This window comes from Caulobacter endophyticus, from assembly GCF_029543245.1.
In the GTDB taxonomy this organism is placed as follows: domain Bacteria; phylum Pseudomonadota; class Alphaproteobacteria; order Caulobacterales; family Caulobacteraceae; genus Caulobacter; species Caulobacter endophyticus_A.
The window spans coordinates 228,356-452,101 of record NZ_JARQWV010000001.1; the positions used below are offsets into that span (position 1 = coordinate 228,356).

Here is a 223,746-nt window from a genome sequence, read left to right on the forward strand (position 1 = left end):
GTTCCGGCGTCCGGAAGCCGATCCCCTGACGCGCCTGTGGTCCGGCCATCCGCAGCCGGAGACGCTGCTGAAATACTATCGCAGGCAAGTGGATGTGCGGTTCGACGCCGACACCGGCATCACCCGGCTCAGCGTGAAGGCCTTTCGTCCGGCCGACGCCCGCGACCTGGCCGAAACCCTGCTGCGCCTGGGCGAGGCCCGGATCAACACCCTGAATCAAAGGTCGTTCGACAACGGCCTGTCGGTCGCCCGTCGCCAGCTGGCGGAAGCTGAGGCCGGGGTGGCCGCCTCGCAGGCGACGCTCACCGGCTTCCGCCAGAGCGGTCGCGACATAGACCCTGAGCGTTCGGGAGCGGCCCAGATCGCATTGGCCTCGGTGCTGTCCCAGCAGCTTGCCCAGGCCCGCGCGCAACTGGCCGGCATGGGGCGCTCGGTCTCGCCGGACAGCCCGCAGTACGTGGCGCTCGCGGCCCAGGTTCGCGGACTGGAGGGCCAGGTCGCCGCCGCCCAGAGCCGCCTGGCAGGATCGTCCGGTTCTATCGCTCCCGGGCTGGGGGTCTACGAAGGCCTCAGGCTGAAACAGCAGTTCGCCGCCAAGCGTTACGAGGCAGCGGCCCAAGCCTTGGAAACCGCGCGCGAGCGCTCGCTGACCCAGCAGGTCTTCCTAGTGCGAGTGGTCGAACCCAACCTGCCCGGCAAGGCCCTTCACCCCCAGCGCCTGAAGATCACGGCCACGGTCTTCTTTTCGCTCCTACTCACCTATGCGGTAGGCTGGTTGATCCTGGCCGGCGTCCGCGAGCACGCAGGCTAACCATGTCCCTTGCCCTGAAGCTGCACAAATCCGCGGGCGTGCCGGTGACCGCCGGCGTTCACCGGCTGCTGGTCAAGGCGAACGGCGCCCGCGACGCCAAGCAGTGGACTCAAGCGGCACGGGGCTACGCCGAGGCCTTGTCGCTCGCCCCCGACCTCGCCCACATCCACACCCAGCATGGCCACGCACTGAAGGAACTGGGCGACCTGCCCGCGGCGCGAGCGGCCTACCTGCGGGCGATGGCGTTGCGGCCCGACACGGCCGAGCCGCATCTTCACCTGGGGCACCTGCACAAGATGGAGGGCGACATCGCCGCGGCCGCCCGCAGCTATCTGAGCGCGGCCAGGATCGACCCAGCACATCCCGACGCCCTCCTCGAGCTCAGCGATCTGGCCGCCCAGGGATCCGACGTGAAATCCGCGGACCTGATGTCGCTCCTGCGCCTGCGGGAGCTGGGAACCCGCTCGAACGACGCCCATGACTGGCTTGCCCTGCCATCGGAAGCCGAGCACGCCGACGCATCCGGCCAGGCCGAAGACGGGGCGCCGTCCGGCCCGGCGCTGGTCTTCGACGTATCCGATCTGATCTCCTACTTCCGCAATGCCCGCCTACCGACGGGCATCCAGCGCGTGCAGATCGAAACCATCGCCAGCGCCCTGCGATCGGCATCCCGTCGCGTGCAGGTCTGCGTCTTCGCCGAGCAGCGCGACGAATGGGTCGAGATCGCGCCGGGCGTCTTCCTGGACCTGTGCCGGCTCAGCCTCGCCAGCGGCGACCGACAGGCGCCGGACTGGACCACGGCCATGACCCGCATGCGGCTGATGATGAACCTGGCCGACCCGATCGCCTTTCCCCAGGGCGCCTTCCTGATCAATCTGGGCACATCCTGGTGGCTGCAGAACTACTTCCTATTCGTTCGCCAGGCCAAGGCGCTGTACGGCATCCGCTACGTGCCCTTCGTCCACGACCTGATCCCGATCGTCGCGGGCGAGCATTGCACCAAGGCCCTCACCCAGGACTTCATCAGCTGGGCCATCGGCGCGGTCGACCACGCCGACTTCTTCCTGGTGAACTCCGAGGCTACCAGACGCGACCTGCTGGCCATGGTCCAGACCCTCGGCCAGACGGTGGACCCGGACACGATCGCGATCGTTCATCTGGACGCCGACTTCCGCAAAGCCGACACGCCGCCCGCGCCCGAGGCCGCCCTGGCGGACTGGGGCCTGCATCGCGAGCCCTTCGTGCTGTTCGTGTCGACCATCGAGTCGCGAAAGAACCATCTGGGGGCGTTCGAGGCCTGGATCGCCCTGATCGGGCGGCACGGCATGCGCAAGGTTCCCAAGCTGGTCTGCGTGGGCAATCGCGGCTGGCTGAACGACGCGATATACGCCCGGCTCGACACCCATGAAGGCCTGCGCGAGCGGGTGGTGATGCTTTCCGGACTGTCAGACGCCCAGTTGGCCAGGCTCTACGCGTCCTGCCTCTTCACCCTGTATCCGAGCTCCTACGAGGGCTGGGGCCTGCCGGTCACCGAGTCCCTCTGCTACGGCAAGGTCCCGCTGACTTCCGATGCCTCCTCTCTGCCCGAGGCTGGCGGCCCCTTCGCCGTGCGGTTCGAGGCCGGCAACACGCCGCAGCTGATCGATACCCTGGAAACACTGATGTTCGACGCGGGTTTTCGAGCCGACTGCGAGCGCAAGATCGCCGAGGCGTTCCGCCCTCGGGCCTGGAGCGAGATCGCCGAACAGATGGCCGATCAGATCGACCAATGGTCCCGGCGGGAGTCGCCGCCGCGCCTTAACGTTCCGGCTCAGTTGGGCTTCTACCACCCCATCACGCGCAATTTCGCGACCCGTATCTGGCGCGGCATGCGTTCGGCTGAAGCCTTCCGCGCAGGAGGCGGCTGGTGGCCGCCCGACGACTGGGGCTGCTGGAGCAAGCCTCGCGGGGGGCGGCTGGAGATCGCCCTGCCTCCGACATCGGAGCCGCTGCGCTTCTACCTGCGCCTTCACGGCCTGCCGACGCGCTCCACCACCTACGAAGTCCGGGTTTCAGGCGCGAGCCGGGTGATGTCGGGCGCCCTGGCCTCGGGAGAGTTCAAATGGCTGGCCTGCGATGTCGCGCCTTCCCCTGAGCAGGTGCTGCACGTCACCCTGAAGGGGGGCGAGACCGAGAATCTGGCCAACGTAACGAGCGGCCAGGATGCGCGCGTCGTCAGCGTCGGCCTGAGCGGCTTCTTCCTTTGCGCCGCCAACGACACGAACGCCCGCGCGTCCTTCCTGGAAGCCGTGATGCTCAATCAGATGGACGATCTCTCGTTCGGGCGGGAGCTCAGCGAACAGTCGCATGGACTTGGCGAGCGTTCACAGTGAAGGATCTGGATGGGGACCAAGCTTCGCAGGACCGCCAGGCCACCGTCTTCGACGTCGAGGCCTGCTATCGAACGTTTCTGGGACGCGATTGCGAAACTCCGGAGACCGCCAAGGCGCACCTGGCCGACGCTCCGTCCGTGTGGGCGCTGGTCGATCGCTTCCGGGCCTCGGCCGAGGCCCGTCGATATCGCATCCACGCCGCCGCCCAGGACATCTGCCAGGATCAGGACGGGCGCGGCGTCGACCTGACGCTCGACGAGGCCCAGGCCCAGGCCCTCTCCGCGCAGGTCGAGGCCGTCTGGTCGCGCTATGGGCGCGAGGAGGCGTTCTTTTCGGTGCTGACCAATCCGCGCTACCTCTCCAGCGCGCTACGCGACGAGCACATCGAGGAATTCTACGCGACGGGCGCGACCGAGGTCGAACGGTTCATCGAGGCCTGCCGCCGCAACGGCGTAGAGCCGCACCCGGCCTGGTCGGTGCTGGAACTGGGATGCGGCGTCGCGCGCATGGGCGAGGCATTCGCTCAGCGGTTCTCCACCTATGCCGGCGTCGACATCAGCGCGGGACACCTGGCGCTGGCCAGGGATCGCCTGCGCGACCGCGGCGTCCGAAACGCGACCCTGAGACTGCTGCCCGATTTCCTGGCCGCCGACGACGGCTACGACGTGTTCTTTTCCGTGATCGTGCTGCAGCACAATCCTCCGCCCATCATCCACAAGCTACTGGATATCAGCCTGCGGCGGCTCAATCCCGGCGGATACGCCAGCTTCCAGGTTCCCTGCTTCCTCTACGGTTACCAGTTCGAGACGAGCCGCTATCTGGCGGAGGCCGATCGGCCCGAAATCATGGAGATGCACGCCCTGCCCCAGCGCCATGTCTTCGACTTGCTGGCCCGCCACGGGCTGCACCCCATAGAGGTCGTGCCCGATGGCCGGATCGGGTCGATCGGCGTCTCCTACAGCTTCCTGGCCCGAAAGGCCGGCTGATCCGGGCGCAATGCCCGATCATTTGGCGATCACCTTGGCGGTGTAGATCGGCGAGAAGAACTGGTTGAGGACCTGTATCAGCTTGGTGGACTGGTTGGCGCGCGCGTTGGCGACATAGATCACGTCTCGCGGGCGCATCTCGAAACCCTGCGCCAGGAAGTAGCTCTGCGGCTTCAGCAGATCCAGGCGATAGGCCACGGGCCTGGCGCCCGCGAGCGGCGCGCCGTCGGCCGCGCCGGGCTCGTAGCGGAACACGAAGACGGCGGACGGATCGGCCTGCTGGTCGCTGGGTCCTCCGGCCCTGGCGATCGCCTCGGCCAACGAGACCCTGGGCGTCTGGAACGGTGTCTCCGACACCTTGCCCGTGGCTCCGAAGATCGTGAAGGTGCGCGGCTGATAGGCCACCACGATACGGTCGCGCGGACGTAAGGGCACATCCTCGGCCGAGCCCGCAACGATGGTCGCCAGCGGCGCCGAGACGGTTCGTCCGTCCCGACTGAGCTGCACGACGCTGTCCTGGACGGGGTTCACCGGTCCGCCGGCCAGGGCGACGACATCCAGCAGCCGTTCGCCCGTCAGGCTCAACGCAACACGGCCCGGCTTCTTGACCTCGCCCATGACCATCACGGTGTTGGCGACGTTGTCGCGGACGCTGACCACCACCTGGGGGTCCTGCGACTTGTTGCGCAAGGCCTGTGCGATCCGGCCGGCGAGCGCGTCCGGCGTCTGGCCGGCCGCCTGCACGCGACCGATCCACGGCAAGTTCACCGCGCCGTCCTGGCCGACCACGACGGGTGGAAGGATTTCAGCCGCGCCGGACGGTGGCGACAGGCCGCTTCCAGGGACGAAGGTCGAGCGTGCGGCGAAAAGGGCCGCGCCGATTTCATAGATGGCGATCTGGAGCACGTCGCCGGGTCCCAGCAGGTCGACCGGCGCGGCGCCTTCCGCATCCGGCACGCCAAGCCCGCCGGCAACCGGCTGCACGGCCAAGGACGTCACAAGGGCCTGATCGATGTCGAGGATTTCAAAGTCGCGCGTACGGCGCTGCTCGGCGTCGATGGCGGCGGCGGTCGGCCCGCTCGCCGGCAGGTTGGCGCAGGCGTTCAACGTCAGGAGCGCCGTGGCGGCGCCGATCATGGAGGCGGCGCGAAACCGCGGCCTGGCGATGAGGGTCACGCTATGTCTCCGAAATGCTCGCCCCGTGGCGAGATCAAGGGGGGCTCATCCAGCAGCCGGGCGTGGAGGGCCCATAGGCGGCGCCGATAGGCCGACATCGAAAAGGCCGTCGCCCGTTGCCCTCCGGCCTCGCGCAGACCGGTCCGCAAGGCGTCATCGCCATCCAGGCGGCGAAGCGCCCGGGTCATGCCCGGCACGTCGTATGGGTCGACCAGGCAGCCCGCGTCGCCGACCACTTCGGCTGGCGCGCCGGCCGCCGAGGTCATAACCGGCGCGCCCAAGGTCATGGCCTCCAGCACCGGCAGACCGAAGCCTTCGTAGAGGGACGGAAAGACGACGGCCCGCGCGCCACGCATCAGAGTGCGCAGATGGTCCGTCGGCAGATAATCGATCCTGCGGATCCGCCCAGCGCCGGGCAGCCGCATGCCATGTGCGCCTTCCAACAGCTTCAGCTCGTCGTCGGCCAGCCAGGCGCGCGGCCCCACCAGCACCAGCGGGGTTTCCAGCTCCGCCGCCAGATAGGCCTCGATGAGCCGGCCCACATTCTTCTTCGGCTCGATGGCGCCGACGAACAGGAAATAGCCTTCGGGCTTCAGGTCGAACAACGCCCGCAGTCGCGCCGTCAGGCTCCCCCCGTCGGCTTCCGCCCCTGGCGACAGGGCGGCCTGGTAGGTGTTGGTCACCCGGGCGGGATCGACGGGGAAGAAATCCAGTATATCCCGGCGCGACGCCTCGGAAACGGTGACGATGTGGTCGCCGCGAGCCAGACACTCTCGAAGCAGCCTGTCGTGATAGACCTTGTCGTCGAGTGTCGTGAACGGCAGCCGCAGCGGCACCAGGTCGTGCACGGTATAGAGGTTCAGCGCCCCCTCCAGCCGGAGCGGCAGCGGATAGGTCCAGTGCATGATCGCCGGCGGATCCGGCAGCCGCACGGTCAGGAACCGGCCGTAGCGCCGGAAATGTCGAGCCGCCAGGGGATAGAGACCGCCGAGGGTGAACAGTCGGTCGAAGACCGGCAACCTGGGAGCTCCCTCGCGCACGACGCGCCCTGAGATGGTCACCTCACGCGGCTCACGAACGCTCGGCGACAGGAATGCGCGCCGCATCGCCTGACCTAGCGTGGTGCGTCCTGCCGCCTCCGTGCGTCGCTGCGCGAGCCGATCGAAGAACAATGTCTCGCGCAGCGCCTCCGGCGCGGCCCTGGATACATCCAGGCCGTAGATCACGTCGATCGATCGGCCCAGCCCTCGCAGCGCCTCGCTCAGGGCATGCCCATAGGTGGCCACGCCCGTACCGTGCGGCAGGGCCAGGTTGAAGCCGTCGATCCCGACCCGATCACGCCGCACGATATCGCTCCGAATAGACAACATGCGAAACGCGCCAGGAACTCAAACGAAATTGAATATTATTCAATACATAATGGCACATCCGAGCCAAAATGCAGATTATGTATAAACAATGTTGATCGAAGAGACGCCATCGAGCAGAATGTAGATTGCACATGGAGATTGCGCCGCCATGATCATCTTCGATCACGTCAACAAGACCTATCGAGGACGCAACCTCACGCGCCACGTCCTGGAGGACGTGAGCTTCCAGATACGTCCCGGAGAGGCCCTGGGCATCTGCGGCGCGAACGGCGCAGGCAAGTCGACCTTGCTGAGGCTGATCGCCGGCGTCGAGCGCGCCTCCTCGGGCCGCGTCACCCGCAGCATGTCGGTGTCGTGGCCCATCGGATACAGCAGCTGCTTCCAGGGCAGCCTGACGGGCGCGGACAACGCGCGCTTCATCGCCCGCATCTACCGCCAGCCCATCGAACCGCTGCTGGCCTTCGTCGAGGATTTCGCTCAACTGGGGGCCTATCTCCATCAGCCGGTGAAGACCTACTCTGCCGGCATGGCCGCGCGCCTGGCGTTCGCGGTGTCCCTGGCGATCGACTTCGACTGCTACCTGATCGATGAGGTCACCGGGGCCGGCGATGAGCGCTTCCGCCAGCGCTGCCATGACGCCCTCTCGCATCGTCGCGCCACCGGCGCGCTGGTGATGGTGTCCCACCACCCCGACACCCTGAACACCTATTGCGACCGGGGCGCGGTGCTTCAGGACGGACAGCTGCGCTTCTACGACACGATCGGCGAAGCGATCGAGGCGCATAGCGCCGCCCAGCGCGCTGACGCCTGACCGCGGCGTCATCGACGCAGCACCAGCATCTGATCCCTGGCCGCCGGCGCAGCCAGCACCTCGGCCCGACTGACGGCCCGCAGGCCGTGGCGCGGGTCGGCCAACTCCAGGGAAAAGCCCTCTTGCGTCAACTCACCCAGGAAGGCGTCTGGATCCGGATAGCGGGCCGCGGCGAACTCCAACAGCACACACAGCGGCCGCCCCTGCCCGATCAGGCCCCTCATGCCCCGCCAGATCGCCTGCTCGGAAGCTTCGGCGTCGATCTTGACGACGTCGACCCGAGGAATCTCGGCAAAGCCGTCAAGGCGTCGCGTATGAAGGACGGCAGAGCCGGCGCGCGATAGAGAGGCCTCGGCCGGCTGGATATGCCCGCCGCCCGGACGCCCCGGCGGAACCACCAGGCGCACGGCGACGCCATCGCGATCGGAGAGCGGCCACGGATGAGCCTGGATCATGGCGTCGAAGCCGTTGATCGCGGCCGATCGCGTCAGACGCCCGCGCAAGGCGGCGTTGGGCTCGAAGGCGTGGACCTGGCCGCCCGGCCCCGCCAGGTCCGCCATCAGCAGGCTGTAGTAGCCCAGGTGGGCGCCTACATCGACACAGACCATGCCGGGCCTAACCAGCCCCAGCAGCGCCCGCGTAACCCAAAGCTCCCAGAAGCCGTCGAGCAGGAGATGCGCCGAGACATCGTCGTCGCGCGTATCCACCAGCATCTTGTAGCGGCCCAGCACGCGACAAAGCGCCGACCCGTCGCCCAGATAGGCGCTGGCGCACAACCCTCGGACAGCCGCCTCTACCTTGGCTGCGGGTGCGGTTTCCAGGCGACGCAAAGCCAAGCGCGACGCCCCGCCGTGATCCAGGCGCGCGCGAATTTGATCGATGACACGCACCACGTCGAAACCGTCCACCCCGAGGCCGCGAGCGCTTCGCAGCCCGGGCGACAAGGCCCCGTATGAAGACGGTACGCACCTGTGGATTTCCACAGGATCGGACGACATCGCATCGAAGAAGGCCCGCCTGGACCAACGCGCCCCTGGCTGCGGAACAGGCAAGGCGGCGCGTCACCCGATACAGCGCCCCGGGCCGCGATCCCCAACGCCCGCCCTCGAAAGGCCCGTCCGGTCGGGAGCCGCTAGCACTGCGTCGCGCCAGGAGGCAGCAAGGCTTTACCGGCTTCAGGGCCTGACCGGCCTAGGACTGGCCGCTCCGGCCGATGATCGACGGCTCCAGTCGCTCGACGTAGCGGCGCGGCGAGAGGCCGAAGGCGCCACGGAACAGCGTCGTGAAGGCGCTGAGCGACGAGAACCCCAGCGTCTGGGCGACCTGGGTGGCCGACTGCCCTGCGCCCAGCAACGCCGCCGCCTGGGTCATCCGCAGTTGCTGGCGCCAGGCCACGAAGCTCATGCCGGTCTCTTCTCGGAAGTTGCGGGTGAAGGTGCGCCTGCTCATGCCCGCCTCGTTGGCCCAGGCGTCGATGTCGCGGCCGTCGGCCGGATCGCGTCTCAGGGCCGCGCAGACCCGCTGCAGCCGGCCGTCGGTCGGCAGGCGCGGCCCAGCCTCGGTGGAGGGCGGCGCGCGCGTGATCTCACCCAGGATCAGGCGGACGATGTCGCCCTCGCGACCGGCCTCGTCATAGAGGGCCTCGAAGGTCAAGAACTCCTCGACCAGCGCATGAAGGAAGGGCGCGATGTCGATCACCCGCAGCCCGTCAGGCTGGGGCGCAACGTGGGTGGTCACGTAGAGCACGTTGTAGGCGGCCGGGCCGCGGCAGCTGACCTCGTGGCGCACGCCCGCGGGGATCCACACGCCCCGCCCCGGCGGCAGAATGATCGCCTCGCCGCCCGCCCGCACCGCCGCCACGCCCTCCAGGCGGTAGGAGAACTGGGCCCGGTCGTGAACGTGCGGCGGGTCGTAGTAGCCGGTGGGCTGGCGGCCATGGAAACCCACCACCGGACGCAGCGGCGGATGGTCGGTGCTGCTCTTGTCGACGGGCGGCTCGGGGAGGTCTGCGGGCACGGATAGCTCTGGGGATTCTTCGGCGAGGCCGGATTTTCGGCCGCGGACTTGGGCCTGCGGCAGTCGGGAACGGGTCGATATATTGCACGATCGGGCCAAAGCTTGGCCCGTTCATTGCGACTGCCTCTCAATACCGATAGGCGCCTCCGAAAGCAAAATCATGGCTTTCGGGATCTACAGCGTGAACGCGACGGGCGTCAGGCAGACGCAAAAAGGCAATTGGCAGGGCGTCCGCGACGTGATCGCCCGCATTCTCCTGGCGGCCGTTGGCGGCTACGCCGTCATGGCCGCCTGCACCGTGCTGCTGGCGCGAGTGCTGCCCGGACAGGCCCTCGACCGCACGCTGTGGGCCACCATCCTGTCGTTCGCGATCTATGCAGGCCTGGTGGTCTGGACCTTCGCCGCACGCAGCGCCCTGCGCGCCGGAGCCGTTCTGCTGGCGATCGGCGCCGTCGCCGGCCTTTGCGCCTGGTGGGCGGCATGAGCGGCAAGATCCCCAAGGCTCTGGGCTTTCGCCAGTCGCAGGCCGGCCTGCACACCTGGACCGGCCTGCTGGTCGGCTGGATTCTCTACCTGATCTTCCTCAACGGCGCGGTCAGCTACTGGCGCGAGGAGATCACCCGCTGGGCCCAGCCCGAGATCGGGGTGACCCGCGACGTCGAGACCGTGGCGCGTGGGGCGATCGCTCATCTCCAGGCCGTGGCTCCGAAGGCGACCACCTGGTCGATCAGCCTGCCCGACGAGCGCGCCGGCGGCGCGACCGCCACCTTCCGCGAAAAAGGCCGGCCGGCGCCGCGCCGGGGCGTGGACCCCAATGCCGTGACCATCGGCCCGGACGGCCAGGTCGTGACGCCGCGCGACACCGAAGGCGGCGACGCCTTCTATCGGCTGCACTTCGACCTGCGCTACGTGCCGGTGATCTGGGGCCGCTGGATCGTGGGCTTCTGCACCATGTTCATGCTGGTGGCGATCGTCAGCGGCGTGATCACCCACAAGAAGATCTTCGCCGACTTCTTCACCTTCCGGCCCGGCAAGGGCCAGCGCAGCTGGCTGGACGGCCACAACGCCCTCGCGGTGCTGGCTTTGCCGTTCCACGCCATGATCACCTACACCGGCCTGATCACCCTGATGGTGCTGTACGTGCCCTGGGGCGTGGCGGCCAACTATCCCAGCAAAACCGCCTACTACGCGCAGAGCATCACCCGGACCAAGCCGGTGAAGCCGTCCGGCGAGGCCGCGCCGCTGGCCGACATCGGGGCGGTGCTGAAGTCGGCGGAGCGGGCCTGGGACGGCGGCCACGCAGGTCTGATTCGCATCGACGCGCCCAACGACAAGGCCGCGCGCATCATCGTCACCCGCCGGGCCAGCGACACCCTGGTGGACGGCCGCTGGGAGATCGTCTTTGACGGCGTCACCGGCCAGATCCGCTCGCAGGTCGCGCCGACCTCCAGCGGCATGATCGCCAGGGGCGGCATGGTCGGGCTGCACGCCGGCCGCTTCGCGCCGATGACCATGCGCTGGCTGTTCTTCCTGTCGGGCTTGGCCGGCACGGCGATGGTGGCCACGGGCCTGGTACTGTGGATCGCCAAGCGCCGCCAGAAGCTGGCGGATCCCGCGCGCCCGCACTTCGGCTTCCGCCTGGTCGAGCGACTGAACATCGGTACGATCGCGGGCCTTCCCGCGGCCATGGCCGTCTTCCTGTGGGCCAACCGGTTGTTGCCCTTGAACCTGGCCGGCCGCGGCGACTGGGAAGTCCACGCCATGTTCATCGCCTGGGGCGTGCTCTTGCTGCACGGCTTCGTGCGACCGCCGCGTCGCGGCTGGATCGAGCAGCTGTCGCTGACCGCCGGGCTGCTGCTGGCCCTGCCCGTCTTCAACATCGCCGCCGCCCAGCATGGGCTCGTCGCGAGCCTGCGGTCCGGCGACACCGCGATGGCGGTGATGGATCTTACGCTGCTGGCTCTGGGAGCGGCCTTCGCCGCCATGGCGGTCGGCGTCGCCCACCACAAACCCGCCCAGCCCAAAGCGAGAAGGGCCAAGACCGCGCCTGTGACGCCAAAGGCTCCGGCAACGCCCGCCCGCAAGGCCGAGGAGGTCGAGGCATGACCCTGGCGGCCCTTCTGCTCTGTCTCGCCGGCTTTTTCGCCCTCTCGCTGGCCATGCCGCGCCATCACGCGGCCCTGATCGGCGGCCCGCCGCCGCCCCGGCGACGCCTCCTCCTCAAGCTCGCTGGTTGGCTGTGCCTGGCGCTGGGCCTCGTCGCCTCGCTGCTGGCCTGGGGCCTAGCCTGGGGCGTCGTAGGCTGGCTTGGCCTGCTGACCGCCGCCGCAGCGCCGGTGCTGCTGGCCCAGACCTGGTGGCCGCGCGCCAGGCCCTGACGTCGGCTCCCAGCCGGCTTTTCACCGCATCGTTCGAAGACCCAAAGGAAGACCCCCGTGTCCGCTAACAACCGCCCTGCCCGTCGCGCGCCCCTGCTCGCCGGCGCCGCCGTCCTCGCCCTGGCCTCCGTCGCCCACGCGGAAGACATCGCCGTCCAGGAGGACAACACCGTCGACGCCGTGCTGGTGACCGGCCGCACCGAGGGCTACCAGGTCAAGGGCACCAACACCGCCACCAAACTGCCGCTGAGCCTGCGCGAGACCCCGCAGTCGCTGACCGTCTTCACCCGCCAGCGGATCGAGGACTTCAACCTGATCACCGTAGCCGAGGTCTTCGCCCAGACCCCGGGCGTCAACGTCCAGCAGTACGATTCCAACCGCGTGCTGTTCAACGCGCGCGGCTTTGCGATCACCAATTTCCAGTTCGACGGCGTGCCGACCCAGTACACCACCGGCGCCGGCGGCAACTCGGTGCTGAGCGACACCTCGATCTACGAGCGCATCGAGGTGGTGCGTGGGGCCACGGGCCTGGTCACCGGCGCGGGCGATCCGTCGGCGACGATCAACATGGTGCGCAAGCGCCCGACCGATGACTTCCGCGCCTCGACCAGCCTGTCGGCCGGCTCGTGGGACTACCGCCGCGGCGAGCTCGACGTGTCGGGCCCGCTGCTGAAGAGCGGCAAGGTGCGCGGCCGGCTGGTCGGCGCCTATACCGACCGCGAGTCCTACGTGCGCTTCCAGCACGACACCTCGCCCAGCCTGTATGGCGTGGTCGAGGCCGACCTGACCGACAACACCCGTCTGCGGGTGGGCGCCGACTACCTGCGCACCGACTCCAAGGGCGGCGCCTGGAGCGCCGCGCCGCTGTTCTTCCGCGACGGCACGCGGGCCGAGTTCCCGCGCTCGTACAGCGCCGGCGCCAAGTGGAACCGCTGGGAGCGCGACAGCCGCAACCTGTTCGCCGTGCTCGAGCACGAGTTCGGCGCAGGCTGGGTCGGACGCCTGGCCTACAACAACCGCTCGACCGACACCGAAAGCCTGCTGCTGGCCGGCTCCAACAGCACCGGCTTCGCCGACCGCACGACGGGCCTGGGCCTGACCATCTCCGACACCTACTCGGTCAGTGAGACCCGCGAGGAGTCGGTCGACGCCTACGCCTCGGGTCCGTTCGAGCTGTTCGGCCGCAAGCATGAGCTCGTTCTGGGCGGCAACTTCTTCGAGCGGGACCTGGCCACCATCAACGCCGGCATCACCAGCCGCCCCTACAGCCTGACGGCCTTCCCCAGCATCTATAGCTGGGATGGCGAGATCGGCCGCCCGGTCACCTACACCACCGGCAAGCCGCGCAGCATCGTCTCGACCAGCGAGGCGGGCCTCTACGCCGCCGTGCGCCTGAACCCGACCGACCGCCTGAAGGTGATCGCCGGCGCCCGCGTCAGCGATTGGAGCACGCGCACGCAGAACTACAGCACCACGACCGGCGCTCGCACGACGACCACCGGCCGCTATTCGCAGGACCGCGTGTCGCCCTATGTCGGCGTGCTCTACGACCTGTCCAGCAACCTGACGGCCTTCTTCAGCTACGCCGACGTGTTCCAGCCGCAGAACGTGTTCGACGCCAACTTCAAGCAGCTGGATCCCAAGGTCGGCGGCAACTACGAGGCCGGCGTGAAGGCCGAGTTCTTCGACAAGCGCCTCTACGCCTCGGTGAACGGCTTCTACATGCAGCAGGACAACGTGGCCGAGCTGGACCCGACCGTGCCGGCCAACTCGCTGCCGGACGGCTCGTCGGCCTATCGCGCGGTGAACGGGGTCGAGACCCGCGGCGGCGAGATCGAGGTCTCCGGCTCGATCACTCCGAACTGGAGCGTCACCGGCGGCTACACCTACACCCACAACGAGAACGCCGCGGGCGTGCGGGTCTTCACCGTCAATCCGCTGCACATGGTCAAGCTGAACTCGACCTACAGGCTGGGCAAGTGGACGGTCGGCGGCGGCGTCAGCTGGCAGACGCAGGTCTATCAGAACATGAACGCCCCAACCGGCGCCTTTACCTCAACCGGCGCCCCGGTCCTGGCCGCGACGCGGGTGACCCAGGACGGCTACGTCCTGGCCGACGCCTTGGTGCGCTACGCCTTCACCCCGAAGGTCAGCGTCGGCGTCAACATCACCAACCTGTTCGACGAGAAGTACTATCGCAACGTCGGCTACTTCAACGGCGGCTACTGGGGCGAACCGCGCCGGGTGCTGTTCAACGTACGCGCCCGCTACTGATCGGGACCACGCCGATCAAGGGTGTCGAGACCTCGTGACGCCCCGCCTCCTCCAGGCCTCAAGAAAAAGGCGAGCGCTATTGCGCTCGCCTCCTCGGGGCGAGGCGCGTTCGGCTCCAGCGCCGCCGGCCTGACGAACATCCGCCCTCAGCGCGCTTCGACCTCCGGAAAGTCGGTGCTGATCGTCAGAGCCTCCCAAATATCGATCTCCGCCTCGACCGCCGCGAGCTTGGCGCGAACTCGCCGCAGGGCGTCTGAGCCGAGCAGCAGGTTCAGTGGCGGATCGGGTGCATCGACGATCCTCAGCAAGGCCCGGGCCGCACGATCCGGATCGCCCTGCTGCTGGCCCGCCATCGATGCGAAGGCATGGCTGGCCTTGCCGACCGTGCCGCCATAGCCCTCGGCGCGCGTCTCGCTCAGGCGGATCGAGTGGGCCGACAGGAAATCCGTTCGGAAGGCGCCGGGCGCGACGGCTGTCACCTTTACGCCCAGCGGCGCAACTTCCTGATGCAGCGAGGCTGTCAGGCCCTCAAGCGCATATTTGGCCGCCGCGTATAGCGCCGAAGCGGCGCCTGGCGCGCGGCCGGCGATCGAGGTGATGTTCAGAATCCGCGCCTCGCCTTGCGCCCGCAGCCTGGGCAGAGCCGCCCGGATGACCTTGAACGGGCCGAAGACATCGGTGGCGAACAGGCGCTCGGCCTCTGCGTCCGTGGCGTCCTCAAGCGCGCCCAGCAGGCCGTATCCGGCATTGTTGACCACCACATCCAGCCGTCCGCCCGCCAGGCGAAAAGCCTCGTCCACGACGGCGGTGATCGCCGCGCCGTCGGTGACGTCGAGCGTCAGGACGTGCAACCTTCCCGCCTCGCCCCTGACCGGAGGCGCGCCCGAACGGACTGTACCGACCACGGTATCGCCTCGCGCCAGCGCAGCCTTGGCCAGCGCCAGCCCCAGGCCCCGCGAAATCCCAGTGATGAACCAATGTTTCGTCATCGCACGCTCCTTGTGAGGTGCGCCTTGTGCGCCCGTCGCGCCGACTACAAAATACGCAGCAAACTGCGAGACTTTGTAAGACGCACTAAATAATGGCCCTAACTGACCCCATGCTCAGCGGCGGCGACTTCGCCCACCTGCGCGCCTTCGTCGCCGTAGGCCAGGCCCTGAGCTTCACCCGCGCCGCCGAGGCCCTGGGCGTGACGCCTTCGGCGCTAAGCCAAGTCGTGCGGACCTTCGAGGATCGGATCGGCGTTCGGCTGCTGAACCGCACCACCCGCAGCGTCTCTCTGACCGAGGCCGGCGAAAACCTGCTGCGCCGCGTCGCGCCGGCCGTGGCCGAACTCAGCCAGGCCGTCGGTCAGGCTCGCCTCTACCAGGAGCGTCCGTCCGGCGCCGTTCGGGTCCACACCTTTCGTTCGGCCGCCGAGCTATACATCCAGCCGATCCTGCCAGCCTTCCGACGCGCCTATCCCAGCGTGGTGCTGGACGTCACCGTCGACGACGAAGTGGTCGACACCGTCGCGGCCGGCTACGACGCGGCCATCCGCCTCGGCGAGGTGATCGAGCGCGACATGGTCGCCGTGCCGCTGGAGCCGCCGGTGCGGCAAATCCCGGTCGCCGCCCCCAGCTACATCGCCGAGCGCGGCACGCCCGCCCATCCGCGCGACCTCCTGGGCCATGACTGCATCCGCTGGCGCTGGCCGGGCCGCGCTCAGCCCTATCGCTGGGAGTTCTACGAGGACGGCGCCTGGTTCGAGGTCGAGGTCGCCGGCCCGCTGATCGTGAACAGCAAGGACATGGCGCTGCAGGCGGCCATCGACGGTGTCGGCATCGCCTTCTCCGTCGAACGCACTGCCCGACAGGCCATCGCCGACGGCCGGCTCGTCGCGATGTTGGAGGCGTGGTGCGAACCCTTCCAAGGCCATCACCTGTGCTTCCCGCAGCAACGCCAGATGAACCCAGCCCTGCGCGCCTTCATCGACACGGTGCGCGAAGGCGCTTCGACCGCCTGCTGATCTGCGCCAGGAGCCGACCTTGGGCCATCTCAGCAAGCGCGCCACTCAGCACTGCGTCGAAGTTGCGCTAGCTTGACCTCTCCACCCGTTCATCGATCCACTTGAGGATCATGTCTGCGATCTGCAGGCTGTTCCTGTCCTGCATCAGCATGTGACTGTTCCCGCGGATGCCGCGTTCGGCGGTGCTGACGAGATCGACCTTGCCTCCAGCGGCCGCGATGCGAGCCGCATAGGTCCGGCAGCCGTCGAGCCGATTTTGCCACGTCATCGCGCCCAGCCCCGTGGGAGCCCCGAGGTTGTCGCCGAACACCATCAGCGTAGGGATCTTCGCCAGCTTGGCGATCTGGTCGTCGGTGTAGCTGGCCCGGCAGGCGCCCGGTTCGAGGGCGACGATGGCGGCGACGCCTTTGGGATTGATCAGCGCCGCATCCATGGGAAACGGGCCAGATTGGGAGTGGCTGATCAGGACCGCGCCCTCGAGCTCGCCGGCCAGGTCGGACAGCGCCTTGAGGGTCGGGTTGGGCTGCGGCACCTGCGAGGTCAGATCCGGAATGGCCTGCTTGGAGAGTTCACCGACGGCTTCCACCGGGAACTGCTCTCCCGGAAAAGCTTCGCCGAAACTCGGCCCGAAGCGGAAGTTGGTCCAGACCCCGACCCGATCGCCGAAGCGAAAAGCCCCCTGCCCGATCGCCGCCGGCGCGCCGGGCGCGGTCAGCGTGACCGACCCGGTCGGGGCGGTGCTGGCGCCCGACAGCCTGTTGTTGATGGCCGCCTGGTTGAAGCCCGAGCGCGCCCGGCCGACCTGGTCGACGACATAGGTGGGGTGGGATTTGCGGACGAAGTACTCAAACCACCCCATGCGCCCATCGGGCGTAGTGTCGTAGCTCTTTCCACTCAGGCCCGCGCCGTGGATCATCACCACCGGGATCTTGGCCTTACCGACGGGGACCATGTATTCGACATACATCTGGTCGACGGTGACGCTGTCGTCCGGACCCAGCAGGATCTCTCCGGCCTTTTGCTCGACAGACCGGCCGCCTACGTAGAAGCTCCCGCGATCCTTCAGGACGAGCGGTGTCGCCGGCGCCTGGATGGATTTCAGCGTCTGCGCCGATACTGTTCCCGCAGGGACAATGCCGCTCAGGACGACGCCGAGCGCCACCGCGCTGGCGCGCGACGACAGGTTTGCAGCCAGACGCATGACGAAACTCCCTTTGTAATTTGGGAGAGGTTATCGCGGCGTCATATTCGCGATTAGCCTGCGGAAAGGATTTGCTCCTTTTAGAGCTGCTTACAAATGACCCGAGCTACCGGTCCCTGAACCGCAGGGCGTCCAGGAGCAGCGAAAAAGCCGGCGAGGCGTGACGGCGGCTGGGATAGTAGAGGTGATAGCCAGAGAACGGCAGGCACCAATCCTCCAGCACCCTGACGAGATCCCCCGACGCAATGCAGGGCGCAGCAACGTCCTCGGGCATGTAGGCCAAGCCCAGCCCTTGCAGGGCGGAGTCCAGGCGCTGGCGGATGGTGTTGAACGTCAGCTGCCCGTCGACCCGCACCTTGACCTCGCGGCCGTCCTTCTCGAACTCCCACGGAAACAGGCCGCCATAGGTGGGCAGGCGCATGTTGATGCAATTGTGGTCGGTCAGGTCCTGCGGGGTCAGCGGCCTCGGGCGCTTGGCGAAGTAGGTCGGCGAGCCCACCACGGCCATCCGCATTTCGGGACCGATGCGCAGGGCGATCATGTCCTTGGCGACCTGCTCGCCCAGGCGCACGCCCGCATCGAACCCCTCCGACACGATGTCGACCAGACCGTAGTCGACAACGATCTCGACGCGGATATCAGGATAGTTCGGCAGGAGCCTGGCCAGACCGGGCTGAAGGACCGAGCGCGCGGCATGCTCGCCGGCCGTGATGCGGATCGTTCCGGCGGGCCGCTCCCGCATGTCGGCGAGCGCGGCCAGCGCCTGCTCAATCTCCTCGAGGCGCGGGGCCACGGTCTGCAACAGCCGATCGCCCGCCTCCGTCGGGGCGACACTCCGGGTCGTTCGCGTAAGCAGGCGGACACCTAGCCGTCCCTCCAGGCCCTTGATGGTCTGGCTGAGCGCCGAAGCCGAGACCCCGAGCTTGGCGCCGGCGCGCGTGAAGCTGCGCTCCTTGGCCACGGCGGCGAAGGCGGCCAGTTCATCAAAACCCTGAGCCATTCTTTAGCCCCACTAAAAGCGACATGGCGATTATGAGCTCTAATCGCTGGAACGGACCAGGCCTATCTTCGCTGCCATGCGAAGGCGCTGGGGGCTCCGCGTTCGCTGAAGAACACGGAGCACCACATGGAAAAGCGTATCCTCGGACGCGGCGGCCTGGAGGTCTCGGCCCTGGGCCTGGGCTGCATGGGACTGAGCCACGGCTATGGCCGCGTCGTCGACAAGCAGGACGGGATTGCTCTGATCCGCGCGGCCGTCGAGCAAGGCGTGACCTTCTTCGACACCGCCCAGATCTACGGCGAAGCCAACGAGGCCATGGTCGGCGAGGCGCTGGAGCCGTTTCGCGACCAGGTGGTGATCGCCACCAAGTTCGGCTTCGAGCCAGGCCAGTCGTTCGGTGAGCAGAAGCTCTCCAGCCGCCCCGACACCATCCGCCAGGTCACCGAAGGCTCGCTCAAGCGTCTGCGGGTCGAGGCGATCGATCTCTACTACCAGCACCGGGTTGATCCCGACGTGCCGATCGAAGAGGTGGCCGGTACGGTCCGGGACCTGATCGCCGAGGGCAAGGTCAAGCACTTCGGTCTCTCCGAAGCAGGTGTGGAAACCATCCGCCGGGCTAACGCCGTGCAGCCAGTTGCGGCCCTGCAGAGCGAATACTCCCTGTGGTGGCGCGAACCCGAGCAGGCGGTGATCCCGACGCTGGAGGAACTGGGCATCGGATTCGTGCCGTTCAGCCCCCTCGGCAAGGGGTTCCTGACCGGCGCCATCGCCGCCGACGCGACGTTTGACAAGAACGACTTCCGCAGCATCGTGCCGCGCTTCGGCGCGCAGGCGCTCGACGCCAATCAGGCCCTGGTCTCCGTCTTGAAGGACCTGGCCGCCCAGAGGGGCGCCACGCCGGCCCAGATCGCGCTCGCCTGGCTGTTGGCTCAGAAGCCCTGGATCGTCCCGATCCCCGGCACCGCCAAGCTGCATCGCCTGAGCGAAAATCTGGCCGTCGCCGATCTCGATCTCAGCGAGACCGACTTGGCGACGATCGAGGCCGCCGTCTCGGAGATCGCCGTCGAGGGCGACCGCTATCCGGCTCACCTGCAGGCGCGCGTGGGACGCTGAAGGTGGACAGGATCAAAGCCATGTCGCGCCGCGCCGCCCTCAGCGTCCCCGCCGCCCTGGCGCTGGCCGCCGGCGCCAGCGCCTGCTCCGCCCACGATCGGCCGGCTCCGGCCGGCGCCTCTAGCACGCTGGTCGCCTATTTCACCCGCTCGGGAAACACCCGCGTCATAGCCGTCCAGTTGCACCGGGAACTGAAGGCGGACCTCTTCGAGATCCAGGCCGCCACGCCCTATCCCGAAGACTACGAGCAGACGGTCGAGCAAGCGCGCCAGGAACGCGACGCCGGCGTGCGTCCGCTGCTGAAAGCGACCGTGCCGAACCTGTCGGGCTACGACACCGTCTTCCTGTGCTTTCCCATCTGGGGCGAGACCGCGCCGCCGATCATCCGCAGCTTTCTGGCCGCACACGACCTGTCAGGCAAGACGATCCGACCAGTGATCACCCATGGCGGCTACGGGCTGGGCGACAGCCTGGCGGTCCTCAGGCGTCACGCCCCCAGCGCGCGACTGGAGCCGGCCTTCTCGATGGAAGCCGACCAGGAGCGGCGCACCATGACCCAAGTCCGTGAGTGGTTGGGCGCGATCGCCCGCGCCTGACCCGCAATTTCAAGAGAAAAGAGCATGCAAAAGCGCAAACTCGGCCAGGCCGGCCTGGAAGTCTCCGCCCTCGGCTACGGCTGCATGGGCCTCAGCTCCGCCTACGGTCCGCCGACGCCCCATGAAGAGGCGCTGGGCGTCATCCGCGCGGCCTTCGACGGCGGCGCCACGATGTTCGACACGGCCGAGGCCTACGGGCCGTTCGCCAACGAGAGTCTGTTGGGCGAGGCCGTCGCGCCGTTCCGAGACCAGGTGGTGATCGCGACCAAGTTCGGCTTCGACATCGATCTTGCGACCGGCGCCCGCACCGGCGGTCTGAACAGCCGGCCCGAGCATATCAGGGCCGTGGCCGAAGCGCAGCTCAAGCGCCTGCGCACCGACCACATCGACCTGCTCTACCAGCACCGGGTCGATCCGGCCGTGCCGATGGAGGATGTCGCCGGCGCCGTGAAGGACCTGATCGACGCCGGCAAGGTGGGCCACTTCGGCCTCTCCGAGCCCAGCGTGGAGTCGCTGCGGCGGGCCGATGCCGTCCAGCCCCTCGCGGCGCTGCAAAGCGAGTATTCGCTCTGGACCCGCGACGTCGAGCACAACGGCGTCCTCGCCGCCTGCGAGGAACTGGGCGTCGGCTTCGTGCCGTTCAGCCCGCTGGGCGCGGGCTTCCTCACCGGCAAGATCGACGAGACCACCAAGCTCGATCCGACCGACTTCCGATCGATCTCGCCGCGCTTCGCCGCCGACGCCCGCGCCGCCAACATGGCCCTGGTCGATCTGCTCAAGGCTATCGCCGAACAGAAACAGGCCACCCCCGCCCAGATCGCCCTGGCCTGGCTGCTGGCCCAGAAGCCGTGGATCGTGCCGATCCCCGGCACCACCAAGCTGAACCGCCTGGCCGAGAACCTGGGCGCGGCGGGCGTCGAGCTGACGGCGCAGGACCTGGCCTCGATCGAAGAGGCGGCCGCGAAGATCCCGATCCAGGGCGCGCGCCTTCCCGAAGCCGTCCTGGCCCAGACCGGCCGCTGATCACCATCGCTCTGGAGAGACCCATGGACGACAAGACCCCGAAGACCGCCGGCGTCGGACGCCGTGATCTCCTGGCGCTGAGCCTGGCCCTGCCGGCGGCCGCGGTCGCCGGCGGCGCGCAGGCGCGGGCCCCAGCTCAGACCAGGACGCCCTCCGCCAGCGACCGCCGCAGGCTCGGCAAGCTGGAGGTGTCCAGCATCGGCATGGGCGTGCAGAACATGCATCGCGCCTATTCGACCACGGTCCCGTACCGGCCGGAGATGATCAACATCCTGCGGGCCGCCTACGATCATGGCGTCACCTTCTTCGACACCGCCGAGGCCTACGGCCCGTTCGAGAACGAGAAGATCCTGGGCGAGGCGATCCAGTCGTTCCGCGACAAGGTGACGATCACCAGCAAGTTCGGCTGGAACATCGATCCAGAGACCGGCCAGCGCAGGCCGGGCCTCAACAGCCGGCCCGAGCACGTCAAGGTGGCGGTCGAGGGGATGCTCAAACGCCTGCGCACCGACCGGATAGACCTCATCTACCAGCACCGCGTCGATCCTCAGGTCCCCATCGAGGACGTCGCCGGAGCGATCCAGGACTTGATGAAGCAGGGCAAGGTCCTGCATTGGGGCCTCAGCGAAATGGGCCCCCAGACCCTGCGCCGCGCCCACGCCGCCCTGCCCGTCACCGCCGTCCAGAACGAGTATTCGCTGCTCTGGCGCGGGCCGGAGAAATGGGTGCTGCCGACCTGCGAGGAGCTGGGCATCGGCTTCGTCTGCTGGAGCCCCCTGGGCGTGGGCTTCCTCAACGGGGCCATCGACGCCAATACCCGGTTCGCCGACGGCGACATCCGCAAGGTCGAGGGCCGGTTCGCCCCGGAGACCCTGCGCAACAACCTGGCTCTGGTCGACCTGCTGAAGGCCTGGGCGCAGCGCAAGTCGGCGACGCCCGGCCAGATCGCTCTGGCCTGGCTGCTGGCCCAGAAGCCGTGGATCGTGCCGATCCCGGGAACCACCCAGATGGCGCACATGGTCGACAATGCCGGCGCGGCCGCCATCCGCTTCACGCCCGCCGAACTGGCAGAACTGACCACCGCCGCTTCGGCGATCCAGATCCAGGGCCTGCGCCTTCCCGAAGGCGTGCTGGCCTTCTCCGAAGTCGAAGCCCCGGCGAAGACCTGACGCCCAGTCTTCCTGGAAAGGAGTTTCCCATGAAGAAGCCCGTCGTCGCCGCCATTGCGGCCCTGACCCTGGCGAGCCCAGTCGAGGCCCAGGAGCGCAAGTCCGTCGCGCCCAAGGCCATGCAGGCGGTCGCGCCCGGCCTTGCCGACTATACCGACGAGGTTCTGTTCGGCGACGTCTGGGTCGATCCGGCGCTGAGCCCGCGCGATCGCAGCCTGGTGACGGTGTCGGTGCTGATCGCCACCGGCAAGACCGCCCAGCTGACGGGGCACCTGGGTCGCGCGCTCGACAACGGCGTCAAGCCCGTCGAGATCGCCGGCGCCGTCACCCAACTGGCCTTCTACACCGGCTGGCCCAATGCGGTCTCGTCGCTGGAGGTGATCGACAAGGTGTTCACCGACCGGGACGTCGACATGGCGAGCCTGCGCGCGCCCGTGACGGCGAGCCTGCCCCTCCCCGCCTCGGACACCGCGCGCGCCAAGACGGTGACGGCGACCATCGGGCCGGCTGCGCCGAAGCTGGCGGCGCTGACCAACGAGGTGCTCTTCGCCGACCTTTGGCGGCGGACAGACCTTGCGCCGCGGGATCGCAGCCTGGTGACGATCGCGGCGCTGGCCGCCAACGGCGACGAAGCGGGTCTCACCTTCCACGTCGGCCTTGGCCTCCAGAACGGCCTGACGCGCGAAGCGGTCGGCGCGGCCCTGACGCATCTGGCGTTCTACGCCGGCTGGCCCAAGGCGACCGCCGCGGTCGCCGTTGCCGACAAGGTCTTCAAGGATATGGACGCCGCGCAGGCGGCCCCGTCGGTCGAGAGCCTCACGATCACCCCGCCCGGCTCGCTGCCTGTCCAAGGCCCAGCCAAGACCTTCACCGGCGCGGTCACCGTGACCTCCCCCTTCAAGGGAACCGGCCAGGCCCGCCTCGGCGGGGCCACCGTCACCTTCCAGCCGGGCGCGCGCTCCAACTGGCACAGCCACCCGCTCGGCCAGCTCCTGGTTGTCACGGCCGGCGAAGGCCTGGTCCAGGCCGAGGGCGGGCCGGTGCGCCGGATGAAGGTCGGCGACGTGGTCTGGACCGGACCTGGCGTCAAGCATTGGCACGGCGCCGCGCCAACCAGCGCAATGACCCATGTCGCCGTCGCCGAGGCCTTGGACGTCCAAAGCGTGACCTGGTTGAGCCCGGTGACGGACGCCGAATATCGCGCACCCTCCCGGTAAGCGCCCAGTTCCGACCGACCCACGCGGCGCCGACGCCGCCCACGGACCAAGACGGAATTTCCCATGGCCGAAGACGTCATCGGCATGGCCGACTTCATCGCGCGCTATCCCGGCGTCGACGCCTCGCGACTGGGTCTCTTCGGGATCTGTGGAGGCGGCGGCTATTCCCTGGCCGCGGCCAAGAGCGACAAGCGCTTCAAGTCGCTCGCCACGCTCAGCATGTTCAATTCGGGCCGGGTGCTCCGCACTCCATAGCCTCCCCGCCCGAAAGCCCCTTTTACAGCCTGGGCGGGCACGCGCAATTTACCGTCACCGACCGACAACGCCCCTGAAATCAAGGAGTTTTGAGGCTGCGCGCCAAGCTGACGCCCGAGTTGGAGGCAAAAAAGAAGGCGCTGAAAGCGCCTTCCTTGATCACTCCCACTCGATCGTGCCGGGCGGCTTGCTGGTCACGTCGTAGACGACGCGGTTGACGCCGCGGACCTCGTTGATGATCCGGGTGGCGGTCTTGCCGAGGATCTCCCAGGGGAATTCGAAGAAGTCGGCGGTCATGCCGTCGGTGGAGGTCACCGCGCGCAGGGCCAGGACGTTTTCGTAGGTACGGGCGTCGCCCATGACGCCGACGGTCTTGACCGGAAGCAGCACGGCGAAGGCCTGCCAGATCTTGTCGTAGAGGCCGGCGTTGCGGATCTCTTCGAGGTAGATGGCGTCGGCGTCCTGCAGGACCTTGACCTTCTCGGGCGTGATCTCGCCCGGGATGCGGATGGCCAGGCCCGGACCGGGGAACGGGTGGCGGCCGACGAAGGCGGGGGCCAGGCCCAGCTCGACGCCCAGGGCGCGGACCTCGTCCTTGAAGAGTTCGCGCAGCGGCTCGACCAGCTTCAGCTTCATGTAGTCCGGCAGGCCGCCCACGTTGTGGTGGCTCTTGATCACGGCCGACGGGCCGCCGCGCGCCGAGACGCTTTCGACGACATCCGGATAGAGCGTGCCCTGAGCCAGGAACTGGGCGCCGTCGATCTTGGCGGCTTCCTTGTCGAAGACGTCGATGAACAGGCGGCCGATGGTCTTGCGCTTGGTCTCGGGGTCGGAGACGCCGGCCAGTTCGCCCAGGAACAGGTCGCCGGCGTCCACGTGGACCAGCGGGATATTGTAGTGGTCGCGGAACAGGGTGACGACCTGATCGGCCTCGTTCTTGCGCAGCAGACCCGTGTCGACGAACACGCAGGTCAGCTGGTCGCCGATGGCCTCGTGGATCAGCACGGCGGCCACCGAGCTGTCGACGCCGCCCGACAGGCCGCAGATCACCTTGCCGTCGCCCACCTGGTCGCGGATCTTCTGGACCATCTCCTGGCGGAAGGCCGCCATGGTCCAGTCGCCCTTCAGGCCGGCCAGCGCCAGGAAGTTCTTGTAGATCTGCGGGCCGTTGACCGTGTGATAGACCTCGGGGTGGAACTGCAGGGCGTAGATCTTCTTGGCGTCGTTGGCGATGGCGGCGAAGGGCGCGCCGTTCGAAGTTCCCACCACATCGAAGCCCTCGGGGATGGCGGTGACGCGGTCGCCGTGGCTCATCCAGACGGTTTCCAGCTCGCCCACGCCAGCCAGGCCTTCGAACAGCGGGCTCTCTTTGCCGATGGTCAGCTCGGCGCGGCCGAACTCGCCGGCGTGGCCGCCCTCGACCTTGCCGCCCAGCACGTCGCACAGCAGCTGCTGGCCGTAGCAGATGGCCAGCATCGGCAGGCCTAGGTCGAACAGCTTGCGGCCGATACGGGGGCTGTCGGCCTCAAGCACGCTGGCCGGGCCGCCCGACAGGATGATCGCCGAAGGCTGGTACTCGTCGACCAGGGCCTCGGCCTTGTCGAAGGGGTGGATCTCGCAATAGACGCCGGCCTCGCGCACCCGGCGCGCAATCAGCTGGGTCACCTGGCTGCCGAAGTCGACGATCAGGACGCGCTGGTGGTGGTTTTCGGTGGTCATCGAATCTTTCCGCGGCGTTTGGGGGGCGGTGGAGGTGGGGGCGGACCTATCAGGTCGTGGGCCATCGGGCAGTCAGCAATCACGACGCGAACGCCGCGTGGATCGACCTGCGCGTCCGTCGGCCAAGGGTCGTTCGGCATGACCATCACAACCTGGGTGAACTCGCCGATCCCGGTCTGGATCTTGGCTGGCTCCAGACCACCCTGGATCAGGGCGTCTTTCACCAACGTCAGGGCATGCTCAAGAGGACCGCGATCCGTGGGCACCTGTCGGTAGAGCAGGCTGTAGTCGGCTCGAACGCGAATCTGAGGCGGGGCGCTTTCCTTCGTGCAGGCCAAGGCGCGATCGACTCCGTTTCGCGCGTTGTCATTCAGCGCCGTCGCATGCACGGGCAATGTGATCCAGATCGGCGGAGGCGGTCCGCCGCTCGCAAAGGCCGGCGTGGCCATGCCAGCCAAACAGATCGCGACTGTCATTCGAATGCGCATTGGAGCTCTTGTTCCGGCGTCGTCAGTTCGGCCCGTTTCTTCGCGAAAATACTCTTTGCCTTGCCTGCCTCGCCTCGACCCATGTCGCTCGGCAGGCCGTCAAGGCGCGTAGGTGGAGCGCTGCAGCACGGCGGCGAAGAAGCCGTCCGTACCGGCGCGGTGCGGGGTGAGGCGCAGATAGCCCTCGGGGGTCACGTGGGTGACGCCGTCGAGAGCGATCGGCTTGACCTTGAATTCGGGGTGACGCTCGAGGAAGGCCGCGACGCGGTCTTCGTTTTCCTCGGCCAGCAGCGAGCAGGTGACATAGACCATGCGGCCGCCGGCCTTCACGAAGGTCGAGGCGTCCTCCATGACGCTGTCCTGCTCGATCTGGCGTTTGGCCAGCTGGTCGGGCGACAGGCGCCACTTGGCGTCAGGGTGGCGCCGCCAGGTGCCGGCGCCGGTGCAGGGGGCGTCGACGAAGACGACGTCGATCTTGCCTTCCAGGCCCTTCAGCGGCTGGGCCTCGATCGGCGAGCGGATCTGCAGGTTGCGGACCCCTGCCCTCTGGCCGCGACGGATGGTGTCGGCGAGACGCCGGGCGTCGCTGTCGTGGGCGAAGATCTGGCCGCTGTTGCCCATGGCGGCCGCGAGCGCGAGGGTCTTGCCCCCGCCCCCGGCGCAGAAGTCGAGCACCTGCTTGCCCTTGACCTCGCCGGCCACGGCCGCGGCGATCTGCGAGCCCAGGTCCTGGACCTCGAACCAGCCCTTCGAGAAGGCCGGCACGCCCTCGACCGACGGCGTACGATCGGCGGCTGCGGGCGCGGGGATGCGGAAGGCGGTCGGCAGGATCCCGGCCGGCGCGGCGTTGATCGGCGCCAAGGCCTTGGCGCCGCGCTCGGCGTCGGTCTTCAGGGTGTTTATGCGCAGGTCGACCGGGGCGCGCTCGGACAGGGCCGCCATCTCGGCGACCTGATCGGCACCGAGGGCGCGGGCCAGGTGCGGTTCGAGCCAGTCGGGATAGTCGCCGGCCACTGGGGCGGGCGCGCCGTCCAGCGAGACGGGATCCTTCAGGCGGGCCTCTTCGGTCTCGGAGAGCGCGCCGAAGCCATGCTCTTCCGAGGCCGCCTCGGCGATGCGCTCGGCCGGCCACTTCCAGACGAAGGCCAGGACGCCCAGCACCACGCCGCGGGCGGCGGCGTCGCCCATCATCCAGCCCAGCGACCGCTTGCGGCGCAGGGCGTCCAGCACCAGGCCCGAGACGAAGGCCCGGTCCTTGGAGCCGGCGTAGCGCGCGGCCTCGCCCCAGCGCTTGAGCGCCATCTTCACAGGAAAATGCCGCGTCTCGATCTCGGTCAGAACCTCGATCGCCGCGGAAACCCGTCCTCCGTCACGCATGGAGCTAAATCACCAACGCCAGAAGGACCAGGCCAAGGCCCGCCATGGAGGCGACCCAGACCAGGCTGCGTACGACCGGCACGCCGAACGCATAGAGAAAGACATAGACCGCCCGGGCGCCGACATAGAGCGCGGTTCCGGCAACGGTCAGCGCGCCGAGCCGACCGCCCAGATAGGCGACCAGCACGACGGCGACGAAGAACGGGAAGGTCTCGCGGAAGTTGGCGAAGGCCCTTTCGAGCCGTCCGGCCATGCCGGTCAGCACGACCGGCGTCTCCCGCGAGCCGATATTCCACTTCAAGCCGCGCTGGGGCTGGGCCGCCGCGCTGGCCCACAGCAGGTGGACCAGCCCGATGACGACCGCGACCGCCAGCATCCGCAGCTCGAAGGCCATCTGCATGGCCTAGACCGCGCTCGGATAGTTCGGCGCCTCACGCGTGATCATCACGTCGTGGACATGGCTTTCACGCAGGCCCGCGCCCGTGATCCGCACAAAGCGCGCACGCTCCTGCAGTTCCGGGATCGTGGGGGCGCCGACATAGCCCATGGCGGCGCGCAGGCCCCCGACCAGCTGGTGCAGCACCGGGGCGATCGGACCCTTGAACGGGGTCTGGCCTTCGATGCCTTCCGGAACGAGCTTGAAGCTGTCGGTGACTTCCTTCTGGAAGTAGCGGTCGGCCGAGCCGCGGGCCATGGCGCCCACCGAGCCCATGCCGCGATAGCTCTTGTACGAGCGCCCCTGGTACAGGAACACCTCGCCGGGCGCCTCTTCGGTGCCGGCGAACATCGAGCCCATCATGGCGGTCGAAGCGCCCGCGGCGATGGCCTTAGCCAGGTCGCCCGAGAACTTGATGCCGCCGTCGGCGATCACCGGCACGCCGCTCTCGCGGCCGGCGCGAACGGCTTCCATTATCGCGGTCAGCTGCGGCACGCCCACGCCCGCGACGATGCGGGTGGTGCAGATCGAGCCCGGGCCGATGCCCACCTTCACGGCGTCGGCGCCGGCGTCGATGAGCGCGCGGGCGGCGTCGTAGGTGGCGATGTTGCCGGCCACGATCTGGACGCGGTTGGCTTCGCGCTTCAGGCGCGAGACCGCCGCGGCGACCTGGCTGGAGTGGCCGTGGGCGGTGTCGATGACGACGACGTCGACACCGGCGTCCACCAGGCCCATCGAGCGCTCGAAACCGGCGTCGCCGACGGTCGAGGCCGCGCCGACCAGCAGGCGGCCCTTGTCGTCCTTGGCGGCCAGGGGGTGAGCCTGGGCCTTCTCGATGTCCTTCACCGTGATCAGGCCGACGGCGCGGTAGGCGTCGTCGACGACGATCAGGCGTTCGATCTTGTGCTTGCGGAGAAGCTCGCGGGCCTCGCGGTGATCCACGCCCTCGCCGACCGTGATCAGGTTCTCGCGAGTCATCAGCGCCGAGGCCGGAACGTTGGCGTCGCCCTCGAAGCGCATGTCGCGGTTCGTGAGAATGCCGACCAGCTTGCCCGTGTCGCGCTCGACCACCGGGAAGCCCGAGATCTTGCGGCGGGCCGTGATCTCGCGGACCTCGGCCAGGGTGGTGTCCGGATGGATGGTCAGCGGATTGATGACCATGCCGCTTTCGTAGCGCTTGACCTCGCGGACGTGGTCGGCCTGCTCCTCGTTGGAGAGGTTGCGGTGCAGGATGCCCAGGCCGCCGGCCTGCGCCATGGCGATGGCGAGACGGCTTTCGGTGACCGTGTCCATGGCGGCGGACACGAGCGGGATGTTCAGACTGATTTCACGCGTGAACTTGGTCTCGGTCGTCACTTGCGTCGGCATGACGTCGGACGGACCAGGTTCGAGCAAAACGTCGTCGAAGGTGAGCCCTTCGCGAATCTCCATCGGATTCTCCATTTTGCGGCGCTCGTATAGTCGCGAGGCGGGCGTTTGTCGAGGCGTGGAGAGCGCCTTTTGGCCGGAAATCCGGACCTTCAACCTAGAGAGTCTCGCAAACCTTTTCCCGCGGAACGAAGCTCAGCAGCCGGAAGCCGTCGCCGGTCCAGAGGTAGCGATAGACCCCCGCGCGGGCCTGATCCTCTCGCGGCGCGCCGGCCAGCACGAGCACACGGCTGCCCTTCTCGAAGTTCACGCCGTGGAGCAGTCCACTCACGCGGTTCGTATCCATGTAGTCCGCGCCGGGCAGTTTCGTGACCCGGCCCGTCCGGGCGTCAACCGCAGCCCAGGCCACGCAGGAGGTCCCGCAGCCCCACTGGACGATCGTCACGTGACCCGCGAAATTCGGCCCCTGGGCCGCGCCTTCGCGCAGCGCGGTCCGAAACAACCGCTTGTCGGGCGTATCCAGCACAGGCTTGGCCGGAACGCCGGTCCAGACCTTGGCCGGATGACCGTCGAACCGCAGGCTGTCGCGAGCGGCGCTATCGGTGATGACGCAGGCCGGCGACGCCGCCGCGATCATCATGGAGACAAACGCAGCGACCATCGGAGACCTACCTTCCTTTAAAACCCGTCGCCACGAGGAAGACCTCGGAACTGTCCTGACGGCTGGCCTTGGGCTTGAAGTGCTGGACCTTCTCGAAGTGCTTCTTCAGCCGGGCGATCACCTCGGAGGTCTCGCCGCCCTGGAAGGCCTTGGCCACGAACGCGCCGCCAGGCTTCAGGGTCTCGATGGCGAACTCTGCGCCGATCTCGATCAGGCCGACGATGCGCAGGTGGTCGGTCTCGCGATGGCCCACGGTGTTGGGGGCCATGTCCGACATCACCAGGTCCGGCGCGCCGCCCAGCAACTCGAGCAGCTTGGGCGGACAGGCCGGGTCGGTGAAGTCCATCTCGACGATGTGGGCCGGCTCGACGGGGTCGACGTGCAGCAGATCAACGCCCACGAGCTGGGTCACGCCGCGCTCGACGGCCACCTGCAGCCAGCCGCCGGGCGCGCAGCCCAGGTCGATGACCTTCGCGCCCTTCTTGAAGAAACGGAACTTCTCGTCGATCTCGCTGATCTTGAAGGCCGCGCGGCTGCGATAGCCCAGCGCCCGCGCCTTGGCCGAAAACGGATCGTTGATCTGGCGCTCCAGCCAGGCCTGCTGGCTGGGCGTGCGGCCATAGGCGGTCTTCAGGCGCGCCGGCTTGGCGCGGCCATCGGCGTTGCCGCCGGTCGGCGGCTTGACCATCCGGCGCTTGGGGGGCTCGTCGTTCATTGGTTCACCGTTCGGGCCGAACCGGCCCCGCCACGCCGCCGTCGGCGGGGGCGCTTCTGCCGATCCGACATCAAGGACATCAGAAGCCCCTCTCTAAGCCCTCGGTCGGCGACTCGCACGCGAGAACATGGCCAAAGCTCTTGAACGGCTTGAAGAATGGCTGCGCCGGCCAGCACCAGATCGGCCCGATCGGCGCCGATACAGGGCTCCAGCGCCCGCTCCTTGGCGGTCAGGGTCAGCAGGCGACCGGCGGCGGCCTCGCAGTCGGAACGCTGCATCCACAGCCCGTCGACGACATTGCGGTCGTAGCGCGGCAGGCCAAGGTGCAGACCCGCCAGGCTGGTGATGGCGCCCGAGGTGCCGACCATGTGGGCGCGGCCGGCGTCGAAGGTCTTGCGCATGGGCGCGGCGTGCGGGAAGGCCGAGATCTTGGACTTCACTTCCTCGACCATGGCCCGGAACCAGCCGTCGTCGGCGCGCTCGCCCTCCGGAAAGCGCTCGGCCAGGGTGACGACCCCGATCGGGATGGACAGCCAGGCGCGGATCGGCAGCTTCCAGGCCTCGAACTGGCGCGGCTTGGCGTCGAGGCCGCCGCCCTTGAGGTCGACCCACGACAGCTCTGTCGAGCCGCCGCCGACATCGACCACCAGGGCCGCGTCGGCCTCGCGGTCGAACAGGCTCATACAGCCGGCCACCGAAAGCTGGGCCTCCTCGCGCGGCGTGATGATCTGCAAGCGCAGCCCGGTCTCCTCGGCCACGCGGCGGACGAACTCGGCGCCGTTGCTGGCCCCACGGCAGGCCTGGGTGGCCACGGCCTTTACCCGAATGGCGCGGCGGCGGCGGATCTTCTCGGCGCAAACCTTGAGCGCGGCCATGGATCGCTCCATCGCCTCGTCGGATAGCTGGCCGGTCTGCGACAAACCTTCACCAAGCCTGACGATACGGGAATAGGCCTCGACGACGCGGAAGCCGCGCGGAGAAGGCGTCGCCACCAGGAGGCGGCAATTGTTGGTTCCGAGATCGAGAGCCGCATAGCACGGCTGCTCGCCCGGAGACCGGCGCGAGCCCTGGCCTCCCTGGCCACGGGGTCCGCCGGGCGCTCTCGGCGCCTCCGACATGGTCTTCCACCTGTCTCGCAGGCGATTCGTCACGAACCGCCTCACTTCGTCGTGGACCATAGCAACCGTGTCGATGCACCGGAAGGCGGCGTGTCCCAACAATGAACGCTGGTTACGTTCAGGATTCAGTCAGGAGAGTCGTCGTAATATCTTCATCATGAACGAGAGACTCGCCAAATTCGCGATCGGCCAGGTCGTCAAGCACCGCATCTTCCCCTTCCGGGGCGTGGTGTTCGACGTCGACCCGGTGTTCGCCAATACGGAAGAGTGGTGGGAGTCCATCCCCGAGGACATCCGCCCGTCGAAGGACCAGCCGTTCTATCACCTGCTGGCCGAGAACGACGACAACACCTATGTCGCCTACGTCTCAGAGCAGAACCTCCTGGCCGACGACACGGGCGAACCGGTGCATCACCCACAAGCGGCGCTGATTTTCGAGTCCTTCGACCACGGCGCCTACAAGCTTCGCCCCCGGATCTCGCACTGACGGCAAGGTCTCACCGCCGACCTGGCTGTTGCGCGCAAAAATCGAACGGAACTTGCCCGAACGCGGGCGTAACGTCGTTTCATGAGCGCAGACGGTTTCAGCGGCGGGCCGCCCCCAGGGGCTCGCCCCGATTGGACGATCGATCAGGGGTGGGAAGCCTATAGCCAGGCCGAGCACGACGTCTGGATCACGCTGTACGAGCGCCAGGCCAGCGTGCTTCAGAACCGCGCCTGCGACGAGTTCCTGCGCGGATTGGACGCGCTGGACCTGCACCGCACCGGCATTCCCGACTTCAACCGGATCAACGAGGAGCTCCAGCGCCTGACCGGCTGGAGCGTCGTGGCCGTGCCGGGCCTCGTGCCCGACGACGTGTTCTTCGATCACCTGGCCAACCGCCGCTTTCCGGCCGGTCAGTTCATCCGCAAGCCGCACGAACTGGACTACCTGCAAGAGCCGGACGTCTTCCACGACGTGTTCGGCCACGTGCCGATGCTGACCGACCCGGTGTTCGCCGACTACATGCAGGCCTACGGCAAGGGCGGCCAGCGGGCTCTGGGCCTGGGGCGGCTGGCCAACCTCGCCAGGCTCTACTGGTACACGGTCGAATTCGGGCTGATGGCCACGCCGGCGGGCCTGCGGATCTATGGCGCGGGCATAGTCTCGTCGCGGACGGAGTCGATCTTCGCCCTCGAAGACCCCTCCCCCAACCGGATCGGCTTCGACCTGGAGCGGGTGATGCGCACGCCCTACCGCATCGACGACTTCCAGCAGGTCTACTTCGTGATCCCGTCGATCCAGACGCTGCAGGAAGTGACCCTGCGCGACTTCTCGGCGCTGTACGAGCGGTTGGCCGGCGCTAGCGACATCGGCATCGCGCAGATCGTAGGCGCCGACCAGGTGCTGACCCGTGGAACCCAGGCCTATGCGAACGCCGGCGGACGGCTGGCCTCGACGGCCGGCTGAGCCCGTAGGCCGAACAGCATCCGCACGCCCGGGATACGCCTGACGATCTCGTAGGTCGCGAAACAGGCCCCGAAGGTCCCCGCGACCAGGATCAGCGCCTCCAGCCCTTGAGGGAGCCCGGCCTTGGCCAGGTGGCGCGCCAGGACGACCGTCACCGTCTGGTGGACGATGTAGAACGGGAACACGCCCAGGGTCAGGTAGCGCAGCACCGGACCGCCGCGGTTCAGATGCTTGGCGCCAAAGCCGAGGATGGCGGCGATGGCGCACCATTGGTCGACCGCATAGACGCCGCGCATGGCCAGGCGCAGCGCCTGCGCCGGGTCGCCCTGCCGGTAGATCCAGGCATAGGTCGCGAAGGCGGCGTAGGCGGCCAAGGCCAGGATCACGGCGGGCCAGCGCATGGCGATCAGCCGTTCACGCAGAACCGACGACTTGGCCAGGCCGAAGCCAAGCATGAAGGCCGCCAGCGAGATGGCGTGGTTGTACCAGTCGTCGACCAGGGCGTGGGTGATGTCGAAGATCGGAAACAGCGTCGCACGGGCCAACGCCAGGAACACGATCGGCAGGACCAGCAGCCAGGGACCGGCGAGCACGCGCTCGCAGGCTGCCTGCAGCCTGGCGCCCAGCCTTGGAACGATCGCCAGCAGCAGGGCCAGCACCAGCGTGTAGACCAAGAGGTAGGCGACGAACCACATGTGGTTCCAGGTCGGGGTGATCAGGCAGTCGCCGTCCTCCCCGCACCAGCCGCCCGAGGCCGTCATGTACTTGCCCCAGAAGGCCGGCCACGGATCGACGCCGAACGGCGCCTGCGGGTGCGCGGCCACGTACTCGGCGACCTGGTAATAGGACTGCGGCGGCACGATTACCGCCATGGCCAGCAGCAGCGGCGGCAAGAGCCGCGCGATGCGGGCGCCCGCAAGCCGGCCGACACTGACCTTGTCAGCCATGAAGCGCGTGGCTGCACCCGAGACGAGGAACAGCAGGGTCAGCCGCCAGGGGTTGGTCAGCATCATCACCGGCTCCAGCGCCGGGATCGGATGGGGCGACTTCACGTGCCACTCCCAGGGCACGTAGAACATGCCCACGTGATACAGAATCAGCAGGAAGAACGCGCCCACCCTGATCCAGTCGAGGTCGTGGCGGCGGGCGAGATCCTGTGAAGACGAAAGGGACATTGGGGTTGGTTCCGAACGATGGCGTCGCCGGGGAGAAATCCGCGCAGGCCACCGCCCGCCAAGCACCAGGGGACGAACAGCGCCGCGCCCGTGACGCCGCCACGTCTCCAGGGACGAACGGCGCGCGCTGGGGGATGAGCGGCGCCGAGCGCCGCCTGCTGTGGCGCGGCTGGCTGTGCGGCTTGGCCATCGTGGCTGCCATCACCGTGATCAACATCCTGACCATCATCCATGACGCACCGCGCCTTGGCCCCTGGCGGCCGGCGATCTGGGAGGTGTCCAGCGGCCTGGTGACAGTGCTCATCATGCTGCTGCCCGCCGCCGTGGCTCTCTGGACGCATCGTGCGAAGCCGCCCCTGGCCCGCGCCCTGCCCGTCCATGCCGTCGCGCTTCTGGCCTATTCCGCCCTCCACGTGAGCGGCTTCGTCGTGCTGCGGAAAATCGCCCATCGCCTGATCCTGGACGAGGGCTACGATTTCGGGCCGATCGGGCCGGAGTTCCTGTACGAACTGCGCAAGGACGTCATCGCTTATGTCCTGGCCTTCGTGGTGTTCTGGCTGCTGGCGCGGATGGCGCGCGACGTCGCCGCCGATGCCCCCGCCCCGACGGCGGCTCCCGCGCCTTCGCCGACGATGTTCGACATCCGCGACGGCGCACGGCTGGTGCGCACGCCGATCGCGGACATCCTGGCCGTACGCTCGGCCGGCAACTACGCCGAGTTCCTGCTGACCGACGGCCGACGGCCGCTGATGCGGTCATCGCTGACAGCGCTGGAGACCGAACTGGCGACGCAAGGCTTCGTGCGCACACATCGTTCCTGGTTGGTCAATGCAGCACGCGTGACCGGGCTGCGGCCGGAGGGATCGGGGGACTACACCGTTGAACTGGGCGCGGTCGAGGCGCCGCTGTCGCGACGGTATCCCGAGGCGCTGGCAGCCCTGCGGGGTTAGCCGAAAACCCGCACATCTCCCCGTAAAACCCCCGCTTTCGCGGGGTTTTTACGGAAAGGGATGGGCTCCTTACCGCTTCACCGCCCAGAGCAGCTTTTCCAGCTGTCCCTCGCCGCCGGCGATCGGGCTGTCGGCGTTGTCGCGGACGGTCCAGCCTGACGCCTCCAGGAAAGCCGACACCCGCTCGACGCAGGCGGCGATGATCTCCGGGTCCTTCACGAGGCCGCCCTTGCCGACGTTCTCGCGGCCGGCCTCGAACTGCGGCTTGACCAGGGCGACGAGATCCGCGCCGGGATGCGCCAGGCCTAGCGCCGCCGGCAGGGCCTTTTCCAGCGAGATGAAGCTGACGTCGGTGACCACCAGATCCACGCCGTCCGGCGCGTGGTCGGCGGTCAGCGCGCGGGCGTCCAGCGGCGACAGGTCTTCGACGCGCGGATCGTTCTTCAGGCTGGAATGCAGCTGGTCGCGGCCCACGTCGACGGCCAGGACCCGCGCCGCGCCCTTCGACAGCAGGACCTCGGTGAAGCCGCCGGTCGAGGCGCCGACATCGACGGCGATCCGGCCAGCGACGGCCACCGGCCACAGTTCCAGCGCCCGCACCAGCTTCAGCGCGCCGCGCCCGACCCAGGGGTGGGCCGCCTCGGACACGATGTCCGCGGCCCCGTCGATCGCTTCGGAGGCTTTGGCGACCACCTTGCCGTCGGCGGTGACGCGGCCGGCCTCGATGGCGGCGCGCGCTTTGGCGCGGCTGTCGAACAGACCCTTCTCGACCAGCAGGATATCGGCGCGTTTTCGGCTCATGGGAGCCTGATAGCAGACTCGCCGGCTCGCTTCCTAAATCAGGCCGCCTCGGCGTCGTTGGCGACCAGGCCCAGACGGGCGACGGCGGCGTCCATGGACGCGCCGCGCGGCACGACCACCCATTCGCGCGGCCGCGAAGCATTGACCGCTACCACGGCGTCCTTGGGGCAGACGTCGAAGCAGTCGACCTCGATCACCGCCAGCGGGGCCTTGCGGTCCTTGCCCTTGCCCCCGCCGGAGGCCTTGCGCAGGGCCTTGGCGAAGCTCTGCTCGCCGCCCTTGCCGAAGCCGCCGTCCAGCTTGCGCGAGCACTTGCGGCAGACCAGAACGACATCGTTCCAGTCGGCGCGCACGCGTTTGATCGGCCGTTCCTTGCTCACCTGGAGCCTTTCCGTTTCAGGCGCCCTGCCCGCGCCTTCGACATGGGAAGTCGCCGCCCGAAGTGCTAGAGAGCCGCGCTTTCAACGCTTCGGAGGCCGCCATGGTCCGCAATCTCAAGGGCAAGGTCGTTTCGCCCGCCGCCGACCCAACCGCCGCCGACGACCTGGCCTGGTTCACCGCCAAGGCCGACCGCGCCTTCCGCCTGCGCGATCCGGCCCCGCTGGAGTTCGGCCCGCTGGGTGATCCCGGCGACGGATTCAGCTGGCGCGTGCTGGTTGCCCGCCTGCCCGACGGCGGCCGCCTGCGCCTGCCGATCTCGCTGGCCTGGGACCTGCACAACGACCACGCCAAGGACCAGCACCTGTCGATGCTGTTCGACCAGGTCGCCCCGGCCGAGGCCAAGGCGGCGCTGAAGAGCAAGTCGAACTAGATTGCGTGGTCCTCGTCCTTCGACAAGCTCAGGATGAGGACCAAATGCAGGCCTCGCAGTGAGAAATCCTCGCCCTGAGCCTGTCGAAGGGCGAGGATTTTCGCTAGCCCTTGCGCATCCATGCTGCGACGGCCCAGGAATGGGCGTCGTGGCGCAGCGCGACCACGGCGTCGCGCGGATCGAGCCAGACCAGCCTGTGGTCGTCCTCGACCTTCAGCTCCGGGCGCTCGCCCGCCAGCCTCACCGCGTAGACGCCGCCATAGTTACGGACCGCCTGGCCGTCGGACTTCAGGAACGGCTGGGATACGTCGACCACGTGGTCTCCGACCTCGACGACGAGGCCGGTCTCCTCGCCGAACTCACGCACCAGGGCCTCCGCTTCGGTCTCCTCACCGTCGACGGCGCCGCCCGGCAGGTCGAAGTAAGGCGCCTTGCCGGGCTTGGTGACCTCCACCAGCGCGATTTGCCCCCGCGCGTCCTCGGCGATGCCGAAAGCGGCGTGACGGTCCGTGTAACGGAGCGACGCGTCGGGGGCGTAGAACGCGAGCAATCGGTCAGTCCTTGCCGAACAGGTCGTTCCACGGATCGGCCTTGCCGCTCTCGACATCGGCGACGCTGATCTCGGGACGGTAGCCGATCTTGCCCTCGGCGCTGGCCTTCCAGGCCATGGTGACCATGTCGCGCAGCTCGGCGGCGCCGGCGGCCAGGCGTTCGTCGACAAAGGCCTTGGCGCGCGGATCCGTGGCGACCATGCCGCCCGACTTCTCGAGTTGATAGAGCGGCTCGGTCAGCTTCCAGGTCGTGGTCAGGTAGCCGACCATGCGGGTCTCGTAGCTGCAGGCGCAGTCGCGCAGCGCCGGCATCTTGGCCTTGACGTCGTCGTCCTTGGCCACGGCCTTGACCAGCGGCCCCTCGAAGGCGCCGTGGGTGCCGCGGCTCTGGGTGTAGCCGTTGGGGTTCGGATAGTCGCCCCAGCCGTTGTAGTGCACGCTCATGTGCAGCGGCTGGCTGCCGTCGCCGATATAGTGGGCCCAGACGCCCAGGTCGCGCAGCAGCAATTCCTCGCGGCGCTTGAGGTCGGCGGCGTACCAAGCCTTTTTCTGGGCGTCGGTGGTCTGCTTTTCGGCCGCCACCAGGATGCGCCAGTAGGTGAAGTCCTTCACCAGCTGCTGATAGCCGTCGATCATGGCGTAGGGCAGATAGCCGGCCTTCCACTCGTCCTGGCCGACGGCGCGCAGGGCCGTCGCGTAGTCGGCTCGGGTGGCCGGCAGGGTCTCGACCGTGAATTTCGGGCCGCCGAACATGCGGCCCTCGTCGTCGAGATCGAGGAAGTGGGCGGCGTCGCGGTCGTGGTCGTGGACCTTGCCCGAGCCCTTCCAGCGGTCGGGCTCGCGGGCGTATTCGCCGATGGCGGCCACGCCATAGGGGCTGCGCACGAAGGCCGGCACGTCGTCCGGCAGCGTCGATGCGCCGAGCACGCCGATCATCCGGTGACCGGAAGCGCCCCAGGCCAGGGCCGACTGGGCCGGCGCCGCCACGACGGCAGCCAGGACAAGAACCTTCAAGGTAGAAGACGGCGACTTCATGCGCGCTCCGAGGACTTAATCGATGCCGAGGGCCGTCTCGACGCGACCGACCCAGGCCTTCACGGCCGGATAGTGCGCCAGATCGAAACCGCCCTCGTGGGCGACACGGGTGTAGGCCACCAGCGCGATGTCCGCCAGGGTCAGGCGATCGCCGACCAGGAAGCCGCTTTCGGAGAGCCCGTTTTCGAGGCGGGCCAACGCCGCGTGGCCTCGTTCGACCAGCTTGCCGTCGAGGCTTTCGACCGGCTTGCCCATATAGGCGACCTGGAAACGGGCCACGGCCACATAGGGCTCGTGGCTGTACTGCTCCCAGAACAGCCACTCGTACATCTTGGCCTTGAGGTAGGGGTCGCTCGGAATCAGCACCGAGCCCTCGGCCAGGTGCAGCATGATGGCGTTGGACTGAGCCAGGGCGCGACCGTCCTCGAGGATCACCGCCGGCACCTGGCCGGCGGGGTTCATGGCGAGGAAATCGGCGGTGCGAGACTCACCCTTCAGGATGTCGACCTCGATCCATTCGAAGGGCAGGTGGAGCCGCTGGGCCGTCCACTTCACCTTCAGGCAGTTGCCGGACTTGCCGTCGCCGAAGATCCGCAGCGTCATTCCGTCGCCCTCCCCCATTTTTCAAATGGCGCGCTAAACGATTGAATTTTCACCCGAGTTCCGAGCTTCACCAGAAGTTTTCATCCGATTCCGCCCTAATCGGGCGACTTTAAGCGGGTTGTCACGGAGCCGTGATCGGCTTAAGGAAGCCGCCGAACCGACAGATACGCCGATAAGAGGACCCCCTCGATGCGACGCACGCTCGCCGGAATTTTGGCCTTCATGGCCATGTTCGCCGCACTTCCCGCCGCCGCGGGCCCCGACTCCGAACGCGCCAGCGATCCGCTGGGCGAACTGATCGCAGGGGCTCTGACCGGCTCGATCCCCGGCTCCATCGAATACAAGATGAAGGCCACCCTGTACCATGCCGGCGCCAAGGGCATCCGCGCGTTGGACAGCCTGGGCTGCAAGGTCGTGGCCATGCGCACCCTGGCGGTGGACACCAAGGTGATCCCGCGCCGCACGATCGTCTTCATCAAGGAAACCGTCGGCCTGCCCATGCCCAACGGCGAGACCCACGACGGCTACTGGTACGCCTCCGACATCGGCGGCGCGATCAAGGGCAACAAGATCGACATGTTCAGCGGCCAGGGCGCCAAGTCGATGAAACCGCTGGCGGGCCTGAACCTTACGCACCTTTCAGTGACCAAGGTCGGCGAATTCAAGGGCTGCCCGCCGGAATAGCCGGCCCAGCCTCTTCCGACGACAGATCGAGCATTGGACACGGCCGCGAAAGCGGCCGTTTCGCTGTGTGCGGGCAATGTCGGGAAGTTAACCAAGCACGCAATGTTCCCGCTGGCCTCGCTGGTTTTTCTGCACCACTCTCACTGAGTGTTCGCGACTCTCTTGAAGCTCAAGCTTGCAGGCGAGACATGGTGTCCAGGCGATCTGACAGTAACCTTGCGTCCTCGCCTTCGGTGCTTGTCGCGGACGACGACGCCCTGCTCCGCGAAATTCTCGAGCACAAGCTGACGATGGCCGGCTACGAGGTAACGGTTTTCGAGGACGGCCGCGCCGTGCTCGAGGCCGCTCGCACCAGCCGGCCGCAGGTCGTCGTGCTGGACGGCATGATGCCGATCATCGACGGGTTCGAGGTGCTGCGCCGGATGAAGGGCGACGACGCCCTGCGCGATATCCCTGTGGTCATGCTGACCGCCCTCAAAGGCCGCAACGACATCGTCACCGCCCTGAACCTCGGCGCCGCCGACTACCTGCCCAAGCCCTTTGATCCCGACGAACTGCTGGCCCGCCTGTTTCGCATCGCACCGGTGGCCGCATGATCGAGGCGGCGGCGGTCCAGGCGCCCGAGCAGGCCGATCCGGCCTACACTGCCGCCGTTCAGGCCCGGCAGGCCGGCCGCACCGCCGAGGCGATCGCCGCCTTCGACCTGCTCGCCAAGCAGCGGCCCAAGGATCCTGACGTCTGGCTGAACCTGGGCCTGTCGCGCCTGGCCGCCCAACGCTACGCAGACGCCGACCGCGCCTTCGAGACGACCTTGGGGCTGGCGCCCGATTACCGCGACGCCCGCATCGCCTATGCCCGTTCGGCCCTGTTCGCCGGCCGTCCCGCACTGGCGCGACGGCGCCTGGCGCCGCTGCTGGCGAACACGCCGGATGACGCCGAGGCCAAGAGCCTGTCCCAGCAGATCGCCGCCACTCTGGCCATGCCGGGCGAGTCGAGCTGGCGGCTGGACCTCGCCTATGCGCGCAGCGAACTTACGCAGGACCTGGGTCACTGGAGCCTGGCGACCATCGCCCTGTCGAAACGGATCGATCCCGACACCACGCTTAGCGGCTCCATCGAACACACCGAGCGTTTCGGCGTTTCCGACACCTATGGCGAGGTTCTGGCCGCACGCAGGTTCGGCCCTCGCCTGGACGGCTTCGTCGCCGTCGGCGGCGCGCCGGACGCCGACTATCGCCCGGAATTCTCGATCCGCGCCGGCGGCTCGGCCGGCCTGCGCAGCACCGGCGCCTGGCGCGCCCGCCTGGGCCTGGACGCCGTCTGGTCGCGTTACGCCGTCGGCGAGGTCAAGAGCCTGCAACCCTACCTGACCCTGGCGGCCGGGCCCGTGTCGCTGACGGCTCGTTCCATCAACACCGAGGATGAGCGCGGCAAGCATCAGTCCGGCTACACCCTGAACGGTGAGTGGTCGGCGACCGAGCGCCTGCGCCTGCGCCTGGGTTATGCCGACGCCCCCGAGAGCGCCGACGGCGCCACCGTGCCCGTGGAGGCGGTGTCGGGAGGGATCGCCTACGACCTGACGCCCCGCTGGACCGTCCAGGTGGCGGGCGCGCACGAGAAACGCAGGGCCTATGACCGCGACGAGGTCGGGGTCGCCGTCACGCGTCGGTTCTAGATGTCGACGCTCACGCTGATCTGGGTCGTCGCCCTGGTGCTGATCGGCGCCGCGCTGGCCTGGATGACAGCCCTGATCGTCGCCCGCTTCGTCAAGGAAGCTCGCGCGTCCGACCGGGCGGCCGACCGCAAGGTCATCATACAGTCCCTTTCAGGACTGCTTCGCGGCCAGCCCGACGTAGCCGCGACCCTTTCCCCGTTCGTGCAACGGCCCGAGGTGCTGGCCGAGGCGATCCTGGACTTTCAGGGCCTGATCCGCGGCGCCGACCAGGAACGCGCGATGAGCGCACTGAAGGCGCTCGGCCTCGTGGAGGCTCTCGAACAGCGGATCGCTCACGGCTCGCGCGACGAGCGCCTGACCAGCGTGGAAGCCTTGGCCGCGCTGGGCGGCGAGGAGGTCAGGGCGGCGCTGCGCCGCGCCATCCGAAGCAAAGACCCCAACGTCCGCATGGCCGCGATCAAGGGGTTGGCTGACGCGGGATCGCCACCCACCCCCTCCCGCCTGCTCGATTATGTCGGCACGGGCGAACTGACGCCGTCGCGGGTCTATGCGGAAATGATGCGCCAGGCGGTGGCGGCGGCGCCGGCCGACGGCCTTCTGGCGCTGCAGAGGCAGGACCTTGACCCGCTGATGCGTGGCATCGTGCTGGACGCGCTCGGGCGCTCGGGATCCTACGAGGCTGTGCCGGCCCTGGCCGCCGCCGCGGCCGATCCCGACCCGAACGTTCGCACCGCCGCCGTGCGCGGCCTTGGCCGCCTGCAACACCCGGCCGCCGCGCCGCCCCTGGCGGCCGCGCTGAGCGATCCGGCCTGGACCGTCCGCTCAGCCGGCGCCGAGGCCGTCGGTGCGGCGGGACTGGCTCGCCTCGCGCCCCAGGTCGCAGCCCTTCTGGACGATCCGGAATGGTGGGTGCGCTTTCGGGCTGGCGACGCGCTGCGGCGGCTGGGCCGACCGGGGCTGAACCACCTGGAGACCGTGGCCGCCGACGATACGCGGCCCGTCGCCCAGCGGGCGGCCGAACGGGCCCTGGCCGAAGGAGGCTGAGCCATGCCTGACCTTCAATTCCTAGCCCTCGGCGCCGTCCGCTTCGCAGAGACCATAGCCTGGGCCGTAATCGCAACCGGGCTCGCCCAGAACGCGCTCTATCTCTATCAGCTGATCCTGGCGGCCAGGGCGTTGTCGCAGGCTCCGCCCGTCAACCAGGCCGCCCTGTTGTGGCGCCGCTACGCCGAGGCCGCGCCGCCGATCACCCTGATGGCTCCGGCCTACAACGAGGCCCTGACCATCGTCGAAAGTGTCAGGTCTCTGCTGGCCCTTCAGTACCCGCACTTCGAGGTCGTGGTGGTCAACGACGGCTCGAAGGACGAGACGCTGCAGGTCCTGATCGACGCCTTCGAACTGCATCCGGTCGAACGACATTACGACCTGGCCGCGGCCTGCCAGCCGATCCGGGGGCTCTATGCGGCCGCCAACCAGCCGCGCCTCCTTGTGGTCGACAAGGAAAACGGCGGCAAGGCGGACGCCCTCAACGCGGCAATTAACCTGTCGCGCTCGCCCATCGTCTGCTCGATGGACGCCGACAGCCTCCTGGAGGTCGACGCCCTGCTGCGCGCGGTGGCGCCCTTCGTGGAGGATCCCGAGCGCACGGTGGCCGTGGGCGGCACGATCCGCATCGCCAATGGCTGCAAGATCTCGTTCGGGCGAGTGGTCGAGGTCGGGGTTCCGAAGAACATGCTCGCGCGCCTGCAGACCATCGAATACCTGCGCGCCTTCCTGATGGCCCGGCTGGCCTGGAGCCGGATCTCGGCCCTGACCATCATCTCCGGCGCCTTCGGCCTGTTCCGGCGACAGGCGGTGCTGGACGTCGGCGGCTACAGCCACGGCACGGTCGGCGAGGACATGGAGCTGGTGGTCAAGCTGCACAAGCACTACCGGCGCCTGCGCAAACCCTATCGGATCGCCTTCACGCCCGAGCCTGTCTGCTGGACCGAAGCGCCAGAGACGATGGCCGTGCTTTCGCGACAGCGGGCCCGCTGGCATCGCGGCGCACTGGAGACCTTCTTCCGGCATCGCGACATGATCCTGAACCCGCGCTACGGCCGCATCGGCGTGGTCGGATTCGGACATATCCTGGTGGTCGACGTACTGGGACCGATCATCGAGATCTTCGGCTACGTGCTGATCCCGGCCTTCTGGCTGCTGGGCGTGCTCGACATCGAATACCTCTGGGCCCTGCTGGCGGTGACCTTCGGGTTCGGCATCGTCATCAGCGTCGGCGCGCTGGCGTTGGAGGAAACCGAGCTTCGCCGGTTTCCCGACGCCCGCAGCCTGGCCGTGCTGATGGGCGCGGCGATCCTCGAGAACTTCGGCTATCGCCAGATCAACAACTTCTGGCGGTTGCGCGGCACGTGGCAGTTCCTGACCGGCGCCCAAGGCTGGGGCAAGATGACCCGCAAGGGGTTCTCGTCCCAGCCCTGAGGCCCGGGCTTTCCAAAGCCTAGATGTCGCCGCCGACGTTGGGGGCGACGCCCGGGGCGCGGGCGACGTGGATGCCGCACTCGGTCTTGTCCTGGCCCTGCCAACGGCCGGCGCGGACATCGGCGTTGGGATCGTCGACCGGCCTGGTGCACGGCCAGCAGCCCAGCGACGGGAAGCCCTGCGCGACCAGCGGGTGGGCGGGCAGTTGGTGCTCGGCCGCGTAGGCGTCGAGCTCGGCCTTGCTCCAGTTGGCCAGCGGGTTGAACTTGATCTGGCCGCCGGCCTCTTCGACCACAGCCAGGCGCAGGCGATCGCCGCCGTGGAAGCGCTTGCGGCCGGTCACCCAGCCTTCGAAGCCTTCCAGCGCGCGGTCCAGCGGCAGCACCTTGCGGATGTTGCAGCAGGCGTCGGTGTCAGTGCGCCAGAGATCCGACTTCGGGTCCTGCACCGCCAGATCGGCGAAGGCCGGTCGCAGATCGCGCACATCGGTCAGGCCCAGGCTCGCGGCCAGGCTCTTGCGATAGTCCAGCGTCTGGCCAAACAGCATGCCGGTATCCAGGAACAGCACCGGAATATTGGGCGAGACCTGCGAGGCCAGGTGCAACAGCACCGCCGATTCCGCGCCGAACGAGCTGACCAGGGCCAGCTTGTCGCCGAAGGTCTCGTAGGCCTTGCGCAGGACGGTCAGCGGATGGGCGTCGCGCAGTTCGGCGTCCAGCCGCGCCGCCAGGGTCGGCGCGGCGTCGGTCTGGTCATAGGCCATCAGAGCGCGCCTTCCTTGGCTTGAGCCGTTTGCTGAGCCCGTTCATCCGCCGCGATCGGACGCGCGTCGACGGCCCGCTGATAGACGTGGCGGAAGCGGTTTGCGGCCTTGGTCCAGGCCTCCGGCGTGGCGCCGTCATTGGGCTCGAACGCGTCGAAGCCGCAGCGGACCATGAAGCCGGCCTGCTCCTGAAGCACGTCGCCCACGGCGCGGATCTCGCCCTCGTACTTGAAGCGCTCGCGCAGCAGGCGGGCCGAGGTGTAGGCGCGACCGTCGCGGTACTTCGGAAAGGCCAGGGCGACGACCGACAGGCGCGGCAGGTCGTAGGCCAGGGCCTCAACCTCCTCGGCCGGTTCGATGCGCACGCCGACGCGGCGGCTGTTGGACGACAGCAGAGCGTCGCCCTCGGCCTGGAAACGGCTCAACGACAGGATGACGTCGCCGGCTTCCGGAATGGCGTCCTCGTCGGCGACGTGAACGAAGGTGTTTTCAGCCCATTGGGCCTGCTCGCCGGCGAGCTTAATCAGCTTGGGCATAGACCGCTTCCTTGAAGGGCTCGAGGCCGACGCGGCGATAGGTGTCGAGGAAGCGCTCCTCGCCCTGGCGCGCGGCCAGATAGGTGTCGACCAGGGTGTCGATGGCGGGTGCGACCCGATCGGCCGACAGGGCCGGACCGAGGATCTTGCCGATCGAGGCGTCCTCCGCGCCCGAGCCGCCGAGCGAGAGCTGGTAGAACTCCTCGCCCTTCTTATCGACGCCCAGGATGCCGATGTGGGCCACGTGGTGGTGCCCGCAGGCGTTGATGCAGCCGCTGATCTTGATCTTCAGCTCGCCGATCGTCTCGGCCCGGTCGGGGTCGGCGAAGGTCTTGGCGATGTCCTGGGCGATCGGGATCGCGCGCGCATTTGCAAGCGCGCAGTAGTCGAGGCCCGGGCAGGCGATGATGTCGCTGATCAGGTCGATATTGGCCGTGGCCAGGCCCGCGGCCTCCAGCGCCGCGTGAACGGCGGGCAGGTCGTCGAGCTTCACGTGCGGCAGCACCAAGTTCTGGGCGTGGGTCACGCGCAGGTCGTCCAGGCTGTAGCGCTCGGCCAGATCGGCCACGACGTCGAGCTGGTCGGCGGTGGCGTCGCCCGGCGTCTGACCGACGGCCTTCAGCGACACCTCGACGATGGCGTAGCCCGGCTTCTTGTGGGCCTTGACGTTGTTGCGCGCGAAGCGGGCCAGCGACGGGCTGGCGGCCTTGGCGGCCTCGAAGGCTTCCGAATGGGCCGGCAGGGTCTCGAACGGGGTCTGGGCGAAGGCGCCGCGGATGCGGGCCAGCTCCAGGTCACCCAGGTCGGCGCGGCCTTGATCGATCTTGGCCCACTCTTCCTCGACCTGACGGCCGAATTCCTCGGCGCCGAGGGCGGCGACCAGGATCTTGATGCGGGCCTTGTAGATGTTGTCGCGGCGGCCGTGGCGGTTGTAGACGCGCAGCACGGCTTCCAGATAGCTCAGCAGGCTCGACGCCGGCAGGTGGTGCTTGATGGTCGGGCCGACATAGGGCGTGCGCCCCTGCCCGCCCCCGACGATCACCTCGAAGCCCAGCGAGCCGTCACGGGCCCGGCGCAGGATCAGGCCGATGTCGTGCACCTTCACCGCCGCGCGGTCGGTCAGGGCGCCGGTGATGGCGATCTTGAACTTGCGCGGCAGGTACGAGAATTCCGGGTGCAGGGTCGACCACTGGCGGATCACCTCCGACCACACGCGCGGGTCGTCGATCTCCTCGGCGGTGGCTCCGGCATAGGGATCGGCCGTGGTGTTGCGGATGCAGTTGCCGCTGGTCTGGATGGCGTGCAGGTCGACCTCGGCCAGGGCGTCGAGGATATCCGGCGCGTCCTTCAACTTGATCCAGTTGAACTGGATGTTCTGACGCGTGGTCATGTGCCCGTAGCCCTTGTCGTAGGTGCGGGCGACCCAGGCCAGGCGGCGGGCCTGGCGGGAATTGAGCGAGCCGTAGGGGATGGCGACGCGCAGCATGTAGGCGTGGAGCTGCAGGTAGAGGCCGTTCATCAGCCGCAGCGGCTTGAACTGGTCCTCGGTCAGCTCGCCGGCCAGGCGGCGCGTGACCTGATGGCGGAACTCGTTGGAGCGGTCCGTCAGGAACTCGCGATCGATGACGTCGTACTGATACATGGCTCGGCCTACTTGCGGCGGATCAGGTCGACACGGCCCGTCGAGCGGGCGGCGCCGGAAGCGTGACGGATGGCCTCGACGACGGCGCCGCCTTCGGCTTGCTTGCCGTGCAGAAGCTCGTTGGTCGGGCCCAGGGCGCGGATGCGCTCGCGGTAGCTGACCGGGGCGAGACCCAGACCTTCGACGGTGATCAGGTCGATCGGATAGGGATCGACGATCACGGTCGGCGCGGCCTTGCCGGCGGCGACGGCGGCCTCGACGGCTTCGCCTTGCGCGTCGTCGAACAGCTGGGCGTCGCCGAAGCCGTCCACCCACGCGCCCTCCTTCCAGAAGACGACCTCCCCGTCGATCAGGCGATTGGCGGTCACGGCTTTCATTGGCCCGAACTCATATGCTGCGCAGTGAAGGAGACCTCATCCTTGGTAAGGTTGAGGTCTCCTGAAATTCCAATCTCGGCCATGGCCATGGCCTCGCCGACCATCAGCAGCGCCGGGCCCTTCAGACCCTCGGCGGCGGTCGCCAGACCGGCCAGGGTGGTGAGGATGCGGCGCTCGTCGGCGCGGCTGGCGTTCTCGACGATCAGGGCCGGCGTCGCCCCTGCCCGGCCGGCGGCGGTCAGGCGGTCGGCGATGAAGCCTGCGGTCGAGACGCCCATATAGACGACGACGGTCTGGTTGCGACGCGCCAGGGCGGTCCAGTCCAGGTCGGGCTCGCCGTGGGCGGCGTGGCCGGTGACGAAGGTGACGGCCTGGGCGCTGCCGCGATGGGTCAGGGGCGCGCCAGCGCCGGCGCTGGCGGCCAGGGCGGCGGTGACGCCGGGAACCACGGTGCAGTCGATCCCCGCCTCTCGGCAGGCCGAAAGCTCCTCGCCGCCGCGACCGAACAGGAAGGGATCGCCGCCTTTCAGGCGCACGACCTCCAGACCCTCGCGGGCCAGGGCGACCAGCAACTGGTTGATGTCGTCCTGCGGCAGGGTGTGGCGCGACTTGCGCTTGGCGACGTCGATGCGGCGAGCCTGGGGCGCCAGATCGAGGATCTCGGCCGAGACCAGCCCGTCGTGCACCAGCACGTCGGCGGCCTGCAGGGCCTTCAGCGCCTTGATCGTCAGCAGGTCGGGGTCACCGGGACCGGCGCCGACCAGCGTCACCCGACCCAGGGCGCGTTCGCCCTCGCCGCCCCGAAGCGCGACGAGACGAGGTGCAGCCTTACGATCAGAGGTCGACGCCATGCGCGATCCCAGGTCCTCTATAAGCGTCCGACTGGACGCGCGAAAGCGGCGCGAGCCGCCATGGCCCCGCCGCTGGATCCAAAAGAAATGCGGGACGAACCCTAGGGTCCGCCCCGCCTCTCGCTCACCGATGAAAAGGGCCAATCCATCAGCGAACGCTTGCAAACTGGTCGCGGGCAGGCCAATTCGCAAACAAGGACTTCTGCCGGGGCGTTCAGTAAAACTCATGGAACGACAGACCGAACGGCGCCGCCTTCCGCCTCTCAACGCCCTGCGGGCTTTCGAGGCCGCGGCCCGCCACCTGAACTTCAGCCGCGCCGCCGACGAGCTGTCGGTGACGCCTGGCGCGGTGAGCCAGCAGATCCAGAATCTCGAGGACTATGTCGGCGCGGCCCTGTTCAAGCGCACGCCCAAGGGCCTGCTGCTGACCGACGCGGCCCAGACCGCCCTGCCCGCCCTGCGCGAGGCTTTCGACCGCTTGGCCGAAGCAGCCAGCCTACTCACCGCCGCCGTCGACGGCCGCCGCCTGACCCTGACGGCCGCCCCGTCTTTCGCCGCCAAGTGGCTGGTGCCGCGCCTGGGCAAGTTCGAGCAGGCACAGCCGCAGGTCGACGTCTGGCTGTCGGCCGGCATGGAGGTCGTCGACTTCGCCGCCGGCGAGGTCGACCTGGCCATCCGCTACGGTTCGGGCCGCTATCCCGGCCTCGAAGTCACCCGCCTGATGAACGAGACCGTGGTGCCGGTCGCCAGCCCCGAGCTTCTGGCCGACAACCCACTGGAATCGCCCGAGGATCTGTCGCGCCACATCCTGCTGCACGACGGCTCGCCGGACGCCGACGATTCGTGCCCGGACTGGGCCATGTGGCTGGCCGCGCGCGGCATCAAGGGCGTCGACGGCGCCCGCGGCCCGCGCTTCAACCAGTCGAGCCTGGTGATCGAGGCCGCCGCCAACGGCCGCGGCATCGCCCTGGCAAAGCGCACCCTGGCCCAGGCCGACCTTGACGCCGGCCGCCTGGTGATCCCGTTCGACATCGCGACCTCGGTCGACTTCGCCTATTACGTCGTCCACCCCAAGGCCAAGGGCCGCCTGCCGCAGGTCAAGGCCTTCGTCGGCTGGCTGAAGGACGAGGCCGCCGCGCACGAAGCCGCCCTGCTGACCATCGACAACGGGGCCGGGATCTAAGGCCCGGCATCTGGGCTGGAACGGCGCAGCCAAACCGGCTTAAAGGGGCGCATGATCAAGACGACTCTTACCGTCGACGAGCGCCTCGCTCCCGCCGACTGCCAGACGATGCCCGACGTCCGCCAGGGCGTGGATGCTCTGGACCGGGCTCTGGTGGCCCTGCTGACCGAGCGCCAGGGCTACATGGACGCCGCCGCCCGCATCAAGGCCGACCGCTCCAAGGTGTTCGACCGCGCCCGCATCGAGGACGTGGTCGACAAGGTCAAGGCCGCCGCCCGCGAGGCCGGCCTGTCGGAAGCCATCGCCGAGCCGGTGTGGCGCACCCTGATCGACCGCTGCATCGCCTACGAATACGACAGCTGGGACCGGACCAAGGGCGAGGCGTGACCAAGGAAGAGATCGACAAGCTCCTGGACGAGATGGCCGCCGAGGCCGCGGCCAAGGGTGACGACGACCTGCGTCCCGGCCTGATCTATCTGAGCGACCGGCTGTACGGCACGGAGATCCGCACCGAGACCGTGTCGGCCGTGCGCGGCCAGCGCTATCGCGGGATCCGGGTGTTCGTGTCGCGCGGCTATGACACCAAGGTCATCACCCGCAAGGAAACCGCCGGCCTCGAGGTCGGCGCGTTCGAGGACCTGACGCCGCTCGCCTAGGCCGGCGGACAGCGCGCTTCTCGCACCGCCTTCCAGTTCTGCTTCAGCAAGCTCACGGCGACGCGCCAGGCCGCGTCGCGCGCCTGACCGATCTCGTCGACGCGAGGCGGAACCGGACAGTCCGGCATGACGCCCCGGTCGCGGCGCTCGCCCCGCCAAGGGTGGCGAAAGCGCAGCAAGGGCACGTCCAGTTCGAGCTTCGAATTGGGCAGCACCAGCTCCCAGCCGTAGCCGCTGGTATTGCCGTCCTGGGTTCCGCCGACCTCCTCGCCCACGAAGACGCCGCGCCGGACATGACGCAGCATCGAGGCCAGCTCCGCCCCGCCGGAGAAGGTGTCGCCGCTGATCAGAACGACGAGCCGGCCGCCGAACACCGGCGTGGCCGGCGCCGGACGGCTCATCAGGCCATCGCGGCGATAGAGGCGCCCGTCGACGCCCAAGCGCTGCCCGGCCAGCTCCTCGTCATCGAAAACCACGTGCTCGTATCGACGGCCCGACAGGTCCGTCACCGCAAGCGCTCGTCCGCGCGCCTCGACGGAGGCGTACTTGCGGATGGGGCGGGCGACGAGATGCGAAAAGAGAATGCTCTCGTTCGGTTCGGAACCGCCGCCGTTCTCGCGCAGATCCAGGATCAGGTCGCGCGCGTCGCGCCGATCGATCTGCTCGAACAGCGCCTGGATCGTCCGCTCGAAGCTCGCGCCCTCCGCGCGGTAGCGACGATTGCTGAAGCTGGGCACGGAGAGATAGGCCGTGCGCTCGTCCAGCCAGTCCAGCCGGGCCAGCGGCGAAGGCTCTGGTTCGTTCAGCGCGGGACGGTCGAAATAGCCGATCGCGGCCACCGCCCGCTCGACGACCGCGCCGTCGGCCGTCCGGAGCTTCAGCCGAAACCGCCTCTCCGGGCCGCGCAGGCGATACCGCAGCCGCGCATAGCCCTGGCCGCCCGCCTCGCGCATCGCCCCCGTCGGGATCGCGCCGTCCGTTCCCAGCCCAGCCATGGCCTCCTGGACCAGCGCCTCGACGCCCTCCCCCTGGATCGCCAGCAGGCGGGTTCCGCGCGGGATGCCGGCCGCCTCGCCAAATCCCCGAACGACGAAGACGCCGTCCTGGCTGAAATGCAGGTCGAGCGGCAGGAAACGGCCCTGGGCGCGCTCGTGCGCGACCAGCGCGGCGCTGCGTCGGAGCGACAGGTGCCCCTCACCGGTCCGGCTCACCAGCGGACGCAACACCGCATACAACTGACGGCTGTCGGCGACGCCGGCGACCTGGCGCCTGGCCCGCGCCTTGGCCTGGCTCCAGCTCCGTCGGGATTGACGCCAGTAGATGTCCGGAAGGCCCGCCTCGACGGCGGCGATCGCCAGTTCCAAGTCTTCGCGCGCCTGGGCGGCGGTCAGCGCGATCGACGGCGGCGCCTCGGCCGCGACCGGGCCGGCGACCAGCAAGACCAGCGCCGCCGCCAGACCGCATCGCAAGAACCCTGGCGTCACGCGCCCGCCTCCACTACAAGCAAAATATTGCCACATCGAGATCAGCAATATTTTGCCGAGTCAACCGACACCCGCCTTCCTCGCTCACGTCGCCGCCAATGTGCGCGCGCGCCGGCTTGCCGCCGGCCTTAGCCAGACGGCCCTTTCCAAGGCCTCGGGCGTCAGCCTGCGGATGATCGGCGCCATCGAGGGCGGCTCGACCAGCGTCAGCACCGCCACCCTCGACCGGATCGGCCTGGCGTTGGACGCTACACTGGTCGACCTGGTTCAGGATCCGGCGCTGCCGCGCTCGACCGTCGTGAACCGGCTGGGCTGGCGGGGCGAGCACGGCGGCGAAGGCGTGCTGATGTCGAGCATCGAGGCGCGCCGCGAGGTCGAGACCTGGTCGTGGACGCTGCAGCCTGGCGAGCGCTACGAGGCCGGCGCCGATCCGGCCGGCTGGCATGTGCAGCTTTTCGTCGTCGAGGGGCGGCTGACCCTGGAACTGGCGGACGGCCCCGTCGAGATCTCGGCCGACGCCTATCTGTTCGACAGCGCCCAGCCCCACGCCTTCGGCAATCGCGGCGATCGACTGGTGCGATTCTTTCGGACCACGATCTGCTGAACGACGGGGCGATCAGCCTTTCAACGACCTCAAGGCCTGTTCGTGGACATAGGCGGCGATGTCGAGCAGCGCCTGGTCGAGAGCCGTCTTCACCTCGTCGAGACTAGCCTGGCCGTCCTCCGCGCGCTGGCAGACCTCACCCAGCGCATTGGCCCCGACGCCGCGCGCCGCGCCCTTCACGGTGTGGACCGCGTCACGCCATCCGGGGTGGCCGGGATCCAGCATCGGGGTCCACAGCGCGGCCTGTTCGCGAAACAGGGCCAGCACCTCTTCGATCACCGTGGCGTCGCCCATCGCGAACCCTTCCAGGTAGGCGAAATCCACGGCTCCGCTGATATCTCGCCTGGCCATCGAAAAAGTCCTTGCGCTCTCAAATTCATTGCGTATGTTCCGCGCCTCGCCGCCGGGACGCTTCAGCGCTTCGGAATCGCGAATGGGTGTATAGCTCAGTTGGTAGAGCAGCTGACTCTTAATCAGCGGGTCCAAGGTTCGAATCCTTGTACACCCACCATTCTCCTCAATACTTGATCCGTTAAGAACTTCCCCTCACGGGGAGGCGCTTTCGCGTATCTGCGCTTCGTCCGGGTGCGACGAATATATCCACACCTTCCTGTCTAAATTGGATTGCACTCCCCGCGTCTTAGGGTATGTATCGCGCCTCGCCGTCGGGGACGCGAAAGCGACTTCGAAACGCGAACGGGTGTATAGCTCAGTTGGTAGAGCAGCTGACTCTTAATCAGCGGGTCCAAGGTTCGAATCCTTGTACACCCACCATTCTCTCTTCGAATTCTTGATCTGAAGACGGATGGCCGCGAAAGCGGCCGGCGCCGTTGCTTCGTGCAGCCGCACCAGATCTCAATCGACGATTGTCCGACTGTCGGGCGCCGTCATGGGCGGCCGCTTGCGGTGGCGTTTCACGCCTAGCGTCGCTGATCCTTCGCAATGGATCCCGCGCCATGACCGCCGCCAAACCGCCCTCGCCTCACCGCCTGCCCCTGCTCGTCCACGCCGGCTATGGCGCGGGCCAGATCGCCGGCCAGGTGTTTCGCGACGCCCCATCGCTGCTGCTGTTGTTCTTCATGACCAATGCGCTGGGCGTGGAGCCGGCGCTGGCCGGGGCGGCGATCTTCTTTCCCAAGCTGTTCTGGGGCCTGATCTCCGACCTCACGGTCGGCCTGGTCTCGGACCGCTGGAAGGCCAAGATCCCGCGCCGCCTGTGGCTGCTGGCCGGGGCCGTCCTGGCGCCGGTCGCGCTGATCCTGCTGTTCCACGTGCCCAGCGGCTCGCCCACGGCCAGCGCCGCCTATGTCGCCGGCGCCTTCAGCCTCTACATGATCGTGTTCGGCGCGTTCTCGGTGCCGTATCTGGCGATCGGCACGGAGCTGTCGGACGATCCCACGGAGCGGACGGTGGTGATGGCTTGGCGGATGGGCTTCTCGGCCATCGGCCTGCTCGTCGGCAACGCCCTGGCGCCGGTGCTGGTGCAGACCTGGGGCGGCGGGCGCCCGGCCTATTCGCAGATGTCCCTGGTGCTGGCCGGCGTCTGCGCGGTCAGCCTGCTGATCGCTTTCCTGGCCTCGCCCCGCCCCGTCGTGCAGGCCGCCGCCCAGCCGGCCCTGCGCCTGAAGGCGATTCTCAGCGCCCTGACCGACAAGGCCTTCCGCCCCCTGCTGGGCGCTTACCTGCTGCAACTGATCGGATCAGGCCTCGGCTACGCGGCGATGATCTACTTCCTCAGCTACAACATGGGCCGCAAGGACGCCCTGACCCAGATCGGCATGATCGTGCTGGTGATGAGCGCCGTGGTCATCGCCGCCCAGCCGCTGTGGATCAAGCTGTCGGCCGCCTTCGGCCGCAAGCGGATCTACATCGCCGCAGCCCTTGGCCACGCCGTCGTACAGGCCCTGTGGGGCGTGATGGCCGGCGCGCCGCTGGGCGCGATCTACGCCGTCGTCGTGCTGTTCGCCCTGTTCAATTCCGGCTGGAGCCTGATGGGCTACAGCCTGCTGTCGGACGTCATCGCCCAGGACGAGGCCGAGCATGGCGAAAGCCGCGCGGGCGTATTCTCGGCGCTGTGGACCGGGGCCGACAAGATCGGCTTCGCTCTCGGCGGCACGCTGCTGACCGGCCTCGTCCTGTCGGCCTTCGGCTTCTCCAGCGCCCTGGCGGTGACCGGCGCGGCTCAGCCAGGCTCGGCCCTGGTCGGCGTGGCCATGGCCTTCGCCTACGCCCCGGCGGCGTTCAACCTGGCGGCGGCGGCGCTGTACGCAAAGTTCGGGAGGGCTTGAGAGCCCTGCCAGAAAGCAAAGGGGCCGACGCGGTGCGCCGGCCCCTCAGTCCCGGATAAGCCGTTCGGGCTTTCCGGGACGAGTTGTTTTGCGAACGGGCCTCAGCCCACCTTCACCAGCGTCTTGCCGGTGTTGGCGCCCTTCATCAGGCGCTCGAACTGGGCCGGAGCCGACTCGACGCCCTCGCCCAGGTCCTCGACCTGCACGAGGCGGCCTTCCTTGAGCCAGGGCTCGGCGGTCTTCACCCACTCATTCCAGCGCGGATAGAAGTCGTAGACCACCAGACCCATGACGCTGGCGCGCTTGCCGACGATCGGACCCAGGCCGAACTGCGGCGGCGGGCCGTCGGCGTGGTGGTGGGCCGAGAGCCCGCAGATCACCACGCGGCCGTAGGTCTTCAGCAGGCCGAACACCGAACTGAAGATCGGCAGGCCGACGTTCTCGAAGTGAACGGTGGGACCGCCGTCGGTCAGGGCCTTCAGCTCGTCGACCCAGCCTTCGTTGCGATAGTCGACGGCGGCGTCGAAGCCGTAGCGCTCGACCACCTGGGCGACCTTGTCGGGCCCGCCGGCGATGCCGACCGCCTTGGCGCCGAGGATCCTGGCGATCTGGCCGGCCGTGCCGCCGACGCTGCCGGCGGCCGCGTCGACCGTGAAGACGTCGCCGGCCCCGACCTTGGCCAGCTGAGTGACGCCCGCCCAGGCGGTCAGGCCCGGCATGCCCAGCACGCCGAGATGGTTGGAGACGCCCAGCGACGGATCGACCTTGCGGGCGAACTTGGCGTCCATCAGGCCGACCTGCGCCCAGCCGGCCTCGCCGATCACGTGGTCGCCCGGCGCGAAGTCCGGATGGCCCGAGGCGATGACCTCGGCCACGGCCGAGCCCGGCAGGGTCTCGCCGGGGGCCGGACGCGGCTCGCCCATGTGCCGACCGCGCAGACGGGGGCCGAGATAGGGGTCCAGGGACAGATACAGGACCCGCACCAGCAGCTGGCCGGCGGGCGCGCTGGTCGGCGCGACGCGCTCGACCACCTCGAAATCGGCGGCGACGGGCACGTCCTCGAGCACGCGCTTGAGGACGACTTCCAGGGTTTTGCTCATGACGCAGCTCGCTTCGGCGGGGGCGCGGCGGGCGGCGACAGCAAGCCCACGGCCCCAGGGGTGGGACTCGCGATCGACCCTAGTCAGCCAGCGCAGCACGCGGCCCTTCGATTTGGAACCATCCGCCAGCCGAACTTCGACACCGGACGGTGGGCGCCGGGCCAGAGAGCTGTAAAGCTAGGCTGCGCCAGCCTGGAGAGAGCCTTGGTCGTCCGCCTACTTGCCTTGTCGGCGCTTGTCGTCGTGCTCGCCGCCTGCACGCCGGGCCCCGCCGGAGACCTCTCGCCACAGGTGGCCGAAGTCATCGCCCGCGCCGATGCGAACCGTTCGACCTATGCCGCCTACGGCTGGAACGAGCGTCTCTTCAATAAGCTAGACGTGTCGCGATGGAACGCGCGATTCAGCCACGGCGCCCTGCGACGCGACGAGACCGCCAGCTCGGTGCTGATCGCCGATTGCGACGCCGGCATGGGCTTTGGCCTGTTTGAGGGCGACGAGCAGATCATCAAGGGCAAGGGGATCGCACGCGCCCTGTGCGGCGTCGACGCGCCCAACGTCACGCTGGCCTCGATCCACGCAGGCCAGGTTCCATCACCCCAGGGGCACGCCGACAAGATCCGCCTCAGGAGCCGGTATTACGGCGACCTCGCCGAAAGCACCTATACCGTCGGCGCTGATGGCGTCGTGCTTAGCCGCTCGCTCACCATCGCCACCAGGAAGCTCCGGATGGAGACGCGCGCCGTGGTGATGACGCCCAATCTGCCGCCCGGCGACCTGTTCGACACGTCGACCCTGAACCGTCGCTTTACGCCGGAGCGCTATCGCTACGCGTCCGCCCCCAAGACCTAGTGCGGCTCCTCGCCGCCGGAGACATTCATGCTCTCAGCGGTGATGTACTTGGCCTCGTCCGAGCACAGGAAGGCCACGGCGTCGGCGGTGTCTTCGGGCTTGCCGGGGCGGCCCAGCGGGATGCGGGCGGCCATGGCGGCGAGATAGGCCTCGACCGAGGCCGCACCGGTGACCTTGGCGAAGTACTCGTTCTGCCAGGCGCCCAGGCCTGTGGTCACGTGGTTGGGGCAGACGTTGTTGACGGTGATCTGGTGCGCGCCCAGCTCAATGGCGGCCGAGCGGGTCAGGCCCACCAGGCCATGCTTGGAGGCGGTATAGGCCTGGGCGTGCGGGAAGCCCGACTTGGCCGCCTGGCTGGCGATGTTGACGATGCGGCCGCCCGTGCCCTGCGGGATCATCACCTCGGCCGCCGCCTTCAGGCCGTAGAAGCAGCCCGTCAGATTGACGTCGATGACGGCGTTCCAGTCCTCGGGACGGACCTCCATAAGCGGCTTCATGATGTAGCCGATGCCGGCGTTGTTGACCCAGATGTCGAGCGAGCCGTGAGTTTCCTTGGCATGGTCGGCCAGCGCCCGGACCTCGTCCCAGCGACGCACGTCGCAGGGCCGGATGCTGGCCGACCCGCCGTACTGGCGCAGATCGGCGGCGATCGCCTCCATCTCCTCGGTCCCGCCGATCATGCCGGCAGGCGTAGAAGGATCGACGGAGCGACCGATGTCGGAGACGACCACCGCCGCTCCCTCCTGCGCCAGGCGTCGAGCGATGGCCTCCCCCAGGCCTCCGCGCCGACCGGACCCGGTGACGACCGCCGTCTTGCCCGCAAACCGTCCCGCCATGCTCAGCCCACCTTCTCGGTGACGATGAAGGTGGTGTCTGCCAGGGCCTGGAACTCGGCGGCGATCGCCTGCATCGTTTCCGTCGCGACGTCGGCGCCGAAGGCGTCCATGTCGGCGACGTCGATGATCTCCACGTACTGATAGGGCGGCGCAGCGTCGGTCCCGAGCAGGGCGGCCGAGCGGAAGACCTCGAACTTGTCGATCGACTTCAGGCCGTTGACGGTCGGCAGGTCGCGCTCCTTGGCCCAGGCCTCGTAGTCGGCGACCGAAATGCCGGGCTTCAGGTTGAACAGGGCGACAATCCGCGTGACGGCCATCGGGCGCTCCCTCCGTTGCGGCTCCCATGCCGCCGTGAAGATTTGGAGGCCGCACGCTGGAGCGCCGCACCGAAAGGCGCGAGCGCCGCAAGCGAAGTGACCGCCTACTGGAGAAAGCCCCATGCCCGCACCTGACGACTTCCGCTGGCCGGACGGTTCGCGCCTTGCACTGTCTATCGTCGTCAATGTCGAGGAAGGCGCCGAGCACAACATCCGCGACGGCGACAAGGGCCCCGAGCCGGTCGACGAACTGGGCGCGGTTCCCAAGAAGCCGATGCGGATGCACGGCAGCGAGAGCAACTATCTCTACGGCATCAAGGCCGGCGCGCCGCGCATCCTGCGGATCCTCGAACAGTACGGCATCGAAGCCACCTGGACGGCCGCCGCCCTAGCTCTTGAGCGCGCCCCCGAGCTGGCCGCCGCCATTCGCGCCCGCGGTGACGAGGTGGCAGCGCACGGCTATCGCTGGACCCACCAGTTCTGGATGGACGAGGCCAAGGAGCGCGAGTTCATCACCAAGGCCGCCGACTCGATCGAACGGACGATCGGCACGCGCCCCTCCGGCTGGCTGTCGCGCTACCTGCACACCGACAACACCCGCCGCCTGATCACCGAGGCCGGGTTCAGCTACCACATGGACGACTATTCCGACGACTTCCCGTTCTGGGACCGCGTCGAGACGGCGGACGGCACTTCAAAGCCGATGGTCATCCTGCCCTACGCCATGGACTCCAACGACATGAAGTTCTGGCTGGCCCCGTCTCTGACCGCCAAGGACTGGCTGGACTACGCCGTGGCCACCTTCGACGAGCTGCACGCCGAGAGCCAGGACGTCGGGGCGCGGATGATGAGCCTGGGCCTGCACCTGCGGATCATCGGCCGCCCGGGACGTATCGGCGCCTTCCGCAAGTTCCTGGATCACGTCACCGCCCAGGACGGCGTTTGGATCGCCTGTCGGAGAAAAATCGCCCAGGCGTTCGCTGAGGCCGTGCCGATAGGCGATTGACGCCTATGACCTTTCGCTCGCTGCTCTTCGTGCCCGGGACGCGCCCGGATCGCTTCGACAAGGCGCTGGACGCCGGCGCCGACGCCGTCTGCATCGACCTGGAGGACGCCGTGCCGCCGGCGGGCAAGGCCGAGGCGCGGGTTTCCGCCCTCGCCTTCCTCAGCCAGCCGCGCACCGCCGTGGTCGGCCTGCGGATCAACGGCGTGCGCACCCTGGAGGGCCTGAAGGATCTGGTGGCCCTGGCCGAGAGCGAGGCCCGCCCCGCCTTCCTGATGATCCCCAAGATCGCTGCGCCGGAAGACCTGCTGACCGCCGGCGAGATCCTGCCGGGCCTGGCGCTGTGGCCGGTGGTCGAGTCGGCCGAGGGCGTGCGCAGGGCGTTCGAGATCTGCGCCGCGCCCGGCGTGGCCGGCGCACTCTTTGGAGGCGCGGACCTGTCGGCCGACCTCGGCTCCACCACGGACTGGGACGCCCTGCTGCTGGGCCGTGGCACGCTGATCGCCGCCTGCGGGCGCGCCGGCGTCGCCTCGCTGGACGTGCCGCACCTGAACATCGCCGATCCGGACGACCTGACCGCCTCGACCCTGCGGGCCAGGGCCCTGGGCTTCACCGGCCGGTCCTGCATCCACCCGGCCCAGGTGGCCGCGGTGAACGCCGCCTACACCCCCTCGCCCGCCGAGATCGAACGCGCCCGGCGCGTGGTCGAGGCCTTCGACGCCGCCGGCGGGGCCGCCGCCCTGCTGGACGGCAAGCTGATCGAACTGCCGGTCATCCGCGCGGCCCGCCGCGTGCTCGACCGCGCGCAAGTCTAGGAGACACCCCATGTCGCAGAACTGGAAAGAGGTCGGTCCTCAGCGCTATCGCGAGACCTTCGGCCGCTATTTCGAGGACTTCATCGTCGGCGACGTCTACGAGCACCGCCCTGGCAAGACGGTGACCGAGTACGACAACCACCTCTTCACGCTGCTGACGCTGAACACCCACCCGATGCACTTCGACGCCGAGTTCGCCAAAGCCTCGGAGTTCAAGAAGAACCTGGTGGTCAGCCCCTACACCCTGGCCCTGCTGATCGGCATGAGCGTGACCGACGTCTCGCAGAAGGCCATCGCCAACCTCGGCATGGACGAGGTGAAGTTCAGCGCCCCGGTGTTCGCCGGCGACACGATCTATGGCGAGAGCGAGGTGCTGGCCAAGCGCGAGAGCAAATCGCGCCCCGGCCAGGGCATCGTCACGATCCTGACCACCGGCAAGAACCAGGACGGCACGGTCGTCTGCACCTTCAAGCGCAACATGCTGATCCCGGCGCGCGGCCACGCCGTCGAGGACAAGGTCGGGAACTACTGACGATGAGCGAGATCTCGGAAGCCGACGAACGCGCCATCCTCGACGCCATCGACAAGTGGCTGGAGAAGAAGGTCGCCCCCGTGGCGATGCAGCTCGAGCACGACGACGAGTATCCGCACGCCCTCGTGGAGGACATGAAGGAGCTCGGTCTGTTCGGGGCCCTGATCGATCCGGAATACGGCGGCCTGGGCCTTTCGGCCCTGACCTATTCGCGGATCGTCACCAAGATCAGCGCCGAGTGGATGAGCCTGACTGGCGTCTTCAACTCGCACCTGATGATGGCCATGGTCGTCCAGAAGTTCGGCACGCAGAAGCAGAAGGACTTCTGGCTGCCCCGTTTCGCTAGCGGCGAGCTGCGCGGGTGCCTTGGCCTCACCGAACCGGACGCCGGCACCGACCTCCAGGGCATCCGCACGGTCGCCAGGCGTGACGGCGGCGACTACGTCGTCAACGGCGCCAAGACCTGGATCACCAACGCCATCGAGGGCCATGTCTCGGCCCTGCTGGTCAAGACCGATCCTGAGGCCCAGCCGCGCCACAAGGGGATGAGCATGCTCATCACCCCGAAGATCGATCCTGTGACCCGCGCCCCGATCCCCGGCGTCAGCAACGGCCGCAAGCTGGAGAAGCTGGGCTACAAGGGCATCGACAGCGGCGAGTTCATCTTCGAGGACTATCGCTGCGACGCCGAGCTGTGCCTGGTGGGCGGTGAAGAGGGCCAGGGCTTCCTGATGGCCACCGGCGGCCTTGAGATCGGCCGCATCAACGTCGCCGCCCGCTCGGTCGGCATCGCCAAGCGCGCCCTGGCGGAAAGCGTCAAGTACGCCCAGGTGCGCAAGACCATGGGCAAGCCGATCGCCCAGCACCAGGCGATCCAGCTGAAGCTCGGCGAGATGGGGGCCAAGACCCGCGCCTCGGAGCTGCTCGTGGAAGACGCCGCCAAGGCCTATGACCGCGGCGAGCGCGTCGACATGGAAGCCGGCATGGCCAAGTACTACGCGTCGGAGACGGCGCTGTACGTGGCCACAGAGGCCATGCGCATCCACGGCGCCTACGGCTACTCCAAGGAATATCCGATCGAGCGGCTGTTCCGCGACGCCCCGTTGATGTGCATCGGCGAAGGCACCAACGAGATGCAGCGGATCATCATCGCCCGCCAGCTCGTGGCCCGGAACCCGGTCTGATGGCTGATGTTCGCCGCCCGCTCGCCGGGATCAAGGTGCTGGCCGTCGAGCAGTACGGCGCCGGCCCCTACGCCACCCAGCTGATGGCCGAACTGGGCGCAGAGGTCGTCAAGATCGAGGCCCCGGCCATGGGCGGCGATGTCAGCCGCGCCACCGGCCCATTCTTTCTCGGACAGGCCGACAGCCAGTTCTTCCAGACCTTCTCGCGGTCGAAGAAGTCCATCGCGCTGGACATCAAGACCCACGAGGGCCGCGCGGCCTTCGAGGGGCTGGTGGCTGAGGCCGACATGGTGGTCGACAACCTGCGCGGCGATCAGCCGGGCAAACTTCGTCTTACTTACGAAGACCTGAAGGGCGTCAACCCGGCTATCGTCTGCGGCCACCTTTCCGCTTACGGGCGCGGCAACAGCCGGGCCGGCTGGCCAGGCTACGACTATCTGATGCAGGCCGAGGCCGGGCTTATGAGCCTCACCGGCGAGCCCGACGCGCCGCCGGCGCGACTGGGCGTGTCGATGGTCGATTTCATGACCGGGACCATGCTGGCCTTCGGCGTTGTCAGCGCCCTGCTGTCGGCGCGGACGACCGGCGAAGGCTGCGACGTCGACGTCTCACTGTTCGACGTCGCTTTGCACCAGCTGTCCTATCCCGCCGTCTGGGCGATGAACGAGGGCTACAAGGTCCAGCGCCTGCCGCGCGGCGCCCACCCGTCGATCGCGCCGTCGCAGGCGGTGAAGACCGCCGACGGCTGGGGTCTGGTGATGTGCCAGACGCCGAAGTTCTGGGAGGCGCTGTGCGACCTGGCGGGCGCCGCCGAACTGAAGGCCGATCCGCGCTTTGCCGACATCCCCAGCCGCCACGCCAACCGGCCGGCGCTGAGCGAGGCGATGGACGCATTGTTCGGCACGCGCACCACGGCCGAGTGGACCACCCTCCTGGGCGGCAAGGTGCCGTTCGCGCCGATCCTGGAAATGATGGACGCGCTGGACAACCCGTTCGTGGCCGAGGTGGGCATGCGCGACGTCGTCGCCCATCCTGACCGAGCGGAAGGCTTGGCCATGCTGGCCTGTCCCGTGAAGATCGACGGCGAGCGGATGCCTGGCGCCCGCGCGCCGAAGCTCGGTGAACACACGGATGAGATTCTGGGAGCTGCCTCGTGAAGCTGGAAGGCGTCCGCGTTCTGGACCTGTCGTTCTTCCTGCCGGGGCCGATGCTGACCCTGATGATGGCCGACCACGGCGCGGACGTGCTCAAGGTCGAGCCGCCCGGCGAAGGCGATCCGGCCCGCGAGATCGGCTATCGCAAGAACGGGACGAGCGTCTGGTTCCGCAACACCAGCCGCGGCAAGCGCAGCATCCAGGTCGACCTCAAGTCGGCCGAGGGCCGCGCCCTGCTGCTCGATCTGGCCGCCGAAGCCGACGTGGTGGTCGAGGCCTTCCGGCCCGGCGTCATCCAGCGCTTGGGCTTCGACTACGAGGCCGTCAAAGCGCGCAATCCGGGCATCGTCTATGTGGCGATCTCGGCTTTCGGCCAGACCGGCCCCTATCGCGACCGCCCCGCCCACGACATCGCTGTGCAGGCCCTGGCCGGAATGGTGAGCCTCAGCGAAGGCTTCGACGGCAAGCCGACGCCGCCCAACATGCCGGTCGCCGACGCCCTGGCCTCGCTCACCGCGCTGTCGGGGGTGCTGATGGCCCTGCTGCGGCGGGAGAAGACGGGCCTGGGCGACTATGTGGACGTGGCCATGTACGACAGCGTGCTGGCCTGGACGCCCAACGTCACCGGCAAGATCTTCGCCACCGGCGAAGCCCATACGCCGAAGGACGAACGTTCCTGGGGCGGCAACGCCATGTACGGCCTCTACGAGTGCGCCGACGGTCAGTGGATCTGCCTGGGCGGCTCGGAAGTGAAGTTCGCCCGCAACCTGCTGGCGGGCCTCGATCGCCTGGACCTCCTGCCCTATGCCGAGCTGCAACCCGGCCCGGGCCAGGAGCCCCTGCGGGCCTTCCTGCGCGAGGCCTTCATCACCAGGACCCGGGCCGAATGGGAAGCCTGGTTCGAGGGACGAGACGTCTGTTTCGCGCCGGTGCGAACGCTGAAGGAAGCCTTCGAGGATCCGGCAATGGCCGCGCGGGGCATGCTGTCGCGTGACGCCGAGGGCAACGAGATCGTCGGCACGCCGATCCTGTTCAGCCGCGAGCCGGCGGTGATCGACCCGGTTTCGCCTGAGCTGGGCGCCGGTCCTGCGGGTTGGCGGGTACGATAAAACAGACGTCAGCCACTTAACTCCGAGCATCCCCGCGCAGGCGGGGATCCAAGCTGATTTTCAGGATCGAGAGCGGCTGCGGCTCATCTGCGACCTCAGCTTGCCCCCCCGCCTTCGCGGGGGAAATCGGATTGGGGGAAAGGCAGGATTCAGCCCTATTCCCAAAACCCCGTCGTCCCAGCCAGAGCGCCAGGATGACGAGCAAGTTGGAAGAGGAAGACGTCAGGATCCCGTCCGCTCGCGCTCCATCTGAGCCAGCAGCATCGGCCCGGCCTCCATCAGCAAAAACGCGGTGGTCAGCAACAACAGAACACGCATCAGCATGGCGGCTCTCCTGCATCGCGGACCGTTCCCCCCGGAAGGTCCGCGAACGGAAGGCTGAACGTGTCTTGTCCCGTCGTGACGGGGATTTCGCGTTTGCTCGACTGGCGGACAGCGACGCCGTTGTCCGCTGTGCGCGCAAATCCGAACGCCACGCCAAAGAGCGGCCGGCGCCGCTGCTAGCGTCGCCGCATGATCGCCGCGCAAGCCCTTGTCGACCACGCCCTTTCCCTGCGCTGGGACACCCTGCTCGACGCTGTGCAGGCCGACGCGCGCCGGCTGCTGCACGATGCGGTGGCGGTGGGCGCGGCAGGGGCCGGGGCGGCCTATTCCGACGCCGTTCTTGCGGCCGCGCGCGGCTGGGGCGGTGAAGGCGAAGGCCTTGTGCTGGGCCGTCCGGGCGTGCGCCTGCCACCCGCCCAGGCCGCCTTCGTCAACGCCTTCCAGCTGCACGGGCAGGAGTACGACTCCGTTCACGAGAAAGCCGTTTTGCACCCGCTGCCGACGATCGTGCCGGCCCTGATCGCCGAGCTGGACCGCGCGGGTCCCTACAGCGGCGAGGAGCTGCTGGCGGCCATGGTCGCCGGGGTCGACGTCGCCATCGCGCTGGGGGTCGCTGCAACGACGCCCTTGCGCTTCTTCCGGCCGGCGACCGCGGGGGTGTTCGGCGCCACGGCGGCCCTGGCGCGGCTGAAGCGTCTTCCGCGCGAGACGGCGATGGACGCCATGGGCTACGCCCTGGCCTTCAGCAGCGGCACGATGCAGGCCCACACCGAGGGCAAGCCCGCCTTGCCCGTCCAGGTCGCCGCCGCCGCCCGCTCGGCGCTGCAGGCCATCGACGTGGCGCAGGCCGGACTGCCTGGTCCGCGCGACTGGCTGGAGGGGCCGTTCGGCTACCTGCCGCTGTTCGAGGCCGGGTTTGATCTCGCGCCCGTGCTGGCCGACCTCAAGAACCGCCGCATCGCCGAGGTCGCCTGCAAGCCCTTCCCAACCGGCCGCGCCTGCCACGGCGGGCTGGTGGCGGTGCGCAAGCTGGCTAGCGAACACGGCGTAGGCCCAGGCGATCTCGACAGCCTGACCTATTCGGCGCCGCCGCTGATCCACCATCTGGTGGGGCGCATCGCCAAGCCGGAGATGGACACCGCCTACGCCCGCCTCTGCCTGCCCTATCTGGCCGCCGTCATGCTGACCCGCGGCCGCGTGGGGCTGGACGACTATACGGCGGAGCGCCTGAACGAGCCGGACGTCCTGACCCTGGCCGCGCGCATCGTCGTGGTCCCCGACGGCAATCCCGATCCGGCCGCTTTCGTGCCGGCCCGCGCCGTCGCCCGCCTGAAGGACGGCCGCGAGATCGTGCTCGACGTCACGTCCCAGCTCGGCTCGCCGGACTTCCCGATGAGCCGCGACGAGCACCTGGAAAAGGCCCGCTCGTGCCTGGCCTTCGTCGGCCTGGAGGCGATCCACGCCCCCCTGACCGACCTTTTCGACCGCTTCGACACCCTGGCCGACGCCCGCGAGGCCTTCCTCCTCGCCAGCGGCGGCTGAGCTCCCCAAGGTTATCCATGTCCCACCAGACCTACTGGCAGTCGCTCGACTATCCCGCCATCGTCGCCGACCACCCGATCGGCGAGGCCTTCACGCGCTTCGCCACCACTACCAGCCGCGACGAACTGCGGGCGCTGCAGAACCGCCTGTTCCTGCGCTGCGTGGACCGCGCCTGGAGGACGCCTTTCTATCAGCGCCTGTGGGGCGAGGCCGGGATCCAGCCCGGCGACATCCGCTCGCTGGACGACCTGCCGCGCCTGCCCAGCTTCGACAAGTCCGACATCATGGCCTCGCTGGAGCGCAATCCGCCCTTCGGCGACTTCGCCGGGTTCGAGGGCTATCCGGACGACCAGCGGCCGCCGGTGATGCTGCACACCACCTCGGGCACCACCGGCTCGCCCCAGGTGCTGCTGTTCGGCCCCAAGAGCCGCGAGGTGCAGAACCTGCTCCTGGCCCGCAACTACCAGTTCCAGGGGCTGGCGCCAGACGACGTGGTCCACTCGGTCTACGGTCACGGCATGATCAACGGCGGGCACTATGTGCGCGAAGCCGTCACCCGCTGGACCAGCGCCGTATTCCTGTCGGCCGGCACCGGGGTCGAGACCCGCTCGGCCCAGCAGGTCGAGGTGATGAAGCGCTTCGGGGCCACCGTATTGGTGGGCTTCGGCGACTACTTGAAGAAGCTGGCCGACACCGCCGTCGAGATGGGCATCGAGCCTGGCCGCGACATCCCCGTGCGGCTGATCTCGGCGCACCTGGGCCGCGAGGACCGGGCGGCGATGGAGAAGGCCTGGGGCGGCGCCAAGTGCTTCGACTGGTACGGCGTGGGCGACACCGGCCTGATCGCCGGCGAGGGTCCGGACCGCGACGGCCTCTACGTGCACGAGGACGCCCACTATCTGGAGATCTGCGACATCGACACCGGCAAGGCCGTGGCCCCCGGCGAGCTGGGCGACATGGTGGTCACCTGCCTCTTCAAGGACGATCTCTATCCGCTGATCCGCTTCAACACCCACGACGTGACGCGGGCGATCCCCAAGCCGTCGTCGATCGACGTGGTGTTCCAGCGGATCGAGGGCTTCCTCGGGCGCTCGGACAACATGGTCAAGATCCGGGGCATCAACATCTTCCCGCAGGGCGTGGGGGCGATGCTGGAGCACGCGCCGGCCTTCGCGGGCGAGTTCATCTGCCGCGCGCGCCGCGACGCCACGGGCCGCGACAGCTTCGCCGTGACCGCCGAGACCACGGCCGACACCGCCGAATGGCGCGACATCGCCGCCTTCTACGGCGAGATCCTCAAGCGCAAGATCGGCATCGAGGTCGAGGTCGAGCTGGCGCCGAAGGGCGCGACGGCGGGCCTGACCCAGATCGACGTGCGCCAGAAGCCCATCCGCCTGATCGACGAGCGCTACTGAGGTGGCCGGCTTCTCGGATCCGATCGTCGCGGCGGGCGTCGCGGGCCTGCCGGCGCTGTATGCGTCCGGCGCCAGCCCGGTCGACGTGACACAGGCCTATCTCGCCCGGATCGAGCGGCTGAACCCGGCCATCAACGCCTTGGTCGAGCTCGACGCGGCCGGGGCCAGGGCCGAGGCGCAGGCCAGCGCCCGGCGCTGGGCGGCGGGCGCGCCGCTGTCGGCGATCGACGGCGCGCCGATCGCCGTGAAGGCCAACATCGCCGTCGAGGGCCTGGCCCACACTGCCGGCATCAAGGCCTACGCCCGCAACCTCGCGCCGACCGACGCGGCGTGCGTGGCTAGGCTGCGGGCGGCCGGGGCGGTGATCCTCGGCACGCTGAACATGCATGAGGCCGCGCTGGGCGCGACCAACGACAACGTCTTCCTGGGCCGTTGCGAGAACCCGCATCGCGCCGGCTTCACGCCCGGCGGCTCTTCGGGCGGCTCGGCGGCGGCCGTGGCGGCGGGGCTGTGCGCCGCCGCGCTGGGCACCGACACCATGGGCAGCGTGCGCCTGCCGTCGTCCTACTGCGGCGTCGTGGGCTACAAGCCGGCGCTGGGCGCGATCCCGACCGACGGCGTCACGGCCCTGTCCTGGACGCTGGATCACGTGGGTGTCCACGCCCGTTCGGTCGTAGATGCCAGCCTCGTCGCGCAGGCCTGCGGCGTCGATGAAGCCGCCGCGATCGACGATCGACCGCTGGCGGTGCTCGACCTCGACGGCCTGGCTACGCTGGAACCGGCCGTGGCGGAGGGCTTCGCCCGGGCGCTGGATGGCATGACCGCCGCTGGCTGGCGGCTCGAGCGGCTGCGCATCGACGACCTGGACCTGGGCGCCCTGCGCCGGGCGGGCCTGCTGATCAGCGAGATCGAGGGCGGGATCGAGCACCGCCGCGCCCTGGCCCTGGATCCCGAGGGCTTCACGCCAGACCTGCGGTCGCTGCTTGCCTGGGGCGCGCGACAGACGCCCGCCAAGCTGGCCGAGGCGTATCGCCTGATTGATGAAACGAAGCGAAAAATCCACTTTCTAACAAGTACATATGCCGGAATTCTGACGCCGACCACGCCTCAACAGGCCTTCGCCTTCGACGGCGCGGTTCCGGCGGGCCAAGCCGACCTGACGGCGCTTGGCAACGTGCTGGGCGCCCCGGCCTTCGCTCTGCCCAGCGGCCAGGCCGACGGCTTGCCACTGTCGCTGCAGGTGATCGGTATGGCCGACGGCCCTACCCAGGCCCTGGCCGCGCGCCTGAGCGAAGCCCTGTCGCCCACGACCGTTCCGGAGGCCTTCCGATGACCGCTTTCGCCGAGGGGACTCTGACCCTGATCATTGACGGCGACGTCGCCACACTGACCTTCGATCGCCCGGCCAAGCGCAACGCGATCACCCTGGCCATGTGGCGCGCCCTGCCCGACGCCTGTGCCGCCTTCGCGTCTTCCGACGCCAAGGTGCTGATCGTGACAGGACGCGGCGGCCATTTCGCCGCCGGCGCCGACATCGGCGAGTTCGAGGCGGTCTATGCGACGCCGCAAAGCGCCGCCGACTACAACGCCGCCATCACCGCCGGAATCGGCGCGATCGCGGGCCTGGAAAAGCCGGTGCTGGCCGCCATCGAAGGCGCCTGCGTCGGCGGCGGTCTCGCCGTCGCCTTGGCCTGCGACCTGCGGATCGCCGCGCCGGACGCGCGCCTGGCCATCACGCCGGCGAAGCTGGGCCTGACCTACAGCCTTGAAGACACCAAGCGCCTCGTCGACGCCGTCGGCGCCTCGGCGGCCAGGGACATCCTGTTCACGGGGCGGTTGCTGGGAGCCGAGGAGGCGCTGCGGCTCGGGCTGATTGATGCGGTGGAGGCCGACGTCCCGGCGGCCGCGGCCGCCAAGGCGGCTGATATCGCGACGGCATCCCAGGTCACGGTGCGGGCCATCAAGGCGACGATCCGGGCGATCCTGGCCGGGGCTGTCGAGGACGGCGCGACGACGCGCGCGGCCTTCGTGGCGTCGGTTTCGGGAGCGGACTTCATCGAGGGACGCACGGCGTTTCTGGAGAAGCGGAAGGCCGTGTTTCCAGAGCGATGAGCGCCCCTTGCCCCCTCTCTCATGGAGAGAGGGAGGGGCCCGCGCCGAAGGTGCGGGAGGGTGAGAGGGTACGCTCTCACCGGATAAGGCGTGAAGCCACTGGGTCCGTTTCGACGGCGAATTGCCAGCTAGCGGTGAAACCACTCACCCTCCCATGCTGCGCATGGGCCCCTCCCTCTCTCTAAGAGAGAGGGACAGGAAAAGCCTACCGCTCCAGCTCGATTAGCTCGTACCAGGTCTGCATGTAGCCGCCGACGCCGCCCTTCACGAACAGCGAGTGTTCGTCGGCCGTGACCCACATGTCGTAGGTGGGGTGCTCGCCGTCCTTGCTGACCATGCCGCCGTCCTCGCCGAGGAAGCGGAAACGACGGCAGGCGAAGGTTCCGGCCGGGGTCGTGGCCTCTTCCTCGCCGACATACTCCAGCGTGATGCTGCTCTCGACGATCTGCGGCGGGGTGGCGCCCCGGTGATCGACCGAGGGCAGGAAGATGCGCAAGCGTCGCTTGTGCGGCCCCTTGGCGACGTCCATCACCTTGCAGATGTAGGCGTCGCCGATGATCGGATGGGTGCCGAAGCCGTCGAAGAATCCGTTCGTCGGCATCTTCTGCGACAGGCGGCCGATCGACGGGCCGTAGCTCTCGCACTCGATGAAGTCGTCGGTGAACCGGAACCAGCCCGAGCCCATGAACCGGTCGCCGACCGTCAGGCGCAGGTGCAGGTCCATCGGCCGGCCGTGCTCATCGAGCGAATAGATCGCATCTCGCAGGACGGTGGGATCGGGCTCGTCGATCTCGCACTGAGCGCGGATCGTCACCTTGCCATCGGTGTGGCGGGTCATGGCGAAGTGCTCACGCCCCCGCCCCTGCCCTTCCCGGCCCGGCTTGCGCGATGTGTAGAGGATCTTGCCGCGGATGGTCTGGTGCTGCATCGCTCGCCCCCCCTAGAACGCCGCCAGGCCGGTGATCGCCCGACCCAGGATCAGGGCGTGGACGTCGGCCGCGCCTTCGTAGGTGTTGACCGTCTCGAGGTTGGCGGCGTGGCGCATCACGTGACTGGCGCCGGAGATGCCGGCCCCGCCGTGGATGTCGCGGGCCTCGCGGGCGATGATCAGGGCCTTGCCGCAGTTGTTGCGCTTCATCAGGCTGATGGCCTCGGGCACCCAGTCGCCGGCGTCGAGGCGGCGGCCCAGGGCCAGGGCGCTTTCGAAGCCCAGCGCGATCTCGGTCTGCATGTCGGCCAGCTTCTTCTGGATCAGCTGGCGGGCGGCCAGCGGACGGCCGAACACGACGCGGTCGGCGACATAGGCGGCGCTGGTCTCCAGGCAGAAGCGCGCCGCGCCCATGGCGCCCCAGGCGATGCCGTAGCGGGCCTTGTTCAGGCACGAGAACGGACCACGCAGGCCCTTCACGCCCGGCAGCATGGCGTCTTCCGGCACCAGCACGTCCTGCAGCACGATCTCGCCGGTGATCGAGGCGCGCAAGCTGAGCTTGTCGTCGATCTTGGGGGTGGTAAAGCCTCCGATCCCGCGCTCGACCAGGAAGCCACGGATCTCGCCGTCCAGCTTGGCCCAGACCAGGGCGACGTCCGAGATCGGGCTATTGGTGATCCACATCTTGGCGCCGTTGAGCACGTAGCCCCCGTCGACCTTGCGGGCCACGGTGCGCATCGAGCCTGGGTCCGAACCGCCGTCGGCCTCGGTGAGACCAAAGCAGCCGATCAGCTCGCCCCGCGCCATGCCGGGCAACCACTTGCGCTTCTGCTCCTCGGAGCCGAAGGCGTAGATCGGGTACATGACCAGCGAGGACTGCACGCTCATGGCCGAGCGATAACCGCTGTCGACAGCCTCGATCTCGGCGGCGATCAGGCCGTAGGCCACGTGGCTCACGGCCGCGCCGCCGTATTCCTCAGGCAGGGTCGAGCCCAGCAGGCCTAGCTCGCCCATCTCCTTCATGATCTCGCGGTCGAAGCGGCCGTCGGCATAGGCCGACACCACGCGCGGCAGCAGTTGCTCCTGCGCATAGGCGCGGGCGGCGTCGCGGATCAGGCGCTCGTCCTCGGTCAGGCGGGCGTCGAGGGCGAGCGGGTCTTTCCAGTCAAAACCGGCAGCCTGAGCAGACGTGTTTGCGGGAGCGGCGTCGAGGGGCATGGAAGGCAAGTCCTCCGGCGGCCGGAAATGACCGCACAGCAATTGATCTGAACTTCCGCCTTTCTAGCCGGGGGCCCCGCGCCTACCCCGGTCGCCGCTGGATTTGACCGGGAGGCGACCAAGTGGTTGGCCAAGGGAGCGGAAGGACGCTCGTCGAGAAGGTGATCGCCAAGGCCGCAGGCCTGCCGGACGTGCGCGCCGGCGACCTCGTGACGGCCAAGGTGGATCTGGCCTTCGCGCACGACAGCAGCGGCCCGCGCCGCTGGCGTCCGCTGCTCGAAGAGCTCGACGTCGGCCTCTGGGACCCGGCCAAGGTGGCCATCGTCTCGGACCACTACGTGCCGGCCGTCGACGCGGAATCGGCGGCGATCCTGAAGACCACCCGCGACTTCGCCCGCGACTATGGCGTCTCGAACTTCTTCGACATGGTCGGCATCTGCCACCTCGTCTTGCCCGAGCACGGCCTGATCCGTCCGGGCGCCTTCATCGCCGGCGGCGACAGCCATACGCCCACGGCCGGGGGTTTCGGAGCCTATGCGGCCGGCTACGGCGCGACCGATATGGCCGCCATCGCCGCCACCGGCGAGACCTGGCTGGCCGTGCCCGAGACGATCCGCGTCGAATGGACCGGCGGCTTCGCCCCTGGCGTCACCGCCAAGGACGTCATGCTGTTCCTGTGCCGGGAACTGGGCATGGACAACGCCTTCAAGGCGGTGGAATTCGCTGGACCTCTCGTGGAGGCCATGCCGATGGCCGAGCGCATGGTGCTGGCCAACATGGCCGCCGAACTGGGCGCCGAGACCGGCGTGGTGGCGCCCGACGCCGTCACCTTCGCCCATCTGGCCGCGCGCGGCGCGCCGGTGACGGACGAAGCCGCGGCTTTGGCGCTGCATTCGGACGCCGACGCGGCCTACGCCGCCGTGCACCGCTTCGACGCCGCCGATCTCATCCCGCAGATCGCCGCGCCGCACTCGCCGGCCAATACCCGCGACGCGACCGAGTTTTCCGAGGTCCGCATCGACCAGGCCTATATCGGCGCCTGCGTCGGGGCCAAGATCGAGGACCTGCGCATGGCCGCCGACGTGCTGAGGGGCCGCCGCGTGGCCCCCGGCGTGCGGCTGCTGGTGGCCCCGGGCTCGGCCCGCACCGCCGAACTCGCCGCCCGCGAAGGCGTGATGGAGACCCTGCTGGCGGCCGGCGCGGTGCTGATGCCGTCCGGCTGCGGCGCCTGCGCGGGCATGGGCGCGGGGATCCTGGCCGAGGGTGAGACCTGCATCTCGTCGACCAACCGCAACTTCCAGGGCCGCATGGGTCATGCCGGCGCCAACGTCTATCTCGGCTCGCCCTACGCCGTAGCAGCGGCGGCGGCCACCGGCCGCATCGTCGATCCCCGCCCCTTCCTGACGGGAGCCGCCTGATGTCCCGCGCCTTCGTCTTCGGCGACGCTGTCGACACCGACCTGCTGGCCCCCGGCAACCTGATGAAGCTGCCGCCGGCGCAGTTGGCGCAGCACTGCCTGCGGGCCATCGCCCCGGACTTCGCATCCACCGTTCAGCCCGGCGACGTGGTGTTCGCCGGCGCCAATTTCGGCCTCGGTTCGTCGCGTGAGCAGGCGGCCGTCTCCCTACGACTTTTAGGCGTCTCGGCGGTGCTGGCGACTTCGTTCGCCCGCATCTTCTACCGCAACGCCATCAACCTCGGCTTGCCGGCCTTCGTGTTTCCCCAGGTCGGCGAGGTGAGCGACGGCGATCGGATCTCTTTGGATCCGGTCGCCGGACGTCTCGAGAATTTGACCACGGGCAAGGTCTACGCCCTGACGCCGATCCCGCCGCACCTGATGGCGATGATCGAGGACGGCGGCCTGATCCCGCACCTGAAACGACGCCTGAAGGGAGCCGCCGCATGAGCCTGCGCGACCGCCTCGCCCAAGATACGCCGCTGCTGGCCCCCGGCGCCTATGACGCCCTCTCGGCCCTGCTGATCGAGCAGGCCGGCTTCGAGGCGATCTATCTCTCGGGCGCCTCGATCGCCTACACCCAGTTGGGCCGGCCTGATATCGGCCTGGTGTCGTTCGACCACGTGGCCGACGTGGTGGGCCGCGTGGCCGAGCGGGTGAGCCTGCCGCTGATCGTCGACGGTGACACGGGCTTTGGCAACGCGGTCAACGTGCAGCGGACGGTGCGGATCTTCGAGCGCATGGGCGCCTCGGCTATCCAGCTTGAAGACCAGACCTTCCCCAAGAAGTGCGGGCACCTGGCCGACAAGAGCCTGGTCTCGACCGCCGAGATGGCGGGCAAGATCCGTGCGGCGCTAGACGCCCGGGCCAGCGACCAGACCCTGATCATCGCCCGCACGGATGCGATCGGCGTCGAAGGCTTCGAGGCCGCGCTCGACCGCGCCCACGCCTATGTCGAGGCCGGCGCCGACGTGCTGTTCGTCGAGGCCCCGCGCACCATCGGCGAGATGAGCGCCATCGCCCACGCCTTCGCAGGGAGAGTGCCGCTGCTGGCCAACATGGTCGAGGGCGGCAAGACCCCGCTGCTGGACACAAGCGAACTGGGCCGCATCGGCTTCAAGCTGGTGATCTCGCCCGGCGCCCTGGTGCGCGCCCTGGTGCCGACGGCCGAGGCTTTCCTCGCCAGCCTGAAGGCCAACGGCGCCACCCGTCCGTTCGCAGAGCGGATGATCGACATGGGCGGCGTGAACGACCGCATCGGCCTTGCTGATATGGCCGCGACCGGCGCGGCCTACGCCGCCGGGTGAGTCTGGAGGCGTAATTGATGCAGGCTGATCCCAACCTCTACGACCACTGGCCCTATCGCGACCGGCCCAAGATCGTCTGGCCCGGCGGCAAGAAGCTGGCCTTCTGGATCGCGCCGAACATCGAATACTACGAGTTCGATCCGCCCAAGAACCCGCAGCGTCCCGGCTGGCCCAAGCCCTCGCCGGACGTGGTGGGCTATTCGCAGCGCGACTGGGGCAACCGGGTCGGCCACTGGCGGCTGATGGAGCTGCTCGACAAGTACGGGATGCGCGGCTCGATCTCGCTGTCGGTGGGCCTGCTGGACCACCACCCGGAGATCATCGAGGCCTGCGTGGCGCGGAACTGGGAGTTCTTCAGCCACGGCATCTACAACACCCGCTACTCCTACGGCATGGACGAGGCCCAGGAGCGGGCTGTGATCGAGGACTCGATCCGCTCGGTCGAGGCGGCCACCGGCCAGCGCATCCGCGGCTACCTGGCGCCGGCCTTGACCCACACCGAAAAGACCTTCGACCTGCTGGCCGAAAACGACTTCTGGTACACCTGCGACCTCTTCCAGGACGACCAGCCCCAACCGGTGAAAACCAAAACGGGCAAGCTGATCTCGATGCCCTATTCGCTGGAGGTCAACGACGTCATCACCTACGGCGCGCTGTCGATGAGCCCCTGGCGCTATGCCGACGTGCTCAAGCGCCACTTCGACCAGTTGCTGGAGGAAGGCGAGAAGTCGGGCACTGTGATGTGCATCCCGCTGCACGCCTACCTCGTCAGCCAGCCGCACCGCATCCGACCGTTCGAGGACGCCCTGCGCCACATCGCCGGCCACGACGAGGTGTGGATCACCACGGCCCGCGAGATCGCTCAGCACTATCGCGAAAACTACTTCGACCAGACCGTGGCCGACATCGCCGCGCGCGGCCTGGCCACGCCGGGAACGGGGTTCGACAATGCCGCTGCCTGACGAACACCTGATCTATCCGCACCGGTCCTACGGCATGGACCAAGACCGCTACGCCTGGCGGCCCGCCATCGAACGCGCGCCGATCGCCCTGCCAAGCGGCGCGGCGGTGACGGCGATGATCGTCGTGCCGATCGAGCACCATCCGCTGAACCCGCCGGGCAAGCCGTTCAAGCATCCCGGCGCGATGGTCACGCCCTATCCGGACCTGCGCCACTACACGACGCGCGACTATGGCAACCGCGTGGGGGTCTATCGCATCCTCGAGGCCCTGAAGGCGGCGGGGATGAAGGCGACCTTCCCGGTCAACGCCGACCAGCTGGAGCGTCTGAAGCCGCTGCTCGAGGCGATCCTGGCCGATGGCCACGAGATCGCCGCCTACGGCCTGTCGACCACCCACATCCATTGGGGCGGCCTCGACCGTGAGACCGAGGCCGCCTGGGTCGCCGAGGTCCGCGCGCGGTTCGACGCGGCCGGTTTGCAGCCGCGCGCCTGGCTGAGCCCGGCCCGGCAGCAGTCGTTCGCCACGCTGGACCTGATCCGCGCCGCCGGCTTCGAGATCTGCCTCGACTGGGAGCAGGACGAGGTTCCCGTGGCGATGAAGACCGACGCCGGCGAGGTGATCGGCCTGCCGCTGTCCAACGAGCTCGACGACCGCGCGCTGATGATCGACCGCCGCCAGAGCGAGGACGAGTGGGCGATCCAGGTACTGGAGGCGGCCGACTACCTGACCCAGGACGCCGATCGCTTCGGCGGGCGGGTGCTGGGCTTCACCCTGACGCCGTACGTGACCGGCCAGCCGTTCCGCATCTCGGCCCTGCGGCGCTTGCTGGCGGGGTTGGGCGAGATGGGGGTCAAGGCGATAACGGCGAGCGAGATCGCGGCATAGATCCTCCCCCTGAAGGGGGAGGTGTCGGCGAAGCCGACGGAGGGGGACGAGACTACTTCCGCCAACGACTTCATCGAATGCAGCAAAGACTTCCCCCTCCGGCCCTCCGGGCCACCTCCCCCTTCAGGGGGAGGATCAGAGGATCAGCCCCATCGCGATGTCGTCCTCGAACGTCCCATCCGGGAACCGCCCGCGCTTCTCCAGACGGCCCTCGATCCGAAAACCCAGCCGTTCATAGAGCCGCAACGCGCCCGCGTTCCCCGCGCCGGCGTTCAACTCCACCCGTACGATCGGCGGGTCCATCGCCCGCGCGGCCGAAAACAGCGCCTGGAACAGGGCCGAGCCGACGCCCCTGCCCCGCCAGTCGGGATGCACGGCCACGGTCAGGTCGGACAGCACGTGCGAGAACAGCTTCACTGGAATGCGCACGGCGTGGATCTCGCCGATCACCGCGCCCCCTACGTCGACCGCCACCAACCCGACGCCATCGGCCAGGGCGGCTTCCAGGATCCGGGCGATATAGGCGTCGGTGATCTCTTCGGGTCGACGGGCGATGCCGCCAGGGATCGAAGCCGTGGCTCGGTGCACGGCGGCCACAGCCGCCGCGTCGTCGAAGGTCGTCGCACGTATCGAAAAGCTCATCCGTCCCTCTGAAACGGATAGAACCCGCCGCCGAGATCCAGGATGGCGGTCAGCTCATCCAGCGCCTCGCGGCTTTCAACCAGCAGGGCCGGATCGGCCAGATCGGCCGGCGCCAAGCGATCGCGATAGCGGCGCGCGCCCCAGTCCGCCAAGCGTTCGTGCAGGGTCGCGTCAAAGCGCTGAGCCGGGTTGGCGGCGGCCAGTTCGTCTTCCGTCAGCACCACCCGAAGCCTCAGGCAGGCCGGGCCGCCGCCGTTGCGCATGCTCTGGCGGACGTCGGCATATTCCACGCGACCGATCGGGCCGTTGGAGGCGACCAGGCTCTCGGCCACCGCGCGGGCGCGGGGATTGTCGCGGGTCTCGCCCGGGGCCAGCAGCACCAGGCGATCCTCGCCGGGCAGGACCAGAAGCTGGGAGTTGAAGAGGTAGCTCTTGACCAGATCCTCAATCGGCAGGTCGGCTTCGGAGACCTCGGCGAACACCGGCTCGAACAGGCCCTCGGCGGCGCGGCGGACCTCATCCTCCATGGCGGTGCGATCCTCGAAGGCGGCCTCGTGGAAGAACAGGGTCTCGCGCGTGCCCACACACACCACGTCGTTGTGAAAGGCCCCGCCGGCGATGGCCCGGCGGCCCTGGCGCGGGAAGACCGCGCGGGCGGCGGCGTGGCGGCGCTGGATCGCCTCGAAGGCCTCGCGGGTCTGGCGGGCCGGATAGACGCCGCTCCACTGCTCCCAGGCCTCGCGGCCCCAGACGAAGAGATTGACCCCCGGCGCGCCGTGATCAGCGCAGAGCCGCACGTGATTGGCCGCGCCCTCGTCGGCGAAATGCGGCTGGGCGGGCAACGGGTCATGGACGGCGAACCGGGCCTCGTCCGCGAACAGTCGGCGCAGCGCCCGGGCGGTCTGCGGCCCCTCCAGACTGCGATGCAGGTTGGTCAGCAGGTTGGCAGGCGTGAAGTGCACCCGGCCGTCGGCGGCGTCGGCGCTGGGCGTGACGGTGGCGGCGTTGGCGGCCCACATCGGCGAGGCCGAGCAGGCGGCCGCCGCCAAGGCTGGCGCGGTCTTCCAGGCGGCCTCGATGACGGCGGCGTCGGAGCCAGCGAAGCCGATCGACTTCAGAAACGCCACGGCCGGCCGCTCATGCGGCGGCAGCACGAACTGCGGCACGCCCCAGTCGGCCAGGCGGCGCATCTTATCCAGCCCCTCCAGCACCGCCGCGCGCGGGTCGGAAACCTGGCCGGCGTTGACCTGGCTAGCAATGTTGCCGGGCGACAGGCCGACATAGGAGTGGGTCGGACCGACTAGGCCGTCGCAGTTGGCTTCGACCGCGAAACTCACGGGCGCAGGCCCTTGATGTCGCCCGTCGTGTCGAGAACCGCGCCGGCCTCGAAACTGGCCACCGGATAGGCGCAGTAGTCGGCCGCGTAATAGGCGCTGGGACGATGGTTGCCCGAGGCCCCAAGTCCGCCGAACGGCATGGTCCCGGCCGCGCCCGTGGTCGGGCGGTTGAGGTTCACCACCCCGGCCCGGATGCGGGCCACGAAGCGATCCCAGAGGGCCGGGTTCTCGCTGATCAAGCCGGCCGACAAGCCGTAGCGGGTCGCGTTGGCGGCCGCGAGCGCCTCGTCGAACGAGGCGACGCGGCGCACCTGCAGGATCGGGGCGAAAATCTCTTCGTCCGGAACCTCGACGCCGGTGACGTCGATCAGGCCCGGCGAGACGAAGGCGCCCGACAGACCCTCGACACGGCCGGGTTCCAGCAGGCGCTTGCCTTCGATACGTCCGGCGGCGGCCAGGGCGTGACCGGCGGCGCGTTCGGAGATCAGCGGGCCCATGAACGGCTCATCGCCGTTCCACGGACCGATCGACAGGCGTGGGACGAGATCGAGCACCGCATCGATGATCGCCTGGCCTTCCGCGCCATTCGGCACGATCAGCCGGCGGGCGCAGGAGCAGCGCTGGCCGGTGGTGATGAAGGCCGACTGCGCCACCAGGGCCGCGACGGCCACTGGATCGCCCGCCTGCCAGGCCACCAGCGGATTGTTGCCGCCCAGCTCCAGGGCCAGGATCACGTCCGGCCGGTCGGCGAAGTGACGGCGGAAGAAGGCGCCGGCCTGGGCCGAGCCGGTGAACAGCAGGCCGTCGATCTCCTGGTCGATCAGGGCCTGGCCAACCTCGCGCCCGCCCTGCACCAGATTGACGACGCCGGCGGGCACCCCCGCCGCCTCCAGCGCCTCGACCAGCAGCTGGCCGGCCAGGGGCGTCTCTTCCGAGGGCTTGAAGACCACGGTGTCGCCGGCCAGCAGGGCCGGCACGATGTGGCCGTTGGGCAGGTGTCCGGGGAAGTTGAACGGCCCCAGCACCGCCATCACCCCATGCGGCCGGTGGCGCAGCACCGCGCGACCGAAGGGCATGGCGTTCTCGGCCACGCCCGTGCGCTCGTCATAGGCCTTGATCGAGGCGTCGACCTTGCCGGCCATCGAGGCCAGCTCGGCCTTGGTCTCCCACAGCGCCTTGCCCGTCTCCCGGCTCAAGGCCTCGGCGTATGCCGCCGAGCGCTCTACCAGCACCGCCTTGTAGCGGCGCAGGATGGCGATCCGCGCCTCTCGCGGCAGGTCGGCCCAGGGATGGAACGCTTTGCGCGCGGCGGCGACAGCCGCCTCGACATCGGTCGCCGAAGCCGTCGCAGCGCGCCAGACCGCTTCGCCGGTCGCCGGATCGGTGGAAACGGCCTCAGGCCCCTGCCCGCTCTTCCAGACACCGTCGATGAACACGCCGCTCATGCCTTCACCCGCACGCTCTCGCCTTCGCTGACGCCGAGCGCATCGGCCGTCGCGCGGTCGAGGATCGCCGCCTCGCCGTCGATCAGCACCGCCGCCCGCACGGCCCGGAACCGCGAGACCTCGGTGGTCGAGATCAGAGCCTCTTCGCCGAACGCGTCCTCGCCGATCTTCACCCGCAAGCGTTTGGCGTCACGCACCGTGCGGATGTCGTCACGCGGCGCGGCCACGGTCGGCCCGGCGTCGAACAGGTCGACGAGGCCCTGATAGCGGAAGCCCTCGCGCTCCAGCATGGCCCGGGCGGCCTCGCCGTCGCGGTGCACCTTGCCGATCACGTCGCGGGCGGCAGGCGCCAGGAGCTCGGTGTAGATCGGATGGCGCGGCGCCAGGTCGAGGATGAACTGGCCATTGGTCGAGGCGCTCATCAGGTCGGCCTGGTCGAAGTCCAGCCGGAAGAACTTGCTGGCCAGGTGCTCCCAGAACGGACAGCTGCCGTCCTCGTCGAACCAGCCGCGCAGCTCGGCCAGGACCATCTCGGAAAAGCGCTGCGGCTCGATGCCGATCAGCATGTAGCGCGACTGGGCCAGCAGGCGCCCCGCCCCGCCCTTGCGCTTCTCGGGCCGCAGGAACAGCGAGCCGACCTCCGACCAGCCGGCGCATTCGTTCACCAGCACCAGGGCCTTGTGGTCGAAGCGCATCTCCAGCACCGGCGACGACTGGGCCAGGGTCACGACGCGGAAAGAAAAGAAAGGCCGCTTGATGCCCACCGCCGCCTTGACCCCCGCGACGCCGTCGATGACCCCGGTCTCCAGGTCTTCCAGCATCAGGGTGTACCAGGCCTCGAGCGGCGCGACGCCGGCCTGGAAGCTGGCTTCCGACAGCGCCAGGCGCTCGCGCAGGGTCGGTTCGTCCTCAGGCAGGCTGGTGAAGCCCCGCCCAGACAGCACCGCCAGTTCCATAAGGGAGTCGAAATCCGCCGATCCGGCGGGACGCACGACGAGCATTCAGAGTGTCTCCGGCATGGCGGCCATGGCCGCGCGGATGGCGTGGGCGTCGATGTCGCCGCTCGCGAGCTTCATCAGGGTCAGGGCCGAAAGCTGGGCCCGCTCGACGAAGCTGGCGGGCCAGGCGTGTTCGCCCTCGCTGTGGATGTCGCCGCCGCGAACGCCCAGGCTGTCGATGTTGGGCAGGCCCGAGGCGAAGAGGTTGTTGCCCTCGCAGACGCCGCCCGACGGCTTCCAGGCGATGTCTTGGCCGAGCAGCGCGCCGATCTCCTTGACCGCGCCGAACAGGCGTTGCTGTGCGGCGTTGAACGGCTTGGCGCCGCGGGTGATCCGCCCGTGCAGATGGGCGTGCAGCTCGTCGCCGGTCGTGGTCGCCACGATGGCGGCGATCTCGCCCTCCAGCCAGGCGGCGTCGGCGGCCGAGGGAAAGCGGACGTTGAACCGCAGCACCGCCACATCCGGCACCATGTTCAGCGGCGAGCCGCCGTCGATCTTGGCGACGTTGAGGGTGACGCCCTCGCGCTGACCGTTGAGGGCGTGCAGGGCCTGGGCCAGGCGCGCAGCCTCCATCACCGCGTTGCGGCCCGAGGCGAAGTCACGGCCTGCGTGGGCGGCGCGGCCATGGACCACGACATGGAAGTTGCCAGAGCCCTTGCGCACGCTGGCCAGGGCGCCGTCGGCCAGGGCCGGCTCGTAGGTCAGGCCCACATGGCCCAGGCGCGCGAAGTCGGCCAGGACCGGAGCCGAAGCGATCGAGCCGATCTCCTCGTCGGGCGAGATCAGCACGCGATAGCCGAGATTGCCGGCCTTGGGGTGGCGTTCGAAGGCCTCCAGCGCACCGAGCATCACCGACAGGCCGCCCTTCATGTCGGCGATGCCGGGACCGTGCAGCGCGCCGTCCGGGCGCGTGCTGACGGTTTGAAAGGTCGAGGTCTCGGGATAGACGGTGTCGTAGTGACCGGTCAGCACGACCTGCACCGGCGCCTCGGGTCGCACGACGACGGCGATGGCCGGCGGATGCGCCTGCTCGACCTGCCGGCCGTCGGCGGCGATCTCTGGCGAGGCGCTCAGCGGGACCTCGGCCGGCGCGGCCGGCAGGGCCGAAAAGGCCTCAACCAGAACCTGCCTCTGCCGCTCCAGGCCCGCGATGTGGCGACTGCCCGAGTTGATGGCGCACCAGGCGACGGCCCGGTCGATCATCCGGGGCCCATCGGCGGCCAAACTCCCCAGGACAGCCCGATCTTCGTCGTCGATCCGCATGGATTCGCTGTCTCCCTTGGCCCAAGCCTAGTCCAGGGAGCGCGGGCAAAACGTTGTTTCCTTTGGCGAGGAAACCGCGCGCCGACGCAAAAGCCTTCCTCTACCTGTAGTCCTTTCGCCATTTCACCGAAAGCTTGGCGTCGCCGTCGCCGCCCAGGCGCGAGACCAGCGAAAGCGCCCGGCGGATACGCCATTCGACCTGAGCCGCTGGACCTTCACGGCCGCCGCCGATGATCTCCACATAGACGTCGTCGGTGACGTACTTGCCGCCCGCAACGGTCATACCGGTGCTGCTCTCGGCGAAGGCCAAGCGGTCCAGCCGCGCGAAGCTGCGCAGGTTGCCGATCACGTCGAAGCCGCCGCCGCCCGCCAGCGAAGCCAGGGCGGAGGCCAGCTGCGCGGCCTCGATCGGCGACAGCTGGGCGGCCGACGATCCGAACAGCACCTGCGACAGCACCTCGTCCTGCGGCAGTTCGGGCTTCGAGGTCAGAGTGATCTCAGGCTTGGCCGCCGTGCCCTTGACCTGGATGATCGCCGTCAGGGCGTCGTCCTCGCGGGTCGCGGTCAAATCGAGGCGGATGCGTTCCAGCTGGGTGGCCAGGCGCACGACGCCGTCGTCGTCGAATTCGAAGCGCTTGCCGGCGAAGTCGTATTCGCCGCGCACCACGCGGGCCACGCCGTCCAGCACGGGGCTGGCCGTGGTGCCGCCGACATGGGCGTCCAGCGACAGTTCGACATCCAGCCCCCTGCCCTTCACGAAGATCCGGCGCGGGGCCTTGAGGGTGACGTCCAGCGCCATGCCCGAATTGGGCTTGCGGGCCTGCACCTCGACGCCCTGGACGAGGTCCTGCGGCCGGTTGCGCTCGATGACGTCCATCGACACGACGCCGGCTGGAGTCTTGGACTGGGCCGAAACGTCGGCGCGGTCGATCGTCAGGGCGCCCGACAGCTTCACCTTGCCGTCGGCGGCGCGGTTGATCGTCGTCTGGCCCGTGGCCTGGGCCTTGGCCAGCTCGTTGTCGATGACCTGGAAGTTCTTCATGTCGAGACGGAAGCTGCCCACCCCGTCGCGGGCCAGGCTGATCCGCCCCGCGCCTGAGGCCGTGCCCCCGCGGCCATCGCCGGCCTGGGCCTGGCTGACGTCGATGGCGTTGTCGGCGAGATTGGCCGAGATCGCCACGTCCTGCAGGCGCAGGCCGGTCTGGCCATCCTCGAAGCGACCGCCCGACAGCGAGGCGCGGCCCACGAGGCGGGGATCGGCCAGCGTGCCGGCCAGCGTGCCCTCGGCGTCGATCTTGCCCGACAGCCCCCGCTCTGGCCCGATCAGCAGGTCCCACAGCGGCTTGATCTCGCCCTGGGCCAGGAAGCGGCCGTTCACGGCGCGCGTTCGGTCAATGGCCAGGCGGAAGGGCTTGGCCGAGGCTTCGGTCGGCAAGGTCAGGTCGGCTTCGGCCTTCAGGCCTTGCGGATTGCTGCCGTTGGCCCGGATGGTCATCACCTTGTCGCGCAGGTCGCCGTGGATCGTGGCGTCCAGGGACTGCTCGGCCTTGGCCCCGCGTTCGCGGGCGCCGGAGAGGTTGGCGTCGAGCTCGCCATCAAGCGCCTCGCCCTGGCCGCGAAGGGAGACCCGGGCGTCGAAACGGCCGGTGAGGTCGGGATTGAGCGCCGTCAGGCTGACGCCCACGAGGTCGGCGCGCAGATTGGCGAGGTCTCCGCCCACGTCGACATCGACGTCGGCGCGGCCGTCGCCGAGGTTCAGCCTCACCTTGCCGGTTGTGCGCGGTCCGCCCAGACGCAGTTGGGCGGTCTCGCGGGTCGATATCTCGGTGCGGGCCATCCGCCCCTTGGCGTCGAGGGTCAGGAGATAGTCCTCGGGCTGCTCGGTCAGCAAGCCCGTCCCGCCAAGGCGCCACCGTCCCGACGGCCCCTCGCCGCGAGCGTCCAGCGTCAGCGGCAATCGGCTCATCGGCCCAGAGGCCTTGATGGCGGCGTTGCGAACCTTCCAGGCCCCGCCGGTGACGTCCTGGGCAGTCAGGTCGAGGGTGGCGGTCGGCCCGCCGGCGGCGTCGACGATCTTCGCCGAACCGCGCACCGAGCCTTGGGCCAGGAAGGCGCCGGGACCGACGGCAACGGTCAAGTCGGCGGTGGCCGGGCGGCCGTTGCGCAGCGACGCCGCGCCCCCGGCCTTCAGACCGCCCGCGTCGACGTCGAGGCCGGAAAGCTCCAGGCCGCCCGGTGCGAAGGCGAAGGCGGTCTTGGCCCGCGCGGGTCCGTACTGGCTGGTCGCCTCGAGAGCCGCCGCGCCGTCGGCGCCGTCGGCTCGCTTGGCGAAGGTGAGCGCCAGCTTGGCGTCCTTCAGCGGCAGGCGCGGCAGATCGATGCTGTCGAAGGCCGCCTGCAGGTCGGCGCGCGGCGCCGTGAGCGTTCCGGTGATCGCGCCCGTGCCCGACGCCTTACCCGAAACCTCGACGGGACCGGCGCCGAACGGCCCTTCGGCCGACCAGTCGAGCTTGAAGGCCAGATTGCCCCCAGGATTCATGACGCCGGAGGTGCGGGCCCGCGCGACCGCGCCGTCGAGCTTGCCGTCAGCCACCGAAAGCTTGCCGTTATCCCACGCGGCGCGGGCCAAGACCCGGGGTGCAGCGCCAAGCAGGCGGTCCAGCTCGGCCAGGCCGCTGGCGAAGCCCGCGCCCCGCGCTTCGGCGTTGAAGTTCCAGGGCTTGTCGCGCGCCTGGCTGGCCGACCACTTGATCGAGGCCGAGCCCTTCATGCCGGGACGGATGGGCGCCAGCGACGCCACCTTGGCCGTGCCGTCGAACGAAAGGCCGCCCAGCAGACCGCGCTGGCCCTCGCCCTCGACGACGATGTTGGGCGCCACGATCTTGGCGCGCTTGATCAGGAACCGACCGTCCTTCAGGCGCGCGCCCTCGAAGTCGGCCTTCGGCGTGCGCCCCAGCGGCGCCAGCAGGCCCTCGCCCGCCCCGCCCTCGCCGCTCGCCGAGGCGCGGATGGTCAGCTCGCCCTTGCTCCAGCCGACGAACACCGGCCCCTTGGCCCGCGCCAGGCGGTAGCCGAACAGTTCGAGATTGGAGACGTCGCCCGGCCCCTCGACCGAGAAGCCGCCGTCGCCCAGCTTGAAGACGCCCTGCGCCCTGGCCGCGCCCATCTTCGGCATCGGCGTGATCTTGGAGAGGTCCTTCACGGCCGCCGAGAAGGTCACGCCCTCCGGCGCGGTGCGACGCTTGGCCAGGTCGGCCGGTCCCCGGGCGTCGAGCAACAGGTTGGGCGCGCGCAGCTTCAGCGACAGGTCGGTCAGCGCGCCGGCCTTGCGACCGACGACGTCGAGGTCGACCGACGCCCCGAACATGCGCTCGTAGAGATCGGTGTGACTGGAGGCCGACAGGTCGACATGGCCGCTGGCCGAACCGCCCTGGGCGTTCCAGGCGCCGCCGGCGCGGAGAGGCACATCCTGGCCGCTCTGGGCCTTGACCGTGAAGGCGCCGGCCTGCGTCGTGCCGTTGGCCTTGGCGTCAAGCATGAAGGGGCGATCGGCCGGCAGGCCCAGGCTGCCGGCCAGCGCCCCGCCTTTGGCCTCCCGTCCGACCGCGGTCAGCAGCAGGGTCTTGTCTCGACCAAGGTCGAAGACGAGGTCCAGGTGGTCGCCAGGATGCAACCGGCTGGCCGCCGAAAGCCGACCGGCCTGGCCGCCCAGCCGCGCCATCTCAAAAGCGCCCGACAGGTCGAAATCGCCGGCGACGTTGCTGAAGGCCGGCCGCGTGACCAGCCGCAACTTGAAGGCGTCGAGATCAGCCGAGATCGGCGCCGCGCCCGACTTGCCCTTCGGCCCGAGCGTCGGACGGCGCACCAGCGTCACCTGCCGCGCCTCGATGCTTTCGGCGTGAAAGCGCCGCCACCAAAGCTCGCGGGGCTTCCAGACGACGCGCAGGTCCGCGCCTTCCAGCCAGACGCCCTTTTCGTCGGAGATGGTCAGCCGGCGCACGCCGAAGTCACGCCAGATGTCGCCTGACAGGCCCTCGATCTTGAGCGTGCCGATGCGGCCCAGCTTCAAGCCGCTGGTGCGTGCTTCGAGGAAGGCCCGGCCCTGCGGCGTGATCACGCCGTAACGCACGACGCCCAGAACGAGCGCGACAATGGCGACCAGCGTCACCGAGATGATGATCAGCAGGCCGGGCCCGCCGACGCGGCGCGCGACCTTGGCCGCGGCTTCGGCGACTTGCTCGACGGGTTCGGGCGGCGGCGCGGCGTCGGTCAAAAGCTCTGCCCGATGCTGAGATAGATCTGAAATGCCGAGTCGCCCTCGCGCTTTTCGAGCGGAAAGGCGATGTCGGCGCGGATCGGGCCGAAGCCGAGGTCGTAGCGAACCCCGAAACCGGCGCCGACGCTGAAGTCGCGGGTGTTGGGCGTCGGCTCGGTCCCGACGGCGCCCGCGTCGATGAACACCACCCCGCCCCACTGCTGGGTGAAGCGATGGCGCAGCTCAATCGAGCCTTCGAACAGCGACAGGCCGCCTTGCGGCGTGTTGTCCGACAGGCGCGGACCGATGGCCTGGTAGGAATAGCCGCGCACCGACCCGCCGCCGCCCGAATAGAAGCGCCGCGAGGCCGGCACTTCAGGCATGGTGCCGCCGAGCATCGCGCCCAGCTTCAAACGCCCGGCCAGCACGGTGTCGGCTTCCTTGCCGAACGGGATGTAGGCCGATCCCTGGGCCTGGGTGCGGATGTAGACGAGACTGGTCTCGCCGGTGATGGCGGTCGGCTCGGCCCGCGCCTCCACCCGCCAGCCACGGCGCGGATCCAGAATGTTATCCGAATAGTCCCAGGCATAGGCGCCCAGCGCCGTGAAGGTGGCCAGGTTCAGCCGCTGGCCCACCGGCAGGCCGTTGGCGGTTGTTCGTTCCTGGGTCTGCGACAGGTCGACCGAGAGACCGTAGGTGCGGTAGCGCGTCGTCTGCAAGCGGCGGGTCAGGTCCGCGCTCAAGGTGGCGCCGGTTTCGTCATAGGCGTCGGTGGTGTCGGCGAACACCCGGCTGGTCAGCTTCAGGGTTTGCTGCGGGCGGCCCCAGTGCGGCAGCGCCACCGAGCCCTCCAGGCTCTTCTCCAGCTTGGCGACGCGCGTGGTGATCGTCGTGGTGTCGGCGCGGCGCAGGCGGTTGTAGCGGATCCACTTGGCGTCGACGCCAGGGCCTTCGCTGGTCGAATAGCCGGCGCCCAGTTCCAGGGTCCGCGAGGCGCGGTCTGACAGCGTGACCTGGATCGGCCGCAGGCCTTCGGGCGTGGCCTTGTCCTTCGGCGCCAGGGCCACCGAGACGGTGTCGTAGACGCCGGTGTCTCGCAGGCGACGCTCGAGCTCGGCGATGTCCTCCGGATCGTAGACGTCGCCTTCCTTCCAGGGCGCCAGGCGATGCAGCCAATCGAGCTTGGTCCGGCCCTTGGTCGACAGCTCCACGCCGTCGACCTTCACCAGGTCGCCCGCGGCGATGACGAAGGTCGGGCGGACGGTGTGGTCGGCGTGGTCGACGATCACCTGGCGCGGATCGGCCATGGCGTCGGCATAGCCCAGCTTCTGCACCTGGGCGACGGCGCGGCCCTCGGCGCCCAGAATCTCGGCGGCCCGGCCGGCGGCCCCCTCGGTAAGACCCAGGACCGAGAACGCGCGCTCGCGGACACCCTCGTCCGGCGGCGTTCCCGACCAGTCGATTCGAGGATCGGCGATGACGAACAGCGGACCCGGCGTGACCTTCACCGTGCCGCGCGGCGGGTCCGTCTCGGTGACGTCGGGATCGACGACATAGGCGTAGTAGCCCTCGGCGCGCATCACGGCGACGGCGTCGTCGGCGGCGTCGCGGGCTCGCCTACGGGCCTCGGAACGGCTGGCCGGCGGGCCGTCGGACTGGGTCAGGGCGCGTTGAATGGCTTCGCGCAGGGCGCGATCCTCGACGCCGGTAATGGTCGCCGATGGTTCGTCCGCTTTAGCCTGAGCCGCCACGGCCGCGATCGCGGCCGCCAAGCCCAGGACTGTCGTCTTACGCACCAAGCCAAGTCCCCGCACGGAGCGCCCCCGGACCTCGTGTAGTCGGGCGCTTCACGGCTGTCACCCGGCGAAATGCTGCGGGAGCGAACGATCACGTCTTCTCAGGCCCGGCAATCGGCGCCCAAATGCTAGGCAGTCATGCGCAACCGCGCGGCGAGGGTCGAAATCCGCCGCGAACCTTTTCGAGGCGTTCTAGGTTTCCATCGACCAGCGCCGCTTCGGCGCGGGTCCAAGAGACGGACAATCAACGTGGACACCGGCGTGGCGGCGAAACTACAGAGCCTGGACGAGGCCCCAACCCTGCCGATGACGGGCGCGGCCTATCTTCCAGGCATAGCTTACGACGAGATGTTCGCCGCCGGCGGCGACGTGCGGGCCCACTACGCCCCGTTGCAATCGCGGATGGCGACCCTGGGCGCCTCGGCCCTGGCCGACCGGCAGAAGACCCTTGAACGCTCGTTCCTGCTGCAAGGCATCACCTTCACGGTCTATGGCGCTGGCAGCGCCACCGAGCGGATCATCCCTACCGACCTCTTTCCCCGGATCATTCCCGCCGCCGAGTGGGCGCGGATCGAGTCGGGCCTGACCCAGCGCCTGCAGGCGCTGAACATGTTCCTCGCCGACATCTACGGCGAGCAGAAGATCCTGATGGACGGCGTGGTGCCGCGCGAACTGGTGCTGGGCGCACCGTCGTATCGGCGCGAGATGCAGAACCTCTACGTGCCGCACAAGTCGTACGCCAATGTCTGCGGCAGCGACCTGATCCGCGGCCAGGACGGCGAGTTCGCCGTGCTGGAGGACAATCTGCGCGTCCCCTCGGGCGTGTCGTACATGCTGGCCAACCGCGACGCGGCCAAGCGCACCTTCCCGGGCACCTATCGCGAGGCGGGCGTGCGGCCGGTCGAGCGCTATCCCGACCTCCTGCTGGCCACGCTGAAAAGCATGAGCGCCGACTGGCGCTCTGACCCGCAGGTCGTGGTGCTGACCCCCGGCGTCTACAACAGCGCCTATTACGAGCACGCCTATCTGGCCCGCCTGATGGGCGTGCCGCTGGTCGAAGGCCGCGATCTCGTGGTGCACGACAACATGGTCTACATGCGCACCACCACTGGCCTGCGCCGGGTGGACGTGATCTATCGCCGGGTCGACGACGACTTCATCGACCCCCTCACCTTCCGCCGGGATTCGTCGCTGGGCGCCGCGGGCCTGTTCAACGCCTATCGCGCCGGCAACGTGGTGATCTGCAACGCCCCGGGCACGGGCGTCGCCGACGACAAGGCCGTCTACGCCTTCGTGCCGGACATCATCCGCTACTACCTCGGCGAAGACCCGATCCTGCCCAACATCGAAACCTATCTCTGTCGCGAGAAGAGCCAGCTCAGCCACGTGCTCGACAATCTCGACAAGCTGGTGGTCAAGGCCGTGGGCGCCTCGGGCGGCTACGGCATGCTGGTCGGGCCGCACGCGAGCGCCCAGGAGCGCGCCGACTTCGCCGAGGCCCTGAAGGCCGACCCGGCCAACTACATCGCCCAGCCCACGATCCAGCTGTCGACCGCCCCCTGTCTCGTGGACGGCCGCATCGAGCCGCGCCACGTCGACCTGCGCCCCTTCATCCTGTCGGGCGAAAAGACGATCGTCACGCCCGGCGCCCTCACCCGCGTGGCGCTGAAGCGCGGCTCGCTGGTGGTCAATTCCAGCCAGGGCGGCGGCTCAAAGGACACCTGGGTGCTGGCCGAAGAGAACGGCCACCACAACGGCAACGGCCATGCCCACAAGGGAGCAGGCCAATGATGCTCGCTCGGGTCGCCGACAGCCTCTACTGGCTGGGCCGCTATATCGAGCGCGCCGAACACCTGTCGCGCCTGTCCAGCGTGATGTTGAACGCCACGCTGGACCAGACTGATTCCGGCATGCAGGCGGTGTGGATCGCCCTGTCGGCCGTCGGCGACGACGGGGCCGGCAAGGTCTCGCCCTTCGAGGCCGCCCGCGCGCTGGTGCTGGACCGCTCCGACCCCAACTCGGTGGTCTCGTCCCTGACCATGGCCCGCGAGAACGCCCGCCAGGTGCGCGACCAGATCACCACCGAGACCTGGGAACGGCTGAACGTCCTGTACCTGCGGGTCACCGATCCGGGAGCCGAGGCCGAATTCGCCGACAATTCGGTGTCCTACCTGCACGACGTCATCGCCGACGTGCACCTCTTCAAGGGCGCGGCCGACGCCACCATGAGCCACGGCGAAAGCTGGCGGTTCATGATGCTGGGCATGTACCTGGAACGCGCCCAGCTGGTCTCCAGCCTGCTGGAGGTGTGCTTCGCCCAGGCCCCCAGCCGCGAGATCCACGACCACCTGGCGCTGGTCAGCCTGCTGCGTATGGCCTGCGCGCTGGAGCCGTACCTGCGGGTCTACACCGCCGAGATCGAGCCCAGGCACATTCTTGAATTCCTGGTCTTCGACGAGGACTTCCCGCGCTCGATCCGCTTCGCCACCTCGCGCATCGAGGAGCACCTGACGGCGCTTGCCCGCCACGTCGAGGCCGCCGGACGCGCGGCCCCCGAGCGTCTGGCCGGCAAGCTGAAGGCCCGCCTGCAATACGCCGACGTCGACGAACTCGAGACCATCGGCGCAGGCGCCCTGCTGACCACGGTCGTCAACGAGTGCGCCCGCATCCACGAAGCGATCTACGAGACCTTCGTCGCCTACCCCCTCGAACTCAGACTGCCGGCCTGACCATGCTGCTCGAAATCCGTCACGTCACCCAGTACCACTACGAGCGCCCTGTCCGCGAAAGCCTGATGGAGCTTTGGATGCAGCCCCAGAAGGGCGCGCGCCAGCGGCTGGTCAGCTTCGAGCTGGACGTCGAGCCGGCCGCCCAGCTGTTCTCCTACCCCGACAGCTTCGGCAACGCCGTCTATCACTTCGACGTGCCCCAGCCGCACGACCGCCTGACCATCATCGCCCGCTCGGCGGTCGAGACCGAGCATGCGGTCGAACTGCCCAACAAGCTGGACATCGGCGAATGGGACCGGCTGCGCAGCGAGTTCGTGCGCGGCGAATGCTTCGACTTCCTGCGGCCGCACGGCTTCGTGCAGACCACCGAACGCCTCCTGGCCTTCATCGCCCAGCACGACCTGGAGGCCCTGCGCCGCCAGGATCCGCTGACCGCCCTGCGACGCCTCAACGAGACGCTCTACCAGTCGTTCGGCTACCAGCCGGGCCTCACCGACGCCGACAGCCCCATCGACCTAGCGCTTGAGGCCGGCAGCGGCGTCTGCCAGGACTTCGCCCACATCATGCTGGCCATCTGCCGCAACTGGGGCCTCCCGGCCCGCTATGTGTCGGGCTATCTGTTCACCGACCGCGAGGCCGGCGACCGCTCCGACCCCGACGCCACCCACGCCTGGATCGAGGTGTTCCTGCCGAGCCTGCGCTGGGTGGGGTTCGACCCGACCAACAACTGCCTGACCGGCGAGCGCCACGTCGCCGTGGCGGTGGGGCGCGACTATGCCGACGTCACGCCGTCACGCGGGGTCTACAAGGGCGACGCCGAGAGCCACCTGGCCGTGGGGGTGACAGTGCGCCGGGCCCGCGCGGCCCTAGCCGAACCGGAATTCCTGCGCCTGGCCAAGCCCGCCTCGTTCGGCGCCCGCCGGCGCGGCGACGCCGCCGTTGTCCACCAGGACCAGCAGCGTCAGCAGCAACAACAACAGCAGCAGTAGAAAAAGGCCCCGGCGGATCTCCACCAGGGCCGAACTTCATCAGTCGATCTTCACGAACGGCGTCGCGCCGCTGGTCACCTTGGGCAGTTCGCCATTCCACTTCTCGATGGCCTGCTGCTGCAGGACCTGGGGATTGGCGCGGATCGCCTCCCCCTTGATGCGGATCGCCTCGGCCTCGCCGCGCGCCTTGGCGATGGCGGCGTTGGCCAGGGCGGTCTCCTTGGCCTCCAGCGCCTTGGCCGCCAGGGCTTCCTGCTCCAGCTTGGTCTTCTCCTGCATGCGGTCGACCACGGCGCTCGGGTAGCGGATCGAACCGATCCAATCCATCTGCGACACGGTCACCCCGTGGCGCGCCCACTTGCCCGACACGCGAGCCAGGGCCTTCTGCACGACCATCTGGCGCCCGCCGCTGTAGAGCGTCTCGACCGACACCCTCTCGGTCTCGGCGGCGATCGCCGAGCGGACGTCGTTGCGGATCGGGCCATCGAGCAGTTGATCGAAGGTCAGGCGGTAGGTCTGGTACAGCATCGGCGCCGAGGCCGGATTGACCTGCAACGTCACCGACACGTCGGCCGTCATCGGCAGGCCGGTGTTGTCGCTGAACGACAGCTCCTCGTTCTCATTGCCGCGCTCGTCACGGTCGCGGGTGTAGCTGTAGGTGCGCTGGATCACCGGAAACTGGACGATCTTCTCGCCGATCCCCCGGAAGTACCACCGCGCCGGCAGAGCCTCGGGCGCGACGCCCGCGCCCGAGCCCAGGGTCTTGATCTTGACCCCGACATTGCCCGGCTCGACCGTCGTGCCCTGCGAGATCACCGAGCAAGAGCCGAGCACCAGCACGGCGCCGGCTATAACGACGAGCGTGATCGCCCGCGGGTTCAGCGGCGAATGAATAGCCATGGATTGTCCCTCAATGCGCCTTGGGCGCGCGTTTGGAAGCGGTCGGCGGGCGGGTCGCAATGGCGATGAACCGCGAGGCCAGGAAGATCAGTCCGGCCGCGCCGAGCGCGAAGGCGAGCGGCGCCGCGATCAGCCCCAGGTCCGTGCCCGAGCCCCACAAAGGACCCACGACGACGCGAACCAGGACGACCGCGAGGACCACCCAGATCGTAAGAAGTGCGACAGCTTTCCCCAACATCCCCTCAGCCCTCATGGACCGGCGATATTCAATAACTAGGCAGGGGAAGGCGCCCCTTCAATCAGGGCGCCCAGAAATTGCCGCGATTTAATCTTGGCCGCGCTTAGGCCGCGTAGACGTGGCTCTTGGCCACGGCCAGCTTCACCTCACCGGTGAAACGATCGGCGTCGGCGCGCGAAGCGGCGACCTCAATACGGGTTCCATCCGCCAGCACGGCGTCGACCCGCGCCAGGGCGCCCTGGGCGTTGACGCGCTCGACCTTGGCCGTCACGCCGCTCTCGGCCAGCGTGAAGTCGTGCGGCCGAACGAAGGCCACCGCCGCGCCGTCGGCGACGCCCGCCGCCGGCAAGACCAGCGGACCGGCGACGAACTTGCCGCCCTCGACCTTGCCCTCGAACCGATTGGACTCGCCGACGAAGCCGCAGACGAAGGCCGAGGCCGGATTGTCGTGCACCTCGCGCGGGGTGCCGATCTGCTCGATCTGGCCCTTGTTGAGGATGGCGACGCGGTCGGCCAGTTCCAGGGCCTCCTCCTGGTCGTGGGTGACGAAGATGGTGGTCACGCCGGTGGCGTCGTGCACACGGCGCAGCTCCTTGCGCAGCGACTTGCGCACCGTGGCGTCCAGGGCGCCGAACGGTTCGTCGAGCAGCAGCACGCTGGGCTGCACCGCCAGGGCGCGCGACAGGGCCACCCGCTGGCGCTGGCCGCCCGACAGCTGCGAGGGATAGCGACCGCCCAGGCCGTCCAGCTCCACCAGCTTCAGAAGCTCGTCGACGCGCTTGGCGATCTCGGCCTTCGGCGGCTTGTCCTTGCCCTTCCGGACGTCGAGGCCGAACGCGATGTTCTTGGCCACGGTCATGTGCTTGAACAGCGCGTACTGCTGGAAGACGAAGCCCACCCGGCGCGCGGCGGCCGACGCGTAGGTCACGTCCTTGTCGTGGAACAGCACCTGGCCAGCGTCGGGGAACTCCAGGCCCGCGATGGCGCGCAGCAAGGTGGTCTTGCCCGAGCCCGAAGGACCCAGCAGCGCCAGCAGCTCGCCGTCGGCGATCTCGAGATCGACATTGTTCAGCGCCGGATAGCGGCCGAACTGCTTCTGGACGGAACGGATGGAGATGGTCATGAGGCGTTCCGTTTAGTGGCCGCCCCGGCGCACGGCCGGTTGAGCGACTTCGAGGGCGGTCTTCAGCACGAGGGTGACGATGGCGAGCAGGCACAGCAGGGCCGCCACCGCGAACGCCCCCACGAAGTCGTATTCGTTGTAGAGAATCTCGACGTGCAGCGGCATGGTGTTGGTCAGGCCGCGGATGTGGCCGCTGACCACCGACACGGCGCCGAACTCGCCCATGGCGCGGGCGTTGCACAGCAGCACGCCGTACAGCAGGCCCCAGCGCACGTTGGGCGTGGTCACCCGCCAGAAAGTGTAGAGGCCCGAGGCGCCCATCGAGATGGCGGCCTCCTCCTCGCTGGTGCCCTGCTCCTGCATCAGCGGGATCAGTTCGCGGGCCACGAACGGGAAGGTCACGAACACGGTGGCCAGCACGATGCCGGGCACGGCGAAGATGACCTTCAGGTCGTTGTCCAGCAGCCATTCGCCCAGCCAGCCCTGCATGCCGAACACCAGCACGTAGATCAGGCCCGCCACGACCGGCGAAACCGAGAACGGCAGGTCGATCAGGGTGATCAGGAAGGCCTTGCCCGGGAAATCGTGCTTGGCCACGGCCCACGAGGCGCAGAGGCCGAAGATCGCGTTGAAAGGCACGGCGATCGCCGCCGTCAGCAGGGTCAGCTTCACCGCCGCCAGGGCGTCTTCGTGCAGCACGGCTTCAACGGCGGCCGGAACGCCCTTGCGCAGGGCCTCGGCGAACACCGCGACCAGCGGCAGGATCAGCACCAGCGCCAGGAAGACCATGACGACGCCGATGACCAGCGCCTTGACCCAGGTCGGATCCTCGGTGGGGTGACGGGCGCGCGCCATCAGACGAACCTCCGCGAAAAGGCCTGGATGGCGTTGATGACGAACAGCATCAGGAACGAGACCACCAGCATCACCACCGCGATCGAGGCGGCCTGGGCGTACTGGAACTGCTCCAGCTGGATGATGATCAGCAACGGGGCGATCTCGGACTTGTAGGGCATGTTGCCGGCGATGAAGATCACCGAGCCGTACTCGCCGACCCCGCGCGCGAAAGCCATAGCGAAGCCGGTCAGCCAGGCCGGGCCAAGCGCCGGCAGGATCACCCGCCAGATGGTCTGCAAGCGCCCCGCGCCCAGGCTGGCCGAGGCCTCCTCGACGTCGGCCGACAGGTCGCGCATCACCGGTTCGATGGTGCGCACCACGAACGGCAGGCCGATGAAGATCAGGGCGATGGTGACGCCAATGGGGTTGTAGGCGGCCTTGATCCCCAGCGGGGTCAGGAACTGCCCCACCCAGCCGTTGGGCGCATAGAGCGTCGCCAGGGCGATGCCGGCCACCGCCGTCGGCAGGGCGAACGGCAGGTCGACCAGGGCGTTGATGATGGTCTTGCCCGGAAAATCGTAGCGCACCAGCGCCCAGGTGGTCAGCACGCCGAAGACGCCGTTGGCGATGGCGGCGACCAGGGCTGCACCGAAGGTCAGGCGATAGGCGGCCAGGGCGCGCTCGGAAAAGGCGGCGGCCACGAACTCGGACGGCGACAGTTCGGCCGCCTTCAGCGCCACCGCCGATAGCGGGATCAGCACGACCAGCGACAGAATCGACAGCGTGACGCCCAGCGTCAGGCCGAAGCCCGGAATCGCGGAGCGGCGGCGAAACAGAGGACGACGCGCCGCTGCGGGACGTTGCGCGGCAAGGGAATCGGCGGTCATGTCCTGATCGTCGTCCTGGTTCCGGCTGCGGCTCGCGGCCTTTGGTGAACAAACGCGCGCGCGGCGCCTCGGGGCCGAAACCGGCTCCAAGCTGAGCGCTTAAATCTCCACTGCGCCGATGGGGTCAATTGAGATTTCTCAGGCGCGCCCCGTAGAAAAACTCTCCGTTCGGCAACCTGCCCCGCCCCGACCAAACCGGGAAGCGAAAACGGCCGTCGCTCAACCCCACACGATCAAGTTTCATAATATAGGATGATTGTGCAATTTATGGGAAACCTGTTGCGACTTTTGATCGGCATGCGAAGATCGGGGCAACAACGCGCATAATCCCTTGGGGGGAAGCCCAATGCCTCATCGCATTAGCAAGGCCGCCATGCTGGCCTCCGCCGCCATTTCGTTCGCGGCCCTGCCTGCCTTCGCCGCACCGCGCCAAGCCGAGCACCTGGACCGCGGCCTCATCGCGGCCCCCGCCATCGACGGCGGCGTGCTCGTGTCCTGGCGGCTCAGCGGCGATGACGCCCAGGGCCTTGCCTTCAACGTCTATCGCGATGGCAAGAAGCTGAACGCCAAGCCGCTCGCGCTCGCCACCAACTTCGTCGACAAGACCGGCGTCGCTGGAGCCCGCTACAGCCTCAAGACCGTGGCCAAGGGCAAGGAAGGCCAGATCGTCGGCGAGACCACCGCCCTGAAGGACGGCTTCCTGACCATTCCTCTGCAAAAGCCGCAGGGCGGCGTCACGCCGGATGGCCAGGCCTACGAGTACACCGCGAACGACGCCTCTGTCGGCGATCTCGACGGCGACGACCGCTACGAGATCGTCCTGAAGTGGGAGCCGACCAACTCCAAGGACAACGCCTTCTCGGGCTATACCGGCCCCGTGCTGCTGGACGCCTACACTCTGGACGGCAAGCGCCTGTGGCGTATCGATCTTGGCCGCAACATCCGCGCCGGCGCGCACTACACCCAGTTCCAGGTCTTCGACTTCGACGGCGACGGGCGCGCCGAGATCGCCGTCCGCACCTCGGACGGCACGGTGGACGGCACGGGCAAGGTCCTGGGCGACGCCAACGCCGACTGGCGCGGCGGCCCGGTCGAGACGCCGACCCGGGACAAGACCGGCGCCGAGATCAAGCCTGACGGGGCCATGGTCGCCAAGCTGACGGGCCGCATCCTGAAGGGCCCGGAGTTCCTGACCGTGTTCGACGGCCGCACCGGCGCGGCCCTCGACTCCGTTCCGTTCGCCGCGCCGCGCCATCCCGACACCGACGCGCCCTCCACCGAGCAGATGACCAAGCTCTGGGGCGACGGCTACGCCAACCGTTCCGACCGCTTCCTGGCCGGCACGGCCTATCTCGACGGCCAGCACCCCAGCATCATCATGGGCCGCGGCTACTACGCCCGCACCACCGTCAGCGCCTGGGACTTCAGGAACGGCAAGATCACCCAGCGCTGGCTGTTCGACAGCGCGGCCCCCGGCGTGCCTGAAGGTTTCGGCGGCCAGGGCAACCATCAGCTGTCGATCGGCGACGTCAACGGCGACGGCCGCGACGAGATCGTCTATGGCTCCATGGCGCTGGACGCCGACGGCAAGCCGCTGTGGACCGCCAAGCTCTATCATGGCGACGCCCTGCATCTGGGCGACCTGGACCCGGACCGTCCGGGCCTGGAACGTTTCGGTGTAAACGAGAGTCCCAAGGCCAACGGCGGCATCGGCTCGGCCATGCTCGACGCCAAAACGGGCGAGGTGCTGTGGACCACCCCGACCGAGAAGGACACTGGCCGCGGCGTGGCCTTTGACATCGATCCACGCTTCCCCGGGGCCGAAGCCTGGGCGAGCAATTCCAGCACGCTCTACACCGTCAAGGGTAAGCCGATCGAAGGCGTGAAGCATCCGCCGCAGATGAACTTCGGCGTCTGGTGGGACGGCGACGAACTGCGCGAGCTGCTCGACCGCAACAAGATCTTCAAGTGGGACTGGCTGAAGGGCGAGAGCAAGATGCTGCTGAACGCCGAGGGCATGACCTCGAACAACGGCACCAAGGCCACCCCTACCCTGTCGGCCGACATCCTGGGCGACTGGCGCGAGGAAGTGATCCTGCGTTCGGAAGACAACACCTTCCTGCGGATCTACGTCACCCCCTACCCGACCGATCGCCGCATGGTCACGCTGATGCATGATCCGGTCTATCGCGCCGGGATCGCCTGGCAGAACACCGCCTACAACCAGCCGCCGCACACCAGCTTCTATCTGGGCCACGGCATGAAGAACCCCGCCCGCCCCGACATCGCCATCGTAAAGGTGAAGCCGTGAAAAACGTCCTGATCGGCCTGGCGACCGCCTTCGCCATCGCTCTGCCCGCCTTTGCCCCCTCCGCCTTCGCCCAGGCGCAGTCGGCTCCGGCGACGCCCCCGCCGCGCGAATGGATAGACAAGGACACCGGCCACCGCGTCGTGCGCCTGTCCGACGAGCCGGGCTCCAGCAGCCTCTACTTCAACTACAACGGCTATACGCCCCAGGGCGACAAGCTGGTCATCGCTACGCCCAAGGGGCTGGGCACGATCGATCTGGCCACCCGCAAGCTGGCGCCGCTGGTCGCCGAGGACGGCAAGTTCCTGTTCGTCGGCCGCAAGACTCGGTCGGCCTACTACATCGTGACCGAAGGCAAGACCCGGGTGGTCAAGGCCGTCGACATCGACAGCAGGAAGGTGCGCGTTGTCGCCAGGTTCGACCGCGGCGACATCCAGACGATCAACGCCGACGAGACCCTGCTGGGCGGCGTCGTCGTGACCACGCCCGAGATCGAAACCCGTCCCGACGGCACGCTCAAGCGCGACCAGCGCTTTGACCAGGCCGCCTATGAGGCGCTGGGACCCGACGGCAAGCCCCTGCCCTTCGCCGAGGCCAAGGAAGTGCGGCTGAACGAGCGGCTCGAGTCGAAGATCCCGATGGAGATGTTCGTCATCGACACCCGCACCGGCGAAAAGCGCGTGGTGCACGCGGCCACCGACTGGCTGAACCACCTGCAGTTCTCGCCGACCGACCCGAACCTCCTGATGTTCTGCCACGAGGGCCCTTGGCACAAGGTCGACCGCCTGTGGTTGCTGCGCACCGACCAGCCGGGCGCCAAGCCGGTGAAGATCCACACCCGCACGATGAACATGGAGATCGCCGGGCACGAGTGGTTCAGCAGCGACGGCAAGATCGTCTGGTACGACCTGCAGACCCCGCGCGGTGAAGACTTCTGGGTGGCCGGCTACGAGATCGCGACCGGCAAGCGCACCTGGTACCACGTCGAGCGCAACGCCTGGTCGGTGCACTTCAACTCCAGCCCGGACGGCAAGCTGTTCGCCGGCGACGGTGGCGACAGCGAGATGGTCGCCCACGCGCCGGACGGAAAGTGGCTCTACCTGATGCACCCGCGCGGCATTCCGGACGTCGCCGGCATCCACGCCCCCGACTCCGAGCACCTGATCCGCCCCGGCGTCATCGACGCCGAGAAGCTGGTCAACATGAGCGCCCACGACTACCGCCTGGAGCCGAACGTCAACTTCACGCCTGACGGCAAGTGGCTGGTGTTCCGCTCCAACATGCACGGCGCCAACCACGTCTATGCGGTGGAACTGGCGAAGGCGAAATAGACGCCGGGGATGAAGCCCTCGTCCTTCGACAAGCTCAGGATGAGGGCTAATTCCGGCCTTGCAGTAAATCCTCACCCTGAGCCTGTCGAAGGGCGGGGATTTCTCCCTTGAGCTCGGCCGCCGCTCTCTCCTCCCGCGCCCGCCACCTGGCCTTGAGCGTATGGGAGGTCTCTCGAGACCCGTCGGGGCTCCACCCCGGCGGGCCGAAGAGGTAGCCCATCACCTCGCGCGGCGATCGACTGCGAGCCAAGTCCCTGCCGATGCCGATCCATTCGTGGAAGACGTTGGTGAGGAGGTTGAAGTTCGGCAGGTTCCGCACGATGCCGTAGCGGCACGGCTCGGCGTCGTCCTCGGGGATGAAGGTGCCGAACAGCCGGTCCCAGATGATCAGGATCCCCGCGTAGTTGGCGTCCAGATAGCGCGGGTTGCGGGCGTGATGCACCCGGTGGTGCGAGGGCGTGTTGAACACCGCCTCGAACCAGGCCGGCATCCGCCGCACGGCCTCGGTATGGATCCAGAACTGGTAGACGAGGCTGACCCCCTTCTGGATCGCCACCATGGCCGGCGGAAACCCGAGAAACGAAAGCGGCAGCCAGAGCAGCCAGGTCCCCGCCACGCCGCCCGTCCAGGTCTGCCGCAGAGCCGTAGTCAGGTTGTAGTGCGTCGAGCTGTGATGGTTGACGTGGCTGGCCCACCAGAACCGCCGTTCGTGGCTGAGGCGGTGAAACCAGTAGTAGGTCAGGTCCTCGGCGAAGAAGAGCACCACCCAGGCCCAGACAGCAGTCATCGGGATCGTGAACAGTCGGTGCTCGTAGACCCAGAGGCTGGCGGCGAAGACCGCGCCGCCGGTCAGTATGCCGACGATACTGTTGCCCAGCCCCATCATCAGCGAGGTAGCCGCATCGCGTGGCTCGTAGTTCGCCTTGGCCTTGCCGAACCGGGCCAGCAGCACCTCCAGCACGATGGCGATGACGAAGAACGGAATCGCCATCTGGACGGGGTCGAAGGCGGGCTTCACGCTGCGACCTCCGTCGGCGGCCACGGCCCGTCACCGACCGCCAGAGCCGGCGCCCCTTCTATGGCGCGCAGCTTGATCCTGCCTTCATCCACATCGGCGGCGATCACGTCAGCCCATGAGGCCGAGCGGGCCACGTAGCCGTCGCCGCGCCGCCAGAGCACCAGCGCCAGGTCGCCTGAACGTGCGATCAGGCCCCCGCTGTCCGCAGCGAGCCAGACGGCGTCGACGCGATCATCCGGAAACTCCTCGGCCAATAGGCGCACAGCCCCCTCGGCGTCGAGCGGCGGGGTCGGCCGGGCGAGCCGCGCCCAGGCGACCAGACCCACCAGCGCGGCGACGGCGACCGCGGATCCCACCAGTTGGATGACCATGACGGTGCTCAAGACTCTCCCCCGATACGCTTGTTTTTCGGGAAGGTTCGACTGCGACCGAACGTCGGTCAAGGCCGCCGAAAGAACGTCGCTTTGCGGCGAAGCCCAAGGCCTCCTGGGTACCTTTCGGCAGCCTGATGGCTTTCATCTTCGACCTGATCGACGGAGCGCCGGGATCCAACCGTTACGGCGCCGATCCGAGAGGATGTCAGGGTTACGGCAATACCGAAGTGCTCAACCATCACCACGACGTGGAGAAATAGCCGAAGCACCGGGGCTTTACGCCGCGGAAATCCGCCCTCAAGTTGCAGTCGCACGCATTACGCGGGGAAGAGGGAAACCAAATGTCGCTGATGTTTCAGCCGCTGAAGAAGTACGCGGACTTCAAGGGCCGGGCGCGCCGCTCGGAATTCTGGCTGTTCACGCTGTTCATCGTCATCGTCTACGTCGTCTATTTCGCCGCCCTCGCCGTAACGGGCGGCTTCGGCAACCAGGAACCGAGCGGAGCAGCCATTGGCGTGATCGCCATCTTTTCCCTCTTCTTCCTGGGCATCTTCATTCCTGGTCTCGCCGTCACCTTCCGTCGCCTGCACGACATCAATCGTTCGGCCTGGTGGATTCTCATCAGCTTGATCCCGCTCGGCGGCATCGTGCTGCTGGTGTTCTACTGCCTGCCGGGCGCGGAAGGTCCCAACCAGTTCGGTCCGGACCCCAAGCGCACCTCGGCCGACACCGCCGAGGCCTTCGCCTGAAGGCAAGGCTTCAGGCATGGCAAAGCGCGCCGCCCTCGAAGGAGAGCGGCGCGCTTTTTCGTTGGACGCCGTCCTAGAACTTGCGGGCGTAGCCCACCGATACGACGTTGGCGTCGTCAGCGTCGTTGTCGCGGAACTGCTGGCGCGTGTAGTCGACGCGCACACCGTTCTTGTCGTCGAACTTGTACTGGGCGCCGACGCCATAGTTGACGCTGTCGGCGTCGAACTTGTTCTCGACGCCGGCCAGCTTCTGCTTGAACTGGGTGTTGCCGTAGCCGACGCGGCCGATCAGGTCGATGTTCGGGCTCACCGGCAGGAAACCGACGCCATAGACGGCGGCCGAGTGGGTCTGCTCGATGCTGGAGCGGACTCCGGCGCGGTCGATGTTGTCGTCCTTCACGCCGCCGGACAGTTCGCCCTCGACGCCGAAGTGCGGGGTTAGCTTCGCGCCCAGGCGGCCTTGAACAGCGCCAGTGTCGGCGCCTTCCGCGCGCGAGCTGTTGTAACCGAGGTTGCCGTAGATTTCCGGCGAGCTCGATTGAGCATGAGCCAGAACCGGAACAGCAGCGACCGACATGGCGGCCACGGCCGCAGACATGAGAACCTTCATTATTTTTACTCCTGGTACTGGGATTTCTTGTGCTCCCTCAGCCTCCTCTGGGTAAGGGGGCAACGAGGCCCGGATTTGACCGCACCCTGACCTGTTTGGGGCCATTGCGTGACGTTTCCGACATTTGAACCGGAGATTATGGCCGCCGGTCGAAAGTTCCGCTGCGGCAGGTCGAATAGCCGCGGGCGATGCGGTGAAGACACGCCTTCCAAGGAGGTGACGGCGGCGCGGGGCGTGCTATTGATCGCGTCCAAACAGTGATCAGATCGGCGCGCCCATGTCGCGCGCCGGCCCATCGGGACCGCCGCCTTGCATCAAGCCGTCATCGCCGCCACGGGGCTCTACACCCCGCCGTTCAGCATCTCGAACGTAGAACTGGTCGACGCCTTCAACGCCTATGTCGAACGCTTCAACGCCGCCAACGCCGAGGCCATCGCCGCCGGCGAAGCGACCGCGCTCGCCCCCTCCTCGCCGGAGTTCATCGAAAAGGCCTCGGGCATCAAGGCCCGCTACGTGATGAACAAGGACGGGATCATCGACCCCGAGGTCATGCGCCCGAACCTGCCCGAGCGCCCCAACGACCAGATCTCGATCCTGGCCGAGATGGCGGTCAAGGCGGCGCAGCAGGCCATCGCCGCCTGGGGCAAGCCGGTTTCGGAGATCGGCGCGGTGATCTGCGCGGCCTCGAACATGCAGCGCGCCTATCCGGCCATGGCCATCGAAGTGCAGCAGGCCCTGGGCATCGAGGGCTTCGCCTTCGACATGAACGTGGCCTGCTCTTCGGCCACCTTCGGCATCAAGACCGCCGCCGACTTCATCGCCACCGGCAGCGCCAAGGCCGTGCTGATGGTCAATCCGGAGATCTGCTCGGGCCACCTGAACTTCAAGGACCGCGACAGCCACTTCATCTTCGGCGACGTGGCCACGGCCGTGATCCTGGAAGAGGCCTCGCAGGCCACGGGCGGCTGGGAAATCCTGGGCACGCGCCTGAAGACCCAGTTCTCCAACAACATCCGCAACAACTTCGGCTTCCTCAACAACGCCGCCCCGGAAGGCGTCGGCGCACGGGACAAGCTCTTCGTGCAGGAAGGCCGCAAGGTGTTCCGCGAGGTGGTGCCGATGGTCAGCGAGATGATCGTCGAGCACGCCGGCGACATCGGCCTGGACGCCACGGCGCTGAAGCGCCTCTGGCTGCATCAGGCCAACATCAACATGAACGACCTGATCGCCCGCAAGGTGCTGGGTCGCGATCCCGAGCCCGGCGAGAACGTCATCATCCTCGACGAGTACGCCAACACCAGCTCGGCCGGCTCGATCATCGCCTTCCACAGCGCCAACGACGACTTCGTCGCCGGCGACACGGGCCTGATCTGCAGCTTCGGCGCCGGCTATTCGGCCGGCACGGTGTTCGTCAGGAAGCGCTGAGCGGCGCCGCGCGCGGGAACCTGAGCTCGCGCGCGAACGAGGCCAGGATCAACGGCCAGCCGTGGTCGGAGGCCATCCCCTGGCGGATGGCTTCCGCGCCCTCGCCATGCCGGTCGAGGTCGCGGTGCTCGACCGTTACGCGGGTGCCCTCGCCCGCCGGCTCGAACCGGAATTCGACCTCGCTCTGGCGCTCCAGCGGCTCGACACCCCGATCCGGCGCCACGTTGAAGCCGACCACCAGGCGATGCCCCGGATCGTAGGCGCGGACATCGCCCCAGGGGCTTTCCCCGCCGTCGCGATCGACCTCGAACCAACTGCCGCCCGCCACCGGCTCGACATGCACCGTGGCGAAGCGCGCGCCGCCGCGGCTGTAGGCCATCGGCCACCAGCGACCCATGTCCCCAACGAAGCGGGCGAAAGCCTCGGCCGGCAGGGCTTCCACGGTGATCTCGCTGACGATCGGTTCAGCCATGTGCGTCCTCCTGGCGGAGAGAACGCACATGGCCGCGAAGCGATCAGCGCCCCGCCGTCTTCGGATGAGCCGCCTTCCACTCCATGGCCCGCTGGATGCGGCGACCGACGGCCGGGTGATCGTAGAAGATGATCTCCTCCAGTCGTCCGGGCGTTGCGGCGCGATACTCGATGGTCTTGACCAGCGCCTTGGAGAGGCCGTCCGGCTCGTCGAAGTGGACAAGGCTGTAGCGATCGGCGTCGGCCTCGGTGATGCGGATCAGGCTGTTGGTGACCGGCGCCCCAAGCAGGGCGACGACCGCCAGAATGGCGCTGAGCACAGGCAGGCCGGCCGGGTCGGCGAGGCCTCGCACCTCGTCCGCGCCCAGCAGCCGCGCCGCCGGCGCGAACAGGCGGTCGACCAGGAAGAAGGCCAGGACGGCCAGGGCGGCGATGATCGCGGCGATCAACGGCGCATGCAGGCGCGAATAGTGGCCCATCTCGTGGCCGACGACGCCACGCACCTCCGCGATGTCCGCGCCCTTCTTGAACATCGTGTCGCTCATCGCCACGCGGGCCGAGCCGAACAGGCCCGAGACGTTCGCCGTGTAGGCGTTCGACTGCCTGGAGCCGTCGTAGACGAAGATCTTGTCCGAAGGCACGCCGACCTGCCCGGCCATGGCCACCACCTCGTCACGGACCGGACCGGCGGGCGCGGGCGTGTACTTGTTGAAGATCGGCTCGATGTAGAGCGGCCCCAGCAGCATCGAGGCGGCGATGAAGGCCGCGGTCAGGCCGCCGCTCCACAGCCACCAGGTGCGCGGCGCCTTGCGGATCAAGGCGTAGAGGGCGGTGAAGAACAGGCCGCCGATCACGGCGCTGATGGCCAGCGAGATCGCGCCCTCCCCCAGCCAGCCGAGGAAGGCCTGGCTGGTCAGCCCGTACTGCTTCTGCCGCCACCATTGACTGTAGGCTGCCCAGGGCAGGGACAGCAGGCTGTCAGCCAGCAGATAGACCGCACCGACCAGGAAACTGGCCAGGATCGGCCGGTTGCGGCGCCCCTCGACCTTGCGGCGCAGCCTGCTCAGCAGGCCGCTGCGGATGATCAGGTATGCGACCAGCAGCGCCACCAATGTCCCCCATAGCAGCAGCCAGTGGCCGCCCTGGGTGTAGGCCGTGGCCCTGGCGTGGGCCTCGGGCGGCAACTGGGCCAGATAGGCCGCCGTCGCCGCCGCCGGATCGAAGGTCTGCGCCATACGTCTCCCCCGAGAAGCAAACTGCCGCCAGAAAGCCAGAGCCGCACGTCCGCGTCAGGTTAAATCGACGTCAGGTCGCGTGCGCCGCTTCCCTCGCGCGCCTTGCCCCTGGCGGCGGCGACGCAGCGGTATAGAACTGGACCGATGACCTTTGCTTCGAGGCCCGCCATGCGATTCCCTGCCCGCCGTGACATCCTGCTGGGCCTGGGAGCTGGCGGCGCGCTGACCCTGGCCGGCTGCGGCGGCAAGGAAGCCGCTGGCGGCCAGTCCGGCGCCGCGCGGGTCGAGGCGACCAAGGCCCTGCGCATCGGCCTGGAAGGCACCTACCCGCCGTTCAACTTCCAGGGCGCCGACGGTCAGCTGACCGGCTTCGACGTCGAGTTCGGCAAGGCGCTGGCCGACCAGATGAAGGTCAAGCCGCAGTTCGTCGCCGCACCGTTCGCCGGCCTGCTGGGCGCACTGGAATCGGGCCGCACCGACGTCGTCATCAACCAGATCACCATCACGCCCGAGCGGGCGGCGAAGTACGACTTCTCCAAGCCCTACACGGTCTCGGGCATCCTGATCATCGTGCCTAAGGGCAAGACCGGCATCGCCGGCCCCGCCGATCTGGCCGGCAAGAAGGTCGGCGTGGGCCTTGGCACCCACTACGAGCAGTGGCTGCGCCAGAACCAGCCCAAGGCCGAGGTCCGCACCTACGACGATGATCCCACCAAGTACCAGGATCTGCGGGCCGGCCGGATCGACGCGGTGCTGAACGACCGCCTCGTGGCCGCCGATTTCCTCAAGACCGCGCCAGACCTGATCGCTGCTGGCCCGCCCTTCGCCCCACAGAGCCAGGGCGTGGTGATGAAGCGCGATCCAGCCCTGAAGGTGCTGGTCGACGAGGCCATCGACGCCCTGCGCGCCGACGGCCGGCTGGCCGCCATTTCGCAGAAGTGGTTCGGCCTGGACGTGACGCGCTAGGCCATGAACGCGGCCGAGCTCATCGCCCAGTCGGCGCCGCTGCTGCTGAAAGGGGCGGTCTATACCGTCCTGCTCAGTGTGATCGGCATGAGTCTTGGCCTGCTTCTGGGCTTTGGCCTCGCCTTGATGCGCCTGTCGCGCTCGCCGCTCCTGCGCTGGCCGGCGGCGGTCTATGTCTCGGCGTTCCGGGGTACGCCGCTGCTGGTGCAGTTGTTCCTGATCTATTACGGCCTCCCCCAGTTCGGCGTCGAGCTGCCGCCGCTGCTGGCGGCCGGCATCGGCTTTTCGCTGAACGTCGCCGCCTACGCCGGCGAGATCCTGCGCAGCGCCATCGCCGCCGTCGACAAGGGCCAGTGGGAGGCGGCCGCCGTGCTGGGCCTCACCCGCGGCCAGGCCATGCGCCGCATCATCCTGCCCCAGGCCGCGCGCACCGCCGTCGCGCCGCTGTCCAACAGCTTCATCAGCCTGGTGAAGGACACATCGCTGGCCGCGACCATCCAGGTGCCCGAGCTGTTCCGCCAGGCCCAGCTGATCACCGCCCGCACGTACGAGATCTTCGCGATGTATCTCAGCGCCGCGGCCATCTACTGGATCGTCTCCAGCCTGCTGGCCCTCGGCCAGGGCTGGCTGGAACGCCGTGCGGAGGCCCGCCGATGAGCGCGATCGAGGCCAAGGGCCTGTCCAAGCGCTTCGGCGACACGGCCGTGCTGAACGGCGTCGACCTGACCGTCGCCCCCGGCGAGGTGGTCGCCGTCATCGGCCCCAGCGGCTCGGGCAAGAGCACCCTGCTCCGCTGCCTGGCGGGCCTGGAGGCGCTGAACGCCGGAAGTCTGTCGATCGCCGGCGTCTCCGCGGGCGGCAAGGTCCCGCTGGCCCGCGCCCTCAAGGGACGGGTCGGGTTCGTGTTCCAGAACTTCAACCTCTTCCCGCACAAGACCGCGCTGGAGAACGTCGCCGAGGCGCCGATCGTCGTGCGCGGCGATCCGCCCGCCAAGGCCCGTGAACGGGCCCTGGAGCTGCTGACCAAGGTGGGTCTGGCCCACCGCGCTGACGCCTATCCCGGCGCCCTCTCCGGCGGCCAGCAGCAGCGCTGCGCTATCGCCCGGGCCCTGGCGATGGATCCCGAAGTCATTCTGTTCGATGAGCCGACCTCGGCGCTGGATCCCGAGTTGGTCGGCGAGGTGCTGGCGGTCATTCGCGACCTGGCGACCGAGAAGCGGACCATGATCATCGTGACCCACCAGATGGACTTCGCTCGCGAGGTCGCCGACCGGACGATCTTCATGGACGAGGGCAGGATACTGGAGGAAGGCCCGTCGGCGACGCTGTTCTCCGAACCGCGAGAAGAACGAACTCGAAGGTTTCTCAGCAAATTGCGAAGCTTGCAGCCATAATTTAGCCTCTGGCGCCCCGCACCCCTCCCGGGCTACGCCGCGTGTGTCTAGAGGCGAGGATTCGTGAAACCCTATATCGACCTGAAAGGCGCCTCGGGCGCCGTCTATCGCTACAAGCTGGCCGAGGATCGCGACCCGCGCACCACGATCGCCGGCAACTACCTCTATGTGAACGCCGAAGGCGTCGTGGTGTTCGCCGGCGAGGCCAACAATCTGCATGACTCCACGCGTGGGTTCGCCGAGGCGGCCGAGAAGCATGCGGCCGAGCATCTCTACATCCGCCTGAACGTCTCGGGCGCCGCTCGCGCCGACGAGCTGGCCGACCTGCTGGCCGAACTGTCGCCGGCCGGCAACGCCGAGACGACTGAAGACTGACCGCGTCAGGCCTCGGCGAAGAACTCGCCGAGCCTTGCGACCACGTCGGGCGCGGGCGACAGGATCGCCTGAAGATGGTCGCCCGGCGTCGAGACGAACGGCAGGCCATGGGCCGCCGCGAAGGCCAGGGACGGCGCGTGATAGGGATCCGCCGTCCCGTCCCACAACAGCACCGGAACACCCGCGCTCAGCACCGCCTGCGTCGCGCCGTCCAGCATGTTCAGCGCCTCGAAGCAGGCCTGCATGGCGGGCAGGATTTCGGGCGTCACCCATTGCACCAGCGCCTGCGCGACCTGCTGGCTGAAGCCCCAGAAGATATCGAAGCGGATCGGTCCCGCCGGCCCCTTGGGCACGCCGCCCACCAGGTCCCAGCCGCCGATGACCAGCGAGGCCAGGCGCTCGGGATGATGCTTGGCGACCCCCACCGCCATCCAGCCGCCCATCGAATAGCCGACCAGATGCGCCTTCTCCGCACCGAGCGCGTCGAGCACGGCCACGATATCGCCCGCCCGCTGGTCCTGAGCGTAGAGGGCCGGGTCCGACGGCTTGTCGCTGAGGCCATGACCCAGGGAGTCGATACAGACCACCGTGAACCGGTCGTTCAGGGCGGTGACGAACCCATTGGCGCGCCAGCTGGCCGCGTCCATGAACAGGCCGTGCTGCAGCACCACCAGAGGCCCCTCGCCCTCCACCGTATAGTGGATCTTCTGGCCGCGATGGACAGCGAAGGGCATGGGCGAGTCTCCGGTAAGCGGGGCCGCTAGTCAGTCCGGTCCACAAATTCGCGCAAGGCGAACGGGACGAGAACACCTTGCCTTGGCTATCCTCTCGCCGATGCGTCCCGAGTCGCTCTTTCCCCTGTTCGCCGCGATCTCGACCCTCAAGGGGGTCGGGCCCCGCGTCGCGCCCCTGGTCGAGAAGCTGGCCGGGCCGATCGTGCGCGACGTGCTGTTCACGCCGCCGCAAAGCCTGATCCGGCGCACCGCCACCACGGCCGCCCAGGCCCAGGACGGCCAGGTCCAGACATTCGTCGTCACCATCGACGCCCAGCTGCCGCCGCAGCGCTCGGGCCAGCCCTGGCGGATCCGGGGCTGGGACGAGACGGGCTTCGTCACCCTGGTCTGGTTCAAGGGCCACGGACCGCACCTGGAGCGCCAGCATCCAGTCGGCGTGCGCCGCGCCGTGAGCGGCAAGGTCGAGCGGTTCGGTTCCGAGATCCAGGTCGCCCATCCCGACTACATGCTCGAGGCCGAGCGGATCGACGAGATCCCGGCGATCGAGCCGGTCTATCCCGCCACCGCTGGCCTGCCCTCGCGCACCTTCCGCAAGTTCGCCCAGGAGGCCCTCTCGCGGGCCCAGGAGCTGCCGGAGTGGCAGGACGCCGCCTGGATGGCCCGTGAGGCCCTGCTGCCCTGGCGCGAGGCCTTCGAACGGCTGCACGGCCCCGAGGGCGAGATCGACCTCTCCCCGATGTCGGCGGCCCGCCGCCGCCTAGCCTATGACGAGTTGCTGGCCCACCAGCTGGCCCTGGCCCAACGCAAGGCCGGCAAACGCGCCCAGCCGGGGCCCCGCATCGTCTCTGGGCCCTTGGCCGAGGCGGCCGAAAAGGCCCTGCCCTTCCGCCTGACCGGCGCCCAGGTGCGGGCGCTGTCGGAGGTGCGCGGCGACCTGGCCCACGGCGAGCGGATGAGCCGGCTGCTGCAAGGCGACGTCGGCTCGGGCAAGACCGTGGTGGCCATGCTGGCCATGGCCGACGCGGCCGGCGCCGGTTTCCAGTCGGCCCTGATGGCCCCGACCGAGATCCTGGCCCGCCAGCACTACGAGACCCTCGCCCCGCCGCTGGAGGCGCAGGGCCTGGCCGTCGTGCTGCTGACCGGTCGCGACAAAGGCGCCGCCCGCGCCGCCAAGCTGAAGATGCTGGCCGACGGCTCGGCGGCCGTGGCGGTGGGCACCCATGCCCTCTTCCAGGACGACGTCGCCTTCCAGAACCTGGCCCTGACCATCATCGACGAGCAGCACCGGTTCGGCGTCAACGAGCGCCGACGGCTGCAGGAGAAGGGCCCTAAAGACGCAGATTGGGGGGTGCACCTGCTGGCCATGTCGGCCACGCCTATCCCACGCACCCTGGAACTGACCGTGTTCGGCGACCTGGACGTCTCGCGCATCGACGAGAAGCCGCCCGGCCGCACGCCGGTGGCCACCCGCGCCGCGCCGACGCCGCGCGTGCCCGAGATCGTTGATCGCCTGCGCTCGGCCATCGAGGGCGGGGCCCAGGCCTTCTGGATCTGCCCGCTGGTCTCGGAGTCCGAGAAGGTCGACCTGCGCGCCGCCGAGGACCGCGCCGCCGACCTGCGAAAGGTGCTGGGGCCGCGCGTCGGCCTGGTGCACGGCCAGATGCCGGCGGCCGAGAAGGACGCGGTGATGCAGGCCTTCGTCGACGGCGAGGTGGGCGTGCTGGTCGCCACCACCGTGGTCGAGGTGGGCGTCAACGTGCCCAACGCCAGCATCATGGTGATCGAGCACGCCGACCGGTTCGGCCTGGCGCAACTTCATCAGCTTCGCGGACGCGTGGGCCGCGGGATGCGCGAAAGCTCCTGCGTGCTGCTGTACGATCCGCCGCTGTCCGAAGTGGCCCAGCAGCGGCTCGACATCCTGCGGCGCAGCGACGATGGCTTCGAGATCGCCGAGAAGGACCTGGAACTGCGCGGTGGCGGCGATCCGCTGGGCCTCAAGCAGAGCGGCTTCCCGGCCTACCGCCTGGCCGACCCGGTGGCCCACCGCGACCTGATCGCCGTGGCCGCCGACGACGCCCGCCTGATCCTGGCCCGGGATCCTGCCCTGACCTCGCCGCGCGGCGAGGCGGTGCGGACGTTGCAGGCGCTGTTCGACTGGAAACCGGCGTCGGGCCTGAACGACGCGGGGTGAGCACCTGCCCAAGATGCTCCCCCTGAAGGGGGAGCTGTCGCGGAGCGACTGAGGGGGGAAGGGATTGCTGGCTTCGGGGCCGCACTGACCTTCTCGGACACATCCCCCTCCGGCCCTTCGGGCCACCTCCCCCTTCAGGGGGAGGGCCTGGAGCTCTCAAACGAAAAAACGGCGGGCCCTTGGGACCCGCCGTTCTCATTTCAGCTTGCGTCGCCGGCGGTTAGGCCGAAGCGGCGCCGCCCTTCTTTTCCGCGTAGATCAGCAGCGGCTGGGCCCGGCCTTCGACGACCTCGGCGTTGACCACCACTTCCTCGACGCCCTCGTAGTTGGGCAGTTCGAACATGGTCTCCAGCAGGATGCCTTCCATGATCGAGCGCAGGCCGCGGGCGCCGGTCTTACGGGCGATGGCCTTCTTGGCGACCTGGTGCAGGGCGTCCTCGGTGAAGGTCAGGCCGATGTTCTCCATCTCGAACAGGCGCTGGTACTGCTTGACGAAGGCGTTCTTCGGCTCGGTCAGGATCTTCACCAGGGCGGCCTCGTCGAGGTCTTCCAGGGTGGCGATCACCGGCAGACGGCCGATGAATTCCGGGATCAGGCCGAAGCGCTGCAGGTCGTCGGGCTCGACGCCGCGCAGGATCTCGCCGGTGCGACGGTCTTCCGGATCGGCGACCTTGGCGCCGAAGCCGATCGACTTGGCCGCGCCGCGAGCCGAGATGATGCGCTCGAGGCCCGCGAAGGCGCCGCCGCAGATGAACAGGATGTTCGTCGTGTCGACTTGCAGGAATTCCTGCTGCGGATGCTTGCGCCCGCCCTGCGGCGGCACGGAGGCGACAGTGCCTTCCATGATCTTCAGCAGGGCCTGCTGCACGCCTTCGCCCGACACGTCGCGGGTGATCGACGGGTTGTCGGACTTGCGGCTGATCTTGTCGATTTCGTCGATGTAGACGATGCCGCGCTGGGCGCGCTCGACGTTGTAGTCGGCGGCTTGCAGCAGCTTGAGCACGATGTTCTCGACGTCTTCACCCACATAACCGGCTTCGGTCAGGGTGGTGGCGTCGGCCATCGTGAACGGCACGTCGATGATTCGAGCCAGCGTCTGGGCCAGCAGGGTCTTACCCGTACCGGTCGGACCGACCAGAAGGATGTTCGACTTGGCCAGTTCCACGTCGTTGTTCTTCGAGGCGTGGTTCAGGCGCTTGTAGTGGTTGTGCACCGCGACCGCGAGCACCTTCTTGGCGTGACCTTGGCCGATCACGTAGTCGTCCAGGACTTCGCAGATCTCGCGCGGCGTCGGAACGCCGTCCTTGGACTTCACGAAGGCGATCTTGTGCTCTTCACGGATGATATCCATGCAAAGCTCGACGCATTCATCACAGATGAACACGGTGGGTCCGGCGATGAGCTTGCGCACTTCATGTTGGCTCTTTCCGCAGAAAGAACAGTACAGGGTGCTCTTGGCGTCGCCGCTGGCGGCTTTCGTCATGGTCGCTTCTCACGCTAGGGCGGATACGGCGAAAGCCGCTACCGCCGACTCCCAACGCGTATCCCGCCACCGAAGCAACAGGATACCCAGGGGGAGTTGTCTAATCCTTGACATTCCCCGATCCGAACGCGCCGCACAAGCCTTGGAGCCCTTTTCAGGCGCCAAGTTCGTGGATGTTTCGGTTCTGACCATGGGATTCCATCCCTAGATGGGACGACTGTAGGCCAAAGCAAGCGATCCGTGGGCTGCGGAACATCGCCGCAGCCTCTAATCTTTCTGTAAGCGGCCGGAATCGTGCTGCAAGCGGCGCCGCAAGAAGGAGTTCGCCCGACGGGCGGAGACGAGATGGCCGAGATCCACGAGGCGTCGGAAGACGCTCACGCCCCGACGCACACCGAAGCCAGCCCGCCGCTGGTGGCCTTCGACTTCGACGGCACCCTGACCGTGCGCGACAGCTTCACCGCCTTTCTGAAATGGCGGGTCAGCGGCGGCCGCTGGACGATGGGGATGATCCGCCTGGCGCCTGCCGCCCTCTCCTACCTGTTCCACCGCGATCGCGGCCGCATCAAGGCCGCGGCGATCCGCGAATTCCTGAAGGGCGTGCCGCAGGAGCGGCTCGAGGCCCAGGCCCGCACCTTCGCCGAGACCCACGCTCAGAGCCTGTTCCGTCCGGACGCCCTGGCTGTCTGGCGGCGCTGGCGGGCCCAGGGCGCCAGGATGGTCATCGTCACCGCCTCGCCCGACGTGGTGGTCGCGCCGTTCGCCCGCGGGATCGGCGCCGACCTGCTGATCGGCACCAAGCTGGCCTACGACCTGAACGGCAAGGTGATCGGCGGGCTTTCCGGCCCCAACTGCCGGGGCCCGGAAAAGGTGGTGCGCCTGCGCGAGACCTTCGGCGAGCGCGTGAAGCTGGCCGCCGCCTATGGCGACACCTCGGGCGACACCGAGATGCTGGCCATCGCCCAGGAGCGCGGCTACCGGATCTTCAAGGGCAAGCCCGTCTAGTGAGCCCCTTCCCCCTGGAGGGGGAGGATCTCAGCGCCTACTCCACGCTCACCCCGGCCGACGCCAGGCCCGACGCCTGGGTGCTGACCGACAGGCTGCCGATCGCCGAATAGGCCTGGTCGAAGACTGCCCGCTGGTCGTCGTCGAGCGCCTTGTAGAGCCTAGCCATGGCCTTCACGCGCCGCTGCTCGACGGCTAGCTGCTCGCGCTGAAGAGCGAGGCCCGCACGGGCCTGGGCCAGGGGCGTCTCGTCCTGCGGCGCGGCCACGGCCAGCACCACGCCCGCCGGCCGGGCGCTGGAAGCCAGGATGAAGTCGCGCCAGCGGTCCTGCTGGCCCGGCGTCAGGGCCAGGTTCTGGCGCAGCGTGGCAAGGCCCGCCGTCACGCCGTCCTGAAGCAGCCGGTCGGAGACGATCTGCTGCACCTGCTCGGGGCTGACGCCCACCCGCAAGGTCGCGATCCCGTGGCGCGGCGCCAGGTCGGAGAAGCCCTGGGCGTTGGCGGCCGCGCCGGCCAGGCTCAGGAAGGCCGCGAGGGCCGAAAGCAGCGAAAGGCGGCGGCGGGCGGTCATGGCCGGGCTCCGGGGCTCGAGGATCGTCATGGGATCCTTGTCGCCGCCCTGCCCGGCCGATCTGGGGCCGGTTTGTTTCGCCTTTCCCAGCCCGCTGGCCAAACTCGGCCATAAACGCCCCGCTGTTTTGCCGGCGGGCCGCGAACGCTACAGGAAGCGCTGGAACAGATTGGCCTGCTTGAGCTGCACCTTGCTGGCCGAGGCCTTGCAGATGTAGCTGCCGCCCGGGGTCTTGCCGAACTTCTTCCAGCCGGCCTTGTGATAGATGCGCTTGTTCTGGGCCCAGACCACCTCGTCGCCCTTGCACCCGGCCTGGGCGCCTTGGACCGTCGAGAATTCGGTGATCAGCGCGTCGCCCGTCCCGGCGCCGTTAGGACACCACATGGTGCACTGCGCCTGCGCTGAGCCTGCGGCCAGCAACAGGGCCGCCGCCAGAACGACGGCAGATTCCTTGGCTCGATTTCGCACGATTGCCCCTCCCAAGAGAGCACCACCCTAGGTCGAGATCAGTCGCCACGCAACGCGCACGAAAAAGGCCGCCGATCGTATGACCGGCGGCCCCATCATCTCGAAGACCGACGCTTACGCGCTGGCTTCGGCCGTTTCGCGGTTCTCGTTGATCTGGTCGATCAGGCCCCAGGCCTTGGCTTCCTCGGCGCTCATGAAGTTGTCGCGATCCAGGTCGCGCTCGACTTCGTCATAGGTGCGGCCGCAATGCTTCACGTAGATCTCGTTCAGGCGACGCTTGGTCTTCGAGATGTCCTCGGCGTGGCGCATGATGTCCGAGGCCTGGCCGCGGAAGCCGCCCGACGGCTGGTGCACCATGATGCGGGCGTTCGGCAGAGCGATGCGCTGGCCGGGCGCGCCGGCGCACAGCAGCAGGCTGCCCATCGAGGCGGCCATGCCCATGCAAACGGTGGTCACCGGGCTCTTGATGTATTGCATGGTGTCGTAGATCGCGAGGCCCGACGTCACCACGCCGCCCGGCGAGTTGATGTACATGGCGATTTCCTTCTTGGGGTTCTCCGACTCCAGGAAGAGCAGCTGCGCGCAGATCAGCGAGGCCATGCCGTCCTCGACCGGACCGGTCAGGAAGATGATCCGCTCCTTCAGAAGGCGCGAAAAGATGTCGAAGGCGCGCTCGCCGCGGCTGGTCTGCTCGACCACCATCGGAACCAGGTTCATCGCCGTCTCGACCGGATCGTACATCATGTGGGGTTCACCCTTCTCGAAATGTCTTTGCGGGCGCGAATCAGCGTCGCGCCAGCGCACCTGACGCATATCGCGTGGCGCTTAACAGGTTGCAAGGTGTGGGCGGGCCCGCGAGGCGACAAGGTGTGTTGTCGCGCACAGATTGCATAACACGGTTATATCAACCTCCATTTGTCCGCACGCAGCCGCCATGAGGGACGACCGTGGGACGGGGAGCAACGACAATGACCGACACGCTGGAAGCCCTTCAGATCGTCGAAGGCGCCGCCGCCGAGTTCACCTGCAACATCGTCCTGACCGCCGGCCCCTACGCCAGCATCGACGTCGACCCGAGCGGCCGCCCGTTCGTGGCGCTGTCGGCCGGCCCGCTGCCGCAACCGATCTGGAACGTGCAGATCCTCAGCTGGGACGGCCCGATGGCCAAGGCCTACATCAGCAACCGGTCCGGCAAGGCGTTCTGGAACACCGACGGCGGCCGCGGCCAGCCCAGCCCCGTCTACGTCCAGCCGGGCCAGCCCTCGACGGTCATCCTGACGCTGCAGCCCAACCGCACGACGTTCCTGCTCCAGGCCGCCTACCAGCCGGGCGGAAACATCGTCCCGGCCGAGGGTCCGGGCTTCGCCTATCTGTCGACGGGCGCGGCCGCACCGGTGGAGATCGTGTTCCAGCCGTGACACCCGGTCAGGCCGAAATGAAAAAGGGCGCGGACCTTTCGGTCCGCGCCCCATTTCGTTCAGCCTGATAGGCCGACGGCTCAGCCGCCGTAGCCTTCCGGCAGGTCGTCTTCTTCCAGGAGCTCTTCCTTGGAGACGGCCTTCTCTTCGATCTTGGCCTTGTCGAAGATCAGGTCGACGACCTTGTCTTCGTAGATCGGGGCGCGCAGCGAGGCCTGCAGGTCGGCGCGCTGGCGGTACATGTCGAACACCTGCTGAGCCTGGGCGCCATACTGGCGGGCTTCGCGGACGATCGCTTCGTTCAGTTCCTGGTCGGTGACGACGACGTCGTTCTTGCGGCCGATCTCGGCGAGCACCAGACCCAGGCGCACGCGGCGCTCGGCGATCTTCTTGTACTCGTCCTGCAGCTGCTCTTCGGTCTTCTCGGCGTCTTCCGGCGGCAGGCCGCCTTGCGACTTGTCGGCCTGGACCTGTTGCCAGATGCCGGCGAACTCGGCCTCGACCATGCGCGGCGGCAGGGCGAAGTCGTGCTTGCTGTCCAGCACGTCCAGCAGGGCGCGCTTGAGCTTGAAGCGCGAGCTGTTGGTGTAGCGGCCTTCCAGGTTGGACTTCATCAGGTCCTTCAGGGCGGCCAGGTCGGCCAGACCCAGGCGCTTGGCCAGCTCGTCGTCAGCTTCGGCGTCGACCGGAGCGCGGACTTCCTTCACGGTGGTGGCGAACTCGGCGTCCTTACCAGCCAGCTCGGCGGCCTGGTAGTCTTCCGGGAACTTCACCTTCACGGTGACGACGTCTTCCGGCTTGGCGCCGACCAGCTGGTCTTCGAAGCCCGGGATGAACTGGCCCGAACCGAGCACCAGCTCGGCGTCGTTGGCGGTGCCGCCGGCGAAGGCGACGCCGTCGATGGTGCCGACGAAGTCGATCAGCAGCTGGTCGCCGTCCTTGGCCTTCAGGCTCTTGCCCTTGCGCGGCTCATAGGTGCGGGCCTGCTTGGCCAGCTCGGCCAGGGCTTCTTCGACTTCCGAATCCTCGATCTTGTAGACCGGCTTCACCAGCTCGATGGTCGACGGATCGATCGGCTCGAATTCCGGCATGATCTCGACGGCCAGTTCGAAGGCCAGGTCCTCGCCACCGGCGATGACCTTGTCCATGTCGGACGTCGGCTTCAGGTCGGGCTGGCCGGCGGGGCGCAGCTTGTTGTCGTCCAGGATCTTCTGGGTGGTCTCGTTGAGCGCCTGCTCGATGACTTCCCCCATCAGGCCCTTGCCGTACAGGCGACGCACGTGCGCGGCCGGCACCTTGCCCGGGCGGAAGCCCTTGACGTTCATCTGGGGGGCGACTTCGGCGATACGAGCCTCGAGACGCGTGGCCAGCTCACTCGCGGGCACCGTAACGCCGTAAACCCGGCTGAGGCCTTCGCCCGACTTTTCAACGATCTGCATCGACATTCTTAGCTTCTCGGATCCGGGCGCCCGCGCCCGTCGTCCGCCCCAGGGGTCAAAAAATCATAGCCGCCCACGTCACCGGGGCGGCGAAAGAGCGCCCTTATGTCACGACACTTCGCGTCGATCAAAGGGTATGGCGTCGCCGCGCGCAAAACGCTGCGCGCGGCGACATGGTGCGGATGAGAGGACTCGAACCTCCACGCCTCTCGGCGCTGGAACCTAAATCCAGTGCGTCTACCAGTTCCGCCACATCCGCGTGGGGGCGAGCCTTAACTGTCGTCGCGAAGGATTTGAAGTGTCCGCGAAGAATTTTCGTGAACTCGCGGAACTGCATTCGGGTCGCGTCGTTTTCTCCGTGTCCCGTCGAGCGCATAGCCACGAGACATTAACCGGCCCGGGCCTTGCCCCCCCGACTGACGCCCGGGCCGGTTTTCCCTCTCCCCTCGGATCAGTTTCGGCGCGCAACCTGGCGGCGCTTGAATTTTCGTGGATTCGCACGCAACCATTTCCCATCAGCGACGGTTAACTGCGCCATGGCGTAGGAGAACAGCGTATGCGGACGATCGAGGTCAACCAGACCGAGGCCGGTTGGGAAGTCACCTGCGACCATCAGGTGGTGTTCACCGATTCCCTCGAGCAGAGGTCCTTCCAGGCCGCGCTCGACTACGGCAGCCGTCTGTTCGACGAAGGCGTGCGCGCCGAGATCGTCCTGCACCGCCTGGAAGCCTGAACCGCCCGTCTCCGTCTATCTCTCTCCGAACTGCGAGCGCGACGTCGCGTCCCCTTGCGATCGGCAAGCGGCGCAGCTAAAGCCCGTCCTGCATCAAGAGTTGGGCTCGCCCAACGCCAACCTGCTTCCCGAGCAAGGTGGCGCCCCGTCGGGGGGATGCGGCCGCGACGGCAACGAAACGGGTGATCCCTGAACGCCGTCACGTGTCCTGGTTTCTGACGGACGGACGCTGAGCATGCCCATCAAGATTCCCGACAACCTGCCGGCCCGCGCCTCGCTGGAAGCCGAAGGCCTGTCGCTGATGGCCGACACCGAAGCCGCCCGCCAGGACATCCGGCCGCTGCGCATCGGCCTGCTGAACCTGATGCCCGACAAGCCCACCACCGAGCGGCAGTTCGCCCGCCTGCTGGGGGCCAGCCCGCTGCAGATCGAGCTGTCGCTGATCCAGTTGTCCAGCCACTCGCCCAAGACCACCCCGGCCGAGCACATGCTCGCCTTCTACCGCCCCTGGGAAGAGGTGCGCCGTCAGCGCTTCGACGGGCTGATCGTCACCGGCGCGCCCGTCGAGACCCTGCCCTTCGAGGAGGTCGGCTACTGGGACGAGCTGTCTCGCATCTTCGACTGGAGCGAAACCCACGTACATGCGGGCTTGGCGGTCTGCTGGGGCGCCCAGGCCGGTGTGCGGCACTTCCACGGCGTGCCCAAGCACGTGCTGGCCGACAAGCGCTCGGGCGTGTTCGCCCACGCCAACATGGCGCCGGCCTCGCCCTATCTGCGCGGCCTAGCCGACGAGATCGACATTCCGGTGTCGCGCTGGACCGAGGTGCGCCCCGAGGACCTACCCGCCGACGGCAGCCTGCGGGTGCTGCTCGATTCGGAGGAATCGGGGCTGTGCCTGCTGGAGGACGCCCGTCGCCGCTGGCTCTACATGTTCAATCACCCCGAGTACGAGACCGGCACCCTGGCGGCGGAATACGCCCGCGACCGGCTGGTCGATCCGTCGACGCCGCCGCCCGCGCACTACTTCCCCGGCGACGACCCGTCGCGCGCGCCGCGCAACCGCTGGCGCAGCCACGCCCACCTGCTGATCGGCAACTGGCTGAATGAGGTCTACCAGACCACCCCGTTCGAACTGGAAGCGATCGGGGCTTAGACCAAGAAAAACCTCTCCTTATGCGAGAGGTTTCTGGCGAGCCTCCCATAATCTCTTGAGCACGGTCGGCGCCAGCCCCGGCAGATCCTCGGCGATCAGCCCAGGGCCGTGCATCGTCGCGCACTCGGCATGGATCCAGGCGCCCGCGCAGGCGGCGTCGAAACTGTCCATTCCCTGCGCCGCCAGGCCCGCGATGAAGCCCGCCAGCACATCGCCCGAGCCCGCGGTGGCCAGCCAGGGCGAGCCGTTGAGATTGACCGCCGTGCGGCCGTCCGGCGCGGCGATCACCGTATCGGGGCCCTTCAGCAGCACGATCGCCCCAGCCCGGCGCGCAGCCTCGCGAGCGGCGGCGAAGCGTTCGGGCGAGGCTTTCAGCAGCCCCGGGAACAGCCGCTCGAACTCGCCGGCGTGCGGGGTCAGCACGTCGTCGCGGTCGAGGCGGGCGAAGAGTTCGTCCGGGGCATGGGCGAAGCTGGTCAGGGCGTCGGCGTCGACCACCAGGGCCGCCCCTGTGCCGGCCAGAGCGGTCAGGTTGCGCGCCGTCGCCTCGCCCACCCCGGCGGCCGGGCCGATTACGGCTGCGGCGGCGCGATCAGCCAGTCCGACCAAATCCGCGTCGGTCTCGAAGGGCGCGAGCATGACGGCCTCGAGATGGGCCGCGTTGACCGCCAGGGCGCCCGGCGGCGACAGCAGCGTCACGACGCCGGCCCCGATCCGCAGGCCCGCCCGGGCCGACAGCCGCGCGGCGCCCGTGCTCCAGGCCTCGCCGCTGACCACCACCAGGCGGCCCCGTGCATGCTTGTGGGCGTCGTTCGAAGGCCACGGAAACCGGACGCCCCACAGGCCAGGATCGTTTTCGACCAGATCGCCCGCGCCAGTCTCGGAAAGGCCGATGTCGACGACCTCGACCTCGCCGCAGGCCGCCCGCCCCTGCGCCAGCACGTGAGCCGGCTTGCTGCGATGGAAGGTGACGGTGAGCGCAGCCGTGAACGCCGCGCCGCCGAGCGACACGCCCGTGTCGCCATGGATCCCGCTGGGCGTGTCGATGGCGATGATGCGGGATGAAAGACCCCGCGCCGCCCGCGCCAGTTCGTCGACCTCGCCCTCCAGCGGACGCGACAGTCCGGCGCCGAACAGGGCGTCGACATAGAGCTCGCCCGGCGAGACGGCCGGGTTCAGCGGATGGACCTCGCCGCGCCAGCGATCGGCCGCCCAGCCGCACGAAGGCGAGGCCGGCGGCGCCAGCGCCTCGACCCGCACGGGCCAGCCACGACGCTTGAGATGGCTGGCGATGACATAGCCGTCGCCGCCGTTGTCACCCGGGCCGCACCAGATCACCACCGGGCGGCGCGACCAGCGCGCGCGGATCACCTCGGCCGCGCCCTTGCCGGCCCGCTCCATCAGCGTGGTCGCCGGCGTTCCCGCCGCCACCGCCGCCGCGTCGGCCGCCTTCATCTCCGCGACGGTCATGATCTGGCGGGGCGACATGCGGCTCGGCTCCATCAAAGAACGCCGGTGGAGGCTTCCTTGCCCTTCTCGACCAGCCGCAGGCGATTGTCGACGACTTCGAAGACGGTGACGCTGGTGTGGTCGGGCCGGAACGCCATGACCGCACGCGCGCCCTGCGCCGCCGCCACAGCGGCGTTCAGCGCCACGAAATGGCTGAAGACGGCGCATCCCTCGTATCGCGCCAGAGCGCCAGCCACTTCCGCCGTCCAGGCCAGGTAGTCGCGATCGCCCTCGATATCGGCCCAATCCCCGGCGAAGGCCTGCTTCAACCAGGCGGGACGATCTTCGGGCGCCAGAGCCGCGGGCGTCGGGATCTCGCCGACGGCCGGCTCGATCTCGACCGGAACGCCCAGGAGCACAGCCAGCGGCGCGGCGGTCTCTCGACAGCGGCGCAGGGGCGAAGAGATCACCCGGGCCGGGCGCTCGCCCGCCGGCAGATGCGCCAGTACGGCGGCGACCGCCCTCGCCTGCTCCCGCCCTGTCTCGTCGAGCCCCGGATCGTCGTCGTGACCGCCCCAGGTCGCCGCCGGCTTGCCGTGGCGAATGACGTGGACGCGCCCCATCAGGCCGGGTCCGGCGTGAAGAGGTTGCGCACGCCGTCGGGATGAGGCCCCACCACGCCGGCGCGTCCGACGCCCTCGCGGACCTCCAGGTCGGCCAGGGTCGCCGGATCCTCGGGCGTATTGGCCACGAACCGCGCCCCCTCGGCTGTACGCCCGATGACGATGCCCATCCGTGGCCCTTGGCGAGCGTGGACGACGGTATAGGTCTCGATCGTCGCCGGGCCTTGCGGCGCCTCGGCGATCGGCGGATGCGGCAGGGCGTCGATCTCGGCCTGGATCACCGCCGGATCCTCGCGCCGCCACTCGCCCTCGACCGGCCGCGTGGAATAGACGCCGACCGACTGCTTGGTCAGGAACCAGCCGTTGGCGGTCGACAGGCCGTAGGCGCCGGGCCGCGCCCGCAGGCGCTCGACCAGGCGCGCGACGGCGTGAAGGCTGTAGTTGTTTCCCGGCCCGCCGAAATACGGCAGGCCGCCGGTGACGGTCAGACCGCGCGGATCGTCCAGCGCCAGGCCCAGCTCCTCGGCCGCCACCTGAACCGCCGACGGGAAGCACGAATAGAGGTCGATCAGGTCGAGGTCGGACAGCGCGATCCCAGCCATGTCCAGGGCGCGCCTGCCGGTCAGGCGGATGGCCGGGCTGGAGTGGAAATCCTGGCGCTGCAGCGGGTACCAGAGGTCGGCGGCGTCGGCGCAGCCGTGCAGGAACACCCAGCGGTCCTGCGGAACGCCCAGCTCACGCGCCATGCCGACGCTGGCGACCAGGACTGCGGCAGACTGATCCACCTCCATGATGGCGTTGAGGTACTTGGGATAGGGATAGCCGACCATGCGATTGCGCTCGGTCACGGTCACGAGCTCCTCGGCCGAGCGCTCGACCGGGAACCACGCCTCGGGATCGGCGGCGGCGACCCTGGTGAACGGCGAGAACAGTGCGCCCAGCCTAGCCTGATGGTCGGCGAGGCTGCGGCCGTCGCGGGCCCGCAGGGCGTTCTCGAACAGCGGGTAGGTATTGACCGGATAGCCCAGGCCGTGGGCGGCCTCCTGCTTCGTCACGCCGGGCCGCGGATCGCCGATGCGGGCAGGCTTGCTGTCGATGTCGTCGGCCCAGCCGTCGAAGCCCAGACCGTTCTTCATCCGCTTCATCAGCGAGCCCAGGAACTCCGCGCCCGTGACCAGCCCGAGCCGCGACTCGCCGCGGGCGATACGCTCGGCCAGGACGTTGATCGCCTGCTGAGGACTGTTCCCCCCGGTCTCGGTATAGACCGACCAGTCGGGACGGGCCTCCAGCGCCCGCGCCAGGCTGGCCGGCGGATCCGACAGGCGGGGAAGCGGCAGTTTCGAAAGACCGCCCGGGGCATCGATGCTGAACGCTACGACCGCAAGAGCGTCCAAACGCGCAAGAACCGTCCCCTCCAGCCCCGCGTCGGCGACAGCCCGTTTCGCCGCAATCTTCAGCAATTCCAGCGGCGAGGGTGAATTTTCAGCGGGACCTCGAAACGTGAACTGGCCCACGCCGATCAAAACCGGCGTCTCGTCACGCATGTTCACCCCCATTCAAACGATCGTTTTCGCAATCCTAGGCAGGTATCGAGGCGCGACAAGGCCGTTTCCGGCCACAATTCCGAAATGCATGCTTTTCAATCAAACGTCGCTCAAGATTTGCTCATATGCCTGAATGAGCGACCGAACCGCGACAATCGCTGGAACCTCGGCTTGTGACGTTCCGGGCGGCGTGATCCTTGCCGCTCAAAGTCAGAGGCCATGCGCCGTCGGGCGCGGAAGAGACCGATGAAAAAGATCGAAGCCGTCATCAAGCCGTTCAAGCTGGATGAGGTCAAAGAGGCGCTCCAGGATATGGGCGTCCAAGGGATGACCGTTCTGGAAGCCAAGGGCTACGGGCGCCAAAAGGGCCACACCGAGCTCTATCGCGGCGCCGAGTACGTCGTAGACTTCCTGCCCAAGATCAAGCTGGAGGTCGTCGTCGAGGACAGCCAGCTCGACGCCGCCCTCGAGGCGATCACCAACGCCGCCCGCACGGGCCGCATCGGCGACGGCAAGATCTTCGTCTCGGAGATCACCGAAGTCATCCGCATCCGGACCGGCGAAACCGGCCCGTCCGCCGTCTAGCCCACGGCCTCCCTCCTTACGACTTTCTCGCTCAAAGGGGATATCAATGAGCACCGCCAAGGAAATCCTGGACCTGATCAAGGAAAAGGACGTGAAGTACGTCGACGTCCGCTTCACGGACGTTCGCGGCAAGCTGCAGCACGTCACCTTCGACATCGACCTGGTCGACGACGAGTTCCTGAACGACGGCACCATGTTCGACGGCTCGTCGATCGCCGGCTGGAAGGCCATCAACGAGTCGGACATGAAGCTGCGTCCGGACCTGACCTCGGCCATCATCGACCCGTTCTACCAGCAGACCACCCTGGCGCTGTTCTGCGACGTCGTGAACCCGGACGACGGCACCCCCTACAACCGTGACCCGCGCTCGATCGCCAAGGCCGCGCTGAACTACGTGAAGTCGGCGGGCGTGGGCGACACCGTCTACTTCGGCCCGGAAGCCGAATTCTTCATCTTCGACGACGTGCGCTGGTCGACCGCTCCGCACGACACCGGCTACTCGTACGACTCGACCGAACTGCCGGTGAACTCGTCCAAGGCCTATCCGGAAGGCAACATGGGCCACCGCCCGGGCCCCAAGGGCGGCTACTTCCCGGTGAACCCGGTCGACTCGGCCCAGGACCTGCGCGGCGAAATGCTGGCCGTCATGGGCGAGCTCGGCATGAAGCCGGAAAAGCACCACCACGAAGTGGCGCCGGCCCAGCACGAACTCGGCCTGAAGTTCGACACCATGGTCACCATGGCCGACCGCATGCAGCTCTATAAGTACGTGATCCACAACGTGGCCCACGCTTATGGCAAGACCGCCACCTTCATGGCCAAGCCGATGTTCGGCGACAACGGCTCGGGCATGCACGTGCACCAGTCGATCTGGCAGGACGGCAAGCCGCTGTTCGCCGGCGACAAGTACGCCGGCCTGAGCCAAGAATGCCTGTGGTACATCGGCGGCATCATCAAGCACGCCAAGGCCATCAACGCCTTCTCGAACTCGACCACCAACAGCTACAAGCGTCTGGTGCCCGGCTATGAAGCCCCGGTGAAGCTGGCCTACAGCTCGCGCAACCGCTCGGCCTCGATCCGCATCCCGCACGTCGACAGCCCGAAGGCCAAGCGCATCGAAGCCCGCTTCCCGGACCCGATGGGCAACCCCTACCTGACCTTCGTCGCCCTGCTGATGGCCGGCCTGGACGGCATCATCAACAAGATCGACCCGGGCGCGGCCGCCGACAAGAACCTCTACGACCTGCCGCCCCGCGAGCAGAAGAAGATCCCGGAAGTCTGCGGCTCGCTGCGTGAAGCCCTGGAAAGCCTGGACAAGGACCGCGCCTTCCTGAAGGCCGGCGGCGTCATGGACGACGACTTCATCGACAGCTACATCGAGCTGAAGATGGAAGAAGTGATGCGTCTGCAACTGCACCCGCACCCCGTCGAATTCGAGATGTACTACAAGTGCTAAGCCGAAAGGCCTGAGCACTTTGGGATCGGCCCGGGGCGCAAGCTCCGGGCCTTTTCTTTTGGAAGGACGCCGATGATCCGCACAAGCTGCCACTGCGGCGCCGTGGGCTTCGAGATCGACACCGCGCCGGCGGAAGTGACCGAGTGCAACTGTTCGATCTGCCGTCGCTACGGGGTGCTATGGGCCTACTACCCGCTGGCCGCCGTGCGCCGCGTCGAGGGCGGACCGGCCGACATCTACGAGTGGGACGACCGCTCGATCGCCTTCCATCGCTGCCGCACCTGCGGCTGCGTCACCCACTGGAGCGCCAACGACCCCAGCCGCGACAAGATCGGGATCAACGCCCGGCTGATGGATCTGGACGTGCTGGCGCAGGCCCGAGTGCGCCACCTGGATGGAGCGGTGACGGAACAGTATGTGGACTGAGGAGCGCCTGGCTCCCCAGTCCGGTTGTTCAGATCAGGCGTCGGCCAGATCAGGCGTCGGCTTGAGCAATGCCGTCGCGGAACTCATCGGCGGGAACGAACGAAGCGCCCTCTTCGTCCAGCACCCACGCGCCCCTGAAGGCGGCATGGGCCGGGTCGAGATCCTCGTCGAGCAGATCGCCCTCGTAGAGGCCCACATTGGTGTAGTCGAAATCCAGCGACAGCTGGCTGGCGAGATCGAGCATCTCGTCCGCCATGCGGCGGGCGTAACCCAGGGCTTCGCTCTCGTTGGAGAAGTCGTCCGTCAGGGTGTTCACCTCCGCTGAATCGCTGCCTTGGGTCGCGCTGGTGGTGACGATGGTGAAGGCCGGCATTGGTCATCTCTCGAAGGTGTTGAGCCCCACACCTAATCCCATTCGCCAGGAAGAGCGGCCATATTTTGAAAGATCTTCGACCTTAAGCGCCCCCGCGGGCGTCCTTCCTGGCGGTGCGATAGCTCTTCTGGGCCTTGCCGAGACGGCGACGTTCCGCGTCCTTGAACGCCCGGGCCGCCTTGTCCTCGACCGCGGCCAGTTCCTGGGCCAGCTTGCGGAAGTGCTCCCAGCGCCTGGGGTCCAGATCGCCGCTCGATATGGCGCCCTGCACCGCGCAGCCCGGCTCGTTGGCGTGGCTGCAGTCACCGAACTTGCAGGTTTCCGCCAGGCGTTCGATGTCGTCGAACACCTGGTTCACGCCCTCGTCGGCTTCCACCAGCCCCACCTCGCGGACACCGGGCGTGTCGATGATCAGTCCGCCGCCGGGCAGCAGCGCCAGCTCGCGGTGGCTGGTCGTATGGCGGCCTCGGTCATCGGCCTCGCGGATGGCCTGGGTAGCCATGCGTTGTTCGCCCAGGAGCGTATTGACCAGGGTGGATTTGCCAACGCCGGACGAGCCGAGCAGGACGCAGGTCTCGCCCGGCGCCAGGTGGGCCAGCAGGGCGTCCAGGCCCCGCCCCTCGCGCGCCGACACGATGACGACGGGGCAACCGCCGGCCAGGGCCTCGACCTCGGCGGCGAGAGACGCCGCCTCGGCGCAGACGTCCGACTTGGTCAGCACGACCACGGGGCGGGCGCCGCTCTGCCAGGCAGCCGCCAGATAGCGCTCGATACGGCGCGGATTGAGGTCGCCGTTCATCGAGGTGACGATGAACGCCAGGTCGACATTGGCGGCGACCACCTGCGGGGTCTGCACGCTGTCGGCGGCCCGGCGAACCAGGGCTGTGCGGCGTGGCAGCACGGCCTGGATGGTTCCGGTGCGTTCGGCCAAGTTGATCGACAGCGCCACCCAGTCGCCGACCGCCGGATGGCCGGCCTCCTGGGCTTCGTGACGCAGGCGCCCGGAAAGCTTGGCCCGCACCTCGCCATTGGCGGTGATCACCAGATAGCCGTTCCGCTGCTGGACGGCGACGCGACCCGCCGCATGACCCGCGCGCTCATGAGGCTTGAAAGCCTCCGCCAGCAGATCAGACCATCCGTATTGCTCGATCAAGTTGGGCTTCCATGCGCCGACGTATGCATCGCCGCTCCGCCTAGCAGCAAAACGACACGCGCCGAAAGACCGATCGCGACAGGTCCGAGAGTACGGCCGTTTCTGCTGGCGGCCTACAGCCCCACCCCGCCCACCGGCGTCGTCTCGAACCGGTGGCCGAAGCCGGCGATGATCGGCCTCGCCTTGGCGATAGCCGCCTGCACCGACGGCAGCTTCAGCGACGCGGTGTGGCTTTCCTTGCCGGTCCAGACCTCGGTGATCCAGATCGCGTCGGCGTCGGCCGGGTCAAGCGCCAGGATGTAGGACAGGCAGCCGGGCATGGCGCCGGTTCCCTCCTTCAAGATCGCGACCAGATCGTCACGCTTGCCGGGAGCGGCCTTCATCTGGCCGATCAGTCCGTACATCGTCTTTTCCCCTGCCACACCAAGCGACGGCGTCATCGCCGCAGCCGCGCCGCCGATCATCACCAATCGGCGGTCCATTCCTGTCAGCATGTCGCTCATTCGGCCTTGCACTCGCCCTCGTGGGCGACGCTGACGCCCTGGCCCGCCGCGCTGCAGGCGTTGCCGTAGGTCTTGCCGTCGCAGCCGCAGACAGGGCGGTAGTCCATGGTGCAGACCTGCGGACGCTTGCGGCAGATCCCCGAGGCGTCGGCCACGGTCTTGCAGGCGCCGGCCGGCATCACGCAGGACAGGCCCTCGCCGCACTGGAAGCCGGCGATCCCGCCGCACATGCCGCCTTCGGCCACGGGCGCGCGCGACATCGGCGGAGGCGAACCCGTAGAAGGACCGGCGGGCTGGCCCGCGCAGGCGCTGATCAGAAGAGCGGCCGCCAGGCCGAGCCAGGGACGCAGGCGCATCGTGTTCCTCCCAAGCGGATTCGACCGCAGGTCGCGATCCTCGCACGAAGCACGCGCGACAGACAAACGCCGCGATCGGGGAAAAATGGGGCGCCGTGCTGCTTGATCAGGGGTCTGAATTGGTCTGTCCTCGCGGCCTCTTCGAGAGTCGGGGAAAATTGATGACACGATGGGGTACGACGGCCGCGGCCGTCAGTCTGCTCGCGCTGGGCCTTTCGGCCTGCGCCACGACCGGAACCACGGCCAAGCCGCAAGCGTCCGCCAAGCCGGCCGAAAAGGCCGAAGCCAAGCCGCTGCCCAAGGGCCTCGATGGCGAGGCCTCGTCGGGCTTCCCCTCGACCTACGCGCCCCTGCCCTCGCGCCCGACGGCCTTCGTCGGCGCCACGGTGCTGACCGCGACCGGCCAGCAGATCGAGAATGGCGTGGTGGTCGTGCAGGACGGCAAGATCCTCGCCGTCGGCGGCCCCGAGACCGCCATCCCGGCCGGCGTCACCACCATCGACGCCAAGGGCAAGTGGATTACCCCCGGCATCATCGACTCCCACAGCCACCTGGGCGTCTACCCCTCGCCCGGCGTGTCGGCCAAGTCGGACGGCAACGAAGCCACCGACCCCAACACCGCCCAGGTGTGGTCCGAGCACTCGGTGTGGCCGCAGGACCCGGGCTTCAACCGCGCCCGCGCCGGCGGCGTGACCACCCTGCAGATCCTCCCCGGCTCGGCCAACCTCTTTGGCGGTCGCTCGGTGACGCTGAAGAACGTGCCCTCGACCACCATGCAGGGCATGAAGTTCCCGGGCGCGCCCTACGGGCTGAAGATGGCCTGCGGCGAGAACCCCAAGCGCGTCTATGGCTCCAAGAACCGTTCGCCCTCGACAGCGATGGGCAACGTCTTCGGCTATCGCAAGGCCTGGATCGACGCGGCCGACTACGCCCGCAAGTGGGACGACTACCGCACCAAGAAGGAAAAGGGCGAGAAGGCCGACGCGCCCAAGCGCGACCTGCAGCTCGAAACCCTGGCCGGCGTGCTCAAGGGCGAAATCCTGGTCCAGAACCACTGCTATCGCGGCGACGAGATGGCCGTGATGATCGATGTGGCCAAGGAGTTCGGCTACAAGATCACCATGTTCCACCACGCGGTGGAGAGCTACAAGGTCGCCCCGCTTCTGGCCAAGGAAGGCATCTGCTCGGCCACCTGGGCCTCGTGGACCGGCTTCAAGATGGAAAGCCTGGACGGCATCGACTCCAACGCCGCCATCGTCTGGAAGGCCGGCGCCTGCGTGGTCATCCACTCCGACGACCCGATCATGACCCAGCGCCTCAACCAGGAGGCCGCCATCGCCATGACCGCGGGCAACAAGATCGGTTACGGCATCACCCGCGCCGAGGCCATCAAGTGGATCACGGCCAATCCGGCGAAAGCCATGGGCATCGCCGACAAGACCGGCAGCCTGGAAGTGGGCAAGGCCGGCGACGTCGTGGTCTGGAGCAGCGATCCGTTCAGCGTCTACGCCAAGGCCGAGCAGGTCTATATCGACGGCGCCCTGACCTACGACCGCAACGACAAGCGCTATCAGCCCAAGTCCGACTTCGAGCTTGGCCAGTCCGGCCAGGGAGCGTTCAACTGATGATCCGTTCCATTCTCTTCGCCGGCGCCGCCCTGTGCGCCGTCGCGGCCGGTTCCGCCTCGGCCCAGACCTTCGCCATCGTCAACGCCCGCATCGAGCCGGTGTCGAGCGCGGCGATCCCGTCGGGGACCATCCTCGTCCAGAACGGCAAGATTGCCGCCGTCGGCGCCAATGTCGCCGTCCCCGCCGGCGTGACGACCATCGACGCCAAGGGCGGGGTCGTGACGCCTGGCCTGGTGGCGCCGTCGTCCAACATCAGCGCCTCGGAGATCGGCGGCGTGCGCGAGACGCGCGACGACGGCACGGGCAACGCCCTGTCGGCCGGCTTCGACATTGCCTACGGCGTCAATCCGGCCTCGCCGATGATAGGCCTGGCCCGCGACGGCGGGGTCACCGCCTCGGCCGTGACCCCCATCTTGTCTGGTGTCGGCGGCGGCAGCCACGAACACGCCGATGACGGCGTGGTCGAGGAAATGACCGCAGGCAAAGACGGCGGCGGCGATCCTCCGCTGTTCGGCGGCCAGGCCGCGTTCGTGCGCCTGAAGGCCGGCGAGGCCGACATCGTCTCGAAGTCCAAGACCGCCGTGACCCTGTCGCTGGGCGAAGCCGGGGCCCGCGCGGCTGGCGGCTCGCGCGGCGCCTCGATCGTGCTGATCAAGTCGGCCCTGCAGGACGCCCGGGCGTTCGCCAGGAACCGCGCCGCCTTCGAACAGGGCGCCACGCGCGACTACGGCCTCTCGCGCCTCGATCTGGAGGCCCTGGTCCCGGTCGTGCAGGGCAAGACCCCGCTGCTGATCCGCGCCCACCGCGCCTCGGACATCCGCCTGGCGCTCAAGCTGGCGGCCGAGGAGAAGGTCAGGATCGTGCTGGAAGGCGCCGAGGAAGGCTGGCTGGTGGCCGGCGAGATCGCCAAGGCCGGCGTGCCGGTGATCGTCGACACCCAGGCCGACCTGCCCGACAGCTTCGAAACCCTGGGCTCGCGCCTCGACAACGCCGCTCGCCTGAACGCGGCCGGCGTGACGGTGGCGATCAACGGCGCGCGGGACTTCAACAACCTGCGCCAGGAACGCCTGAACGCGGGCCTGGCCGTCGCCAACGGCCTGCCCTACCCGGCCGCCCTGGCGGCGATCACCCTGACCCCGGCCAAGATCTGGGGCATGGCCGACCAGATCGGCTCGCTGGATGTCGGCAAGACCGCCGACCTCGTGCTGTGGACCGGCGATCCGCTGGAAACCACCACCTGGGCCGACAAGGTGTTCATCGGCGGCGTCGAGCAGCCGGCCGACAGCCGCCAGAGCCAGCTGCGCGACCGCTATGCGGCGGGCGACAACGGCCTGCCCCCGGCCTACCGATAAGACGACCAGACGGCCCGCCTCCCACCAGGGGCGGGCCGTCGCTTTTCGAGGGAAGCGATGCAGGCCGCCAACGTCTTCATCCGCCCCTATCGGACCGACGATGCGCCCCACATGGCGCGGCTCTACTACGACGCCGTCCATGGGCTTGGCCGACGCGCGTACTCCGCAGCCCAGATATCTGCCTGGGCGCCGGCGCCGCTACAGCCGATCGACGTGCTGAACCGCGCCGCCGACGGCCGCATGACCTTCGTCGCCGCCGACACCAGCGACCAGGCCGTGGGCTATGTCGACCTGGAGGCCGACGGCCATGTCGACCACCTCTATTGCCATCCCGATTTCGCCGGCCAGGGCGTGGCTTCCCGCCTGCTAGAGACGGTGATACAGCGCGCCGAAGAACAAGGCCTCGCCGTCCTATATGTCGAGGCCAGCGAGCTGGCCCGGCCGGTGTTCGAGCGCCACGGCTTCACCGTGACCGCGCGGCGCGACTTCGAGGTGCGGGGCGGCCTGATCCACAACTACGCCATGCGGCGCGAACTGACCTGAGCCATGCCCGTCTTCGTTCACCTGACCTCGCACGACAACCTGCCCGCCATCCGCCGCGTCGGCATCGCCCCGGCGAAGTGGAGCAAGCGAGTCTTCGCCATGCCGGTGACCCGCAACTTCCAGATCTCACACCAGTGGCTGCGCGAACTGCGGCGGGGCCAGAGCGGCACGATGCTCGCCGTCTACTTCCGGGTTCCCGACGACGAGCCCGTCGAGATCGGCCACTACAGCTCGCCGCACCGATCGGTCACGGCGGCGGAGGCCGTGGCCATCATGATGTCGGTCGAGGCGGCGGATCCGGTCGCCGCCCTCGCGACGGACAAGGCGGACAAGAACCGCAAGGATATCCAAGCCGGCCGGCGCCTGCCCACCTCGCCGCAGGGTTATCAGGTCCTGCTTGGCCGTCGCATCCAGCCTTCGGAGATCCTGCGGGTAAAGGTTCCTCCGCAAGTCGTGGGCTGGCGCTACCAGCCCGGCTCGAACGGCATGCCGCCCTGCCGCTGCGTCTGCTGCACCAAGGGAACCTGGGGCATGGGCAAGCTGCTGCGGGCGGTCGAGGAGGCCGAGGCCGCCGATCGCCCCACCAAGATCATCATGGGCGGTCGCGAGGACAGCTCCTACGAGCGCGTGGAACGGCTGCGGGCGCGACTGGCGAAGGGCTGAGCCCGCTTGCCCTTCTAGACCTAGGTCTAGCCGCCCCCTCCCCATGCCTTCGCGCGGCAAACCCATGGATGGCTACCTCGCCGGCGGCTGCGCGCCGAAAGTCCTGACGTCGCCCGGCGGTCGCATTCGGCGCCGCGGGCAAGCTTTCGACGTAGAGGACATGGCGATGTCGGACATCATCATCACGGAAAAGCAACTGTCGGCTTCGGCCTATACGGCGACCATCAACGCGCCGATCGAGACGATCGACATCGCCGACTGGCTGTTCACCCTGCCCGAGGCCGAATACCAGCGCTGCTGCGCGCCCGACCACATCTCGGCCGGCGCCACCTTCACCGACGACGGTCGGCGCATGTCGATCAATGTCGAGATGATCGGCCAGACCCTGATGGTCCAGCACTATGTGGCCGAGATCGCCACCCCGACCCTGTGCAGGATGGTGTCGACCTCGGACGCCTTCACGCCCAATGGCCGCACGCGGGTTCAGGTGATCTGGACCCTGAGCGCCCGGAAGATCGACGAGGCGACCTGCGAATACACCAACAGCGTGGTCGCCCACCCCACCCAGGAATTCCTCGACTTCATCGACAAGCACGGCATGCCGTTCGAGGACGCCGCCGACGCCCGCCAGCGCGACGGCGGCGACCACAACAGCCGCGAAACCCCGCTGTTCGCCGCCAGCATCGAGCGCCGCGCCCTGGCCCGCAAAGCGGCCAAGGCGGTTTGAGGCAGGAACGCTCGGCCCCGCTGCTGAGCGGGACCGAGCAACCGCTTCCTGGCCCGCTGCGTCAGGTCGCCCAGGTGATCTTCACGATCGAGGGCCGGTCGCTGTTGTAGGAGACCGTGTGCTGTTCGCGGCGGCTGGAGGTGATGGCCAGCTTGTAGGTGTCGCCGGTCTGGTCGGTGAAGGCCAGGTTGATGCTGCCCGAGAAGATCCCCGACGGTCCCTGGGCGTCGACCTGCACCTGGTAGCTGTAGATGCCGGCGTTGGACACCAGGCGAATGCCGTAGACCTTGCCCTCGCTGTTGCCGATGATGCACGAGCTGAGGTCGGTATTGTTGTTGATCGAGACGGCCGAGCCGACCGGCAGCAGCCCGTTGGCCGTGCCGCTGGTGTCGCCGCAGTCGGTGGTGGTGAATTCGGCGGTGCCCGCCTGCGCAGTCGCAGTCGTCATGACGCTTCTCCCTCTTCCGATGGGCCGGCCGCCGCTCGGGCCGGTGGAAGGGAGCATCTGCTCAACCCATGGGGACATCAACGAAAATACACGTGAAAATTGTCACATTCGTGCATACACACTGAAGCTGCAAACCAATCCCCAAGCAGCGCTTTCCTTGGGGGCGAGCTCGGGTCATACGGGGCGAGACACCCGAATCGCCGCAAAATCATCCGATGTCTTCCAAAGACCCCAACTCGCTGTTCTCGCTGTTCGACGACGACGCCCTGGCGCCGCCGAGCGCTCCGCCCCTGCCCGCCCGCGAACCGCATCCGCAGCCCAAGCCGCAGCCGCCGCCTCCCCCGCCTCCGGGCAAGGTCGAGGCCGCTCCGGCCGCTGCCCCCTCGTCGGGCGGCTACGACGCCAGCTCGATCGAGGTGCTGGAAGGCCTGGAGCCCGTGCGCATGCGTCCGGGCATGTACATCGGCGGCACCGACGAGCGGGCCCTGCACCACCTGTTCGCCGAAGTGCTCGACAACTCGATGGACGAAGCCGTGGCCGGTTTCGCCAAATCGATCGAGGTCAAGCTCGACGCCGACGGCTACCTGTCGGTCAAGGACGACGGCCGCGGCATGCCCGTGGACCCGCACCCCAAGCATCCGGGCAAGTCGGCGCTGGAAGTGATCATGACCGTCCTGCACGCGGGCGGTAAGTTCAGCGGCAAGGCCTACGAGACCTCGGGCGGCCTGCACGGCGTGGGCGCCAGCGTGGTCAACGCCCTGTCGGAACTGGTCGAGGTGACGGTCTGGCGCGACGGTTTCGAGCACCGCCAGAGCTTCGCGCGCGGCAAGCCGCTGGGCCCGGTCGAGAAGATCCAGCCCAGCCGCAAGCGCGGCACCATGGTGCGCTTCAAGCCCGACGACCAGATCTTCGGCGAGGGCTGCGCCTTCAAGCCGGCGCGCCTGTACCGCATGGCCCGCTCCAAGGCCTATCTGTTCCGCGGCGTGCAGATCAAATGGTCCTGCGCCCAGGAGCGCATCCACGACCAGACGCCCGCCGAGGCGGTGTTTCACTTCCCCAACGGCCTGGCCGACTTCCTGGCCGAGCGCACCAAGGGCCTGGAGACGGTCACCCCGACCAGCTTCGCCGGCCGCATCGAGCGCGAGGGCGAGGCCGGCGCGGTCGAATGGGCCGTCACCTGGACGCCGCGGGGCTTCGGCGAGCACGACGGCTTCATGCAGTCGTACTGCAACACCGTGCCGACCCCCGAGGGCGGAACGCACGAAAGCGGCTTCCGCGCCGCCCTGACGCGCGGCCTCAAGGCCTATGCCGACCTCAAGGGCGAGAAGCGCGGCACGATCATCACCGCTGACGACGTGGTGGCCCAGGCCGGCGCGCTGATCTCGGTGTTCATCAAGAACCCCGAGTTCCAGGGCCAGACCAAGGAAAAGCTGTCGACGACCGAGGCCCAGCGCTTCGTCGAAAACGCCCTGCGCGACCCGTTCGACCACTGGCTGACCGGCAGCCCCAAGGCGGCCCAGGCCTTGCTCGAGTTCGTCATCGAGCGCGCCGAGGAACGCCTCAAGCGCCGCAAGGACAAGGAAGTCTCCCGCGCCTCGGCGACCCGCAAGCTGCGCCTGCCCGGCAAGCTGGCCGACTGCGCCGGCGGCGCGGTCGACGGCGCCGAACTCTTCATCGTCGAAGGCGACTCGGCCGGCGGCTCGGCCAAGCAGGCCCGCAACCGCAAGAACCAGGCGATCCTGCCCCTGCGCGGCAAGATCCTGAACGTGGCCTCGGCCTCGGGCGAGAAGTTCACCGCCAACAAGGAGCTGTCGGACCTGATGCTGGCCCTGGGGGCCCAGGGCGGCAACAAGTACCGTGAGGAAGATCTGCGCTACGAGCGGATCATCATCATGACCGACGCCGACGTCGACGGCGCCCACATCGCCTCGCTGCTGATCACCTTCTTCTACCGCACCATGCCGGACCTGATCCGCGCCGGCCGCCTGTACCTCGCTTTGCCCCCGCTCTATCGCCTGAGCCACGGCGGCAAGACCGAGTACGCCCGCGACGACGCCCACAAGGACGAGCTCTTGGCCACCATGTTCAAGGGCAAGAAGCCCGAGATCGGCCGGTTCAAGGGTCTGGGCGAGATGATGGCCTCGCAGTTGAAGGAAACCACCATGGACCCGGCGGTCCGCACCCTGGCGCGCGTGACCCTGCCGCGCCACGAGGAGACCGTCGAGGACCTGGTCGAGACCCTGATGGGCCGCAAGCCCGAGCTGCGCTTCAAGTTCATCCAGGACAACGCGGCCTTCGCGGCGGACGACCTGGATCTGTGATCACAAGAACCTCCCCCTGTGGGGGAGGTGATCGCGAAGCGATCGGTGGGGGCATGGCTGCTGGATCGGCCCGCTCAGCATAAGCTGAAAACGCCCCCCACCGGCCTTCGGCCGCCTCCCCCACAGGGGGAGGTTCCTTTTTAGCCGATCAGCGCCCTTGCCGCGGCTCGCGCGGCCTCGGTGACTTCCGCGCCCGACAGCATGCGTGCGATCTCTTCCTCACGCTCGGCCGGCGACAGCGGCTCGACCCTGGTGCGGATCGAGGTGTCGTCGCCGGACTTCGAGATCCGCCAGTGGGCGTCGCCGCGCGCCGCCACCTGGGCCGAGTGGGTCACCACCAGCACCTGGGCGTTGGCGGCCAGACGCTTCAGGCGCAGGCCGACGGCGTCGGCCACCGCCCCGCCGACGCCCTGGTCGACCTCGTCGAAGATCATCAGAGGCTGCGGCCCCCCGCCCTTCCCCGCCAGCGCAGCCTTCAGCGCCAGGGCGAAGCGGGCAAGCTCGCCGCCGGAAGCGATTGCCTCCATCGGGCCGAACGGCGCGCCGGGGTTGGTCGAGATCTCGAAGGCGATGCGGTCCAGGCCCGAGGGGCCGGCCTTGTCCTCGTCCAGCGGCTCCAGCGCGACGCGGAACCTGGCCTTCTCCAGCTTCAGCGGGCCAAGCTCGGCCTCGACGGCCTGAGCCAGGCGGTCGCCGGCGGCGCGGCGCTCGGTCGACAAGGCCTGGGCGGCGTAGAGATAGGCCTCGCGGGCCTCGGCCGCCTGGGCTTCGGCGGAGACCAGGGCCTCGGCCGAAGTCTCGACGGCCTGCAGGCGAGCGGCGAAGTCGGCGCGGACGGCCGGCAGATCTTCGACCAGCACGTTCAACTTGCGGGCCATGCCGCGCAGGGCGAACAGCCGCTCCTCAGCCTTCTCCAGCCGGTCAGGCTCGAACTCGAAGCTGTCGGCGGCCGCGTCGATGGCCGCGCCGGCCTCCTGGGCCTCCACCAGCGCCCGGTCGACGGCCTCGCAGGCCGCGGCCAGGCGGGTCATGGCCGGGCCGTCGGCGGGCGCGCCGGCGTTGGCGGCCCGGTCACGGGCCCGTTCCAGGGCGCGGAAAGCCTGGGCCAGCTTGCCAGACAGGTTGTCGCCGCCCAGGGCGTCCTGGGCCGAGGCGATGTCGGCCAGGGCCTTCTCGGCCGAGCCCAGCAGGGCCCGCTCGTCGGCCAGGGCCGCCTCCTCGCCCTCGCGCGGGTCGAGGCGGTCGAGTTCGGAGAGGCGAAGGGTCAGTTCCTCGGTCTCGGCCGCGGCGCGGTCGGACAGGGCCTTCAGCTCTGCGGCGGCCTCGCGCGCCGCCCGCCAGCCGCTCCAGGCGGAGGCGACGGCGCCGACGCTGACCTGGCCGTAGGCGTCCAGCAGGGTGCGGTGTGTACGCGGATCCAGCAGACCGACCGTCTCGTGCTGGCCGTGCACCTCGAGCAGCAGCGCGCCGAGATCCTTGAGCACGCCGACGCTGGTGGCCTGGTCGTTGACGAAAGCCCGCGAGCGGCCGTCGGGCGACAGCTGGCGGCGCAGGACGAGATCCTCGTCGCGGGCGTAGTCCAGGCCCTTGTCGTCCAGATAGGCGAAGGCGGGATGATCGGGAGCCAGGGCGAAGATGGCGGTGGCGCTGGCCTGGCCGGCCGCCCCGCGACGCACCAGGCCGGCGTCAGCCCGGGCGCCGGTAGCCAGGCCCAGGGCGTCGAGAATGATCGACTTGCCCGCCCCGGTCTCGCCGGTCAGCGCGGTCAGGCCGGGCCCGATGGCCAGGTCGAGGCTCTCAATGAGCACCACGTCGCGGATGGAGAGACCGATCAGCATGGCCGGGAGGATCACCGGGAATCGGGCTTTTTCAAAGAGGAAGCGGCAGCCGATTGAGAACAAAAGAAAAACGGGCCGTTTTGCAACGGCCCGCCCATCTCTTGCTTCCGGCTTACATGCCGAGAATGCCCATCACGCCGCCCTTTTTCTTCTTCTCGCCGGGCGGGGCCAGGGTGGTGCTCTTGTCGCGGTTCAGGGTGCGATCGATCAGGTTGCGCTTGTTGCCTGCCTTCAGCGGCTCGACGGCCGGCTTCAGGCCCGCGTCGTTCAGCAGCTTGTAGGCGTCGGCGTACCAGCGGTCGCCCGGGAAGTTGTAGCCCAGCACCGCGCCGTTGCGCTTGGCTTCCTCGGTCAGGCCCAGGGTCATGTAGGCCTCGACCAGGCGGTAGAGCGCCTCGGGCGTGTGCGAGGTGGTCTGGTGACGGTCGACGACGGTCTTGAAGCGGCCGATGGCCGCCAGGGTCTTGCCGTCGCGCAGGTACCAGCGACCGATAGCCAACTCCTTGCCGGCCAGCTGGTCGTTGACCATGTCGATCTTCAGGCGGGCGTCCTGGGCGTACTCGCTGTTGGGGTAGCGCTGGACGACGTCGCGCAAGGCCGCCAGGGCCTGCTCGGTGGCGGCCTGGTCGCGGTACACGTCGACGATCTGCTCGAAATAGCAGATGGCCTTCAGGTAGTAGGCGTACGAGGCCGAGGGGTTGCCCGGATAGAGCGAGATGAACCGGTCGGCGTCGCCGATGGCGTCCGCGTAGGCGTTGGCCTGGTAGTGGGCGTAGCCGGTCATCAGGATCGAGCGGCGCGACCATTCCGAATAGGGGTGCTGGCGCTCGACTTCGCGGAAGTAGTCGACGGCCTCGTTCCAGTTGCCGCGGTCCAGGCGGTTGGCGCCCGTGGAATACAGCAGCTCGACCGGACGCTCCTCATAGGCCAGCGTCGGCTTCTTGGGCTTGCCCGCGCAGGCGGTCACCGACAGGGCGGCGAGCACGGCCACGATGGAAACGGCCGAACGTCCCGAGATTTTGCGAAGCACGGACTCTCTCACCCTCGAAGCAACCTTGCGCGCCCCCGCGCCGAACCAAGGCTTCTACACCACGTCGATGCGGGCGCAAACGAAAGCCGAGCGGCGGGAGCGATCCCCCGTTTTTGATCAAACCGCCTCAGCCAGCTCCGGCGCATAGGCGCGCCAGCGCCAAGCGCGCGGTTGCTCCATCAACGCACGAACAGCGGCGTTATTGAGGCCGTGTCCGGCGAGAATTCCTTCGAACCTGCCAAGGATCGGAGCGCCGACGACATAAAGGTCGCCGACGGCGTCCAGGGCCTTGTGGCGCACGAATTCGTCCGAGCGGCGCAGGCCTTCGGGATTGAGCACGCGGTCGCCGTCGATGACCACGGCGTTCTCCATCGAGCCGCCGCGGGCCAGGCCGATGTCGCGCAGGGCCTCGACCTCGCGCAGGAAGCCGAAGGTGCGGCAGTTCGACAGCTCTTCGCGGAAGCTTTCCTCGTCGATCACCAGGTCGACTCGCTGACGACCGATGGCCTTGCTGGCGAAGGCGATCTCGAACGCCACCTCGAAGGATTCGGCCGGGGTCAGCGTGGCGCGCTTATCGCCCTCGACCACTTCGATCGGCGACAGAATCTCGATGTAGCGGCGGGCGGCTTCCTGGCGACGGCGGCCGGCGCGGTCGAGGATCTGCACGAAGGGCTCGGACGAGCCGTCCATGATCGGCACTTCCGGACCGTCCAGCTCGACGACGCAGTTGTCGACCGACAGGGCGGCCAGGGCGGCCATCAGGTGCTCGATGGTCGAGACGCGCACGTCGGCGGCGTTGGCGATGACCGTGCCCAGCTGGGTCTGCACGACCGCGTCGCCACGAACCGGCACGCGGTTGTCGCGATCCTGGACGTCGGTGCGCACGAAGACGATCCCGCTGTCGGGAGCGGCGGGGCGCACGGCGACGCGCACGTGCGCCCCCGTGTGCAGGCCGATCCCTGCGAAGATCACCGGTCCTGCGACCGTGTGCTGATGATAAGGCGAAACCGACACGAGAAACCTTTGTAAACTTGGGAGCGGCTCTGCGGCCGCCTATTCGTCCCCATTTACCGTCTACGAGCTTTGCCGCGACGCAGCAACGCAAGTCCTGTTTCGGATTGTTACCTTCATAAGTCGTTGTCCGATATGGCATTTTCGTCACGCCAAAGGCCAATTTTCGCCACCTTCGCTAACGGCGTTGCAGCATGGAGCAAAGCTTGCCCTTCGGGCTGGCCTCGCCGGCACGGCGCCGCTAGGCTCGCGCCGTTTTTGGCAACCTTGCCGCCTGGACCACGACTTCCATGACCAAGACCTTGCGCCTCGCCGCCTCCGCCCTCGCCCTATCGCTGGCAGCCTTCGCGATCGTTCCGGCCGCACATGCGGAAGGCCGCGGTTTCACCGCCAAGGACATGGTCACGCTCGACCGCGTCAGCGAACCGAAGGTGTCGCCGGACGGTCGCCAGGTGATCTACCTGGTGCGGACGATGGACCTGCCGGCCAACAAGGCCTCGTTCTCGCTGTGGGTCGCCGACCTGAAGGCCAAGATCGCTCCGCGCCGCCTGGCGGTGTCTGACGGCGGCGTCTCCAGCGCCCGCTGGTCGGCCGACGGCAAGAGCATCTACTTCCTGTCGGGCCGCGCCGGCTCCGACCAGGTGTTCCGCACGGACGTGACGGGCGAGACCGCCGTTCAGGTGACCAAGGCCCCGTTCGACGTCGGCGCCTTCAAGGTGTCGGCCGACGGCAAGACCGTGGTGGTCAGCCAGGCCGTCTTCCCCGACTGCCCCACCCTCGCCTGCACCCAGGAGCGCCTGGACCAGAAGAAGGCCCAAAAGACGACCGGCGTCGTCTACGACAAGCTGTTCATCCGCCACTGGGACACCTGGAACGACGGCACGAAGAACCATCTCTACGCCTACGGCCTGGACGCTTCGGGCGTGGCGGCGGGCGAGCCTGTGGCCCTGATGGCCGGCTTCGACGGTGATGCCCCGACCAAGCCGTTCGGCGGCGACGAGGACTTCACCATCAGCCCCGACGGCAAGACCGTGGTGTTCTCGGCCAAGATCGCCGGCCGCGACGAGCCCTGGCAGACCAACTACGACCTGTGGTCGGTTCCGGTCGACGGCTCGGCCAAGCCGGCCAACCTGACGGAAGACAACAAGGCCTGGGACGCCCAGCCGACCTTCTCGCCGGACGGCAAGGTCCAGGCGTGGCTGGCCATGAAACGCCCGGGCTTCGAGGCCGACCGCTTCGGCGTCATGGTCCGCGAGAACGGCAAGGTGCGTGAAGTGGCCCCGGCCTGGGACCACTCGGCCCAGTCGATCACCTTCAGCGCCGACGGCAAGACCATCTACACGACCGCCGAGGACGTGGGTCAGACCAAGCTCTTCGCCATCGACGTCAAGAGCGGCAAGGCCACGGCCCTGACCGGCGAAGGCCATGTGGGCGCGTTCAGCGCGGCCGGCGGCTCGACCGTGATCGCACAGGACAACCTCAAGACCCCCGCCCAGCTCTACGCCCTGGCCCCGAAAGGCGCGCCGATCCAGCTGACCGGCCTCAACGCCGACAAGCTGCAAGGCATCGCCATGGGCGAGGCCGAGCAGTTCAGCTTCAAGGGCTGGAACGACGAGACCGTGCACGGCTATCTCGTCAAGCCGGCTAACTTCGATCCCGCCAAGAAGTATCCGGTGGCCTTCCTGATCCACGGCGGCCCGCAGGGCTCGTTCGGCAACCTCTTCCACTACCGCTGGAACGCCCAGACCTATGCCGGCGCCGGCTACGCCGTGGTGATGATCGATTTCCACGGCTCGACCGGCTACGGCCAGGCCTTTACCGACGCCATCAGCCAGCACTGGGGCGACCGCCCCCTGGAAGACCTGCAGAAGGGCTGGGCCTTCGCGACCCAGAAGTACGGCTTCCTCGATCAGGACCGCGCCTGCGCCCTGGGCGGCTCGTACGGCGGCTTCATGATCAACTGGATCGCCAGCCAGTGGAAACAGCCGTGGAAGTGCCTGGTGAACCACGACGGCATCTTCGACAGCCGCTTCATGGGCTACTCGACCGAAGAGCTGTGGTTCAGCGAGTGGGAGAACGGCGGCGCGCCCTGGCAGCCGAACACCACCTACTCGAAGTTCAACCCGGCCGACCACGTGGGCGAATGGAGCGTGCCGACCCTGGTCGTCCAGGGCCAGAACGACTTCCGCGTGCCGCTCGAGGAGGGCATCGCCACCTTCACCGCCCTGCAGCGCAAGGGCGTGCCGAGCAAGTTCCTGTACTTCCCCAACGAGAACCACTGGGTGCTGAAGGCCCAGAACTCGGTCCAGTGGCACGACGAGGTGCTGGGCTGGCTGAACCAGTGGACGGGTAAGTAAGCTGCTGCAGACAAGCTCCTCCCTCGCGTAGCAGGGGAGGTGGCGCGCTGCGGATACGCAGCGTGACGGAGGGGGCGAGTGACGGAGCGCCGTGCGCGCCGCCGCCCCCTCCACCGCTTCGCGGTCCCCCTCCCCCGTTTCACGGGGGAGGAGTTTCAGATCAGATGCGGCCCGTCGCGACCGACCAGGTCAGGCGGGCCTTTTTTTCGAGCTCGCTCATCTCGCCGCCCTTGGCCTGACGCGTCGCCAGAGCGGCGGGCGCGACGGCCGGAAAGGCCGCGATCGGCAGGGCCTTGAGTTCGGCGGCGGCCGCCTTGCGCTGCTGGGCCACGCGGGTCTCGACGTCGGCGGCTGTCCAGGCCAGCGGCAAACGCGAACGGCCCGCCAGCTTCAGTCGCCACAGCCCCGCCAACCCGTAGGCGCGCGCGGCCGCGCGCACGGCCGAGGCGTCGGCCGCAGGATCGAGACGTCGGGCGATCAGGGTCGCCAGCGCCCCGGCAGTGGCGTCCAGATAGGCCAGCACGGCGGCTTCGTCGGCGAACGGCGGCTCTTCCAGGTCGGCCAGGCGGGCCTCGGCCATCGCCGCCAGCGCCAGGGGATCCGCGCCCGAGGCGGCCAGGGCCTCGACGGCCGGGTGCTTGCGCGGAGCCTTGCCGGCGGCCAGCTCCTCCATCGCCTCGCGCCACCAGGTCAGGCGGATCTCGCCCATCAGCGCGCTGGTGACGCCGCCCGCCACGCGGGCCAGTTCGTAGTTGAAGGCGACCAGGGCGACGACGTCGGTCCGCGCCCCAAGGTCGGAGACGAAGCGGCTGGCCAACCAGCGATCGTTGTCCATGCGCCGGACCAGATCGTCGAGGCCGGAATCGTAGGGGTTTTCGGGGGCGGCGGACATGGCGCGGCTTATGCCCCCCTCTTGCCTCAAGCTCAAAGAAAAAGGCCCGCCGTTTCCCGCGGGCCCCTCGTTCTTCGATCGGCGTCGGCTCAGCCGAACAACGTCTGGTACATGGTCATGGTCACCAGCATCGGGATGCTGAGCAGCATGTTGATGCGCGAGAACAGCATGGCGGTCGTGGCCGCCTTGGCCTTGGTCGCGTCATCGGCCGGCACGAGGCCCAGGGCCCGCTTCTGGTTCGGCCAGATCAGGCCCCAGACGTTGAAGAACATCACCGTGGCCAGCCACATGCCCATGCCGATGAAGGTGAAGCCCATGTCGACGCCGCGCTGATAGCCCTGCCAGGCGCCCAGCGTGATAGCCTCCATCAGGTAGCCGCGGTTGAAGGCGACGACCATGCCCATGATCCAGGTGGCCAGGGCCGACCAGCGGAACCAGAACAGCGCCTCGGGGGCGATGTACTTGCTGACCGCCGGCTTCAGCTCGGCCGGAATGGTCGGCATCACCCGCATCTGCACGAAGTTGAAGTAGTAGAGCAGCCCGATCCACAGGATGCCGAACAGCACGTGCAGCCAGCGGAACACCGCCTGCCAGTAGGCGCCGTGGAAGCCGTTGGGGCTGTGCCCGAAACCGAACACCATCACCATGGCCAGCACGAAGCTGACGATGATGGTGCTGCGGAAGTTGGTGAGAATCCCAGTCAATTCAGCCCCCTGAGCCGTGTCTTGGCGCGCAGGATAGGCGTTGCGTGAGAGTCGGGGAAGGCAAGACCCTCCCCCTTCAGGGGGAGGATGGCCAAGTCAGACCGCGATCAGCGCCGCGGCCAGGCGCCGGCCTTCGCTGGCCAGGACGTTGTAGGTGCGGGCGGCGGCCTCGGTGCTCATGAACTCGAGACCCAGGCCCGCGGCCTTCAGCGCGTCGCGCACGGGGCGCGGCGGCAGGGCGTTGGCCAGGCCCATGCCCAGGAGCACGAACTCGACGGCCCCGCCCGCGGCGAACACCGGGGCGAAGGCTTCCGGCGTCAGCTCGGCCAGGCTGGCGACGGCCCAGTCCTGCGGCTGGTCGTCGATGACCAGCAGCGAGCCGGGCCGCCAGAGGCCGGAGACCCGGAAGCCGCCGCCGCCCCAGGCGTCGATCGACGGGGGCTGGCGCGGGGTCAGCGCCTGGCTCACGGCTGGCTGGCCGCGCCGAGCTTGACCGGCTTGGCCTCGTCGTCGCCGCGCTTGACGCCCCAGACCAGGATCAGGGGCAGAGCGATGTAGATCGACGAATAGGTGCCGATGGCGATGCCGAACACCATGGTGAAGACCAGCGGGAACAGCACCGGGCCGCCGAAGATCATCGTGCCGCCCAGCGCCAGCAGCGCGGTCGAACCGGTGATGATCGTCCGCGACAGCCGCTCGTTCTCCGACAGGTCGATGATCTCGCGCAGCGGCGTGGTCTTGTACTTGCGCAGGTTTTCCTTGAGGCGGTCGAAGGTGATGACCTTTTCGTTCATCGAGTAGCCGATGACCGTCAGCAGAGCCGCGACCGAGGTCATCGAGAACTCGATCTGCATCACCGACAGGATGCCCAGGGTCAGGATGATGTCGTGGAACACGGCCACGACGGCGCCGACGGCGAACTGCCACTGGAAGCGGAACCAGATGTAGCCGAGCATCAGCAGCAGCGCGACGCCGAGGGCCTTGAAGCCGCCCATCAGCAGTTCGCCCGAGACCTTGGCGCCGATCACGGTCGGCGCCGGCATGGTCATGCCGGGAAACTTGGCGATGATCTCGCTCTTGATCCGGTTGGCCTCGACGTTGGCGTTGACGCCCTCGGTCGGCAGGAAGCGGATCATGGCCGAGTTGGGCGAGCCGAAGCCCTGGACCTGCACGTCGTGCGCCCCAGTGCCCTTGGCGACCTTGCGCAGATCGTCCAGGTCGATGGCCGTGGGCATGCGGGCTTCAAGGGCGACGCCGCCCTTGAAATCGATGCCCAGGTTCAAACCCTGGGTGAAGAACGACACGCCCGACCCGATGATCAGGATGAGCGAGAAGACGGCGGCGACCGGAGCCCAGCGCACGAAGCGGTAGTGGGTCGAGCGCGGGATCAGGCGGATGAGGGGCCAAGCAGCCATGAGCTTTGATCCTTACGCGATCGGCAGCTTCTTCGGCTTGGTGGCCTTGAACCACCAGCCGATGAGCACTTGAGTGATGATGATGGCGGTGAACAGCGAGGTGAACACGCCGATCGCCAGGGTCCAGGCGAAGCCCTTCACGGGGCCCGAGCCGAAGCTGAACATGATGCCGGCCGAGATCAGGCTGGTGATGTTGGCGTCGAGGATCGACACCAGGGCCAGCTTGTAGCCGGTGTCGGCCGCCGACATGGGCGACCTCCCGGCCGCGGCCTCGTCCCGCATCCGTTCGTAGATCAGCACGTTGGCGTCGACGGCGACGGCGAGCGTGAGGATCAGGCCCGCGATGCCGGGGAAGGTCAGGGTCGCCTGGGTGAACGACATGATGCCGACGATCAGCAGCACGTTGGCGATCAGGGCGATGGCCGCGAACACGCCGAACAGGCCGTAGGCCAGGATGATGAAGACGAACATCGCCACGGCGCCGATGGCCAGCGAGATGGCGCCGGCCTTCACGGCGTCCGCGCCCAGTTCGGCGCCGACGGTGCGCTGCTCTTCGATGTTGAGCTGGGCCGGCAGGGCGCCCGAACGCAGCAGCAGCGACAGTTCGCTGGCGCTTTCGACGGTGAAGCTGCCGGTGATCTGGCCCGAGCCGCCGAGGATCGGCGTCTGGATGGTCGGGGCCGAGATGACCTTGTTATCAAGGACGATGGCGAAGCGCTTGCCGATGTTGCGCGAGGTGGCGTCGCCGAACTTGCGGGCGCCCGAACCGTTGAAGCGGAACGAGACGACCGGACGGCCGCTCTGGCCGTCGAAGGCCTGCTGGGCGTCGACCAGCTCCTCGCCCGAAACGACGGCGCGCTTCTTCAGGGCGTAGTAGGGCTGGTAGTCGTCGCCGGCGACCAGCACCGTGCCCGGAGGCATGCGGCCCGACGCCATCTCTTCCTGGGTGACCGTCTCGTCGACCATCTGGAAGGTCAGCTTGGCGGTCTTGCCGATAACGGCCTTCAGGCGCTCGGGATCGCTTTCGCCGGCGGCCTGGATGACGATGCGGTCCGCGCCCTGGCGGGTGATCGTCGGTTCCTTGGTGCCGAGGCTGTCGATACGGCGACGGATGGTCTCGATCGACTGCTCGACGGCCTTGGAGGCGTCTGCGCGAGCGGCTTCGGGCGAGAAGGACAGCTCGATACGCTGATCGGCCTTGGTCGCGACGTTAACGTCGGTGCCCACGCCGCTGGCCAGCGGGCTGCCAAGCTTGCGCAGCTCGACGACGGCGGCGTTGACCTTCGAGGCGTCCTCGATGCGCACGCCGATCACGCCGTTGGCCTGGGCCAGGCCGTTAAAGTCGATTCCCGCGGTGCGCAGCGTGTTGCGGACGTCCTCGACCAGATTGTCGAGGCGCTCCTTGCGCAGTTGGGCGGTGTCGACCTCATAAAGGAGGTACGACCCGCCCTGAAGGTCGAGACCCAGGTTCAGCTTCTGCTTGGGAACCCATCCCGGCAGGGCGTCTAGCGTCTTCTGCGGCAGAAGATTCGGCAGGGTGAAGACGATGCCGAAAATCACCGACAGGGTGACGAGGACAATCTTCCAGCGGGATAGGCTCAGCATGGACTACGAGGCTCTCGACGACGCCAGGGGCGCCAGGGCGGGCTAGGTTCGAGCGGTCTTAAGCTCAGTTCTTCGGGTCGTTGGCCGGAGCCGGGTCGCCCTTGGCGGTGACCTCGGTGATCATGGCCTTGCGGACCTTCACCGTGACGCCCTGGGCGATTTCGACGCCGACTTCCTTGTCTTCCACCCGCACGATCTTGCCGATCACGCCGCTGGACAGCACGACGTTGTCGCCGCGCTTGATGTTGTTCAGGGTCGCGAGGTGTTCCTTTTGGCGCTTCTGCTGAGGACGGATCAGCATGAAGTAGAACAGCACGACCATGAGGATGATCGGCGCGATGCCGATGAGCTGCTGCTCCAGGCCACCAGAGGGGTTCATAACGTCTCCACGAATTTCTGCGGGCGGAGCGCCTGAAATAGGGTCCCCGCCAAGTCGGCGGAAGCTATGCGTTCACCTCCTCTTTTGCAATGAGGGCGCGAGAGCGTTAGGAGCGTGGCCATGACCGACGCCGCCCTGCCCCTGCTCGCCCGCATCGCCGACGCCCTGGATCGCCTGGCGCCGCCCGCTCCCGTCGCGCCCAGCTTCGAGGCCGCGCGCCTGTTCCGGCACGAGCCGGTCTCGGGCGCCTTCCTGCCCGCGCCGGACTACGCCATGGACATCGAGCTGCTGGTCGGTATCGAGCGCCAGAAGGAGCGCTTCCTCCAGAACCTGCGCCGGTTCGCCACCGGCCTGCCCTGCAACCACGTGCTGCTGTGGGGCGTGCGCGGCACCGGCAAGAGCTCGCTGACCAAGTCGGCCTTCATGGCCCTGGCGGCCGAGTACCCGGATCTGAAGCTGGTCGAGGTCGATCGCGACGAGGTCGCCGCCCTGCCCCCGCTGTTCGACGCCCTGCGCGTGCGCCCCGAGCGCTTCGTGGTGCTGTGCGACGATCTTTCGTTCGAGGACGGCGCCGCAGCCGCCAAGGCCCTGAAGTCGGCGCTGGAGGGCGGCGTGGCCGGTCCGCCGGAGAACGTGCTGTTCGTCTCGACCTCGAACCGCCGCCACCTGATGCCGCGCGACCATGCCGAGAGCCAGGGCGCCATCGCCTCGGCCGAGAACGCCGAGGAGGAGATGAGCGTCTCCGACCGCTTCGGCCTGTGGATCGGCTTCCCGCCCATGGACCAGCCGACCTATCTGGCGGCGATCAATACCTATGCCGAGCGCTTCGGCCTCCAGGTCGAGAACCTCGAGCGCCGGGCCCTGCAATGGTCGCAGTTGCGCGGCGCCCGCTCGGGCCGTGTGGCGTGGCAATTTGTCCGCGACCTCGCCGGCGAACTGGGCGTACGCTTGCCCGGATAACACTATCCGGGGGGAAACGTGTCCGACGGCAAGCCGTGGTTCAGGGTCAAGCGTCATGGCTATGGCGCGGGCCCGCCCTGCAGTTGGGAAGGCTGGGCCGTCGTCGCCCTCTATATCGGCCTGCTGCTGGCCTCGGCCGTGCTCTACGGCAAGGACCACCCGCGCCTCGTCGGCGTGTTCGTCGTGGTCATGACCCTGGTGGTGATGCTGGTCGCACGCTGGAAGAGCGACGGTCCCTGGCAGTGGCGCGACGGCGAGGACGACTAGGCCGGGTCGCCTGACGTCGCCGGCGGGGTCTTCTTCTCGGTCAGGGCCACCAGCGCCACGCCGACCATGGTCGCGCCGCCGCCGATGACCAGTTGCAGCGACAGCGCGTCGCCCATGAACAGCACGCCGATCGTGCACGAGACCAACGGCGTCAGCAGGAAATAGGGCGTCACCCGCCCAGGCTCGCGCCGCTGCACCAGCCAGAACAGCAGGGCGCTGGCCCCGATGGTCGACACGACCCCAGCGAACACCACGCAGGTCCAGGCCAGAGGCGACGCGGACGAGACCTTGGCCACCACGTCGTCCTCGAAGGCGAAGGACATGGCGATCAGGATCGGCGCGGCGACGAAGGCGGTCAGGCCCTGCACCTTCAGCGGCTTCACGCCCGGCGTCTTGCGCACCAGCACCGTCGCCACAGCCCAGATCGCAGCGGCGGTCACGCCCAGGACGATGGCCGGCAGGTCGGCCGCCCCATGCGGATCAAGGCTCATCCACGCCACCCCGGCGAAGGCGACGCCCAGGCCGATGACGGCGGGCACCCGCATGGTCTCGCCCAGCATGCGCCAGGCGAACAGCGCCGTGAACGGGATCCAAAGCTGGGTGGCCACCACCAGCGGACTCAGCGACTTGGCCATGCCGAAGGCGATGTAGATCAGCGCGAAATGGATCGGCCCCGACAGCAGCACGATGGTCAGCAGTCGCTTCCAGTTCGGGAATGGCGGCCGCACGAACGGAAACAGGAAAGCCAGGGCCAAAGCAAAGCGCAGGCCGCCCACCATCATCGGCGGCAGGGCGGCCGTGGCGTACTTGGCCGCGGCGTTGTTCAGCCCCCAGGTCAGGATGATCGCCAGGATCGCCAAGCGCTCTATCGTCGTCAGGGGGCCGGTGGACGCGGACATGGGGCTGCTTGGATCAGACCCCGCCCGATCCTTCAACCCCGCCAAACACGCCATTTGGTCCAATGACGTCGCGAATGGCCGACATGAGGATGGCGAGGTCCGCGTCCGGCGTCGTGTAGGCCGGCGTCAGATAGACGACCTTGCCCATCGGCCGGATCCACGCGCCCTTCGCGGCGAAGGCCTGGCACAGCGCACCGACGGCCACCGGCGAGGAAAACTCCACCACGCCGATCGCCCCCAGCACCCGCACATCGACGACGCCCGGCGCGCTGCGGCAGGGCTCCAGACCCTCCTTCAAGGCCGCCGAGACCCGCGCCACGTCGGCTTTCCAGGTTCCGGCCTCGAACAGGTCGAGCGAGGCGTTGGCGGCGGCGCTGGCCAGGGCGTTGCCCATGTAGGTCGGCCCATGCATCAGGGCCGCGCCGGCGTCGTCGGACCAGAAGGCCTCGAAAACCTTGCGCGAGGCCACGGCCGCCGACAGCGGCAGGGTGCCGCCGGTCAGGGCCTTCGACAGGGTTACGATGTCAGGCTCGATCCCGGCGGCCTGCATGGCGAAGAGCTCGCCGGTGCGGCCAAAGCCCGTGAAGATCTCGTCGAAGATCAGTAGCACGCCGTGCTTGTCGGCCAGCCGGCGCAGGCGGCGCAACACCTCTGGATCATGGAACAGCATGCCGCCCGCGCCCTGCACCAGGGGTTCGGTCAGCATGGCGGCGATCTCCCCGCCCCGCTCGGCGAGCAAACTGTCGAGCGCGGCCTCGGAGGCTTCATCCAGCGGCAGGTCGGCGATCACCTGCGCGGGCATCACCCCCGAGAACAGGCTGTGCATCCCCTCCTCCGGGTCGCAGACCGTCATCGTCGCCAGGGTGTCGCCATGATAGCCGCCGCGGAACGACAGAAAGCGCGTGCGGCCCGTCTCGCCGCGATTGATGTGGAACTGCAGCGCCATCTTCATGGCGATCTCGACCGACACCGAGCCGGATTCGGCGAAGAACACATGATCCAACTCGCCCGGCAGGATCGCCGCCAGACGCGCGGCCAGGCGATAGGCCGGTTCGTGCGCCAGGCCGCCGAACATCACGTGCGGCATGGCTTCCAACTGCTCACGCACGGCGGCGGCGATGTGCGGGTGATTGTAACCATGAACCGCCGTCCACCAGCTGGCGATGCCGTCGACCAGTTCGTGGCCGTCCTCCAGCACGATCCGCGAGCCGTGGGTGCGCACGACCGGAAGCGGCGCCGGGGCCGTCTTCATCTGGCAGTAGGGCCGCCACACGTGCTTGGCGCCTTCAGCGAGCCAGTCGGGGGTGGTCATGGCGATCCTTTCGTTGCGCCGGAGGGGCCGCTTGCCTAGAGCGTCCCCGCTCCCGAGCAAATCGGAATCTGGGCAAACAGGAATCGGAATGCACAGTCTGGACGCCTTCGCGAGCGGCAAGCTCGCGGCCCTGGAGGCCATGAGCCTGCGCCGCCGCCTCAAGCCCACCCGCCGGCTGCCCGGCGCGGTCGTCGAGCGCGACGGCAAGCGCCTGTTGTCCTTCTCCTGCAACGACTATCTGGGCCTGTCGCAACACCCGGCCGTCATCGCCGCCGCCCAGGCCGCCGTGGCCGAGCATGGCGCGGGTTCGGGCGCTTCGCGCCTGGTCACCGGCGACAACCCGCTGATCGAGGCGCTGGAGCAACGCCTGGCCCGCCTCAAAGGGACCGAGGCCTGCGTGGTGTTCGGCTCGGGCTACCTAGCCAACACCGGGGTGATCCCTACCTTCGCCGGCAAGCAGGACGTGGTGTTCGTCGACGAGCTGGCCCACGCCTGCATCTGGGCCGGGGCGCAGCTTTCCGGCGCCAAGGTCGTGTCCTTCCCGCACAATGACAGCGACGCCCTGGCCGAACTGCTGGCCGAGCACCGATCGAGCTTCCGCCACGCCGTCGTCGCCACCGACGGGGTGTTCTCGATGGACGGCGACGTCGCGCCGCTGGACTGGCTGTCGGCGGTCTGCGAGGCCAACGACGCCTGGCTGCTGGTCGACGACGCCCATGGCGTGGGCGTGCTGGGCGATGGCAAGGGCACGGCCGCCCTGTTCCCCGACGCCGTCATCCCGTTGCAGATGGGCACGCTTTCCAAGGCGCTGGGCTCGTACGGCGGCTATCTATGCGGCTCGCAGAGCGTGGTCGACTTCCTCAAGACCCGCGCCCGCACGGTCGTCTACACCACCGGCCTGCCGCCGGCCTCGGCCGCCGCCGCCATCGCCGCGCTCGACCTGATCGAGGCCGACCCGGCCTTCGCCGCCCAGCCCCTGCGCAAGGCCCGCCTGTTCACCAAGGCCGCCGGCCTGCCCTCCGCCGAGAGCCCGATCGTGCCGGTGGTTATCGGCGAGGCCGACGCGGCCCTGGCGGCCTCCGCCACCCTGGAGGCCGAAGGGTTCCTAGTGGTGGCCATCCGGCCGCCCACTGTGCCCGCCGGCACCGCCCGCCTGCGCCTGGCCTTCAGCGCCGACCATCCAGACGAGGAAGTCCTGCGGCTGGCCGCCCTCGTCCGCCCCTATGTGGAGGCGAGCCGATGAGCGCCCTCTTCGTCGCCGGAACCGGCACCGACATCGGCAAGACCCACGTCGCCTGCGCCGTGATCCGGGCCCTGAAGGCCAAGGGCGTGGCCGTCGACGCCTTCAAGCCCGTGGTCAGCGGCTTCGATCCCGCAGATCCCTCGGCCAGCGATCCGGCGCGCCTGGCCCAGGCGCTGGGCGACCCGAGCGCCCTGCCCCGCATCTCGCCGCGCCGCTATCTGGCGCCGCTGGCCCCGAATCTGGCCGCGCGTCTCGAAGGCGACGTGCTGCGGATCGAGGATCTGGCGGCCGATTGCCGCGCGGCCTTGGCCGGCGACCACGACCTGATGCTGGTGGAAGGCGCCGGCGGGGTGATGTCGCCCCTGACCGACGAAGCCACCAATCTCGACCTGATCGCCGATCTTGGCCTGCCGGTCCTGCTGATCGCCGGCTCGTACCTCGGCACGATCAGCCACGTGCTGACCGCGCTGGTCGCCCTGCGGGCCCGAGGCGCAAGCGTGGCCGCCATCATCATGAGCGAGAGCCTGGACGCGCCCGACTTGGTCCAGACCGCCGACGCCCTGGCCGCCTTCGAGCGCGAAACGCCGATCTTCCTTGCGCCCCGCCACGAATATTGGGACGCAAGCGAACTGGCCGACCATCTGGCGAGGGGGCTCTAGACCATGCGCGTGGCGATGATCGGCCTGGGCGACATCGCCCGCAAAGCCTACCTGCCGTTGCTGGGAACCCGCGCCGACGTGCAACTGGCCTTCGTCACCCGCAGCACCGCCACGCTCGACGAACTGGGCGCGGCCTGGCGGGTGGATCGCCTGCACACCGACCTGGAAGAAGCCCTGGCCCAAGGCCTCGACGCCGCCTTCGTGCATGCGGCGACGGAGGCGCACCCCGCCATCGTCCGCCGCCTGATTGAGGCCGGCGTGGCCACCCTGGTCGACAAGCCCATCGCCGACACTCTGGATGAGACCGAAAGCCTCGTGGACCTGGCCGAGACACACGGCGTGTCGCTGGCCGTCGGCTTCAACCGCCGCCATGCGCCGGTCCAGGCCGAAGCGGCGGCGCTCAACGCCCCGTTCGTGCTGATGCAGAAGAACCGCACGGGCCATGCCGACGGCGTGCGGCGCACGGTCTTCGACGACTTCATCCACGTGGTCGACAGCTTGCGTTTCCTGTCGCCCGGCGCGAAGCAGGCCAGGATCAGCGGCCGGCTCGACGGCGACCTGCTGGAGCACGTGATGCTGCACCTGACCGGCCCCGGCCGCGACGCCGTCGGGATCATGAACCGGGTCAGCGGCGCCAACGAGGAGGTGCTCGAGGTGATGGGCGGCGGCGTCAAGCGCCGGATCGCCAACCTCGCCGATGTCACCGACTTCGCCGGCGGCGAACGCCTGGCCCGCCGCGGCGACTGGACCACCGTCGGCCGCCAGCGCGGCTTCGAAGCCATGATCGACGCCTTCCTCTGCGCCGTGCGCGAGGACCGACGCCTGTCGGCCCTCGACGCCCTGGAGACCCATCGCCTGTGCGAACAGGTCGTGGCTGAACTGACGGCCTAGAAGTCGGCCGACAGCGTCACCTGGAAGGTCCGGTGCGAGCCGGGCCGGAAGGTGGCCAGGGTGTCCACGGTCGTGCTGATCGTGCCCAGATAGTCCTCGTCGAACAGGTTATCGACGTTGATCCGGGCCTTGACCTGCTTCAAAGGCCCCACGCCGAAGCCGTCGCCCAGGTCGACATAGGCGTTCCACACCGTGTAGCCGTCCGTCTTCTCGGTATTGCGCATGTTGGTGTAGCGGTCGCTGAGGTGGCGGGCCGAGACGTTGACCAGCGCCCAGTCGGTCGGCTCCCAGGTGACGCCGCCCTGGAACAGCCAGGTCGGGAAGTCCGGCAAGGTGTTGCCCGCGATCGGCTGGATCCCGAAGTTGTTCTCGAACTCGGCCCGGTTGTACGACAGGTTGGCGTTGAAATAGAGCTTGCCGCCCGCCAGCTCCGGTTTCCACTGGCCGCTGAACTCCACGCCGTGAGCCTCCACGCCGCCGACATTCTGGAAGAAGGTCTCGGTCGTGCCACTGCCCGGAACCTCGGAAGCGTAGGACTGAAGGCGGTTCTCGAACGCGGTGTAATAAGCCACGACCGAGCCGTTGAAGGTCGGCCGGTTGGCGCGATAGCCGATCTCGAGGTTCTGCGAAGTCTCGGCGTCGGGTCCGGGCGCGGCGGGACTGGCCGCCGAATAGATGTCGTCGGCGCCGCGCGGCAGGGCCAGGTTCTCCGAGTAAGAGGCGAACACCTGGTCGCGGCTGTTGATCGAATAGACCAGGCCCACCTGCGGCAGGAAGCTGTCCTTCCAGTTGTCGGTGATCCTGGGCTGACGCCGGGCGATGTAGTCGGCGGGATTGCGATAGCCGGCAATCTCGTAGTCGATATCCGTGGCCTTGAAGCCCAGCTCGACCTTCAGCCTGTCGTCCAGCAGCCGCACCGTGTCCTTGAGGAAGAACTGGGTGGTCTCGCGGGTGGAGACGTAGTTGCGCTGCAGGTGCACGGGCTCGTTCAGCAGCGCCGCGCCATCGGGATGGCCGCCCACGGTGTTATAGCGGGCCTGGGTGCGGTGGTAGTCGTCCTTCTCCAGCCAGACCCCGGCCTGGAGCGTATAGATCCCCGCCCGCCAGGTTCCAGCGACGGTGATCCCCTTGCGCGTGCCATCGACGCCCGAGAGGCCGTACTGCACGCCCTTGGGCGCGGTCAGGCCGGCCACGATCAGGCGCTCGGCGTTGTAGCTGGCCAGCGAGGTCGAATAGGCCTCGGGCGAGACGCCGTAGCCGCCCTTGTCCTCGTAATAGGCCGTCGAACGGATCTCGAAGGCCTCGCCGATCGGCTTGCTCAGCGACAGGCCGTAGAGGTGGTCCTGCCGGGCGTTGACCGCGAACTTGTAGTACTGGTTGTAGGCGGTGTTCGAATACGGCACGCCCGCCGACGTCACCGGCAGGCTTGGCACGTAACCGAGATAAGCGAAGTCCCTGCCCTTGCGGCCGAAGAGGTCGCCTGCCGTCCCTGCGTACTGGGCCTTGGTGATCGACGGGGAGTCATAGTCGTAATAGTCGTTGTGCACGGTCTGGAACGTCAGGTTCCCGCCGCTCTCGAAGGCGTAGTCGAGCTTGCCCTCGTAATGCTCGCGCTTGATGAAGCCCGGGCCGCGCCACAGGTCGCCCTTGATCCACGACCCGGCCACATAGCCTGACAGTCGGCCGATCTTGCCGCTCTCCAGACGCAGGAAGCTGCGGCGCAGGTTGTCCTCGCCCAGGGTCTGGCTGATCGAGCCGCCGGCCTGCACGTCCGGGGCCTTGGTGAAGTAATCGACGATCGGTCCAAGCGAGGCGTAGCTGGGCAGCGAGACGTCGCCGGCCCCGGCCGAGGCCTGCACGCGCGCCAGGTTCTCGTTGTCGACATAGCGATAGATCGGGCTGCCGCCGAACTGGTCGCTGCGCCCCATGGGGATCCCGTCGAGCAGGAAGCCGATCTGCTGGAAGTTGAAGGCCCGCACCGAGACCGAGTTGCCGAACTCGTACATGCCCAAGGCGTCGTTGGCCTGGACGTTGAAGCCCGGCAGGCTCTCCAGCATCTTCAGGCCGGTCACGCCGGCTGGGGCCGACAGCAGGGCCTCGCGGGTGATCGAGACCGTGGCGGTGGCCTGGTCCGTACCGATGGCGACGCTGGCCTCCGACACCCGCTTGCCGGTGACGACGACGGCGTCGACCGCGTCGGGCGCCTTGGGGTCTTCCTCGGCGAAGGCCGGCGCGCCGGCCCCCATGACGCTTGCCGCCAGCAAGGCGGCCTTCAGACGACGAAACGCATACTTGCTCGACTGGACTTGGATCACGGCTATCCCCTGCTTTTTGATCCCCCGACGAGACTGGCTCCCGACCGCAGGTCAAAAAACAGAAATCGCCGTTACAGCAGCCCACTTTTCTGCGTGGTTCCGCCGGCGACAAACGAGATCATTTAATATGCACCAGCACCGTTACTCGACAGGACACGGAAAGCACGACGCCATCCGCTTCGCATACTGACGGCGAGGCGGTTCCTGATCGATCTGGCCTTGGCGCGCGGCGATCACCACCAAACGCCTTTCACGGACACACTGCACGCCGTCCCGCCCCGCGCGTCAAACGTCGCGAGGCCCATAGGCCCACTGACAAGCCGCGGCGCCGCGCGCTCCGGCGCCCAGCGCGCAAAGAAAAGGCGGCCGCCCCTTTCGGAGCGGCCGCCTCTTCGAATTTCATCCGACGACGGAGATCTAGAACGGGATTTCGTCGTCCAGGTCGGCCGAGAAGCTCTCGCGCGGACCGCTGGGCTGGCTACGCGGAGCGCCGCCGCCGAAGTTGCCGCCGCCCTGGCCGCCGCCGTAGCCGCCACCGCCGCCTTGGCCGTAGCCATCGTCATAGCCGCCGCCCGACGAGGCGCCGGCGCCGTCGCCGCGACCGCCCAGCATGGTCAACTCGCCGCGGAACTTCTGCAGCACGATCTCGGTCGAGTACTTTTCCTGGCCCTGCTGGTCGGTCCACTTGCGGGTCTGGATGGCGCCCTCGATGTAGACGGTCGAGCCCTTGCGCAGGTAGCTCTCGGCCACCTTCACCAGGTTGTCGTTGAAGATCACGACCCGGTGCCACTCGGTCTTTTCCTTGCGCTCGCCGCTGGAGCGGTCGCGCCAGGTCTCGGACGTGGCGATGCGCAGGTTGGCGACGCGGTCGCCCGAGTTGAGGGTGCGGATTTCGGGGTCGGCCCCGAGGTTGCCGACGAGGATGACCTTGTTGACGCTGCCAGCCATTGGCGATGCCCTGCTCTCGCCCGGCGACCCAACGCGCCGGAATCTCGAAGCCAGGACGTTAACGACTCAGCAAGATCAAAAGCAAGCTTTGTTCCCTGAACGTTCCTGTGAACGGAGGGCGGTTATCCACCGCCCTCTCCTGCTCGTCCGAAGGTTCAGCGCGCCGGCAGCGCGCCCGGAACCGCCAGGCGGCCGTCGCCCGTGCGAACCAGCGACATGAACCGGGCGCCTTCGTAGCTGTCGCCCAGATAGATGCCTTCCTTCTCCACGAAGATGAACTTGCCCTGGTAGGAGCCGGTCAGCTGTTCCCGGCGCAGGCCCATGCGCATGAAGCGGATGCGCATGCCCTCCAGCGTGGCCGCGCAGGTCTCCATGTTCGGCACGTTGCGCTCGACCGGATTGAACTGCAGCGTGCCGTCCTTCTTCTCGATCACGTGGTTGCAGACGCCCTGGTCGAAGGGCGCCTTGGTCTGCTTGACGCAGCCCGACAGGCCGATGGCGGCGACGCCGAGGGCCAGGACGGCGGCGATGGAGGAAACGCGCATCAGAGAACTCCTTCGTCTCAGCCGACGCTGGGAATGGCGCAATTGGCGGCCTGCTCGACCACCAGGTGGAACGAGCGGTTGTCGGACGAGGCCTCGACGCGGCCCGGCAGCAGGCGAAGCGTCTCGTCGCCCCAGCGGCCGTAGGTGGCGCCGCCCGGACGCTCACACTTGCCCGCGAACAGCTGCTGGATGCAGGCGTTCTGGGTGATCTCGCCCGGCAGCTTGTTCCATTGCCCGCCCGAGTAGCGCTGGCAGACGCCCAGAGGCGCGCTGCTGGCCGCAGCGGGACCGGTCGGCGCGGGCGTCGGCGCGGTGGCGACCGGCGCGGTGACGGTCGGCGGCGGCAGCGGCGTCAGCACCGTGCCGGCCTGGTCGGCCGCGGCCAGGGCCCCGGTCTCGTCGACGCCGACATCCAGCGCGCCGGTGGCCACGCCGTTCTTCTTGGCGCATTCGGCCAGGGTGGTCTCGCCCACGAACTGGCCGCCGACGAAGCAGCGCAGCGGGCGGGCCGGATCGTTGAGCTTGGTGTCGTCGGGACGTCCGGTCTCGACGATCAGGCCGGCGCGCGAGGCCGGCGGCTCCTCGGCCGGCTTGCGGTCCTTGCCGCCCATCAGCGCGAAGGCCACGCCGAGGCCGGCGATCACGGCCAGGGCCGCTCCGCCGCCCAGCAGCACGCGTCGGTCTTTGAGAAGTTCCATGTCCCCTGGCTACGACGCGTTGGTGACGGTTTCAAGCGTCGCAGCGCCATAGGGCGCTTACAATTGTCAACCGCCGGTCAGACGGTCGAGCGCGGCCTGGTAGTTGGCGATCTGGTTGGTCAGATAGGCGGGCGCCGTGCCGGTGGTGGCGCTGTTGGTCGAGGACGTGTCGACCTTCACGCCGTTGGCGATATCGGCCATCTCGCGATAGGCGTTGCGGATTGCGGCCGTGGCCGACTTCAGCAGGTCGGCGGTCGTGGCGCGTGACTCGGCGTCGGCCAGGCTCATGTCGAGATTGAGCTTGAGGCCGTAGACCGGCCCCTTGCCGTCCGCCGACACGGTGCGGCCGCCCTCGGTCTTGGTGTTGCGCACCACGCCGGACGCCAGGCCCAGCGAATCCAGGACGTCGCTGTCGCCCTTGCCCGGCAGGATCTCGACGGTCGAAGTCTTGAAGGCCGGCGTGATGGAGAGCTTGCGCATATTGCCGTCGCTGGTGATCGACACCTTGGCGGCGCTGCCCGACGCGCGGCGGATCTTGTCGGCCAAGGTCTCGAGCGTATCGTTGGCGCTGATGGTGATGGTCGTCAGCGGGCCACGCTCGCGCGTGCGGATCTGGAAGGTGTCGCCCGCACGGGCCGAGGTCGCCGAGACGATCTTGTCCGACTGGACGTAGTTCATCGCGCCGCGCGGCAGGCCGAAGACGTCCAGCGCGCTGGAGCCCGAGGCGTCGACCGCGATCGAGGTCGGGGTCGCGTAGCCGTCCTTGCCGGTCAGGCGCTGCTCCCACGAGGCCTCGCCGGTGCTCATGTCGATCTGCGCGACATAGCCGTCCTTGGTGCCGACGGTCGGCAGCCCCGCCAGGTCCTTGCCGGCCGCGCCGACCAGCCAGACCTGGCCGTTCGAGACCGCCATGCCGGTTACGGTGTCATCGCCCGTGCCGCCATAGTAGGCCATCGTGTCGCCGGCCGTGTCGGTCAGGTCGAGCGAGATGCGCGCCACGAAACCGTCCGAGCCGCCTGAAGCAGCCGAGGTGACATTGCCCACCGACAGCTCGCCGTTGGTCGTATAGCCGCCGATATAGAGCTGGCCGTTGTCGATCGAGATGCCGGCGATGTCGCCGCCCTTCAGCGTGCCCAGGTCGCGCACCGCGCCGACGTTCATGGCGGCGGCCTTGGTATAGGTCACCGCCTTGGTCTCGTAGATGCCGGCCGAATTCAGGGTCGTGCGGTTCTCGGTGACCACGGTGGTGGCGACGTCGAAGCTGCGCAGCTTAGCTTGGCTGCCTTCCTTGCTGGCGACGATCACCTTGCCGCCGTCGACGACGATGCCCGACACCGTGTCGTTCTCGGCGCTGCCGAAATGGGTGGTGAACAGCGCCTTGGGGGTGCCGGCGATATCGGTGGCGAAGCCGGTCAGATAGTTGTCGTAGCCGCCCTGCGAGGCCGAACCCGTCGCGCCGGGCAGGTCCGACTTGGTGCGGCCGGCCACGTAGACCACGCCGTCCTCGCCGAAAGCCACGGCCGTAGCCTCGTCCTCCAGCAGGCCGCCGCGGCGGACCGTCCAGGCCTCGTCGCCGTTGGCGTCGTACAGCGACACGAAGCTGTCGGTCACCGTGCCGTTGCTGTCGGAATTGATCGGGCCGGTCGTCGCACCGTTCAGGGTGCCCGCGACCGAGCCAGCGATGGCCACCTTGCCGTCGTCCGAAACCGCGATCGAATAGCCGGTGGCGGTGTCGGCCGCGCCCAGGCTGCGAGCATAGAGCAGCTTGCCGGCGGAATCGTACTTCAGCAGGGCGACGTCCTGGTCGCCCTTGATGGTCTGGCTCTCGACGCTCTTTTCGACGTCGGCCAGCACGTAGATCGAACCGTCCGGGCCGGCGACGGTCTTGTGGACCTTGGCGACCGTGCCTTCCAGCGTGTCGGAGAACACCTTGGCGCCGGCCACGCCGGCGCTGGAGCCCGTGCCGTACTTGGTCAGGGTGTTCTCGATGACCGCGTCGTCGGTCTTGGTGTCCTTGTCGGGGTCGGGATTGCCGGCCTCGGTGGTGATGTAGACGGCCGGCTTCGGCGCCGGGGCCGTGAAGGTAAGCTTCTCGATGGAGTCGCCGCGGATCCGCAGGGCGAAGTCGTCACCGGTGGCCGGCAACTTCACCGTCTGGCCGTTGACCGTGGCGGTGCGCTCCACGCCCGGCGTGCGCTCGACGGCGAAGGTGGTGTTGTAGCCGGCCGCCTGGAGCTTGCCGTTGAAGAAGCTGACCACGTTGGACATGGTCCGCGGCGTCGAGCCCATCTCGGCCAGGTCCATCGTCAGGTTCTGGGTCTCACCGAACTTGGTGACCGACATCGTGAACTTCTGGTCGCCTTTGAAGGCGGGGACCTCGTCGTCCATCTGGCCGCTGTAGAGCGTGTTGGTGACGTAGCCGTAGACGTTCTTGGGCACGCCGACCTTGGACTTGTCCTGGGTCATGGCCGCGCCCGTGGTCAGGCGCATGCCTTCGGTGTTGGCGCTCTGGACGTAGTTGGTGAGCTCCGTCAGCCCCTTGGTCAGCGCCGTCTGCAGGCGCTTGATCTCGCTGTCGGAGACGTTCTTCTCGCTGGCGCGATTGGCGATGGCGGTCAGGGTGTTCAGGGCCTGATAGGCCGAGAACAGCTTCTTGTAGTCACCCTTGATGCCCGGAGCGGCGGCCTCGGCGGCGCCTTCATCGACGAACTTGCGGCCGTTCAGCGCCGCCTTCACCAGATCGCTGGGCTCGGTGGTCACCGTCGTCCAGGGCGCGGCGGGAATGCCCTGCTTGGCCGTGGAGGTCGAACTCGTCGTGCCCGAAGACAGCGCGGACGCAGCCGTGCCCACGCCAAGCTTGGCTTGGTAGTAGCTCAGCAGCGAACTGGTGTCGAAAGTGATCACGACCGCTTCCACAGAAGGCGCAATGCGCCACTCATCGCAATCTTCGGTTACGAACGCTGACGTTTCGTTAAGACGTGTGAATTGTTCGGATCAGGCCGCGATCAGGTGAGCGTCGCTCAGCGCCCGGCGCGCCTCGTCGCGAAGCTCGGCCCACTCCTCGGCCAGAATGCCCAGCAGCACCACGTCGCGCGGCTCGCCGTTCTTGAGGACATGGCCGCGCAGATAGCCTTCGCGACGGAAGCCCGCCGCCGATTGGGCCTTCAGCGCCGCGTCGTTGTCAGCCATCACCTCGGCGAACACCTTGTGCAGGCCCAGTTCGCCGAAAGCGCGGTCGAGACCCAGAACCTGGGCCGCCCGCCCTACCCCGCGACGTCGCGCGTCGGATGCGCCGACGAACCAGTTCCAGCCCGCGCGGCGATGGTGCGACTGAAGCCCCGTGAGGGTCAGCAGGCCGGCGGGCGCGCCGGCGCGCGCGATCATCCAGCCCCGCATGTCGGGATCCTTGCGCAGGCCGTCGAACCAGGCGGCGTGCGCCTCGCGGCTGGGAAACGCCGCGTCCGACATCCAGCGGTCGACCTCGGGCTCGGCGCGCCACTGGAAGAGCACCGCCTCGTCCTCGTCCTTCAAGTCCCGCAGTTCGATCATGCGAAGCGAATCCCCTTGCGCTGCGGAACACAGAGTAACCACGCGAGAAACGCCGGCCTAGGAAAAGACCGGCGTTTCGTATGACAATTACGTTGGGGCAGCCGCCGCCTCAGCCGTTGCCGAACAGCGACAGGATGATCTGCGGCGCGCCGTTGGCGATCGACAGAGCCTGGGCGCCCAGCTGTTGCTTGACCTGAAGGGCCTGCAGGCGAGCGCTTTCCTTGGCCATGTCGGCGTCGACCAGGTTGCCTACGCCCGTTTCCAGCACATCCGACAGCTTCGAGACGAAGGTGTTGTGGGCGTCAATCTGCTTGGCCTGCGAACCGATCGAGCCGACGGCCTGGTTGACCGTGGCGATCGTCGCGTCGAGGCGGGTGAGGACGGCGGTCGCCTGGGTCAGGGTGGCGATGCTGTCGCCGGCCAGAAGGCTGTTCTTCGGGCTGCCCAGCGACAGGGTCTGCAGGTTCAGCGAGATCACCGTCTGGGCGTCGGCGTCGGCCAGGAAGGTGATGGCGTTGGTCTGGCTGCCGTCCAGGATGTTGGCGCCGTCGAAGGTGGCGCTGTCGACAACCTGGGTGAGGTTGCTGAGCAGGCCCTGGAAGTCGGCGTTGAGAGCGGTGCGCGCCTGGGTCGACAGCGAGCTGTCCTTGGCCGCGACCACCTTCTCACGCATCAGGTTGAGCAGGTCGGAGACCGACTCGCCGGCGGTCAGGGCGACGTCGGCGATCGAGGTCGCGCGATCCAGGCTCATCTTGACCGAGGCCAGGGCCGAACGGTCGGCCTGCTGGTCCTGAGCGATCGACCAGACGGCCGCGTTGTCCTTGGCGCTGGAGATCGCAAGGCCGGTGTTGATGCGGGTCTGGACGCCCTGCATCTCGTCGTTGGTCTTGTTCAGGTTCTGCAGGGCGATCAGCGCGGGCTGATTGGTGTTCACACTCAGCGTCATCACGATACTCCGAACGGCGTTCTCGCCGACTTCAAGGAGCTCGGTGCGCGATTCGACGCCCGAGCGGATCGGCCGTGAACTTGCCGCCCGGGGAGTAAGAATATGGTTAACGCTTATAAACCATGTTGCGCCTGCGACGTCGCGCCGCAAGCGTGCATGCAAACCGTGGCGCGCGAAGGCCCTAGGTCAGGCCGTCGTAGATCGCGCCGGGGCCGTAGGAGGCCGCTTCCTTGAACCGCAGCACGTCCTCGCGGGGATACTGCTTCAGGGTCTCGCCCGTCCGCCGGTCCACCGTCTTGTAGACGTACACGCCGCTGTCGGTGTCCTGCTCGATCACAAGGCGCAGGTCGCCAGGCTGCGGGCCGTCGTCGACGACCTTCTGCTCGGCTGGCTTGCGGACCTCGGCCTTGCCGGTTCCGGAAACGACTTCGCCGTCCGAGGCCTTGCCCGGGACGGTCATGGGAACGATCTGGTTTTGCGCGGGCAGCTCTTGAACCGGAGCCGTCAGCGCGGCCTTGTTTTCCATCTCTCCTAATCACCGCCGTTTAGCGGCGGCGCCTTCTTTGCTCCCCTCCCCGGCCCAGGGCCGCGAGAAAGGCGGGGGCGACCCGTGAGGATCGCCCCCTGCTCGTCCCTTATCGGAACAGGCTCAGGACCGTGCCGGTCGACTGGTTGGCGATCGAGAGCGCCTGGATGCCCAGCTGCTGCTTGGTTTGCAGGGCTTGGAGCTTGGCGCTTTCCTTGGCCAGGTCGGCGTCGACCAGGTTGCCCACACCGGCGTCGAGGCTGTCTTGCAGCTTGCCGACGAAGTTCAGGTGGGTGTCCAGGCCGGTCGAGCTGGTGCCCAGCGAAGCCAGCTTGTTGGTCGCCGTTTGCAGAGCCGTGTCGATGGTGGTGATCATCGTCTTGGCCGCGGCGGCGGTCGTGAAGGTGGTCGTGGTGCTCAGGCCGATGCCGGTCAGCGACAGGGTCTTGGCGTTCACGGTGATAGCCGTGCCGTCCGAGTTGGCCAGGAAGCTGAGCTTCGTGGTCTTGCCGTCGATGATGCTGGCGCCGTTGAACTTGGCGTTGGTCACAGCCTTGGTGATCTGGTCGCGCAGCGACGTGAAGTCAGCCTGCAGGGCCTTGAACGACGCGGTGTTCAGCGAGGTGTCGGAAGCGGCCAGGGCCTTTTCCTTCATCTTGCCGAGCAGGTCGGTCACCGTGTCGCCGGCCGCCAGCGCGACGTCGATCGTGGACTGACCGCGTTGCAGCGAGTCCTTCACGGCGTTGAGCGAGGAAGCGGTGGCCGACTGGTTCTTGGCGGTGGCCCAGATGGCGCCGTTGTCTTTGGCGGAGCCGATCTTCTTGCCGGTGTTGATGCGTTGTTGCGTAACCTGCAGCTCGCTGTTGGTCGAGTTCAGGTTTTGCAGGGCGATCATCGCGCCCGAGTTCGTGTTGATGCTGTTCAGCGCCATAACGAATATGTTCCTATTTCAGGTTGTCCGACGTCATTTTGACTGCCGGGAGCGTTTTGCTCGCTGATCTAGGAAGCAACTACCGGGCCAATCCTGCCCACCTGCTCGAAAATTTTAAGTCATTGAAATTACGGCGTTATAGGTTCGTTTAGAACGTTCACGCCCGGCAAATTCTGCCGAGCCGGGCGCCCCACCGGCAAATACTGCCGGGCAGCTTTCGGCAGATGCGACCGAATTGCCCACCCGAAACACGACCGTCGATCTCCGAAAATCAGACCCCGGAACAAAAGAAAACGCCGGGCGATCTTTCGATCGCCCGGCGCTTGGTCGCCAGGTTCGGCGCTTCTTCGATCAGCCGCGGAAGAGCGACATGATCGATTGGGGCGCCTGGTTGGCGATGGACAGTGCCTGCACGCCCAGTTGCTGCTTGGTTTGCAGCGACTGCAGCTTGGCGCTTTCCTTGGCCATGTCCGCATCGACCAGATTGCCGACACCGGCGTCGAGGCTGTCCTGCAGCTTGCCCATGAAGGTCAAGTGCATGTCCAGGCCCACCGAGTTGGTGCCGAGCGAGGCCAGCTTGTTGGTCGCGGTCTGCAGAGCCGTATCGATCGTGGCGATCATCGTCTTCGCAGAAGCGGCCGTCGTGAAGGTCGTCGTCGTCGACAGACCGATGCCCGTGAGGGACAGGGTCCGCGAGGTGACGGTGAACGCCGCGCCGGTTTCGTTCGCGAGGAACGCGAGCTTGGTGGTCGAACCGTCCACCACGCTGGCGCCGTTGAACTTGGCGTTGGTCACGGCCTTGGTGATCTGGTCGCGCAGCGACGTGAAGTCGGCCTGCAGCGCCTTGAAGGAAGCGGTGTTGAGCGAGGTGTCGGAAGCGGCCAGGGCCTTTTCCTTCATCTTGCCGAGCAGGTCGGTGACCGTGTCGCCGGCCGCCAACGCAACGTCGATGGTCGACTGACCGCGCTGGAGCGAGTCCTTCACGGCATTCAACGAGCTCGAGGTCGCGCTCTGCATCTCCGCCATCGACCAGATCGCGCCGTTATCCTTGGCGTTCGAGATCTTCTTGCCGGTGTTGATGCGTTGCTGGGTGGTGGTCAGCTCCGAGTTGGTGGCGTTCAGGTTTTGCAGCGCGATCATCGCGCCGGCGTTGGTGTTGATGGAGTTGGCGATCATAGGAACCTACCGTTTTGGTGGAGAGCCCCGGCATTTTGCCGGTCGGGCGTTTTGCCCGCGGGAACCATCGCAAACGGCGGGCCAGTTCAGGCCAGATCGCAATCCACTGAAATGAAACGGAAATTTCGAAGCATGGGCCGGAAACGAAACCGCCCGGCGAATGCAACATTCGCCGGGCGGCAGGTTTTTCCGAAGAGAGGCGGCAATCGGCGCCGAGCTGCGCCTTGAGGCCGGATCAGGCCGCTTCGGCGCGGCCGGCCAGCCCCTGCATGATCATGCGGTTGATCTCGATCAGCGGCTCGAAGTCTTCTTCCTTGCGCATGACCAGGCTCGAGTGACGACCCACCCAGATGCTCAGCGAGATGATGCTCGCGCGCAGCTCCTTGGTCATGGTGTTCTCGGGCAGGGCGCAATCTGTCGCCAGCGCCGACCAGACGCGACGGTTCCAGTCCAGCGCATGGATACGCGTCTGGATGTCGTTCACGTCGGCCTGGGAAGCCTCCATGAGGGCGCGCGTCACCTGTCCGAACAGGCGATACTCGACCTCACGCGGATTCTCAGTCCTGGTCGCCGCCTGCTGGTAGGCCCGAAGAGACATTCCCCAACCTCTCGTCTTCGTAATCGATCAACTTACGGCTCAGCATGAGCGCCTTGTAGTACTCGCGGGCCATGACGTGCTTGGAGATCGCGATGCAATCGGCCAGCACGCCCGGGTTCCGCACCACGCCCATGAACTCGGTCAGGCGGGTCGCGAACTCGTCGTAGTATTTCTCCGCACCGCTCTCTTCCAGGTACATCATCATGACCGGGAAGTAGATGTGACGCGATGGCGTGGTCACCTGATCGGGCTGCATGATGTCCTTTTCACGCAGCACGGAGGCCTTGTTCTGCAGGACCAGCACCCCGCGACGATCGCCGTTCTGGACGACCGCCCCGTTGAGCACGAATTTCTCGCCGGGCTTCAGCGACAGCTTCAAAGGCACTTTTGGCCATTCCTTTCCATCGCTGCGCCCGTCCGCCGTCATGGCGGTTCGCCGGTATGGCGTTCGACCGGAACCTAGAGGGCTGCGGGTTAACGCCCTATTGCCGGCCGCGCGACCGTAAGTCGCAGCTTAGGACACAATTAAGCATACTCGCTCAGAGGATGAAGCCACCCAATCGCCAAGGTGTACGCATGTCCCGCAATCTCGGCTCCGGAATCTCCGCCGCCGCCCTCGCAGCCGGCCAGGAAGCGGTCGGTCAAGGCGTCTTGCCGGGCCTGCGCGCCTCGCAACTGGGTGATTCCGCCTCGGCCGATTCGATCGCGCGGCTGAACCGCGAAGCCCACACGATCCAGGATCCGGCCACCATCAAGCTGCTGAACAAGGCGATCATCGCGGTGCAGCGCGGCGAGTACGTCCTGGCTGAAAAGACCGCCCTGAAGGCCCTCAAGAAGAACGAGCGCGCGGGGCCCGCCTGGCACGTCCTGGCCGTGGCCCGCGAGAAGACGGGCGACTTCGCCTCGTCCATGCATTGCTACGAAGCGGCGCTGAAGCTTCTGCCCGACGAATCCGCCGTGGCCGGCGACCTGGGCCGCCTGGCCTTCCGCATGGAAATGCCGGAGATCGCCGCCAAGCTGTTCATGCACTGCCTGAACGCCAATCCCACCAGCCTGGAAGCCACCAACAACCTGGCCTGCGCCCTGCGCGACCTGAACCAGGAATCCGCGGCGATCGACATTCTCAAGCCCGCCATCCAGGCCAATCCCACGCAGCCGGTGCTGTGGAACACCCTGGGCACGGTGATGTGCAGCCTGGGCGAAGGCCGCACGGCCGTGACCTTCTTCGACGAGGCCCTGCGCCTGGCGCCGCACTTCGGCAAGGGCCTGCACAACCGGGCCTTCGCCCTGCTCGACCTGGGCGACGTGAAAGGCGCCCTGGCCGACTGCGACGCCGGCATCGAGATGGCCGATTCCGCCGAAGACCTGGCGGCCATGCGCTTCGCGCGCTCGACGATCCTGCTCGCTCTGGGCCGTGTCGCCGAAGGCTGGGAAGCCTACGGCGCGCGCCTGTCGACCGAGTTGGCGGGCGTTCCCAACTACCAGTTCCCCGTCAAGGCCTGGAAGAAAGGCGACGACCTCGCTGGCAAGCGGCTGCTTGTCGTGGCCGAGCAGGGCCTGGGCGACGAGGTGATGTTCGCCAACACCCTGCCCGACGTAGCCGAAGCTTTGGGCCCGGACGGCGCGCTTTCGATCCTGGTCGAACGCCGCCTCGTTCCGCTGTTCGAGCGCAGCTATCCCGAGGCGAACGTCGCCGTTCACCGCACCGTCTCCTACCAAGGCCACATCTATCGCGACGCGCCGTTCATCGAGGACTGGTCGGGCATCGACTGCTGGGCCCCGATGGGCTCGCTGCTGGAGACCCTGCGCCCGTCGGTCGAGGCCTTCCCCAAGCGCGAGCGCTTCCTGACCCCCGATCCCGAACGCGTCGCCCACTGGAAGAAGGTGCTGGAAGACGCCCCGCCCGGACCCAAGGTCGGCCTGCTGTGGAAGAGCCTGAAGCTGAACGCCGAGCGCGCCCGCCTGTTCTCGCCGTTCGAGCTGTGGGAGCCGGTGCTGAAGACCCCCGGCGTGTCGTTCATCAATCTCCAGTACGGCGACTGCGACGAGGAGATCGCCTACGCCCGCGAACAACTGGGCGTCGAGATCTGGACCCCGCCAGGCATCGACCTGAAGCAGGATCTGGACGACGTGGCCGCCCTCTCCTGCGCGCTGGACCTCGTCATCGGCTTCTCCAACGCCACCATCAACCTGGCCGGCGCCTGCGGCGCGCCGATCTGGATGCTGACCGGCGCGGCCTCGTGGACCCGTCTCGGCTCGGACCATTCGCCCTGGTATCCGCAGTGCCGCTGCTTCATCGCGCCGGACTACGACGACTGGCGTCCGATCATGGCCGACGTCGCCGGCGCCCTGGCCGATTTCGCGAAGTAATCGGGCAGGAACATCGGGCGCGGGGGCGGGTTTGATTCCCTGAACGGGCGGCGATCGTCGCCCCATCAGGGAGACCCGCCATGCCGCCGGAAACCGACTACGACCCGCAGGATGTCGCTGAGGTCCTGGACGAGACCAACCTGACCGAAGACGGCCAGGACATCGCCAATTTCGACGAAATCGAAGACGTCTACGACGTCACCCAGGCCGACGACGACGACGCCGAGGATGAAGACGACGACTACGACATCCTCGACGAATCCGAGCTCGACGACCTCGAGGACGAACTCGAAGGCGGCCGTGACGACGAAGGCCTCGACGTCGAGCGCGAGCCCCTCGATCCGGTCGGCGGCGGCCTGTCGGACGAGGACGTCATCTCGACCGATGATGAAGAGCCGTCCGACTACGAGTCGACCCGGCTGGCCGAGGACGACGTAGAGGCGCTCGGATACGACCGCCGCCGCTAGGCCACGATCATCAAACCGCCGATCGATCCGTTCTAGCCTGCCTTCGTACGCGCCCTTAGTTGCGCTGTCGTCACCATCGCGTCAGGCTTCGCCGAGGCCTGACAGGAGATTTCGCATGTCCGATCCCAAGCCCGAAACCCCGCAGGATGAAACCGACCAGGCGGACTATCTGGAAGACCAACTGGAGGAAGGCCTGGAAGAGAGCTTTCCGGCCAGCGATCCGCCGTCGGTGGCTCGCCGCCATCGCCAGCCGCCGCAGAACCCGTCTTGATCGCGCGGCGCGGCTCTGTAGGTTAGCCCTGAAGATTTGAACACTTGTTCGAGGCGCGCTTCATCCGGGGCCGCCGTCCAGGGACACCGCATGAGCTCGCGCTTCGAAGGCACCGCCGACTACGTCGCCACCGAGGACCTGAAGGTCGCCGTCAACGCGGCCGTGGCCCTGGAACGCCCCCTGCTGATCAAGGGCGAGCCGGGCACCGGCAAGACGGTGCTGGCCTACGAGGTCGCCAAGGCGATGAACGCCCCGCTGCTGACCTGGCACATCAAGTCGACGACCAAGGCTCAGCAGGGCCTCTACGAGTACGACGCCGTCACCCGCCTGCGCGACAGCCAGCTGGGCGACGAGCGCGTCAAGGACGTCAAGAACTACATCAAGAAGGGCAAGCTCTGGGAGGCTTTCGAGTCGCCCGTCCGCCCCGTCCTGCTGATCGACGAGATCGACAAGGCCGACATCGAGTTCCCGAACGACCTCCTGCAGGAGCTCGATCGCATGGAGTTCTTCGTCTACGAGACCGGCGAGACCATCAAGGCCAAGGTGCGGCCGGTGATGATCATAACCTCCAACAACGAGAAGGAACTGCCGGACGCCTTCCTGCGCCGCTGCTTCTTCCACTACATCCGCTTCCCCGAGGAGCAGACGATGCAGGCCATCGTCGACGTGCACTTCCCGGGCATCAAGCAGAAGCTGGTCGCCGAAGCTCTGCGCATCTTCTACGACATGCGCAAGGTTCCAGGCCTGAAGAAGAAGCCGTCGACCTCGGAGCTGCTCGACTGGCTCAAGCTGCTGCTGGTCGAGGACATCGACGAGACCGTGCTGCGCGAGAAGGATCCCACCAAGCTGATCCCGCCGCTGCACGGCGCCCTGCTGAAGAACGAGCAGGACGTCCACCTGTTCGAGCGCCTGGCCTTCCTGGCCCGCCGCGAAGGCAGCGCCCGCCCGGGCCAATAGTCCCGTTACCGCAATTTCATTGGACGCCGGTCGCCGAGCCGCACACCTTCGCGCCGAACGTGAAGGATATTGCTTGATGCGCCTAATCCTCGTCCTGGCCGCCGGCGCCGCCGCCCTCGCCGCCTGCTCGCCGCCCGCCTCGGTGAAGACCGAGCGGCACGAGCGGGTGATCCACAAGCGCGAGCCGCTGCGCGCCATTGAGCGACTGGACTGTCCCGAACGCCAGGGCAAGCTGACCCGCGTCAGCATCGCGCCGGACGGCAAGTCGTGCGGCTATGCCGGCGACAATGCCGAGGTGACCCTGCGCCTTGTGGCCCTGCAGGGCGACGACGCCGAGACGGCGCTGAACCCGATCGAGACCGACCTCAAGGCGCTGATGCCGCACCTGAAGGCGCCGGCCGCCTCCGGCGCGCCGAAGGGCAAGGAAACCGCGCACATCAAGCTGCCGGGCGTCAGCATCGACGCCCGCGACGAGGGCGCCGATATCCGCATCGGCGGCATGACCATCAACGCCGACGATGGCGAGGCGCAGGTACGCATCACCAAGAACGTCAGCAGCAAGGACGGCGAGCGCACCACCTCGGTCGAGGAGCGCAAGGACGGCGGCCATGAAAGCCGCACCGTCCGCGTCAGCAGCTCCGACGACAAGGACGGCGAGGTCGACATCCGCGCCGACGACCACGGCGCGGTCGTTCGCCATCGCCAGAAGGAAAACGACGGCGTGCGCGCCACCCTCGTCCTGGCCAGCGACAAGGCCCCCGCCGGCTATCATCTGGCCGGCTACGAGGCCCGCGGCCCCAAGGGCGGCCCGCTGGCCGTCGCCATCGTCAGGGCCAAGGATCGCAACTCCGAGGACGGCGACCTCTTCAAGGACATGAAAGCGCTGGTGCGCCACAACGTAGGTGGTTGAGGCCTTGAGATGCTCCCCCTGAAGGGGGAGCTGTCGCGGAGCGACTGAGGGGGAAGTTGCCGCCGCCAGGAGCGAACCAGCCGCATCAAGTACTTCCCCCTCCGGCCCTCTGGGCCACCTCCCCCTTCAGGGGGAGGATTTCGGTTCTTAGATCGGCGTGACTTCCATCACCTTGTAGGTCAGCGGACGGCCGTCCTCGTCGGTGACGGTGACGTACTCGCCGATGGCGAAGCGGTGCTGGCCCAGGCGGTGGACTGGCTCGTCGTCGATCTGGTCTTCCTCGTCGTAGTCGAAGAACCAGCGCTCGCCCCGCCGGGCCAGGCGGCCGTCGGCCGGATCCTCGTCGGGGGCGAACCGGCGCACCGCGCAGTCCTTCTTCGCCTTGGCGTACTCGGCCTCGTCCAGGTGACCGTCGGCCGTCAGCGGCGCGGTCAGGGCATAGCCGCGATGATCGTCGCCGCCGGCGAATTCGGTGCCCGGATTGCGGGCCAGACGCATGACGATGCGCGATAGGGACATGGACTGCCTCCTTCTTCTTGGTCTTGCTGGTTGAACGGTCAGTGCGACAGGAAGAGCGACGGGCCCTCGGCGTTCAGCAGGCTGCGCGTCGTGCCGCCGAAGATGAACTCCTGAAGCCGCGGATGCCCGAAGGCGCCGGCGACCAGGAAATCGGCCCCCTCCGCCCTCGCCGCCTCCAGCAGCAACTTGGCCGCATCGTGCGAACCTTCCAGAACCCGCACCTGGGCCGAGACGCCCCGGGCGGCCAGGAAATCGACCATGCGGGCCAGCTCGAAGCTGCGCGACGAGGCCGCCGGCGCGCCGGCCACCACCACGCGAGAAGCCTTCTGCAACAGCGGCAGGGCCGTGCGCAGGGCGCGGCTGGCCTCCTTGCCGCCGTCCCAGGCCACCAGCGCGGTTCCGCCGACCTTCAGTCCTTCGCGGGCCACGACAACGGGCCGCTGCTCGTCGGCGATCATCTGCTGGAAGGCCTCGGCCAGCGGACCCTTGCCGCGGGCGGCGGCGCTGTCGAACACGATGACGTCCGAAAGCCGGCATTCCATGGCCAGACCCGCCCACACGGGCGATTCCAGCGTTGTCACGCGCGACTTCGAATAACCGACCGCCGCGACCATGGCCTCGACGGCGTGCGCGCCTTCGACGGCGGCTTCCTTCAGGCTCTCCAGGGCGGTGACCTGCACGCCGCCCATGAAGCCCTCGCCCATCCACGGCATCAGGTCGGCCACGTCGGCCGGGGCGTGGACGGCAGCCAGTTCGGCGTCGAAGGCGCCCGCCAGCACGGCGGCGGCCCGCAGCACGCCCTCGTCAGGCCTGGCTCCCGCCAGCGGCGCCATGATCCTTGCCCAGCTCATGATCCATCCTCCATGCGACGCATTTCCAACAAACGCATTTCCACAGGCGTCGGGCCGGGCCATCATTGATCTTCATCAAGCGATGCGGCACTCAAACCACCTTCACCATAAGGAACGATCTCGTGGCCAAAGGGCTGCATAAGAGCCCTCCGAGGGCGTGGCAGCGGATGCTGTCGGGACGCCGGCTGGACCTGCTGGATCCTTCGCCCATGGACATCGAGATAGAGGACATCGCCCACGGCCTGGCGCGCGTCGCCCGCTGGAACGGCCAGACGATCGGCGAGCACGGCTTCTCGGTGGCCCAGCACAGCCTGGTGGTCGAAGAGATCGCCGCCCACATCAAGCCCGACCTGGAGCCGCGCTGGCGGCTGGCCGCCCTGCTGCACGACGCCTCCGAATATGTGATCGGCGACATGATCAGCCCGTTCAAGGCGGCGCTGGGCGTGTCGTATAAGGACTTCGAGGCCCGGCTGGAAGACGCGATCCACATCCGCTTCGGCCTGCCGGTGAAGACCCCGGCCCCGATCAAGAAGCTGATCAAGCAGGCCGACCGCGCCTGCGCCTTCTTCGAGGCCACGCAATTGGCCGGCTTCGAGCACGGCGAATCCCTGTCGATCTTCGGCGCGCCGCCGGCCGGCTACGACCTCACGATCACCCCCCTGCCTCCGTTCGAAGCGCAAGGACGTTACGTCCAGCGCTTCCACGTGCTGTCCAAGGCGGCCGGCTTCGAATCCGCGCCGGGCGAAGCCTTCGAGACCGAATGACGGCTCTGTCCGCAACCTCTTCCGGCATCGTCATCGGCCTGTCGGCTGTGGTCGTGGCCGTGCGCGACGGCGAGGTCGTGGTGCTGACCGTGCGGCCGCACGACGCGGTCACCGACATCGCCTCGCCCCTGCCCGGCCTGCCGTTCGGTCCCTTCGATCCCGAGGGCCACCGCACCTTCGAACTGGCCCTGCGCGCCTTCGTCACCGAGCAGACGCGGTTCCAGCTGGGCTATGTCGAGCAGCTCTACACCTTCGGCGACAAGGGCCGCGACGCCCCCCGGGCCGAGGTCGGCGCCGGCGCGGCTCGCGTCGTCTCGATCGGCTATCTGGGCCTCACGCCCAAGGCCACCGACACGCAAGCCCCCGACACCGCCTGGGCGCCGTGGACGCGGTTCTTCCCCTGGGAAGACTGGCGCGCCGGCCGCCCGGCCCTGCTGGACGAGGCCATCGCCCCGGCCCTGCGCCGCTGGGCCGGCGACGACGCCGACCGCCTGTCCCGCGCCCGCCTGGCCTTCGCCCTCGACGGCGCCCCCTGGAACGAGGAGCGGGTGCTGGAGCGCTACGAGCTGCTCTACGAAGCCGGCTTGGCGCCCGAAGCCGCCCGCGACCGCGCCCGCGCCGACGGCCACGACCCCGCCGAACCCGTCGCCCTGTCGGCCGCCCTGGGCGAGCCGATGATCTCCGACCACCGGCGGATCCTGGCCACGGGGCTTTCGCGCCTGCGCGGCAAGATCAAGTACCGCCCGGTGGCTTTCGAACTGATGCCCGCCGAGTTCACGCTGTCGGCTCTGCAGCGCACGGTCGAGGCCATCGCCGGCGTGCCGCTGCACAAGCAGAACTTCCGCCGCGTGGTCGAGCGCGAGGACCTGGTCGAGGGCCTGGGCCGCCTCGATAGCGAAACCGGCGGCCGCCCGGCCGAGCTGTTCCGCTTCCGGCGAGAGATCCTGGGCGCGCGCCAGGCCGGCGGGCTTTCGCTGCCGCTGCTCAGAGAATAACCCCTCTCCCCTTGCGGGAGAGGGTGGCCCCGCCGAGCGGGGTCGGGTGAGGGGTCGCACGAACGAAAACGCCGCGAAGGCTGTGCGGCCCGCGCGGCGTTTCATGTCTGAGAGACCCCTCATCCGTCGGCTGCCGCCGACACCTTCTCCCGCAAGGGGAGAAGGATGATGGATCAGCCCGCCACCAACCCGAAATCCGCCACCAGGCCCATCGCCGCGCGGACGGCGGCCAGGGTCTTGAGGCGGTTGTCGCGGTGCTCGGGGTCGTTGACGAAGACGCCGTCGAGATAGGCGTCCACCGGACCGCGCAGCTCGGCCAGCTGGGCCATGGCGCCGGTGAAGTCCTCCTTGGCCAGGGCGTCCTTCAGCGGGCGATCCAGCAGGCGCAGGGCCTGGTAGAGACCCACCTCGGCGGCGCTGTCGGCGGCCGGCTCCTCAGGCGTGCCTTCCGGCAACGGGCCCTTCTTCTCCTCGGCCTTGAGGATGTTGGAGGCGCGCTTGTAGCCGGCCAGCAGGTTCTTGCCGTCGTCGGTCTTCAGGAAGCCGTCCAGGGCCTCGACCCGCGCGACGATCCGCGCCAGGTCGTCGTCACCCAGGGCGAACACCGCGTCGACCAGATCGTGGCGCTTGCCCTGGTCCTTCAACGTCACCTTCAGGCGATCGGCGAAGAAGGCAACCAAGTCGAGAGCAACGCGCGAAGCCCAAGCCTCGCTATCTGCTCCCGTAGCTTCTTCGAACTTCTGCTGAATGAACCGGTCAATGAACTCATCTCTCACCGAGAGAGGAATTTGAGTGACGCCGGAAATCTTAGCCTCGGCGTTCCGAACGCTCTCGAAGTCGATCGCCACCCGAATACGCGCCAATGGTTTGGCAATGATCAGGAACAGTGAACTCGGGAAGCCATTTTCCAAGATCGTTCGGATCACGCCCAGCGCGGCCCGGCGTAGCGCGTAAGGATCTTTTGACCCCGTCGGCTTTTCATCAATGCCGAAGAACCCAAGAAGAGTATCGAGCTTGTCGGCCAGGGCCACGGCCACGCTGACCGGCGCGGTCGGAACAGCGTCGGACGGGCCTTGCGGCTTGTAGTGACCTTCGATCGCGGCGGCGACCTCGGCGTCGAGACCGAAGTGGCGGGCGTAGTAGCCGCCCATGATCCCTTGCAGCTCGGGGAACTCGCCGACCATCTGCGAGGTCAGGTCGCCCTTGGCCAGGCGCGCGGCCTCCTTGGCCTTGTCGACGTCAGCGCCGACCAGGGGCGCGATCTCGCCGGCCAGGGCGACGATGCGCTCGACGCGCTGGGCCATGGTGCCGAGCTTGGCGTGGAAGGTCACGCCGTCCAGCTTGGCCAGCCACGGCTCGAAGCCGGTCTTGACGTCCTCGTCCCAGAAGAACCGGGCGTCGGCCAGGCGCGACGACAGCACCTTGGCGTTGCCTGCGGCGATCACCTTGCCGCCGTCCTTGGCCTCGATATTGGCCACGGTGATGAAGTGCGGGGCGAGGCCCGCCTGACCCGGCTTGCGCACGGCGAAGTACTTCTGGTGGGTGCGCATCGAGGTACGGATCACCTCGGGCGGCAGGTCGAGGAACGACGGATCCATGTCGCCCAGCACCGGCGTCGGCCATTCGGCAAGGCCGGCGACTTCCTCGAGCAGGCCGATGTCCTCGACCAGCTCCAGATGACGCGCGAAGCACAGGGTCTTGCAGCCCTCGAGGATGCGCGCCTTGCGCTCCTCGACGTCGAGCACGACGTAGTGCGCCTCAAGGCCGGCGACATACTCGTCGAAGTCCTTGGCGACGAGGGGTTTCGCGTCGCCCATGAAGCGGTGGCCTTCGGTGACGTCGCCGCTGACGATGCCGTCGATCTCGAACGGCACGACTTCACGGTCGAGCACGCAGAGAATGCGCTTGAGCGGACGCACCCAGCGCAGCTTGCCCGTGCCCCAGGTCATCGACTTGGGCCAGGCGAAGCCGCGGACGATGGCTTCAACCATCTCGGCGATGATTTCGGCGGTCGGGCGGCCCTTCTTCTCGACGAAGGCCATCCAGACGCCGTTCTGCTCGACCAGCTGGTCCTGCGTCAGGCCGGCCTTGCGCAGGAAGCCGTCCATGGCCTGCTGCGGGGCGCCGACGCGGGGGCCCTTCAGCTCTTCCTTGCGGTCGGCCTGGGCCAGCGGCAGGCCTTCGGCCACCAGGGTCAGGCGGCGCGGGCCGGCGAAGGTCTTCAGGGCCTCGGGCAGGAAGCCGGCGGCGGCCAGGTGTTCGCGCGCCATGCGTTCCAGGTCCTTGGCGGCCTGGCCCTGCATGCGGGCGGGGATCTCTTCGGAGAACAGTTCGAGAAGCAGTTGGGGCATCGGAGTTACGCGGCTTCCTGCAGCTCGACCCACTTCTGAGCGCACATCTTACAGAGGTCGCGGATGCGGCCGATGTAGGAGGCGCGCTCGGCGACGGCGATCGCGCCGCGGGCGTTCATCAGGTTGAAGAGGTGGCTGGCCTTGAGGACCATGTCGTAGGCGGGCAGGACGAGCGTCTCGTTCTTGTACGAGCGGGCCAGCATCAGCGGCACCTGCTCTTCCATCTGCTCGAACTGCTGCTTCAGCACGGCCACGTCATAGCCGTGGAAGTTGGCTTCCGACTGCTGGCGCTCGTTGGCCAGGAAGACGTCGCCATAGGTCAGCGCGCCCAGCGGCGAGTCGGGATCGTTGAACGGCAGGTCGTAGACGTTGTCGACGCCGAACACGTACATGGCCAGGCGTTCCAGGCCGTAGGTCAGCTCGCCCGCCACCGGGTTCACGTCCAGGCCGCCGACCTGCTGGAAGTAGGTGTACTGCGACACTTCCATGCCATCGCACCAGACTTCCCAGCCCAGGCCCCAGGCGCCGACAGTGGGGTTTTCCCAGTCGTCCTCGACGAAGCGGATGTCGTGGGTGCGCAGATCCAGGCCGATGGCCTCAAGCGAGCCGAGGTACAGGTCCTGCATGTTGGCCGGGTTCGGCTTCAGGATCACCTGGTACTGGTAATAGTGCTGGAGGCGGTTGGGGTTCTCGCCATAGCGGCCGTCGCCCGGACGGCGCGAGGGCTGCACATAGGCCGCGTTCCACGGCTTGGGGCCCAACGCCCGCAGCACCGTGGCCGGGTGCAGCGTCCCCGCCCCCACTTCGACGTCGTGCGGCTGCAGGATCACGCAGCCCTTTTCGCTCCAGTAGTTATGGAGCGTCAGGATGAGGCTTTGAAATGATTTGGGGGCGGCGGGCATGACGTCCGAACAGGGGCCTGAAAAAGTCGGCGGACCATAGGGCCCGCCGACTGTCGCTTCAAGCGAAGTGGACGTTGCTTTTGGACTTAGTTGCCCTTGGCGCTCGAACGCTTGCCGGCGTTCGACATGGGCGCGCCGTAGGCCTTGCGATTCTCGGGCGTGTCGGCGACCGGCGGGTTGGAGACGACATTGGCGTCGCCGGCCTTGAGGGTCGCCTGCTGGTCGGGGCTCATCGACGAGGCCGGCAGGGTCGCCGAGGTCGGCGCGGCCGTGCCGGTGTCGGCGGCCGGAGCCGTCGTGGCGGCGGTCGGGTCAGCCGGCGCCGGCGAGGTCGTCGGGTTCATCGCCTGATCGGCGGGGGCGTCGGTCGCCGAGGGCGTGGTCGCCTGGTCCGGAGCCGGAGCTGCGGCCGGCGCGGCCTGGGCGGCGACATCGGCGCCGGCGTCGGTGGCCGCCATGGCGTCGCTGTTGGTCGTGGCCGAGGCCATGCTGGTCGCGGCGTCATCCGTCGCGGCTGCCGCGGCCTGGATCGGAACGTCCTTGGGGATCAGCACCTTGTCGACCACGTGCAGCACGCCGTTGGTGGCCATGACGTCGGCCTGCACGATGTTGGCGCCGTCGACCATGGGGCTGGCGCCGCTGCCGTCCAGCGTCACCGAAGAGCCCTCGACCGTCTTCACCTCGCCCTTAGCGCCGGTGATCTTGGTCGAGTCCACCTTGGTGTTGATCACGTGATAGGTCAGCACCTTCTGCAACTGGGCGGCGTTGGCCGGCTGCATCAGGCGATCCAGTTCGCCGGCCGGCAGGGCCGCGAAGGCCGCGTCGGTGGGGGCGAACACCGTCAGGTTCGGGTTGCTCTTCAGCACGCTGGTCAGGTTGGTGGCGTCCAGGGCCTTGAGGAAGGTCGTGAACTGTCCCGACGCCTGGGCCGTGGCGATCAGATCACCGTTCGGGGTCACCTTGGCGGCCGGGGTCGCCGGAGCCGCGGTCGCGGCGGGCGGCGCAGCGGCCGGCGGCTGGGCCGGAGCCGCCGGATCGGCGGTCTGGGCGATGGCGACGCCCGACAGCAGCGCCATGGCCGCCGCGGCGGAGAGGAAGCGCGTCACATACATGGCCTGGTCCTTTCGCTTGAAACTCAGGCCGGCTTTACGCTCCAGATTGCGACTCCGTTGCAGGCGATCACGGGCTCGTGATCTAGACTTCGCCGTTACTTGAAAAAGAACACCAGCGCAGCTCCGGCGAAGATAAGCAAAAAGCCCAGCATCGTGGTCCAGCGAATGGCTTCTCCGAGATAGAAGTAGGAGAACAAGGTGAAGACGATCAGGGTGATCGCTTCTTGCCCGGTCTTAAGCTGAGCCGTGGAATAGACGCTGTGCCCGATCCGGTTGGCGGGAACCGCCAGCATGTACTCGGGAAGCGCGATCAGCCAACTGCTCAGGATCGCCACCGGCAGCGCCAGCGGCTTGCCCTTCAGGTGGCCGTACCATGCATAGGTCATGAACACGTTCGAGCAGATCAGCAGCGCCCAGGGGGCGATCTTGGCCCACAGGGGCGTCATCGGAGAATCCTTCGGAACGGCGGAAGAGCGGTCATTGTAGACGTTGCGCGACGCCGCACGCCACGGCGCCGCTGGACGACGTAATTGCTGTAGAAGCGCGCAAACTGGGCGACCGATGATACTTTTATAGGCGCCTTGCCTCTTTCCTTTCCAATTGCCTACCCCGCGCGCCCGCTCAAGGAACCGTGGCCGATAGCGTGCGAAGGCCGGGGAAACGACGCGGCCGCATCCGGCGGCGTCGCGGTGATCGAGTGAGCAAATCCGCTCTAGCCATCAACAAGGGGGGTCCGCCCAAGGCGGACCGGAGCAAGCCGGATGAAACTGATCATAGCGGTCGTCAAACCCTTCAAGCTGGACGAGGTCCGCGAGGCGCTGGTCGCCGCCGGCGTCGAAGGCCTGACGGTGTCGGAAGTGAAGGGTTACGGCCGCCAGAAGGGCCAGACCGAAATCTATCGTGGCGCGGAGTACCAAGTGAACTTCGTGCCCAAGGTGAAGCTGGAAGCCGTGGTGGACGATGCGTCCGCGGCCAAGGCGGTCGAAGCGGTCAAGGCCGCTGCGGCCACGGGCAAGATCGGCGACGGCAAGATCTTCGTCCTCAATGTCGAAGAAGCCGTGCGCATCCGGACGGGCGAAACCGGCCCGGCCGCTCTGTAACGATCGTCGGGGAAAGGGGATACCAACGATGAAATTGACCTTTAAGCCGCTGGCCGGGCTGATGCTCGCCGCGACGCTGGCGGGGGCGCCGCTCGGCGCGACCGCCTTCGCCCAGGAGGCCGCTCCGGCCGCCGCCGCCGCGCCCGCCGAGGCCGCGCCTGCGCCCGCCGCTGCTCCGGCCGCTGCTCCGGCTCCCGCCGCCGCTCCGACCATCGTCGACAAGCAGGACAAGGGCGACAACGCCTGGATGCTGACCTCGACCCTGCTGGTCCTGCTGATGATCCTGCCGGGCCTGGCCCTGTTCTACGGCGGCCTGGTCCGCTCCAAGAACATGCTGTCGGTCATGATGCAGGTCTCGACCGTCGCCCTGATCAGCTTCGTGACCTGGGTGCTGTGGGGCTACAGCCTGGCCTTCACCGACGGCGGCAGCTGGGACAGCTTCGTTGGGGGCCTCGGCCGCCTGTTCCTCAAGGACGTGACCACCTCGACGAACGCCGCGACGTTCTCGACCGGCGTCGTGATCCCGGAACTGACCTTCGTGGCCTTCCAGTCGACCTTCGCCGCCATCACCGCGGCCCTGGTGGTCGGCTCGCTGGTCGAGCGCATGAAGTTCGCCGCGATCGTCGCCTTCGCCTTCCTGTGGCCGCTGCTGTCGTACTACCCGATGGCCCACATGGTCTGGTGGTGGCCAGGCCCTGACGCCATCGCCCTGGATCCGACCGCGCCCGTCAAGGCCGGCCTGATCTGGAGCTTCGGCGCCCTCGACTTCGCCGGCGGCACCGTGGTGCACATCAACGCCGGTATCGCCGCCCTGGTCGGTGCCATCATCCTCGGCAAGCGCCAGGGCTACGGCAAGGAACCGATGCCTCCGCACTCGCTGACCCTGACCCTGGTGGGCGCCGGCCTGCTGTGGGTGGGCTGGTTCGGCTTCAACGCCGGTTCGAACCTGGAGTCGAACGCCTACGCCTCGCTGGCGATGGTCAACACCTTCGTGGCCACCGCCGCCGCCGGTCTGTCGTGGATCATCGTCGAGTGGATCACGCGCAAGAAGCCGTCGGCCCTGGGCCTGGCTTCGGGCATCGTGGCCGGCCTCGTGGCCATCACCCCGGCCGCCGGCTTCGCCGGCCCGATGGGCTCGGTGCTCCTGGGCCTGGTCGTCTCGCCGATCTGCATCGTCTTCTGCTCGACCATCAAGAACGCGCTGAAGTACGACGACAGCCTCGACGCCTTCGGCATCCACGGCATCGGCGGCATCGTCGGCGCCATCGGCACCGGCCTGGTCGTCAACCCCGCCTGGGGCGGCGCCGGCGTCGTCGACTACACCTCGTGCGCCAAGGACGGCGACATCTCGACCTGCGACACGGCGACCTACGACCTGGTCACCCAGGTCATCGCTCAGCTGAAGGGCGTCGGCGTCACCATCGTGTGGTCGGCCATCGCCTCGGCCATCGTCTTCTTCATCATCAAGCTGGTGATCGGCCTGCGCGCCTCGCCGGACTCCGAAGAAGAAGGCCTGGACATCTCCGAACACGGGGAACGCGCCTACCACAGCTGAGCCTCCGGGCTCCGCTGAAGGCGGTCCAAAAGAAGGGCGCGGAAGCTTCGGCCTCCGCGCCCTTTTTCTTTGCCCGATCCTGCGAAGATCGATGTTAGGCAGGTCGCGTGAGCCAACTCCACCAAACCGCCGCCACGCTCCGGTTCTTCGGCGAAGACCTGGATCCCGACGAGATCACCATCCTTCTGAAAGGGCCGCCCACGCAGTCCTGCCGCAAGGGCGACGAGCGGCCGCTGCACGGCGGCGGAACCGCGCGCGAACGGAGAGGCTCCTGGAGACGAACCGTCGACCGCCGCTCGCCCGGCGATCTCGACGCGCAGATCGAGGAACTGCTCGCCGACCTCACCCAGGACATGACGGTCTGGAAGGCGCTGTCCGACCGTTATCAGGCCGACATGTTCTGCGGACTGTTCCTGCGCGAAGGCGCCGAGGGCCTGGCTCTGGCTCCGGCGACCCTGCTGACGCTGGGGCTGCGCGGCCTGAAGCTCGACCTCGACATCTACGGCCCCGAGGCTAGCTGACGCCGGGCTTTAAGGAACCCGCCGCGCCGAGAGGATCTTCAGCGGCGGGTCGATGATCTGGCCGGTCATCACCGGGTTGATCGCCTTTCCCGGCGTGGGCAGGGCCAGGATCTTCTGGGCCACGTCCATGCCCTCGACCACCGTGCCGAAGGCCGCGAAGCCCTGGTTGTCGCCCGTGGCGGCCGGATTGGCGTCCAGGCCCGGGGCGTCGCCGATCAGGATGAAGAAGTCCGAGGTCGCCGTGCCTGGCGCGTTGCGGGCGATCGAGACCGTGCCCGACACGTGCTTGAGGCCTGTCTTGGTGGTCGGCTCGTGGGCGATCGGCGCCAGCACCCGTTTGGGATCGCCCTGCACCCCGCCCTGGATCAGGCCGTACTCCGGCGCCCCCGGCGCCCGCGAGGCCCGGAAGAAGGTCGCGCCGTCATAGCGCTTCTGGTCGACGTAGCGCAGGAAGTTGGCCGTGGTGATCGGCGCTTCCTTGGTATGCAGCTCGATGACGATCCTGCCGAGCGGCGTCTCCACCGCCACGCGCGTCGGCGGCTTGGGCGCGGGCGCAGGCGAAGCAGCCGGCTGAGGCGCAGGAGTTGCTTCCTGGGCATGCGCCGAAGTGGCGGCGGCCGCGGCGGCGGCGGCGATGAACAGGCGGCGGTCCATGCGAGGGCTCCCTGAAACTCGAATGATCTTGGCCCGAAAACCCCGCCCTTCGACAAGCTCAGGGTGAGGTTTTCCACTGGACGGCCCTTAAGCGCCCTTGAGCGGCATGCCTTGATCCTCATCCTGAGCTTGTCGAAGGACGAGGAGCACGCAAGGCCTAGAACGGCCCGCCCAGGCGGCAGCGGCGCACCCACCAGTCCGGCCGCATCGTCTCGATGCGCTCGGCCAGCCCCTCGGCCTCGATGTCGCTGGCGCACAGCGCGAAACAGGTCGCGCCCGAGCCCGACATCCGCGCCAGCAGCGCCTCGGGCTCGCCGGCCAGCAGCTCCAGCACCTCGCCGATGCGCGGCTCCAGGGCCACGGCCGGGGCCTGCAGGTCGTTGCGGGTCACCGCCGACAGCCAGGCGCACACCTCCTCGATGCTCTCGAAAGCGTCGGGCGTAGGCGGCGGCGCCTCGCCGCGCGGATCGACGGCCGCGTCATAGGCGCGATAGACCGCCCCCGTCGGCGACGGGACCAGCGGATTGACCAGAACCGCGTGCAACTGCGGCAGCGCAGGCGCCGGCGACAGCCGCTCTCCCCTGCCCTGCGCCAGCACCGGCGCGCCCCACAGGCACGGCACACCGTCCGCCCCCTGGGCGCCGGCGACGGCTTCCAGCTCGGCGTCCGACAGCGAATAGCCCAGCGCTTCCCGAAGCAGCCGCAGCGCCGCCCCCGCGTCGCTGGAGCCCCCGCCCAGGCCGGCGGCGATCGGCAGGGCCTTGTCGAGGATCATGCGCACCGGCGGCGCCGGACCGCCGACGGCCGCGTGCAGCCCCATGGCCGCGCGAACCACCAGATTGCTGTCGTCGACCGGAATGTCGCGCCCGAACCGGCCGGTGGTCTCGAAGCTCGGCGCGTCGGCCGGCTGGATCGAGACCGTGTCGCCGACGTCGGCGAACACCATCAGGCTCGACAGCGGATGATAGCCCTCGACGTCGGGACCGCCGACGTGCAGGAACAGATTGACCTTGGCCGGGGCGAAGGCGGAACGGCGCATCGACGGTTACCTGGAAAGCTTGAGCGAGCTAGACCTACAGCGCGTTGGCGCCGTTGGCCACGGCCGGCGCCTTGGCCGGCCCCTTGCTGCCAAGGCCGTCCTTCAGCTTGGCCTCGGCGGCGGCCTTCTGCTCGTCGGTCGGCTCCAGGCTCAGCACGCGCCGCCACTGGAACTGAGCCTCGGTCTTGCGGCCCAGGCGCCAGTAGACGTCGCCCAGGTGGTCGTTGATGTCCGGGTCGCCGGGCTCGAACTCGATGGCCTGTTCCAGCATCTCGACGGCGGCCTTGTCGTCGCCCAGGCGGTGATAGGCCCAGCCCAGGGAATCGAGCATGGCGCCCGACTGCGGATTGGCCTTCACGGCCTTCTGCACCATCGACAGCGCCTCGGGCAGCCGCTCGTTGCGGTCGATCCACGAGTAGCCGAGATAGTTCAGCAGCTCCGGTTCGTTCGGATTGAGCTCCAGCGCCTGCTGCAGGTCGCGCTCGGCGTCGGGCCAGCGGCCGGCGCGCTCAAGCGACACACCCCGCATGTAGAGCAGGCGCCAGTCGGGCTTGTCCTTCTCGGCCTCGACCAGCGGGTCGATCACCGCCACGGCCTCGGCCCAGCGGTCGTTGGCCCGCAGCAGGTCGGCATAGACCAGCTGGGCCGACCGGCCGGCGTCGGGCGCCTTGGCGGCGGCCTCGGCCACGGCGATGGCCTTGTCCTTGTCGCCGGCGTTCTGCAGCGTCCAGGCGATCTTGCCCTGGGCCGCGGCATAGCGGGCCGAACCGGTCGGGATCTTGGCGTAGGCCGCGCGGGCGCCGTCGACATCGCCGCCCTGGTCGAGCAGGTCGCCGACCATCAGCAGCGCGTCCTCGCGCTTGGGATCCAGGTGCAGGGCCAGGCGCAGATAGGCCAGGGCGAACTGGCTCTGGCGCTCGCTGGTGAACACCGCCGCGCAAGCGACCAGGGCGTTGGCCGCGCCCTGGCGGCCGCTGACCAGCGCTGGCGGCGCCTTGCGGGCGACGGCGCGGGCCCGGGCGTCCAGCAGGGCCGTGTCGCTGGGGGCCTCGGCCAGGATGGAATCATAGAGGGCCACGGCCTCGTCGCGACGCTTGCGGCGCTCGAGGAACGCGCCGTAGTCGAGGGCGAACATCGGCCGGACGGCCGCGACCTCCATCAGCGCCTTGTAGTCGGCTTCAGCCTCGGCGGACTTGCCGGCCCGCTCCAGGATCTCGGCGCGGCCGAGCTGGCCGAAATACTGCACCAGGCGATCGTTGCGCAGCTCAGGGAGCACCTGGGCGGCGGCCGCGTCGCCGGCGGCCTGGGCGGCCCACGGCGTCAGCAGGGCCACCGCCGGGCGGTGCGGGAAGCCGAGCGCTGGATCGGCCAGCAGGGCCTGCGCTTCCTTGCCCTTGCCGCGCGCCAGGGCGTCGACGGCCACGGTCAGCATGCCAAGGCGCCGCACGCCCTCGGTACCGCCCTCGGCGCGCGGCGCCAGCTCAGCCGCGCGCGTGACCTCGCCGGCCAGCAGGGAGGCGGTGAAGGCGCGTTCGCCCAGCAGGCCCGGGTCTTCGCCAAGATTGCGGGCGGCCTGGAAATAGGCGGCGGCCTCGTCGCTGCGGCCGTCCTCCAGCGCGGCCTGGCCGGCCAGGAACTGGCCATAGGCCGAGCGGCCGTTCCACGGCGCGTTGTTCCAGCCCTCCTGCGATCCGCGCAGCGCGGGCTCGGTGGTGGCGCAGGCGGCCAGCACGACGGTGGAAGCCAGGGACAGGAGGACTCGAAGACGCATCATCCCGCCACCCTCTTAGGTTTCAGGGTTTCGGGCAAGTTCAGATCCTCCCCCTGAAGGGGGAGGTGTCGGCGAAGCCGACGGAGGGGGGACGTGGCTGCACAAGAAGCAGCCGCCAGAAAGGCTGAAGGGACTTCCCCCTCCGGCCCTTCGGGCCACCTCCCCCTTCAGGGGGAGGATCGCGGCATCACATGTTCGGATAGTTCGGGCCGCCGCCGCCTTCCGGCGTGGTCCAGACGATGTTCTGCGACGGATCCTTGATGTCGCAGGTTTTGCAGTGGACGCAGTTCTGGGCGTTGATCTGGAACTTCGGATTGGCGCCCTGCTCGTCATACAGCACCTCGTAGACGCCGGCCGGGCAGTAGAGGCGCGCCGGCTCGCCGTACTTGGGCAGGTTGACGTCGATCGGAACCGACGGATCCTTCAGCTTCAGGTGCGCCGGCTGGTCTTCCTCGTGGTTGGTGGCCGACAGGAAGACGCTCGACAGCTTGTCGAAGCTGATCACGCCGTCAGGCTTGGGATAGACGATCGGCTGATAATCCTTGGCCAGGCCCGTCGAGGCCGCGTCGGTCTTGTCGTGCTTCAGCGTGCCGAAGAACGAGAAGCCGCCGAACAGGTGCGTGCACCACATGTCGAACATGCCGAACGCGCCGCCCAGCGCCGTGCCCAGCTTGCCCAGCAGCGGCTTGGCGTTGCGGACGACCTTCAGTTCCTTGGCGACCCACGACTTCTCGAAGACGGCCTCGTACTCGACCAGGGCGTCGCCCTCGCGGCCGGCGGCGATGGCCTTGAACGCCTCTTCGGCGGCCAGCATGCCGGTCTTCATGGCGTTGTGGCTGCCCTTGATGCGCGGCACGTTGACGAAGCCGGCCGAGCAGCCGATCAGCACCCCGCCTGGGAACGACAGCTTCGGGATCGACTGGTAGCCGCCCTCGGTGATGGCCCGCGCGCCGTAGGCGATCCGCTTGCCGCCTTCCAGATAGGGGCGGATCGAAGGGTGCTGCTTGAAGCGCTGGAACTCGTCGAACGGCGACAGCCAGGGGTTCTTGTAGTTCAGGTGCACCACGTAGCCGACCGACACGTAGTTGTCGCCGAAGTGGTACAGGAAGCTGCCGCCGCCCGTCTGGTTGTCCAGGGGCCAGCCGGTGGTGTGCTGCACCAGGCCAGGCTGGTGCTTGTCGGCCGGGATCTGCCACAGCTCCTTGATGCCGATGCCGTACTTCTGCGGCGACTTGCCGGCGCTCAGGTCGAACTTGGCGATCAGTTGCTTGGCCAGCGAGCCGCGCACGCCCTCGGCGATGAACACGTACTTGCCGTGCAGTTCCATCCCCGGCTGGTAGTCGGGCTTCTCGTGGCCGTCCTTGGCGATGCCGACGACGCCGACGACGACGCCCTTCAGCGAGCCATCCTCGCGCCAGACCATGTCCGAGGCGGCGAAGCCCGGATAGATCTCGACGCCCAGTTCCTCGGCCTGGGCCGCCAGCCAGCGGGTGACATTGCCCAGCGAGGCGATGTAGCAGCCGTGGTTGTGCATGAACGGCGGCATGGCGAACATCGGCAGGCCGAGCTCGCCTTGCGGGCCCAGCAGCAGGAACTTGTCCTTGGTGACCGGGGTCTCGAGCGGCGCGCCCTTTTCCTTCCAGTCGGGGATCAGCTCGTTCAGCGCCTTGGGATCGATGACCGCGCCCGAAAGGATGTGGGCGCCGACTTCCGAGCCCTTTTCCACCAGCGCCACGCTGATTTCGGTTCCGGCCTTTTCGGCCATCTGCTTGAGACGGATGGCCGACGCCAGGCCCGCCGGGCCGCCCCCGACGATGACGACGTCGTATTCCATCGACTCGCGTTCGAGGACTTCGCTCATGGCTTCTCCCGCCCCAGGCCCTGCGCGGAGCCTGCCTTCTTCCTGTTTGAGTCGGACTTTATCCGAACGTGACGCCACGGCGGTCAAGGAAAACTGGATAGTTTTTGTTGCACCGCAGCGCGGACATATCGGTGACGCAGCCCATTATACTCGCTAGAGAAACCCCATGAGCCTCGCCGTCGATCCGCGCGCCGTCGAAAGCCTGCTGGCCTTCTGGGCCGATGCGGGGGTCGAGGCCTGCTACGCCGACGAGCCGATCGACCGCCTGGCCGAGGGCGCGGCTCTGCTTAGGGCCCGCAGCCAGCCCCAGCCGGTGGTGGTCGCCGCCCCCCCGCCCCGCCCCGGCGCGTTCGGCGGGATAGACATCGGCGCGGCCGCCGCGCAGGCCAGGCAACTGGCCGCCGCCTGCAACGATCTCGAAAGCCTGGCCGCCGCCATCGCCGCCTTCGACGGCTGCCCGCTGAAGACGCAAGGCGCCAAGCAGGCCGTGTTCTCGCGCGGGCCCGGCGACGCACCGGTCATGGTCATCGGCGAAGGTCCCGGCGCCGAGGAAGACGCCCGCGGCGAGCCCTTCGTCGGCCGCGCCGGCCAGCTTCTCGACCGCATGCTGAAGGCGGCCGGCCTGCAGGAGCGGGCCTTCATCACCAACACCGTCTTCTGGCGCCCGCCCGGCAACCGCACGCCCACGCCCCAGGAGCAGGCCGTCTGCGCCCCGTTCGTCGAGCGAGCGATCGCGCTGATCAAGCCGAAGTTGATCCTGCTGGTCGGCGGCGCCTCCGCAAAGAGCATGTTGAAGCGCGAGGAAGGCATTTTGTCCCTTCGCGGCCGCTGGTTCGAATGGCGTTCCGAGGACGGCGCGATCGAGGTTCCGGCCTTGCCCAGCCTGCATCCGGCGTTCCTGCTGCGCCAGCCGGCGGCCAAGAAGAAGGCCTGGCAGGACCTCCTGATGCTGGCCGAAAGGCTTGATCGACCCGAACGGCCCCATTAAACAAGCCGCTGACCAGTCGGAACGGGGACGCGCGCCGCCTTTTCAAAGGCTTGCGCGGATACGATTTGCAGCTTTTCGCTCGCCCTCTGGCCGTTGTCTCGGCCCTCGCGCTTTGCCTTAACCTTGCTGCGCCCGCAGCAAGGGCCGCGGGGCTGGAACCGCTGTCTGACAGCGACATGCGCTATTATCAGGCGGCGTTCGGCGCCGCCGAGCGCGGCGACTTCGACGCCGCCGAGGCCGCCTTCGCCAACACCCGCAACCGCAGCCTGATCGGCAAGCTGTCGCTGGTGCGGCTGATGCACCCCACTGCCTACACCGCCAGCTATGACGATCTGACCGGCTGGCTGAAGCTCTATGGCGACGAAGCCGGCGCCGACCGCGTCTACGCCCTGGCCATGAAGCGCAAGCCGGCGCGCACCGCCGCGCCCAAGGCGCCCGAACTCTTCGTCGACGTCGCCCAGGGCGGCCGCGCCGCCGGCCCCGCCGACAAGGGCCGCGCCGCCCGCGAGGCCTATTATTCCGGCGACGTGAAGGGCGCGCTGAAGCTGGCCAAGGCCTCGGGCGAGCGCTGGATCGCCGGCCTGGCCTCGTTCCGCCTGGAATCCTACGGCGAGGCCCGCGGCTATTTCGAGCAGGTCGCCCACGACCAGAGCCAGGACGACTGGCTGCGCGCCGCCGGCGCCTTCTGGGCCGCCCGCTCGGCCGGCATGGCCGGTGACAACGACGGCGTGCGCGTGCTGCTGACCCAGGCCGCCCAGGCCCCGCAGACCTTCTACGGCATGATCGCCGGCCGCCAGCTGGCGATGGCGGGTCTGGCCGTCGCCAACGACCCTGACGACCCGATCGCCGCCCTGATCACCCGTGTTTCCTACAGCGGTCCCGATCCGGCCTCGCTGAACAAGCTGCTTGCCGGCGACATCCGCGCCCGCCGCGCCGCATCGCTGGCCCAACTGGGCCGCTGGAACGAGGCCGGCGCCGAGCTGCGGGCCGGCCTGTCCCTGGCCGCCGACGAAAAGGCGCGCGCCGACTGGAGCGCCCTGACCCTCGCCCTCAACGCCCGCGCGCCGTTCAACGCCGGCCGTCCGGTCAAGAAGATCGGCGGCGAGGACTACCCCCTGCCCGACCTCGCGCCCAAGGGCGGCTTCACGATCAACAAGGCCCTGGTCTACGCCCTGGTGCGCCAGGAAAGCCGCTTCGACCCGACCGCCGTTTCCGGCGCCGGGGCCGTGGGCCTGATGCAGCTGATGCCGGTCGCGGCCGCCCGCGCCGCCGGCGACGACAAGCTGCTGGCCGACAACACTCCGTTGTTCGACCCGGCCTTCAACCTGCGGGTCGGCCAGGACTACTTCACCTGGCTGATGGACCGCGGCCTGCAAAGCCCCGACATCCTGCGCGCCGTGGCCGCCTACAACGGCGGCCCGGGCACCCTGCTCAAGGTGCAGCAGCAGTTGGGCGCCGACTGCGACAGCCTGCTGCTGATCGAAAGCCTGCCCGCGCTCGAGACCCGCAACTACGTCGAGAAGGTCATGGCCTCGTACTGGACGTACCGCCGCCTGCTCGGCGCGGAGACCCGCACGCTCGACGCCGTGGCCAGCGGGGCCAAGGTGATCGACTTCCGGCTGGATATGTAGAAGCTCCCTTCTCCCCTTGCGGGAGAAGGTGGCGGCCGGAGGCCGACGGATGAGGGGTCGAAAGGCCTCTCAGCAGCCTTCTGAGAGACCCCTCACCCGACCTCACTTCGTGAGGCCACCCTCTCCCGCAAGGGGAGAGGGAAACACCTAGCCCGCCTCGCCCGTCAGCTCCCGCCGCGCCTTCTCCAGCTCCTCGGCGTAACGCCGCGTGGCGTAGGCTTCCGACAGCACGCCCAGCACGTTCTTCTTGTCGTCAATCACCGCCAGTTCGTCGGTCTCGCTGCGGTCGAAGGCGCGCATGACGTCCTTGATCGACTGCTCGGGCTTGAGCGCCGTCTCGGCGTTGATGGCCAGGCCCGCGACGGGCTTCTCGCCGTCGCCGCCGTCGGCATAGGCCTTGGCGGTCGGGATCACCCCGGCATAGAGCCCCGCCTCGTCGACCATGATCACCCGCTTGGTCGAGCCCAGCGGGAAGCGACGGCGAAACTCGGCCAGGGTCGTCTCGGCCGGCACAGTCTGGACATCCTTGCGCATCATCCGCCCGGCGCTCAGCGGCCGCATCCACGACACGTCGTGGGCGCTGCGGATGGTCTCGCCGCGCAGGTGCAGCCGCCAGGTCGAGAACGAGTAGCCGAAGGTCTCGCGCACCATGGCGCTGGCGATCATCGAGGCCACCAGGGCCGCGGCCGCCACGGTGAAGTCGCCGGTCGCCTCCAGCACCAGGAACGACATGGTGAAGGGCCCGCCCACGACGGCCACGCCCAGCGCGGCCATGCCGACCAGCGCCGCCACGGTCGGGTCCAGGCTCGGCGCCCACGGGATCATCAGCGAGATCGCCGAGAACACCTGGCCCAGCAGCGCCCCCAGGAACAGCGAGGCGAAGAACAGGCCGCCCCGGAAGCCGAAACTCAGCGAGATCACCGAGGCCAGGGCCTTCATGGCCAGCAGCATCAGCAGCAGCTTGAGCGGCGCCTCGGCCATCAGGTTCAGGTGCAGCGCCCCGTGCCCCGCCGACAGGGTCTGAGGCGTGATCACCGCCAGCGCCGCCAGCCCCATGCCGCCGATCGCCGGCCGCAGCCAGCGTGGGATCGGCGAACGCGTCACCAGCCGCTCGGCGTTGGCCACCAGCCGCATCAGGCCGATGCCCACGATCGCGCAGGCCAGGCCCACCAGGGCGTAGAGGCCGTAGTCGGTCCAGGACTGCACGGCCTGGGTGTCGGTCTTCAGCAGGTAGGGGATCGCGCCCATCTTGCTGGCCACCAGCACCGCGGCCAGGGCGGCGGCCACCACGGGCGCCAGGTTGGCGACGGTATAGGCCCCGATGACGATCTCGAAGGCGTAGAAGGCGCCGGTCAGCGGCGCGCCGAAGGCCGCGGCGATGGCCGCCCCGGCCCCGGCGCCCACCAGGGTGCGCATGTCGGCCCGGCGCAGGTTCAGCCGCTGGCCCGCGAACGAGGCGGCCGCCGCCCCGGCCTGGGCGTAGGCGGCCTCGAGCCCGACCGAGGCCCCCACCCCGTTCGACAGCATGGTCTGGCCGCAGATGAAGGCGCTGTCCTTCATCGACAGCCGCCCGCCGTGCAGGGCGTTGGCTTCCACGGGGTCGACGGCGGGGCGCGGGCGATACTTCATCCAGGCCCAGGTGATCCCGCCCAGCAACAGCCCACCGATCGGAATGGCCAGCAGCCGCCAGGGCGCGACGTGAGACTGGGCGCTGAGCCGCTCGTTGATGTCGATCTCGAACAGCAGCATCTGCAGGCCGTGCGCCACCTGGGCCTGCACGACCGCGAAGGTTCCTGCCGCCACGCCGATCAATGTCGCGACGGCGATCAGCCACAGCTCGCTGGAACGGATCCTGCGCCGCAGCCAGCCGACCCATTTCACGGATGCGGCGGCGGAGGCGTGGGCGAGCGACATGGATCCTCGATAACGCGCAGGAGGCGAGACTTACAACCCTCCCCCTGAAGGGGGAGGTGTCGCCGAAGGCGACGGAGGGGGAAGTCGCCCGCCGTCGCCGCAGAAACTTCCCCCTTCGACCGCTTCGCGGCCAACTCCCCCTTCGGGGAGAGGGTCTTCAGATCTGAACCCGCCTCGCCTTCAGCCGCCCCGCCAGCGCCTTCTCCGGCGCATGCCCCGCAAACCCACCCGTCGCCGCATAGTCCAGCCGTCGTACGAGCAGCCCCAGCGGCGCCGCCGTCAGCCGCGCCAGCAAGCCGCCCGCCGGAACCAGCAGAGCCGCCGCCCCCGCTCCGCCGGCCAGGTGCGCCTCCACAGGTCCGCGCCAGGCCTCAGGCAGGCCGCGCGACGGATCCAGCGCCAGGATCCAGTCGCCCCTCGCCACGGCCGCGCCGGCCGCCAGCAGCCCGCCCCTGTCGCCCGAGGCGGCCACGAACCGCGCCCCGCTGTCCTCGATCAGAGCATCGAGCCCAGGCTCCGCCACGCCGGCGATCACCACCTCCTTGACCAGTCCGTCGACGGCCGCCGGCACCAGCTGGGCCAGGATCTGGGCGAGCGCATGCACGGGCGCGACGGCGGGAAGGATCAAGGAGATCATGGTCTCGCCTTTGAAGGCTCCTCGGCGGCGCCGTCAAGCATCGTTCTTGTTATGTTCCAGATGTGGGCGTAGGATGCCTTCATGCAGACGCGCCGCTCCTTCACCGACACCGCCTACAAGCAGGGAACCGCCGCCCTGCGCGGGCGCGGCGCGCGCAGCAACGAGACGGGCCGCTACGAAAGCCTGACCTCGGAGCCCTTCGACGACGGCTGGACCGAAGACGACAACGCCGCCCGCGTGCTCACCACCAGCGTGCTGGCCATGAAGTCCAAGACCGTCATCGCCCGCAACAAGAGCCCGGACGTCGGCTTCGACCGCTCGATCAATCCCTATCGCGGCTGCGAGCACGGCTGCATCTACTGCTACGCCCGCCCGGCCCACGCCTATCTCGGCCTCTCGCCCGGCCTCGACTTCGAGAGCAAGCTGTTCTTCAAGCCCGAGGCCGGCAAGCTGCTCGATCGCGAACTGTCCAAGCCGACCTACAAGGTGGGCAGCGTCCACATCGGCGGCGACACCGATCCCTACCAGCCGCAGGAACGGTCGCTGCGCGTCACCCGCGGCGTGCTGGAGACGCTCAGCCGCTTTCGCCACCCGTTCTCGATCATCACCAAATCGGCCCTGATCACCCGCGACCTCGACATCCTGGGCGAGATGGGCAAGGCGGGCCTGGCCCGCGCCGCCGTGTCGATCACCACGCTGGACCGCAAGCTGGCCCGCAGCATGGAGCCCCGCGCCGCCACGCCCGAGCGCCGCCTCGACGCCGTGCGCCAACTGTCCGAGGCCGGCGTGCCGACCATCGTCATGTTCGCCCCGGCCATCCCGTCGCTGAACGACCACGAGATGGAAGCGGTGCTGGAGCGCGCCAAGGAAGCCGGCGCCGTCGCGGCCGGCTACGTCGCCATCCGCCTGCCGATGGAGATCCACGGCCTGTTCGAGCAGTGGCTGGCCTCCGACCATCCCGACCGCGCCAAGCGGGTGATGTCGCTGGTGCGCCAGATGCGCGGCGGGGCGGCCTATGACAGCGAGTTCGGCAAGCGCATGACCGGCGAAGGCCCCGTGGCCGAGGTGCTCAACCAGCGCTTCCATGCCGCCCTCAAGCGCTTCGAACTCGACAAACCCCTGCCCCGCCTCGACACCTCCCAGTTCCGCGTGCCGCCCAGGACCGGCGACCAATTGAGTTTGTTCTGAACCTCAAGCCACTCCAGCCCGTCATCCCGGCCGAAGCGAAGCGTAGAGCCGGGACCTAGGGGGCCGTCGCACCGACGCCGGCAGCCTCCTGGCGACAAGTCCAGGCGCTGCGCCCAGTCCCCTGGGTCCTGGGTCCGCGGCGCTACGCGCCTCCGCCCGGGATGACGACGCGGGGATGACGACGCGGGGATGGAGAGATCCCTCCCCGCTTGCACCTGTCACAGGAAGGCTCATCAATGCCGCCCATGACGACAGAACGCCGTTACACCGGAGGATGCCTGTGCGGCGCCGTGCGCTGGAGCGCCACGGGCGAGCCGCTGTACCAGGGCTATTGCTGCTGCGCCGACTGCCGCAAGGCCTCGGGCTCGGGCTTCGTGCCGTTCATGGGCTTTGCGGCCGCCGCGGTGACGATCACCGGTGAGACGCTGAAGGTCCGCTCGCCGGCCTTCCGCGGCGGCGAGGCGCTGCGTAACGCCTGCCCGACCTGCGGCGGCCTCGTCTTCGGCGGCGAGGTCGGGGTCGACGACAGCCACACGATCTATGCCGGCTCGCTGGACGATGCGGCGCTGTTTATGCCGACCATGGCCCTGTTCCTGCGCGACAAGCCCGAGTGGGTGGTGCTGCCGGAGGGCCTGGCCATCTTCGAGACCATGCCGGACTAGAAAACCGCACGCCAAATGTCGGGACGGACGCCCGCCGTTCGTCCTCGCGAAGAACACGGCCCGAGCGGAGCCGGAAAAGGGAGAGAGCGATGTCGGAGACCAACGGACGGTTCGGCTGGTACGAACTGATGACCACCGACGTGGACGCCGCGTGCGCCTTCTACGCCAAGGTCGTGGGCTGGACCCCTACGGACTCCGGCATGCCGGGGCCGACCAAGTACATGATCCTCAATGTCGGCGAGGCCGGGGTCGGCGGCGTCTTCACGCCCGAGGGCGGATGCCCTGAAGGCGCCCGCCCGGGTTGGATCGGCTACATCTTCGTCGACGACGTCGACGCCTATGTCGGCAAGGTGGTCGAGGCCGGCGGCTCGGTGTTCATGCCCGCCGACGACATCCCCGGCGTCGGCCGCTTCTCGGTCGTCGCCGATCCGTACGGCGCGGTCTTCACCCTGTTCAAGCCGTTCCCCCGCGACGAGATCCCGCCGCAACCGGCCGACGGAGCGCCCGGCACGTTCGGCTGGCGCGAGCTGATGGCCGGCGACCTGGACGGCGCGTTCGCCTTCTATTCAGGCCTGTTCGGCTGGGTGAAGACGCAGGCGATCGACATGGGTCCGATGGGAACCTACCAGCTCTTCGCCTACCAGGACGGCGGACCCGACATCGGCGGCATGATGACCCGCCTGCCCGACATGCCGGTGTCGTTCTGGAATTACTACGCCCAGGTCGACAGCGCCTCGGCCGCCCGCGACCGCGCCGTGGCCACCGGCGCCACCACCATGATGGACGTCCACCAGGTGCCCGGCGGCAGCTGGATCTACATGGGCCAGGATCCGCAGGGGGCCGGGTTCGCGGTCGTCAGTCAGCAACAATGATCCTTCTCCCCTTGCGGGAGAAGGTGTCGGCGAAGCCGACGGATGAGGGGTCGCGCGGACGGTTCTGAGAGACCCCTCACCCGACCTCGCTCCGCGAGGCCACCCTCTCCCGCAGGGGGGAGAGGGATCATTTGGCGAGCAGCAGCGCCTTGGTCAGGAACGCCTTGTCGCGCCCGATCACCCGCAGACCCGCAGCCTGAAACAGCGCCTCCAGGTCCGTGTCGGCATAGCTGCCGTAGAACGGCTCATGGAAATAGGCCGGGAACGCCTCCAGCATCCGCGCCAGATGCGGCTCGTCGCTCGGCTGCACGGAGTCGGCGAAGGCCAGCACGCCGCCGGGCTTCAGCACCCGGGCGAGCTCCGCGGCGACGATCGGGCGCACGCGCGGCGGCAGTTCGTGGAACAGGTAGACGCAGGTCGCTGCGTCCAGGCTGTCGTCGGCCAGCGGCAGGCGCTCGGCATTGGCCTGCACCATACCGCGTCCCGACCGGGTGCGGGCCTCGGCCAGATAGGCCGGCGACAGGTCGACGCCTGCCAGGGCCGCCCGCGGAAAGGCCTCGGCCAGGTCCCGCAGGAAGGCCCCAGACCCGCAGGCCACGTCCACCAGCCGCAACTCACGCTGGTCGCGTCCCCGCCAATGCCGGGCCAGCAGGCTGAGCGCCCGCCGGCGCATCGCCCCGGCCGCGCCCGAGAACAGCGCCTCGACCTGGGCGTCATAGCGGCGGGCGCTGTCGGCGGTGAACCAGCCGCCCGACTGGTAGTGGAAATTCTGCCGGTAATAGGCCGGATAGCCCTGGCTCTTGGGGTCGTCGCGCACCTCGACCCCGTCGCCCCGGCGGCGGCGGTCGTCGACCTCGCGGGCGTCGGCCAGGAAGTCCCAGGCCTTGAGAATCGAGGCGGCCGGATGGCTCGGCGCGTCCTCCATAGGCGGATAGAGGCCGGCGGCGACGTCGGCGGCGTCCTTTTCGAAGGCCGACAGATAGGCCCGGCGCAGGCGCCCCTGCGACACCGGCGGGGCGTCGGAGGCAAAGCGTGGCGCAGCCTTGCCCTCGGTCGGGCGGGTGATGAACTTGGCGAGGCCTCCGGCCGCCGTCCACCAGGCCGCCTTGGCGGCGGCCTTGCCCCGCTGGGCGGCGGCGTCGAGGGCGAACGCCCCGCGCCGATCCGCCCCTAGCTTTTCTTCCCGGCCCTTGGCTTGGCCCATCCTCGCCTCATCGCGAAAAGACCCCGACCAGCTCAATATGCGGCGACCAGAGGAACTGGTCCACCGGCAGCACCTTCTCCAGCTTGAAGCCGGCGTCGATCAGGATGCCGGCGTCACGGGCGAAGGTCGTCGGGTTGCACGACACCCCGACCACCCGCGAGACCTTGGACTTGGCGATCTCGACGGTCTGTTCCAGAGCGCCGGCCCGCGGCGGGTCGAAGACCACCGCGTCCATCTTATCGAGCTCGGTCGACAGCATCGGCCGGCGGGTCAGGTCGCGCGCCTCAGCGACGATCGCCTTCAGGCCCGGGGCCGAGCCGAGGGCCGCCTTCAGGGCCGCGATGGCCGGCTCGGCGGAGTCGGCGGCGTATACCGAGGCCTCCTGCGCCAGGCGGAAGGTGAACGTGCCCACGCCGCTGAAGAGGTCGGCCACGCGCGCCGCCCCCGCCACGTGCGCCAGGGCGAAGTCGGCCATGGCCTGCTCGGCCGCCGGCACCGCCTGCAGAAACGAGCCGGCCGGCAGCGGCACGATGGCGGGACCCAGCTTCACCAGCGGCTGGCGGGCCATATAGAGGGTCTCACCGGCCAGGGTGACGCGGGCGAAGTCGAACTCGCCGGCGGTCATGGCCGCCTGCACGCGGGCGTCGGCCGACAGCCCGCCGCTCTTGCGCTCGACGCCGGTGACGTCGATGTCCAGGCCGGTGCCGGTCAGGGTGACGTGCAGGGTCGGAGCCGACTTCGGATGCTCCAGGAACGGCTGGGCCAGACGCGCCAGGCCCGGCAGGGCCGCCACGATCTTCGGGTTGGCGACCGGGCATTCCTCGATCTTCACCAGGTTCCACGAGCGGCGCTCCTTGAAGCCCAGCCGCACCCCGCCCTTGCCGCCGCGCGCGTGCAGCGCCACCCGGCGGCGCGAGGCCGGCGGCGAGGCGAAGGTCGGCAGGATCTCGACCTCAATGCGCTCGCGCTTCAGCTGAAGCCGCACCTGCTCGCGCTTCCAGTCGAGATAGGGCGCGATGTCCCAGTGCTGCAGGGCGCAGCCGCCGCAGTGGCCGAAATGCTTGCAGGCCGGATCGACGCGTTCGGAGCTGGCCTCGAGGATCTCGGCCAGTTCGCCGCGCTGGCCCTCCATGCGGGCGGTGATCCGCTCGCCCGGCAGGGTCAGGGGCACGAAGGCCGGGCCGGCGGCGACGCCGTCGCCCTGGCCGCCGACGGCGTCGATTTTCAGTTCACGCATTCAAAAGTCGCCTTCGGGAACCTTGACCGGTTCCGATCCGTTCAAGCCTCGCCGCAGGCGTGGCCCTATTTTCGCCTCGTCCGCGCCAAGTTCGACGCCGAAGAAGCCAGTTCGAGCGCGTCCATACCTCATTCGGCGCCCATATGCGTGAACGAACTGGTGCGTGAACGAAGATGAACGGTCCGGTCAACGACCGTTCAGGAACGGCTTGGCATGGTGCAGGCAACGGACGGTCCCCCGATCGTCACGCCCGCTTTCAGGGAGAGTTTTTCGATGATGATCCGGACCGCCATCAGCGCCCTCGTCGCCGGCGCGGCCCTCGTCGGCGCTGCGGCTCCGACCGTCGCCTCGGCCCAGGCCTATGGCTCGGGTGCCTATCAGGGCGGGGCCTACGATCGTAACGGCTATTATTACGACCCCTGCCGCCGCAGCACGACCAACCGCACCACCGGCGGCGGCCTGGCCGGCGCCGGCATCGGCGCGGCCATCGGCGGCAGCGTCGCGGGTCGCGGCGCCAAGACCGAAGGCGCGGTGCTGGGCGGCCTGCTCGGCGCGGTCGTCGGCGGTAATATCGGCCGCAGCTCGGCCGCCTGCGCCCCGGGCGCGGTTCCCCCGCCGCCTCCTCCGCCCCGCGCCTACAACGACTATGATCGCGGCTACGACAACGGCGGCTATGACGACGCCTACTACGATCGCCGCGGCGGCGGTGGCTACACCTACGAGTCGGAACGTTCCTACCGCGTGACCGAAGGCCGCGCCGACGCCAACGGCTGCACCCTGGCCGAAAGCCCGATCTACCTGCCCGACGGCCGCACCCAGAAGCGCTTCGTCCGCGTCTGCCCCGACGCCTCGGGCCGCTACCAGGTCGTCGACTAAGTTTTTCTAGGCGGATTTCCTCTCTGGAACTCCACATACTGAAGGCCGCCGGCTCCTTAAGCCGGCGGCCTTTTTCTTTGGGCCGAGCCCTAAGCTACGTCCCGATGGAGCGCACCAATGTCTCGACCCAATCGATGAAGGCGCGCACCTGCGGCGGCACGTGGCGTCGGTGGGGATAGAGAACCGAGACAGGCTTCAGCGGCGGCGCCAGGTTCGGCAACACCTCGACCAGGCGCCCGGCCGCCATGAAACTGCTGACCCCCACCCAGGGCGGCTGGATGATCCCCAGGCCCAGCAGTCCGCATTCGACATAGGCGTCGCCACTGTTCACCGTCACGGTCGAGCGCATGGTGAAACTTCGACGCCCGTCATCGGTCTCGAATTCGAAAGGGATCGCCCTGCGGGTTCGGCCGGAGTGGAAGTTCACCGCCCGATGCGCGGCCAGGTCGTCCAGCGATGCGGGCGCGCCATGGCGTTCGAGATAGCCAGGCGCCGCGCAGGTCACCATCCGCAACCTGCCGATCGACCGGCCAACCAGGCTGCTGGCCGGGAACTCACCCAGCCTGACCACGCAATCGACGCCCTCTGAGACCAAATCCATGTCGAGGTCGCCCACACCAAGCACCAGTTCCACCTCGGGATGGCGCGCCGTGAACTCGCCCAGGCGCGGGATGATCAGCGGCCTGGCCAGCGCCGTGGGAATATCGACCCGCAGCCGCCCCCGCAGAGCGCCATCCGGCGGTGCGAACATCGCCTTGGCTTCGGCCACGTCGGCCAGCAGCGTCACGGCGCGATCGATGAAGGCCTCGCCCTCGCCGGTCAGCCTGGTCCGCCGCGTCGTCCGCTGCAGCAGGCGTACGCCCAGTTCGGCCTCCAGGCCGGCGACGGCGTTCGTCACGCCGGGGCGCGACATGCCCAGAGCCGTCGCCGCCCGGGCGAAGCTGCCTGCCTCGGCCACCGCGACGAAGATCCTGAGTTTCTGGGCGAAATCCAATGCGCTCTCCCCCTCGCGCCGCCGTCGAGCGCGCGAACAATCGATCCATTGTTATCGATTTTTATAACAGTGAGATAGGGCGAGGCGCGCTTCCGGGCCGCCTGTCGCCGCCTTAGCTGCTGCATCGTCCACCCGGGCTTCTTCCGGGTTCATCGAAACAGGAGCCCAACATGGCCCGCATCGTTCGCATCCACGACTACGGCGACGCCGACGTCCTGCGGATCGAAGACCTGCCTCAGCCGCCGCCGGCCGCCGATGAAGTGCAGTTCGCCGTCCGCAGCATCGGCCTGAACCGCGCCGAGGTGATGTTCCGCAATCACGCCTACCTGCAGGAAGCCCAATTCCCCAGCCGCCTGGGCTACGAGGCCTCGGGCGTCGTCACCCAGGTCGGCGCCGACGTCACCGGCTTCGCGCCCGGCGAGGCGGTCAGCCTGATCCCGCCGCACGACATCGCCCGCTGGGGAACCTATGGCGAGGTCGCCAACGCGCCGGCCCGCTATCTCGTGCGTCATCCGCAGACGATCTCGTTCGAAGAGGCCGCCGCCAGTTGGATGCAGTACGTCACCGCCTGGGGCGCGCTGATCGAGCAGGCAGGCCTGACCGCGGGCGACCACTTGATCGTCACCGCCGCCTCCAGCAGCGTCGGCCTCGCGGCCTTCCAGATCGCCCGCATGGTCGGCGCCACGGTGATCGCCACCACCCGCACCAGCGCTAAGCGCGACGCCCTGCTGGCGGCCGGCGCCCACCATGTCGTCGTCACCGAAGAAGAGGATCTCGTCGCCCGCGTCGCTGAGATCACCGGCGGCCGCGGCGCGCGCGTAGTCTTCGATCCGGTCGGCGGGCCGTCGTTTGAGCCGCTGACCGCCAGCATGGCGCCCGGCGGCGTGCTGCTGCTGTACGGCGCCCTCAGCCCCGCCCCGACGCCCTTCCCGCTGTTTACGGTGCTGGGCAAGTCGCTGACCCTGCGAGGCTATCTCTACAACGAGATCGTCTCCAGCGATGACAAGCTGGCCCGCGCCAAGGCCTTCATTCTCGAAGGGCTGGCAAGCGGCGCGCTCGAGCCGGTGATCGCTCGCACCTTCCCCCTGGACCAGATCCAGGAAGCCCATCGCTACCTCGAATCCAACGAGCAGATCGGCAAGGTCGTCGTGAACGTCTGAGCACGGGGTCGGAGGGGCGAGCCCGTCTCTCCGACCACACGCTCACCCCCGCAGCCAAGCCGCCGCTTCTTCCACGTCCACCACGTCGGCGTACTTCAGCTGCAAGTCCGTCAGGTTGGCGTAGTGGTAGCTCTCGTGCTTGTCGGCCACGCACTGCTCGGGAACGATCGTGCGGTAGCCGCGTGAGAGGCTCTCGACCGCGCTGGCGCGCACGCAGCCGCTGGTCGAGCCGCCGGTGAGGATCACGGTGTCGACCTTGTGCCAGACCAGATAGCTCTGCAGCGGGCTCTCGAAGAAGGCGCTGGGCATGCGCTTGTCGAAGACCAGGTCCACGGCGTCGTCGATCTCGACGCGCGGGTCGAAGGCGTGGCGTTCGCTGTTCTGTTTGATGTTCTGCAGGCTGTCGGGCGTGTCGGTGCGCGTGCCCCAGACGCCGGCGTCGCCGCCGTCGGGCTTGTACATCACCCGCGTCCAGATCACCGGCATGCCCCGCGCCCGGGCCAGGGCCGAGATGCGGTTCACGTGGGCGATCTGGTCGGGATCGGTGACGTAGGCGCTCTTGGGGAACAGGTCGGGGCGCGTATAGGACTGCTGGAAGTCGATATTGACCACCGCCGCCTTGCTCCCGAAGCCGAAGCGGGCGCGGGCCGGATTGGCCTTCACCGCCTCGTAGAGCTCTCGCGCGGTCTTGTCCTCGCGCACCATGGTCGGTTCGAAACGCAGGGTCATGGCGGGGCTCCTTCAGGCGGGGGTCCAGAGGCCGAGCAGCGCGGCGAGGATCAGCAGGATCCAGAGGCTGACGACCACGGGGCGGGTCTTCTCCAGCACCGCGGCGATGGTCGCATCGCCCTCGGGCGTGGGGCCGGTGGTCATCATGGCCACGACCGGCGGGCCCAGCGGCGCCAGGAGCTTGCGGATGAACAGGCCGCAGCCGATGGCGATGGCCAGGATCAGCATCTTCAGGGCCAGGAACAGCGGCGCGGTCGCAAGACCCACGAGGCTGGCGCCGCCGAAGCCCGCCAGCGCGACCAGCACGCCCCAGCGGATGGCGATGTCGATGCGGCGCACGCCGGCCTTGGGCGGGCTGTGATGGATGTGGATGGCCCAGGCCATGACCAGCCAGAAAAGGCACAGCGCCCACACGGCCGCCACGCCCTCGGGCGCGACGTCCCACCACATCTTCAGCTTGGCCAGGGTCAGGCCCGTCGGCAGGGCCAGGATCAGGCAGGTGCGCGGAGCCATGTCGATGTCGGCCAGCACCTTCAGCGCCAGCCCCCGCTCCTTGACCGTGCGGGCCGGATCGGCGGCGTAGCGCGAGGTGTAGAAGGCCCCCAGGTCCCCGCCCAGCCAATAGACGAAGACCAGCACGTGCAGCAGCGTGATCAGGGCGAGAAGCATCGCGGAATCCGGCGGTTGTCAGGCCGTCTTGATGCCGCCTGGAAAGGCGCCTTGGCGGATCCTCGCCGGTTTTCTCGCCTCGCGGATAGCAAGGCCCGGGGTGCGACGCTGCGGACACAGGCGAATCCGAACAAGCGTGCTACAGCACGCTTCGAGGGGCTTTTTCCGTATCGTAGGTTCGTATGCGTTCTTACCGTCGCCCAGTCCTGGCGCTCGCCGGACTGCTGCTGCTCGCCTTTCCCCAGATCGCCGCCGCCCAGAGCCAGGCCCAGGCGGTGCTCGACGAGATCAACTACGTCCGCGCCAACCCCCGGGCCTATGCCGACGAGCTGCGCCGCTCCGAGCCCCACTACGGCGAGGATCCCGACGCCCTGCATGAGGCGATCGCCGAGCTGCAGCGTCAGCGCCCCCTGCCCCCGCTGACCGCCGACGGCCGCATCGACGACGCCGCCCGCGACCACGCCAGCGCCCAGGGCGCGCGCGGCACGGTCGGCCACGGCGCGACCGGGAGCCTCGGCCAGCGCCTGCGCAAGTACGGCGTCTATGCCGGCATGTCGGCCGAGAACATCTCCTACGGCTTTGAGGACCCCCGCGACGTGGTCCGCCAGCTGGTGGTCGACAGCCGCGTGCCGGGCCGCGGCCACCGCCGCAACATCCTGTCGGCCGGCTACAGCAGCGCCGGCGTCGCCTGCGGCGGCCACCGCTCCTATGGCGCCATGTGCGTCATCGACTTCGCCGGGGCCATGCCCGAGGGCGTGGCGCGGGCGGCGCGGTAGGGGGGCTCTTCCCAACCCACACTAGCCATTTTCACCGAGTATCCCCGCGCAGGCGGGGATCCAAGCCGACTCCCCGGAGGATCCACGGCGGCGCCACTTCCTGAAGGCCAGCTTGGATCCCCGCCTTCGCGGGGAAGGTCGGGTTGGAGTTGGCTCGGTGAATTAGAGGCTTGCGGCTAGATAACCCCCGCCGCCTTCAACGCCGCGATCTCCGCCTCGCTCTTCCCCAGCCCCCTCAGCACCGCCGCCGTGTCCGCCCCCAGCGCCGGCGGCGGGCGCTGCACGACGACCGGCGTGCGCGAGGCCCGGATCGGCGAGGCCACCGTGCGGATGGGCGCGGCCAGGTCGTCCCGCGCCTGCTCGACCACCAGGCCGCGATGCGCCGCCTGCGGCTCCTCGAACACCCGGTCGATCGTGTTGATCGGCCCGCACGGCACGCCCGCGGCCTCGAGCAGCGCGATCCAACCCCGCGTCGTACGCGTCACCAGGATCGGAGCCATGGCCTGGGCGAGCTGCGCCCGCGCCGCCACCCGCTGGGCGTTGGTCGCAAAGCGCGGGTCCTCGGCGAGCACCGACGCGTCAGCCGCCTTGGCGAAGGCCCGGAACTGGCCGTCATTGCCCACCGCCAGCACCATCGCCCCATCGGCCGTGGCGAACACCTGGTAGGGCGCCAGGTTCGGATGGGCGTTGCCCAGGCGCTCGGGCGCCTTGCCGGTGGCGAAATAGTTGCTGGCCTGGTTGGCCAGCACGGCCGCCTGCACGTCGAACAGGGCGATGTCCATGTGCTGCCCCTCCCCCGTCGCGCGGGCGTGCAGCAGGCCGCAGAGGATGGCGTTGGCCGCATAGAGGCCGGTGAACAGGTCGACCACCGCCACGCCCACCTTCATCGGCTCGGCGCCGTCGGCGCCGTCCGGCTGGCCGGTGATCGACATCATCCCGCCCATGGCCTGGATCATGTAGTCGTAGCCGGCCCGCGGCGCATAGGGCCCGGTCTGCCCGAACCCCGTGATCGAGCAATAGACGAGGCGCGGATTGATCGCCGCCAGGCTCTCGTAGTCGAGGCCGTACTTGGAAAGGCCGCCGACCTTGAAGTTCTCGACCACCACGTCGGCCTGCGCCGCCATCTGGCGGATCAGGACCGCGCCGCGCGGATCGGCCATGTCGACGGTCACCGAGCGCTTGTTGCGGTTGGCGCAGGTGAAATAGGCCGCATCGCCGCGCCCGCCGTCCGTCGTCTCGAAAAACGGAGGCCCCCAGGCCCGGGTGTCGTCGCCGACGCCGGGTCGCTCGACCTTGACCACCTCGGCGCCCATGTCGGCCAGGGCCTGGGTCGCCCAGGGACCGGCCAGCACGCGGGAAAGATCGAGCACCTTGACCCCCGAAAGGGCGGCGCCGGGCCTGACGTCTGATCGCAAGGCGACTGCTCCGGATATTCCTGTTGCGGACGACTGCCATCGCCCCAGGCTGCCTCGCCTACCGATGTGATCGCGGCGGGGCAAACGGCGATGGCGAAACTATCCGAAAACCAGCAGGGCGAGTTCCGCCGCGGCTGGCCGCTGCTGCTCAGCGTCGTGCTGGGCGTGGGTCTGGGTCTCTCGCCCCTGCCCTTCTACAGCATCGGCATGCTGGCCCCGCAGCTGGCCAAGGAGTTCGGCTGGAGCTTCGCCTCGATCATGCTGGGCCTGCCGGTCGCCACCTTGGCCGTCATGATCGTCGGACCGGTCATCGGCTGGCTGGGCGACAGGATCGGCGTGCGCCCCGTGGCGATCACGTCGCTGGTGCTGTTCGCCTTCGCCTTCATGGGCTTTGCGCTGACCAACGGGGCCCTGCCGCTGTTCTACCTGAACTGGGCGATCATGGGCGCGGTCGGAGCCGGCACCCTGCCCACCACCTGGACCCGGGCGATCAACAACGGCTTCGAGAAGCACAAGGGGCTGGCCCTGGGTATCGCCCTGATGGGCACCGGCGTCTTTGGCTTTCTGATCAAGCCGTTCCTGATGTGGATGATCGAGGCCCACGGCTGGCGCGCGGCCTACCTCGTCACCGGCGCCCTGCCCCTGGTCATCGCCCTGCCCGTGGCGCTGGCGGCCTTCAAGGACCCCGGCGCCCGCCGCGTCCACACGCAGGACGCGCCGCTCCCGGGCCTCACCCTGCCGCAGGCGCTGCGCGATGCGAAGTTCTGGCTGATCGCCGGTGGTTTCCTGCTGTTCTCGTTCGCCATCGCCGGCCCGCTGCCCAATCTCGAGAACCTGCTGAAGCTCAAGGGCTTCACGAAGGCGCAGATCGTCAGCCTGGCCCCCGTCGTGGGGCTTTCGGTGATCGTCGGACGGGTGGCGGGCGGCTGGCTCGTCGACCGTTTCTGGGCGCCGGGCGTGGCGCTCGTTTTGCTGTGCCTGCCCGCCATCGGCTGCCTGATCCTGCACGGCCAGGACCCAGGCTTTACCGGCGCTCTGCTGGCCATCGCCCTGGTCGGCATGGCGGCGGGCATGGAGTTCGACCTGCTGGCCTTCCTGATCGCCCGCTATTTCGGCGCGCGGTCCTATTCCACCCTCTACGGCTGCCTCTACCTGTCCTACGCCGCCGGCTCGGGCCTGGGACCGGTGGCCTTCGGCGCCGATTTCGACGCCACCGGCGGCTACCAGCTGTCGCTGCTGGTCGCCACGGGCCTGCTGGTGGTCGGCGGTCTCGTGCTGCTGCCGCTGGGCCGCTATCGTTTCGCGTCCGAGCACGCCGTCGAGGAGCAGCGCATCGAGGCGGCGGCGGGAGAGCGCGCGGCCGTGCCCGGCGCCTGACTCCTTGGATTCCTGACAGGGGATTCCTGACAGGCGGATTTTCGCGTCGTCGCCCGTCCGCCGTCCGCCGGACGGGCGCAAGCTCGCGCCAATTGCAGTAGGAGTGCGCCCATGACCGGTCGCGTCAACGAGGGGCCGATCCAGGCCTATGACGGCCCGCCCGACTATCGCAAGGTCGGCCGCCACGGGGTGTTCCCCGACATGTCGCACGACGAGGTAGAGCGGCTGAACGTCCTGGCCCAGCTAAACCGCCACCTCTCCACCCGCCTCATCCCGGGCGTGAAGCAGGCCTGGGAGACCCGCGCCCTTCCGGCCTTCGAAAAGGCCAACGATCGCGCGCCCAAGGATCGCCACGAGGTCCGCAAGGCGCTGCTGAAAGATCCCGCCTTCCAGACCTGGTCGGCCCTGCGCCGCCTGACCATGGAGCAGCGCCAGCAGGCCGGCCGCTGGACCACCCTGCGCCAGGCCGAGGAACTGGCCGCCAAGGCCGCCGCGCTGAACGCCAAGCATGACCGGCTGGAGCTCGACCCGTCCCTGCCGATCCCGCGCTACGTCTCGGCCGTCGATCACCACTGCATGCCCGGCAGCTATCACGTCGAACGCTTCGAGGGCGACGTTTCGGGCGGCGCCAACTACGACCACGGCGGTTTCGCCACCACCGGCGGCCTGCTGGGCCGCTTCTCGGACGGCGGCGGACAGGCCGTGGTGCGCTGGGTGCAGCGCAAGCTGCCGGACTTCAAGCCGCGCCGCATCCTGGACATCGGCGCCACCGTGGGCCACAGCGCCCTGCCGATCGCCCAGGCTTTCGCCTACGCCGAGGTCGTCGCCATCGACGTCGGCGGGCCGATGCTGCGCTACGCCGCCGCCCGCGCCGCCTCGCTGGGGGTGGAAAACATCCGCTTCGTCCAGGCCGACGGCGCCGACCTGTCGCGCTTCGAAAACGAGAGCTTCGACTGGGTGCAGACCACCATGTTCCTGCACGAACTGTCGCTGGCCTCAATGAAGGCCATCTTCGCCGAAAGCCGCCGCGTGCTCGCGCCCGGCGGCGTCGTGCTCCACGTCGAGCAGCCGCAGTACGCCCCGACCATGCCCCTCTTCGAGCAGGCCATGCGCGACTGGGACGCCTTCTACAACAACGAGCCCTTCTGGAGCACGCTGCACGAGATCGATCTGGACGCCCGCATGGTCGAGGCCGGTTTTGCGGCCGACGAACTGATCCATGACGGCGTCACCGCCGTGGTCGACCGCGAGGTCTTCCCCGACGCCGCCGACGACGACAGCGAAGACTACGGCCGCAAGGCCGCCTGGCGCGTGCTCGGAGCCCGGAAAACTCCCAAGGAAGCCCGATGAGCATCGCAGACGCCCTGGCCGACGCCGGCGCCAAGCCCGCCGGCAAGCGCCCCTATTTCTTCGCCGACCGCGAGGTCGAGCGCGTGCTGGCCATCACCATGGCGGTGGTCCAGGAACTGGCCGTCACCCGCGCCCGGCTCGACACCCTGGAGCGGGTGATCGAGGCCCGCGGCGGCCTCGACCGCGCCGAGATCGAACGCTTTGAGCCGTCGGCAGAAGCCGCCGCCGAGCGCGGCCTGTGGCTGCAGGAATATCTCTCGCGCGTGCTGCGCATCGTCCAGCAGGAGGCCGAAGCCGCCACCGCCACGGGCGACGTCGCTTCGGAAGACGTGGCCGTCGAGCTGCGCGACTAATTTCAAGGACATACCGATGAACCTTCTCAGGGCCGCCACCCTGGTGACGCCGAACGTCGCCGCGACCGCGCAGCGCTACGCCCATTGGCTGGACTACACGGTGGTCGAGCAAGGCGAGGTCCCCGCCGACCTCGCCGCCAGCTGGGGCGCGCCAGCCAGCGCCGGCCGTCCCTACGCCGTGCTGCAGCCGGCCAGCGGCGCCGACGTCTTCCTGCGCTTCGTCGAGGGCGACCCGGTCCCGGAGTATCGCCCCCTTCGCACCTACGGCTGGGCGGCGATCGAGATCTGCTGCCAGGACGTCATGGCCGTGAACGCCCGCATGCAGGACGCGCCTTTCGAGATCATCGGCCCGCCCAAGCGCATCGAAGGCCTGCCGACGATCCATCCGATGCAGGTGAAGGGTCCCGACGGCGAGATCGTCTACCTCACCGAGATCGTCTCGCCCGGCAACGGCCTGCCCCACCCCGGCAGCCTGATCGACAAGCTGTTCATCCTGGTCCTGGCCAGCGACGACATGAACGCCAGCGGGCGCTGGTTCGCTCAGACCCTGGGCCTGGACGTCGGCGCGCCGATGACCATCGTCTACAGCATGATCAACGACGCCTTCGAGCTGCCGAAAGACAGTCGCCACGCCCTGGCGACGGCGACCTATCAGAAGGACGTCTTCCTGGAGTTCGACCAGTACCCGGTCGAGGCCACCGTGCGCCCCGGCCACGCCGGCGCCCTGCCGCCGGGCGTCGCCATCTGCACCCTCAAGCACCCGGACTTCGACAGCGTCCAGGGCGACTGGATCGTGGCGCCCACCGTGCGCAACGGACCCGTCTACGGCGGCAAACGCGCCGGCGTCCTGCGCGCACCGGGCGGCGCCTTGGTCGAGGTCGTGGAAGCGTAAAATCCCTCTCCCCCTGCGGGAGAGGGTGGCCCCACGAAGTGGGGTCGGGTGAGGGGTCGCACGAACAGAAACGCCGCGAAAGCCGATCAGCTTTCGCGGCGTTTTGCGTCTGAGAAACCCCTCATCCGTCGGCTTTCGCCGACACCTTCTCCCGCAAGGGGAGAAGGATCAGATCAAAGCGTCACCACCACCTTGCCGAAGGCGCCCTTGTCGGCGCGGCCATAGGCGCCTTCGATGGCGTCGAGGCCGAACACGCTGTCGACCACCGGGACGATCCCCTTGGCCGCCACGAAGTCCGACAGCGCCTGGTGGTCGGCGCGCGAGCCGACCGAGATCGCCGTGGCGCGCTGCGCCGCCATCACCATGGCCGCCGCGTCCAGCGTACCGCCGAAGCCGTCCAGCGCGCCGATAACGGCCACGTGGCCGCCGACGCCCAGGCTGGCCTGCGACTTGGCCAGGGTGCCCGCGCCGCCCAGCTCGAGGGCGTGCTGCACGCCGCCGGCCGAGGCCTCCTTCACCACGGCCTCCCAGTCGGGGGTCGTGTGATAGTTGATGGTCAGGTCCGCGCCCAGTTCCTTGGCGCGGGCCAGCTTGGCGTCGTCGCCGCCGACCAGGGCGACCTTAGCGCCGAAGGCCTTGGCGATCTGCAGGCCCCACAGCGACACGCCGCCGGTGCCCAGGGTCACCACCCAGTCGCCGGCCTGAAGGCCGCCGTGCGTGACCAGCGACGACCAGGCCGTGACGCCCGAGCAGGTCAGGGTCGCGCCCTGCACGTAGTCGAGGCTGTCGGGCAGCTTCACCACGCCGCCGGCCGACAGCACCACGTGCTGCGCCAGCACGCCCGGGCCGCCCGCCCCCAGCGATGAGATCACCGCCGGGAAGCTGATGCGGCCGCCGGCCCAGTTCTGGAAGAAGGTCGAGGCCACGCGGTCGCCCACGGCCAGGCCCTCGACGCCTTCACCCAAGCCCACGATCTCGCCGGCGGCGTCCGACAGCGGGGTGAAGCCGTCGACCTCGCCCACCGGATACCAGCCCTGGCGGATCATCACGTCGCGGCGGTTCAGCGCCACGGCGCGCACGCGCACCAGCACTTCGCCCGGGCCCGGCGTCGGGACCGGCACGATGGACTCGGCCAGCTCGAAGCCTTGGCCGGCGCGGACGAGAGAGAAACGGCGATCGGTCATGGGCGGGGTCCACTGAAGGGGGCTGTTCGGAGGCGTGGTTTCGACGCCGGCCGCGAAGGCCAGCAGGGTCTCGGCGAAGATTTCGGGTTCCAGCTCGGGCGCGGCGACGCCGGTCTTGCCCTGGGTGGTCACCACGACGCCCGGGCGCGCCTTGCGGATGCGGCCGACGAAGCCGGCCAGCGGATCGTCCGCCGCCTGCAGCACGGTCACCGGGCAGGTCACGCCCGCGAAGACACTCGCGAAGTCCTGGTCGAAGATCGCCCCGAAGGCCTGGTTGCGGCCGTCCGGCGCGCCAATCGCGCCCAGGAACTCGGTCTGCACCAGCTGGGCGTCGAAGCGGGGCAGCAGCCCCTTCATCACGCCCCAGGACTGGATCAGATAGGCGCCGTGCGCATCGATCGGGGCCGATTGGCCCACCTGGGCGCGAAACATCTCACGCTCGTCGGCGGTGGCGAACAGCACGCCGTTCAGCAGCAGCGAGCGCACGCGGCCCGGCGCGGCGACGGCGATCTCGGCGCCGATGTGGGTGCCGGTATGGTGGCCGGCCAGGTGGAAGCGATCGACGCCCAGGGCGTCCAGCGCCGCCAGCAGCCAGGCGCCGTAGTCCACCGTCGACGGCAGGCCTTCCGGCCTGAACGACTGGCCAAAGCCGGGCGTGTCCAGCGCGATGGCCGCGCGTCGGCCGGCCAGACGCGCCAGCACGCCATCGAAACAGGCCGAGCTGACGGGCGTGCGGTGCAGCAGCACGATCGGATCGCCGGGACCGTCCACCCGGCGCAGGTGCACCTGGCCGGCGGGCGTGTCGGCGTAAGCCTTGCGGATAAGCGTCACGGGGGCTCCAGCGGAATCTCGGAGCCTCGGTCCTAGCGCCGCCCCCTCGCCGTCTCCCCTGCGGCGGGGCCGTTATCCGCACAGCGGCGAAGATCGCGACCGCCCCGCCCTCGCCTTTCCGACCGGTTCAAGTCGGCGCCGACAACCAAGGAAGAGAGCACGCCATGACCACGGTCCTGATCACCGGCGCCAATCGCGGCATCGGCCTGGAGCACGTCCGCCAGTACGTCGCCGCCGGCGCTGACGTCATCGCCACCTGCCGCGATCCGGCCACGGCCACCGAACTGCAAGCCATTGCAGACGCCCATCCCGGCAAGGTCCGCATCGAGGCCCTGTCGGTGAACGACGCGGGCTCCGTCGCCGCTTTCGCCCAGCGCCTCGCAGGCGTGGCGATCGACGTGCTGATCAACAACGCCGGCACCTACGGCCCCATCCCCCTGCCCGAGGGCATGGCGCACCAGACCCTGGCCGGCATGGACTACGACATCTGGGCCGACATCCTGGCGACCAACGTCGTCTCGCCGTTCCGCATCACCGCGGCGCTGATCGAGAACGTGAAGGCCGGCGACGGCAAGACCATCGTCATGATGTCCAGCGGACTGGCCTCGATCGGAACCAACATCTACGGCGGCTCGCACGCCTATCGCTCGTCCAAGGCGGCGCTGAACATGCTGGCCAAGGGCCTGGCGGTGGAACTGAAGGGCGACGGCGTCACCGTCATCGCCATGGCCCCCGGCTGGACCCGCACCGCCCTGGGCGGTCCCGACGCGCCCTACTCCGTCGAGGAAAGCGTCGAAGGCCAGCAGAAGGTCATCGCCGGGCTGAGCCTGGACGACACCGGCAAGTTCCTGGACCTGGCCGGCGCCGAAGTGGCTTGGTGAGGGTTGGACGTCAATAACCCGAAAGTTCCCCGCGAAGGCGGGGATCCAAGCTGACGTCCAGGACATGGCGCGGCCGAGCATCACCCGCGGCCTCGGCTTGGATCCCCGCCTTCGCGGGGATACTCGGATTTCTTGTGGTGGCCGCCAAAGCCACCGCCCCTACCCCAAGCTCAACGCCGCATAGACCTTCTCCACCACCTGCTGCGGCGAGAACGGCTTGAGCAGATAGGTGGTCGCCCCCGCCCCCATCGCCGAGGCGATGCGGTCGAGACGCCCCTCGCCGGTCAGCATGACCACCGGGGTCTCGCGGTGTTCGTCGCCGCCGCGCAGCAGTTTCAGAAGCTCCATGCCGTCCATGTCGGGCATGCGGATGTCGATCAGCCAGATCGCCGGCTTGTCCAGGCCCGCCGCGTCCAGCGCGGTGCGGGCGGACTCGAAGGCCTGGACGATATAGCCGGACTTGGCCAGGGCGCCTTCCAGGAAGGCCAGCAGCACCGGATCGTCGTCGACGACGAACACCCGCCCCTTGATCCAGCTGCGCTCCATGCGGCCTCGCCTCGCGTTAACCGTGCGGGCGACAGTCTCACAAGGCTTTCGCGCGGGGTACGGCGCCAAGGTTGTAAGGCCCTGGCGCTCGTCTCAATCCCTTGGCCTAGCCGTTGGCCATGCCGCGCTGCACGCCCGGGCGCTGGGCGATGAAGGCCTCGTAGCGCGCCAGGTTCGGATAGCGCTCCAGCCCGCCTTCCAGACGCTTGGCGGAGCTGGCCACCATCGGGAAGAACAGGGCGTCCAGGATCGTGAACCGCTCGCCCAGCATGTAGACGCGGCTGGCCAGCCGGGCCTCGAACGCCGCCAGCTGCTCGTGGCAGTCGGCCAGCGACCGCTCGATCGCCCACGGCGTCTTCTCCGGGGCCATGACCGTGGCCACGAACTGGTTGGTGAAGGCGCCCGCCAGCTGCGACGACACCGCCGACGCCCACATCAGGAACTCGGCCCGCTCGCCCGGTCCCCTGGGCAGCATGTCGCTGGCGGCCTTCTCGGCCAGGTACCAGGCGATGGCCAGGGTTTCCGACAGCGTGATCGAGACGCCGCCGGGGCCGTCGGGATCGACGATGGCCGGCGCCTTGCCGAACGGGCTCAGCGCGGCCTTGTAGCCGGGCTTCTTGTGCTCGCCGGCATAGAGGTCGACCGGGGCCAGCGCATAGGCCAGCCCGGTCTCCTCCAGCACGATCCTCACCTTGTGGCCGTTGGCGGTGGGAACGGTGTGGAACTGGATCATCGCCCCGCCCTCACGCCGTCGCCGCTTCGAGCTCGAGGCTCTTGTACATCGACTGCAGCAGCAGATATTCGCGCCGCTGTTCCGGATCGGCCAGGATCTTGCGCATCTTGGCCTCGCGTTCGGCATAGGCTTCGACGGTGCCGGCCTCCATCGCCGCCTTGTTGGCGATGGTCTGGGTCTGGATGAACTTGTGCATCACCGCCCGCCGCTGACGATCGTACAGCGGCAGCAGCGTCTCGGCGTCACCGTTCTCCAGCAGGATCTCGGCCAGCTTCTGCGTCAGGTTCCAGACGTCGTGGACGCCCGAGTTCATGCCGAACCCGCCCAGCGGGTTGTTGAGGTGGGCCGCGTCGCCCGCCAGCAGCACCCGGCCCACATGGTAGGTCTTGGCCACCCGCTGGTGCACCTTGTAGAGCGTGCGGTGCGCCGTCTTGATCGACGCCCCATCGCCCAGCAGGCCGCCGAAAACGGCCTCCTTCTTGGCGTCCGACAGCAGCGCCTCGTCGCTCTCGTCGCCGTTGGCCGGCACCAGGATCCGCCACAGCGACGGCACCCGCAGCAGCACGCACCATTCCTTGGGATCGGCGACGTAGTTGACGTGCGCCAGCCCCGGGAAGTGGTTCTCCAGCGGCCAGTCGGTCGACAGGGTCAGGAACTTCTCAGGATAGGTGAAGCCCTCGAACTCCACGTCCAGCCACTTGCGGACGATCGAGTTGGCCCCGTCCGCGCCGATCAGGTAGTCGCAGCGCACCTGCTCGATGCCGAACGGCGCCTCGATCGAGGCGGTGACGCCCTGGTCGTCCTGGGTGAAGTGGGCCAGGCGATGCGAGAACCGCACCTCGCCCTTGGGATGCTCCGCCAGCTTGGCGGTCAGCAGGCGCGACAGCTTGAACTGCTCGCATTGCAGGCGATACGGGTGCTCTGAGATGTCGCCCAGCTCGCCCATGTCGAAGGCCATCACCTCGCCCGTCGTGCGGTTGCGATAGTGATAGACCGGCGCGCGCAGGCCCTGGGCCTCCAGGTCCTCCAGCACGCCGAGCTCTTTCATCATGTCGAGCGTCGGCGGATGCATGGTCGAGGCGCGCAGGTCCTCGGGGCATCGCGGCGCGGCCTCCAGCAGCAGCACCTCGACGCCCAACTGGGCCAGCCGATAGGCCGCGACCGAGCCCACGGGCCCAGCGCCGGCGACGACGACTTGGAATCGTTCCACGGAACCTCGCTAGTTTTGGATCGGCGTTGCGGGCGCGGTTTCCCCCTCGCGCCCCGGCTCACGCGCTTTGATCAGTCGACGACGATCATGCGGACCACGACATTCCCCGCGTCCTTCCGCAGGAGCTTGGCGGCCTGGTATTCGTCCGAATACAGATAGGCCTTGGCGGCGGCGGCGTCGGGATAGCGGGTGACGATCACGCGCTCGCCTTCGGGGACCTCGCCCTCCAGCACTTCGGTCACCGGACCGCGGACATAGGTCTCGCCGCCGAAGCGCTCGGCCAGGCCCGAAATGGCCTTCACGTATTCCATGAAGCGCGGCGGGTCGGTGATGACGGTCGTGGCGATGATGAAGGCGGGCATGGTCTCGTCCCCCGGAGGAATTTCCGTTGTGGTTCAACGACGACCCTAGCGACGCCCGCCCTTCCCGCTCTGGCGGCGCCTTTTCCTATCCGCCGGGCGGATATCGGCTCCTGGGGTGCGGCGCAGCCGCCTCGGCTTTGCCATTCCTCGACCATCGAAACGTCGAGGAAGCGTCATGCCGGATTCATTGGGACACCGCCTGAAGTATGCGGTCATCGCGCCGTCGACCAACACCAGCGTGCAGCCGGAATACGACGACATGCGCCCGCGCGGCGTGACCAACCACTTCCAGCGGATCGCCATTCCGGACACCAAGGTCACCGACGACGAGTCGTTCATGGTGATGCTGCAGAACATCCGCGACGCGACCATGGACAGCGTCGATGTCGCCATGACCATGGACCCGGCCTGCGTGGTCATGGGCATGTCGGCCGAAACCTTCTGGGACGGCGCCGACGGCGCCGAGCGCCTGACCCAGCGCATGCTCGAGCGCACCAACGGCGTGCCGGTCGTGATGGGCTCCACCGCCGTCGACGCGGCGCTGAAGGCCTACGGCGGCATCAAGAAGATCGGGGTCATCACCCCCTACATGCCGGTCGGCGACAACCAGGTGCGCAAGTTCTTCGAGGACCTGGGCTACGAGGTCACCCAGGTGAAGGGCCTGAAATCGCCCTCGCCGATGCTGATCGCCCACGAGACGCCGCAGACGCTGAAGCGCGCGGCCGAAGAGGTCTCCGAAGGCGCCGACGCCGTCGTCCAGTGCGGCACGAACCTGGCCTTCGCCAAGGTCGCCGCCATGGCCGAGTTCTGGCTGGAAAAGCCGGTCGTGGCCATCAACACCGCCACTTACTGGCATGCTCTCCGGAGCATGGGAATTACCGACAAGGTCGACGGCTTCGGCTCGCTCCTGCTCGAGCACTAGGGATCACGGGGTATCAGTATGGAATACGATTACGTTCCGCTTCCGCACCGCAAGCCGCTGATCTGGCCGAACGGCGCGCGCGTGGCCCTGGTCATGACCTTCAATCTCGAGACCTGGGACCTCACCAAGCCGACCAAGGAGAAGTACTACGCCGGCGGTCCGGCCGTGCTGCCCGACGTGCTGGCGGGCGATACGCCCGACTTCCCCAACTACACCTGGCGCGAATACGGCCAGCGCGTGGGCATCTGGCGCCTGTTCGACCTGTTCGACGAGCTGGGCGTCAAGGCCAGCTGCACCACCAACGCGGTGACCTTCGAGCGCCGCAAGGCCATGACCGACGCCTGCCTGGAACGCGGCTGGGAGCTTCTGGCCCACAACTGGGAACAGGGCGAGCTGCTGACCGACTTCGCTCATGAGCCGGCCAAGGAGCGCGACATCGTCCTGCGCTCGCTGGAGCAGTACGAAAAGTTCGTCGGCAAGCGCGCCAAGGGCTGGCTGTCCTCGTCCCTGCGCGGCACGCTTCAGACCGCCGACATCCTGGCCGAGCACGGCTGCACCTTCTATTGCGACCTGCTCAACGACGATCAGCCCTACCTGCTGAAGACGCCCAACGGCCCGATCGTCTCGACGCCCTACTCCAACGAGATCAACGACTTCACCCTGCTCACCCGTCGTGGCCACACCACCGACGAGTACCGCGACGTGATGATCGAGGAGCTGAACGTCCTCTACAAGGAAGGCGCGACCTCCGGCCGGATCATGAACGTGGGCATCCACCCTCACGTCTCGGGCCGGGCCTACCGGATCCGCGCCCTGCGCGAGTTCATCCAGCACGCCAAGAGCCTGCCGGGCGTGTGGTTCGCCACCCGCGAAGAGATCGCCGACTGGTATCTGGCCAACCACGAGAGCCACATCCCGACCGGCGCCGCCACCAAGGCCGCCGAGTGACCGGGGCTCGCCTGCGCCAGCGGCTGGCGGCCGGCCCCGACGGCCGCCGCCGGCTGCTGGCCGCGCCGGGCTGCTACGACGGCTTCTCGGCCCTGCTGGTCGAGCAGGCCGGCTTCGAGGCCGCGTTCCTGTCGGGCGCGGCACTGTCGCTTGCCCGCCTGGGCCGTCCCGACGTAGGCCTAGTCGGCGTCGGCGAGCTGGCCGACGCGGTGCGGGCCATCGCCGACCGCGTCGAGATCCCGCTGATCGTCGACATCGACACCGGCTTTGGCAACGCGCTGAACACCCAGCGCACCGTCAAGGTGCTCGAACGGGCCGGCGCGGCCGCCGTGCAGTTGGAAGACCAGACCTTTCCCAAGCGCTGCGGCCACATCCGCGGCAAGGGGGTGATCCCGGTCGCCGAGATGGTCGGCAAGGTCCGCGCCGCGGTCGATGCGCGCGCCGAGACCCTGATCATCGGCCGCACCGATGCGCTGGGCGTCGAAGGCCCGCAAGCCGCCATGGACCGCGCCGAGGCCTATCTGGAGGCCGGCGCCGACATCGTCTTCGTCGAGGGTCCCCGCACCCTGGACGAGACCAAGGCCGTCGCCGAGCGCTTCGCCGCCCGCGTTCCCCTGATCCACAACTTGGTCGAGGGCGGAATCACAGCCGTTCGCACGGGCGCGGAACTGCAGGAACTGGGCTTCGCCATCGCCCTGCACCCGATGCTGCTGCTGCATGGCCTAGCCCGGTACGCGCCCGAATGGCTGGCCACGCTTCGCAGCCAGGGCACGACCGACGGCCTCGACATTCTCGACCTTCCTCGCCTGAACGCGGTCGCCGGGCTCGACGCCCTGCTGGCCGACGCGGCGACCTACGCCTGAAGTACGGAGACTAACCATGCGTCCCCAGCACCTGATCGTCGCCGGCGCCGGCATCGGCGGCCTGACCGCCGCCATCGCCCTGGCTCGCGCCGGCCACACCGTCGAGGTGCTGGAGCAGGCCCCGGCGCTCGGCGAGATCGGCGCCGGCGTCACGCTCGCGCCCAACGCCATGCGCGTCTACCACCACCTGGGCCTGGCCGAGGCGATCACCGCCGCCGGGGTCGAGCCCCAGCGCCAGCGGGTGCAGCACTGGGCCGACGGCCGCGACCTCGTCGCCTTCGAACGCGGCCAGAAGGTGCGCGACCTCTACGGCGCGCCCTACGTCTACATCCACCGCGCCGACCTGCACGCCATCCTGGTCGAGGCGCTGGAAGCCACCGGCCGCGCCACCGTGCGCCTATCCAGCCCGTGCGTCGCCGCGGAGCCGACCGAAGACGGCGCGATCGCCGTCCTGGCCGACAGCACGCAGATCAAGGGCGACGCGGTGATCGGCGCCGATGGCGTGAAATCGGGCGTGCGCAAGGGCTTCGGCCCCGGCGAGCCGCACTTCACCGGCCACGTCGTCTGGCGCGCCATCGTGCCGGTCCAGGGCGCCCTGCTCGAAGACCTGGCCCACTTCCCCGGCATCCACATCGGCCCGGGTCGCATGGCCGTGCGCTATCCGCTGCGGGGCTCGACCCTGCTGAATCTCGTCTTCTTCGCCCGCCAGGAGGGCTGGGCCGAGGAAGGCTGGACGATCCGCGCCGATCTGGCCGACCTGCGCAAGACCTTCGAGGGCTGGAGCAGCGACGTCCAGGCCCTGCTCGACACCATCGACCCAGCCGCCCTCTACAAGTGGGCCGTCTTCGCCCGCCAGCCGCTGAAGACCTGGGTGCGCGGCGGGCGCGTGGCCCTGCTGGGCGACGCGGCCCACGCCATGACCCCGTTCCTGGGCCAAGGCGCCGCCGCCGCCATCGAGGACGCCCTCGTCCTCGCTCGCGCCTTCGAGGCTGCCTCGGACGTCCCCGAGGCCCTGGCCCGCTACGAGGCCGCTCGCAAGGAACGCTGCGGTTTCATTCAGGTCGAATCCAACCTCAACGCCGACCGCCTGGAAGGCGACGAGGCCCACCTCTACGGCATGACCGAGATCAAGAACGAAGAGACCCTGGGCCTCTTCGCCTACGACGCCGGGGCGGTGGAGGTTTAAGCGCCCCCTCTCCCATAGGGAGAGGGTCGGGGTGAGGGGTTACGGCGCCCGACGGAGCGCCGGCACGTCGTCCGACCTCGTAACCCCTCACCCTCCCGCCGCGTCGCGGCGGGCCCCTCCCTCTCCCTCTGGGAGAGGGACTTGCGGGCGGACGCCCGGTCCCTGCCCGCCAGCCGCCCCCGCCTGCCTACCGCCCAGGCTGTCCGCCTAGCGGAGCATCCGTCGAACGCAATATTTTGACTGATCGGTCCCCTTCAGATTAGCCTCAGTTCGCGCCGCCCTTCCGGGCCGGCTGTTTGGAGGCCGCCATGTCCGCCGAGATGCTCAACACCTTCCAGCAGGTCGATCACCCGATCCTGCCCAAGCCGACCCACGACGAGGCGTCGCGACAGGAATTTACCAAGAGCTTCAAGCAGTTCATCCAGCAGGGTCTGCTGCCGGGCCTGGGGCCCGTGTTCGGCGTGCGCGCCGCCAAGGCCTTCGAGCGCGAGCACGGCCGCGCCCCCGCCGATCGCCGCGACATCCGTTCGGCCATGGTCAAGGACCTCTATTTCCAGCACTACGCGGCGGCCAACCGCATCGCCCAGGAGCTGCTGTGGGAATCGACCAACGTCACGATCGACCGTGAACTGCCCGAACTGATCGAGAAGGCCCGCGGCCTCTCGGCCTCCGCCAAGGGCAAGCTCGACGTGCCCGAAGCCTTCGACACCCCGCGCTACGTCACCTCGATCGACATCCACTGCATGCCCGGCGGCTATGCCGGCGAAGTGGCCCCTAACGACATCTCGACGGGCGCCCTCTACGACCGCGGCGTCTACCTCTACGCCATGGGCTATATGGGCCCGTTCAACGACGACATGGGCCGCTCGGTCTGCAACTACGTCAACCGTCGCCTCGACGGCTTCAAGCCCAAGCGGATCCTGGATCTGGGCTGCACGGTCGGCCACTCCACCCTGCCCTACAAGGAGCTGTTCCCCGAGGCGGAAGTCTGGGGCGTCGACGTCGCCGCCCCGCAGGTGCGCTATGCGCACGCTCGCGCCGCGGGCCTGGGCCTGGAAGTCAACTTCGCCCAGATGAACGCCGAGGAGACCCGCTTCGAGGACGGCTCGTTCGATCTGATCGTCAGCCACATCCTGCTGCACGAGACCTCGGGCAAGGCCATGCCGCGCATCTTCAACGAGTGCCATCGCCTGCTGGCGCCCGGCGGCTACATGATCCACGCCGACCTGCCGCCGTTCGACAACATGGACCCGTTCACTCAGTTCATTCTGGACAACGAGACCTGGTACAACAACGAGCCGTTCTGGGGCGCCATGCGCGAGACCGATCAGGTCGCCCTGGCCAAGGCCGCCGGCTTCCCGCCCGAAACCATCAAGTTCGACACCGCTCCCATGGCGATCATGGAGTTCGTCGCCCAGCAGGCCGCCGGCTACAGCCAGGACGCCAGCGCGGCGGTCTCCGACCGTGAGTTCGCCGCCGGCGAATACGCTCCCGGCGGCGGCTGGGAAGTCCTGATCGCCCGCAAGGCCTGAGTTCAAAGGAATCTAACGATGAACGCCCACGCTCCGCAGGCCGAGCGCCCGCACGTCATCCGCGACGCCAAGGGCAAGCGCCCGCAGTTCTACGAGGCTCCGGGCCTCGACCAGGCCATGTCGATGATCATGGTCCTGGCCAACGAACTGGCCGTGCTGCACGACCGTCTCGACAGCGCCGAACGCGTCCACGCCGCCAAGGGCCTGGACCTGGCCGCCGAGATCGAGGCCCTGCAGCTCGACCAGGCCGCCCTGGAGGCCCGCGAGGCCTGGCGCCAGGATTTCCTGGGCCGCCTGTTCTACCTGGCCCGCAAGGACGCCTCGGAAGCCGCCGCGGCCGACACGACCGAGCGCTTCCGCGCCACCATCGAAGACATCGCGAAAACCTGAGTAAGCTGATGCCCGTCAAGACGCGTACCGCCCCAGCCGCCGCTGGCCTCCTGTCTCGCCTGGAGGCGATCGTCGGCAAGGACGGCGTCCTGACGGGCGAAGCTGCCCTGCCCTTCGCCACCGACGTCTATCGGCGGCTGGAAACGCCGCTGGCCGTGGTCCGCCCGGCCGACGTCGAGCAACTGCAGGCCGTAGTGCGCGAAGCCGCGGCCGAGGGCGTCGCCATCGTCCCGCGCGGCGGCGGCGCCTCCTATACCGACGGCTATCTGGCCACCCGCGCCGACACGGTGCTGATCGACACCGGGGCCCTGTCCCGCATCGTCGAGATCAACCAGACCGACGCCTATGTCACCGTCGAGGCCGGAGTCACCTGGGCTCAGCTGAAGGACGCGCTGGATCCTCTCGGCCTACGCACCCCGTTCTTCGGTCCGTTCTCGGGCCTGGCCGCCACGATCGGCGGATCGATGTCGCAGCACGCCATCAGCCACGGCTCGGGCCTCTATGGCAGCTCGGCGGAGTCTGCCGTGTCGGTCGAGGTCGTGATCGCCGACGGCTCCTTGCTGCGCACCGGCTCGGCCGCCCGCGGCGCCTCGCCCTTCGCCCGCTGGTACGGCCCCGATCTGTGCGGCCTGTTCCTGGGCGACTGCGGCGCGCTGGGGATCAAGGCGCGCATCACTCTGCCGCTGATCGCCAAGAGGCCCGCCTTCCAGTGCGCCTCCTTCGCCTTCGAAGATCTGCCCAGCCTGGCCCGCGCCATGCGCGCGGCCTCGATCGAAGCCCTCGACGACGAGCACTTCGCCATCGACGCGCCCCTGGCCCAGGGCCAGATCGCCCGCCAGGACAACGCCGCCGTCGTGCAGATGGCGCTCACCGTGCTGAAGAGCTCGCCGTCGCTGGTCGCGGGCATTCGCCAGCTCGGCAAGATGGCCCTGGCCGGCGATCGCGCCCTGCGCAAGGCCGAATACATGGTCCACTACATCCTCGAGGGCGTCGATGACCGCGAGGCCAAGGCGCGGCTGGACCGCCTGCGCACCCTGATGACGGCCGAGGGGGTCGAGATCCCCAACACCATGCCGACCATCGTGCGCGGCATGCCGTTCGCCCCGCTCTACAACGTGCTCGGCCCCAAGGGCGAGCGCTGGGCCCCGCTGAACGGCATCCTGCCCCACAGCCAGGTCGTCGCCTTCCACGAAGCGCTTGAAGCCCTCTACGCCAGCCACGCCGACGAGATGACCGCACGCGGCGTCTGGCGGGGCGGCATGTTCGAGGTGCTGCGCCCGTCCGGCTTCCTCTACGAGGTCGCCCTCTACTGGCCCGGCGCCCAGACCGCCTACCACGCCGGCGTCCTGCCGGCCGAGCACCTGGCCAGCCTGCCCCAGTACGACGAGGATCCGGACACCACGGCCTTCGTGGGCAGGCTCAAGAGCCAGATCATCGCGCTCTACGCCCAGCACGGCGCCGTGCACTTCCAGCTTGGGAAGCTGTATCCGTATGCGGATATGCTGGAGATGCCGGCGCTGGACCTGGTGAAGGCCGTGAAGGCCGCCGTGGATCCCAAGGGCGTCATGAACCCCGGAGCGCTGGGGCTGTAAACCTACCCTCTCCCATAGGGAGAGGGAGGGGCCCAGGCGATAGCCTGGGAGGGTGAGGGGTTACGCCCTCACCGATAAATCCACGATCAAACATCAGAAGCGTCGGCCGCGTGGGCTGGGAGATGGGACCGCCAGCGGTTTACCCCCTCACCCTCCCGCGCCTGCGGCGCGGGCCCCTCCCTCTCCCCATGGGAGAGGTTTCAAGAAGCGCCGCGCCCATCCCCCACGCATAAAAAAGGCGCGGTCGTTTCCGACCGCGCCAGGCTACACGCTGCGCAGTTGCAGCGGGGACCTCGTCAGCTCCGGGCTTCGGGAGCCGCGCGCAGGGCGCGCATCAGGTTCTGCACGATCGCGTCGCGCTTGGCGTTCAGCTGGGCCTGCAGCTCCGGGCCCGGCTGGAAGGCGTCGATCTCGGCGTTGGCCAGCACGCCGTGGCTTTCCAGCACCGCTTCCAGCACGTGGACGCGGTCGGTCAGCACCCAGATCTCGCGGGTCAGCGACAGGATCGCCTCGCCCAGGTCGTCGATCTGGTCGACGGTCAGCATCCGGCGGTTCACCGGCTCGGAGATCGGGCGCTCGAAGGTCTTCTGGTTCATCGCGTTCATGTCGCTCGCTCGTTGACGGAAGGATCAGGCGGGCTTGTGAGCGCGCAGCACGTAGTAGGAGTGGGTCGGCGCCTGGGTCGCGCCCTCGACGTCGACGAAGCCGATGTCCTTGCAGGTCTGGATCAGGTCCATGCTGGCCGAGGCGCGCCAGTAGGGCTCGCCGCCCCACTTGGCCAGGTAGTCGTAGCGCCACGAGGCCATCTTATCGATCTCGGCATAGCGCGGCACGTCGGCCATGATGATGTCGCCGCCCGGCTTCAGCATCCGGAACGCCTCTTCCAGCACCGCCTTGATGATCCGCGGCGGCGCCTCGTGGAACAGGATGAAGGTGGTCACGAGGTCGAAGCTCTCGTCGGCGAAACCGGAGTTCTCGCCACCCTTGACCATCAGCTTCCAGTTCCAGCCCTTCTCGTTGGCCACGCGGCGGGCCTGTTCGAGCATGCGGGCCGACCAGTCGATGCCCGTGATCTGGGCCTGCGGGAAGGTCTCCTGCAGGGCCTGGGTGAAGTGGCCCGAGCCACAGCCGATATCGAGGATTTCCTTGTAGTCGCGGCGCGGGGCCTGCTGGGCGGCCGCCCGGCGCTGGCCGAAGATGTCGCCGCCGTAGCCGCGCGCCACCAGCTGCTTGTGCACCAGCTCGCCGTGGACATAGCCGGTGTGATCGATGTGATCCCAGCCGCCGGTGGTGCGGTGGAACCAGACCTTGCTCCAGTAGCTGGGCGGGGTCTCGCCGTCGCCGTAGTCCAGGGTGGCGGGGCCTTCGTCGAGGGCCTTCAGGTATGGCTCGATGACCGCGCGGCGCTCCTCGAAGGCTTCGTCGCAGTGCGCGCCGTGGGTGCGCGAGGCCCATTCGCCGAACAGCTCGCGGATCTTGAAGATCTTGGAGTCGGCCAGGGTCTCGACGACCAGGGCGTGACGTTCATCCATGTCGTCGGGCATGGTCTGGGCCGTGACGCCCTTCATGGCCAGTTCCGCCTCGGAGGCGAAGTGCAGGCCGAAGGTCGCCTTCGATATGCCCGCCTGGAAATCGAGCGACGCGCGCCCGCGTTGGGCCAGGGCCGGAGCGTCCATGAGGCACCTCTAAAACCTTGTTTCGATGAAGGACTTTACCCCTCGCGCGACGTCCCGAAAGGCGCCTCGGACCCGCTATCCGCACAACGGTCAGCGGGTGGTGAAGCTCTGATCGCTCGACCGGGCGGCGATGCGGGCGGCCGCCTCGGCGTCGCCGGCGGCATGGGCCAGCACCAGGTCAACCGAGACCGCGACGGCCTGCGCCAGCCCCTCGGCCTGAGCCGGACCGGGCAGTTCGGGCCGGCAGATCAGCCCGCCGAAATAGTGGTCGACGCCCGCCAGCACCAGCGCGTGGCGATCCCCCGGCGGCGGAGCCTCGAAGGCGATCAGGCGCATGCGCCAGTCGTCGACGAAGCCTGGCAAGACGTCGGCGTCGCCGGTCTGCACCAGCAGCGGCGCGGCGGTGCTTGCAAAGCCCTCGGCGGCGATCAGCGGCGGCGTGGCCGGCGGCGGCGACAGGGCGACCACGGCCTTGACGCGCGGGTCCAGCGTCGACGCCCCGGGCGGCGCCAGCACGCCTGCGCCACCGGCCGCCAGGGCCAGCAGCGCGCCGAACGAGTGACCGGCGGCGGCGAGGGACAAGTTCCCCTGCCCGGCCAGCCAGTCCAGGGTCGCGGCCTGATCCTCCAGACGCGTGCGCCAGACGGCGCCCTGGTCATAGGCCTCCCGCTGCGGGTGGTCGGTGCTATCGACGTGCATGGGCGCGGCGACCAGCAGGCCGGCCGCGGCCCAGCCGTCCAGCAGGGCCGCGTACTTGCCCGGCGCCGAGAAGGCTCCGTGCGAGAACGAAACGGCGGCCCTGGGCGGACCAGCGGGCCTGGCGACCGTCAGCAGGACCCGCCGGTCGGCGATGGCGATCTCGACGAGGTTCATCAGACGACCGCGCAAACCGTCTTCCATTCCAGGTAGCCGTCGAGGGCGACCTGGCCGCTGTCGCGCCCCCAGCCCGAGGCCTTCACCCCGCCGATCGGCAGGGCGTTGTCGTACATCGAGTGGCAATTGATCCAGACGGTGCCGGCCTTGATGCGGCGCGACAGGCGGTGGGCGTGCGAGAGGCTTTCGGTCCAGATGCTGGCGGCCAGGCCGAACTCGCTGTCGTTGGCCGCGGCGACCACCTCGTCGATCTCGTCATAGGCCTGGACGACCACCACGGGACCGAACACCTCCTCGCGGACGATGGCCATATCCGGCGTCACCCGCGCCACCACGGCGGGCGTCACGAAGGTCCCCTCGTCGCCGGCCTGCACGCCGCCGGTCAGCACTTCCGCGCCGGCCGCCGCCGCGCCGGCCACGAAGCCGGCCACGCGATCGGCCTGCTTGCGCGACACCAGCGGACCCATGTGGGTGGCGGGATCCAGGCCGTGGCCCAGCTGCAGCCCCTTGGCCTGGGCCGCCACGCCCTCGACCACCCGGTCGTAGATCGAGCGGTGGGCGTAGAGCCGCGAGCCCGCCACGCACACCTGACCGGCGTTGAAGAAGATGGCGTTGGCCGCGCCGGGGATGGCGAGATCCAGGTCCGCGTCCGGCAGGATCACCACCGGCGACTTGCCGCCCAGCTCCAGGCTGACCTTCTTGAGGTTGCCCTTGGCCGCGTCGAGGATAGCCCGCCCCGTCGGGGTCGAGCCGGTGAAGGCCACCTTGTCGACATCGGGATGGGCCGCCAAGGCCGCGCCGGCCTCGCCGCCCAGGCCCGTGACCAGGTTCAGCACGCCCGCCGGGAAGCCGGCCTGCTGCACCAGCTGCGCCAGGCGCACGGCGGTCAGCGAGGTGTCTTCGGCGGGCTTCAGCACCACGGTGCAGCCCGCGGCCAGGGCCGGCGCCAGCTTCATGGCCGTCAGCACCAGCGGCGAGTTCCACGGCACGATGGCGGCGACCACGCCCACCGGCTCGCGCAGGGTCCAGCTGGCCATCTGCTTGCCGGCCGGCTGGTAGTTGATCGAGCTGTCGATCGTGCGCCCCTCGATCGCCGTCGCCAGGCCGGCGAAATAGCGGAACTGGTTCACCGCGCCGGGGATCTCGGCCCAGCGCCCCACGTACAGCGGCTTGCCCTGGTCGAGGGTCTCCAGCTCTGCCAGCTCGTCGATATTGGCCTCGATCAGGTCGGCCAGGGTCCACAGCAGGCGCGAGCGCTGCATGGGCGTCAAAGACGGCCATTCGCCGCCGTCAAAGGCCTTGCGGGCGGCGGCCACGGCGGCGTCGACATCGGCCGCCCCGCCCTTGGCGATGTCGGCCAGCACGACGCCGGTGGCCGGGTCCTTGGTCTCGAAGGTGTCGCCGCCGGCCGCGTCGACCCACGCGCCGCCGATGAACAGCTGCTTGCGACGCTTGGCGAGGAAGGCTTTCGCGCCCTCCGTCTGAGGTTCGACCGAACGGACGACGAAGGTCATGGCGCACTCCCCGGGACGCTGGATTTCGAGCCTCGACGCTAGTCCTCGCGGTCTCGATTCACAGGGGTCGCGGAACGCCTATCCGCTGTGCGGGCGCCTTTGCGCGCAGGCGTTTGCGAACCGCGCTAGAGCCTAGGTTCAGGGCTCGTAACGGATGTTTTTCGGGGGCTTGGGATGACGACGATGAACGGACGCGGCGTGGACGAGATCCATGGCTACGCCCCCCTGCGCCCGGTGGCCGGCGCGGCCGCGCCCGACGCCTCGCCGGTCGTTCCGGGCGGGGTCTCGCAAGCCGCCCTCGACGCCGCCCAGGCCTATTCCGACGCCCATGACGGCCTGGCCTTGCTGGTCTGGTCGGGCGGCGCCCTGCGCCACGAGGCCTATGCCCCGCACCTGACCGCCGACAGCCTGTTCGAGACCTTCTCGATGCACAAGTCGGCGCTCGGCCTGCTCTACGGCGCGGCGATCCGCGACGGCGCCGTCGCCTCGATCGACGATCCGGTCGGCCTCTATATCGCCGAATGGCGCGACGACCCGCGCGGCCAGATCCCACTGCGCCACCTCCTGGGCA

Annotated in this window: 222 protein-coding genes, 3 tRNA genes, 1 pseudogene and 1 riboswitch (2 of these 227 only partly in view); of the genes and pseudogenes, 111 read left to right on the top strand and 115 right to left on the bottom strand. The window is 68.5% G+C overall.

Features of this window, described 5'->3' with window-relative positions:
- The 3 genes in view from P7A99_RS00860 to P7A99_RS00870 are tightly spaced (at most 2 nt apart) and all read left to right on the top strand, a layout consistent with a single transcriptional unit that may run on beyond the window.
- Positions 1-811: the 3' portion of a capsule biosynthesis protein gene (locus tag P7A99_RS00860; RefSeq protein ID WP_277792067.1), read on the top strand. Its footprint begins 386 nt before the window's first position; 811 of the gene's 1,197 nt are visible here — the last part of the coding sequence; the start codon falls outside the window, past its left edge; it ends in the stop codon at positions 809-811.
- Positions 812-813: 2 nt separating this feature from the next.
- Entirely contained in the window at positions 814-3,183 is a 2,370-nt protein-coding gene (locus P7A99_RS00865; protein ID WP_277792068.1) for a glycosyltransferase family 4 protein, read from the top strand.
- Entirely contained in the window at positions 3,180-4,169 is a 990-nt protein-coding gene (locus tag P7A99_RS00870) for a class I SAM-dependent methyltransferase (RefSeq protein ID WP_277792069.1), read from the top strand. Before P7A99_RS00865 ends, P7A99_RS00870 begins: the two co-directional genes overlap by 4 nt.
- 18 nt (positions 4,170-4,187) lie before the next feature.
- On the opposite strand, the gene P7A99_RS00875 is transcribed toward P7A99_RS00870, so the two are convergent.
- Positions 4,188-5,345, bottom strand: coding sequence for a polysaccharide biosynthesis/export family protein (locus P7A99_RS00875; protein ID WP_277792070.1), 1,158 nt, complete (start codon positions 5,343-5,345; stop codon positions 4,188-4,190).
- Entirely contained in the window at positions 5,342-6,715 is a 1,374-nt protein-coding gene (locus P7A99_RS00880; protein ID WP_277792071.1) for a glycosyltransferase family 4 protein, read from the bottom strand. The genes P7A99_RS00875 and P7A99_RS00880 overlap by 4 nt, the downstream gene beginning before the upstream one ends.
- Positions 6,716-6,863: 148 nt before the next feature.
- Between P7A99_RS00880 and P7A99_RS00885 the strand changes: the two genes are divergently transcribed.
- Positions 6,864-7,526 carry an ABC transporter ATP-binding protein gene (locus tag P7A99_RS00885; protein ID WP_277792072.1) on the top strand — a complete coding sequence of 221 codons (663 nt, stop codon included), beginning with the start codon at positions 6,864-6,866 and terminating at the stop codon, positions 7,524-7,526.
- Positions 7,527-7,534: 8 nt separating this feature from the next.
- On the opposite strand, the gene P7A99_RS00890 is transcribed toward P7A99_RS00885, so the two are convergent.
- Both P7A99_RS00890 and P7A99_RS00895 read right to left on the bottom strand, forming a co-directional pair.
- The gene (locus tag P7A99_RS00890) at positions 7,535-8,434 is read right to left on the bottom strand and encodes an FkbM family methyltransferase (RefSeq protein ID WP_277792073.1); all 900 of its coding nucleotides are present in this window, start codon (positions 8,432-8,434) and stop codon (positions 7,535-7,537) included.
- Positions 8,435-8,717: 283 nt separating this feature from the next.
- A complete protein-coding gene (locus P7A99_RS00895) occupies positions 8,718-9,542 on the bottom strand; it encodes a helix-turn-helix transcriptional regulator (protein WP_277792074.1) in 825 nt (274 codons plus the stop codon).
- A 160-nt stretch (positions 9,543-9,702) separates the two neighbouring features.
- Here P7A99_RS00895 and P7A99_RS00900 point away from each other — a divergent pair, with 160 nt between their 5' ends.
- Genes P7A99_RS00900 through P7A99_RS00915 form a run of 4 tightly spaced genes read left to right on the top strand, consistent with a single transcriptional unit; the run spans position 9,703 to position 14,194 of the window.
- A complete protein-coding gene (locus tag P7A99_RS00900) occupies positions 9,703-10,026 on the top strand; it encodes a hypothetical protein (RefSeq protein WP_277792075.1) in 324 nt (107 codons plus the stop codon).
- Positions 10,023-11,648 carry a PepSY-associated TM helix domain-containing protein gene (locus P7A99_RS00905; RefSeq protein ID WP_277792076.1) on the top strand — a complete coding sequence of 542 codons (1,626 nt, stop codon included), beginning with the start codon at positions 10,023-10,025 and terminating at the stop codon, positions 11,646-11,648. The genes P7A99_RS00900 and P7A99_RS00905 overlap by 4 nt, the downstream gene beginning before the upstream one ends.
- Positions 11,645-11,920, top strand: a complete 276-nt coding sequence (locus P7A99_RS00910) for a DUF3325 domain-containing protein (RefSeq protein WP_277792077.1) — start codon at positions 11,645-11,647, stop codon at positions 11,918-11,920. Before P7A99_RS00905 ends, P7A99_RS00910 begins: the two co-directional genes overlap by 4 nt.
- A 57-nt stretch (positions 11,921-11,977) precedes the next feature.
- Entirely contained in the window at positions 11,978-14,194 is a 2,217-nt protein-coding gene (locus tag P7A99_RS00915; protein ID WP_277792078.1) for a TonB-dependent siderophore receptor, read from the top strand.
- Positions 14,195-14,340: 146 nt separating this feature from the next.
- Here the strand turns inward: P7A99_RS00915 and P7A99_RS00920 are convergent, their stop codons facing one another.
- Positions 14,341-15,183, bottom strand: a complete 843-nt coding sequence (locus tag P7A99_RS00920; protein ID WP_277792079.1) for an SDR family NAD(P)-dependent oxidoreductase — start codon at positions 15,181-15,183, stop codon at positions 14,341-14,343.
- Between the two features lie 92 nt (positions 15,184-15,275).
- Here P7A99_RS00920 and P7A99_RS00925 point away from each other — a divergent pair, with 92 nt between their 5' ends.
- Positions 15,276-16,202 (top strand): LysR family transcriptional regulator, encoded by a 927-nt coding sequence (locus tag P7A99_RS00925; protein WP_277792080.1) that lies wholly within the window; start codon positions 15,276-15,278, stop codon positions 16,200-16,202.
- 67 nt (positions 16,203-16,269) lie between these two features.
- Here the strand turns inward: P7A99_RS00925 and P7A99_RS00930 are convergent, their stop codons facing one another.
- Positions 16,270-17,403 carry a hypothetical protein gene (locus P7A99_RS00930; protein ID WP_277792081.1) on the bottom strand — a complete coding sequence of 378 codons (1,134 nt, stop codon included), beginning with the start codon at positions 17,401-17,403 and terminating at the stop codon, positions 16,270-16,272.
- A 106-nt stretch (positions 17,404-17,509) separates the two neighbouring features.
- Entirely contained in the window at positions 17,510-18,403 is an 894-nt protein-coding gene (locus P7A99_RS00935) for a LysR family transcriptional regulator (RefSeq protein ID WP_277792082.1), read from the bottom strand.
- 126 nt (positions 18,404-18,529) lie between these two features.
- Here P7A99_RS00935 and P7A99_RS00940 point away from each other — a divergent pair, with 126 nt between their 5' ends.
- The 6 genes from P7A99_RS00940 to P7A99_RS00965 all read left to right on the top strand — a co-directional run bounded on the left by P7A99_RS00940 (position 18,530) and on the right by P7A99_RS00965 (position 23,776).
- Positions 18,530-19,516, top strand: coding sequence for an aldo/keto reductase (locus P7A99_RS00940; protein ID WP_277792083.1), 987 nt, complete (start codon positions 18,530-18,532; stop codon positions 19,514-19,516).
- Positions 19,517-19,536: 20 nt separating this feature from the next.
- A complete protein-coding gene (locus P7A99_RS00945; RefSeq protein ID WP_277792084.1) occupies positions 19,537-20,112 on the top strand; it encodes a flavodoxin in 576 nt (191 codons plus the stop codon).
- 24 nt (positions 20,113-20,136) lie between these two features.
- Positions 20,137-21,135 carry an aldo/keto reductase gene (locus tag P7A99_RS00950; protein ID WP_277792085.1) on the top strand — a complete coding sequence of 333 codons (999 nt, stop codon included), beginning with the start codon at positions 20,137-20,139 and terminating at the stop codon, positions 21,133-21,135.
- A gap of 23 nt (positions 21,136-21,158) precedes the next feature.
- Positions 21,159-22,304 carry an aldo/keto reductase gene (locus tag P7A99_RS00955; RefSeq protein ID WP_277792086.1) on the top strand — a complete coding sequence of 382 codons (1,146 nt, stop codon included), beginning with the start codon at positions 21,159-21,161 and terminating at the stop codon, positions 22,302-22,304.
- 29 nt (positions 22,305-22,333) lie between these two features.
- On the top strand, positions 22,334-23,521 hold the full coding sequence (locus tag P7A99_RS00960; RefSeq protein WP_277792087.1) for a (R)-mandelonitrile lyase: 1,188 nt from the start codon (positions 22,334-22,336) through the stop codon (positions 23,519-23,521).
- 63 nt (positions 23,522-23,584) lie between these two features.
- Complete coding sequence (locus tag P7A99_RS00965) at positions 23,585-23,776, top strand: hypothetical protein (RefSeq protein WP_277792088.1); 192 nt, start codon at positions 23,585-23,587, stop codon at positions 23,774-23,776.
- Positions 23,777-23,935: 159 nt separating this feature from the next.
- Here P7A99_RS00965 and guaA read toward each other — a convergent pair whose 3' ends face one another.
- From guaA to P7A99_RS01005, 8 genes are all read right to left on the bottom strand, one after another.
- Positions 23,936-25,495, bottom strand: coding sequence for a glutamine-hydrolyzing GMP synthase (guaA, locus tag P7A99_RS00970; RefSeq protein WP_277792089.1), 1,560 nt, complete (start codon positions 25,493-25,495; stop codon positions 23,936-23,938).
- Complete coding sequence (locus P7A99_RS00975) at positions 25,492-25,971, bottom strand: hypothetical protein (RefSeq protein ID WP_277792090.1); 480 nt, start codon at positions 25,969-25,971, stop codon at positions 25,492-25,494. The genes guaA and P7A99_RS00975 overlap by 4 nt, the downstream gene beginning before the upstream one ends.
- A gap of 111 nt (positions 25,972-26,082) precedes the next feature.
- Positions 26,083-27,360, bottom strand: a complete 1,278-nt coding sequence (locus tag P7A99_RS00980) for an RsmB/NOP family class I SAM-dependent RNA methyltransferase (protein ID WP_277792091.1) — start codon at positions 27,358-27,360, stop codon at positions 26,083-26,085.
- A gap of 4 nt (positions 27,361-27,364) precedes the next feature.
- Positions 27,365-27,760, bottom strand: a complete 396-nt coding sequence (locus P7A99_RS00985; protein WP_277792092.1) for an MAPEG family protein — start codon at positions 27,758-27,760, stop codon at positions 27,365-27,367.
- Between the two features lie 3 nt (positions 27,761-27,763).
- Complete coding sequence (gene guaB, locus P7A99_RS00990; RefSeq protein ID WP_101717813.1) at positions 27,764-29,227, bottom strand: IMP dehydrogenase; 1,464 nt, start codon at positions 29,225-29,227, stop codon at positions 27,764-27,766.
- A 94-nt stretch (positions 29,228-29,321) separates the two neighbouring features.
- Positions 29,322-29,825: a hypothetical protein gene (locus P7A99_RS00995; RefSeq protein ID WP_277792093.1), complete on the bottom strand. Its 504-nt coding sequence runs from the start codon at positions 29,823-29,825 to the stop codon at positions 29,322-29,324.
- Positions 29,826-29,832: 7 nt separating this feature from the next.
- Complete coding sequence (locus P7A99_RS01000) at positions 29,833-30,540, bottom strand: RlmE family RNA methyltransferase (protein WP_277792094.1); 708 nt, start codon at positions 30,538-30,540, stop codon at positions 29,833-29,835.
- The gene (locus P7A99_RS01005; RefSeq protein WP_277792095.1) at positions 30,537-31,658 is read right to left on the bottom strand and encodes a Ppx/GppA phosphatase family protein; all 1,122 of its coding nucleotides are present in this window, start codon (positions 31,656-31,658) and stop codon (positions 30,537-30,539) included. Before P7A99_RS01005 ends, P7A99_RS01000 begins: the two co-directional genes overlap by 4 nt.
- A gap of 157 nt (positions 31,659-31,815) precedes the next feature.
- Between P7A99_RS01005 and hspQ the strand changes: the two genes are divergently transcribed.
- A complete protein-coding gene (gene hspQ / locus P7A99_RS01010) occupies positions 31,816-32,145 on the top strand; it encodes a heat shock protein HspQ (RefSeq protein ID WP_165255501.1) in 330 nt (109 codons plus the stop codon).
- An 81-nt stretch (positions 32,146-32,226) separates the two neighbouring features.
- Entirely contained in the window at positions 32,227-33,108 is an 882-nt protein-coding gene (phhA, locus tag P7A99_RS01015; protein WP_277792096.1) for a phenylalanine 4-monooxygenase, read from the top strand.
- Here the strand turns inward: phhA and P7A99_RS01020 are convergent.
- A complete protein-coding gene (locus P7A99_RS01020; protein WP_277792097.1) occupies positions 33,066-34,283 on the bottom strand; it encodes an acyltransferase family protein in 1,218 nt (405 codons plus the stop codon). The genes phhA and P7A99_RS01020 overlap by 43 nt on opposite strands.
- A 5-nt stretch (positions 34,284-34,288) precedes the next feature.
- On the opposite strand from P7A99_RS01020, the gene P7A99_RS01025 reads away from it, so the two are divergent.
- The gene (locus P7A99_RS01025; RefSeq protein ID WP_277792098.1) at positions 34,289-35,233 is read left to right on the top strand and encodes a LytTR family DNA-binding domain-containing protein; all 945 of its coding nucleotides are present in this window, start codon (positions 34,289-34,291) and stop codon (positions 35,231-35,233) included.
- A gap of 69 nt (positions 35,234-35,302) precedes the next feature.
- On the opposite strand, the gene P7A99_RS01030 is transcribed toward P7A99_RS01025, so the two are convergent.
- Positions 35,303-36,034, bottom strand: a complete 732-nt coding sequence (locus P7A99_RS01030) for a TlyA family RNA methyltransferase (protein WP_277792099.1) — start codon at positions 36,032-36,034, stop codon at positions 35,303-35,305.
- A 38-nt stretch (positions 36,035-36,072) separates the two neighbouring features.
- Positions 36,073-36,414, bottom strand: coding sequence for a (2Fe-2S) ferredoxin domain-containing protein (locus P7A99_RS01035; protein ID WP_277792100.1), 342 nt, complete (start codon positions 36,412-36,414; stop codon positions 36,073-36,075).
- A gap of 101 nt (positions 36,415-36,515) precedes the next feature.
- Between P7A99_RS01035 and P7A99_RS01040 the strand changes: the two genes are divergently transcribed.
- Entirely contained in the window at positions 36,516-36,845 is a 330-nt protein-coding gene (locus P7A99_RS01040; protein ID WP_277792101.1) for a hypothetical protein, read from the top strand.
- Between the two features lie 103 nt (positions 36,846-36,948).
- Here the strand turns inward: P7A99_RS01040 and P7A99_RS01045 are convergent, their stop codons facing one another.
- Genes P7A99_RS01045 through P7A99_RS01055 form a run of 3 tightly spaced genes read right to left on the bottom strand, consistent with a single transcriptional unit; the run spans position 36,949 to position 39,034 of the window.
- Positions 36,949-37,395: an NUDIX domain-containing protein gene (locus tag P7A99_RS01045; RefSeq protein WP_277792102.1), complete on the bottom strand. Its 447-nt coding sequence runs from the start codon at positions 37,393-37,395 to the stop codon at positions 36,949-36,951.
- A gap of 4 nt (positions 37,396-37,399) precedes the next feature.
- On the bottom strand, positions 37,400-38,431 hold the full coding sequence (locus P7A99_RS01050; RefSeq protein ID WP_277792103.1) for a S1/P1 Nuclease: 1,032 nt from the start codon (positions 38,429-38,431) through the stop codon (positions 37,400-37,402).
- 15 nt (positions 38,432-38,446) lie between these two features.
- Positions 38,447-39,034, bottom strand: coding sequence for a glutathione S-transferase family protein (locus P7A99_RS01055; protein ID WP_277792104.1), 588 nt, complete (start codon positions 39,032-39,034; stop codon positions 38,447-38,449).
- A 189-nt stretch (positions 39,035-39,223) separates the two neighbouring features.
- Here P7A99_RS01055 and P7A99_RS01060 point away from each other — a divergent pair, with 189 nt between their 5' ends.
- The 5 genes from P7A99_RS01060 to P7A99_RS01080 all read left to right on the top strand — a co-directional run bounded on the left by P7A99_RS01060 (position 39,224) and on the right by P7A99_RS01080 (position 43,871).
- Positions 39,224-39,718 (top strand): 3D domain-containing protein, encoded by a 495-nt coding sequence (locus P7A99_RS01060; protein WP_277792105.1) that lies wholly within the window; start codon positions 39,224-39,226, stop codon positions 39,716-39,718.
- 233 nt (positions 39,719-39,951) lie between these two features.
- Positions 39,952-40,314: a response regulator transcription factor gene (locus tag P7A99_RS01065; protein WP_277792106.1), complete on the top strand. Its 363-nt coding sequence runs from the start codon at positions 39,952-39,954 to the stop codon at positions 40,312-40,314.
- Positions 40,311-41,393 (top strand): YaiO family outer membrane beta-barrel protein, encoded by a 1,083-nt coding sequence (locus P7A99_RS01070; RefSeq protein ID WP_277792107.1) that lies wholly within the window; start codon positions 40,311-40,313, stop codon positions 41,391-41,393. The genes P7A99_RS01065 and P7A99_RS01070 overlap by 4 nt, the downstream gene beginning before the upstream one ends.
- Positions 41,394-42,437, top strand: a complete 1,044-nt coding sequence (locus tag P7A99_RS01075) for a HEAT repeat domain-containing protein (protein WP_277792108.1) — start codon at positions 41,394-41,396, stop codon at positions 42,435-42,437. It abuts the gene before it with no gap.
- 3 nt (positions 42,438-42,440) lie between these two features.
- Entirely contained in the window at positions 42,441-43,871 is a 1,431-nt protein-coding gene (locus P7A99_RS01080; RefSeq protein ID WP_277792109.1) for a glycosyltransferase family 2 protein, read from the top strand.
- Positions 43,872-43,890: 19 nt separating this feature from the next.
- Here P7A99_RS01080 and P7A99_RS01085 read toward each other — a convergent pair whose 3' ends face one another.
- Genes P7A99_RS01085 through cobA form a run of 5 tightly spaced genes read right to left on the bottom strand, consistent with a single transcriptional unit; the run spans position 43,891 to position 48,040 of the window.
- Positions 43,891-44,634 (bottom strand): phosphoadenylyl-sulfate reductase, encoded by a 744-nt coding sequence (locus P7A99_RS01085; RefSeq protein WP_277792110.1) that lies wholly within the window; start codon positions 44,632-44,634, stop codon positions 43,891-43,893.
- Positions 44,634-45,170 (bottom strand): DUF934 domain-containing protein, encoded by a 537-nt coding sequence (locus P7A99_RS01090; RefSeq protein ID WP_277792111.1) that lies wholly within the window; start codon positions 45,168-45,170, stop codon positions 44,634-44,636. Before P7A99_RS01090 ends, P7A99_RS01085 begins: the two co-directional genes overlap by 1 nt.
- Positions 45,154-46,812, bottom strand: coding sequence for a nitrite/sulfite reductase (locus P7A99_RS01095; protein WP_277792112.1), 1,659 nt, complete (start codon positions 46,810-46,812; stop codon positions 45,154-45,156). Before P7A99_RS01095 ends, P7A99_RS01090 begins: the two co-directional genes overlap by 17 nt.
- An 8-nt stretch (positions 46,813-46,820) precedes the next feature.
- Positions 46,821-47,189: a DUF2849 domain-containing protein gene (locus P7A99_RS01100; protein WP_277792113.1), complete on the bottom strand. Its 369-nt coding sequence runs from the start codon at positions 47,187-47,189 to the stop codon at positions 46,821-46,823.
- Positions 47,186-48,040: a uroporphyrinogen-III C-methyltransferase gene (cobA, locus tag P7A99_RS01105; RefSeq protein WP_277792114.1), complete on the bottom strand. Its 855-nt coding sequence runs from the start codon at positions 48,038-48,040 to the stop codon at positions 47,186-47,188. The genes P7A99_RS01100 and cobA overlap by 4 nt, the downstream gene beginning before the upstream one ends.
- A 226-nt stretch (positions 48,041-48,266) precedes the next feature.
- On the opposite strand from cobA, the gene gcvA reads away from it, so the two are divergent.
- From gcvA to P7A99_RS01120, 3 genes are read left to right on the top strand one after another with little or no spacing between them, the layout of a single operon-like run.
- The gene (gcvA, locus tag P7A99_RS01110) at positions 48,267-49,223 is read left to right on the top strand and encodes a transcriptional regulator GcvA (RefSeq protein WP_277792115.1); all 957 of its coding nucleotides are present in this window, start codon (positions 48,267-48,269) and stop codon (positions 49,221-49,223) included.
- A 51-nt stretch (positions 49,224-49,274) separates the two neighbouring features.
- Positions 49,275-49,610 carry a chorismate mutase gene (locus P7A99_RS01115; protein WP_277792116.1) on the top strand — a complete coding sequence of 112 codons (336 nt, stop codon included), beginning with the start codon at positions 49,275-49,277 and terminating at the stop codon, positions 49,608-49,610.
- A complete protein-coding gene (locus P7A99_RS01120) occupies positions 49,607-49,879 on the top strand; it encodes a hypothetical protein (protein ID WP_277792117.1) in 273 nt (90 codons plus the stop codon). The genes P7A99_RS01115 and P7A99_RS01120 overlap by 4 nt, the downstream gene beginning before the upstream one ends.
- On the opposite strand, the gene P7A99_RS01125 is transcribed toward P7A99_RS01120, so the two are convergent.
- A complete protein-coding gene (locus tag P7A99_RS01125; protein WP_277792118.1) occupies positions 49,876-51,411 on the bottom strand; it encodes a S41 family peptidase in 1,536 nt (511 codons plus the stop codon). The genes P7A99_RS01120 and P7A99_RS01125 overlap by 4 nt on opposite strands.
- Before the next feature lie 4 nt (positions 51,412-51,415).
- Here P7A99_RS01125 and P7A99_RS01130 point away from each other — a divergent pair, with 4 nt between their 5' ends.
- Entirely contained in the window at positions 51,416-51,967 is a 552-nt protein-coding gene (locus P7A99_RS01130) for a helix-turn-helix domain-containing protein (protein ID WP_277792119.1), read from the top strand.
- A 12-nt stretch (positions 51,968-51,979) separates the two neighbouring features.
- On the opposite strand, the gene P7A99_RS01135 is transcribed toward P7A99_RS01130, so the two are convergent.
- Positions 51,980-52,318 (bottom strand): Hpt domain-containing protein, encoded by a 339-nt coding sequence (locus tag P7A99_RS01135; protein WP_277792120.1) that lies wholly within the window; start codon positions 52,316-52,318, stop codon positions 51,980-51,982.
- Positions 52,319-52,402: 84 nt separating this feature from the next.
- Here P7A99_RS01135 and P7A99_RS01140 point away from each other — a divergent pair.
- The 3 genes from P7A99_RS01140 to P7A99_RS01150 all read left to right on the top strand — a co-directional run bounded on the left by P7A99_RS01140 (position 52,403) and on the right by P7A99_RS01150 (position 54,255).
- A tRNA-Lys gene (locus tag P7A99_RS01140) sits at positions 52,403-52,478 on the top strand.
- Between the two features lie 187 nt (positions 52,479-52,665).
- Positions 52,666-52,741 (top strand) — tRNA-Lys (locus tag P7A99_RS01145).
- A 182-nt stretch (positions 52,742-52,923) separates the two neighbouring features.
- Positions 52,924-54,255: an MFS transporter gene (locus P7A99_RS01150; protein ID WP_277792121.1), complete on the top strand. Its 1,332-nt coding sequence runs from the start codon at positions 52,924-52,926 to the stop codon at positions 54,253-54,255.
- A gap of 101 nt (positions 54,256-54,356) precedes the next feature.
- On the opposite strand, the gene P7A99_RS01155 is transcribed toward P7A99_RS01150, so the two are convergent.
- Positions 54,357-55,355, bottom strand: a complete 999-nt coding sequence (locus P7A99_RS01155; RefSeq protein ID WP_277792122.1) for an MDR family NADP-dependent oxidoreductase — start codon at positions 55,353-55,355, stop codon at positions 54,357-54,359.
- A 204-nt stretch (positions 55,356-55,559) separates the two neighbouring features.
- On the opposite strand from P7A99_RS01155, the gene P7A99_RS01160 reads away from it, so the two are divergent.
- Entirely contained in the window at positions 55,560-56,204 is a 645-nt protein-coding gene (locus tag P7A99_RS01160) for a hypothetical protein (RefSeq protein ID WP_277792123.1), read from the top strand.
- On the opposite strand, the gene P7A99_RS01165 is transcribed toward P7A99_RS01160, so the two are convergent.
- On the bottom strand, positions 56,201-57,040 hold the full coding sequence (locus P7A99_RS01165; protein WP_277792124.1) for an SDR family NAD(P)-dependent oxidoreductase: 840 nt from the start codon (positions 57,038-57,040) through the stop codon (positions 56,201-56,203). The genes P7A99_RS01160 and P7A99_RS01165 overlap by 4 nt on opposite strands.
- A gap of 2 nt (positions 57,041-57,042) precedes the next feature.
- Positions 57,043-57,357, bottom strand: coding sequence for a hypothetical protein (locus P7A99_RS01170; RefSeq protein WP_277792125.1), 315 nt, complete (start codon positions 57,355-57,357; stop codon positions 57,043-57,045).
- 121 nt (positions 57,358-57,478) lie between these two features.
- On the opposite strand from P7A99_RS01170, the gene P7A99_RS01175 reads away from it, so the two are divergent.
- The 10 genes from P7A99_RS01175 (at position 57,479) to P7A99_RS01220 (ending at position 68,547) form a co-directional block, all read left to right on the top strand.
- Positions 57,479-58,363 (top strand): polysaccharide deacetylase family protein, encoded by an 885-nt coding sequence (locus tag P7A99_RS01175; RefSeq protein WP_277792126.1) that lies wholly within the window; start codon positions 57,479-57,481, stop codon positions 58,361-58,363.
- A 5-nt stretch (positions 58,364-58,368) separates the two neighbouring features.
- Complete coding sequence (locus P7A99_RS01180; protein ID WP_277792127.1) at positions 58,369-59,175, top strand: HpcH/HpaI aldolase/citrate lyase family protein; 807 nt, start codon at positions 58,369-58,371, stop codon at positions 59,173-59,175.
- A gap of 10 nt (positions 59,176-59,185) precedes the next feature.
- Entirely contained in the window at positions 59,186-59,707 is a 522-nt protein-coding gene (locus P7A99_RS01185; RefSeq protein ID WP_101717770.1) for a MaoC family dehydratase, read from the top strand.
- 2 nt (positions 59,708-59,709) lie between these two features.
- On the top strand, positions 59,710-60,891 hold the full coding sequence (locus P7A99_RS01190) for an acyl-CoA dehydrogenase family protein (RefSeq protein WP_277792128.1): 1,182 nt from the start codon (positions 59,710-59,712) through the stop codon (positions 60,889-60,891).
- Positions 60,891-62,048, top strand: a complete 1,158-nt coding sequence (locus P7A99_RS01195; RefSeq protein ID WP_277792129.1) for a CaiB/BaiF CoA transferase family protein — start codon at positions 60,891-60,893, stop codon at positions 62,046-62,048. The genes P7A99_RS01190 and P7A99_RS01195 overlap by 1 nt, the downstream gene beginning before the upstream one ends.
- Positions 62,045-63,154, top strand: coding sequence for a CaiB/BaiF CoA transferase family protein (locus P7A99_RS01200; RefSeq protein WP_277792130.1), 1,110 nt, complete (start codon positions 62,045-62,047; stop codon positions 63,152-63,154). The genes P7A99_RS01195 and P7A99_RS01200 overlap by 4 nt, the downstream gene beginning before the upstream one ends.
- 513 nt (positions 63,155-63,667) lie before the next feature.
- Positions 63,668-65,020, top strand: coding sequence for an MmgE/PrpD family protein (locus tag P7A99_RS01205; protein WP_277792131.1), 1,353 nt, complete (start codon positions 63,668-63,670; stop codon positions 65,018-65,020).
- A gap of 17 nt (positions 65,021-65,037) precedes the next feature.
- Positions 65,038-66,435, top strand: coding sequence for a phenylacetate--CoA ligase family protein (locus P7A99_RS01210; protein WP_277792132.1), 1,398 nt, complete (start codon positions 65,038-65,040; stop codon positions 66,433-66,435).
- 1 nt (position 66,436) lies between these two features.
- Positions 66,437-67,768: an amidase gene (locus tag P7A99_RS01215; RefSeq protein ID WP_277792133.1), complete on the top strand. Its 1,332-nt coding sequence runs from the start codon at positions 66,437-66,439 to the stop codon at positions 67,766-67,768.
- Positions 67,765-68,547: an enoyl-CoA hydratase-related protein gene (locus P7A99_RS01220; RefSeq protein WP_277792134.1), complete on the top strand. Its 783-nt coding sequence runs from the start codon at positions 67,765-67,767 to the stop codon at positions 68,545-68,547. The genes P7A99_RS01215 and P7A99_RS01220 overlap by 4 nt, the downstream gene beginning before the upstream one ends.
- 205 nt (positions 68,548-68,752) lie before the next feature.
- Here the strand turns inward: P7A99_RS01220 and P7A99_RS01225 are convergent, their stop codons facing one another.
- Both P7A99_RS01225 and P7A99_RS01230 read right to left on the bottom strand, forming a co-directional pair.
- Positions 68,753-69,475 (bottom strand): hypothetical protein, encoded by a 723-nt coding sequence (locus P7A99_RS01225; protein WP_277792135.1) that lies wholly within the window; start codon positions 69,473-69,475, stop codon positions 68,753-68,755.
- Positions 69,476-69,487: 12 nt separating this feature from the next.
- Positions 69,488-70,693: an acyl-CoA dehydrogenase gene (locus P7A99_RS01230; protein ID WP_277792136.1), complete on the bottom strand. Its 1,206-nt coding sequence runs from the start codon at positions 70,691-70,693 to the stop codon at positions 69,488-69,490.
- A gap of 122 nt (positions 70,694-70,815) precedes the next feature.
- On the opposite strand from P7A99_RS01230, the gene P7A99_RS01235 reads away from it, so the two are divergent.
- From P7A99_RS01235 to P7A99_RS01255, 5 genes are read left to right on the top strand one after another with little or no spacing between them, the layout of a single operon-like run.
- Positions 70,816-72,111, top strand: coding sequence for an aconitase/3-isopropylmalate dehydratase large subunit family protein (locus tag P7A99_RS01235; RefSeq protein ID WP_277792137.1), 1,296 nt, complete (start codon positions 70,816-70,818; stop codon positions 72,109-72,111).
- Positions 72,111-72,599: a 3-isopropylmalate dehydratase gene (locus P7A99_RS01240; RefSeq protein ID WP_277792138.1), complete on the top strand. Its 489-nt coding sequence runs from the start codon at positions 72,111-72,113 to the stop codon at positions 72,597-72,599. Before P7A99_RS01235 ends, P7A99_RS01240 begins: the two co-directional genes overlap by 1 nt.
- Positions 72,596-73,456 carry an isocitrate lyase/PEP mutase family protein gene (locus P7A99_RS01245; RefSeq protein ID WP_277792139.1) on the top strand — a complete coding sequence of 287 codons (861 nt, stop codon included), beginning with the start codon at positions 72,596-72,598 and terminating at the stop codon, positions 73,454-73,456. The genes P7A99_RS01240 and P7A99_RS01245 overlap by 4 nt, the downstream gene beginning before the upstream one ends.
- Positions 73,457-73,473: 17 nt before the next feature.
- Complete coding sequence (locus P7A99_RS01250; protein WP_277792140.1) at positions 73,474-74,418, top strand: polysaccharide deacetylase family protein; 945 nt, start codon at positions 73,474-73,476, stop codon at positions 74,416-74,418.
- A complete protein-coding gene (locus P7A99_RS01255) occupies positions 74,405-75,304 on the top strand; it encodes a polysaccharide deacetylase family protein (protein WP_277792141.1) in 900 nt (299 codons plus the stop codon). Before P7A99_RS01250 ends, P7A99_RS01255 begins: the two co-directional genes overlap by 14 nt.
- 135 nt (positions 75,305-75,439) lie before the next feature.
- On the opposite strand, the gene P7A99_RS01260 is transcribed toward P7A99_RS01255, so the two are convergent.
- The 7 genes from P7A99_RS01260 to P7A99_RS01290 all read right to left on the bottom strand — a co-directional run bounded on the left by P7A99_RS01260 (position 75,440) and on the right by P7A99_RS01290 (position 87,040).
- A complete protein-coding gene (locus P7A99_RS01260) occupies positions 75,440-75,946 on the bottom strand; it encodes a GNAT family N-acetyltransferase (protein ID WP_277792142.1) in 507 nt (168 codons plus the stop codon).
- Positions 75,943-77,283, bottom strand: coding sequence for an N-succinylarginine dihydrolase (gene astB / locus P7A99_RS01265; protein WP_277792143.1), 1,341 nt, complete (start codon positions 77,281-77,283; stop codon positions 75,943-75,945). The genes P7A99_RS01260 and astB overlap by 4 nt, the downstream gene beginning before the upstream one ends.
- Positions 77,280-78,728, bottom strand: coding sequence for a succinylglutamate-semialdehyde dehydrogenase (gene astD, locus P7A99_RS01270; protein WP_277792144.1), 1,449 nt, complete (start codon positions 78,726-78,728; stop codon positions 77,280-77,282). The genes astB and astD overlap by 4 nt, the downstream gene beginning before the upstream one ends.
- Entirely contained in the window at positions 78,725-79,729 is a 1,005-nt protein-coding gene (locus P7A99_RS01275) for an arginine N-succinyltransferase (protein WP_277792145.1), read from the bottom strand. The genes astD and P7A99_RS01275 overlap by 4 nt, the downstream gene beginning before the upstream one ends.
- The gene (locus tag P7A99_RS01280; protein ID WP_277792146.1) at positions 79,730-80,989 is read right to left on the bottom strand and encodes a hydrolase; all 1,260 of its coding nucleotides are present in this window, start codon (positions 80,987-80,989) and stop codon (positions 79,730-79,732) included. It abuts the gene before it with no gap.
- Positions 80,990-81,089: 100 nt separating this feature from the next.
- Entirely contained in the window at positions 81,090-85,262 is a 4,173-nt protein-coding gene (locus P7A99_RS01285) for a translocation/assembly module TamB domain-containing protein (RefSeq protein ID WP_277792147.1), read from the bottom strand.
- Positions 85,259-87,040 (bottom strand): autotransporter assembly complex protein TamA, encoded by a 1,782-nt coding sequence (locus P7A99_RS01290; protein WP_431307629.1) that lies wholly within the window; start codon positions 87,038-87,040, stop codon positions 85,259-85,261. Before P7A99_RS01290 ends, P7A99_RS01285 begins: the two co-directional genes overlap by 4 nt.
- A 261-nt stretch (positions 87,041-87,301) precedes the next feature.
- Here P7A99_RS01290 and P7A99_RS01295 point away from each other — a divergent pair, with 261 nt between their 5' ends.
- The 3 genes from P7A99_RS01295 to P7A99_RS01305 are packed head-to-tail and all read left to right on the top strand — an operon-like array spanning position 87,302 to position 90,758.
- On the top strand, positions 87,302-88,831 hold the full coding sequence (locus tag P7A99_RS01295) for a circularly permuted type 2 ATP-grasp protein (protein WP_277792281.1): 1,530 nt from the start codon (positions 87,302-87,304) through the stop codon (positions 88,829-88,831).
- The gene (locus P7A99_RS01300; protein ID WP_277792149.1) at positions 88,828-89,769 is read left to right on the top strand and encodes an alpha-E domain-containing protein; all 942 of its coding nucleotides are present in this window, start codon (positions 88,828-88,830) and stop codon (positions 89,767-89,769) included. The genes P7A99_RS01295 and P7A99_RS01300 overlap by 4 nt, the downstream gene beginning before the upstream one ends.
- A gap of 2 nt (positions 89,770-89,771) precedes the next feature.
- A complete protein-coding gene (locus P7A99_RS01305; RefSeq protein ID WP_277792150.1) occupies positions 89,772-90,758 on the top strand; it encodes a transglutaminase family protein in 987 nt (328 codons plus the stop codon).
- Between the two features lie 39 nt (positions 90,759-90,797).
- Here P7A99_RS01305 and P7A99_RS01310 read toward each other — a convergent pair whose 3' ends face one another.
- From P7A99_RS01310 to cysT, 5 genes are all read right to left on the bottom strand, one after another.
- Entirely contained in the window at positions 90,798-91,658 is an 861-nt protein-coding gene (locus P7A99_RS01310) for an SPFH domain-containing protein (protein WP_347276675.1), read from the bottom strand.
- 10 nt (positions 91,659-91,668) lie between these two features.
- Complete coding sequence (locus tag P7A99_RS01315; RefSeq protein ID WP_277792151.1) at positions 91,669-91,860, bottom strand: hypothetical protein; 192 nt, start codon at positions 91,858-91,860, stop codon at positions 91,669-91,671.
- A 139-nt stretch (positions 91,861-91,999) separates the two neighbouring features.
- On the bottom strand, positions 92,000-93,019 hold the full coding sequence (locus P7A99_RS01320; protein ID WP_277792152.1) for a sulfate/molybdate ABC transporter ATP-binding protein: 1,020 nt from the start codon (positions 93,017-93,019) through the stop codon (positions 92,000-92,002).
- A gap of 12 nt (positions 93,020-93,031) precedes the next feature.
- Complete coding sequence (gene cysW / locus P7A99_RS01325; RefSeq protein WP_277792153.1) at positions 93,032-93,874, bottom strand: sulfate ABC transporter permease subunit CysW; 843 nt, start codon at positions 93,872-93,874, stop codon at positions 93,032-93,034.
- Positions 93,874-94,743, bottom strand: coding sequence for a sulfate ABC transporter permease subunit CysT (cysT, locus tag P7A99_RS01330; protein ID WP_277792154.1), 870 nt, complete (start codon positions 94,741-94,743; stop codon positions 93,874-93,876). The genes cysW and cysT overlap by 1 nt, the downstream gene beginning before the upstream one ends.
- 346 nt (positions 94,744-95,089) lie before the next feature.
- Between cysT and P7A99_RS01335 the strand changes: the two genes are divergently transcribed.
- Complete coding sequence (locus P7A99_RS01335; RefSeq protein ID WP_277792155.1) at positions 95,090-97,054, top strand: rhamnogalacturonan lyase; 1,965 nt, start codon at positions 95,090-95,092, stop codon at positions 97,052-97,054.
- The gene (locus P7A99_RS01340) at positions 97,051-98,382 is read left to right on the top strand and encodes an oligogalacturonate lyase family protein (RefSeq protein WP_277792156.1); all 1,332 of its coding nucleotides are present in this window, start codon (positions 97,051-97,053) and stop codon (positions 98,380-98,382) included. Before P7A99_RS01335 ends, P7A99_RS01340 begins: the two co-directional genes overlap by 4 nt.
- Before the next feature lie 46 nt (positions 98,383-98,428).
- Here P7A99_RS01340 and P7A99_RS01345 read toward each other — a convergent pair whose 3' ends face one another.
- On the bottom strand, positions 98,429-99,373 hold the full coding sequence (locus P7A99_RS01345) for a sterol desaturase family protein (protein ID WP_277792282.1): 945 nt from the start codon (positions 99,371-99,373) through the stop codon (positions 98,429-98,431).
- A 23-nt stretch (positions 99,374-99,396) separates the two neighbouring features.
- Complete coding sequence (locus P7A99_RS01350; protein WP_277792157.1) at positions 99,397-99,783, bottom strand: hypothetical protein; 387 nt, start codon at positions 99,781-99,783, stop codon at positions 99,397-99,399.
- Positions 99,784-99,908: 125 nt separating this feature from the next.
- On the opposite strand from P7A99_RS01350, the gene P7A99_RS01355 reads away from it, so the two are divergent.
- Together P7A99_RS01355 and P7A99_RS01360 are read left to right on the top strand one after the other, a co-directional pair.
- Positions 99,909-100,034 carry a hypothetical protein gene (locus P7A99_RS01355; protein WP_277792158.1) on the top strand — a complete coding sequence of 42 codons (126 nt, stop codon included), beginning with the start codon at positions 99,909-99,911 and terminating at the stop codon, positions 100,032-100,034.
- A gap of 81 nt (positions 100,035-100,115) precedes the next feature.
- Positions 100,116-100,523 (top strand): DUF805 domain-containing protein, encoded by a 408-nt coding sequence (locus P7A99_RS01360; protein WP_277792159.1) that lies wholly within the window; start codon positions 100,116-100,118, stop codon positions 100,521-100,523.
- A 73-nt stretch (positions 100,524-100,596) separates the two neighbouring features.
- Here P7A99_RS01360 and P7A99_RS01365 read toward each other — a convergent pair whose 3' ends face one another.
- Positions 100,597-101,133: a porin family protein gene (locus tag P7A99_RS01365; protein ID WP_277792160.1), complete on the bottom strand. Its 537-nt coding sequence runs from the start codon at positions 101,131-101,133 to the stop codon at positions 100,597-100,599.
- 309 nt (positions 101,134-101,442) lie between these two features.
- Between P7A99_RS01365 and P7A99_RS01370 the strand changes: the two genes are divergently transcribed.
- Positions 101,443-102,558 (top strand): beta-ketoacyl-ACP synthase III, encoded by a 1,116-nt coding sequence (locus P7A99_RS01370; RefSeq protein WP_277792161.1) that lies wholly within the window; start codon positions 101,443-101,445, stop codon positions 102,556-102,558.
- On the opposite strand, the gene P7A99_RS01375 is transcribed toward P7A99_RS01370, so the two are convergent.
- Together P7A99_RS01375 and P7A99_RS01380 are read right to left on the bottom strand one after the other, a co-directional pair.
- Complete coding sequence (locus P7A99_RS01375) at positions 102,545-103,030, bottom strand: SRPBCC family protein (RefSeq protein WP_277792162.1); 486 nt, start codon at positions 103,028-103,030, stop codon at positions 102,545-102,547. The genes P7A99_RS01370 and P7A99_RS01375 overlap by 14 nt on opposite strands.
- 43 nt (positions 103,031-103,073) lie before the next feature.
- Positions 103,074-104,264 (bottom strand): M48 family metalloprotease, encoded by a 1,191-nt coding sequence (locus P7A99_RS01380; RefSeq protein WP_277792163.1) that lies wholly within the window; start codon positions 104,262-104,264, stop codon positions 103,074-103,076.
- 168 nt (positions 104,265-104,432) lie between these two features.
- On the opposite strand from P7A99_RS01380, the gene tcyJ reads away from it, so the two are divergent.
- From tcyJ to P7A99_RS01400, 4 genes are all read left to right on the top strand, one after another.
- Positions 104,433-105,230 carry a cystine ABC transporter substrate-binding protein gene (tcyJ, locus tag P7A99_RS01385; RefSeq protein WP_277792164.1) on the top strand — a complete coding sequence of 266 codons (798 nt, stop codon included), beginning with the start codon at positions 104,433-104,435 and terminating at the stop codon, positions 105,228-105,230.
- 3 nt (positions 105,231-105,233) lie between these two features.
- Positions 105,234-105,887 carry a cystine ABC transporter permease gene (gene tcyL, locus P7A99_RS01390; RefSeq protein ID WP_277792165.1) on the top strand — a complete coding sequence of 218 codons (654 nt, stop codon included), beginning with the start codon at positions 105,234-105,236 and terminating at the stop codon, positions 105,885-105,887.
- Complete coding sequence (locus tag P7A99_RS01395; protein ID WP_277792166.1) at positions 105,884-106,624, top strand: amino acid ABC transporter ATP-binding protein; 741 nt, start codon at positions 105,884-105,886, stop codon at positions 106,622-106,624. The genes tcyL and P7A99_RS01395 overlap by 4 nt, the downstream gene beginning before the upstream one ends.
- Before the next feature lie 63 nt (positions 106,625-106,687).
- On the top strand, positions 106,688-106,999 hold the full coding sequence (locus P7A99_RS01400) for a hypothetical protein (RefSeq protein ID WP_277792167.1): 312 nt from the start codon (positions 106,688-106,690) through the stop codon (positions 106,997-106,999).
- A 5-nt stretch (positions 107,000-107,004) separates the two neighbouring features.
- On the opposite strand, the gene P7A99_RS01405 is transcribed toward P7A99_RS01400, so the two are convergent.
- Positions 107,005-107,733, bottom strand: coding sequence for an alpha/beta fold hydrolase (locus tag P7A99_RS01405; protein WP_277792168.1), 729 nt, complete (start codon positions 107,731-107,733; stop codon positions 107,005-107,007).
- A gap of 100 nt (positions 107,734-107,833) precedes the next feature.
- Between P7A99_RS01405 and recG the strand changes: the two genes are divergently transcribed.
- A complete protein-coding gene (gene recG / locus P7A99_RS01410; protein WP_277792283.1) occupies positions 107,834-109,924 on the top strand; it encodes an ATP-dependent DNA helicase RecG in 2,091 nt (696 codons plus the stop codon).
- Positions 109,925-110,144: 220 nt separating this feature from the next.
- Here the strand turns inward: recG and clpX are convergent, their stop codons facing one another.
- Complete coding sequence (gene clpX, locus P7A99_RS01415) at positions 110,145-111,407, bottom strand: ATP-dependent Clp protease ATP-binding subunit ClpX (protein ID WP_165255910.1); 1,263 nt, start codon at positions 111,405-111,407, stop codon at positions 110,145-110,147.
- 345 nt (positions 111,408-111,752) lie between these two features.
- On the opposite strand from clpX, the gene P7A99_RS01420 reads away from it, so the two are divergent.
- A complete protein-coding gene (locus P7A99_RS01420; RefSeq protein WP_277792169.1) occupies positions 111,753-112,412 on the top strand; it encodes an HAD-IB family hydrolase in 660 nt (219 codons plus the stop codon).
- A gap of 37 nt (positions 112,413-112,449) precedes the next feature.
- On the opposite strand, the gene P7A99_RS01425 is transcribed toward P7A99_RS01420, so the two are convergent.
- The 3 genes from P7A99_RS01425 to P7A99_RS01435 form a co-directional block, all read right to left on the bottom strand.
- Positions 112,450-112,983 carry a Spy/CpxP family protein refolding chaperone gene (locus P7A99_RS01425; protein ID WP_277792170.1) on the bottom strand — a complete coding sequence of 178 codons (534 nt, stop codon included), beginning with the start codon at positions 112,981-112,983 and terminating at the stop codon, positions 112,450-112,452.
- A 147-nt stretch (positions 112,984-113,130) separates the two neighbouring features.
- The gene (locus P7A99_RS01430) at positions 113,131-113,451 is read right to left on the bottom strand and encodes a hypothetical protein (protein WP_277792171.1); all 321 of its coding nucleotides are present in this window, start codon (positions 113,449-113,451) and stop codon (positions 113,131-113,133) included.
- A 114-nt stretch (positions 113,452-113,565) separates the two neighbouring features.
- The gene (locus P7A99_RS01435) at positions 113,566-114,195 is read right to left on the bottom strand and encodes an ATP-dependent Clp protease proteolytic subunit (RefSeq protein ID WP_277792172.1); all 630 of its coding nucleotides are present in this window, start codon (positions 114,193-114,195) and stop codon (positions 113,566-113,568) included.
- Between the two features lie 224 nt (positions 114,196-114,419).
- Between P7A99_RS01435 and P7A99_RS01440 the strand changes: the two genes are divergently transcribed.
- Complete coding sequence (locus tag P7A99_RS01440; RefSeq protein WP_277792173.1) at positions 114,420-114,869, top strand: hypothetical protein; 450 nt, start codon at positions 114,420-114,422, stop codon at positions 114,867-114,869.
- An 80-nt stretch (positions 114,870-114,949) separates the two neighbouring features.
- On the opposite strand, the gene tig is transcribed toward P7A99_RS01440, so the two are convergent.
- Complete coding sequence (tig, locus tag P7A99_RS01445; RefSeq protein WP_277792284.1) at positions 114,950-116,308, bottom strand: trigger factor; 1,359 nt, start codon at positions 116,306-116,308, stop codon at positions 114,950-114,952.
- A gap of 174 nt (positions 116,309-116,482) precedes the next feature.
- Positions 116,483-116,567, bottom strand: a tRNA-Leu gene (locus tag P7A99_RS01450).
- Positions 116,568-116,864: 297 nt separating this feature from the next.
- On the opposite strand from P7A99_RS01450, the gene P7A99_RS01455 reads away from it, so the two are divergent.
- Positions 116,865-117,041, top strand: a complete 177-nt coding sequence (locus P7A99_RS01455) for a hypothetical protein (protein ID WP_165255923.1) — start codon at positions 116,865-116,867, stop codon at positions 117,039-117,041.
- Positions 117,042-117,126: 85 nt separating this feature from the next.
- Positions 117,127-117,229: riboswitch (SAM-I-IV-variant riboswitch) on the top strand.
- 47 nt (positions 117,230-117,276) lie between these two features.
- On the top strand, positions 117,277-118,194 hold the full coding sequence (locus tag P7A99_RS01460; RefSeq protein ID WP_277792174.1) for a homoserine O-succinyltransferase: 918 nt from the start codon (positions 117,277-117,279) through the stop codon (positions 118,192-118,194).
- 18 nt (positions 118,195-118,212) lie between these two features.
- Here the strand turns inward: P7A99_RS01460 and P7A99_RS01465 are convergent, their stop codons facing one another.
- The 3 genes from P7A99_RS01465 to P7A99_RS01475 are packed head-to-tail and all read right to left on the bottom strand — an operon-like array spanning position 118,213 to position 121,822.
- Positions 118,213-119,682, bottom strand: a complete 1,470-nt coding sequence (locus P7A99_RS01465) for an NAD(P)H-hydrate dehydratase (protein WP_277792175.1) — start codon at positions 119,680-119,682, stop codon at positions 118,213-118,215.
- Positions 119,683-119,696: 14 nt separating this feature from the next.
- Positions 119,697-120,266: a histidine phosphatase family protein gene (locus tag P7A99_RS01470; protein ID WP_277792176.1), complete on the bottom strand. Its 570-nt coding sequence runs from the start codon at positions 120,264-120,266 to the stop codon at positions 119,697-119,699.
- Positions 120,266-121,822, bottom strand: a complete 1,557-nt coding sequence (locus tag P7A99_RS01475; protein WP_277792177.1) for an acetyl-CoA acetyltransferase — start codon at positions 121,820-121,822, stop codon at positions 120,266-120,268. Before P7A99_RS01475 ends, P7A99_RS01470 begins: the two co-directional genes overlap by 1 nt.
- Before the next feature lie 234 nt (positions 121,823-122,056).
- Between P7A99_RS01475 and P7A99_RS01480 the strand changes: the two genes are divergently transcribed.
- The 3 genes from P7A99_RS01480 (at position 122,057) to P7A99_RS01490 (ending at position 124,277) form a co-directional block, all read left to right on the top strand.
- Positions 122,057-122,395: a P-II family nitrogen regulator gene (locus P7A99_RS01480; RefSeq protein ID WP_058350331.1), complete on the top strand. Its 339-nt coding sequence runs from the start codon at positions 122,057-122,059 to the stop codon at positions 122,393-122,395.
- Positions 122,396-122,441: 46 nt separating this feature from the next.
- Positions 122,442-123,851 (top strand): type I glutamate--ammonia ligase, encoded by a 1,410-nt coding sequence (gene glnA / locus P7A99_RS01485; protein WP_277792178.1) that lies wholly within the window; start codon positions 122,442-122,444, stop codon positions 123,849-123,851.
- A 72-nt stretch (positions 123,852-123,923) separates the two neighbouring features.
- Positions 123,924-124,277, top strand: coding sequence for a GFA family protein (locus tag P7A99_RS01490; protein ID WP_277792179.1), 354 nt, complete (start codon positions 123,924-123,926; stop codon positions 124,275-124,277).
- A gap of 49 nt (positions 124,278-124,326) precedes the next feature.
- Here the strand turns inward: P7A99_RS01490 and P7A99_RS01495 are convergent, their stop codons facing one another.
- From P7A99_RS01495 to P7A99_RS01510, 4 genes are all read right to left on the bottom strand, one after another.
- Complete coding sequence (locus P7A99_RS01495) at positions 124,327-124,650, bottom strand: hypothetical protein (protein ID WP_277792180.1); 324 nt, start codon at positions 124,648-124,650, stop codon at positions 124,327-124,329.
- Positions 124,651-124,732: 82 nt separating this feature from the next.
- Positions 124,733-125,803 carry a ribosome small subunit-dependent GTPase A gene (gene rsgA, locus P7A99_RS01500; protein ID WP_277792181.1) on the bottom strand — a complete coding sequence of 357 codons (1,071 nt, stop codon included), beginning with the start codon at positions 125,801-125,803 and terminating at the stop codon, positions 124,733-124,735.
- A gap of 113 nt (positions 125,804-125,916) precedes the next feature.
- The gene (locus tag P7A99_RS01505) at positions 125,917-126,297 is read right to left on the bottom strand and encodes a putative quinol monooxygenase (protein ID WP_277792182.1); all 381 of its coding nucleotides are present in this window, start codon (positions 126,295-126,297) and stop codon (positions 125,917-125,919) included.
- Positions 126,298-126,302: 5 nt separating this feature from the next.
- On the bottom strand, positions 126,303-126,662 hold the full coding sequence (locus P7A99_RS01510; protein WP_277792183.1) for a Kazal-type serine protease inhibitor family protein: 360 nt from the start codon (positions 126,660-126,662) through the stop codon (positions 126,303-126,305).
- A gap of 161 nt (positions 126,663-126,823) precedes the next feature.
- Between P7A99_RS01510 and P7A99_RS01515 the strand changes: the two genes are divergently transcribed.
- The 5 genes from P7A99_RS01515 to P7A99_RS01535 all read left to right on the top strand — a co-directional run bounded on the left by P7A99_RS01515 (position 126,824) and on the right by P7A99_RS01535 (position 131,575).
- Complete coding sequence (locus tag P7A99_RS01515; RefSeq protein WP_277792184.1) at positions 126,824-128,287, top strand: amidohydrolase; 1,464 nt, start codon at positions 126,824-126,826, stop codon at positions 128,285-128,287.
- Positions 128,287-129,642, top strand: coding sequence for an amidohydrolase family protein (locus P7A99_RS01520; RefSeq protein WP_277792185.1), 1,356 nt, complete (start codon positions 128,287-128,289; stop codon positions 129,640-129,642). Before P7A99_RS01515 ends, P7A99_RS01520 begins: the two co-directional genes overlap by 1 nt.
- Positions 129,643-129,699: 57 nt before the next feature.
- The gene (locus P7A99_RS01525) at positions 129,700-130,185 is read left to right on the top strand and encodes a GNAT family N-acetyltransferase (protein ID WP_277792186.1); all 486 of its coding nucleotides are present in this window, start codon (positions 129,700-129,702) and stop codon (positions 130,183-130,185) included.
- A gap of 3 nt (positions 130,186-130,188) precedes the next feature.
- Entirely contained in the window at positions 130,189-130,848 is a 660-nt protein-coding gene (locus P7A99_RS01530) for a hypothetical protein (protein ID WP_277792187.1), read from the top strand.
- A 166-nt stretch (positions 130,849-131,014) separates the two neighbouring features.
- Positions 131,015-131,575 (top strand): hypothetical protein, encoded by a 561-nt coding sequence (locus P7A99_RS01535; RefSeq protein WP_277792188.1) that lies wholly within the window; start codon positions 131,015-131,017, stop codon positions 131,573-131,575.
- 61 nt (positions 131,576-131,636) lie between these two features.
- Here P7A99_RS01535 and P7A99_RS01540 read toward each other — a convergent pair whose 3' ends face one another.
- On the bottom strand, positions 131,637-132,023 hold the full coding sequence (locus P7A99_RS01540) for a hypothetical protein (protein WP_277792189.1): 387 nt from the start codon (positions 132,021-132,023) through the stop codon (positions 131,637-131,639).
- A 215-nt stretch (positions 132,024-132,238) separates the two neighbouring features.
- Here P7A99_RS01540 and parE point away from each other — a divergent pair, with 215 nt between their 5' ends.
- Positions 132,239-134,344, top strand: coding sequence for a DNA topoisomerase IV subunit B (parE, locus tag P7A99_RS01545; RefSeq protein ID WP_277792190.1), 2,106 nt, complete (start codon positions 132,239-132,241; stop codon positions 134,342-134,344).
- 140 nt (positions 134,345-134,484) lie between these two features.
- Here parE and recN read toward each other — a convergent pair whose 3' ends face one another.
- The 3 genes from recN to lpxC form a co-directional block, all read right to left on the bottom strand.
- On the bottom strand, positions 134,485-136,182 hold the full coding sequence (gene recN, locus P7A99_RS01550; protein WP_277792285.1) for a DNA repair protein RecN: 1,698 nt from the start codon (positions 136,180-136,182) through the stop codon (positions 134,485-134,487).
- Between the two features lie 112 nt (positions 136,183-136,294).
- Positions 136,295-137,224, bottom strand: coding sequence for an outer membrane protein assembly factor BamD (locus tag P7A99_RS01555; protein ID WP_277792191.1), 930 nt, complete (start codon positions 137,222-137,224; stop codon positions 136,295-136,297).
- Positions 137,225-137,329: 105 nt separating this feature from the next.
- Positions 137,330-138,226 carry a UDP-3-O-acyl-N-acetylglucosamine deacetylase gene (gene lpxC, locus P7A99_RS01560; RefSeq protein WP_277792192.1) on the bottom strand — a complete coding sequence of 299 codons (897 nt, stop codon included), beginning with the start codon at positions 138,224-138,226 and terminating at the stop codon, positions 137,330-137,332.
- A gap of 287 nt (positions 138,227-138,513) precedes the next feature.
- On the opposite strand from lpxC, the gene P7A99_RS01565 reads away from it, so the two are divergent.
- Positions 138,514-140,580: an alpha/beta hydrolase family protein gene (locus tag P7A99_RS01565; protein WP_277792193.1), complete on the top strand. Its 2,067-nt coding sequence runs from the start codon at positions 138,514-138,516 to the stop codon at positions 140,578-140,580.
- 160 nt (positions 140,581-140,740) lie between these two features.
- On the opposite strand, the gene P7A99_RS01570 is transcribed toward P7A99_RS01565, so the two are convergent.
- The 6 genes from P7A99_RS01570 to yajC all read right to left on the bottom strand — a co-directional run bounded on the left by P7A99_RS01570 (position 140,741) and on the right by yajC (position 145,575).
- Positions 140,741-141,472 (bottom strand): squalene/phytoene synthase family protein, encoded by a 732-nt coding sequence (locus tag P7A99_RS01570; protein ID WP_277792194.1) that lies wholly within the window; start codon positions 141,470-141,472, stop codon positions 140,741-140,743.
- A gap of 89 nt (positions 141,473-141,561) precedes the next feature.
- Positions 141,562-142,176, bottom strand: a complete 615-nt coding sequence (locus P7A99_RS01575) for a urate hydroxylase PuuD (protein ID WP_277792195.1) — start codon at positions 142,174-142,176, stop codon at positions 141,562-141,564.
- Positions 142,177-142,272: 96 nt separating this feature from the next.
- Entirely contained in the window at positions 142,273-142,632 is a 360-nt protein-coding gene (locus P7A99_RS01580) for an Mth938-like domain-containing protein (protein WP_277792286.1), read from the bottom strand.
- A gap of 8 nt (positions 142,633-142,640) precedes the next feature.
- On the bottom strand, positions 142,641-143,591 hold the full coding sequence (gene secF, locus P7A99_RS01585) for a protein translocase subunit SecF (protein ID WP_277792196.1): 951 nt from the start codon (positions 143,589-143,591) through the stop codon (positions 142,641-142,643).
- Between the two features lie 12 nt (positions 143,592-143,603).
- Positions 143,604-145,196, bottom strand: coding sequence for a protein translocase subunit SecD (gene secD / locus P7A99_RS01590; protein ID WP_277792197.1), 1,593 nt, complete (start codon positions 145,194-145,196; stop codon positions 143,604-143,606).
- 64 nt (positions 145,197-145,260) lie between these two features.
- Positions 145,261-145,575 carry a preprotein translocase subunit YajC gene (yajC, locus tag P7A99_RS01595; RefSeq protein WP_277792198.1) on the bottom strand — a complete coding sequence of 105 codons (315 nt, stop codon included), beginning with the start codon at positions 145,573-145,575 and terminating at the stop codon, positions 145,261-145,263.
- Positions 145,576-145,695: 120 nt separating this feature from the next.
- On the opposite strand from yajC, the gene P7A99_RS01600 reads away from it, so the two are divergent.
- Together P7A99_RS01600 and P7A99_RS01605 are read left to right on the top strand one after the other, a co-directional pair.
- Positions 145,696-146,535, top strand: a complete 840-nt coding sequence (locus tag P7A99_RS01600) for an ATP-binding protein (protein WP_277792199.1) — start codon at positions 145,696-145,698, stop codon at positions 146,533-146,535.
- An 18-nt stretch (positions 146,536-146,553) separates the two neighbouring features.
- Complete coding sequence (locus tag P7A99_RS01605; protein ID WP_277792200.1) at positions 146,554-146,802, top strand: hypothetical protein; 249 nt, start codon at positions 146,554-146,556, stop codon at positions 146,800-146,802.
- Here the strand turns inward: P7A99_RS01605 and P7A99_RS01610 are convergent.
- Positions 146,799-147,701 (bottom strand): DMT family transporter, encoded by a 903-nt coding sequence (locus P7A99_RS01610; protein WP_277792201.1) that lies wholly within the window; start codon positions 147,699-147,701, stop codon positions 146,799-146,801. The genes P7A99_RS01605 and P7A99_RS01610 overlap by 4 nt on opposite strands.
- 13 nt (positions 147,702-147,714) lie before the next feature.
- Complete coding sequence (locus P7A99_RS01615) at positions 147,715-149,013, bottom strand: adenosylmethionine--8-amino-7-oxononanoate transaminase (protein WP_277792202.1); 1,299 nt, start codon at positions 149,011-149,013, stop codon at positions 147,715-147,717.
- Positions 149,014-149,101: 88 nt separating this feature from the next.
- On the opposite strand from P7A99_RS01615, the gene bioF reads away from it, so the two are divergent.
- Genes bioF through P7A99_RS01630 form a run of 3 tightly spaced genes read left to right on the top strand, consistent with a single transcriptional unit; the run spans position 149,102 to position 151,806 of the window.
- Positions 149,102-150,256: an 8-amino-7-oxononanoate synthase gene (gene bioF, locus P7A99_RS01620; RefSeq protein ID WP_277792203.1), complete on the top strand. Its 1,155-nt coding sequence runs from the start codon at positions 149,102-149,104 to the stop codon at positions 150,254-150,256.
- Positions 150,253-150,915: a dethiobiotin synthase gene (gene bioD / locus P7A99_RS01625; protein WP_277792204.1), complete on the top strand. Its 663-nt coding sequence runs from the start codon at positions 150,253-150,255 to the stop codon at positions 150,913-150,915. Before bioF ends, bioD begins: the two co-directional genes overlap by 4 nt.
- Positions 150,916-150,918: 3 nt before the next feature.
- Positions 150,919-151,806 carry a Gfo/Idh/MocA family protein gene (locus P7A99_RS01630; RefSeq protein ID WP_277792205.1) on the top strand — a complete coding sequence of 296 codons (888 nt, stop codon included), beginning with the start codon at positions 150,919-150,921 and terminating at the stop codon, positions 151,804-151,806.
- Here the strand turns inward: P7A99_RS01630 and P7A99_RS01635 are convergent.
- The 12 genes from P7A99_RS01635 to flbT all read right to left on the bottom strand — a co-directional run bounded on the left by P7A99_RS01635 (position 151,803) and on the right by flbT (position 164,423).
- Positions 151,803-154,118, bottom strand: a complete 2,316-nt coding sequence (locus tag P7A99_RS01635) for a TonB-dependent receptor family protein (protein WP_431307632.1) — start codon at positions 154,116-154,118, stop codon at positions 151,803-151,805. The two genes, P7A99_RS01630 and P7A99_RS01635, sit on opposite strands and share 4 nt — an antisense overlap.
- A 420-nt stretch (positions 154,119-154,538) precedes the next feature.
- A complete protein-coding gene (gene ssb, locus P7A99_RS01640) occupies positions 154,539-155,069 on the bottom strand; it encodes a single-stranded DNA-binding protein (RefSeq protein ID WP_277792207.1) in 531 nt (176 codons plus the stop codon).
- Between the two features lie 155 nt (positions 155,070-155,224).
- Complete coding sequence (locus P7A99_RS01645) at positions 155,225-155,614, bottom strand: hypothetical protein (RefSeq protein ID WP_277792208.1); 390 nt, start codon at positions 155,612-155,614, stop codon at positions 155,225-155,227.
- Positions 155,615-155,631: 17 nt separating this feature from the next.
- On the bottom strand, positions 155,632-156,312 hold the full coding sequence (locus tag P7A99_RS01650; protein WP_277792209.1) for a hypothetical protein: 681 nt from the start codon (positions 156,310-156,312) through the stop codon (positions 155,632-155,634).
- 66 nt (positions 156,313-156,378) lie between these two features.
- A complete protein-coding gene (locus P7A99_RS01655; protein ID WP_277792210.1) occupies positions 156,379-159,216 on the bottom strand; it encodes a hypothetical protein in 2,838 nt (945 codons plus the stop codon).
- Between the two features lie 90 nt (positions 159,217-159,306).
- Positions 159,307-159,861 (bottom strand): UDP-4-amino-4,6-dideoxy-N-acetyl-beta-L-altrosamine N-acetyltransferase, encoded by a 555-nt coding sequence (gene pseH / locus P7A99_RS01660; RefSeq protein WP_277792211.1) that lies wholly within the window; start codon positions 159,859-159,861, stop codon positions 159,307-159,309.
- Positions 159,862-159,970: 109 nt separating this feature from the next.
- Positions 159,971-160,807, bottom strand: coding sequence for a flagellin (locus tag P7A99_RS01665; RefSeq protein ID WP_116491543.1), 837 nt, complete (start codon positions 160,805-160,807; stop codon positions 159,971-159,973).
- 181 nt (positions 160,808-160,988) lie between these two features.
- A complete protein-coding gene (locus tag P7A99_RS01670; protein WP_277792212.1) occupies positions 160,989-161,333 on the bottom strand; it encodes a hypothetical protein in 345 nt (114 codons plus the stop codon).
- Positions 161,334-161,442: 109 nt separating this feature from the next.
- Positions 161,443-162,264: a flagellin gene (locus tag P7A99_RS01675; protein ID WP_277792213.1), complete on the bottom strand. Its 822-nt coding sequence runs from the start codon at positions 162,262-162,264 to the stop codon at positions 161,443-161,445.
- 351 nt (positions 162,265-162,615) lie between these two features.
- Entirely contained in the window at positions 162,616-163,440 is an 825-nt protein-coding gene (locus P7A99_RS01680; protein WP_277792214.1) for a flagellin, read from the bottom strand.
- Positions 163,441-163,675: 235 nt separating this feature from the next.
- The gene (flaF, locus tag P7A99_RS01685) at positions 163,676-164,038 is read right to left on the bottom strand and encodes a flagellar biosynthesis regulator FlaF (RefSeq protein WP_101715743.1); all 363 of its coding nucleotides are present in this window, start codon (positions 164,036-164,038) and stop codon (positions 163,676-163,678) included.
- On the bottom strand, positions 163,998-164,423 hold the full coding sequence (flbT, locus tag P7A99_RS01690; protein ID WP_101715744.1) for a flagellar biosynthesis repressor FlbT: 426 nt from the start codon (positions 164,421-164,423) through the stop codon (positions 163,998-164,000). The genes flaF and flbT overlap by 41 nt, the downstream gene beginning before the upstream one ends.
- A gap of 191 nt (positions 164,424-164,614) precedes the next feature.
- Here flbT and P7A99_RS01695 point away from each other — a divergent pair, with 191 nt between their 5' ends.
- From P7A99_RS01695 to P7A99_RS01715, 5 genes are all read left to right on the top strand, one after another.
- A complete protein-coding gene (locus P7A99_RS01695; RefSeq protein ID WP_277792215.1) occupies positions 164,615-166,408 on the top strand; it encodes a flagellar protein FlbA in 1,794 nt (597 codons plus the stop codon).
- Between the two features lie 80 nt (positions 166,409-166,488).
- Complete coding sequence (locus P7A99_RS01700; RefSeq protein WP_277792216.1) at positions 166,489-166,875, top strand: primosomal protein; 387 nt, start codon at positions 166,489-166,491, stop codon at positions 166,873-166,875.
- Positions 166,876-166,990: 115 nt separating this feature from the next.
- Complete coding sequence (locus P7A99_RS01705) at positions 166,991-167,146, top strand: hypothetical protein (protein WP_277792217.1); 156 nt, start codon at positions 166,991-166,993, stop codon at positions 167,144-167,146.
- Positions 167,147-167,236: 90 nt separating this feature from the next.
- On the top strand, positions 167,237-168,103 hold the full coding sequence (locus P7A99_RS01710; protein WP_165256020.1) for an AAA family ATPase: 867 nt from the start codon (positions 167,237-167,239) through the stop codon (positions 168,101-168,103).
- Positions 168,104-168,179: 76 nt separating this feature from the next.
- The gene (locus tag P7A99_RS01715) at positions 168,180-169,013 is read left to right on the top strand and encodes a hypothetical protein (protein ID WP_277792218.1); all 834 of its coding nucleotides are present in this window, start codon (positions 168,180-168,182) and stop codon (positions 169,011-169,013) included.
- Positions 169,014-169,160: 147 nt separating this feature from the next.
- Here the strand turns inward: P7A99_RS01715 and P7A99_RS01720 are convergent, their stop codons facing one another.
- Both P7A99_RS01720 and P7A99_RS01725 read right to left on the bottom strand, forming a co-directional pair.
- A complete protein-coding gene (locus tag P7A99_RS01720) occupies positions 169,161-169,532 on the bottom strand; it encodes a hypothetical protein (protein ID WP_277792219.1) in 372 nt (123 codons plus the stop codon).
- A gap of 38 nt (positions 169,533-169,570) precedes the next feature.
- Complete coding sequence (locus P7A99_RS01725) at positions 169,571-170,383, bottom strand: universal stress protein (protein WP_277792220.1); 813 nt, start codon at positions 170,381-170,383, stop codon at positions 169,571-169,573.
- Between the two features lie 122 nt (positions 170,384-170,505).
- Here P7A99_RS01725 and P7A99_RS01730 point away from each other — a divergent pair, with 122 nt between their 5' ends.
- Together P7A99_RS01730 and P7A99_RS01735 are read left to right on the top strand one after the other, a co-directional pair.
- Positions 170,506-171,147 (top strand): HD family hydrolase, encoded by a 642-nt coding sequence (locus tag P7A99_RS01730; protein ID WP_277792221.1) that lies wholly within the window; start codon positions 170,506-170,508, stop codon positions 171,145-171,147.
- Positions 171,113-172,142: pseudogene (locus tag P7A99_RS01735) on the top strand (NUDIX hydrolase); the annotation flags it as partial. The gene P7A99_RS01730 and the pseudogene P7A99_RS01735, both read left to right, overlap by 35 nt.
- A 173-nt stretch (positions 172,143-172,315) precedes the next feature.
- Here P7A99_RS01735 and glyS read toward each other — a convergent pair.
- From glyS to P7A99_RS01755, 4 genes are all read right to left on the bottom strand, one after another.
- Complete coding sequence (gene glyS / locus P7A99_RS01740; protein ID WP_277792222.1) at positions 172,316-174,493, bottom strand: glycine--tRNA ligase subunit beta; 2,178 nt, start codon at positions 174,491-174,493, stop codon at positions 172,316-172,318.
- Between the two features lie 5 nt (positions 174,494-174,498).
- Complete coding sequence (locus tag P7A99_RS01745) at positions 174,499-175,395, bottom strand: glycine--tRNA ligase subunit alpha (RefSeq protein ID WP_277792223.1); 897 nt, start codon at positions 175,393-175,395, stop codon at positions 174,499-174,501.
- Positions 175,396-175,481: 86 nt separating this feature from the next.
- Positions 175,482-176,507 carry a fasciclin domain-containing protein gene (locus tag P7A99_RS01750; RefSeq protein WP_277792224.1) on the bottom strand — a complete coding sequence of 342 codons (1,026 nt, stop codon included), beginning with the start codon at positions 176,505-176,507 and terminating at the stop codon, positions 175,482-175,484.
- Positions 176,508-176,602: 95 nt separating this feature from the next.
- On the bottom strand, positions 176,603-176,953 hold the full coding sequence (locus P7A99_RS01755) for a DMT family protein (RefSeq protein WP_277792225.1): 351 nt from the start codon (positions 176,951-176,953) through the stop codon (positions 176,603-176,605).
- 315 nt (positions 176,954-177,268) lie between these two features.
- On the opposite strand from P7A99_RS01755, the gene P7A99_RS01760 reads away from it, so the two are divergent.
- From P7A99_RS01760 to P7A99_RS01770, 3 genes are all read left to right on the top strand, one after another.
- Positions 177,269-177,607 (top strand): P-II family nitrogen regulator, encoded by a 339-nt coding sequence (locus P7A99_RS01760; RefSeq protein WP_035046383.1) that lies wholly within the window; start codon positions 177,269-177,271, stop codon positions 177,605-177,607.
- A 28-nt stretch (positions 177,608-177,635) separates the two neighbouring features.
- Positions 177,636-179,162 (top strand): ammonium transporter, encoded by a 1,527-nt coding sequence (locus tag P7A99_RS01765; protein ID WP_277792226.1) that lies wholly within the window; start codon positions 177,636-177,638, stop codon positions 179,160-179,162.
- Between the two features lie 107 nt (positions 179,163-179,269).
- A complete protein-coding gene (locus P7A99_RS01770; protein WP_277792227.1) occupies positions 179,270-179,683 on the top strand; it encodes a DUF4279 domain-containing protein in 414 nt (137 codons plus the stop codon).
- Positions 179,684-179,692: 9 nt separating this feature from the next.
- Here P7A99_RS01770 and P7A99_RS01775 read toward each other — a convergent pair whose 3' ends face one another.
- The 4 genes from P7A99_RS01775 to P7A99_RS01790 form a co-directional block, all read right to left on the bottom strand.
- Positions 179,693-180,337 carry a peptidylprolyl isomerase gene (locus P7A99_RS01775; protein ID WP_277792228.1) on the bottom strand — a complete coding sequence of 215 codons (645 nt, stop codon included), beginning with the start codon at positions 180,335-180,337 and terminating at the stop codon, positions 179,693-179,695.
- 157 nt (positions 180,338-180,494) lie between these two features.
- A complete protein-coding gene (locus tag P7A99_RS01780; protein ID WP_277792229.1) occupies positions 180,495-181,376 on the bottom strand; it encodes a 4-(cytidine 5'-diphospho)-2-C-methyl-D-erythritol kinase in 882 nt (293 codons plus the stop codon).
- Between the two features lie 34 nt (positions 181,377-181,410).
- A complete protein-coding gene (locus tag P7A99_RS01785) occupies positions 181,411-183,150 on the bottom strand; it encodes a tetratricopeptide repeat protein (protein ID WP_277792230.1) in 1,740 nt (579 codons plus the stop codon).
- Between the two features lie 184 nt (positions 183,151-183,334).
- The gene (locus P7A99_RS01790; RefSeq protein ID WP_277792231.1) at positions 183,335-185,008 is read right to left on the bottom strand and encodes an electron transfer flavoprotein-ubiquinone oxidoreductase; all 1,674 of its coding nucleotides are present in this window, start codon (positions 185,006-185,008) and stop codon (positions 183,335-183,337) included.
- A gap of 166 nt (positions 185,009-185,174) precedes the next feature.
- Here P7A99_RS01790 and P7A99_RS01795 point away from each other — a divergent pair, with 166 nt between their 5' ends.
- The gene (locus P7A99_RS01795) at positions 185,175-185,996 is read left to right on the top strand and encodes a uracil-DNA glycosylase (RefSeq protein ID WP_277792232.1); all 822 of its coding nucleotides are present in this window, start codon (positions 185,175-185,177) and stop codon (positions 185,994-185,996) included.
- 176 nt (positions 185,997-186,172) lie between these two features.
- Positions 186,173-187,627: a lytic transglycosylase domain-containing protein gene (locus tag P7A99_RS01800; protein WP_277792233.1), complete on the top strand. Its 1,455-nt coding sequence runs from the start codon at positions 186,173-186,175 to the stop codon at positions 187,625-187,627.
- A gap of 147 nt (positions 187,628-187,774) precedes the next feature.
- On the opposite strand, the gene P7A99_RS01805 is transcribed toward P7A99_RS01800, so the two are convergent.
- Both P7A99_RS01805 and P7A99_RS01810 read right to left on the bottom strand, forming a co-directional pair.
- Positions 187,775-189,541 (bottom strand): chloride channel protein, encoded by a 1,767-nt coding sequence (locus P7A99_RS01805; RefSeq protein ID WP_277792234.1) that lies wholly within the window; start codon positions 189,539-189,541, stop codon positions 187,775-187,777.
- A gap of 157 nt (positions 189,542-189,698) precedes the next feature.
- On the bottom strand, positions 189,699-190,178 hold the full coding sequence (locus P7A99_RS01810; RefSeq protein WP_277792235.1) for a cell wall biosynthesis glycosyltransferase: 480 nt from the start codon (positions 190,176-190,178) through the stop codon (positions 189,699-189,701).
- Between the two features lie 81 nt (positions 190,179-190,259).
- On the opposite strand from P7A99_RS01810, the gene P7A99_RS01815 reads away from it, so the two are divergent.
- The 3 genes from P7A99_RS01815 (at position 190,260) to P7A99_RS01825 (ending at position 192,900) form a co-directional block, all read left to right on the top strand.
- Positions 190,260-191,366 carry a PA0069 family radical SAM protein gene (locus P7A99_RS01815; protein ID WP_277792236.1) on the top strand — a complete coding sequence of 369 codons (1,107 nt, stop codon included), beginning with the start codon at positions 190,260-190,262 and terminating at the stop codon, positions 191,364-191,366.
- Positions 191,367-191,611: 245 nt separating this feature from the next.
- A complete protein-coding gene (locus P7A99_RS01820; protein ID WP_277792237.1) occupies positions 191,612-192,028 on the top strand; it encodes a GFA family protein in 417 nt (138 codons plus the stop codon).
- 89 nt (positions 192,029-192,117) lie between these two features.
- Positions 192,118-192,900 carry a VOC family protein gene (locus P7A99_RS01825; RefSeq protein WP_277792238.1) on the top strand — a complete coding sequence of 261 codons (783 nt, stop codon included), beginning with the start codon at positions 192,118-192,120 and terminating at the stop codon, positions 192,898-192,900.
- A 127-nt stretch (positions 192,901-193,027) separates the two neighbouring features.
- Here the strand turns inward: P7A99_RS01825 and P7A99_RS01830 are convergent, their stop codons facing one another.
- On the bottom strand, positions 193,028-194,104 hold the full coding sequence (locus P7A99_RS01830; RefSeq protein ID WP_277792239.1) for a class I SAM-dependent methyltransferase: 1,077 nt from the start codon (positions 194,102-194,104) through the stop codon (positions 193,028-193,030).
- Between the two features lie 7 nt (positions 194,105-194,111).
- Entirely contained in the window at positions 194,112-195,341 is a 1,230-nt protein-coding gene (locus tag P7A99_RS01835; RefSeq protein ID WP_277792240.1) for a class I SAM-dependent RNA methyltransferase, read from the bottom strand.
- Positions 195,342-195,614: 273 nt separating this feature from the next.
- Between P7A99_RS01835 and P7A99_RS01840 the strand changes: the two genes are divergently transcribed.
- Positions 195,615-196,217 (top strand): hypothetical protein, encoded by a 603-nt coding sequence (locus P7A99_RS01840; protein WP_431307630.1) that lies wholly within the window; start codon positions 195,615-195,617, stop codon positions 196,215-196,217.
- 94 nt (positions 196,218-196,311) lie between these two features.
- Here the strand turns inward: P7A99_RS01840 and P7A99_RS01845 are convergent, their stop codons facing one another.
- Positions 196,312-197,211 carry a LysR family transcriptional regulator gene (locus P7A99_RS01845; protein ID WP_277792241.1) on the bottom strand — a complete coding sequence of 300 codons (900 nt, stop codon included), beginning with the start codon at positions 197,209-197,211 and terminating at the stop codon, positions 196,312-196,314.
- 170 nt (positions 197,212-197,381) lie between these two features.
- On the opposite strand from P7A99_RS01845, the gene P7A99_RS01850 reads away from it, so the two are divergent.
- Positions 197,382-198,371 carry a zinc-dependent alcohol dehydrogenase family protein gene (locus P7A99_RS01850; protein WP_277792242.1) on the top strand — a complete coding sequence of 330 codons (990 nt, stop codon included), beginning with the start codon at positions 197,382-197,384 and terminating at the stop codon, positions 198,369-198,371.
- Positions 198,372-198,413: 42 nt separating this feature from the next.
- Here the strand turns inward: P7A99_RS01850 and P7A99_RS01855 are convergent, their stop codons facing one another.
- A complete protein-coding gene (locus P7A99_RS01855; RefSeq protein WP_277792243.1) occupies positions 198,414-199,100 on the bottom strand; it encodes an isochorismatase family protein in 687 nt (228 codons plus the stop codon).
- A 12-nt stretch (positions 199,101-199,112) separates the two neighbouring features.
- On the bottom strand, positions 199,113-199,769 hold the full coding sequence (locus tag P7A99_RS01860) for a hypothetical protein (RefSeq protein WP_277792244.1): 657 nt from the start codon (positions 199,767-199,769) through the stop codon (positions 199,113-199,115).
- 182 nt (positions 199,770-199,951) lie between these two features.
- On the opposite strand from P7A99_RS01860, the gene P7A99_RS01865 reads away from it, so the two are divergent.
- Complete coding sequence (locus P7A99_RS01865; RefSeq protein WP_277792245.1) at positions 199,952-200,545, top strand: CAP domain-containing protein; 594 nt, start codon at positions 199,952-199,954, stop codon at positions 200,543-200,545.
- A 176-nt stretch (positions 200,546-200,721) separates the two neighbouring features.
- Here P7A99_RS01865 and P7A99_RS01870 read toward each other — a convergent pair whose 3' ends face one another.
- A complete protein-coding gene (locus P7A99_RS01870) occupies positions 200,722-201,960 on the bottom strand; it encodes a CaiB/BaiF CoA transferase family protein (RefSeq protein ID WP_277792246.1) in 1,239 nt (412 codons plus the stop codon).
- A 90-nt stretch (positions 201,961-202,050) separates the two neighbouring features.
- Here P7A99_RS01870 and P7A99_RS01875 point away from each other — a divergent pair, with 90 nt between their 5' ends.
- From P7A99_RS01875 to P7A99_RS01890, 4 genes are all read left to right on the top strand, one after another.
- Positions 202,051-203,337: an MFS transporter gene (locus P7A99_RS01875; protein WP_277792247.1), complete on the top strand. Its 1,287-nt coding sequence runs from the start codon at positions 202,051-202,053 to the stop codon at positions 203,335-203,337.
- 111 nt (positions 203,338-203,448) lie between these two features.
- Entirely contained in the window at positions 203,449-204,687 is a 1,239-nt protein-coding gene (locus P7A99_RS01880) for a class I SAM-dependent methyltransferase (RefSeq protein WP_277792248.1), read from the top strand.
- Complete coding sequence (locus tag P7A99_RS01885; RefSeq protein WP_116569233.1) at positions 204,684-205,040, top strand: hypothetical protein; 357 nt, start codon at positions 204,684-204,686, stop codon at positions 205,038-205,040. Before P7A99_RS01880 ends, P7A99_RS01885 begins: the two co-directional genes overlap by 4 nt.
- Positions 205,041-205,056: 16 nt before the next feature.
- Positions 205,057-205,932, top strand: coding sequence for a hypothetical protein (locus P7A99_RS01890; protein WP_277792249.1), 876 nt, complete (start codon positions 205,057-205,059; stop codon positions 205,930-205,932).
- Between the two features lie 173 nt (positions 205,933-206,105).
- On the opposite strand, the gene P7A99_RS01895 is transcribed toward P7A99_RS01890, so the two are convergent.
- Entirely contained in the window at positions 206,106-207,947 is a 1,842-nt protein-coding gene (locus P7A99_RS01895) for an alpha/beta fold hydrolase (RefSeq protein ID WP_277792250.1), read from the bottom strand.
- A 164-nt stretch (positions 207,948-208,111) separates the two neighbouring features.
- Here P7A99_RS01895 and P7A99_RS01900 point away from each other — a divergent pair, with 164 nt between their 5' ends.
- Positions 208,112-208,828 carry an SDR family oxidoreductase gene (locus tag P7A99_RS01900; RefSeq protein WP_277792251.1) on the top strand — a complete coding sequence of 239 codons (717 nt, stop codon included), beginning with the start codon at positions 208,112-208,114 and terminating at the stop codon, positions 208,826-208,828.
- Between the two features lie 159 nt (positions 208,829-208,987).
- Here the strand turns inward: P7A99_RS01900 and P7A99_RS01905 are convergent, their stop codons facing one another.
- The 4 genes from P7A99_RS01905 to P7A99_RS01920 all read right to left on the bottom strand — a co-directional run bounded on the left by P7A99_RS01905 (position 208,988) and on the right by P7A99_RS01920 (position 211,679).
- Positions 208,988-209,374 carry a response regulator gene (locus P7A99_RS01905; RefSeq protein WP_277792252.1) on the bottom strand — a complete coding sequence of 129 codons (387 nt, stop codon included), beginning with the start codon at positions 209,372-209,374 and terminating at the stop codon, positions 208,988-208,990.
- Between the two features lie 106 nt (positions 209,375-209,480).
- Positions 209,481-210,107, bottom strand: a complete 627-nt coding sequence (locus tag P7A99_RS01910) for a glutathione S-transferase family protein (RefSeq protein ID WP_277792253.1) — start codon at positions 210,105-210,107, stop codon at positions 209,481-209,483.
- 10 nt (positions 210,108-210,117) lie between these two features.
- The gene (locus tag P7A99_RS01915; RefSeq protein WP_277792254.1) at positions 210,118-211,317 is read right to left on the bottom strand and encodes an FAD-dependent oxidoreductase; all 1,200 of its coding nucleotides are present in this window, start codon (positions 211,315-211,317) and stop codon (positions 210,118-210,120) included.
- A 71-nt stretch (positions 211,318-211,388) separates the two neighbouring features.
- Positions 211,389-211,679, bottom strand: a complete 291-nt coding sequence (locus P7A99_RS01920) for a DUF1330 domain-containing protein (RefSeq protein ID WP_101718969.1) — start codon at positions 211,677-211,679, stop codon at positions 211,389-211,391.
- A gap of 175 nt (positions 211,680-211,854) precedes the next feature.
- Here P7A99_RS01920 and P7A99_RS01925 point away from each other — a divergent pair, with 175 nt between their 5' ends.
- The 8 genes from P7A99_RS01925 to P7A99_RS01960 all read left to right on the top strand — a co-directional run bounded on the left by P7A99_RS01925 (position 211,855) and on the right by P7A99_RS01960 (position 219,112).
- Positions 211,855-212,601 (top strand): maleate cis-trans isomerase family protein, encoded by a 747-nt coding sequence (locus P7A99_RS01925; protein ID WP_277792255.1) that lies wholly within the window; start codon positions 211,855-211,857, stop codon positions 212,599-212,601.
- A gap of 18 nt (positions 212,602-212,619) precedes the next feature.
- The gene (locus P7A99_RS01930) at positions 212,620-213,549 is read left to right on the top strand and encodes a hypothetical protein (RefSeq protein WP_277792256.1); all 930 of its coding nucleotides are present in this window, start codon (positions 212,620-212,622) and stop codon (positions 213,547-213,549) included.
- The gene (locus P7A99_RS01935; protein ID WP_277792257.1) at positions 213,546-214,412 is read left to right on the top strand and encodes an isocitrate lyase/PEP mutase family protein; all 867 of its coding nucleotides are present in this window, start codon (positions 213,546-213,548) and stop codon (positions 214,410-214,412) included. The genes P7A99_RS01930 and P7A99_RS01935 overlap by 4 nt, the downstream gene beginning before the upstream one ends.
- A 16-nt stretch (positions 214,413-214,428) precedes the next feature.
- Positions 214,429-215,598: an FAD-dependent monooxygenase gene (locus P7A99_RS01940; RefSeq protein ID WP_277792258.1), complete on the top strand. Its 1,170-nt coding sequence runs from the start codon at positions 214,429-214,431 to the stop codon at positions 215,596-215,598.
- 31 nt (positions 215,599-215,629) lie between these two features.
- A complete protein-coding gene (locus tag P7A99_RS25160; RefSeq protein WP_431307631.1) occupies positions 215,630-215,809 on the top strand; it encodes a hypothetical protein in 180 nt (59 codons plus the stop codon).
- Positions 215,810-215,906: 97 nt separating this feature from the next.
- A complete protein-coding gene (locus P7A99_RS01950) occupies positions 215,907-217,130 on the top strand; it encodes a class I SAM-dependent methyltransferase (RefSeq protein WP_277792259.1) in 1,224 nt (407 codons plus the stop codon).
- Positions 217,131-217,148: 18 nt separating this feature from the next.
- Positions 217,149-217,520 carry a hypothetical protein gene (locus P7A99_RS01955; protein WP_277792260.1) on the top strand — a complete coding sequence of 124 codons (372 nt, stop codon included), beginning with the start codon at positions 217,149-217,151 and terminating at the stop codon, positions 217,518-217,520.
- Between the two features lie 8 nt (positions 217,521-217,528).
- On the top strand, positions 217,529-219,112 hold the full coding sequence (locus P7A99_RS01960) for an FAD-binding oxidoreductase (protein WP_277792261.1): 1,584 nt from the start codon (positions 217,529-217,531) through the stop codon (positions 219,110-219,112).
- Positions 219,113-219,408: 296 nt separating this feature from the next.
- Here the strand turns inward: P7A99_RS01960 and P7A99_RS01965 are convergent, their stop codons facing one another.
- From P7A99_RS01965 to P7A99_RS01980, 4 genes are all read right to left on the bottom strand, one after another.
- A complete protein-coding gene (locus P7A99_RS01965; protein WP_109102206.1) occupies positions 219,409-219,717 on the bottom strand; it encodes a hypothetical protein in 309 nt (102 codons plus the stop codon).
- Positions 219,718-219,741: 24 nt separating this feature from the next.
- Positions 219,742-220,788 carry a class I SAM-dependent methyltransferase gene (locus P7A99_RS01970; protein WP_277792262.1) on the bottom strand — a complete coding sequence of 349 codons (1,047 nt, stop codon included), beginning with the start codon at positions 220,786-220,788 and terminating at the stop codon, positions 219,742-219,744.
- Between the two features lie 90 nt (positions 220,789-220,878).
- Positions 220,879-221,676: an alpha/beta hydrolase gene (locus P7A99_RS01975; RefSeq protein WP_277792263.1), complete on the bottom strand. Its 798-nt coding sequence runs from the start codon at positions 221,674-221,676 to the stop codon at positions 220,879-220,881.
- On the bottom strand, positions 221,661-223,175 hold the full coding sequence (locus tag P7A99_RS01980; RefSeq protein WP_277792264.1) for an aldehyde dehydrogenase family protein: 1,515 nt from the start codon (positions 223,173-223,175) through the stop codon (positions 221,661-221,663). Before P7A99_RS01980 ends, P7A99_RS01975 begins: the two co-directional genes overlap by 16 nt.
- Positions 223,176-223,358: 183 nt before the next feature.
- On the opposite strand from P7A99_RS01980, the gene P7A99_RS01985 reads away from it, so the two are divergent.
- On the top strand, positions 223,359-223,746 hold the beginning of the coding sequence (locus P7A99_RS01985; protein ID WP_277792265.1) for a serine hydrolase domain-containing protein. The gene runs 686 nt beyond the window's last position; the window shows 388 of its 1,074 coding nt (coding positions 1-388); the start codon lies at positions 223,359-223,361; the stop codon falls past the right edge of the window.

Coding starts and splice junctions, on each gene's coding strand:
- P7A99_RS01455 (WP_165255923.1), top strand. CDS start 116,865: ATGCGGACGATCGAGGTCAACCAGACCGAGGCCGGTTGGGAAGTCACC.
- P7A99_RS01090 (WP_277792111.1), bottom strand. CDS start 45,170: ATGCCCAAGCTGATTAAGCTCGCCGGCGAGCAGGCCCAATGGGCTGAA.
- P7A99_RS01570 (WP_277792194.1), bottom strand. CDS start 141,472: ATGTCCGCCGCCCCCGAAAACCCCTACGATTCCGGCCTCGACGATCTG.
- P7A99_RS01695 (WP_277792215.1), top strand. CDS start 164,615: ATGTCCCGCAATCTCGGCTCCGGAATCTCCGCCGCCGCCCTCGCAGCC.
- P7A99_RS01790 (WP_277792231.1), bottom strand. CDS start 185,008: ATGAGCGAAGTCCTCGAACGCGAGTCGATGGAATACGACGTCGTCATC.
- cysW (WP_277792153.1), bottom strand. CDS start 93,874: ATGGCGCGCGCCCGTCACCCCACCGAGGATCCGACCTGGGTCAAGGCG.
- P7A99_RS01825 (WP_277792238.1), top strand. CDS start 192,118: ATGTCGGAGACCAACGGACGGTTCGGCTGGTACGAACTGATGACCACC.
- P7A99_RS01820 (WP_277792237.1), top strand. CDS start 191,612: ATGACGACAGAACGCCGTTACACCGGAGGATGCCTGTGCGGCGCCGTG.
- P7A99_RS01960 (WP_277792261.1), top strand. CDS start 217,529: ATGCCCGTCAAGACGCGTACCGCCCCAGCCGCCGCTGGCCTCCTGTCT.
- P7A99_RS00900 (WP_277792075.1), top strand. CDS start 9,703: ATGGCTTTCGGGATCTACAGCGTGAACGCGACGGGCGTCAGGCAGACG.
- P7A99_RS01880 (WP_277792248.1), top strand. CDS start 203,449: ATGACCGGTCGCGTCAACGAGGGGCCGATCCAGGCCTATGACGGCCCG.
- P7A99_RS01480 (WP_058350331.1), top strand. CDS start 122,057: ATGAAAAAGATCGAAGCCGTCATCAAGCCGTTCAAGCTGGATGAGGTC.
- P7A99_RS01360 (WP_277792159.1), top strand. CDS start 100,116: ATGTCGCTGATGTTTCAGCCGCTGAAGAAGTACGCGGACTTCAAGGGC.
- P7A99_RS01715 (WP_277792218.1), top strand. CDS start 168,180: ATGCGCCTAATCCTCGTCCTGGCCGCCGGCGCCGCCGCCCTCGCCGCC.
- P7A99_RS00995 (WP_277792093.1), bottom strand. CDS start 29,825: ATGGTCGCTGCGTTTGTCTCCATGATGATCGCGGCGGCGTCGCCGGCC.
- P7A99_RS01675 (WP_277792213.1), bottom strand. CDS start 162,264: ATGGCGCTGAACAGCATCAACACGAACTCGGGCGCGATGATCGCCCTG.
- P7A99_RS01850 (WP_277792242.1), top strand. CDS start 197,382: ATGGCCCGCATCGTTCGCATCCACGACTACGGCGACGCCGACGTCCTG.
- P7A99_RS01750 (WP_277792224.1), bottom strand. CDS start 176,507: ATGTATGTGACGCGCTTCCTCTCCGCCGCGGCGGCCATGGCGCTGCTG.
- P7A99_RS01040 (WP_277792101.1), top strand. CDS start 36,516: ATGGTCCGCAATCTCAAGGGCAAGGTCGTTTCGCCCGCCGCCGACCCA.
- P7A99_RS00905 (WP_277792076.1), top strand. CDS start 10,023: ATGAGCGGCAAGATCCCCAAGGCTCTGGGCTTTCGCCAGTCGCAGGCC.
- P7A99_RS01195 (WP_277792129.1), top strand. CDS start 60,891: ATGGCTGATGTTCGCCGCCCGCTCGCCGGGATCAAGGTGCTGGCCGTC.
- P7A99_RS00975 (WP_277792090.1), bottom strand. CDS start 25,971: ATGACAGTCGCGATCTGTTTGGCTGGCATGGCCACGCCGGCCTTTGCG.
- P7A99_RS01855 (WP_277792243.1), bottom strand. CDS start 199,100: ATGACCCTGCGTTTCGAACCGACCATGGTGCGCGAGGACAAGACCGCG.
- P7A99_RS01470 (WP_277792176.1), bottom strand. CDS start 120,266: ATGGGGCGCGTCCACGTCATTCGCCACGGCAAGCCGGCGGCGACCTGG.
- P7A99_RS01940 (WP_277792258.1), top strand. CDS start 214,429: ATGCGTCCCCAGCACCTGATCGTCGCCGGCGCCGGCATCGGCGGCCTG.
- P7A99_RS01965 (WP_109102206.1), bottom strand. CDS start 219,717: ATGAACGCGATGAACCAGAAGACCTTCGAGCGCCCGATCTCCGAGCCG.
- P7A99_RS01490 (WP_277792179.1), top strand. CDS start 123,924: ATGATCCGCACAAGCTGCCACTGCGGCGCCGTGGGCTTCGAGATCGAC.
- P7A99_RS00980 (WP_277792091.1), bottom strand. CDS start 27,360: ATGCGTGACGGAGGACGGGTTTCCGCGGCGATCGAGGTTCTGACCGAG.
- P7A99_RS01495 (WP_277792180.1), bottom strand. CDS start 124,650: ATGCCGGCCTTCACCATCGTCACCACCAGCGCGACCCAAGGCAGCGAT.
- P7A99_RS01170 (WP_277792125.1), bottom strand. CDS start 57,357: ATGGCCGTCACGCGGATTGTCGCCCTGTTCAACCTGAAGCCCGGCATT.
- P7A99_RS01395 (WP_277792166.1), top strand. CDS start 105,884: ATGAGCGCGATCGAGGCCAAGGGCCTGTCCAAGCGCTTCGGCGACACG.
- P7A99_RS01310 (WP_347276675.1), bottom strand. CDS start 91,658: ATGGCTATTCATTCGCCGCTGAACCCGCGGGCGATCACGCTCGTCGTT.
- P7A99_RS01460 (WP_277792174.1), top strand. CDS start 117,277: ATGCCCATCAAGATTCCCGACAACCTGCCGGCCCGCGCCTCGCTGGAA.
- P7A99_RS01835 (WP_277792240.1), bottom strand. CDS start 195,341: ATGCGTGAACTGAAAATCGACGCCGTCGGCGGCCAGGGCGACGGCGTC.
- P7A99_RS00865 (WP_277792068.1), top strand. CDS start 814: ATGTCCCTTGCCCTGAAGCTGCACAAATCCGCGGGCGTGCCGGTGACC.
- P7A99_RS01050 (WP_277792103.1), bottom strand. CDS start 38,431: ATGAAGTCGCCGTCTTCTACCTTGAAGGTTCTTGTCCTGGCTGCCGTC.
- P7A99_RS01165 (WP_277792124.1), bottom strand. CDS start 57,040: ATGGCGGGACGGTTTGCGGGCAAGACGGCGGTCGTCACCGGGTCCGGT.
- P7A99_RS01910 (WP_277792253.1), bottom strand. CDS start 210,107: ATGATCCAGTTCCACACCGTTCCCACCGCCAACGGCCACAAGGTGAGG.
- P7A99_RS01225 (WP_277792135.1), bottom strand. CDS start 69,475: ATGCAGCACCAGACCATCCGCGGCAAGATCCTCTACACATCGCGCAAG.
- P7A99_RS01800 (WP_277792233.1), top strand. CDS start 186,173: ATGCGCTATTATCAGGCGGCGTTCGGCGCCGCCGAGCGCGGCGACTTC.
- P7A99_RS01030 (WP_277792099.1), bottom strand. CDS start 36,034: ATGAGCCGAAAACGCGCCGATATCCTGCTGGTCGAGAAGGGTCTGTTC.
- P7A99_RS01745 (WP_277792223.1), bottom strand. CDS start 175,395: ATGCCCGCCGCCCCCAAATCATTTCAAAGCCTCATCCTGACGCTCCAT.
- P7A99_RS01355 (WP_277792158.1), top strand. CDS start 99,909: ATGGCTTTCATCTTCGACCTGATCGACGGAGCGCCGGGATCCAACCGT.
- P7A99_RS01970 (WP_277792262.1), bottom strand. CDS start 220,788: ATGGACGCTCCGGCCCTGGCCCAACGCGGGCGCGCGTCGCTCGATTTC.
- P7A99_RS01375 (WP_277792162.1), bottom strand. CDS start 103,030: ATGGCTGAACCGATCGTCAGCGAGATCACCGTGGAAGCCCTGCCGGCC.
- P7A99_RS01925 (WP_277792255.1), top strand. CDS start 211,855: ATGCCGGATTCATTGGGACACCGCCTGAAGTATGCGGTCATCGCGCCG.
- P7A99_RS00955 (WP_277792086.1), top strand. CDS start 21,159: ATGGACGACAAGACCCCGAAGACCGCCGGCGTCGGACGCCGTGATCTC.
- P7A99_RS00965 (WP_277792088.1), top strand. CDS start 23,585: ATGGCCGAAGACGTCATCGGCATGGCCGACTTCATCGCGCGCTATCCC.
- P7A99_RS01005 (WP_277792095.1), bottom strand. CDS start 31,658: ATGTCGGAGGCGCCGAGAGCGCCCGGCGGACCCCGTGGCCAGGGAGGC.
- P7A99_RS01705 (WP_277792217.1), top strand. CDS start 166,991: ATGTCCGATCCCAAGCCCGAAACCCCGCAGGATGAAACCGACCAGGCG.
- secF (WP_277792196.1), bottom strand. CDS start 143,591: ATGGCTGCTTGGCCCCTCATCCGCCTGATCCCGCGCTCGACCCACTAC.
- P7A99_RS01530 (WP_277792187.1), top strand. CDS start 130,189: ATGCCCGTCTTCGTTCACCTGACCTCGCACGACAACCTGCCCGCCATC.
- P7A99_RS01365 (WP_277792160.1), bottom strand. CDS start 101,133: ATGAAGGTTCTCATGTCTGCGGCCGTGGCCGCCATGTCGGTCGCTGCT.
- P7A99_RS00910 (WP_277792077.1), top strand. CDS start 11,645: ATGACCCTGGCGGCCCTTCTGCTCTGTCTCGCCGGCTTTTTCGCCCTC.
- P7A99_RS01420 (WP_277792169.1), top strand. CDS start 111,753: ATGGCCGAGATCCACGAGGCGTCGGAAGACGCTCACGCCCCGACGCAC.
- cobA (WP_277792114.1), bottom strand. CDS start 48,040: ATGGCGTCGACCTCTGATCGTAAGGCTGCACCTCGTCTCGTCGCGCTT.
- P7A99_RS01950 (WP_277792259.1), top strand. CDS start 215,907: ATGTCCGCCGAGATGCTCAACACCTTCCAGCAGGTCGATCACCCGATC.
- P7A99_RS01210 (WP_277792132.1), top strand. CDS start 65,038: ATGTCCCACCAGACCTACTGGCAGTCGCTCGACTATCCCGCCATCGTC.
- P7A99_RS01720 (WP_277792219.1), bottom strand. CDS start 169,532: ATGTCCCTATCGCGCATCGTCATGCGTCTGGCCCGCAATCCGGGCACC.
- P7A99_RS01785 (WP_277792230.1), bottom strand. CDS start 183,150: ATGATGCGTCTTCGAGTCCTCCTGTCCCTGGCTTCCACCGTCGTGCTG.
- P7A99_RS00945 (WP_277792084.1), top strand. CDS start 19,537: ATGTCGCGCCGCGCCGCCCTCAGCGTCCCCGCCGCCCTGGCGCTGGCC.
- P7A99_RS00960 (WP_277792087.1), top strand. CDS start 22,334: ATGAAGAAGCCCGTCGTCGCCGCCATTGCGGCCCTGACCCTGGCGAGC.
- P7A99_RS01865 (WP_277792245.1), top strand. CDS start 199,952: ATGCGTTCTTACCGTCGCCCAGTCCTGGCGCTCGCCGGACTGCTGCTG.
- P7A99_RS01100 (WP_277792113.1), bottom strand. CDS start 47,189: ATGAAAGCCGTGACCGCCAATCGCCTGATCGACGGGGAGGTCGTCTTC.
- P7A99_RS01830 (WP_277792239.1), bottom strand. CDS start 194,104: ATGGGCCAAGCCAAGGGCCGGGAAGAAAAGCTAGGGGCGGATCGGCGC.
- P7A99_RS01240 (WP_277792138.1), top strand. CDS start 72,111: ATGTCCCGCGCCTTCGTCTTCGGCGACGCTGTCGACACCGACCTGCTG.
- P7A99_RS01085 (WP_277792110.1), bottom strand. CDS start 44,634: ATGGCCTATGACCAGACCGACGCCGCGCCGACCCTGGCGGCGCGGCTG.
- P7A99_RS01600 (WP_277792199.1), top strand. CDS start 145,696: ATGACCGACGCCGCCCTGCCCCTGCTCGCCCGCATCGCCGACGCCCTG.
- P7A99_RS01900 (WP_277792251.1), top strand. CDS start 208,112: ATGACCACGGTCCTGATCACCGGCGCCAATCGCGGCATCGGCCTGGAG.
- P7A99_RS01440 (WP_277792173.1), top strand. CDS start 114,420: ATGACCGACACGCTGGAAGCCCTTCAGATCGTCGAAGGCGCCGCCGCC.
- P7A99_RS00885 (WP_277792072.1), top strand. CDS start 6,864: ATGATCATCTTCGATCACGTCAACAAGACCTATCGAGGACGCAACCTC.
- tcyJ (WP_277792164.1), top strand. CDS start 104,433: ATGCGATTCCCTGCCCGCCGTGACATCCTGCTGGGCCTGGGAGCTGGC.
- secD (WP_277792197.1), bottom strand. CDS start 145,196: ATGCTGAGCCTATCCCGCTGGAAGATTGTCCTCGTCACCCTGTCGGTG.
- P7A99_RS01810 (WP_277792235.1), bottom strand. CDS start 190,178: ATGATCTCCTTGATCCTTCCCGCCGTCGCGCCCGTGCATGCGCTCGCC.
- P7A99_RS01510 (WP_277792183.1), bottom strand. CDS start 126,662: ATGCGCCTGCGTCCCTGGCTCGGCCTGGCGGCCGCTCTTCTGATCAGC.
- P7A99_RS01220 (WP_277792134.1), top strand. CDS start 67,765: ATGACCGCTTTCGCCGAGGGGACTCTGACCCTGATCATTGACGGCGAC.
- P7A99_RS01805 (WP_277792234.1), bottom strand. CDS start 189,541: ATGTCGCTCGCCCACGCCTCCGCCGCCGCATCCGTGAAATGGGTCGGC.
- P7A99_RS01300 (WP_277792149.1), top strand. CDS start 88,828: ATGATGCTCGCTCGGGTCGCCGACAGCCTCTACTGGCTGGGCCGCTAT.
- P7A99_RS01710 (WP_165256020.1), top strand. CDS start 167,237: ATGAGCTCGCGCTTCGAAGGCACCGCCGACTACGTCGCCACCGAGGAC.
- P7A99_RS01535 (WP_277792188.1), top strand. CDS start 131,015: ATGTCGGACATCATCATCACGGAAAAGCAACTGTCGGCTTCGGCCTAT.
- P7A99_RS01175 (WP_277792126.1), top strand. CDS start 57,479: ATGCCCGCACCTGACGACTTCCGCTGGCCGGACGGTTCGCGCCTTGCA.
- P7A99_RS01075 (WP_277792108.1), top strand. CDS start 41,394: ATGTCGACGCTCACGCTGATCTGGGTCGTCGCCCTGGTGCTGATCGGC.
- P7A99_RS01780 (WP_277792229.1), bottom strand. CDS start 181,376: ATGCGCCGTTCCGCCTTCGCCCCGGCCAAGGTCAATCTGTTCCTGCAC.
- P7A99_RS01080 (WP_277792109.1), top strand. CDS start 42,441: ATGCCTGACCTTCAATTCCTAGCCCTCGGCGCCGTCCGCTTCGCAGAG.
- phhA (WP_277792096.1), top strand. CDS start 32,227: ATGAGCGCAGACGGTTTCAGCGGCGGGCCGCCCCCAGGGGCTCGCCCC.
- cysT (WP_277792154.1), bottom strand. CDS start 94,743: ATGACCGCCGATTCCCTTGCCGCGCAACGTCCCGCAGCGGCGCGTCGT.
- P7A99_RS01565 (WP_277792193.1), top strand. CDS start 138,514: ATGACCAAGACCTTGCGCCTCGCCGCCTCCGCCCTCGCCCTATCGCTG.
- P7A99_RS01540 (WP_277792189.1), bottom strand. CDS start 132,023: ATGACGACTGCGACTGCGCAGGCGGGCACCGCCGAATTCACCACCACC.
- P7A99_RS01185 (WP_101717770.1), top strand. CDS start 59,186: ATGTCGCAGAACTGGAAAGAGGTCGGTCCTCAGCGCTATCGCGAGACC.
- P7A99_RS01475 (WP_277792177.1), bottom strand. CDS start 121,822: ATGGGGGTGAACATGCGTGACGAGACGCCGGTTTTGATCGGCGTGGGC.
- P7A99_RS01425 (WP_277792170.1), bottom strand. CDS start 112,983: ATGACCGCCCGCCGCCGCCTTTCGCTGCTTTCGGCCCTCGCGGCCTTC.
- P7A99_RS01245 (WP_277792139.1), top strand. CDS start 72,596: ATGAGCCTGCGCGACCGCCTCGCCCAAGATACGCCGCTGCTGGCCCCC.
- P7A99_RS01615 (WP_277792202.1), bottom strand. CDS start 149,013: ATGACCACCCCCGACTGGCTCGCTGAAGGCGCCAAGCACGTGTGGCGG.
- P7A99_RS01930 (WP_277792256.1), top strand. CDS start 212,620: ATGGAATACGATTACGTTCCGCTTCCGCACCGCAAGCCGCTGATCTGG.
- pseH (WP_277792211.1), bottom strand. CDS start 159,861: ATGATCGAACTGCGGGACTTGAAGGACGAGGACGAGGCGGTGCTCTTC.
- P7A99_RS01980 (WP_277792264.1), bottom strand. CDS start 223,175: ATGACCTTCGTCGTCCGTTCGGTCGAACCTCAGACGGAGGGCGCGAAA.
- clpX (WP_165255910.1), bottom strand. CDS start 111,407: ATGACGAAAGCCGCCAGCGGCGACGCCAAGAGCACCCTGTACTGTTCT.
- yajC (WP_277792198.1), bottom strand. CDS start 145,575: ATGAACCCCTCTGGTGGCCTGGAGCAGCAGCTCATCGGCATCGCGCCG.
- P7A99_RS01645 (WP_277792208.1), bottom strand. CDS start 155,614: ATGCGCGTTTCCTCCATCGCCGCCGTCCTGGCCCTCGGCGTCGCCGCC.
- P7A99_RS01815 (WP_277792236.1), top strand. CDS start 190,260: ATGCAGACGCGCCGCTCCTTCACCGACACCGCCTACAAGCAGGGAACC.
- P7A99_RS01650 (WP_277792209.1), bottom strand. CDS start 156,312: ATGGAACTTCTCAAAGACCGACGCGTGCTGCTGGGCGGCGGAGCGGCC.
- P7A99_RS01725 (WP_277792220.1), bottom strand. CDS start 170,383: ATGAGCTGGGCAAGGATCATGGCGCCGCTGGCGGGAGCCAGGCCTGAC.
- P7A99_RS01345 (WP_277792282.1), bottom strand. CDS start 99,373: ATGGCGATTCCGTTCTTCGTCATCGCCATCGTGCTGGAGGTGCTGCTG.
- P7A99_RS01515 (WP_277792184.1), top strand. CDS start 126,824: ATGACACGATGGGGTACGACGGCCGCGGCCGTCAGTCTGCTCGCGCTG.
- P7A99_RS01670 (WP_277792212.1), bottom strand. CDS start 161,333: ATGGAAAACAAGGCCGCGCTGACGGCTCCGGTTCAAGAGCTGCCCGCG.
- P7A99_RS01755 (WP_277792225.1), bottom strand. CDS start 176,953: ATGACGCCCCTGTGGGCCAAGATCGCCCCCTGGGCGCTGCTGATCTGC.
- P7A99_RS01060 (WP_277792105.1), top strand. CDS start 39,224: ATGCGACGCACGCTCGCCGGAATTTTGGCCTTCATGGCCATGTTCGCC.
- ssb (WP_277792207.1), bottom strand. CDS start 155,069: ATGGCTGGCAGCGTCAACAAGGTCATCCTCGTCGGCAACCTCGGGGCC.
- P7A99_RS01885 (WP_116569233.1), top strand. CDS start 204,684: ATGAGCATCGCAGACGCCCTGGCCGACGCCGGCGCCAAGCCCGCCGGC.
- glnA (WP_277792178.1), top strand. CDS start 122,442: ATGAGCACCGCCAAGGAAATCCTGGACCTGATCAAGGAAAAGGACGTG.
- recN (WP_277792285.1), bottom strand. CDS start 136,182: ATGCTGATCGGTCTCTCCATCCGCGACGTGGTGCTCATTGAGAGCCTC.
- P7A99_RS01520 (WP_277792185.1), top strand. CDS start 128,287: ATGATCCGTTCCATTCTCTTCGCCGGCGCCGCCCTGTGCGCCGTCGCG.
- P7A99_RS01610 (WP_277792201.1), bottom strand. CDS start 147,701: ATGTCCGCGTCCACCGGCCCCCTGACGACGATAGAGCGCTTGGCGATC.
- P7A99_RS01700 (WP_277792216.1), top strand. CDS start 166,489: ATGCCGCCGGAAACCGACTACGACCCGCAGGATGTCGCTGAGGTCCTG.
- P7A99_RS01020 (WP_277792097.1), bottom strand. CDS start 34,283: ATGTCCCTTTCGTCTTCACAGGATCTCGCCCGCCGCCACGACCTCGAC.
- guaA (WP_277792089.1), bottom strand. CDS start 25,495: ATGACCACCGAAAACCACCACCAGCGCGTCCTGATCGTCGACTTCGGC.
- parE (WP_277792190.1), top strand. CDS start 132,239: ATGTCTTCCAAAGACCCCAACTCGCTGTTCTCGCTGTTCGACGACGAC.
- P7A99_RS01320 (WP_277792152.1), bottom strand. CDS start 93,019: ATGACCATCTCCATCCGTTCCGTCCAGAAGCAGTTCGGCCGCTATCCG.
- P7A99_RS01155 (WP_277792122.1), bottom strand. CDS start 55,355: ATGAGCAAAACCCTGGAAGTCGTCCTCAAGCGCGTGCTCGAGGACGTG.
- P7A99_RS01905 (WP_277792252.1), bottom strand. CDS start 209,374: ATGGAGCGCAGCTGGATCAAGGGGCGGGTGTTCGTCGTCGACGACGAT.
- P7A99_RS01000 (WP_277792094.1), bottom strand. CDS start 30,540: ATGAACGACGAGCCCCCCAAGCGCCGGATGGTCAAGCCGCCGACCGGC.
- P7A99_RS00950 (WP_277792085.1), top strand. CDS start 20,137: ATGCAAAAGCGCAAACTCGGCCAGGCCGGCCTGGAAGTCTCCGCCCTC.
- P7A99_RS01260 (WP_277792142.1), bottom strand. CDS start 75,946: ATGAGCTTTTCGATACGTGCGACGACCTTCGACGACGCGGCGGCTGTG.
- P7A99_RS01150 (WP_277792121.1), top strand. CDS start 52,924: ATGACCGCCGCCAAACCGCCCTCGCCTCACCGCCTGCCCCTGCTCGTC.
- P7A99_RS00920 (WP_277792079.1), bottom strand. CDS start 15,183: ATGACGAAACATTGGTTCATCACTGGGATTTCGCGGGGCCTGGGGCTG.
- P7A99_RS01840 (WP_431307630.1), top strand. CDS start 195,615: ATGATGATCCGGACCGCCATCAGCGCCCTCGTCGCCGGCGCGGCCCTC.
- P7A99_RS01435 (WP_277792172.1), bottom strand. CDS start 114,195: ATGATGTACGATCCGGTCGAGACGGCGATGAACCTGGTTCCGATGGTG.
- P7A99_RS00940 (WP_277792083.1), top strand. CDS start 18,530: ATGGAAAAGCGTATCCTCGGACGCGGCGGCCTGGAGGTCTCGGCCCTG.
- P7A99_RS00985 (WP_277792092.1), bottom strand. CDS start 27,760: ATGCAGATGGCCTTCGAGCTGCGGATGCTGGCGGTCGCGGTCGTCATC.
- guaB (WP_101717813.1), bottom strand. CDS start 29,227: ATGGAGATTCGCGAAGGGCTCACCTTCGACGACGTTTTGCTCGAACCT.
- P7A99_RS01795 (WP_277792232.1), top strand. CDS start 185,175: ATGAGCCTCGCCGTCGATCCGCGCGCCGTCGAAAGCCTGCTGGCCTTC.
- P7A99_RS01180 (WP_277792127.1), top strand. CDS start 58,369: ATGACCTTTCGCTCGCTGCTCTTCGTGCCCGGGACGCGCCCGGATCGC.
- P7A99_RS01465 (WP_277792175.1), bottom strand. CDS start 119,682: ATGTCGCCCCGCCAGATCATGACCGTCGCGGAGATGAAGGCGGCCGAC.
- P7A99_RS01920 (WP_101718969.1), bottom strand. CDS start 211,679: ATGCCCGCCTTCATCATCGCCACGACCGTCATCACCGACCCGCCGCGC.
- glyS (WP_277792222.1), bottom strand. CDS start 174,493: ATGCCCCAACTGCTTCTCGAACTGTTCTCCGAAGAGATCCCCGCCCGC.
- P7A99_RS01775 (WP_277792228.1), bottom strand. CDS start 180,337: ATGGACCGCCGCCTGTTCATCGCCGCCGCCGCCGCGGCCGCCGCCACT.
- P7A99_RS01890 (WP_277792249.1), top strand. CDS start 205,057: ATGAACCTTCTCAGGGCCGCCACCCTGGTGACGCCGAACGTCGCCGCG.
- P7A99_RS01095 (WP_277792112.1), bottom strand. CDS start 46,812: ATGTATCAGTACGACGTCATCGATCGCGAGTTCCTGACGGACCGCTCC.
- P7A99_RS01955 (WP_277792260.1), top strand. CDS start 217,149: ATGAACGCCCACGCTCCGCAGGCCGAGCGCCCGCACGTCATCCGCGAC.
- P7A99_RS01630 (WP_277792205.1), top strand. CDS start 150,919: ATGCGCGTGGCGATGATCGGCCTGGGCGACATCGCCCGCAAAGCCTAC.
- P7A99_RS00930 (WP_277792081.1), bottom strand. CDS start 17,403: ATGCGTCTGGCTGCAAACCTGTCGTCGCGCGCCAGCGCGGTGGCGCTC.
- P7A99_RS01255 (WP_277792141.1), top strand. CDS start 74,405: ATGCCGCTGCCTGACGAACACCTGATCTATCCGCACCGGTCCTACGGC.
- P7A99_RS01055 (WP_277792104.1), bottom strand. CDS start 39,034: ATGACGCTGCGGATCTTCGGCGACGGCAAGTCCGGCAACTGCCTGAAG.
- P7A99_RS01680 (WP_277792214.1), bottom strand. CDS start 163,440: ATGATCGCCAACTCCATCAACACCAACGCCGGCGCGATGATCGCGCTG.
- gcvA (WP_277792115.1), top strand. CDS start 48,267: ATGGAACGACAGACCGAACGGCGCCGCCTTCCGCCTCTCAACGCCCTG.
- recG (WP_277792283.1), top strand. CDS start 107,834: ATGCGTCCCGAGTCGCTCTTTCCCCTGTTCGCCGCGATCTCGACCCTC.
- P7A99_RS01070 (WP_277792107.1), top strand. CDS start 40,311: ATGATCGAGGCGGCGGCGGTCCAGGCGCCCGAGCAGGCCGATCCGGCC.
- P7A99_RS00880 (WP_277792071.1), bottom strand. CDS start 6,715: ATGTTGTCTATTCGGAGCGATATCGTGCGGCGTGATCGGGTCGGGATC.
- P7A99_RS01760 (WP_035046383.1), top strand. CDS start 177,269: ATGAAACTGATCATAGCGGTCGTCAAACCCTTCAAGCTGGACGAGGTC.
- P7A99_RS01115 (WP_277792116.1), top strand. CDS start 49,275: ATGATCAAGACGACTCTTACCGTCGACGAGCGCCTCGCTCCCGCCGAC.
- P7A99_RS01135 (WP_277792120.1), bottom strand. CDS start 52,318: ATGGCCAGGCGAGATATCAGCGGAGCCGTGGATTTCGCCTACCTGGAA.
- P7A99_RS01190 (WP_277792128.1), top strand. CDS start 59,710: ATGAGCGAGATCTCGGAAGCCGACGAACGCGCCATCCTCGACGCCATC.
- P7A99_RS01505 (WP_277792182.1), bottom strand. CDS start 126,297: ATGCTGACAGGAATGGACCGCCGATTGGTGATGATCGGCGGCGCGGCT.
- P7A99_RS01765 (WP_277792226.1), top strand. CDS start 177,636: ATGAAATTGACCTTTAAGCCGCTGGCCGGGCTGATGCTCGCCGCGACG.
- bioD (WP_277792204.1), top strand. CDS start 150,253: ATGAGCGCCCTCTTCGTCGCCGGAACCGGCACCGACATCGGCAAGACC.
- hspQ (WP_165255501.1), top strand. CDS start 31,816: ATGAACGAGAGACTCGCCAAATTCGCGATCGGCCAGGTCGTCAAGCAC.
- P7A99_RS01305 (WP_277792150.1), top strand. CDS start 89,772: ATGCTGCTCGAAATCCGTCACGTCACCCAGTACCACTACGAGCGCCCT.
- P7A99_RS01275 (WP_277792145.1), bottom strand. CDS start 79,729: ATGCTCGTCGTGCGTCCCGCCGGATCGGCGGATTTCGACTCCCTTATG.
- flaF (WP_101715743.1), bottom strand. CDS start 164,038: ATGTCTCTTCGGGCCTACCAGCAGGCGGCGACCAGGACTGAGAATCCG.
- P7A99_RS01665 (WP_116491543.1), bottom strand. CDS start 160,807: ATGACGCTGAGTGTGAACACCAATCAGCCCGCGCTGATCGCCCTGCAG.
- P7A99_RS01860 (WP_277792244.1), bottom strand. CDS start 199,769: ATGCTTCTCGCCCTGATCACGCTGCTGCACGTGCTGGTCTTCGTCTAT.
- tig (WP_277792284.1), bottom strand. CDS start 116,308: ATGCAGATCGTTGAAAAGTCGGGCGAAGGCCTCAGCCGGGTTTACGGC.
- P7A99_RS00925 (WP_277792080.1), top strand. CDS start 15,276: ATGGCCCTAACTGACCCCATGCTCAGCGGCGGCGACTTCGCCCACCTG.
- P7A99_RS01875 (WP_277792247.1), top strand. CDS start 202,051: ATGGCGAAACTATCCGAAAACCAGCAGGGCGAGTTCCGCCGCGGCTGG.
- P7A99_RS01525 (WP_277792186.1), top strand. CDS start 129,700: ATGCAGGCCGCCAACGTCTTCATCCGCCCCTATCGGACCGACGATGCG.
- P7A99_RS01405 (WP_277792168.1), bottom strand. CDS start 107,733: ATGCCCTTCGCTGTCCATCGCGGCCAGAAGATCCACTATACGGTGGAG.
- P7A99_RS01335 (WP_277792155.1), top strand. CDS start 95,090: ATGCCTCATCGCATTAGCAAGGCCGCCATGCTGGCCTCCGCCGCCATT.
- P7A99_RS01250 (WP_277792140.1), top strand. CDS start 73,474: ATGCAGGCTGATCCCAACCTCTACGACCACTGGCCCTATCGCGACCGG.
- P7A99_RS01205 (WP_277792131.1), top strand. CDS start 63,668: ATGATCGCCGCGCAAGCCCTTGTCGACCACGCCCTTTCCCTGCGCTGG.
- bioF (WP_277792203.1), top strand. CDS start 149,102: ATGCACAGTCTGGACGCCTTCGCGAGCGGCAAGCTCGCGGCCCTGGAG.
- P7A99_RS01230 (WP_277792136.1), bottom strand. CDS start 70,693: ATGCCCCTCGACGCCGCTCCCGCAAACACGTCTGCTCAGGCTGCCGGT.
- P7A99_RS01380 (WP_277792163.1), bottom strand. CDS start 104,264: ATGGCGCAGACCTTCGATCCGGCGGCGGCGACGGCGGCCTATCTGGCC.
- tcyL (WP_277792165.1), top strand. CDS start 105,234: ATGAACGCGGCCGAGCTCATCGCCCAGTCGGCGCCGCTGCTGCTGAAA.
- P7A99_RS01280 (WP_277792146.1), bottom strand. CDS start 80,989: ATGCGGATCGACGACGAAGATCGGGCTGTCCTGGGGAGTTTGGCCGCC.
- P7A99_RS00935 (WP_277792082.1), bottom strand. CDS start 18,403: ATGGCTCAGGGTTTTGATGAACTGGCCGCCTTCGCCGCCGTGGCCAAG.
- astD (WP_277792144.1), bottom strand. CDS start 78,728: ATGAGCGGCGTGTTCATCGACGGTGTCTGGAAGAGCGGGCAGGGGCCT.